The sequence below is a fragment of the Geminocystis herdmanii PCC 6308 genome (assembly GCF_000332235.1).
Lineage (GTDB): Bacteria > Cyanobacteriota > Cyanobacteriia > Cyanobacteriales > Cyanobacteriaceae > Geminocystis > Geminocystis herdmanii.
In genome coordinates this window covers 2,214,617-2,445,302 of the sequence record NZ_CM001775.1, presented here as the reverse complement: position 1 = coordinate 2,445,302, position 230,686 = coordinate 2,214,617, and the positions used below count along the sequence as shown (strand labels likewise).

212 protein-coding genes, 5 tRNA genes, 2 pseudogenes and 1 riboswitch (2 of these 220 cut by a window edge) are annotated in these 230,686 nt (G+C 34.9%); of the genes and pseudogenes, 119 read left to right on the top strand and 100 right to left on the bottom strand.

Annotated elements, in window-relative coordinates; translation table 11 throughout:
- Window positions 1-2,315 carry the 3' portion of an alanine--tRNA ligase gene (gene alaS / locus SYN6308_RS12130; protein ID WP_017294714.1) on the top strand. 352 nt of this gene lie to the left of the window's left edge, so the window shows 2,315 of its 2,667 coding nt (coding positions 353-2,667); its start codon lies beyond the left edge, outside the window; its stop codon occupies window positions 2,313-2,315.
- A 54-nt stretch (window positions 2,316-2,369) separates the two neighbouring features.
- On the opposite strand, the gene SYN6308_RS12125 is transcribed toward alaS, so the two are convergent.
- Together SYN6308_RS12125 and SYN6308_RS12120 are read right to left on the bottom strand one after the other, a co-directional pair.
- Window positions 2,370-4,112, bottom strand: coding sequence for a two-component system response regulator (locus SYN6308_RS12125; RefSeq protein ID WP_017294713.1), 1,743 nt, complete (start codon window positions 4,110-4,112; stop codon window positions 2,370-2,372).
- An 81-nt stretch (window positions 4,113-4,193) separates the two neighbouring features.
- Window positions 4,194-5,462, bottom strand: a complete 1,269-nt coding sequence (locus SYN6308_RS12120; protein WP_017294712.1) for a M16 family metallopeptidase — start codon at window positions 5,460-5,462, stop codon at window positions 4,194-4,196.
- A 217-nt stretch (window positions 5,463-5,679) separates the two neighbouring features.
- Here SYN6308_RS12120 and SYN6308_RS12115 point away from each other — a divergent pair, with 217 nt between their 5' ends.
- Window positions 5,680-6,150 (top strand): DUF4079 domain-containing protein, encoded by a 471-nt coding sequence (locus SYN6308_RS12115; protein WP_017294711.1) that lies wholly within the window; start codon window positions 5,680-5,682, stop codon window positions 6,148-6,150.
- A 205-nt stretch (window positions 6,151-6,355) separates the two neighbouring features.
- Here the strand turns inward: SYN6308_RS12115 and SYN6308_RS12110 are convergent, their stop codons facing one another.
- From SYN6308_RS12110 to recO, 3 genes are all read right to left on the bottom strand, one after another.
- The gene (locus SYN6308_RS12110; protein WP_017294710.1) at window positions 6,356-6,814 is read right to left on the bottom strand and encodes a DUF4168 domain-containing protein; all 459 of its coding nucleotides are present in this window, start codon (window positions 6,812-6,814) and stop codon (window positions 6,356-6,358) included.
- Window positions 6,815-6,867: 53 nt separating this feature from the next.
- A complete protein-coding gene (locus SYN6308_RS12105; protein WP_017294709.1) occupies window positions 6,868-8,247 on the bottom strand; it encodes an MFS transporter in 1,380 nt (459 codons plus the stop codon).
- Window positions 8,248-8,397: 150 nt separating this feature from the next.
- The gene (gene recO, locus SYN6308_RS22375; RefSeq protein WP_017294708.1) at window positions 8,398-9,192 is read right to left on the bottom strand and encodes a DNA repair protein RecO; all 795 of its coding nucleotides are present in this window, start codon (window positions 9,190-9,192) and stop codon (window positions 8,398-8,400) included.
- A gap of 104 nt (window positions 9,193-9,296) precedes the next feature.
- Here recO and SYN6308_RS12095 point away from each other — a divergent pair, with 104 nt between their 5' ends.
- From SYN6308_RS12095 to SYN6308_RS12075, 6 genes are all read left to right on the top strand, one after another.
- Window positions 9,297-10,292: a Gfo/Idh/MocA family protein gene (locus SYN6308_RS12095; protein WP_017294707.1), complete on the top strand. Its 996-nt coding sequence runs from the start codon at window positions 9,297-9,299 to the stop codon at window positions 10,290-10,292.
- A gap of 118 nt (window positions 10,293-10,410) precedes the next feature.
- The gene (locus tag SYN6308_RS12090; protein WP_017294706.1) at window positions 10,411-10,605 is read left to right on the top strand and encodes a hypothetical protein; all 195 of its coding nucleotides are present in this window, start codon (window positions 10,411-10,413) and stop codon (window positions 10,603-10,605) included.
- Window positions 10,595-11,029, top strand: coding sequence for a PIN domain-containing protein (locus SYN6308_RS12085; RefSeq protein ID WP_017294705.1), 435 nt, complete (start codon window positions 10,595-10,597; stop codon window positions 11,027-11,029). Before SYN6308_RS12090 ends, SYN6308_RS12085 begins: the two co-directional genes overlap by 11 nt.
- Window positions 11,022-11,153 carry a hypothetical protein gene (locus SYN6308_RS25785; protein WP_272943031.1) on the top strand — a complete coding sequence of 44 codons (132 nt, stop codon included), beginning with the start codon at window positions 11,022-11,024 and terminating at the stop codon, window positions 11,151-11,153. The genes SYN6308_RS12085 and SYN6308_RS25785 overlap by 8 nt, the downstream gene beginning before the upstream one ends.
- Before the next feature lie 5 nt (window positions 11,154-11,158).
- Window positions 11,159-12,958 carry a threonine--tRNA ligase gene (gene thrS, locus SYN6308_RS12080; protein WP_017294704.1) on the top strand — a complete coding sequence of 600 codons (1,800 nt, stop codon included), beginning with the start codon at window positions 11,159-11,161 and terminating at the stop codon, window positions 12,956-12,958.
- Between the two features lie 104 nt (window positions 12,959-13,062).
- Complete coding sequence (locus tag SYN6308_RS12075; RefSeq protein ID WP_017294703.1) at window positions 13,063-14,085, top strand: CIA30 family protein; 1,023 nt, start codon at window positions 13,063-13,065, stop codon at window positions 14,083-14,085.
- Between the two features lie 182 nt (window positions 14,086-14,267).
- Here the strand turns inward: SYN6308_RS12075 and SYN6308_RS12070 are convergent, their stop codons facing one another.
- A complete protein-coding gene (locus SYN6308_RS12070; protein ID WP_017294702.1) occupies window positions 14,268-14,984 on the bottom strand; it encodes a DUF502 domain-containing protein in 717 nt (238 codons plus the stop codon).
- A gap of 259 nt (window positions 14,985-15,243) precedes the next feature.
- Here SYN6308_RS12070 and ybeY point away from each other — a divergent pair, with 259 nt between their 5' ends.
- Together ybeY and ribD are read left to right on the top strand one after the other, a co-directional pair.
- Window positions 15,244-15,765 (top strand): rRNA maturation RNase YbeY, encoded by a 522-nt coding sequence (gene ybeY, locus SYN6308_RS12065; protein WP_017294701.1) that lies wholly within the window; start codon window positions 15,244-15,246, stop codon window positions 15,763-15,765.
- 28 nt (window positions 15,766-15,793) lie between these two features.
- Window positions 15,794-16,927 (top strand): bifunctional diaminohydroxyphosphoribosylaminopyrimidine deaminase/5-amino-6-(5-phosphoribosylamino)uracil reductase RibD, encoded by a 1,134-nt coding sequence (gene ribD, locus SYN6308_RS12060; RefSeq protein WP_017294700.1) that lies wholly within the window; start codon window positions 15,794-15,796, stop codon window positions 16,925-16,927.
- Here the strand turns inward: ribD and SYN6308_RS12055 are convergent.
- The 4 genes from SYN6308_RS12055 to SYN6308_RS12040 form a co-directional block, all read right to left on the bottom strand.
- Entirely contained in the window at window positions 16,915-17,586 is a 672-nt protein-coding gene (locus SYN6308_RS12055) for a DUF3782 domain-containing protein (RefSeq protein ID WP_017294699.1), read from the bottom strand. The genes ribD and SYN6308_RS12055 overlap by 13 nt on opposite strands.
- A 227-nt stretch (window positions 17,587-17,813) precedes the next feature.
- Window positions 17,814-18,338 carry a GNAT family N-acetyltransferase gene (locus SYN6308_RS12050; protein WP_017294698.1) on the bottom strand — a complete coding sequence of 175 codons (525 nt, stop codon included), beginning with the start codon at window positions 18,336-18,338 and terminating at the stop codon, window positions 17,814-17,816.
- A 196-nt stretch (window positions 18,339-18,534) separates the two neighbouring features.
- Complete coding sequence (locus SYN6308_RS26075; RefSeq protein ID WP_449267228.1) at window positions 18,535-18,915, bottom strand: hypothetical protein; 381 nt, start codon at window positions 18,913-18,915, stop codon at window positions 18,535-18,537.
- Window positions 18,906-22,892 carry an FG-GAP-like repeat-containing protein gene (locus SYN6308_RS12040; protein WP_017294696.1) on the bottom strand — a complete coding sequence of 1,329 codons (3,987 nt, stop codon included), beginning with the start codon at window positions 22,890-22,892 and terminating at the stop codon, window positions 18,906-18,908. Before SYN6308_RS12040 ends, SYN6308_RS26075 begins: the two co-directional genes overlap by 10 nt.
- A gap of 303 nt (window positions 22,893-23,195) precedes the next feature.
- Here SYN6308_RS12040 and SYN6308_RS12035 point away from each other — a divergent pair, with 303 nt between their 5' ends.
- Together SYN6308_RS12035 and SYN6308_RS12030 are read left to right on the top strand one after the other, a co-directional pair.
- The gene (locus SYN6308_RS12035) at window positions 23,196-23,837 is read left to right on the top strand and encodes a DUF3038 domain-containing protein (protein ID WP_017294695.1); all 642 of its coding nucleotides are present in this window, start codon (window positions 23,196-23,198) and stop codon (window positions 23,835-23,837) included.
- A gap of 136 nt (window positions 23,838-23,973) precedes the next feature.
- Window positions 23,974-24,636, top strand: coding sequence for a DUF4335 domain-containing protein (locus SYN6308_RS12030; protein WP_040467234.1), 663 nt, complete (start codon window positions 23,974-23,976; stop codon window positions 24,634-24,636).
- A gap of 44 nt (window positions 24,637-24,680) precedes the next feature.
- Here the strand turns inward: SYN6308_RS12030 and SYN6308_RS12025 are convergent, their stop codons facing one another.
- The 3 genes from SYN6308_RS12025 to thrB form a co-directional block, all read right to left on the bottom strand.
- Window positions 24,681-25,733, bottom strand: coding sequence for a hemolysin family protein (locus tag SYN6308_RS12025; protein WP_017294693.1), 1,053 nt, complete (start codon window positions 25,731-25,733; stop codon window positions 24,681-24,683).
- Window positions 25,734-25,834: 101 nt separating this feature from the next.
- A complete protein-coding gene (ilvN, locus tag SYN6308_RS12020; RefSeq protein ID WP_017294692.1) occupies window positions 25,835-26,353 on the bottom strand; it encodes an acetolactate synthase small subunit in 519 nt (172 codons plus the stop codon).
- Between the two features lie 190 nt (window positions 26,354-26,543).
- Window positions 26,544-27,452 carry a homoserine kinase gene (gene thrB / locus SYN6308_RS12010; protein WP_017294690.1) on the bottom strand — a complete coding sequence of 303 codons (909 nt, stop codon included), beginning with the start codon at window positions 27,450-27,452 and terminating at the stop codon, window positions 26,544-26,546.
- Window positions 27,453-27,644: 192 nt separating this feature from the next.
- On the opposite strand from thrB, the gene SYN6308_RS12005 reads away from it, so the two are divergent.
- From SYN6308_RS12005 to recF, 5 genes are all read left to right on the top strand, one after another.
- Window positions 27,645-28,859 (top strand): RNA-guided endonuclease InsQ/TnpB family protein, encoded by a 1,215-nt coding sequence (locus tag SYN6308_RS12005; protein ID WP_017294689.1) that lies wholly within the window; start codon window positions 27,645-27,647, stop codon window positions 28,857-28,859.
- Between the two features lie 292 nt (window positions 28,860-29,151).
- Window positions 29,152-29,748 (top strand): GNAT family N-acetyltransferase, encoded by a 597-nt coding sequence (locus tag SYN6308_RS12000; protein ID WP_017294688.1) that lies wholly within the window; start codon window positions 29,152-29,154, stop codon window positions 29,746-29,748.
- A gap of 2 nt (window positions 29,749-29,750) precedes the next feature.
- Window positions 29,751-30,200, top strand: a complete 450-nt coding sequence (locus SYN6308_RS11995) for a hypothetical protein (protein WP_017294687.1) — start codon at window positions 29,751-29,753, stop codon at window positions 30,198-30,200.
- 426 nt (window positions 30,201-30,626) lie between these two features.
- Window positions 30,627-31,493, top strand: coding sequence for an SHOCT domain-containing protein (locus SYN6308_RS11990; RefSeq protein WP_017294686.1), 867 nt, complete (start codon window positions 30,627-30,629; stop codon window positions 31,491-31,493).
- Window positions 31,494-31,715: 222 nt separating this feature from the next.
- Window positions 31,716-32,852, top strand: a complete 1,137-nt coding sequence (recF, locus tag SYN6308_RS11985) for a DNA replication/repair protein RecF (RefSeq protein WP_017294685.1) — start codon at window positions 31,716-31,718, stop codon at window positions 32,850-32,852.
- 45 nt (window positions 32,853-32,897) lie between these two features.
- Here recF and SYN6308_RS24890 read toward each other — a convergent pair whose 3' ends face one another.
- From SYN6308_RS24890 to SYN6308_RS11965, 3 genes are all read right to left on the bottom strand, one after another.
- The gene (locus tag SYN6308_RS24890; RefSeq protein WP_017294684.1) at window positions 32,898-33,062 is read right to left on the bottom strand and encodes a hypothetical protein; all 165 of its coding nucleotides are present in this window, start codon (window positions 33,060-33,062) and stop codon (window positions 32,898-32,900) included.
- 19 nt (window positions 33,063-33,081) lie between these two features.
- On the bottom strand, window positions 33,082-36,585 hold the full coding sequence (locus SYN6308_RS24275; protein ID WP_083879534.1) for an EAL domain-containing protein: 3,504 nt from the start codon (window positions 36,583-36,585) through the stop codon (window positions 33,082-33,084).
- Window positions 36,586-37,082: 497 nt separating this feature from the next.
- Window positions 37,083-37,400: a hypothetical protein gene (locus SYN6308_RS11965; RefSeq protein ID WP_017294681.1), complete on the bottom strand. Its 318-nt coding sequence runs from the start codon at window positions 37,398-37,400 to the stop codon at window positions 37,083-37,085.
- A 58-nt stretch (window positions 37,401-37,458) separates the two neighbouring features.
- Here SYN6308_RS11965 and aat point away from each other — a divergent pair, with 58 nt between their 5' ends.
- The gene (gene aat, locus SYN6308_RS11960; protein WP_017294680.1) at window positions 37,459-38,049 is read left to right on the top strand and encodes a leucyl/phenylalanyl-tRNA--protein transferase; all 591 of its coding nucleotides are present in this window, start codon (window positions 37,459-37,461) and stop codon (window positions 38,047-38,049) included.
- Window positions 38,050-38,087: 38 nt separating this feature from the next.
- Here aat and SYN6308_RS11955 read toward each other — a convergent pair whose 3' ends face one another.
- The 3 genes from SYN6308_RS11955 to SYN6308_RS11945 all read right to left on the bottom strand — a co-directional run bounded on the left by SYN6308_RS11955 (window position 38,088) and on the right by SYN6308_RS11945 (window position 40,163).
- Window positions 38,088-38,291, bottom strand: coding sequence for a type II toxin-antitoxin system HicB family antitoxin (locus SYN6308_RS11955; protein ID WP_017294679.1), 204 nt, complete (start codon window positions 38,289-38,291; stop codon window positions 38,088-38,090).
- 87 nt (window positions 38,292-38,378) lie between these two features.
- Window positions 38,379-38,777: a glycine cleavage system protein GcvH gene (gcvH, locus tag SYN6308_RS11950; RefSeq protein WP_017294678.1), complete on the bottom strand. Its 399-nt coding sequence runs from the start codon at window positions 38,775-38,777 to the stop codon at window positions 38,379-38,381.
- 255 nt (window positions 38,778-39,032) lie between these two features.
- Complete coding sequence (locus SYN6308_RS11945) at window positions 39,033-40,163, bottom strand: hypothetical protein (RefSeq protein ID WP_017294677.1); 1,131 nt, start codon at window positions 40,161-40,163, stop codon at window positions 39,033-39,035.
- A 156-nt stretch (window positions 40,164-40,319) separates the two neighbouring features.
- Here SYN6308_RS11945 and SYN6308_RS11940 point away from each other — a divergent pair, with 156 nt between their 5' ends.
- Window positions 40,320-41,234 carry a histone deacetylase family protein gene (locus SYN6308_RS11940; RefSeq protein ID WP_017294676.1) on the top strand — a complete coding sequence of 305 codons (915 nt, stop codon included), beginning with the start codon at window positions 40,320-40,322 and terminating at the stop codon, window positions 41,232-41,234.
- Window positions 41,235-41,384: 150 nt separating this feature from the next.
- Window positions 41,385-42,665: a TldD/PmbA family protein gene (locus tag SYN6308_RS11935; RefSeq protein WP_017294675.1), complete on the top strand. Its 1,281-nt coding sequence runs from the start codon at window positions 41,385-41,387 to the stop codon at window positions 42,663-42,665.
- Between the two features lie 421 nt (window positions 42,666-43,086).
- Here SYN6308_RS11935 and SYN6308_RS11930 read toward each other — a convergent pair whose 3' ends face one another.
- On the bottom strand, window positions 43,087-43,599 hold the full coding sequence (locus tag SYN6308_RS11930) for a YqeG family HAD IIIA-type phosphatase (protein WP_017294674.1): 513 nt from the start codon (window positions 43,597-43,599) through the stop codon (window positions 43,087-43,089).
- Between the two features lie 207 nt (window positions 43,600-43,806).
- Between SYN6308_RS11930 and lepB the strand changes: the two genes are divergently transcribed.
- From lepB to SYN6308_RS11905, 5 genes are all read left to right on the top strand, one after another.
- On the top strand, window positions 43,807-44,421 hold the full coding sequence (gene lepB / locus SYN6308_RS11925) for a signal peptidase I (RefSeq protein ID WP_017294673.1): 615 nt from the start codon (window positions 43,807-43,809) through the stop codon (window positions 44,419-44,421).
- Window positions 44,422-44,583: 162 nt separating this feature from the next.
- Complete coding sequence (locus SYN6308_RS11920) at window positions 44,584-44,838, top strand: hypothetical protein (RefSeq protein ID WP_017294672.1); 255 nt, start codon at window positions 44,584-44,586, stop codon at window positions 44,836-44,838.
- 2 nt (window positions 44,839-44,840) lie between these two features.
- Window positions 44,841-45,254 carry a type II toxin-antitoxin system VapC family toxin gene (locus tag SYN6308_RS11915; RefSeq protein WP_017294671.1) on the top strand — a complete coding sequence of 138 codons (414 nt, stop codon included), beginning with the start codon at window positions 44,841-44,843 and terminating at the stop codon, window positions 45,252-45,254.
- A 118-nt stretch (window positions 45,255-45,372) separates the two neighbouring features.
- On the top strand, window positions 45,373-46,776 hold the full coding sequence (gene lysA, locus SYN6308_RS11910) for a diaminopimelate decarboxylase (RefSeq protein ID WP_017294670.1): 1,404 nt from the start codon (window positions 45,373-45,375) through the stop codon (window positions 46,774-46,776).
- A gap of 108 nt (window positions 46,777-46,884) precedes the next feature.
- Complete coding sequence (locus SYN6308_RS11905) at window positions 46,885-47,712, top strand: HEAT repeat domain-containing protein (protein ID WP_017294669.1); 828 nt, start codon at window positions 46,885-46,887, stop codon at window positions 47,710-47,712.
- Window positions 47,713-47,775: 63 nt separating this feature from the next.
- Here SYN6308_RS11905 and SYN6308_RS11900 read toward each other — a convergent pair whose 3' ends face one another.
- From SYN6308_RS11900 to clpP, 3 genes are all read right to left on the bottom strand, one after another.
- A complete protein-coding gene (locus tag SYN6308_RS11900) occupies window positions 47,776-48,618 on the bottom strand; it encodes a cell division protein FtsQ/DivIB (protein ID WP_017294668.1) in 843 nt (280 codons plus the stop codon).
- A 181-nt stretch (window positions 48,619-48,799) separates the two neighbouring features.
- Window positions 48,800-50,134, bottom strand: a complete 1,335-nt coding sequence (gene clpX / locus SYN6308_RS11895; RefSeq protein ID WP_017294667.1) for an ATP-dependent protease ATP-binding subunit ClpX — start codon at window positions 50,132-50,134, stop codon at window positions 48,800-48,802.
- A 24-nt stretch (window positions 50,135-50,158) separates the two neighbouring features.
- Entirely contained in the window at window positions 50,159-50,893 is a 735-nt protein-coding gene (clpP, locus tag SYN6308_RS11890; protein WP_017294666.1) for an ATP-dependent Clp endopeptidase proteolytic subunit ClpP, read from the bottom strand.
- 382 nt (window positions 50,894-51,275) lie between these two features.
- On the opposite strand from clpP, the gene SYN6308_RS11885 reads away from it, so the two are divergent.
- The 3 genes from SYN6308_RS11885 (at window position 51,276) to rdgB (ending at window position 53,969) form a co-directional block, all read left to right on the top strand.
- On the top strand, window positions 51,276-52,112 hold the full coding sequence (locus SYN6308_RS11885; RefSeq protein ID WP_017294665.1) for a sulfurtransferase: 837 nt from the start codon (window positions 51,276-51,278) through the stop codon (window positions 52,110-52,112).
- Between the two features lie 629 nt (window positions 52,113-52,741).
- Window positions 52,742-53,299 (top strand): LabA-like NYN domain-containing protein, encoded by a 558-nt coding sequence (locus SYN6308_RS11880; RefSeq protein WP_040467229.1) that lies wholly within the window; start codon window positions 52,742-52,744, stop codon window positions 53,297-53,299.
- 70 nt (window positions 53,300-53,369) lie between these two features.
- A complete protein-coding gene (rdgB, locus tag SYN6308_RS11875) occupies window positions 53,370-53,969 on the top strand; it encodes an RdgB/HAM1 family non-canonical purine NTP pyrophosphatase (RefSeq protein ID WP_017294663.1) in 600 nt (199 codons plus the stop codon).
- Here the strand turns inward: rdgB and SYN6308_RS11870 are convergent.
- The 3 genes from SYN6308_RS11870 to SYN6308_RS11860 form a co-directional block, all read right to left on the bottom strand.
- Window positions 53,929-54,210, bottom strand: coding sequence for a PepSY domain-containing protein (locus SYN6308_RS11870; protein ID WP_017294662.1), 282 nt, complete (start codon window positions 54,208-54,210; stop codon window positions 53,929-53,931). The genes rdgB and SYN6308_RS11870 overlap by 41 nt on opposite strands.
- A gap of 248 nt (window positions 54,211-54,458) precedes the next feature.
- Window positions 54,459-55,910 (bottom strand): NADH-quinone oxidoreductase subunit M, encoded by a 1,452-nt coding sequence (locus SYN6308_RS22365; RefSeq protein ID WP_017294661.1) that lies wholly within the window; start codon window positions 55,908-55,910, stop codon window positions 54,459-54,461.
- Window positions 55,911-55,944: 34 nt separating this feature from the next.
- Window positions 55,945-57,762, bottom strand: a complete 1,818-nt coding sequence (locus tag SYN6308_RS11860) for an NAD(P)H-quinone oxidoreductase subunit F (RefSeq protein ID WP_017294660.1) — start codon at window positions 57,760-57,762, stop codon at window positions 55,945-55,947.
- A gap of 229 nt (window positions 57,763-57,991) precedes the next feature.
- On the opposite strand from SYN6308_RS11860, the gene SYN6308_RS25780 reads away from it, so the two are divergent.
- The 7 genes from SYN6308_RS25780 to SYN6308_RS11830 all read left to right on the top strand — a co-directional run bounded on the left by SYN6308_RS25780 (window position 57,992) and on the right by SYN6308_RS11830 (window position 64,640).
- The gene (locus SYN6308_RS25780; RefSeq protein ID WP_272943030.1) at window positions 57,992-58,117 is read left to right on the top strand and encodes a hypothetical protein; all 126 of its coding nucleotides are present in this window, start codon (window positions 57,992-57,994) and stop codon (window positions 58,115-58,117) included.
- A 45-nt stretch (window positions 58,118-58,162) separates the two neighbouring features.
- The gene (locus SYN6308_RS11855; RefSeq protein ID WP_017294659.1) at window positions 58,163-60,022 is read left to right on the top strand and encodes a serine/threonine-protein kinase; all 1,860 of its coding nucleotides are present in this window, start codon (window positions 58,163-58,165) and stop codon (window positions 60,020-60,022) included.
- Window positions 60,023-60,241: 219 nt separating this feature from the next.
- Window positions 60,242-62,233, top strand: coding sequence for a DUF262 domain-containing protein (locus tag SYN6308_RS11850; RefSeq protein WP_017294658.1), 1,992 nt, complete (start codon window positions 60,242-60,244; stop codon window positions 62,231-62,233).
- A gap of 9 nt (window positions 62,234-62,242) precedes the next feature.
- Window positions 62,243-62,641, top strand: a complete 399-nt coding sequence (locus SYN6308_RS11845) for a MerR family transcriptional regulator (RefSeq protein WP_017294657.1) — start codon at window positions 62,243-62,245, stop codon at window positions 62,639-62,641.
- 193 nt (window positions 62,642-62,834) lie between these two features.
- Window positions 62,835-63,260 carry a beta-lactamase hydrolase domain-containing protein gene (locus SYN6308_RS11840; RefSeq protein WP_017294656.1) on the top strand — a complete coding sequence of 142 codons (426 nt, stop codon included), beginning with the start codon at window positions 62,835-62,837 and terminating at the stop codon, window positions 63,258-63,260.
- A gap of 15 nt (window positions 63,261-63,275) precedes the next feature.
- On the top strand, window positions 63,276-63,512 hold the full coding sequence (locus SYN6308_RS11835; RefSeq protein WP_017294655.1) for a thioredoxin family protein: 237 nt from the start codon (window positions 63,276-63,278) through the stop codon (window positions 63,510-63,512).
- Window positions 63,513-63,638: 126 nt separating this feature from the next.
- Complete coding sequence (locus SYN6308_RS11830; protein ID WP_017294654.1) at window positions 63,639-64,640, top strand: permease; 1,002 nt, start codon at window positions 63,639-63,641, stop codon at window positions 64,638-64,640.
- A gap of 75 nt (window positions 64,641-64,715) precedes the next feature.
- On the opposite strand, the gene SYN6308_RS22360 is transcribed toward SYN6308_RS11830, so the two are convergent.
- On the bottom strand, window positions 64,716-64,991 hold the full coding sequence (locus SYN6308_RS22360) for a hypothetical protein (RefSeq protein ID WP_017294653.1): 276 nt from the start codon (window positions 64,989-64,991) through the stop codon (window positions 64,716-64,718).
- 157 nt (window positions 64,992-65,148) lie between these two features.
- Entirely contained in the window at window positions 65,149-66,414 is a 1,266-nt protein-coding gene (locus SYN6308_RS11820) for a cytosine deaminase (RefSeq protein ID WP_017294652.1), read from the bottom strand.
- A gap of 245 nt (window positions 66,415-66,659) precedes the next feature.
- On the opposite strand from SYN6308_RS11820, the gene SYN6308_RS11815 reads away from it, so the two are divergent.
- The 3 genes from SYN6308_RS11815 to SYN6308_RS11805 all read left to right on the top strand — a co-directional run bounded on the left by SYN6308_RS11815 (window position 66,660) and on the right by SYN6308_RS11805 (window position 69,276).
- Window positions 66,660-67,007, top strand: a complete 348-nt coding sequence (locus SYN6308_RS11815; protein ID WP_017294651.1) for a type II toxin-antitoxin system RelE/ParE family toxin — start codon at window positions 66,660-66,662, stop codon at window positions 67,005-67,007.
- Between the two features lie 6 nt (window positions 67,008-67,013).
- The gene (locus SYN6308_RS11810; protein ID WP_017294650.1) at window positions 67,014-67,295 is read left to right on the top strand and encodes an XRE family transcriptional regulator; all 282 of its coding nucleotides are present in this window, start codon (window positions 67,014-67,016) and stop codon (window positions 67,293-67,295) included.
- A gap of 121 nt (window positions 67,296-67,416) precedes the next feature.
- On the top strand, window positions 67,417-69,276 hold the full coding sequence (locus tag SYN6308_RS11805) for a phosphodiester glycosidase family protein (protein ID WP_017294649.1): 1,860 nt from the start codon (window positions 67,417-67,419) through the stop codon (window positions 69,274-69,276).
- Between the two features lie 141 nt (window positions 69,277-69,417).
- On the opposite strand, the gene SYN6308_RS11800 is transcribed toward SYN6308_RS11805, so the two are convergent.
- Together SYN6308_RS11800 and SYN6308_RS11795 are read right to left on the bottom strand one after the other, a co-directional pair.
- Entirely contained in the window at window positions 69,418-71,199 is a 1,782-nt protein-coding gene (locus tag SYN6308_RS11800; RefSeq protein ID WP_017294648.1) for an ABC transporter ATP-binding protein, read from the bottom strand.
- 358 nt (window positions 71,200-71,557) lie between these two features.
- The gene (locus tag SYN6308_RS11795; RefSeq protein ID WP_026102041.1) at window positions 71,558-71,905 is read right to left on the bottom strand and encodes a phage holin family protein; all 348 of its coding nucleotides are present in this window, start codon (window positions 71,903-71,905) and stop codon (window positions 71,558-71,560) included.
- A gap of 201 nt (window positions 71,906-72,106) precedes the next feature.
- On the opposite strand from SYN6308_RS11795, the gene SYN6308_RS11790 reads away from it, so the two are divergent.
- Both SYN6308_RS11790 and SYN6308_RS11785 read left to right on the top strand, forming a co-directional pair.
- Window positions 72,107-73,168: an Mrp/NBP35 family ATP-binding protein gene (locus SYN6308_RS11790; RefSeq protein ID WP_017294646.1), complete on the top strand. Its 1,062-nt coding sequence runs from the start codon at window positions 72,107-72,109 to the stop codon at window positions 73,166-73,168.
- A gap of 154 nt (window positions 73,169-73,322) precedes the next feature.
- Window positions 73,323-73,394: transfer RNA gene (locus SYN6308_RS11785), tRNA-Gln, on the top strand.
- A 251-nt stretch (window positions 73,395-73,645) separates the two neighbouring features.
- On the opposite strand, the gene SYN6308_RS11775 is transcribed toward SYN6308_RS11785, so the two are convergent.
- Window positions 73,646-74,092 (bottom strand): ABA4-like family protein, encoded by a 447-nt coding sequence (locus SYN6308_RS11775; protein ID WP_017294644.1) that lies wholly within the window; start codon window positions 74,090-74,092, stop codon window positions 73,646-73,648.
- Between the two features lie 92 nt (window positions 74,093-74,184).
- Here SYN6308_RS11775 and SYN6308_RS11770 point away from each other — a divergent pair, with 92 nt between their 5' ends.
- From SYN6308_RS11770 to SYN6308_RS24585, 3 genes are all read left to right on the top strand, one after another.
- Complete coding sequence (locus SYN6308_RS11770) at window positions 74,185-75,504, top strand: efflux RND transporter periplasmic adaptor subunit (RefSeq protein WP_017294643.1); 1,320 nt, start codon at window positions 74,185-74,187, stop codon at window positions 75,502-75,504.
- A gap of 394 nt (window positions 75,505-75,898) precedes the next feature.
- Window positions 75,899-76,219, top strand: coding sequence for a 2Fe-2S iron-sulfur cluster-binding protein (locus SYN6308_RS11765; protein ID WP_017294642.1), 321 nt, complete (start codon window positions 75,899-75,901; stop codon window positions 76,217-76,219).
- A 462-nt stretch (window positions 76,220-76,681) separates the two neighbouring features.
- Window positions 76,682-77,140, top strand: a complete 459-nt coding sequence (locus tag SYN6308_RS24585) for a hypothetical protein (RefSeq protein WP_144051435.1) — start codon at window positions 76,682-76,684, stop codon at window positions 77,138-77,140.
- Here the strand turns inward: SYN6308_RS24585 and cobT are convergent.
- The 3 genes from cobT to SYN6308_RS11750 all read right to left on the bottom strand — a co-directional run bounded on the left by cobT (window position 77,039) and on the right by SYN6308_RS11750 (window position 79,349).
- A complete protein-coding gene (cobT, locus tag SYN6308_RS11760; RefSeq protein ID WP_017294641.1) occupies window positions 77,039-78,268 on the bottom strand; it encodes a nicotinate mononucleotide-dependent phosphoribosyltransferase CobT in 1,230 nt (409 codons plus the stop codon). The two genes, SYN6308_RS24585 and cobT, sit on opposite strands and share 102 nt — an antisense overlap.
- Before the next feature lie 155 nt (window positions 78,269-78,423).
- Window positions 78,424-78,906 (bottom strand): CAP domain-containing protein, encoded by a 483-nt coding sequence (locus SYN6308_RS11755; RefSeq protein WP_017294640.1) that lies wholly within the window; start codon window positions 78,904-78,906, stop codon window positions 78,424-78,426.
- A gap of 119 nt (window positions 78,907-79,025) precedes the next feature.
- Window positions 79,026-79,349, bottom strand: a complete 324-nt coding sequence (locus SYN6308_RS11750) for a phasin family protein (RefSeq protein ID WP_017294639.1) — start codon at window positions 79,347-79,349, stop codon at window positions 79,026-79,028.
- 860 nt (window positions 79,350-80,209) lie between these two features.
- Between SYN6308_RS11750 and SYN6308_RS11740 the strand changes: the two genes are divergently transcribed.
- Both SYN6308_RS11740 and tilS read left to right on the top strand, forming a co-directional pair.
- The gene (locus SYN6308_RS11740) at window positions 80,210-81,178 is read left to right on the top strand and encodes a protochlorophyllide reductase (RefSeq protein ID WP_017294637.1); all 969 of its coding nucleotides are present in this window, start codon (window positions 80,210-80,212) and stop codon (window positions 81,176-81,178) included.
- A 183-nt stretch (window positions 81,179-81,361) separates the two neighbouring features.
- Complete coding sequence (gene tilS / locus SYN6308_RS11735; protein WP_017294636.1) at window positions 81,362-82,324, top strand: tRNA lysidine(34) synthetase TilS; 963 nt, start codon at window positions 81,362-81,364, stop codon at window positions 82,322-82,324.
- Window positions 82,325-82,382: 58 nt separating this feature from the next.
- Here tilS and rpsD read toward each other — a convergent pair whose 3' ends face one another.
- The 4 genes from rpsD to apcB all read right to left on the bottom strand — a co-directional run bounded on the left by rpsD (window position 82,383) and on the right by apcB (window position 85,379).
- Entirely contained in the window at window positions 82,383-82,991 is a 609-nt protein-coding gene (gene rpsD / locus SYN6308_RS11730) for a 30S ribosomal protein S4 (RefSeq protein ID WP_017294635.1), read from the bottom strand.
- A gap of 683 nt (window positions 82,992-83,674) precedes the next feature.
- The gene (locus SYN6308_RS11725; protein ID WP_017294634.1) at window positions 83,675-84,172 is read right to left on the bottom strand and encodes a DUF1269 domain-containing protein; all 498 of its coding nucleotides are present in this window, start codon (window positions 84,170-84,172) and stop codon (window positions 83,675-83,677) included.
- A gap of 66 nt (window positions 84,173-84,238) precedes the next feature.
- The gene (locus SYN6308_RS22350) at window positions 84,239-84,694 is read right to left on the bottom strand and encodes a response regulator (protein ID WP_017294633.1); all 456 of its coding nucleotides are present in this window, start codon (window positions 84,692-84,694) and stop codon (window positions 84,239-84,241) included.
- A gap of 172 nt (window positions 84,695-84,866) precedes the next feature.
- Window positions 84,867-85,379: an allophycocyanin subunit beta gene (gene apcB / locus SYN6308_RS11715; RefSeq protein WP_017294632.1), complete on the bottom strand. Its 513-nt coding sequence runs from the start codon at window positions 85,377-85,379 to the stop codon at window positions 84,867-84,869.
- A 463-nt stretch (window positions 85,380-85,842) separates the two neighbouring features.
- Here apcB and SYN6308_RS11710 point away from each other — a divergent pair, with 463 nt between their 5' ends.
- On the top strand, window positions 85,843-87,006 hold the full coding sequence (locus tag SYN6308_RS11710) for an HhoA/HhoB/HtrA family serine endopeptidase (RefSeq protein ID WP_017294631.1): 1,164 nt from the start codon (window positions 85,843-85,845) through the stop codon (window positions 87,004-87,006).
- A gap of 73 nt (window positions 87,007-87,079) precedes the next feature.
- On the opposite strand, the gene SYN6308_RS11705 is transcribed toward SYN6308_RS11710, so the two are convergent.
- Window positions 87,080-87,673 carry a hypothetical protein gene (locus SYN6308_RS11705; protein WP_017294630.1) on the bottom strand — a complete coding sequence of 198 codons (594 nt, stop codon included), beginning with the start codon at window positions 87,671-87,673 and terminating at the stop codon, window positions 87,080-87,082.
- A gap of 221 nt (window positions 87,674-87,894) precedes the next feature.
- Between SYN6308_RS11705 and SYN6308_RS11700 the strand changes: the two genes are divergently transcribed.
- The gene (locus SYN6308_RS11700) at window positions 87,895-89,853 is read left to right on the top strand and encodes an amylosucrase (RefSeq protein ID WP_017294629.1); all 1,959 of its coding nucleotides are present in this window, start codon (window positions 87,895-87,897) and stop codon (window positions 89,851-89,853) included.
- Window positions 89,854-89,997: 144 nt separating this feature from the next.
- Here the strand turns inward: SYN6308_RS11700 and SYN6308_RS11695 are convergent, their stop codons facing one another.
- Entirely contained in the window at window positions 89,998-91,632 is a 1,635-nt protein-coding gene (locus SYN6308_RS11695) for a Ppx/GppA phosphatase family protein (RefSeq protein WP_017294628.1), read from the bottom strand.
- A 210-nt stretch (window positions 91,633-91,842) separates the two neighbouring features.
- On the opposite strand from SYN6308_RS11695, the gene typA reads away from it, so the two are divergent.
- The 4 genes from typA to SYN6308_RS11675 all read left to right on the top strand — a co-directional run bounded on the left by typA (window position 91,843) and on the right by SYN6308_RS11675 (window position 97,325).
- The gene (gene typA / locus SYN6308_RS11690) at window positions 91,843-93,633 is read left to right on the top strand and encodes a translational GTPase TypA (RefSeq protein ID WP_017294627.1); all 1,791 of its coding nucleotides are present in this window, start codon (window positions 91,843-91,845) and stop codon (window positions 93,631-93,633) included.
- 250 nt (window positions 93,634-93,883) lie between these two features.
- On the top strand, window positions 93,884-94,603 hold the full coding sequence (locus SYN6308_RS11685; RefSeq protein WP_017294626.1) for a Uma2 family endonuclease: 720 nt from the start codon (window positions 93,884-93,886) through the stop codon (window positions 94,601-94,603).
- A 98-nt stretch (window positions 94,604-94,701) separates the two neighbouring features.
- Window positions 94,702-96,051 carry a replicative DNA helicase gene (gene dnaB, locus SYN6308_RS11680; protein WP_017294625.1) on the top strand — a complete coding sequence of 450 codons (1,350 nt, stop codon included), beginning with the start codon at window positions 94,702-94,704 and terminating at the stop codon, window positions 96,049-96,051.
- A 209-nt stretch (window positions 96,052-96,260) separates the two neighbouring features.
- Complete coding sequence (locus SYN6308_RS11675; RefSeq protein ID WP_017294624.1) at window positions 96,261-97,325, top strand: Fe(3+) ABC transporter substrate-binding protein; 1,065 nt, start codon at window positions 96,261-96,263, stop codon at window positions 97,323-97,325.
- Between the two features lie 234 nt (window positions 97,326-97,559).
- Here SYN6308_RS11675 and psb34 read toward each other — a convergent pair whose 3' ends face one another.
- On the bottom strand, window positions 97,560-97,736 hold the full coding sequence (gene psb34 / locus SYN6308_RS24580; protein WP_017294623.1) for a photosystem II assembly protein Psb34: 177 nt from the start codon (window positions 97,734-97,736) through the stop codon (window positions 97,560-97,562).
- 173 nt (window positions 97,737-97,909) lie between these two features.
- Between psb34 and SYN6308_RS11665 the strand changes: the two genes are divergently transcribed.
- A complete protein-coding gene (locus tag SYN6308_RS11665) occupies window positions 97,910-99,655 on the top strand; it encodes a diflavin flavoprotein (RefSeq protein ID WP_017294622.1) in 1,746 nt (581 codons plus the stop codon).
- Between the two features lie 84 nt (window positions 99,656-99,739).
- Here SYN6308_RS11665 and mscL read toward each other — a convergent pair whose 3' ends face one another.
- Window positions 99,740-100,192, bottom strand: a complete 453-nt coding sequence (gene mscL, locus SYN6308_RS11660; RefSeq protein ID WP_017294621.1) for a large conductance mechanosensitive channel protein MscL — start codon at window positions 100,190-100,192, stop codon at window positions 99,740-99,742.
- A gap of 172 nt (window positions 100,193-100,364) precedes the next feature.
- A complete protein-coding gene (locus SYN6308_RS11655) occupies window positions 100,365-102,647 on the bottom strand; it encodes an RNB domain-containing ribonuclease (RefSeq protein WP_237741212.1) in 2,283 nt (760 codons plus the stop codon).
- Between the two features lie 28 nt (window positions 102,648-102,675).
- On the opposite strand from SYN6308_RS11655, the gene SYN6308_RS11650 reads away from it, so the two are divergent.
- Both SYN6308_RS11650 and SYN6308_RS11645 read left to right on the top strand, forming a co-directional pair.
- Window positions 102,676-104,178, top strand: a complete 1,503-nt coding sequence (locus tag SYN6308_RS11650; RefSeq protein WP_017294619.1) for a dicarboxylate/amino acid:cation symporter — start codon at window positions 102,676-102,678, stop codon at window positions 104,176-104,178.
- 530 nt (window positions 104,179-104,708) lie between these two features.
- Window positions 104,709-106,133 (top strand): NADP-dependent isocitrate dehydrogenase, encoded by a 1,425-nt coding sequence (locus tag SYN6308_RS11645; RefSeq protein WP_017294618.1) that lies wholly within the window; start codon window positions 104,709-104,711, stop codon window positions 106,131-106,133.
- Between the two features lie 77 nt (window positions 106,134-106,210).
- Here the strand turns inward: SYN6308_RS11645 and SYN6308_RS11640 are convergent, their stop codons facing one another.
- Entirely contained in the window at window positions 106,211-106,948 is a 738-nt protein-coding gene (locus SYN6308_RS11640) for a DUF3153 domain-containing protein (protein WP_017294617.1), read from the bottom strand.
- 244 nt (window positions 106,949-107,192) lie between these two features.
- Window positions 107,193-108,860 (bottom strand): bifunctional 3,4-dihydroxy-2-butanone-4-phosphate synthase/GTP cyclohydrolase II, encoded by a 1,668-nt coding sequence (gene ribBA / locus SYN6308_RS11635; protein ID WP_017294616.1) that lies wholly within the window; start codon window positions 108,858-108,860, stop codon window positions 107,193-107,195.
- Window positions 108,861-109,045: 185 nt separating this feature from the next.
- Between ribBA and SYN6308_RS11630 the strand changes: the two genes are divergently transcribed.
- The 3 genes from SYN6308_RS11630 (at window position 109,046) to glmM (ending at window position 111,967) form a co-directional block, all read left to right on the top strand.
- Window positions 109,046-109,597 carry a photosystem I assembly protein Ycf4 gene (locus SYN6308_RS11630; RefSeq protein ID WP_017294615.1) on the top strand — a complete coding sequence of 184 codons (552 nt, stop codon included), beginning with the start codon at window positions 109,046-109,048 and terminating at the stop codon, window positions 109,595-109,597.
- Between the two features lie 300 nt (window positions 109,598-109,897).
- Window positions 109,898-110,350 (top strand): ATP-binding protein, encoded by a 453-nt coding sequence (locus tag SYN6308_RS11625; protein ID WP_017294614.1) that lies wholly within the window; start codon window positions 109,898-109,900, stop codon window positions 110,348-110,350.
- A 180-nt stretch (window positions 110,351-110,530) separates the two neighbouring features.
- Window positions 110,531-111,967, top strand: a complete 1,437-nt coding sequence (gene glmM / locus SYN6308_RS11620; RefSeq protein ID WP_017294613.1) for a phosphoglucosamine mutase — start codon at window positions 110,531-110,533, stop codon at window positions 111,965-111,967.
- Window positions 111,968-112,142: 175 nt separating this feature from the next.
- On the opposite strand, the gene SYN6308_RS11615 is transcribed toward glmM, so the two are convergent.
- Window positions 112,143-112,589, bottom strand: a complete 447-nt coding sequence (locus SYN6308_RS11615) for a CopD family protein (protein WP_017294612.1) — start codon at window positions 112,587-112,589, stop codon at window positions 112,143-112,145.
- Between the two features lie 466 nt (window positions 112,590-113,055).
- Between SYN6308_RS11615 and SYN6308_RS11610 the strand changes: the two genes are divergently transcribed.
- Window positions 113,056-113,304: a hypothetical protein gene (locus SYN6308_RS11610; protein ID WP_017294611.1), complete on the top strand. Its 249-nt coding sequence runs from the start codon at window positions 113,056-113,058 to the stop codon at window positions 113,302-113,304.
- Between the two features lie 67 nt (window positions 113,305-113,371).
- On the opposite strand, the gene gnd is transcribed toward SYN6308_RS11610, so the two are convergent.
- Window positions 113,372-114,790 carry a decarboxylating NADP(+)-dependent phosphogluconate dehydrogenase gene (gnd, locus tag SYN6308_RS11605; protein WP_017294610.1) on the bottom strand — a complete coding sequence of 473 codons (1,419 nt, stop codon included), beginning with the start codon at window positions 114,788-114,790 and terminating at the stop codon, window positions 113,372-113,374.
- Window positions 114,791-114,993: 203 nt separating this feature from the next.
- Between gnd and SYN6308_RS11600 the strand changes: the two genes are divergently transcribed.
- From SYN6308_RS11600 to atpC, 3 genes are all read left to right on the top strand, one after another.
- Window positions 114,994-116,496, top strand: coding sequence for a serine/threonine-protein kinase (locus SYN6308_RS11600; protein ID WP_017294609.1), 1,503 nt, complete (start codon window positions 114,994-114,996; stop codon window positions 116,494-116,496).
- A gap of 177 nt (window positions 116,497-116,673) precedes the next feature.
- Window positions 116,674-118,122 carry a F0F1 ATP synthase subunit beta gene (gene atpD, locus SYN6308_RS11595; RefSeq protein ID WP_017294608.1) on the top strand — a complete coding sequence of 483 codons (1,449 nt, stop codon included), beginning with the start codon at window positions 116,674-116,676 and terminating at the stop codon, window positions 118,120-118,122.
- A 100-nt stretch (window positions 118,123-118,222) separates the two neighbouring features.
- Window positions 118,223-118,624 carry an ATP synthase F1 subunit epsilon gene (gene atpC / locus SYN6308_RS11590; RefSeq protein WP_017294607.1) on the top strand — a complete coding sequence of 134 codons (402 nt, stop codon included), beginning with the start codon at window positions 118,223-118,225 and terminating at the stop codon, window positions 118,622-118,624.
- Window positions 118,625-119,043: 419 nt separating this feature from the next.
- Here the strand turns inward: atpC and lpxB are convergent, their stop codons facing one another.
- Window positions 119,044-120,225 (bottom strand): lipid-A-disaccharide synthase, encoded by a 1,182-nt coding sequence (gene lpxB / locus SYN6308_RS11575; protein ID WP_026102039.1) that lies wholly within the window; start codon window positions 120,223-120,225, stop codon window positions 119,044-119,046.
- A 167-nt stretch (window positions 120,226-120,392) separates the two neighbouring features.
- Here lpxB and SYN6308_RS11565 point away from each other — a divergent pair, with 167 nt between their 5' ends.
- The 6 genes from SYN6308_RS11565 (at window position 120,393) to larE (ending at window position 126,845) form a co-directional block, all read left to right on the top strand.
- Entirely contained in the window at window positions 120,393-120,971 is a 579-nt protein-coding gene (locus SYN6308_RS11565; RefSeq protein ID WP_017294602.1) for an adenylate kinase, read from the top strand.
- A 160-nt stretch (window positions 120,972-121,131) separates the two neighbouring features.
- Window positions 121,132-122,013 carry a tRNA (5-methylaminomethyl-2-thiouridine)(34)-methyltransferase MnmD gene (locus SYN6308_RS11560; protein WP_017294601.1) on the top strand — a complete coding sequence of 294 codons (882 nt, stop codon included), beginning with the start codon at window positions 121,132-121,134 and terminating at the stop codon, window positions 122,011-122,013.
- 136 nt (window positions 122,014-122,149) lie between these two features.
- On the top strand, window positions 122,150-123,094 hold the full coding sequence (locus SYN6308_RS11555; protein ID WP_017294600.1) for a cytochrome c oxidase subunit II: 945 nt from the start codon (window positions 122,150-122,152) through the stop codon (window positions 123,092-123,094).
- A gap of 123 nt (window positions 123,095-123,217) precedes the next feature.
- Complete coding sequence (gene ctaD, locus SYN6308_RS11550; protein ID WP_017294599.1) at window positions 123,218-124,864, top strand: cytochrome c oxidase subunit I; 1,647 nt, start codon at window positions 123,218-123,220, stop codon at window positions 124,862-124,864.
- Between the two features lie 311 nt (window positions 124,865-125,175).
- Entirely contained in the window at window positions 125,176-125,796 is a 621-nt protein-coding gene (locus tag SYN6308_RS11545; protein WP_017294598.1) for a cytochrome c oxidase subunit 3, read from the top strand.
- Window positions 125,797-126,041: 245 nt separating this feature from the next.
- A complete protein-coding gene (gene larE / locus SYN6308_RS11535; RefSeq protein ID WP_017294596.1) occupies window positions 126,042-126,845 on the top strand; it encodes an ATP-dependent sacrificial sulfur transferase LarE in 804 nt (267 codons plus the stop codon).
- Window positions 126,846-127,323: 478 nt separating this feature from the next.
- Here larE and SYN6308_RS11525 read toward each other — a convergent pair whose 3' ends face one another.
- Window positions 127,324-127,518, bottom strand: coding sequence for a hypothetical protein (locus SYN6308_RS11525; RefSeq protein ID WP_144051516.1), 195 nt, complete (start codon window positions 127,516-127,518; stop codon window positions 127,324-127,326).
- A gap of 23 nt (window positions 127,519-127,541) precedes the next feature.
- Between SYN6308_RS11525 and SYN6308_RS11520 the strand changes: the two genes are divergently transcribed.
- The 3 genes from SYN6308_RS11520 (at window position 127,542) to SYN6308_RS11510 (ending at window position 129,851) form a co-directional block, all read left to right on the top strand.
- Complete coding sequence (locus tag SYN6308_RS11520) at window positions 127,542-128,210, top strand: diacylglycerol/polyprenol kinase family protein (RefSeq protein WP_017294593.1); 669 nt, start codon at window positions 127,542-127,544, stop codon at window positions 128,208-128,210.
- Between the two features lie 49 nt (window positions 128,211-128,259).
- Window positions 128,260-128,886, top strand: a complete 627-nt coding sequence (locus SYN6308_RS11515) for a Uma2 family endonuclease (protein ID WP_017294592.1) — start codon at window positions 128,260-128,262, stop codon at window positions 128,884-128,886.
- Between the two features lie 101 nt (window positions 128,887-128,987).
- Window positions 128,988-129,851 carry an aldose epimerase family protein gene (locus SYN6308_RS11510; RefSeq protein WP_017294591.1) on the top strand — a complete coding sequence of 288 codons (864 nt, stop codon included), beginning with the start codon at window positions 128,988-128,990 and terminating at the stop codon, window positions 129,849-129,851.
- Between the two features lie 23 nt (window positions 129,852-129,874).
- On the opposite strand, the gene SYN6308_RS11505 is transcribed toward SYN6308_RS11510, so the two are convergent.
- The 3 genes from SYN6308_RS11505 to SYN6308_RS11495 form a co-directional block, all read right to left on the bottom strand.
- Window positions 129,875-130,096 carry a FeoC-like transcriptional regulator gene (locus SYN6308_RS11505; protein WP_026102037.1) on the bottom strand — a complete coding sequence of 74 codons (222 nt, stop codon included), beginning with the start codon at window positions 130,094-130,096 and terminating at the stop codon, window positions 129,875-129,877.
- A 10-nt stretch (window positions 130,097-130,106) separates the two neighbouring features.
- The gene (feoB, locus tag SYN6308_RS11500) at window positions 130,107-132,434 is read right to left on the bottom strand and encodes a Fe(2+) transporter permease subunit FeoB (protein ID WP_017294589.1); all 2,328 of its coding nucleotides are present in this window, start codon (window positions 132,432-132,434) and stop codon (window positions 130,107-130,109) included.
- An 83-nt stretch (window positions 132,435-132,517) separates the two neighbouring features.
- Window positions 132,518-133,129: a FeoA family protein gene (locus SYN6308_RS11495; RefSeq protein WP_017294588.1), complete on the bottom strand. Its 612-nt coding sequence runs from the start codon at window positions 133,127-133,129 to the stop codon at window positions 132,518-132,520.
- A gap of 175 nt (window positions 133,130-133,304) precedes the next feature.
- On the opposite strand from SYN6308_RS11495, the gene cobA reads away from it, so the two are divergent.
- Together cobA and SYN6308_RS11485 are read left to right on the top strand one after the other, a co-directional pair.
- Window positions 133,305-133,994 carry a uroporphyrinogen-III C-methyltransferase gene (gene cobA, locus SYN6308_RS11490; protein WP_017294587.1) on the top strand — a complete coding sequence of 230 codons (690 nt, stop codon included), beginning with the start codon at window positions 133,305-133,307 and terminating at the stop codon, window positions 133,992-133,994.
- 75 nt (window positions 133,995-134,069) lie between these two features.
- Complete coding sequence (locus SYN6308_RS11485; protein ID WP_017294586.1) at window positions 134,070-134,312, top strand: type II toxin-antitoxin system Phd/YefM family antitoxin; 243 nt, start codon at window positions 134,070-134,072, stop codon at window positions 134,310-134,312.
- Between the two features lie 141 nt (window positions 134,313-134,453).
- Here the strand turns inward: SYN6308_RS11485 and SYN6308_RS22345 are convergent, their stop codons facing one another.
- On the bottom strand, window positions 134,454-134,669 hold the full coding sequence (locus SYN6308_RS22345) for a hypothetical protein (protein ID WP_017294584.1): 216 nt from the start codon (window positions 134,667-134,669) through the stop codon (window positions 134,454-134,456).
- An 81-nt stretch (window positions 134,670-134,750) separates the two neighbouring features.
- Between SYN6308_RS22345 and SYN6308_RS11470 the strand changes: the two genes are divergently transcribed.
- From SYN6308_RS11470 to SYN6308_RS11455, 5 genes are all read left to right on the top strand, one after another.
- Window positions 134,751-135,302: an RDD family protein gene (locus tag SYN6308_RS11470; protein WP_017294583.1), complete on the top strand. Its 552-nt coding sequence runs from the start codon at window positions 134,751-134,753 to the stop codon at window positions 135,300-135,302.
- Between the two features lie 62 nt (window positions 135,303-135,364).
- The gene (murD, locus tag SYN6308_RS11465) at window positions 135,365-136,729 is read left to right on the top strand and encodes a UDP-N-acetylmuramoyl-L-alanine--D-glutamate ligase (protein ID WP_017294582.1); all 1,365 of its coding nucleotides are present in this window, start codon (window positions 135,365-135,367) and stop codon (window positions 136,727-136,729) included.
- Between the two features lie 19 nt (window positions 136,730-136,748).
- Window positions 136,749-136,847, top strand: a complete 99-nt coding sequence (locus tag SYN6308_RS26005; RefSeq protein WP_390089587.1) for an element excision factor XisH family protein — start codon at window positions 136,749-136,751, stop codon at window positions 136,845-136,847.
- Window positions 136,819-137,148, top strand: coding sequence for a XisH family protein (locus SYN6308_RS22340; RefSeq protein ID WP_237741211.1), 330 nt, complete (start codon window positions 136,819-136,821; stop codon window positions 137,146-137,148). The genes SYN6308_RS26005 and SYN6308_RS22340 overlap by 29 nt, the downstream gene beginning before the upstream one ends.
- Window positions 137,132-137,488, top strand: a complete 357-nt coding sequence (locus SYN6308_RS11455; RefSeq protein WP_017294581.1) for a XisI protein — start codon at window positions 137,132-137,134, stop codon at window positions 137,486-137,488. The genes SYN6308_RS22340 and SYN6308_RS11455 overlap by 17 nt, the downstream gene beginning before the upstream one ends.
- Before the next feature lie 526 nt (window positions 137,489-138,014).
- On the opposite strand, the gene SYN6308_RS22335 is transcribed toward SYN6308_RS11455, so the two are convergent.
- From SYN6308_RS22335 to cobM, 3 genes are all read right to left on the bottom strand, one after another.
- Window positions 138,015-138,254 (bottom strand): hypothetical protein, encoded by a 240-nt coding sequence (locus SYN6308_RS22335; protein ID WP_017294580.1) that lies wholly within the window; start codon window positions 138,252-138,254, stop codon window positions 138,015-138,017.
- A gap of 38 nt (window positions 138,255-138,292) precedes the next feature.
- Entirely contained in the window at window positions 138,293-138,961 is a 669-nt protein-coding gene (locus SYN6308_RS11445; RefSeq protein WP_017294579.1) for a HEAT repeat domain-containing protein, read from the bottom strand.
- A gap of 118 nt (window positions 138,962-139,079) precedes the next feature.
- Entirely contained in the window at window positions 139,080-139,889 is an 810-nt protein-coding gene (gene cobM / locus SYN6308_RS11440) for a precorrin-4 C(11)-methyltransferase (RefSeq protein ID WP_017294578.1), read from the bottom strand.
- A 438-nt stretch (window positions 139,890-140,327) separates the two neighbouring features.
- Between cobM and rpmH the strand changes: the two genes are divergently transcribed.
- From rpmH to SYN6308_RS11420, 5 genes are all read left to right on the top strand, one after another.
- Window positions 140,328-140,465: a 50S ribosomal protein L34 gene (rpmH, locus tag SYN6308_RS23930; RefSeq protein WP_066349386.1), complete on the top strand. Its 138-nt coding sequence runs from the start codon at window positions 140,328-140,330 to the stop codon at window positions 140,463-140,465.
- 76 nt (window positions 140,466-140,541) lie between these two features.
- Window positions 140,542-140,910 (top strand): ribonuclease P protein component, encoded by a 369-nt coding sequence (gene rnpA / locus SYN6308_RS11435; RefSeq protein ID WP_017294577.1) that lies wholly within the window; start codon window positions 140,542-140,544, stop codon window positions 140,908-140,910.
- Window positions 140,900-141,292 carry a PH domain-containing protein gene (locus tag SYN6308_RS11430; protein WP_017294576.1) on the top strand — a complete coding sequence of 131 codons (393 nt, stop codon included), beginning with the start codon at window positions 140,900-140,902 and terminating at the stop codon, window positions 141,290-141,292. Before rnpA ends, SYN6308_RS11430 begins: the two co-directional genes overlap by 11 nt.
- A 99-nt stretch (window positions 141,293-141,391) precedes the next feature.
- Window positions 141,392-142,537, top strand: a complete 1,146-nt coding sequence (gene yidC, locus SYN6308_RS11425; protein WP_026102035.1) for a membrane protein insertase YidC — start codon at window positions 141,392-141,394, stop codon at window positions 142,535-142,537.
- 24 nt (window positions 142,538-142,561) lie between these two features.
- Entirely contained in the window at window positions 142,562-143,053 is a 492-nt protein-coding gene (locus SYN6308_RS11420; RefSeq protein ID WP_017294574.1) for a Jag family protein, read from the top strand.
- 152 nt (window positions 143,054-143,205) lie between these two features.
- Here the strand turns inward: SYN6308_RS11420 and SYN6308_RS11415 are convergent, their stop codons facing one another.
- The 7 genes from SYN6308_RS11415 to SYN6308_RS22325 form a co-directional block, all read right to left on the bottom strand.
- The gene (locus SYN6308_RS11415; RefSeq protein WP_017294573.1) at window positions 143,206-143,487 is read right to left on the bottom strand and encodes a YiaA/YiaB family inner membrane protein; all 282 of its coding nucleotides are present in this window, start codon (window positions 143,485-143,487) and stop codon (window positions 143,206-143,208) included.
- Window positions 143,488-143,646: 159 nt separating this feature from the next.
- On the bottom strand, window positions 143,647-144,882 hold the full coding sequence (locus SYN6308_RS11410; protein ID WP_017294572.1) for an RNA-guided endonuclease InsQ/TnpB family protein: 1,236 nt from the start codon (window positions 144,880-144,882) through the stop codon (window positions 143,647-143,649).
- 195 nt (window positions 144,883-145,077) lie between these two features.
- Window positions 145,078-145,761 carry a hypothetical protein gene (locus tag SYN6308_RS22330; RefSeq protein WP_017294571.1) on the bottom strand — a complete coding sequence of 228 codons (684 nt, stop codon included), beginning with the start codon at window positions 145,759-145,761 and terminating at the stop codon, window positions 145,078-145,080.
- A gap of 17 nt (window positions 145,762-145,778) precedes the next feature.
- A complete protein-coding gene (locus tag SYN6308_RS11400) occupies window positions 145,779-146,594 on the bottom strand; it encodes a carbon-nitrogen hydrolase family protein (protein ID WP_026102034.1) in 816 nt (271 codons plus the stop codon).
- Between the two features lie 39 nt (window positions 146,595-146,633).
- Window positions 146,634-147,374: a creatininase family protein gene (locus tag SYN6308_RS11395; protein WP_017294569.1), complete on the bottom strand. Its 741-nt coding sequence runs from the start codon at window positions 147,372-147,374 to the stop codon at window positions 146,634-146,636.
- A 440-nt stretch (window positions 147,375-147,814) separates the two neighbouring features.
- On the bottom strand, window positions 147,815-148,996 hold the full coding sequence (locus SYN6308_RS11385; protein WP_017294567.1) for a sensor histidine kinase: 1,182 nt from the start codon (window positions 148,994-148,996) through the stop codon (window positions 147,815-147,817).
- 147 nt (window positions 148,997-149,143) lie between these two features.
- Complete coding sequence (locus SYN6308_RS22325; protein WP_017294566.1) at window positions 149,144-152,437, bottom strand: GAF domain-containing protein; 3,294 nt, start codon at window positions 152,435-152,437, stop codon at window positions 149,144-149,146.
- Between the two features lie 222 nt (window positions 152,438-152,659).
- Between SYN6308_RS22325 and SYN6308_RS11375 the strand changes: the two genes are divergently transcribed.
- Both SYN6308_RS11375 and SYN6308_RS11370 read left to right on the top strand, forming a co-directional pair.
- Window positions 152,660-153,505 (top strand): hypothetical protein, encoded by an 846-nt coding sequence (locus tag SYN6308_RS11375; protein WP_144051432.1) that lies wholly within the window; start codon window positions 152,660-152,662, stop codon window positions 153,503-153,505.
- Window positions 153,506-153,531: 26 nt separating this feature from the next.
- Complete coding sequence (locus SYN6308_RS11370) at window positions 153,532-153,816, top strand: hypothetical protein (protein WP_017294564.1); 285 nt, start codon at window positions 153,532-153,534, stop codon at window positions 153,814-153,816.
- Between the two features lie 28 nt (window positions 153,817-153,844).
- Here SYN6308_RS11370 and SYN6308_RS11365 read toward each other — a convergent pair whose 3' ends face one another.
- Window positions 153,845-154,114, bottom strand: coding sequence for a BrnA antitoxin family protein (locus SYN6308_RS11365; RefSeq protein ID WP_017294563.1), 270 nt, complete (start codon window positions 154,112-154,114; stop codon window positions 153,845-153,847).
- On the bottom strand, window positions 154,086-154,376 hold the full coding sequence (locus SYN6308_RS11360) for a BrnT family toxin (RefSeq protein WP_017294562.1): 291 nt from the start codon (window positions 154,374-154,376) through the stop codon (window positions 154,086-154,088). Before SYN6308_RS11360 ends, SYN6308_RS11365 begins: the two co-directional genes overlap by 29 nt.
- Before the next feature lie 171 nt (window positions 154,377-154,547).
- On the opposite strand from SYN6308_RS11360, the gene SYN6308_RS11355 reads away from it, so the two are divergent.
- The gene (locus SYN6308_RS11355; RefSeq protein ID WP_017294561.1) at window positions 154,548-155,210 is read left to right on the top strand and encodes an ABC transporter ATP-binding protein; all 663 of its coding nucleotides are present in this window, start codon (window positions 154,548-154,550) and stop codon (window positions 155,208-155,210) included.
- 203 nt (window positions 155,211-155,413) lie between these two features.
- Window positions 155,414-155,671 (top strand): glutaredoxin family protein, encoded by a 258-nt coding sequence (locus SYN6308_RS11345; protein WP_017294559.1) that lies wholly within the window; start codon window positions 155,414-155,416, stop codon window positions 155,669-155,671.
- Window positions 155,672-155,737: 66 nt separating this feature from the next.
- On the opposite strand, the gene SYN6308_RS11340 is transcribed toward SYN6308_RS11345, so the two are convergent.
- Together SYN6308_RS11340 and SYN6308_RS11335 are read right to left on the bottom strand one after the other, a co-directional pair.
- A complete protein-coding gene (locus SYN6308_RS11340) occupies window positions 155,738-156,124 on the bottom strand; it encodes a type II toxin-antitoxin system VapC family toxin (protein ID WP_017294558.1) in 387 nt (128 codons plus the stop codon).
- Window positions 156,121-156,339 (bottom strand): type II toxin-antitoxin system Phd/YefM family antitoxin, encoded by a 219-nt coding sequence (locus SYN6308_RS11335; RefSeq protein ID WP_017294557.1) that lies wholly within the window; start codon window positions 156,337-156,339, stop codon window positions 156,121-156,123. The genes SYN6308_RS11340 and SYN6308_RS11335 overlap by 4 nt, the downstream gene beginning before the upstream one ends.
- Window positions 156,340-156,494: 155 nt before the next feature.
- Here SYN6308_RS11335 and SYN6308_RS11330 point away from each other — a divergent pair, with 155 nt between their 5' ends.
- From SYN6308_RS11330 to SYN6308_RS11320, 3 genes are all read left to right on the top strand, one after another.
- On the top strand, window positions 156,495-157,979 hold the full coding sequence (locus SYN6308_RS11330; RefSeq protein WP_017294556.1) for a UDP-N-acetylmuramoyl-L-alanyl-D-glutamate--2,6-diaminopimelate ligase: 1,485 nt from the start codon (window positions 156,495-156,497) through the stop codon (window positions 157,977-157,979).
- A 137-nt stretch (window positions 157,980-158,116) separates the two neighbouring features.
- Entirely contained in the window at window positions 158,117-158,689 is a 573-nt protein-coding gene (locus SYN6308_RS11325) for a Uma2 family endonuclease (RefSeq protein ID WP_017294555.1), read from the top strand.
- Window positions 158,690-158,808: 119 nt separating this feature from the next.
- Window positions 158,809-164,109, top strand: coding sequence for a tetratricopeptide repeat protein (locus SYN6308_RS11320; protein ID WP_017294554.1), 5,301 nt, complete (start codon window positions 158,809-158,811; stop codon window positions 164,107-164,109).
- A 93-nt stretch (window positions 164,110-164,202) separates the two neighbouring features.
- Here SYN6308_RS11320 and SYN6308_RS11315 read toward each other — a convergent pair whose 3' ends face one another.
- Window positions 164,203-164,913: a DUF1997 domain-containing protein gene (locus SYN6308_RS11315; protein WP_017294553.1), complete on the bottom strand. Its 711-nt coding sequence runs from the start codon at window positions 164,911-164,913 to the stop codon at window positions 164,203-164,205.
- Window positions 164,914-165,281: 368 nt separating this feature from the next.
- Window positions 165,282-165,605 (bottom strand): thioredoxin family protein, encoded by a 324-nt coding sequence (locus tag SYN6308_RS11310; RefSeq protein WP_017294552.1) that lies wholly within the window; start codon window positions 165,603-165,605, stop codon window positions 165,282-165,284.
- Window positions 165,606-165,889: 284 nt separating this feature from the next.
- On the opposite strand from SYN6308_RS11310, the gene SYN6308_RS11305 reads away from it, so the two are divergent.
- Entirely contained in the window at window positions 165,890-166,630 is a 741-nt protein-coding gene (locus SYN6308_RS11305; protein ID WP_017294551.1) for a DUF1995 family protein, read from the top strand.
- Between the two features lie 31 nt (window positions 166,631-166,661).
- Here SYN6308_RS11305 and SYN6308_RS11300 read toward each other — a convergent pair whose 3' ends face one another.
- A complete protein-coding gene (locus SYN6308_RS11300) occupies window positions 166,662-167,210 on the bottom strand; it encodes a hypothetical protein (protein ID WP_017294550.1) in 549 nt (182 codons plus the stop codon).
- A 291-nt stretch (window positions 167,211-167,501) separates the two neighbouring features.
- On the opposite strand from SYN6308_RS11300, the gene SYN6308_RS11295 reads away from it, so the two are divergent.
- The 6 genes and pseudogenes from SYN6308_RS11295 to SYN6308_RS25995 form a co-directional block, all read left to right on the top strand.
- A complete protein-coding gene (locus tag SYN6308_RS11295) occupies window positions 167,502-169,100 on the top strand; it encodes a peptide chain release factor 3 (RefSeq protein WP_017294549.1) in 1,599 nt (532 codons plus the stop codon).
- Between the two features lie 120 nt (window positions 169,101-169,220).
- Window positions 169,221-169,305 (top strand) — tRNA-Leu (locus SYN6308_RS11290).
- Between the two features lie 814 nt (window positions 169,306-170,119).
- Window positions 170,120-170,566 (top strand): hypothetical protein, encoded by a 447-nt coding sequence (locus tag SYN6308_RS23400; protein WP_017294548.1) that lies wholly within the window; start codon window positions 170,120-170,122, stop codon window positions 170,564-170,566.
- A 53-nt stretch (window positions 170,567-170,619) separates the two neighbouring features.
- Complete coding sequence (locus SYN6308_RS23395; protein WP_017294547.1) at window positions 170,620-171,132, top strand: hypothetical protein; 513 nt, start codon at window positions 170,620-170,622, stop codon at window positions 171,130-171,132.
- 83 nt (window positions 171,133-171,215) lie between these two features.
- Window positions 171,216-171,668, top strand: a pseudogene (locus SYN6308_RS26000) (DUF4158 domain-containing protein); the annotation flags it as partial.
- A gap of 555 nt (window positions 171,669-172,223) precedes the next feature.
- Window positions 172,224-173,650, top strand: a pseudogene (locus SYN6308_RS25995) (transposase); the annotation flags it as partial.
- A gap of 91 nt (window positions 173,651-173,741) precedes the next feature.
- Here the strand turns inward: SYN6308_RS25995 and SYN6308_RS23920 are convergent.
- Window positions 173,742-173,891: a tyrosine-type recombinase/integrase gene (locus tag SYN6308_RS23920; RefSeq protein WP_083879508.1), complete on the bottom strand. Its 150-nt coding sequence runs from the start codon at window positions 173,889-173,891 to the stop codon at window positions 173,742-173,744.
- A gap of 177 nt (window positions 173,892-174,068) precedes the next feature.
- Here SYN6308_RS23920 and SYN6308_RS11270 point away from each other — a divergent pair, with 177 nt between their 5' ends.
- The 5 genes from SYN6308_RS11270 to SYN6308_RS11250 are packed head-to-tail and all read left to right on the top strand — an operon-like array spanning window position 174,069 to window position 176,330.
- On the top strand, window positions 174,069-174,917 hold the full coding sequence (locus SYN6308_RS11270) for an AAA family ATPase (protein ID WP_017294546.1): 849 nt from the start codon (window positions 174,069-174,071) through the stop codon (window positions 174,915-174,917).
- Between the two features lie 50 nt (window positions 174,918-174,967).
- Entirely contained in the window at window positions 174,968-175,267 is a 300-nt protein-coding gene (locus SYN6308_RS11265) for a type II toxin-antitoxin system HigB family toxin (protein WP_017294545.1), read from the top strand.
- Complete coding sequence (locus tag SYN6308_RS11260) at window positions 175,251-175,652, top strand: helix-turn-helix domain-containing protein (protein WP_017294544.1); 402 nt, start codon at window positions 175,251-175,253, stop codon at window positions 175,650-175,652. Before SYN6308_RS11265 ends, SYN6308_RS11260 begins: the two co-directional genes overlap by 17 nt.
- 45 nt (window positions 175,653-175,697) lie before the next feature.
- Entirely contained in the window at window positions 175,698-176,081 is a 384-nt protein-coding gene (locus SYN6308_RS11255) for a DUF1257 domain-containing protein (protein ID WP_017294543.1), read from the top strand.
- A 45-nt stretch (window positions 176,082-176,126) separates the two neighbouring features.
- A complete protein-coding gene (locus tag SYN6308_RS11250; protein ID WP_017294542.1) occupies window positions 176,127-176,330 on the top strand; it encodes a DUF2997 domain-containing protein in 204 nt (67 codons plus the stop codon).
- Window positions 176,331-176,398: 68 nt separating this feature from the next.
- Here the strand turns inward: SYN6308_RS11250 and SYN6308_RS11245 are convergent, their stop codons facing one another.
- The 4 genes from SYN6308_RS11245 to SYN6308_RS11230 all read right to left on the bottom strand — a co-directional run bounded on the left by SYN6308_RS11245 (window position 176,399) and on the right by SYN6308_RS11230 (window position 177,732).
- Window positions 176,399-176,650: a DUF7683 domain-containing protein gene (locus SYN6308_RS11245; RefSeq protein ID WP_017294541.1), complete on the bottom strand. Its 252-nt coding sequence runs from the start codon at window positions 176,648-176,650 to the stop codon at window positions 176,399-176,401.
- A gap of 18 nt (window positions 176,651-176,668) precedes the next feature.
- The gene (locus tag SYN6308_RS11240) at window positions 176,669-176,908 is read right to left on the bottom strand and encodes a DUF4926 domain-containing protein (protein WP_026102032.1); all 240 of its coding nucleotides are present in this window, start codon (window positions 176,906-176,908) and stop codon (window positions 176,669-176,671) included.
- A 79-nt stretch (window positions 176,909-176,987) separates the two neighbouring features.
- Window positions 176,988-177,167, bottom strand: a complete 180-nt coding sequence (locus tag SYN6308_RS11235) for a hypothetical protein (protein WP_017294539.1) — start codon at window positions 177,165-177,167, stop codon at window positions 176,988-176,990.
- Window positions 177,160-177,732 (bottom strand): zeta toxin family protein, encoded by a 573-nt coding sequence (locus SYN6308_RS11230; protein ID WP_017294538.1) that lies wholly within the window; start codon window positions 177,730-177,732, stop codon window positions 177,160-177,162. The genes SYN6308_RS11235 and SYN6308_RS11230 overlap by 8 nt, the downstream gene beginning before the upstream one ends.
- 42 nt (window positions 177,733-177,774) lie before the next feature.
- Here SYN6308_RS11230 and SYN6308_RS11225 point away from each other — a divergent pair, with 42 nt between their 5' ends.
- From SYN6308_RS11225 to SYN6308_RS11210, 4 genes are all read left to right on the top strand, one after another.
- Window positions 177,775-179,298: an AAA family ATPase gene (locus tag SYN6308_RS11225; RefSeq protein ID WP_017294537.1), complete on the top strand. Its 1,524-nt coding sequence runs from the start codon at window positions 177,775-177,777 to the stop codon at window positions 179,296-179,298.
- Window positions 179,299-179,839: 541 nt separating this feature from the next.
- The gene (locus SYN6308_RS11220; protein WP_017294536.1) at window positions 179,840-180,178 is read left to right on the top strand and encodes a P-II family nitrogen regulator; all 339 of its coding nucleotides are present in this window, start codon (window positions 179,840-179,842) and stop codon (window positions 180,176-180,178) included.
- A 51-nt stretch (window positions 180,179-180,229) separates the two neighbouring features.
- On the top strand, window positions 180,230-180,874 hold the full coding sequence (gene nth / locus SYN6308_RS11215; protein ID WP_017294535.1) for an endonuclease III: 645 nt from the start codon (window positions 180,230-180,232) through the stop codon (window positions 180,872-180,874).
- Between the two features lie 142 nt (window positions 180,875-181,016).
- A tRNA-Gly gene (locus SYN6308_RS11210) sits at window positions 181,017-181,087 on the top strand.
- Between the two features lie 198 nt (window positions 181,088-181,285).
- On the opposite strand, the gene rpmA is transcribed toward SYN6308_RS11210, so the two are convergent.
- The 9 genes from rpmA to trpA all read right to left on the bottom strand — a co-directional run bounded on the left by rpmA (window position 181,286) and on the right by trpA (window position 190,823).
- Window positions 181,286-181,558 (bottom strand): 50S ribosomal protein L27, encoded by a 273-nt coding sequence (gene rpmA, locus SYN6308_RS11205; RefSeq protein ID WP_017294534.1) that lies wholly within the window; start codon window positions 181,556-181,558, stop codon window positions 181,286-181,288.
- Between the two features lie 56 nt (window positions 181,559-181,614).
- The gene (gene rplU, locus SYN6308_RS11200; RefSeq protein ID WP_017294533.1) at window positions 181,615-181,992 is read right to left on the bottom strand and encodes a 50S ribosomal protein L21; all 378 of its coding nucleotides are present in this window, start codon (window positions 181,990-181,992) and stop codon (window positions 181,615-181,617) included.
- 232 nt (window positions 181,993-182,224) lie between these two features.
- A complete protein-coding gene (locus SYN6308_RS11195; RefSeq protein ID WP_052312636.1) occupies window positions 182,225-182,482 on the bottom strand; it encodes a hypothetical protein in 258 nt (85 codons plus the stop codon).
- Window positions 182,483-182,562: 80 nt separating this feature from the next.
- Window positions 182,563-183,900, bottom strand: a complete 1,338-nt coding sequence (locus SYN6308_RS11190) for an ArsB/NhaD family transporter (protein ID WP_017294531.1) — start codon at window positions 183,898-183,900, stop codon at window positions 182,563-182,565.
- A 37-nt stretch (window positions 183,901-183,937) separates the two neighbouring features.
- Window positions 183,938-184,546, bottom strand: a complete 609-nt coding sequence (locus SYN6308_RS11185; RefSeq protein ID WP_017294530.1) for an exopolysaccharide biosynthesis protein — start codon at window positions 184,544-184,546, stop codon at window positions 183,938-183,940.
- Window positions 184,547-184,815: 269 nt separating this feature from the next.
- A riboswitch (cyclic di-AMP (ydaO/yuaA leader) is annotated at window positions 184,816-184,952 on the bottom strand.
- A 96-nt stretch (window positions 184,953-185,048) separates the two neighbouring features.
- Window positions 185,049-186,728: an ABC transporter permease gene (locus tag SYN6308_RS11180; RefSeq protein WP_017294529.1), complete on the bottom strand. Its 1,680-nt coding sequence runs from the start codon at window positions 186,726-186,728 to the stop codon at window positions 185,049-185,051.
- Window positions 186,729-186,839: 111 nt separating this feature from the next.
- Window positions 186,840-189,116 (bottom strand): BamA/TamA family outer membrane protein, encoded by a 2,277-nt coding sequence (locus SYN6308_RS11175; protein WP_017294528.1) that lies wholly within the window; start codon window positions 189,114-189,116, stop codon window positions 186,840-186,842.
- Between the two features lie 36 nt (window positions 189,117-189,152).
- Window positions 189,153-189,896, bottom strand: a complete 744-nt coding sequence (gene purC / locus SYN6308_RS11170) for a phosphoribosylaminoimidazolesuccinocarboxamide synthase (RefSeq protein WP_017294527.1) — start codon at window positions 189,894-189,896, stop codon at window positions 189,153-189,155.
- Window positions 189,897-190,031: 135 nt separating this feature from the next.
- Window positions 190,032-190,823: a tryptophan synthase subunit alpha gene (gene trpA, locus SYN6308_RS11165; protein WP_017294526.1), complete on the bottom strand. Its 792-nt coding sequence runs from the start codon at window positions 190,821-190,823 to the stop codon at window positions 190,032-190,034.
- 557 nt (window positions 190,824-191,380) lie between these two features.
- Here trpA and SYN6308_RS11160 point away from each other — a divergent pair.
- Window positions 191,381-191,454, top strand: a tRNA-Pro gene (locus SYN6308_RS11160).
- A 165-nt stretch (window positions 191,455-191,619) separates the two neighbouring features.
- On the top strand, window positions 191,620-192,309 hold the full coding sequence (locus tag SYN6308_RS11155; protein WP_017294525.1) for a lysophospholipid acyltransferase family protein: 690 nt from the start codon (window positions 191,620-191,622) through the stop codon (window positions 192,307-192,309).
- A 3-nt stretch (window positions 192,310-192,312) separates the two neighbouring features.
- Here SYN6308_RS11155 and SYN6308_RS11150 read toward each other — a convergent pair whose 3' ends face one another.
- The 3 genes from SYN6308_RS11150 to SYN6308_RS11140 all read right to left on the bottom strand — a co-directional run bounded on the left by SYN6308_RS11150 (window position 192,313) and on the right by SYN6308_RS11140 (window position 195,887).
- Window positions 192,313-193,662 carry a hemolysin family protein gene (locus SYN6308_RS11150; RefSeq protein ID WP_017294524.1) on the bottom strand — a complete coding sequence of 450 codons (1,350 nt, stop codon included), beginning with the start codon at window positions 193,660-193,662 and terminating at the stop codon, window positions 192,313-192,315.
- Window positions 193,663-194,003: 341 nt separating this feature from the next.
- Window positions 194,004-194,453, bottom strand: coding sequence for a tRNA (adenosine(37)-N6)-threonylcarbamoyltransferase complex ATPase subunit type 1 TsaE (tsaE, locus tag SYN6308_RS11145; RefSeq protein ID WP_017294523.1), 450 nt, complete (start codon window positions 194,451-194,453; stop codon window positions 194,004-194,006).
- Window positions 194,454-194,618: 165 nt separating this feature from the next.
- Window positions 194,619-195,887, bottom strand: coding sequence for a D-alanyl-D-alanine carboxypeptidase (locus tag SYN6308_RS11140; RefSeq protein WP_017294522.1), 1,269 nt, complete (start codon window positions 195,885-195,887; stop codon window positions 194,619-194,621).
- Window positions 195,888-196,167: 280 nt separating this feature from the next.
- Between SYN6308_RS11140 and SYN6308_RS11135 the strand changes: the two genes are divergently transcribed.
- Both SYN6308_RS11135 and SYN6308_RS11130 read left to right on the top strand, forming a co-directional pair.
- Entirely contained in the window at window positions 196,168-196,821 is a 654-nt protein-coding gene (locus SYN6308_RS11135; protein ID WP_017294521.1) for a TetR/AcrR family transcriptional regulator, read from the top strand.
- A 449-nt stretch (window positions 196,822-197,270) separates the two neighbouring features.
- Complete coding sequence (locus tag SYN6308_RS11130) at window positions 197,271-207,917, top strand: FG-GAP-like repeat-containing protein (RefSeq protein ID WP_017294520.1); 10,647 nt, start codon at window positions 197,271-197,273, stop codon at window positions 207,915-207,917.
- A gap of 160 nt (window positions 207,918-208,077) precedes the next feature.
- On the opposite strand, the gene SYN6308_RS11125 is transcribed toward SYN6308_RS11130, so the two are convergent.
- Window positions 208,078-209,730 (bottom strand): acetolactate synthase large subunit, encoded by a 1,653-nt coding sequence (locus tag SYN6308_RS11125; protein WP_017294519.1) that lies wholly within the window; start codon window positions 209,728-209,730, stop codon window positions 208,078-208,080.
- A 151-nt stretch (window positions 209,731-209,881) separates the two neighbouring features.
- Here SYN6308_RS11125 and SYN6308_RS11120 point away from each other — a divergent pair, with 151 nt between their 5' ends.
- Both SYN6308_RS11120 and SYN6308_RS11115 read left to right on the top strand, forming a co-directional pair.
- The gene (locus tag SYN6308_RS11120; protein ID WP_017294518.1) at window positions 209,882-210,178 is read left to right on the top strand and encodes a hypothetical protein; all 297 of its coding nucleotides are present in this window, start codon (window positions 209,882-209,884) and stop codon (window positions 210,176-210,178) included.
- 80 nt (window positions 210,179-210,258) lie between these two features.
- Window positions 210,259-211,260, top strand: coding sequence for a zinc-dependent alcohol dehydrogenase family protein (locus SYN6308_RS11115; protein WP_026102031.1), 1,002 nt, complete (start codon window positions 210,259-210,261; stop codon window positions 211,258-211,260).
- A 50-nt stretch (window positions 211,261-211,310) separates the two neighbouring features.
- Here the strand turns inward: SYN6308_RS11115 and SYN6308_RS11110 are convergent, their stop codons facing one another.
- The 4 genes from SYN6308_RS11110 to SYN6308_RS11095 form a co-directional block, all read right to left on the bottom strand.
- The gene (locus SYN6308_RS11110) at window positions 211,311-211,700 is read right to left on the bottom strand and encodes a hypothetical protein (protein WP_017294516.1); all 390 of its coding nucleotides are present in this window, start codon (window positions 211,698-211,700) and stop codon (window positions 211,311-211,313) included.
- A 289-nt stretch (window positions 211,701-211,989) separates the two neighbouring features.
- Window positions 211,990-212,640 carry an L-threonylcarbamoyladenylate synthase gene (locus SYN6308_RS11105; RefSeq protein ID WP_017294515.1) on the bottom strand — a complete coding sequence of 217 codons (651 nt, stop codon included), beginning with the start codon at window positions 212,638-212,640 and terminating at the stop codon, window positions 211,990-211,992.
- Window positions 212,641-212,688: 48 nt separating this feature from the next.
- Window positions 212,689-212,985 carry a YkvA family protein gene (locus SYN6308_RS11100; RefSeq protein ID WP_017294514.1) on the bottom strand — a complete coding sequence of 99 codons (297 nt, stop codon included), beginning with the start codon at window positions 212,983-212,985 and terminating at the stop codon, window positions 212,689-212,691.
- Between the two features lie 151 nt (window positions 212,986-213,136).
- Window positions 213,137-213,208, bottom strand: a tRNA-Cys gene (locus tag SYN6308_RS11095).
- Between the two features lie 58 nt (window positions 213,209-213,266).
- On the opposite strand from SYN6308_RS11095, the gene SYN6308_RS11090 reads away from it, so the two are divergent.
- Together SYN6308_RS11090 and SYN6308_RS11085 are read left to right on the top strand one after the other, a co-directional pair.
- A complete protein-coding gene (locus tag SYN6308_RS11090; protein WP_017294513.1) occupies window positions 213,267-213,743 on the top strand; it encodes a CYTH domain-containing protein in 477 nt (158 codons plus the stop codon).
- A 261-nt stretch (window positions 213,744-214,004) separates the two neighbouring features.
- Complete coding sequence (locus tag SYN6308_RS11085; protein ID WP_017294512.1) at window positions 214,005-215,714, top strand: ABC transporter ATP-binding protein/permease; 1,710 nt, start codon at window positions 214,005-214,007, stop codon at window positions 215,712-215,714.
- A 400-nt stretch (window positions 215,715-216,114) separates the two neighbouring features.
- Here the strand turns inward: SYN6308_RS11085 and SYN6308_RS11080 are convergent, their stop codons facing one another.
- Window positions 216,115-218,277 (bottom strand): WD40 repeat domain-containing protein, encoded by a 2,163-nt coding sequence (locus SYN6308_RS11080; RefSeq protein WP_017294511.1) that lies wholly within the window; start codon window positions 218,275-218,277, stop codon window positions 216,115-216,117.
- A gap of 332 nt (window positions 218,278-218,609) precedes the next feature.
- Between SYN6308_RS11080 and SYN6308_RS11075 the strand changes: the two genes are divergently transcribed.
- Window positions 218,610-219,113: a DNA-processing protein DprA gene (locus SYN6308_RS11075; RefSeq protein WP_017294510.1), complete on the top strand. Its 504-nt coding sequence runs from the start codon at window positions 218,610-218,612 to the stop codon at window positions 219,111-219,113.
- 218 nt (window positions 219,114-219,331) lie between these two features.
- Here SYN6308_RS11075 and SYN6308_RS11070 read toward each other — a convergent pair whose 3' ends face one another.
- Both SYN6308_RS11070 and SYN6308_RS11060 read right to left on the bottom strand, forming a co-directional pair.
- Window positions 219,332-220,591: a competence/damage-inducible protein A gene (locus tag SYN6308_RS11070; protein WP_017294509.1), complete on the bottom strand. Its 1,260-nt coding sequence runs from the start codon at window positions 220,589-220,591 to the stop codon at window positions 219,332-219,334.
- A gap of 152 nt (window positions 220,592-220,743) precedes the next feature.
- Window positions 220,744-221,871, bottom strand: a complete 1,128-nt coding sequence (locus tag SYN6308_RS11060; protein ID WP_017294507.1) for an esterase-like activity of phytase family protein — start codon at window positions 221,869-221,871, stop codon at window positions 220,744-220,746.
- A gap of 292 nt (window positions 221,872-222,163) precedes the next feature.
- On the opposite strand from SYN6308_RS11060, the gene SYN6308_RS11055 reads away from it, so the two are divergent.
- Window positions 222,164-222,715: a hypothetical protein gene (locus SYN6308_RS11055; RefSeq protein WP_017294506.1), complete on the top strand. Its 552-nt coding sequence runs from the start codon at window positions 222,164-222,166 to the stop codon at window positions 222,713-222,715.
- 136 nt (window positions 222,716-222,851) lie between these two features.
- Here the strand turns inward: SYN6308_RS11055 and SYN6308_RS11050 are convergent, their stop codons facing one another.
- The 4 genes from SYN6308_RS11050 to argC form a co-directional block, all read right to left on the bottom strand.
- Complete coding sequence (locus SYN6308_RS11050) at window positions 222,852-224,429, bottom strand: NAD(P)H-quinone oxidoreductase subunit 4 (protein WP_017294505.1); 1,578 nt, start codon at window positions 224,427-224,429, stop codon at window positions 222,852-222,854.
- Between the two features lie 273 nt (window positions 224,430-224,702).
- Window positions 224,703-225,584, bottom strand: a complete 882-nt coding sequence (locus SYN6308_RS11045; protein ID WP_017294504.1) for an amino acid ABC transporter substrate-binding protein — start codon at window positions 225,582-225,584, stop codon at window positions 224,703-224,705.
- 174 nt (window positions 225,585-225,758) lie between these two features.
- Entirely contained in the window at window positions 225,759-226,067 is a 309-nt protein-coding gene (locus tag SYN6308_RS11040; protein ID WP_017294503.1) for a hypothetical protein, read from the bottom strand.
- An 88-nt stretch (window positions 226,068-226,155) separates the two neighbouring features.
- Window positions 226,156-227,214, bottom strand: a complete 1,059-nt coding sequence (gene argC / locus SYN6308_RS11035) for an N-acetyl-gamma-glutamyl-phosphate reductase (protein WP_017294502.1) — start codon at window positions 227,212-227,214, stop codon at window positions 226,156-226,158.
- 222 nt (window positions 227,215-227,436) lie between these two features.
- Here argC and SYN6308_RS11030 point away from each other — a divergent pair, with 222 nt between their 5' ends.
- The 4 genes from SYN6308_RS11030 to SYN6308_RS11015 all read left to right on the top strand — a co-directional run bounded on the left by SYN6308_RS11030 (window position 227,437) and on the right by SYN6308_RS11015 (window position 230,580).
- Window positions 227,437-228,447 (top strand): glycoside hydrolase family 10 protein, encoded by a 1,011-nt coding sequence (locus SYN6308_RS11030; RefSeq protein WP_017294501.1) that lies wholly within the window; start codon window positions 227,437-227,439, stop codon window positions 228,445-228,447.
- An 87-nt stretch (window positions 228,448-228,534) separates the two neighbouring features.
- Entirely contained in the window at window positions 228,535-229,092 is a 558-nt protein-coding gene (locus SYN6308_RS11025; RefSeq protein WP_017294500.1) for a hypothetical protein, read from the top strand.
- Between the two features lie 34 nt (window positions 229,093-229,126).
- Window positions 229,127-229,438 (top strand): hypothetical protein, encoded by a 312-nt coding sequence (locus SYN6308_RS11020; protein ID WP_017294499.1) that lies wholly within the window; start codon window positions 229,127-229,129, stop codon window positions 229,436-229,438.
- 56 nt (window positions 229,439-229,494) lie between these two features.
- On the top strand, window positions 229,495-230,580 hold the full coding sequence (locus SYN6308_RS11015; protein WP_017294498.1) for an AI-2E family transporter: 1,086 nt from the start codon (window positions 229,495-229,497) through the stop codon (window positions 230,578-230,580).
- Between the two features lie 43 nt (window positions 230,581-230,623).
- Here the strand turns inward: SYN6308_RS11015 and SYN6308_RS11010 are convergent, their stop codons facing one another.
- Window positions 230,624-230,686, bottom strand: the 3' portion of a protein-coding gene (locus SYN6308_RS11010) for a Txe/YoeB family addiction module toxin (RefSeq protein WP_017294497.1). The gene runs 273 nt beyond the window's last position; the window shows 63 of its 336 coding nt (coding positions 274-336); its start codon lies off the right edge, out of view; it ends in the stop codon at window positions 230,624-230,626.

Sequence of the window (230,686 nt, the reverse complement as noted above, 5' to 3'; positions counted from 1 at the left end):
TGTTTCAATTACCTCCAGAAAGAATCGTTGTCAGTGTGTTTAGAGAAGACGATGAGGCTTTTGCTATCTGGCGTGATGAAGTGGGAATCCCCGAAAAACGGATTATTCGCATGGGAGAAGAAGATAACTTCTGGAAATCGGGGGTAACAGGTCCTTGTGGTCCTTGTTCCGAGTTATACTATGATTTTAAGCCCGAATTGGGGGATGATAATATCGACTTGGAAGACGATACCCGCTTCATCGAGTTTTATAACTTGGTGTTTATGCAGTATAACCGAGACGCTGAAGGCAATTTAACCCCTCTGCAAAACAAAAACATTGATACAGGCATGGGGTTAGAAAGGATGGCGCAAATTCTGCAACGAGTGCCGAATAACTATGAAACTGACTTGATTTTCCCGATTATTACCACCGCAGGAAAGTTGGCAGATATTGACTATAAAACTGCTTCGGAAAATACTAAGGTATCTTTGAAAGTTATCGGTGATCATGTGCGATCAATCGTACAGATGATTGCTGATGGTATTTCGGCATCGAATATCGGCAGGGGTTATATTTTGCGCCGTCTGATACGTCGTGTGGTGCGTCACGGGCGTTTAATCGGCATCGATGGCAATTTTATCAATGAGGTAGCCGAAAGCGCTATTAAGCTATTAGAAGGGGTTTACAGCAACACCAGAGAAAGAGAAAAGGTAATCAAAACCGAGTTGCAACGGGAGGAGTCGGCATTTTTAGCAACCCTCGAAAGGGGTGAAAAACTCTTAAATGAGGTGATAATTAAGCTCAAAAGTCAGCAAAAAACCGTTATTTCGGGAGAGGATGCTTTCACTCTTTATGATACTTATGGTTTCCCTCTCGAATTGACTCAAGAAATTGCAGAGGAGGAAGGCTTAACGGTTGATGTGTCTGGTTTTGAAGCGGAAATGGAAGCCCAAAGAGTTCGATCGCAGTCTGCCCATGAAACCATTGATTTAACTGTACAGGGTAGCATAGATAAGTTAGCAGAGCATATTCATCCCACGGAATTTTTAGGCTATAGCGAGTATCAGTTAATCAGTCACATCGAGGCGTTATTGATTGAGGGTAAATCGGTGGAAAAAGCCGAAACTGGGCGTAAAGTTCAGCTAATCTTGAATAAAACCCCATTTTATGCGGAATCTGGGGGGCAAATTGGCGATCGAGGTTATTTAGCAGGAGAAGATGTGTTAGTATCGATCGAAGATGTACAAAAAGAGTCGGGCTTTTTCGTCCACTATGGTACAGTAGAAAGAGGTTCGATCGAAGTAGGGCAAAAGTTACGCGCTACTATTGATAAAGCCTGTCGTAATCGAGTTAAAGCCAATCACACCGCAACTCATTTGTTACAGTCAGCTTTGAAAAAAGTTGTCGATGAAAACATCTCTCAGGCTGGTTCTTTGGTATCCTTTGATAAGTTAAGATTCGACTTTAATTCTCCTCAACCAATTACTAAGCAACAGTTACAACAAGTTGAAGATTTAATCAACACTTGGATAGCAGAAGCACATCCTACCGATATTAGTATTATGGGCATTGATGAGGCTAAAGCTAAAGGTGCGATCGCCATGTTTGGGGAGAAATACGGCTCAGAAGTGCGTGTTATCGATATTCCTAGCGTTTCCATGGAGTTATGCGGAGGCACTCATGTTAATAATACAGCCGAAATTGGCTTATTTAAGATTATCTCCGAAACTGGGGTTGCTTCTGGTATCAGACGTATCGAAGCTGTGGCAGGTGCATCTGTTTTAGAATATCTCAAAGTTAGAGATGAAGTAGTGAAGCAATTATCAGACAAATTAAAAGCCAAACCAGAAGAAATTTTCGATCGATTTTCTAACCTTCAAAGTGAGTTAAAAGGTACTCAAAAAGAGTTAGAAAATATTAAGCAAGAGTTAGCTTTATTGAAGTCTGAAAACTTAATTAATGATGCGGAATCTGTGGGTGAATTTAAAATTTTAGTCGCCAATATGGGGGCATTAGATGCTAAATCGTTGCAATCCGCAGGAGAAAAATTACAACAAAAACTAGGTAATTCTGCGGTGATTTTAGCCTCCATTCCTGAAGCGAGTGAAGGGGCGAACGGCCGTTCGCCCGTACATTTAGTGGCGGCTTTTGGTGAAAAAGTTTATAAAGAAAAACAACTTCAAGCAGGTAAATTTATCGGCGAAATTGCTAAAATTTGCGGTGGTGGAGGCGGTGGAAAACCAAATCTTGCCCAAGCTGGTGGTAAGGATACAAGTAAAATTGAGGAGGCTTTAACTATAGCTAAAAATAAATTAATTGACGCTTTATCTTAATCTTTTTGGTGGGGCGGTGCATCGCCCTACTATAACTTCTTTCTCTATTTAAAGTTAAATATTTTTTTCTAACAATTCTTGAAACTGAGGAAAAGGTAAAGGGCGACTAAATAAATAACCTTGATAATAGTCGCAATTATTCTTATATAAAAAGGCTAATTCTGGTTCAATTTCGACTCCTTCTGCTACCACTTTTAAGTTGAGATTATGTGCCATTTCTATTAAATATTTGGTAATGGTAGCATTTTTAGGATTATGATTAATGTCTTTGATAAAACATTGATCAATTTTAAGAATATCGAAGTTAAAATCTTTAATATAGCCTAAAGAAGAATAACCTGTACCAAAATCATCGATAGCAATGCTTAAACCAATAGATTTAAGTTTATTTATTTTCTTAATTGCCATAGAAGTATTAGTAATTAAATTACTTTCTGTCAACTCTAACTGTAATAATGAGGGATTAAAACAATGAAAACCTAGAATTTTTAAAATTTTATGTTCTAATAAATCTTGATTAAATTGACGAGAAGAAAGATTAACAGCTACTTCTAAATCACTTCTATATTTTTGTTGTACAATTTTGAATTCTTCACAGGCACGATTTAAAACCCATTCTCCGATTTCCTCAATTAATCCTGTTTCTTCTGCTAAAGGAATAAATACGGCAGGGGAAATAAATTTTTCTTCAGGATGATTCCATCGTAATAATGCTTCAGCACCGATAATTTTACGGGTGGCAATTTCAATTTTTGGTTGATAATATAACTCAAGTTCATTTCTTTCTGAAGCATGGTGTAATTGTGCCTCTAAACTAATTTGTCTGGGGGTATATTGATGCAAAGTAGAAGAATAAACTTGATATAAATTTTCTCCTTTATTGTCTAAGTCTTTAACAGCTTCTTTTGCCTTATATAAAAGCTCATCTATATTTTGTCCATGTAAAGGATATAGACTAATACCTATTTTAAAATCTATATAAATTTCATTATTTTTATAGATAAATGGAGGGGTAATTTTTTCTAACAATGTTTTAGCTATATCCATGACTTCTTGTCTAGTAAAAAGAGGAGGAATAATCAGGACAAATTCATCGCCATCAAGCCGAGCAAACATGGTATCTTCAGTTAAATTAGCTTGAAATCTTTTCACTAAAGCCTTTAATAATAAGTTACCTAATTCTTGTCCAAATTCATCTCTAATGAGTCTAAATCGATCGAACCTAAGATAAAATATAGGGATTAGTTTAGGTATATCTCGATCGTGTTCAAAAGATTGTGTATTTAATTGTTGATAAAATACCTCTAAAATACCATTAAAATTTTCTACTAAAGATAATTGATTAGGTAATTGAGTTACTTCATCATGTTTAATAATAAAATCTAATTTTTCTTGTTGTTGTGTAAGTTTAGATTTAAGATATTCTAGTTCTTGATATTTATTTAGGGCAATAATAATAGTACTAGCTAAATCTTGAATTTTATAAGGCTTTACAACATAACCATAGGGAGAAGTTTTAATAACTCGGCTTAAGGTTTGATCATCAGCATAGGCAGTTAAATAAATGACAGGAATAGGGGGGAAAATTTTACTTAATTCTTCAGCTAATGTGATACCATCTTTTTCTCCTTTGATATGAATATCCATCAAGACTAAATCGGGATTGGTATTGATAATTTTCTCGAATGCTTTATCTCCATCACTACATCTTCCAGCGATTTGATAGCCTAATTTTTCTAAGTCAATAATAAGACTTTCGGCTGCAATAATTTCATCTTCTACGATAAAAATTTTCATCTTTGTTTAATTAATAATTTCTTAGCTTTTGAACTTAATTAATTTTAAATATTACCTTTAAATTTATTGATATGTAATAATTTAATTATTAGCAATTATAACACCATAAGCACTCAGGAGTAAAAATTTGTGAGCGGCTTTTTGTATATCTTCAACGGTTAACTTTCTGATTTTTTCAGCATATTCTAAAGCTGGATTGAGACTCCCTACCTGTGAATAATAATAACCATATAAGTTAGTTCGATCGCTCGGTTTTTCACTTTGGAAAATATATTGATTCGCCACAATTTGAGCAACTCGATTTAATTCTTGAGATGTTATGCCTTTATTTTGAATATCTGCAATATGATCAATTATAGCATCTTTGACGATCGAGATATTTTCTTTTGGTAATTGAGAGGCGATATAAAATAAACCTTGTATTTGATTAGTCATATTAGTTGCTGAAATGCGAGTGACAATACGACGATTTTCTCGCAAATCCCGAAATAGTCGGGATAATCTACCTTGTCCTAATATTACCGCTAAAACATCTAAAGGGAGAGTTTCTTCTAAATTATTTAACCCCGGCACACGCCATGTCATCATAAAACGAGATTCTTGTAAAGCCTTATCGGTATATTCTTCCGTGACAATTTCGTTAAATGCAGATTCAGGTATATAGGTTGGTTTTTCGGGTAGGCTATTAATTTTGTCAAGGTTAAGGGCATTGATAATCCTATGGGTTAACTCCTCATGAGGTAAATTTCCTACGGCTACCACCGTCATATTTGAGGGATGATACCATAAATCATGAAAATTCTGCATTTGTTCACGGGTAACATTTTCGATGATCTCTTTTGTGCCTAAAATGGGACGACTATAAGGCAAATTAGGAAAACTGTTGACCATCATTTTTTGATATATTCTGCGTCTTGGGTTATCATTCGATCGATTAATCTCCTCTAAAACTACCATTCTTTCTCGTTCAAATTCTGCCTGAGGTAATAGAGGATTTAACACCAAATCCAACTGTAGAGGTAAAATATCCCCAAAATCTTGAGGGGCGCAAGTAAAATAAAAATGAGTATATTCTTGACTGGTTGCCGCATTCGTCACCGCACCTCTGGCTTCCAATAAACGCTCAAACTCCCCACTAGCAAGGTTTTTTGTCCCCTTAAAGATCATATGTTCTAAAAAATGAGCCATGCCGTTAATAGAATCTGACTCTACCGACGAGCCTACATTAAACCATATATTAAGATTAATCGCAGAAACTGGAATTTGTTCGGTAATAATAGTTAAACCATTAGGAAATTTTGTAATCGTAGGGCAATGAAGGGCGTTTGGTTTAACTAATGTTAAAGTCATAGGAGATTTTGGTTCAATAGTTTAGTTACAATTTTTATTCTAACGTGAGAGTTCTTCATCTTGATTTATCTTTTCCTCATGCAAAGACGCAAAGATATTTTTATTTTGTTGATGATGCGGTGTAGTTTCCTAAGTTATTTTATTACCAATCCTTATCAGGTGAACTCGATCGTGTTAATTTATATTAAGTAATTGAAATAGATAAGGTAAAAAAACAATGAATTTTGAGATTCCCCAAGCGGTAAAAACATGGTCACAATTTGGACATCCTATTCTAATGTGGGTATTATTTGCCACCGCCATTTATGCTTTATATTTAGGAATAAAAGCGAAAAAAACTCGTCAAGCTGACAAAGAAGCTAGAAAAGAGTTAATTAAAGGTAATTTTGCTAATCGTCATCATAAAGTCGGGGCAATTTTTATGGCTTTGGTAGTCTTAGGCACGATCGGCGGTATGGCGGTGACTTATATTAACAATGGTAAATTATTTGTAGGACCACACTTATTAGCAGGATTAGGTATGATGTCAATGGTAGCCGTTTCCGCTTCCTTAGTACCCTATATGCAAAAAGGTAATGCTTTCGCTAGATTGAGTCATGTGGGTATCAATATGAGTATGCTATTAGTTTTTGGTTGGCAAGCGTTTACGGGTATCGAAATTTTACAAAGAATTATTAGCAAATTATAATTAGGGTTTGCCTCATAGTATTTATCGATTAGGGTGTTAGGTTGTAGGTATTAGATTTTAGGTTAAATAATTATAAATCAAGGTATTTAGCCTAATTCTTAGATTGACAAAAAACAAATTACATCATATCTCTACTTGAAACCCTCAGAAAATGTGCAATTTTTAAATAAAATTTGTTAAAACTACACACTTGATCATCTTCTAATTACATTTGCCCAATCATTGTTTGTACTTTTTGTTTCAAAGTAGGATTATTTCTAACTTGCTGATGAATTTGATTAAATTGAGTATTAGTTAATCCATGTTTTTTGACAATGGCTTCGGATTGCTGACAATAATTTTCTGCTATGTTACGGGCATTACTTGGTAATTGATTGAAGGTATTTTCTTGATAGCAGTTTAACTGACTAGGTTTTGACTTGCCAACGATACTTTCTATGTTGCTTAAAGTTGTAACTCTCAAGTTTTCGATCTCGATCGCAGCTTGGGCATATTTTTTTAAATCTCCATCACTAACACTTTGAGCTACCACATGATTATTAAAAGTAATCGTTTGTGAATTTATTTCAGGAATGACACCGAATACGATCGCACCAGTACTTAAACCTAATAAAATTAAAATCTGATAAACGGTTTTAGAGAAAGAATAATTATTTACTAACATAATTCTAAATTAAAATAAAAATAAATCTATATCTAGTATGAAGAATTTTGAACTTAATTTGTTCCTGATGTTTGGCTAATCCAAGAAGTTAACCATCCTCCGACAATGGCGAATAAAGCGAGGATAAAAAATACTATTTGTAGTCCAAGATACGTTTCAGCAATACCGGCTAAAGCTAAGGGTAAAGATAAGGCAATGTTAACGGCGTTATTTTGCAAACCAAATACTTTTCCCCGCATATCAGGGGGGGTTTCTCCTTGAATAGTCGTCTGCATAGGAATCCCGACAAAGGCGGCAAAAATACCTAAAATAACCGTCATAACTAAGGCAAAAAAGAGGCTATGGGTAGAAACAGATAAACCCATTAAAGCAAAAGACATCCCCATTGATCCCCAAAAACCTAGTTGACTATGGGAAGTAATAATATTCTGGTGAGTTACGATCGTGCCTCCGATGGCAATACCAACTCCAGTGGAAGCCAAAAGATAACCAAACTGAGAGGCTTCCATCCCCGGTATGGTTTCCGCTAAACGTACAGCTAACACTGCCAAAGCCGCAAAAATTGAGAACAAAATTACTAACTGAAACAGGGCATTGCGCACTCGATGATTTTTTTGTAGGTATCGTAAACCTTCTTTTATATCTTCGATGGGGTGTTTTTCTTCCGTTTGTTTATCCTTATCTTTTTCTTGAGTATTGAGACTTAATAAGATTAATCCTGCGAATAAATAGGAGATTCCCACAAATAATTCTTGGGCATAATTCAAGTTAAATTTTGTACCCCAATTACCAATTAATTCTAAAATGGGATCACCAATGGCAAAACCGATAATTAACATTGCCATCATGGTAGTTGTATAAACAGAATTAGCGGCTAATAAATTTTGTTTTTTTACAATTAAAGGGATGGTAGATTGTTCGGCTGGAGCAAAAAATTGAGTTGCTGTAGATACAGAAAAAGTTATCAATAAAATTAACCAAAATCCTACGGGAAAGTTTAAAAATTTTTGGTTAATATTATTATTTAATAAGCAAAAAGGGATCAGAAAAACTAACATTCCTCTGATTAAATTTGAGGAAACTAATACAGCTTTTTTTGACCATCGATCGACATATACTCCTGCTAATGACCCGAATAAGACAGCAGGAATAGTAAAGGCAATCATCACTAAGGATACCCAACGACTAATGCTTTCTCCTTCGGTTTGGAAATTACTGCTAATAATAGCAATGATTAAAACTAAATATATTTTATCGGCTAATTGAGAGAAAACTTGCCCTAACCAAAGTACCAGAAAACTTGAATTTTTTAATACTGCCATGAATCCTTTTTTTGCCGTATTTTCAATTAATTCTTCGTCGATATTTTCATGATTTAAAGATATAGATTTTAATTCTGATAATTCTTGTTTTTCTGTGTCTGATACAGGCATTTTTATTCAATTCTAAGTTATTTAATTAGTATTTACTTAGTCTAATAATTAGTATAAATTATTTAGGAGTATTTTCTTAAAATCAAATCTGGCATTAACTACGAAGTACATTGATTAAGAAAATTGACAGGAAATATTATTTCTTTTTCTCTACGTTAAAGCATATTTCATAATCCTTTGTGATACTACCACATGACCTAAATAAAACTCAAGATAATCGTTGAGGACTTTTTCTATTTTAATCCATGCTTTTTCAATATCGCTATGGGAATAAGAAGAAGGGATACTTTCAGGAATGGCAAATACCGTTTTAGCAGAAAGACTTTGTAATAATGCTAATTCTATGGCATTAAGGTTCACATCGATCGAAACCGATGATAGATTATTCTTAATTAACCCTCCTGCTTCAAAGCTAAATCCGACTTTCCAGCGTCTTTCTTCAAAATTAGGGTTAATGGGATGTTGACTATTAACGCAATAATAGGCATTGGGGGCAACTCCAGCGGTAGCTAAACAGTGAAATACCCCTTGAGAGATATAAGGGAATAAACTCTCATCTTTCCCCGTGTTTTCAATGCGATACAAATGTTCTCGAAAAATACTATATAAATCTGGTTGTGCTTCTTGTGCGATCGCTAAATTTAAGACTAACTCCGCTAAATATTGAGATACCGTTAATTTTTCGATCGTTCGACTTAGTTTACTATAGGATTCTATGGTATCAACTTCGAGGATTCGATCGAGACTTTTACCCTTAGCAATAGAAAAATGATTAACGATGAATAATTCCGTTTTACCCCTAAGATGAGAGTTATGATTTCTAGCTAGAGGTGCAACAGCTTTGACTAATCCCCTATCAGGAGAAAGCATCGTAATCAATAAATCATTTTCGCCCAAAGGTTGTTTTTTGAGAATAATTCCTTCAACTTGATATATTTTACCCATGAATAGTTAACAACGGAAGTTACGCAGAATAAACTAATCAAGTATTATAGAAGGTTTGAGGTTTTAATTGTTAGGTAGTAGCTTAAAGATAAACTAAAAATAATATGGTAAATTACGGTTTAGAACAAAAAATGGTTAAAGTAGGTTTAGTCGGCACAGGATATGCCGCCAAAAGAAGGGCGGAGGCTTTTCAAGATTCTCCTTTTTGTGAATTAATCGCTGTAGCTGGAAATAGTTCGGAAAGTACTCAAGATTTTTGTCAAACGTATAATGTTGATGCGGTGGCAAGTTGGGAAGATTTAGTGAATAATTCGGCACTAGATTTAATCTGTATCTGTAATGTTAACAAAGATCATGGTTCGATCGTCCGTCAAGCATTATTAGCCGAAAAACACGTTATTGTCGAATATCCTTTAACCCTCAACTCTAGTGAAAGTGAGGAGTTGATTAACCTAGCACAAGCAAAACAAAAATTACTCCATGTCGAACACATTGAGTTACTAGGAGGAGTACATCAAGCCATTAAAAAATATTTACCAGAAATTGGCACACCTTTTTTAGCTCGTTATAGTACAATCTTAACAAAGCCCAAGGTTACTCTCCATTGGACTTATAATTATGAATTATTTGGTTTTCCGTTTGTTGGCGGGGTGTCTCGTATCAATCGATTTACAGATTTATTTGGGGAAGTGGAATCCGTGAATTGTGATGCTCGTTTTTGGGATGCGCCTGAAAGTGGTTATTTTTCTTCCTGTTGGTGTCAAGCCCAATTACAATTCAAAAATGAGATGATGGTGTCTCTTACCTATGGTAAAGGTAATCAATTTCAGACGAACGATCGAACTCTGGAAATATATGGCGATCTAGGTACATTAGTATTTGATGGAGAACAAGGAAAAATCAAACGAGGAGAAGAAGAAATTATCTTAGAAGTTGCCAGTCGGCGGGGATTATTCGCCCAAGATACGAACCTAGTTATAGAACATTTGCGTACTGGAAAACCACTATATATCAAAAATACTGATAGTGCCTATAGTTTAAAAGTAGCTCAAGCAACCCTAAAATCTTTTCAAAACAAAACTTCTTGTAGGTTGGGTTGAGGAAACGAAACCCAACAAAACCTACGTTAGACAAAAGAAAACTAATGAAGGTAAAATCATTGTAGAGGCGTAAAATTTTATACCTCTACGGGAAAAAAAATTTTTTATTAAAATGAATATGCGGTTAATTATTGAAATCGAAAATGAAAAAGATTTAGTAAAAGCTCAATCTTTAATAGGTGATAAAAGTCTTAATTTATTGGATAAAGCTAAGACAAAAAAACGTACTAGAAAGGATTTTGCTCAATGGTGTAGAGAAAATAGCACCCCTATTAGTGATATTCCTTCTAGGGAAGAAAGAAATGAAAGATAAATATTTTTTTGATACTAATGTTTTTATTTATGCTCTTTTAGAATCTAGTAATGAGAAAGATATTAGCAAAAAAGAAATGGCTTTATCTTGGATTGAAAATAAAGAAATTGAGGTGATTATTTCTAGTCAAGTTCTTAATGAAGTATCTAATATTCTTTTAAAAAAAAGTAAGTTTACACCAGTGCAAGTTATTGAGACTTTGGAGTGGATGATTGATAGTTTAGATGTTATTTCCCTTACCCCAGAGATAAGCCTAACGGCGTTAGATTTACATTACCGTTATCAGTTTTCATTCTATGATTCTTTAATCGTCAGTGGGGCTATTTCTTCGGAATGTGAATATTTACTTACAGAAGATTTACAGCAAGGGCAAATTATCACTTATAAGTCTCATTTAGTTAAGGTGATTAATCCTTTTGATTAACAATCTTAGTCAAATGGGGTTGCTCGATCGTAAAACGGCGTTACTCGATCGAGGTAAAATAGAGAGGACTTATTATGAAAAAACTTTGCGTCTTTGCGTCTTTGCGAGAGACAAAATATATTAAATGCTATGACAACAGAAACGATAAAATTACCACGCACCAGCGAATCAGAAAACTTAAAAAAAATTCGTCATACCACTTCCCACGTTATGGCGATGGCAGTACAAAAATTATACCCTAAAGCACAGGTGACGATCGGTCCTTGGACAGAAAATGGCTTTTACTACGATTTCGATTTGCCCGAACCCATAGCAGAAAAGGATTTGAAGGCAATAAAAAAAGAGATGATTAAGATTATTAATCGTAAATTGCCCGTGATTCGAGAAGTAGTTAGTCGAGAAGAAGCACAAACTAGGATCAAAAGTATTAATGAGCCTTATAAACTAGAGATTTTAGACAGCATTAACGATGATACTATTACCATATACCATTTAGCCGAAGAATGGTGGGATTTATGCGCAGGTCCTCACGTTGACTCCACCGCTGACTTGAATCCCAAAGCGATCGAACTGGAAAGTATTGCAGGAGCTTACTGGCGTGGTGACTCCAATAATAAGCAGTTACAGCGATTATACGGCACAGCATGGGAAAATCCAGAGCAACTAACAGAGTATAAAAGACGTAAAGAAGAAGCCTTAAAAAGAGATCATCGTAAACTAGGTAAAGAGTTAGGCTTATTTATTTTCGCCGATCCCGTAGGTCCGGGTTTGCCACTTTGGACACCAAAAGGCACTCTAATTCGATCGACTTTAGAGGATTTTCTGAAAAAAGAGCAAATGAAACGGGGTTACTTACAAGTAGTTAGCCCTCACATCGGCAGAGTTGACTTATTTAAGATTTCTGGACATTGGCAAAACTATAAAGAAGATATGTTTCCCATGATGGCAGACAATGCCGAGGAAGCGGAAAAAGAAGTCGGTTTTGTCTTAAAACCCATGAATTGCCCTTTTCATATCCAAATCTATAAAAGTGAATTACGATCGTACCGTGAATTACCCATGCGTTTAGCGGAATTTGGTACAGTGTATCGTTATGAGCAATCAGGAGAATTAGGAGGCTTAACAAGGGTGAGAGGCTTTACTGTGGATGATTCTCACCTTTTTGTAACACCTGAGCAGTTAGAATCAGAATTTTTCAGCGTAGTTGAGCTTATTTTATCAGTCTTCAAGAGTTTGCAACTGAAGAATTTTAAAGCCCGTTTGAGTTTCCGTGATCCCAATTCTGACAAATATATTGGTGGTGATGAAGTGTGGGAAAAAGCTCAAAACGCTATTCGCAACGCCGTGCAACACCTTGATATGGAATACTTTGAAGCGGAAGGAGAAGCGGCATTTTATGGGCCAAAATTGGACTTTATCTTCCAAGATGCGCTAGAAAGAGAGTGGCAATTAGGCACAGTACAAGTGGATTATAATTTACCTGAGCGTTTCGATCTAGAATATACCGCTCCCGATGGTACTCGTCAACGCCCGATTATGATTCACCGTGCGCCCTTTGGCTCTTTAGAGCGTCTTATTGGCATTTTAATTGAAGAATATGCGGGGGATTTCCCCCTGTGGTTAGCACCCGTTCAAGTGCGTTTAATGCCCGTTAACGAGGATTTTTCGGGGTACTGTGAAGATGTTTGTCAAAAAATGTTACTCGCTGGTATTCGTGCTGAAGTCGATCGAAGTAACGAAAGATTAGGTAAGATGATTCGTAACGGTGAAAAACAAAAAATCCCCGTCATGGCGGTGGTGGGCGGTGAGGAAGTAGCTAATAATACCCTTAATATTCGTACCCGTGCTTCTGGGGAGTTGGGCGCTATTGCTGTTACTGAAGTGATGGAAAAACTGGTAAGCTCGATCGAATCTCACGGTAATTTTTAATTTGTTCGTAGGGGTTGAATAATATTCAACCCGTATAAACGGCTAAAGCCATTACTACAAACTTCTTTTATAATGGATTATCCGAACATACCAAATTAATGAATATGCAGTTAAAACGCCTTTGGGATACTCTCAGTTTTTTTGATGTCTTACCTTTTTCCCGTTGTCTGCAATCATTTTTTAATAATGAACGAAAACAAACTTCTCGTTATGTCTCAACTATGAATTTAATCTTACTCTGTCATGATCATACTCCTTTAGCTCAAGAAACTCTTACCTATTTACAAAAGCAAAATTTACCCCTACGCATTCTCACCACTTCCCCTAATTCCATTACCTCTACCCCTACCACAGAAATTATTAACTTTAATCCAGCCCAAGATACTTTATCCTCCTCATTGCTAGAAAGGGTATCTGATATTATTTGTCTAAATGGTGAAAATGTTGAACAATTAGTCAACTTAATTCAAAAAAATCTGAATCCCAGTGAGATATTACTATCTACTTTTAATAGTCAAAATCAATATCAGGCTTATCTTTGGGGTGCTGTGGATGATGTGGTAATGGGGGGAGTTAGTAGCAGTAATTTGATTTTAGGGCAAGATAAGGCTATTTTTACGGGGAATGTTTCCACTAATAATAATGGTGGTTTCGTTTCTGTGAGAAGTAAAAATTTTACTCCCCCTTTGGATTTATCCCCTTATGATGGTATTAGATTAAGAATACAAGGAGACGGGCAAAGATATAAATTTATTACCCGTTGTGAGGGTAAGTGGGATGGTATCAGTTATTGTTATTCTTTTGATACGATCGCAAATGTATGGATGACAATTAATATCCCTTTTGTGGATTTAATCCCTGTATTTCGTGCTAAAACCGTGAGGGATGCAGATAAGTTCGATCGGAATCAACTATATTCATTACAATTAATGTTGAGTAAATTTGAGTATGATGGAGGATATAACCCTACATTTCGATCGGGCTTATTCAAATTAGAGATAGAATCCATTAAAGCCTACGGTAGAGCAAATTCCCCTCGCTTAATCCTTCTTGGTAGTGAAAAAGATCAAGTAAACACTTCTTTGTTAAAAGTTTATGGTAAAAACATCGAGGAAATCAACTTTTAACCTTATAAAAAAAAACCGACATAAAATGTCGGTAAAAGTTTATTGTCGTTTAATCTTGAGGAAATCTTTGCAGGGAGTTTCCAATGCTTCTCTGTTAGATTTCTTTACATTACTGTAACAGAAAGTACATAATTTGTAAAATTTTTTGGTAATTATTTTCTGATGGAGGAAAAATATTGTTGTCAATCGGTAGTAACGGGAGACTGTTCGATCGCACTAGGAATAGGAATAGAGTTATTACTTAAAGGAAGTGAAGGCTTAGAATTATTGTTAGTATTAGGAGAAACGATACCCCCAGAAATAAGAATTTTAAAAGCATCCTCAATGGAAAGAGAAAGATTAATCACTTCTTCTTCGGGAATCACCGCATACCATCCCGAAGTAGGATTAGGAGTAGTCGGGATAAAAACACTTAACATAGTTTTCTGATGATGAATTTGAATCATTTCACTAACTTTTCCCGTGACAAATCCCACACTCCATACCCCTTGACGGGGATATTCCACCATCACAACCCTTCTAAATTTTGTTTGGGAATCCTGAAAAAGAGTTTCTAAAATTTGTTTAAGAGTCTTATAAATCGAACCTGCTAGGGGAATCCCCTGCAAAATTCGCTCTCCAACATCCAGTAACCATCTACCGACAAAATTTCTTGCCATTAAACCAATGATGAGAATTAAGACTAAGGGTACTGTCAAACCTACGGAAAAATTCAGTAAATTAGTTACAATAGGGTCAAATCCATCAAAAGGATTAATCTGTTTGGGAATTTTGGTTAAAAATTTAATCGCCCAATTGGCAATAATATAACTTAACCAAATAGTAGTAGCTAAGGGAATTACTACTAATAATCCTGCGATTAAATCATTTTTTAAATCTTGTTTTATTTTCTGTAACACAAGCTCTTTTTATGTATTCCTGATTAATGACTAATACCTCCTATTATCAACTAAAAGTTAATCATTAACAATCATTAGATAGGAGATAGGAAACAGGAGATAGAAAATAGGAGAAATACTTAGAGAAAAAGATGCCATAGTATTGAGAATAATAGCAGGAATATTTATTTTAGAGAATAGAATCAAAAATGCTAAATTTTTGCATCAAAATCACTGAAATCTTGCATTATTAAATTATTCCCCTATTGAATATATTTCCATGAAACAATATCAAACAGACCTTTATATAGAAGATTTATACTTTTTCGATCGTAAACTAGAATCTCCGATTAAGGAATCTGAATGGCAAAATTGGCTAGAAAAATGGTTAAGTCTTTTAGAATTAGATTTGGATGATCAAAAAACCTATGAGATTAGTTTAATACTGACGGATGATCAAGAAATTCAAAGTTTAAATCAACAGTATCGAGACAAAGATCAACCTACGGATGTGTTATCTTTTGCGGCTTTAGAAACGGATTTCCCTGATACGGATTTTTTGGATTCTATTACTTTGGGTGATATTATTATTTCTGTGGAGACGGCACAAAAACAAGCCTTATCTCAAGGTCACTCTTTGAGGGTAGAATTGGCATGGTTAACCAGTCATGGTTTTTTACATCTTTTAGGATGGGATCATCCTGATGATGATTTTTTAAAGGAAATGCTTACTCTGCAAGAGTTTTTACTTAATTCGATCGAGCTTCAAGCACCTTCCATCGAACTTTTTTTCGATTCTTAACACTAAATTTCGACACAGAAAAAAATTAATGAGTTTTAATTCTCCATTATCCATTCTCAATTCTCCATTAATTCCTGATTTCGATCGAAAAATGATGCAAAAATGCCTTGAATTGGCTAAAAAAGCGCAAGGCAGAACTTCCCCTAATCCCCTCGTAGGTTCGATCGTGGTCAAAGATGGTAAAATCATCGGTGAGGGTTTTCATCCCCAAGCAGGACAACCCCACGCTGAAGTGTTTGCACTACGATCGGCAGGAATAGAGGCAGAAAAATCAACGGTATATGTGAATTTAGAACCCTGTAACCACTACGGAAGAACGCCTCCTTGCACGGAAGCCTTAATTAACGCTAAAGTCCAAAAAGTGGTCATAGGCTCGATCGATCCTGATAGTCGTGTTTCAAGTAGAGGAGTACAAAGATTAAGGGAAGCAGGTATAGAAGTTATCGTGGGAGTGGAGGAGGAAGAGTGTTTAAAACTCAACGAGGCTTTTTTTCATCGAGTGAAGTATAATCGCCCTTTTGGTATTTTTAAATATGCCATGACATTAGACGGCAAAATCGCCACCAATACAGGACATAGCCAATGGATTACAAGCCCAAGTTCTCGAAATTTTGTCCATTATTTAAGAAGTAGTTGTGATGCGGTGATAGTAGGAGGGAATACCGTAAGACAAGACAATCCCCAATTAACAACCCACGGCGTAACCAATCATAATCCCTTGCGAGGGGTGATGACAAAAACCTTTGATTTACCTTTTGATTGTCATTTATGGGATGTAAACCAAGCAAAAACCGTTATTTTTACCCTTCCTCAACCTAATTCGACTCTCAAAACTCATTTATTAACTCAAGGGGTGGAAATTGTGGAAATGGAAAATATTAACCCTTCCCTTGTCATGGAGAATCTTTGTCAACGGGGTTTTAATAGTGTGTTGTGGGAATGCGGAGGCAATTTGGCTTCTGAATGTATTAAACTTGGGATGATTCAAAAAGTATATGCTTTCATCGCACCGAAAATCATCGGCGGTGATGGTTTTAATCCCATTGGTAGCTTAAATATTAATACCATGAATGAAGCGATATTGTTACAGGATACTAATATTATTCAGATCGAACGAGATTTTCTCATTGAAGGATATATAAAACCTTCTTACCATGATTGAGGTTGAAAATTTTTAGGGGTATTCATTTTAAAAACATCATTGTGGATACGGGCAACATATAAACCCTCTTGTAACGCTTTATTGCGGACATCCGCCGACATATCGACTGCGGTTAAAATACCATAAACCTGTTTATTTTGATGTTCAGGAAAAAAGTGACGAAAACGGTCTAAGATGTTTTTTAATTGTTCGATCGCTTCTTCTTTAGCATGGCTTTTAACTTCCACTACATAAGCCCTATTAATCCCACCATTACTATAAGCTAAAACATCTATTTCCATTTCTTCTGCCCCTTTACGAACTCTAACACGAGGGCTAATCACCTCCATCTTGAATTGTTTGCTTAAAATTTTTTCCATAGAAGGCAAGGCTAAACCTTCGGTAAAACTACCAAACTTATCTGCTAATCCGCCGATTTGTTTGCCTAATTCTTTGATCTTACGATCGGTTTTCTTCATTTGTTCACCAGTTTCTTTTTGTAACTCACGAACTTCTTTAAATTGTTCACGAGTTTCTCTAAGTTGTTCACCATTTTTTCTAATTTGTTCACCATTTTTTCTAATTTGTTCACCAGTTTCTCTCATCTGCAATTCTGTTTGTTTTTGAAATTCAACTAATTCTCTTAATATTTCCCAAACTTCATCGGCGGTAGTTGTCATAATTTTTCTCTGATTTTATTTTACTTACTATTATAATATTTTAGCTCGATCGATTAAGATAAGTGAACTGTAAAACCTTGAAAAATAAGTATTAAAAGGTAGTCTTGGATCAAATTTTACTCGCTTCCAAGAATTAAATTTAGTAAAATATTCCTGAAAATCAATTTAACTAATGTTTAAATCAATTATTAATACTATCTCCTGTCTTCTAACTCCTATCTCCTCTTTTAGTCAGGATACCAAAACATACCCTTAATCCCTTCTGGGTCTAATACAAAACCTAAACGGCGGTAAAATTCTACTACTTGAGGATCGGCAAATAAGGTAACGTTACTAATATCATCGCTACGCAATTTTTTGATCATATATTTCATGAAAGTTTTGCCTAATCCTTTGTTTTGAAAACGAGGATGTATTACCACATCCCAAATAGTGGCATTAAATGATTGATCTGATGTGGCACGAGCAAAACCGATCAATACAGTTCTCGCCCCTCGTATTTCCCATGCAGAAGCCACTAAATAGCTGTTTTCTAAGGCTTTACGGACTTTCCTTACTGGTCTTCTAGCCCACCCTACAGAGTCGCATAATTCTTCTAATTCGTATAAGTCTATCTCTTGACTTGTACTGAAATAAATTTTACTACGTCCAAATACATTGGGATCGAGTGTCACCCAATCTCGATCGAACTCTTTGTTGGTTCGATCGTCGTTAATCTCAGTTTTTGTAAACAATTTTTGTAACCAAACCATGCCTATAGGTCAATGTATCTACAAATGGTCTATTTATTGTAATCCCTAATGGTGCAGAATCTTTCTTTTCCATTTAGGCACTAAAAAAAGATAGTACCATAAAATGAGTAATGAGTAAAATAGGAGAATTTTGAAAGATTTATACAGCTAAATAGGGTTTGCTCATGGGCATCAGAAGACTATTAAAATCAAAGGTTTAGATAGCCTCAAAAGCAATATCTTCTAAAGTGAAGTTGGGATAGTTTTGAGTAATAACATCTTTTTCCGCTTCTTTCACGAAGATATAACTACCCGGTTGAGTTTGGAAACGGTAAATCTCATTAGTTTGATCCGAATCTGCATCATAGGTATAAAACGCTAAACCTTCCTCCACAAAATTAGGATATTGTGTCAAGATAGTTTCACGTTCTTCTTGTCCTACATAAAGATATGCACCCGTTAACTCTTGATTGCGGAAACGATAGAAAGGAATTAACTCGTCATGGGCTTCAAAAGAAACTTTGAAGGCTTCTCCCTCCTCGATAAAGCCGTAACCATTGGCTAAGATACTTTCTCTTTCTTCTTCCCCTACATAAATAAGCGCACAATTCCACCAAATTCCTGCTGACGAGAGAATAAGTTTAATTCTCCATTAAAGGTAGTGACGCTAAAGGGAGAGAAGTTGTTATTAGAAGGTAAGAAGTTTTCTTGATAACGAAGGGTATCTAACCCTAAGGTAATAGGAGGATTGAGGGTGGCGTTGAGAAAATTTCTTCTTTGGGAGTTACCATAAACAATATTAACTCGTCCGTTGTTATTATTATTGGTACTGTTACCAAGAATTACATCGCTGTAACCATCGTTATTTAAGTCTCCTCCCGATGCGATCGCGTAGCGTGCCGTTGGCAGCGAACTTCCACTACCCAAAAGAATAGGACTTGAAGGCGATCGAGTTGCAGTATTTACGCCAAAGGAAACATAGGCTTCATTATTACTGTTTAAAATAATAACGTCTGCGAAACCATCACCATCTACATCGCCTCCTGATACCACTTGAGTAATAGTGAATCGTTGACTAGGATTAGTGCTTTGAGCGAAGTCTGCTAAAAGTCTTCCCTGAGTATCGTCGATCGTGAAACGGCGCTGCGCGATCGAACTCCGTAAATTTTGACCAATTTTAACCGCACCATCGGTAAAATCAACGTTATCAACTTGCTCTTGTTTGACTAACTGATTGTCAATGTAGAGAGAAGCAACGGGAGTTATAGGATTATTTTGGGCATCAACTCGATTATGTTGATAGGTTGCTACTACATGATACCAACGATTAGTCTGTAAGGCATTGCTACTAAGGGTTTTACCACCGATTTGATAATTTAAAACCCCTTGATTATTAGGATCGAGAAGATATAAGACTCCTTTGGGAATATTGTATTGTTGAGCCGTTGTATCATCACTTAATCCTAGTACATATTGACCGAGAATTTGACTTTGGGCAATAATCATTTCTCCCGTGAGGGAATCAAATTTGAGCCACGACTCAAAACTATAACCGTTTTGGAAATCTTCACCACTGACAGGAATAGCTAAATAACCACCACCTAAGAATTTTACTGCTGAATCTCGATCGCCTTTGGAGTTACGGGTGTTAAATAATGCCCCTTGTTGCCCAAATCGGAAGGGTAACGAATTATTTTTTCGTGAAGGATTAGCATAACTACCATTTCCTGATACCCCTTTTGTACCTAAGTTGGACGCAAAATCTTGTTCTGATTCATTGAGACGATAATAGTAAAGGGGATTATCTGCTAATACTGCTGAACTGTAATTGAGTTCGATCGAATCTGTCCAATAAAGAGCGGGTTGATTGCCGAAATTTTCTACAATAATTTTCTCGACATCTAAATCATTGCCTTGCGCTACGGTTTGGACACTATTCCATTTTTTACCATCCCAAGTGGTAGTATAAAGAGTCGATCGTTCAGTTTGATCATTTACCCAAGCTAATCTTAACGCCCCATTGGGGTCTAAGCCAAGGGTAGGAGTTCGATCGACTCCTCGATTGGAAACAATGACTTGGGGAGTACTCCAATTACTCCAACGAGAACCAGTGACAACAGAACGACTAGAAAGACTATAAACTAGATCGGTGCTTAATAAGGCTTCTCGAACATCATCGCTACTACTTTCAGGAGTAAGATTTTTACCGTCTTGCCCATAACTCCACACTACCATACGATTAATGGTATAGTTGCCACTGTCAAAATCCACTAGATCAGATTTAACAGGAGTTTGAGTTCGAGTATTGGTATAGAAAAACAACACCGTTGGCTCAAAATTAAATCCTTGAATGAGATTACCGTTTTCTACGTTGAGCGCACCGATATTTTGCCAACCGCCTCCCGAATCAAAAGTTGACACCATGACACGACTGACAACATCGGTTTGTGACTCAAGGGAAATATTGCTTTCTCTACCATCAGCAACCCACGCCAACAAAACATCTCCACTATCACTAAAAGCTAAAGCTGGAGGGCTATCATTAACTAAATCTTCAAATTTATCGGGCTTGATCTGCTCCGCTTTGGTGGCAACTGGAGTACCTGAATAAAGACTATCATCTCCTGTAGGGGGATTATAAGTGAAGGTTAGTTCATTATTATTATCATCTAAAGTCGCTAATTCTTCTTCGGTGGCGGTAACTTCTCCTGCTTGAGTGACTCTAGGATTTGACGATTTCAAAGGAACTTTTAAACTAGCACCGTAGGAAGCTGACCATTCAGGTTGCCATGCACCGATTTTACCTGAAAGTTTGGCGGAGGCTAAAAGATTGGCTATAAGAGATATTTCTGTGGATGGTTGAACTTTCCATTCAATGCCTCCCTCAAATTTTCCTCTACCTTCCACACTAGCATTAAAAGTATTGAACATGGCACTTCCTTGACCGCTTAATGCTAGTTCAGCACCTACTTTGATGGTTGCCCCCTGAAATCTATAATTAGAAATATCTCCAAATAGAGTAGTGGCGGTTTCTCCAAATCCGTAGCTATATAAAATAGTTGATAAGGTAGAAACGATGGCATCGCTCAAATAAGTTAGTTGAATGGCACGACTACCGTCAGTTCGATCGAACTTAAACAGAGAAGAAGGTAGTTTATCGCTTCCTTCGTTAGCAAATTTCAAAATATTGTTAAATTCGGAATACTTGGATAAAACTTCCGCTAACTTAGAACCCTGTACACTGGTATTTTTAATAACGATATTTCCGTCTTTATCTTTTTCCAGAAAAAGAGGAGGAGTAAGGGCTTTTCCCTTATTTTCCCAAGCTAAATCAAAGGATAAACTGTAATTAGGATTTGTGATCGTAACTGTTGCAGAAATAATTGAACCAGTGCCAATACCCGCAGGAGGAACATTATACTTAATGGCATAAACAGTGCCATATTCCATCGCAACGATGAAGTCAAATCCCGTATATTTGAGTTGTTGATCAAATTTCAGATCAAAAGAAACATCAAAACCAAAGGTATTTTGTACCGAAGCACTCAAAAGTTCGATCGGTTTATTCGCCGTGCCAACGGTGGCTTTATCCACTAAATTTTTAATTTGTGAATTATTGTTAAGATTTTTGGTTTTATTATCATTTTGTCCTCCTGAACCAACCCCAAAACTGGTACTAATGACATATTCAGTGGCTTTTGTCTGAAAATTATAACTTTCTGTACCTTCTATTTTTCCTCTTAATGCTAAATCTGGATTACTGCCGGGTAAAAATGATGGTAAAGATAATGAGCCACCAAATAACTTGACAAAATCATTTAGGTTGAGACTAAAAGAAGTGCCTCCCCCCAAGGGGGTATTTTTAATTAGAGATAACTCTGTGTTTTCCAAATCTGGTATAATTCCTGCCGTTTCGGTATTAATGCGCCCTGCGGTAGCCACCGCTTGAATTGTGGGGGGTAATGGTTCATAAACAGGGGCAACGGCTTCTTGAGTTTGAAACGTCACCGTTTGATTATTTTTGCCTTGAGTAACTAATTCTAATTGATTATTTCTTAGTTGCAGATTGAAAACTTGACTATAAATATCTGTATCGGCTTCAGGGTTATCCGCTTGTATTTTCTGAAAAGCAATGAGGATACCGGGAGGACGTTGTCTGCCTCCAGAGGCTATAGTTTCAGGGGTTAAAGCAATATCTAAATTTTGATGATTGATTCTATTTCCTTCTTCATCGATTTCTGGTAGGGTAATAGGTACGGTTTCAGACCATTCTATCTTTCCTTGATTGTTATACTTGCCAATAACGGCGAATAAGGAGTTACCTAGTTCACACACGGCAACCAATCCGGGGGCATATCGTGTTGCACCATTAGCATCTTGATAGGGGATAAATCTGCCTGTGAGTAGCTTTAAATTTTCTCCTGATATGGGGGTAATAGATTTGGCGTTATTCCATTGGTTTGTATCGTCATCAAATATACCGTGCCATAATTGCCCATTTTGTACCCATACTGCGTGTTCAACTCCATCGGCAGAAACTTCGATCGCAGCGTTAGCCCCATAAAGATTATCCATAGAGTTTACAAAAAATAGGTATCCTAACCAAAATAATTTTCTTGCCTAAAACATAAAGAAAGATAAAGGAATAATCGTTTTTACAGAAGGGATAAGAAAACCATAACTTTGTATTTAAATGGACGATAAGTTAATCTAGTTTTTGCTTTTGACAATGAATTGTATAATAAGGTATGGTTTTTGACTGAAACTAATTTTTGTGTAAAATTGAACATTTTTGTTATGATTTCATCATTAACGATGAGATTTAGTTAATAACTTTTAATTTTAAATTTTCAACGCTCAATTCTCAATTATTTCCTGATGACTCAATCTGCTTCTTTAATGCCTGAATCTAACTCTGAATTAATTACCGAAAATAAATCACAGCCTTCTATCCTGTTGACATTGCCAGATTTTCCCTTACCTGCCACCAGTGGCATGATGCGGTTACAGCAACATCTGGATTTACTGTTATTGGCGTTGGAAGCCTTGCAGTTAGGAGGTTCGGAATATATGTTAGCAACGGCGACAGAATTAGGGTTAAAGGATATTATCAAAAATCGTCTGAGTTTATGGCGTTTACGTTGTACTAATCCTTGGCGTAAATGTTATACAAGAGAGTCTTTAACTTTGACTCAAGCTAAAACAATGGTATTTATTACGGCAGAATGTGCTAAAAAATTTACTATTCCTTTGCGACAACTTCTCGTATCTGTACAGCAGATGAAAGATAAAGGAATGCCTTTAGAAAATAATTTTCGTCTTTCGGAATATTTTACGAGATTTCAGGCTCATTTTAAGAGTCGCATGAATCCTCGCCGTGCAAAAGTATCGGTTTATTTATCTTCTGGTGAGCAATTAAATGAATTGGCGTTATCTTTATTAGAGGAGTTATTATTTTGTACGGGAGTTAAGGGTAAGGAAAGATTTTGGATTAGTCTTTTTGATGGTGAAGTTAAGTAGAATTGAAAATTTTTACCATAAAATTAAGTTTGACAAACAAGTATCTTTGAGTAACTCTCAAGAAAGATAAAAAATATTAAAATTGAAGAAAAAAATTCCCCTAATTCCCCAATACCCAAATACCCTACTTTTAATTATGAGCCAAACGATCGAGCGACAATATATTTCTCCTAACTGTGTGTTATCATTACAGGGCTTTAGTGATGATAATGGTAATGATATAACTCCCGTAATGTCAGTTTTAACTCAAGCAAAATGTGAAATAGTCGGCATTTCTACCACTTTAAGCGGTGGTTTAATTTTTATTCAAAATTTGATGAAAGCCGTCAGCGCTTATTCTCAGGAGTTGTTAAGTGGGTTGAGTCATCAGGAAGAATCAAAGGGGGAAAGTGATTATATTTCTTTGTCTAAATTACCTGAAAAAAACCGTCATCTTTTGATTTGGCAGGAGAAAAAAGAGGATACCAGTAACAAATTAGAGATAGAATTAAGTACTATTCAACTGTTTGATTTATTGGATACGATCGATCAACTTTGTTTAGATAAATATACTTTACCTCAATTAGAAGATACCCTTCAACCTTTATCTTCTCGTCATCGTCAGGGGGAAATCTCGATCATCGAACAAAGTACACCTTTAACATTAGGGGTGGCTGGTTTAGCTTTAGCGACGATCGCACTATTTATGATTCCTAATCCTACCACGATCGAAGACCCCAACAAAGAATCAAAACCAACTCCCAATAGCCCAGAAGAAGTTATACCACCTACATCTATCCCACTCCCCAACGGGCAATAACATAACATCTCATTTATTCTTAATTCTTAATTCTTAATTTTTCATTATTGCCGATTACTTTCTTCAACACCTTTAGCGATTAAAAGTCTTTCTCTTTTTCTTTTCGCAATCTCTCGCAGACTGACAATTTTATCAGTTTCGTCCACAATATCCCCCGTTAAAACTTCCAAGACATCTTCTAAAGTGACTACCCCAGAAACCCCACCATATTCATCAATTACTACCATTAAATGTTGTCTAATTTCTTGGAAATCTTTTAATAATAAATCTGCTCTAATAGTTTCGGGTACAAAGTTTGCAGTACGGGTTAAATTAGCTATTTTTTCCTCTTGTTTTCCTTGAATAATTGCTGTTAATAATTCACTCTTAAAAGCAATACCAATGACATCGTCGATCGAATCTTGAACTACTAAAATTCGGGTATGTTCAGAATTAATTACAAAGTCTTGACAATCTTTTAAAATGGTATCTCCTTTTAAATAAGTAATGATAATTCTAGGGGTCATTATATCAGAAGCGGACAGATCATTTAAGTGAAAAACACGGTTAATCATTTCAGCTTCATCCGCTTCAATTACTCCTTCATGACTACCAATACTTGTTAATAATTTTATCTCCATTTCATTAGTAGTTGGTAACACTTTTCCTTGAGTTAAAGGTTCAGTTATTTTTTCCATTAACCACACTAAAGGACTTAAAATTAGAGTTAAAAATTGTACGGGTAAAGCTAAAAATAGAGCAAAATTATCTGCATATCTTTGTCCGATGGTTTTGGGTAATATTTCCCCAAAAATAATAATTAAAAAAGTTAATAAACCAGAAAAAAGGCCTATCCATCCACTACCTAAAATTTTACTAGCTAAACTCCCAATAATAATACTACCAACAATATTAAAAATATTATTTAAAATGACGATCGTAGCGATGGGGCGATTCATTTTTTTCTTAATTTTTAACAAAGCTAAAGCGGATGTTTTTTTTGATTGCGCCCACTGTTTAACTTTTATGTCTGATACCGTTAACAATACTGTTTCAGCAAAAGAACAAAAAGCCGAACCTAATAAAACTACAATCACGATCGAAAAAAGAGTTAACATAATAATTGGGTGAAAAATCCCCAGTTAGAAAAAATAAATTGATGAATTGAGTACTTAAAAACTATGTAATTGTTAATTATTAATTGTTAATTGTTAATTGATTATATTTTAGTTTCTAAAGATTTTAAATACTCAGTATTAACTCCCGATTCTCTGATTAAAGCAACCTTTCCAGTACGAGCAATTTCTTTAATACCAAATTTATTTAACATGGAAATAATTGCTACCATTTTACCTGGGTCTCCCACTACTTCTAAAGTTAAACTATCATCAGACATATCAACCACTCGTGCGCGGAAAATTTGAGCAATTTGTAGCACTTCTGCCCTAGTATTTACATTTGTGCTGACTTTAACTAACATTAATTCCCTTTCTACACAAGGAATTTGAGTAATATCAGTGACTTTAATTACATTAATTAATTTATGTAACTGTTTGGTGAGTTGTTCGATCGTATTTTCATCCCCCGGTACAACCATTGTAATCCGTGAAATATTACCTTGTTCTGTAGGTCCTACAGCCAAACTTTCAATATTAAAACCTCTACGGGCAAACAATCCCGCAATTCTAGTTAAAACTCCTGCTTCATCTTCTACTAATACAGAAATAGTATGCTTCATTGATATTTAGATTTTCGATAATTAACAATAAAAATTACATTAAAACTTATTTTCTGACTTGATTTTCTCGTCAGTCAAGTTTAAATTTAACCTCCCATTGTATCAAATTGTGAATAATGAATAGTGAATAGTTGATAGTGATTGATGTTCAACTTTCATTAATTTCTGATTCTCAATTTTCCATTCTCCATTATTCATTTTTGTTGAGAATAGCACCTTGAGTGTCGATAGCTAAACAACGAACATCGGCATTTACTCCCAAATTAAGCCATGTATTTTTTATGCCTGTGATGATATTTTCGGCTTGACGACTATGACATAATGCTAATAAAGTAGGTCCTGCTCCACTAATTACCATGCCATAACCGCCATTATCCATGACTGTTTGATAGATGTCATCGTAACCTTTGATTAAATTTTTGCGGTAGGGTTGATGTAATTTATCCTTTAAGGCTTCTTTTAACCATGTTTCGTTACCTGTTTCTAAGGCTTTGATGAGTAATCCTAGATGCGCAATATTATACACTGCGTCATGATAGCTTAATTGTTTTGGTAATACTGCTCTAGCAGATTCGGTGGAGAGTTCAAAATCGGGGATACCTACTATAAATTTAATGTCGGGATGGGATTCGATCGAAACAAATTGCCAATTATTTTTCTCCCCTACGGACAAGATACAATTACCTAAAAAACAAGGTACAACATTATCAGGATGTCCCTCCAGTTCGATCGCCATATCCATTAATTTCTCTTGGGGTTGCTGACGTTCACTGAAGTAATTAGCCGACAACAATCCAGCTACGATCGCAGTAGCCGAACTACCTAAACCTCTAGCAAGAGGAACACTAATCTTAATGTTGATGGCTACAGAAGGAGGATTTAAGCCCATTTCTCGATAAAAATAAAGGAAAGACTTATAAAGTAAATTATCCTCACTCAAAGTAATTTGTTGCGCACCATCTCCTGTTACCGTTAAAGAAGTTTTGTCACTTAAAGAAAATTCAAACTCATTATAAAGACTTAAAGCCGTACCAATACAGTCGAAACCAGAACCCAAATTAGCCGTAGTAGCAGGTACTTGAATAGAAATAGAACTCATAATAATTAATTTATAAAATTTAACTAAACAAAGAAAGAAGTCCCACGCTGAATTTTTCTACAAAAACGCCCACAAAATCAGCGTGGGATGAATTTCTTTGATCATAACAGAGTCCGATAGGACATTTCTTTCTCCAAAATCAAAATCTTATGCTAAGATGGTTTTTATCACCAACCAAGATTGTTAGTAAAGATGCACAAAGCAATAAAAGTAAGATTATACCCCACAAATGAACAAGCCCAAAAACTGAGTCAAGTTATGGGTTGTGCTAGATGGTGGTATAACTACGCTCTAAACTTGTGTAACGAAACCTATAAAGCAACTGGCAAAGGGTTGACTCAGATAGCTTTGAATAAGCATTTGCCGAAGCTCAAAAAAGAAGAAGATACACTTTGGTTGAAGGATTGCTATTCGCAAGTGTTGCAATCTGCGACTCTTAATCTTACCAAAGCATTCAGAAATTTTTTTGAAGGTAGAGCAAAATACCCTAAGTTCAAGTCCTATGGGGGAAAGCAGTCTTGCCAGTATCCCCAAAGTGTCTTGATCATAGATAATTGTTTGAAAATTCCACAGTTGGGGTTAGTCAAAGCCTCTATTCATCGGATATTTGAGGGAGAAATTAAGACTGTTACCGTAAGTAAAACCCCTACGGGAAAATACTTTGCGTCTATTCTCTTTGAAACTGAGCAAGATTTTCCTGAAGTAACTATTACGGGGAAAGTCTGTGGTATTGACTTGGGAATAAAAGACTTCGCCATAGTAAATGATGGTGAGAAAACCAGTAAATACGCCAATCCTAGGCAAATCAAAAAACATGAGAAAAACCTAGCACGAAAACAACAAAAATTAGCCCGTAAGAAAAAAGGCTCTAAAAATAGAGAAAGAGCATCGAAGCTAGTAGCTAAAGTCCACGAACATACAAGTAATGCCCGTCACGACTTCTTACATAAACTTTCCAGAAAGATTGTCAATGGCAATCAGGTAGTAGTCGTAGAGAAACTGAATATCAAGGGTATGGTTCGCAATCACTGTTTAGCCAAAGCTATATCTGATGTGGGATGGGGAACTTTCATCAATTACTTAGACTATAAACTCAAACTTCATGGTGGGTTATTACTCGAAATTGATCGATGGTTTCCTAGTTCTAAAACCTGTTCTAATTGCTTATATCAAATGTCAGAAATGCCGTTAGATGTAAGAGAATGGACTTGTCCTAGTTGTGGTACAGTCCACGATCGAGACGAGAATGCCAGTAAAAACATTAGGGCAGAAGGCATCAGAATTATACAGACGGATGGAATAGCCGTTTCTGCATCTGGAGGCACTGTAAGACCAAAGGGCGGACGCAAGTCCGTCTTGAGGCATGAGCCTGTGAAAGATGAAGCCTACACGATACCGTTAGGTTAGTGTAGGTAGTTCACGCACAAACCCATCTAAGTTTAATGGTGTTGACAGACAAAAGGCAACAAGTAATAACTAAGTTCGACATCAAATTATTGGTTAAGATAAGGTATCAGGTAAAAATAAGCTAAAAAAGTTGTTCAAATAAATTTACTACTATTAGGCATTATTAAATTATTAGACCTCTTACAAAATAAAATGTAAAATCTATTTTAGGGTGGAAAACATAAATTTCTTAACTTATTACTTCTTACTCATTACTCATTACTCGACTTCTGGAAGAAGTCTATTATTTCCTGTGCAATCTCTTTTTGATTCTCACCATGGCTTACCGCCTTCATCCTCTATCACTGAATCATTTACGACTTTAGTGCGTCTAGCCCATCTTGACGATATAAGCGAAATTGGAGATATTTTAACCCATAGTTTTAATCATTTTAACGATTGGAGTTTATGGATTTATCCTTTTTTGAAAATGGGTGTTTGTGAAGATTTGCGAAGTCGTTTACAAAAAGAGGAAAATTATTATTGTATTGTAGCTGAAAAAAAGACACAAAATTCCACTCAGCCCAAAGACAAAATTATTGGTAGTGTAGAATTGTCTTTGCGTACAGTTTACGGTTGGCAAGGAAGAAAAAAATATCCCTATATATCTAATTTAGCGGTGAGTAAAAATTATCGCCGTCAGGGGGTTGCATCTAAATTATTATGTAAATGTGAACAAATAGCGAAATATTTAGGATTTAATCAACTTTATCTTCACGTTTTAGCTGATAATAATATAGGACAGCAATTATATCTCAACAATGGTTATACTATTCATCAAGTAGAGACTGATTTGTATAGTTTATTTATCCCTAGTAAACGGCGTTTACTTTTAGTTAAATCAATTTGATCATGACTTTTGGCAATAATTCTACGGAAGATGATATTAATGATTTGTTGCAGGGGAGACGTTTACTACTAATTAATCCCAAAAAAAAGAATGGTTTAATCTTAATTAAAACCTATTATGCCGAATTTGCTGGACCGGGATCAATTGTTGGGGGTTGTTTCGATCGAGATTTGCAAAAAGTTATTCCTGTGGGTAAACTATCATTAATAGAACCATTAACATCTCAAGAAAGACAAAAAGGTTACTTAATTCGGCGACAATGGGTGAAACTAATTAAGCAAATCACTGATAATGCCATACCCCATGAAAGGGCGCAAGTAATTTTAAATCAATTTGAGCATTGGTTTGATGCTAACACAGCCAATCGAGTACCTGATGAAGTTTTTGCCTTAATTGTGGGAGTTTTACCTTCTACCATAACCAAAGCCAGAGATTTAGTCAATCGACTCTAGTTAACTCAGATATTGCATCTAGCCAAAAATTGACTGGTTAATGGGAGTAAAGAGTAAGAAGTAATGAGTAATGAGTATAAGAATTGACATTAAATATATTTAGCACAACTTTCCAAAAGTATCTCTACTTGTTTTAATCTTTGTTCTGACATATCATTTAATTAAGTGGTAAAAGTAATGGATACTTGCTCTATCCTTATCTTATATATTACCCCATATTTTTTTCAATCTTTTAAACGACTGAAACTATACCAGTGGTAAATAATTTCTGGACAATCCCCCTTTTATTCCCCCAAATTTGGGGGTTAGGGGGCGAAAATTTTATAACTGATTTAGGATTGCTATATTTAGCTCACATTTTGCGATAACGATAAAATATAATGATAACAGCGCAATTAGGTAATTAAATTATTAAGTATTAAAGTTATGGCAAAAAATTATTTCGTATATCAAAATAATCAAGATTTAGAAAGAATATATCGAGCGATTATTGTTTGGTTTAAAGCAAAACAATATGAAGTAGAAGGAATTGAAAAACAAGATATTTATTTGATTCAAGCACGAAAAACAGGCGCAATTAGAACATTATTAGGCACTAATTTAGCCTTTAAAATCCAGATTTATATTTCCCAAGATAAATTTACTAATCAAAGGGAATTTATCATTGAAACCAGTCGAGGAAAGTGGTTTCAAAATATCGCTGGAGCTGGTTTTGCTGGTATATTTACAGGAGGATTTACCGTTTTAACGGGGGTTGCCAATGCGGGTTGGGGTTTGGTTTTAGAAAATGAGTTATTATCCTATGTGGAAAATGACTTAAACTATAGTCGAATTAAAGCAGATATTGATAATATTAATCCCCCTAATATTGAAATCAAAAAACCAGATTTTTCTTATCAAAATAATGTTTTTAAAAATCCTAATCAAAAACAGATTATTGAGGAATTAGAAAAAGAAATTAATAAATTAGAGATAGCTTTTGGGGATGAAATCTTAACAGAAAGTGAATTTTTAAGGAAAAAAAATCTTCTGGAAAAACAAATAGATGATTATGAAGTTAATTTTCTCCTTGAAGATAAAATAAAAAAATTGCAAGATGCTTTTTCTCAAGGTATTTTAGATCAAGATGAGTATGAAGAAAAACTCCAAGAATTAGAATCTAATACTAGGGATAAAATTTTACAAGAAAGACGTTTGCAACGCAATAAAGATAAGATTTCAAAACTCAAGGAGGCTTTAGATAATGGTATTATTACTAAGCAAGAATATCAAGCAAAAATTTCTAATCTCTAAGGTCAAACTAGATCATAATATTAAATTATTTGTACAAAAATCAGTCATATAGCAGTCAGTTATGAGTTGTGAAAATTATCTTATCATCAAAGGCAAGAGGCAAAAGGCAAAAGGCAAGATTAGTCGTATCTTCGATATTTTTTCTAATAATTTATTTCTCACAAATGATTCCTGATTGCTATAGCAAATAATTATTCAACTATTTTTCTTTAAATTTTATTCATGTTTTTAAATAGTCTTAAACTAAGTTATTTTCGTAATTATATTGAAGAAGAAGTTATTTTTAATAGTAATAAAATTATTATATTAGGAGATAATGCCCAAGGAAAATCAAATTTATTAGAATCGATCGAACTCTTATCAACCTTAAAAAGTCATCGTACCAGTAGAGATCAAGACTTAGTGTATAAAGATCGAATTTATAGTAAAATTATAGCAAATATTAGTCGTAAATTTACTGATTATAACTTAGGCATTATGTTGCCCTTTAAAGGCAAAAGAGAACTAACAGTTAACCATGAAAAAGTTAGTAAAAATTTAGACTTTTTAGGAGTAGTTAATATGGTACTTTTTTCTAGTTTAGATATAGATTTAGTCAGAGGTTCACCCGAATATAGAAGGATTTGGGTTGATAATCTTTTAATTCAATTAGAACCAGTTTATTCTTATATTATTAAACAATATAACTTAGTCTTAAAACAAAGAAATGCTCTCTTAAAAAACTTTAAAAAATTAGGCATTAATAGCTATTATGAATTATCTCCTTCCCAAGAATTAGAGTTAAAATTATGGGATGATAAATTAATCGAAAATGGTTGTCGAGTCATGAGAAGAAGGGGGAGAGTTTTACAAAAATTAGAACCTTTTGCTAAATTTTGGCATACTCAAATAAGTGATAAAACTGAAAAATTAGACATTATTTATCTCCCTAATATTGCCTATAAAAAAGATGATATTGAGGAAATACACCACAATATTAAGCTACAAATTGAAGATAAGCGTAACTCAGAAATTTCGATCGCAACTACATTAGTAGGACCTCATCGAGACGAAATTGATTTTATCATCAACGATTCTACCGCTAGAAATTATGGCTCTCAAGGACAACAAAGAACATTGGTACTAGCTCTTAAATTAGCAGAATTGCAACTAATAGAGGAAGTAATTGGCGAACCTCCGTTGTTATTATTAGATGATGTAATGGCAGAATTAGACTTAAAACGACAACACCAATTATTAGATTCATTGGGAAATCGTTTTCAAACTTTTATTACCACGACTCACTTAAATTATTTTGACGATAAATTATTAAAAGAATCCCAAATTATTAAAATCGACAAAGGAAGAATTAAGAATTAAGAATTGAGAATTAAGAATTGAGAATTAACAATTAAGAATTAACAATTAAGAATTAACAATTATTAACTCCCCAATTCCCAAATTCCCCAACTCCCCAACTCCCCAACTCCCCAATTCCCTAACTCCCCAACTCCCCAACTCCCCAACTCCCCAATTCCCCAACTCCCCAACTCCCCAATTCCCTAACTCCCCAACTCCCCAACTCCCCAATTCCCCAATTCCCTATTCCTTACATACAACGGGGATAGTGGAAAAAATCAAAGGCATTTTCTGGGCATAAAGGGCGAGAAAATAAGTAACCTTGTCCTAGTTTACAGCCTATTTCTTCTAAGATGATCAGTTGTTCTTTGGTTTCAATTCCTTCGGCTACGACTTCTAAGCCTAAGTCTTGTGCTAAGGATAAAATGGCTTTGACTATTTTTACTTTATTGGGATTTTCTTCGAGATTAGCGGTAAAATATCGATCGAGCTTTAAACCGTGAATAGGTAATTTATGTAAATAGCTTAAACTAGAATATCCTGTACCAAAATCATCTATCCATAATTGCATTTTTCGATCGATTATTTGTTGTAAAATATCCACAGTAAATTCTTCTTGAAAAATACAACAACTTTCAGTAATTTCTAACTTAATATAGTTCGGATTTATCCCCGTTTCTTCGATGATTTCATCAATGATAGTTAAAAAGTTTTCCGTATTAAATTCTTGACAGGATAAATTAACACTAAGAATCGGTAAATCTTGATGATGGGGATTATATGTTGAGAGTTGATTATGCCATTTTGTTAACTGATGACAGGCTTGTTTTAAGATACTAAAACCCATAGGAATAATTAAGCCCGTTTGCTCGGCTAAATCAATAAATTGATTAGGAGTCATTAATCCTTTTTGGGGATGATTCCAACGAATTAAACTCTCAAATCCTTTAATTTTTCCGCTATAAATCTCCATTATTGGTTGATAATAAAGACAAAATTCTTCTTCAATTAAACCTTGTCTAATTTCATTTTCTAATTCCAATTCTTCTAAGGCTTCATTTTGCATTTGCCCTTGAAATACTTGATAATAACCCCGTTTTTGAGATTTTGCTTTGTATAAGGCAGTATCAGCATATTGTAAGACTTGGGCAGGGCTTAAATAGTTATATTCTTCAATATCAACGCTACTACTAAAAAATATACCCATACTTACCCCGCAGTATAATTGATGTTGATTAACCATAAAAGGAGGTTTAAAGGCGGAGTAGATGGTTTCTGCTAATTTCACCACATCTTTAATATCGGTGATTTCATCACACAAAATAGTAAATTCATCTCCCCCAAGTCTAGCAACAATGTCTTTTTCTCCTAGACAAGTTTGTAATCTTTCTCCGATGGCAACCAATAATAAGTCTCCTACTCCATGCCCTAAACTATCATTGACGGCTTTAAATCGATCGCAATCAAGGAATAAAACGCTAAACTGATACCCAGCATCAGAAAATTCTCTCAATTTATGAATACTGTTACTAAGATGTTGTAAGAAAAGAGTGCGATTAGGTAATTGAGTCAGATTGTCGTAAAAGGCTTGATGGTGTAATTTTTCTTGGGTTTCACGATATTTAGTCACATCTTCCACCGTACCTTCATAATAGAGTAAATCTCCATGACTATTTCTGACGGCACGGGCATTTTCGGAAATCCAAATAATCGTACCATCTCGACGATAAACTTGAGATTCAAAGTTAGTAATAGCTTCCTGTTGCTCTAATATTTGTTTAAATTCCTTTCTCCTGTCAGGTTGCACATATAAGCAATTGTCAATATCATTCAAATTTTGCATCAGTTGTAAGGGAGTATCATAGCCATAAATTTTAGCTAAGGCATTATTAGCGTTAAGATAATAACCATCGGCAGTGCTTTGAAAAATTCCTTCTATGGCATTCTCAAAAAAATGACGATAACGATTTTCAGCTTTATTTAAGGCTTCTTCCATGTGTTTTCGATCGCTGATGTCTGTAATCCAACCTTCGATACCTAATAATTTACCTTCTCGATTAAAAATACCTTTTCCTTTTTCCCACACCCATTTTTCTTGGTTATTTTTGGTAAAAATACGATATTCAATGGTATAGTTTTGGCGTTTTTCAAGGTTAGTTTTAATAACAATTAACACCTGCTGTAAATCGAGGGGATGAGTAAATTTTGCTAAGTCAATTTTTCCTTTAACTAATAATTCTGACACGGCATAACCTGTCAATTTTTCGCATCCTTGGCTAATATAATCTTTTGCCCAATGCTCATCACAAGCAATTCTAAAAAACATTCCTGAAGTGGAGTCAACAATAGTAGCTAATTGGCGTTGACTTTGATATAACTCTAATTCTATTTGTTTATGTTTAAATACTGTACCTAATTGAGAAGCAATGGTTTCCACTACTTGGAGTAAATTTTCATCGATGCTGAGACATTGACGACAGAAAAAGATTAAAATAGCAACTACTTCTTCTCCTGCTAAAACCGGCACTCCAAAAGCTGTTTTTAAGCCACATTTTTTAGCTAATTCTCGCCGTAAAAACCAATCTTCTTGGGTTATATCTTTTACCCATATAGCTTGTTTTTCTTTCCAAATATTACCGGGTAAACCGACGGAAGATTGAAAGAAAAAATTATAACTTTCTTTGGTAAAATCTGCTAAAGAAATTTTATCACTCGATTGATCGCAATCATGGCACACTTGTTCATTTTTTTCAGGAGCAAACCATGAGGTAGAATAATAAAAAAATTCCCCTTCACTATCAGGCAACCATGCTTCCCCAAAATCCCAGTCTGTTTCTTGACATACTTTTTGTAGGGTATAAAGTAGGGCAGTTTCAAAATCCACAGAAGTGGTAACGGCTTGGGTGATATTGAGTAATAAAGATTTTTCTTGTTCGATTTTTCTTTTCTCGGTAATATCTATTATTAATCCTTCTAAAAATAAGATTTCGCCTGTAGGAGAGTATATTCCCTGCCCTTGTTCCCATACCCACTTGACACCACCAGATTTATGGACTATTCTATATTCTAATTGGTACATGGTATGAGATGCTAAAGCTGTATTAACTTCTTGAGTTACAAATGCTCGATCGCACGGATAAATTAAATCTTGAAAACTAATCTTATTATTCTTGATAAAATCGATGGATTCATACCCCGTCAAATCCCAGCAATTTTGACTAATATACTCACAAGTCCATCTTTCATCAAGACGACAACGATAAACTACGGAAGGAAGGTTGTTAAGTAAAGAAGATAAATGAGATAATTCTGCGGTTAAATCGACGATCGATTTATGGGTAATAGGATGAAATATAGCGATGATCACTTTTTCTCCTTTCCACGTCACAATATTGAGAGATAAACTATATAAATCGTTAAATTGCCTATTTTCGATGGTGGAATTTTGAGGAATCAATAAGTAAGGATTTTCTGTGGCTAAGGCAAAAATTTGTTCAACGGTATAAGGCTTGATATAATTTTCGAGGGGATTATCTTCTAGGTTATGGTGGTAACTACTAAAGATTTGTTGAAAACTGGTATTACTATAAATTAATTTATGGGTATCCGTTTTCACTAAGGCAATGGGAATATTAATAGTATCTAAATCAATGGATGCTGAATCCAGATCACCACATAAATATATACATCGATCGAGGTAATTAAGAGACTTATGATAACTATTTAATTTTCGACTACTTAACATCCAGTTCATAAATACCCCATTGGTGAATAACTACAATAGTCTCATCTATATTATTTCTGACTTTTTTTGTTCTCGCCACCTTATAAATAATTCTACTCATTATTTGAGAAAAAAATGTTTATTTAGAGATAAATTTGATGTTCTTAGAATAAAGATAAGGGAAAATGCGTCTAGTATCTTTTGTTACGATTTAATGGAGAATGGAGAATTGAGAATTGAGAATGGAAAATGGAAAATTTTATCAAGTAAAACAAGTATCGTAAGTGAGTAGGCAAAATTAATTGTATGTTTACTTTATGAAAGGCAAAAGGCAAAAGGCAAGAGGCAACAAAGATGTAAGTTATTTTAATTAATTTTAAAATTCACAATCTATTTTGCATGAGTACTTAGATATGGAAGCCAACGGGGAAACTATCCCCGAATCCATAACAGAAAAAACTTAAAATCTCCCCAACACCCTAACACCCTAATACCCCTAATACCCTAACACCTGAACACCCTAACACTCAGACGAGATTAATACCACTGTTGAGAATTAAATCACTAACAGCATTGGCGATGGCAAACTCACTATAAAAACTTTTCTGAAAATCAAAAGACTGCATTTCAGTTACGATCGCAATCACCAGACAACCAAGATCATTTTCTCCCTCCAGTCTTTGACGAATAAAAATTTGAGAGGCACGGAAGGCGATCGTATCGTTGATTATTTCGGGGATAAATTCTTCATTCAACCATTGGCGTAAAGCGGATTCTAACCACTGTCGTTCTAATTCTGGATTTTGTATTGGGGGTAAGACAATAGGAGGAATGGGTTGAGACATGATTTAATATTATATAGGTTTCCTTTATTTGAAATTATATATATTTAGTCCATTATTTATGATAGATATTCCGTCTATTATTCAAGGTTATGCCCACGGTAATTTTTTAATGGCTGACGATTATCAGCAGTTGGGATGGTATTCTAGTAACCAAAGAACTTTAATTCCTCTGGACGATCGATTTCGTTACCCTAAATCTCTACAACGGGTATTAAATAAAAATACTTTTTCTGTAGCAATCAATCGAGATTTTTTAGGAGTTTGTCAGGGTTGCGCCCATCGAGATACCACTTGGATTTCATCGGAATTAATCGACATTTATCTACAATTGAATCAAGCGGGGTGGGCTTATAGTTTTGAAACATGGCAAGATGATAAATTAGCAGGAGGTATCTTAGGTATTGTGATTAGAGGAGCATTTATTGGGGAATCGATGTTTTTTAATATTCCTAATGCTTCTAAGGTGGCGATGGTTAAATTAGTAGAACATCTTCGATCGAACAACTTTGTATTATTTGATGCTCAAATGCAAAATCCCCATTTAGAAAGATTTGGTTCTTATATCATCGACAATAGAGAGTATATGAAATTGTTAACTCAAGCTCTGGATAATCAGTGTAATTTTATTGATGAGGATAGAAAATATTAGTAAAAATCTCTTTATTTTTCATCTTCTTATCAGTTATTTTATACCTTTGAGACGATCGAATAATTTTTTAAATAAGGATTAAGATTTTCTGGTTCATCTTCTGCATACAAACTTATTACTTCTTGAAGATTTTCTAAAACTTCTTCAATGGTTTCTCCTTGGGTATAGCATCCTTGAAGAATTGGTACTTCTGCCCAATATCCACCCTCTTCGGCAGTATGAATTATTGCTTTAATTTTCATCTTTTTAACAGTTGTATTATATCTTTGAGTCGATCGAATTGTCGATAGAGACATAAAATTTTACGTCTCTACAAAGGTTTTCTGTTTTTAGTCTTCTTCAGGTTCAACTAAGGATTTATACTCATCCGCCGATAAAGTATCTTCTAAGTCATCATCAGGATTATCTAGTCTAACCTTTATAAACCAACCCTCCCCATAGGGATCATCTACGATCGATTCTGGAGATTCAATTAACATTTCATTACGATCGATTACTGTACCCGATACAGGAGAATAAATTTCCGACACCGCCTTAACCGATTCTACAGTACCAATATTATCCTCAACACCAATGGCATCTCCCAATTCTGGTAACTCCAAAAAAACAATATCTCCTAATTCCTCAATAGCAAAAGCAGTAATGCCCACCGTAGCGATTTCACCGTCTAAACGAACATACTCATGAGAATCAAGGTATCTTAAATCATCAGGATATTCTAAGCTCATATTTGATCATTTTTTAATAGATTTATCCATAATTATTCATGATTTTAGGAAAATTGACAACAAGAAAGAATGGAGAATGGAGAATGGAGAATGGAGAATTGAGAATGGAGAATGGAGAATTGAGAGTGAATAGTGCCTAGGGTTTTTAATTAATCAATTATTAAAAATATTATAAAAAGTCTCTCCTCCCCTGAGGGCGAAAGATTATAAAAAGTCTCCCTTGAAAAAGGTGGATTTAGGGAGATTCAGAAACTTTTAAAACAACTTCTTAAACTGATGAGCAAAACTATCCAAATTATGAAAATCAGTATAGGCTTTTTGCATAATTTTTAATTTTTTTTTCGTTTCCTCACAATTAATAATATACTTAATTTTTTCCCATACTTGTTGAGGATTATCCCAATTAATAATTAATTCATCTAAGCCAAATTTTAATAATTCTTTTGCCATCCATGTATCTTTAGTTGTTAGGGGAATATTTCCCGCAATAATTGCTTCAGTAAAAACTCCTGATGTTCTTTCTTCATAAGCGATCGAATCATAAGGAATTAACATAATATCAGTTTTTGTTAACCAATATTCATAATCTTCACGGGGTAAATTATCTTCTGTAAAAATTACCTTTACCCCCTGATTAACCATGTTTAAATCAGCACTTTTAGACGCAACCAAAATAAAATTATCCCCTAAAGGAGTGACACATTCAGCTAATTGTTTAATAATATTCCAGCCTTTTTCTTCCCTAGGAGGACCTGCCCACCAACAAATGATATGATCATTTTTATTAGGAGATTTTGTCACAAAATCTGTATGAGGAATCGGCATGACTGTAAAAGGTTCGTCAAAATATTTAGTCATGGAATTAGCTAATAATTCACTATCACTAAACAAAGCAAAATGCCCAGATTTTACAGTTTTTTTTAATAGTTTATTGAGTAATTTATAGAAAAACTTTGTTTTATGTTGATGAAAATTATGTCGATATAAAACCCAAATATATAAGTTATCTTTAGGTAAAAATAACACCGCTAACCAAAGAGCAAATAACTGCAAATGAATAAATCTTTCAATAAAAATAATGTTCGATCGAGAGGAGTTATTTTGAGATAATTTACTGTTTAAATAGTTTAAGATCGATCGAGCAAAAATAATAATTTGTTGTAACTTATAAAAAAAACTAGCCTCATTTTCTAACTGATTTCCCCTTAAAACTCCATACCAATTTTCTGGTAAGATAGGTAAATTAGCTTCAGGAGAATAGATAACCTCATGAGACCAATTTAAAATTTTTGTAGCTTTATTAATAGAAATATGATAAGGAATAATATGACCTTCTCCCCCCATTAAATTAGGTATTAAAGAAATAAATTTAGGATAATTTTTCATAGTTAATAGATAATATAGTATTCCTATATCAGTTGTAAGAAAATAGTGAGGTAACATCCCCTGAATTGGGGGTTAGGGGGCAAAAATTCTCACGAATCATTTAGGATTGGTATAGATAGTTAATCATAAAAAAATTTTGCCCTCTCATTTTTATCCATGAGTTTACCCGTTGTCTATCATCCTAATTATGTCACTCCCTTGCCCGAAGAACATCGTTTTCCCATGCCAAAGTTTAAACTATTACATGAATTGTTACTCAAAGACGGCATAATCACTCCTCAATCTACCTATACCCCTGAGATTGCCAGTAATGATATTTTACAATTAGTTCACACTAGGGATTATGTCGAAAACTTTTGCAATGGTACATTAGAACCTAAAAAACAAAGAAGAATCGGTTTGCCTTGGAGTGAAGGCTTAATAAAACGCACCTGTACCGCCGTAGGAGGCACACTATTAACCGTAAAATTAGCTTTACAGCAGGGGATATGTTTTAACACCGCAGGAGGCACTCATCACGCTTTTCCTGATTATGGTTCAGGTTTTTGTATTTTTAATGATTTAGCCATCGCATCTCGTTATTTATTACAAGAAAGATTAGTGAAAAAAATTTTGATAGTGGATTTAGACGTACATCAAGGAGATGGTACAGCCTTTATTTTCGCACAGGACGATCGAGTTTTCACTTTTTCCATGCACTGTGAAGCCAACTTTCCCTATCGTAAACAAAACAGCGATGTCGATGTCGCCTTACCCATCGGCTTAGATGATGACGGTTATCTACAAATTTTGGCTAGTTATCTTCCCGATTTACTTACCCAAGTGAAACCTGATATTGTTTTATATGATGCTGGTGTAGATACCCATGTAGGCGATCGACTAGGAAAATTATGTTTAACGGATACAGGAATATATCGCCGAGAAATGCAGGTTATTAGTACTTGTTTAGCCTATGGTTATCCCATCGCCGCCGTTATTGGCGGTGGTTATAGCCGTAACTTAAACGAATTAGTTTATCGTCATTCACTGTTACATCGTGCAGGTTTTGCCTGTTTTAAAAAAAATCTCTAAAAGTTTGTAGTGATGACTTTAGTCATTATACCTTTGCTGTAATCAAGAGAATGAGGGTTAAAACCCTTGCTATAAACTTCTTTTATCAAGGACTATCCAAACTTAATATAAGATAAAGCTAAATAATGTTTAGAGTAGTTTATTTTTTATATGTTAGCAGAAGAATTATTGGCATTAACTCTCAAAAAAGGCATTCATGATGCAGAAGTGTATCAAGTAAATTCCTACTCTCGCCCTCTTTCTTTTGAAGCTAATCGTTTAAAACAAATTGAAAGCTCTCAAACTACTGGTATCGCCTTGAGATTGTGGCATAATAGTCGCCCCGGTTTAGTGGTTGCCTACGGAGATTTTAATGGAGATGATTTAATTGCTAAAGCCAAGGCTATTTCTGAATTAAACGAACCTGAGCAACCTCTTTTAAACGATCGAGCCAAATTAATCTATCCTAATTCTACCTCAGAACCAGATATTAAATCCTTGATTGCTCAAGGGAAAAATTCGATCGAGCATATTACAGAAAAATATCCCGAAGTAATTGTAAATCTTGACATAGAATGGGAAACCGAAACCACCACCCTAGTTAACTCTCGTGGTTTATACTGCCAACAAACCGACAATAGTTATTCAGCTTCATTAGGAGTAGAATTAGTCAGAGACGAAGACTTTTTAGGCATTTATGACGGCATCTATAGCCATGAAACCCTTGATTTGACGACAATGATTAAGACAGTTTTACAGAAAATACAATGGGCGCAGAAAAATATCACCGTAAATAGTGGAAAAATGCCCGTCTTATTTACCCCTAATGCCGTCGTCACCCTCTGGGAAACCGTTACAGAAGCCTTAAACGGCAAGAAAATCCTCGATAAATCATCCCCTTGGAGTCAATCCCAAGGAAAACAAGTTATCGCCTCCTGTCTCAATCTCCGTCAGCAACCCGACTTACAACCCTATAATTGTCCATTTGACGATGAAGGTACAATTTCGCAACCCTTCTCACTCATTGAAAACGGTATCTTGAAGAATTTTTACACCGACAAAAAAACCGCCCAAAAATTAAATATTGCCAATACAGGTAACGGATTTCGTCCAAGTTTAGGTAGTTATCCTACCCCTGACTTAATTAATCTTGTCATCGATGAAGGTAATTTTTCCTTTGAGGAGTTAATCAAAAATATGGGAGATGGCATCATTATTGATCAAATTTTAGGGGAAGGTGCGGATATTTCGGGGGATTTTTCTTTCAATATCGACTTGGGTTATCGAGTCAAACAAGGAGAAATCATCGGTAGAATTAAAGACACCATGACGGCTGGAAATGTTTATGATGCCTTACTCGATGTTAACTTATTAGGGTTCGATCGAGCTTGGAGTGGTTCGTGTTATACACCCTCGATCGTTATCGGTAATCTTTCAGTCACGGCAGAATAGGAGACAGGTGGACAGGTGGACAGGTGGACAGGTGGACAGGTGGACAGGTGGACAGGTGGACAGGAAGACAGGGAGATAATTAATTGTTAATTGTTAATTCTTAATTGTTAATTCTTAATTCTTAATTCTTAATTGTTAATTCTTAATTCTTAATTCTTAATTCTTAATTCTTAATTCTCCATTCTCCATTCTCCATTCTCCATTCTCCATTCTCCATTAATTAAAAAAGGCTTCCCATAAATTATGAGAAGCCCTCGGTTTTTTATATGTATTTATTTATGCTTAAGGTCTTTATATAAGCTGACCCCAATTTATCTGAAAACTATAATCACATATTTTTTAAATTTTATTTAGTTTCTTAATATTTTCTTTAGATTTTCGTTAATAAATGTTACAAACTATTGCGAAATATTAACTAACCTTAAGTTTTGTAAACAGAAACCCCCAGTTTTTGAGATAACCACACCTCAAAATTTCTCAGGGAGATTAATTTGTCTTGAGATGATACCATCGGTTCAACAAAAATGGTAAACATCCCTAGCCGATTACCAACTAAAACATCTGTAAACAGTCGATCGCCCACCATAGCAATTTGTTCAATGGGATGATTCATGGCTTCTACAGCTTGTCGAAGTTTACGGCGAGAAGGTTTCGCCGCCCCAAAAATAAACGGTAAATCTAACCTAGAAGCGATCGATCGAATACGATTTTCACTAAGATTATTACTAACTAACCATAAATCAACTATCGGGCGCACATCATTAACCCAGTTAATCAATTCAGAAGATAACTGTTTTTCATTCCAAGGTATTAGAGTTTCATCGACATCTAACACCAACCCTTTCAAATTATATTTTTGAATCAAACTAGGAGTAAGATGAATAACCACATCTCCTAAAACTAAATCAGGTTGTAATATTTTTGCCCTAGACATGATAGTGAATAATTAATAGTGGATAGTGGATAGTTGATAGTGGATAGGGAAAATATTTTTAATTTAATCGTCTCAATTTTTCATTCCACCTTCGACCTTCTCCATTTTCCATTTTCTATTCTCTATTGTCAATTATTGAGTCTATCAGTCATTGAATGTTTAAGTTAAACTAAATAAATAAAGATAAATTAATATCAAAAAACAACTATGAGTGAAAAATTGCAAAAAGAATCATTGCAAAATACTACAAATGAAAAAGGGTATATTAGATTAGAAGTAATAAAAGAATTTGCACAAACCATCGCTATGGCGGCGGTTTTATCTTTTGGTATTCGTACTTTTGTCGCCGAAGCTCGATACATTCCTTCTTCTTCCATGGAGCCTACACTACAAATAAACGATCGTCTTATTATAGAAAAAATGACCTATCGTTTTCAACAACCAAAACGAGGAGATGTCGTGGTCTTTTCAGCTACAGAGGCATTGCAGAAAGAGGGTTATAACGATGATTTTATTAAAAGAATAATCGGTTTACCCAAAGATGAAGTCATGGTGCGTAATGGTAAAGTTACAGTTAATGGTGAGATAATCCGGGAGAAATATATTGCGGAAGCACCACAATATGATTTTGGACCTGTGACTGTACCCGAAGGAGAATATTTAGTTTTAGGAGACAATCGTAATAATAGCTATGATTCTCATTATTGGGGTTTTGTGCCACGAGACAAATTTATCGGTCGTGCCTCCCTTCGTTTTTGGCCTCCTGAAAGAATGGGAATCCTTGATGAAAAACCAGTTTACGCCGATACTATTAATCCGTAAAAAGAGAGTTAAAACCTTGTAAGGGTTGAATATTTATGATTATTATTCAATCCCCACAAACAAATCATATTTTTTATCAGTTTGTAGTAAGGGTTTTAACCCTTTTTGAACCAGTTACGATCGAACTCTATTAAATAAAAGTCATTATGAGGAACAGAAATTATGAATACAGAACAATTATTATTAACAAAATGGCAATATTTAGATTCAGAAAAACAAGCTCAAGTTTTAGATTTTATAGACAACTTAAATAAGAATAATCAAAAAGATAATTCTATTCTCAAAAAATATCAACCTAAAACAGAATTAGGTAAAAAGTTATGGGCTATTAGACAAGAGATGCTGAAAAAATCTGATGTCAAACTTTTGGATTTAGATGATATAGAAGTCGAAATAAATCAAATGAGAGGAAAATAATAATGGCATCGATTCTAACTTATTTAGACTCTGGTGTATTGATTGCCGCTTTTAGAGGAAATGATTTAGTGTCAACTCAAGCTAACTTTATTTTAGATGATTCTAGTCGTTATTTTTGTTCTAGTAATTTTGTCGGTTTAGAAATTTTAACTAAGGCTAAATATCATAAACAAATTGAAGAAATTAACTTTTATGAATTGTTTTTTGCCAGTTGTCAGATATGGGCGGAAGACTTAAATATAATTCTTGCTCTTGCAGAAAGTTTAGCTAGTCAGTATGGTTTAAATGCTTTAGATGCTTTACAAATTGCTAGTGCTATTTCTATTAAAGCTGACGAGTTTATCACTACAGAAAAACCAACAAAGCCTCTTCATCGAGTAACAGATATAAAAGTAACTTCTCTGATCACTATTTAACATTGAAAATGGATATAATTCCACTTAAGATGGGTCTGAATTAAGTTAAAATAATAGATTGCAGGTTATTTAGAACGATCGAATATCTGTGAAAACTTTATATTAATAATTATCAGTAATGCTATTAACGGAAAAATCCACCGCCGAAAAATTAATTTTAAATTCGGACACTCAAACTTCTCCCAATCAAAGATTATTACCTCTCTCTGCTACCATTAACGATCGAAATCACCTTGAAATTGGCGGTTGCGATGTGACAGAATTAGTAACTCAATTTGGTTCAGCTTTATATATTCTCGATGAAAAAACTTTGCGTAGTTGTGCCACTCAATACCGAGAGGCTTTTAAAGAATATTACCCCGGCTCATCTCAAGTTATTTACGCCTCCAAAGCGTGGAGTTGCATGGCGATCGCATCTATCTTAGCCAGTGAAGACATCGGTTTTGATGTGGTATCAGGAGGAGAACTTTACACCACCACTAAAGCCTTAGAAATCAGTGGTTATACTCCAGAAGACATACTCGATCGAATTTACTTACACGGTAATAATAAATCTGTAGCGGAGTTAGAATTAGCCATCGATAGCCAGTGTAAAATAATCGTAGATAACTGGTTAGAATTAGAAACTTTAGCCCAATTAACCGCTAAAAAACAGCAATCTGTCAATATTTTAATTCGTCTTACTCCCGGTATTGAATGCCATACTCACGAATATATCCGTACAGGTAGTATTGATAGCAAATTCGGTTTTTCTCTCCACCAACTAGAAGCCGTATTTACTTTTGTCAAAGAGCAATCCTATATTAACTGTATTGGTTTACACGCGCATATCGGTTCACAAATTTTTGAATTACAACCCCATAACGACTTAGCAGGGGTTTTAGCAGATTGGTTCAAAAAAGCCCTTGATTACGGTTTACCCGTGACAGAATTAAACGTTGGCGGTGGTTTAGGTATCCGTTACACCGAATCTGATGATCCCCCAAGTATTACAGAATGGGTGAAAACCGTTGCTACCGCAGTGAAAAAAGCCTGTGAAGAAAGAAACCTCACCCTTCCTAAACTTATCGCCGAACCCGGTCGATCGATGGTTGCAACAGCTTGTATTACTGCCTATACCGTGGGAGGCAGAAAAGTTATTCCTGATGTAAGAACCTATGTTTCTGTGGATGGTGGAATGTCTGATAATCCAAGACCGATTACCTATCAATCCCTTTATCAAGTGGTAATTGCTAATAAAATGCGCGCTTTGAATGCCGAAAAAGTGACGATCGCAGGAAAACACTGTGAATCAGGAGATATATTAATCAAAGACATTGAAATCCCTGACACCGAACCCGGAGATATATTAGTAGTATTAGCCACAGGAGCATATAACTATAGTATGGCTTCTAACTATAACCGTTTAGCACGTCCTGCCGCCGTTTTAGTCAATGAAGGAGAAGCAAACCTAATCATTCGCCGTGAAACCTACGAAGACTTAGTGAAACAAGATTTAATCCCCCATCGATTAACCAAATAATAAGTAGGGTGGGCATTGCCCACCAGCACCATGAGAAAGGGCTAAAGCCCTCACTACAAACTTTTTATAGACTTTTTTAACATCTTTTCCTGAGTAGCTACAACAATTATGATCAATAGCGAAGCATCCATAACTCCAGAAATTGCGATCGAAAACCTAAACCAAAAAGAAGACTTAGGATTAAGATACTATGCCGCTTGGTGGTTAGGAAAATTTCGAGTCAAAACATCTCTAGCGGTGGAAAGTCTGATTAACGCCTTAGAAGACGAAGAAGATAGAGCCCCTGATGGTGGTTTTCCCCTCCGCCGTAATGCGGCCAAAGCCTTGGGAAAACTAGAGGATTTGAGGGCTGTTGAGCCTTTAATTAAGTGTTTTGAATGTGATGATTATTATGTGAGAGAATCCTCCGCCCAAGCCTTAGAAATGTTAGGGGACTCAAGAGCAATTCAACCGTTGATCAATCTTTTAGACAATGCCGTCAAGGATGACAAATTAACTGATTATGCCATTGAGCCTGTCATTGGTAAACCTTACCTCCATCAACCCTACGAGGCGATTATTGAGGCTTTAGGCACACTTAACGCTAAAAATGCCCTAAATTTGATCAAGGCTTTTCTTGACCATCCTACTCCGAAAATAGCTTATGCTTCTGCAAGGGCAATGTATCAGTTAACTAATGATGACACCTATGGAGAAATTTTAGTCACTGCCTTGCAAGGAAAAGAATTGCAACTACGTCGATCGGCTTTAATGGATTTAGGTGCGATCGGTTATGTAAAATCAGGAGAGGCAATTAGTAAAGCCTATGCAGAAAATAGTCTCAAGTTGATTGCCATGAAAGGCTTATTAGAACATCAGTTAAAACTCGATTATCAAAAAGAAGAATTGTCTTCTGATAGTATCCATTTAATGGATTTAATGGATAAATTATTATAGGAGTTATGAATTAAAGGATTTGTTGAGGTTCGTACCTCAACCCAATCTACACTTTATGATAATTTAGTTGTCTTTTTTATCTTCTTTGGGGGGTTTTTTCTCTTTAATAGAAGGGATTTCTGGGTCTGTTAAATCGATATAAATAATTCTTTCTTTTGGTACTTTGCCCGTGATATTTTTTAGCTTTTCTAATACCATTAATTGTTCACTAAATTTTGAGGTATAAGGACCTAAATAAATTTTTCCTAATTCGCTACTTAACACAATATTAGTGGGATTTTGCCAATCAACTTGAGTAATTTTGACAGAAGATTGACTTAATAAATCATAAAAATCTGTCCAATAAGCAAGGTACATTTGAGGAGTGCCTAAAATTTTTAAGGGCGGTTTTAACTCTGGTTTTTGGGCTAAATTTTGATACAATTCATTAGAGACAAATATCCCGTCTATATCGATATAGCCTACTTCTTTTAAGGCTGATTTTTTTGTTTCAGGAGACACTTGTACCGCAAGGGCCATCGCCACAGGTTTTTTTTCTGTGATTCTAATAGTAAGATTAGGCGGTAATAATGCTCTAGTTACAACAACATTAGTCAGGGGTACTTTTTTTTGTAAGGATTCCCTTAAATCTTTGATGGATAATTGCAGTAAAGATTGAGGATATTCAAGGGGAATTAAACTGCGAATTTCATCATTGGTGAGTAATTCATTGCCTTCTATATCAATTTGTTGAGAATCTTTAATTACCCAGTCGGGGAGAGTCAAAAACCAAAACATTCCCCCTGTTAAGGACATAATTAATAGGGTACGAGTTACCGAGACAAAATTACGCCATCGCCGTTGATTTTTTAATTCGTCACGACGATTTTTTAATCGGGTAGTAGAAACGGGCGTTTTTGCAGTCATCAGTTTAGTCGTTAGAAATTCAGAATGGAGAAAAAGGCAAGAGGTAAAACACAACAAAAATTTGAGTAAGTTTGTAGTAGGGGTTTTAACCCTTCTTTTATATAAGTGTGTAGTCAGCCTTAAAAGGTTTATGAATAAACGGCTAAAGCCATTACTACAAACTTATTTTTTTACTTACTACCTATGCGGATTCTTTTTTGGGTAGGGGTGCAGGAAGGACAAGTAGTTCTGCAGTACTGCGTTTTTCTACCATGTCTTTGGTGATTAGACAATTTTGCACATCTTGACGGGATGGTAATTCATACATCACATCTAGCATAATTTCTTCTACTATACCTCTTAAGGCTCTTGCCCCTGTTTTGCGTCTGTAGGCTTCTTGGGCGATGGCACGAATAGCGTCAGGTTCAAATTCTAAGGCTACGTTATCCATACCGATTAGTTTTTGATATTGTTTAACTAAGGCGTTACGGGGTTGAGTCAGAATTTCAATGAGGCTTTCTTCGTTTAAGGAATCTAAAACCGCTACTACGGGTAAACGTCCAGCAAATTCGGGGATTAAGCCAAAACGCACTAAATCATCGGGTTGTAGTTGACGGGCGGCATCGGAGACTCTTTGTTCTTTGGAGGAAGTATCGGTGGGAATTTCAAAACCGAGTACTTTTTTCTCTTTATTTTGTTCGATAATTTTATCTAATCCGACAAATGCGCCGCCGCAGATGAATAAGATATTACTGGTGTCGATCGTAATGCAGTCTTGGTAAGGGTGTTTTCTGCCTCCTTGGGGGGGAACATTTGCCACTGTACCTTCTAACATTTTCAGTAATGCTTGTTGGACTCCTTCTCCTGAAACATCTCTGGTAATGGAGGGATTTTCACTTTTACGAGCGATTTTGTCGATTTCGTCAATGTAAATAATACCCCGTTGGGCTTCTTCTAAATCGGAGTTGGCGACTTGTAATAATCGCAAAAGAATGTTTTCTACGTCTTCCCCGACATAACCTGCTTCGGTTAAAGTGGTGGCATCGGCGATGGCAAAGGGTACATCAAGAATTTTAGCTAAGGTTTGCGCTAATAATGTTTTACCTGAACCTGTAGGACCGATCAAGAGAATATTCGATTTTTGTATTTCTACACTGTTCTCATTGTTATTCTGATCTCGATCGAGTTCTGATACTGTAAGTCTTTTGTAATGATTGTAAACTGCTACGGAAAGCACTTTTTTTGCTTCATCTTGTCCGATGACGTATTCATCAAGTTGTTGTTTAATTTCCCTAGGCTTGGGTAATTTGTGAAAAGATAAAGGTTTGCGGGTGTTAGAACCATTTTTATTCGGACGAGTATTTTTTTGCTTGGAAGAAGGACGATTTACGGGCATTAATTCTTCTTCTAAAATCTCGTTGCAAAGTTCTACACACTCATCACAAATATAAACCCCAGGACCTGCGATCAATTTTCGCACTTGTTCTTGAGATTTACCGCAAAATGAACATTTTAAATGAGAGTCGTATTTAGCCATGTTATTGATGGGATAATAGGGTGATTAGGAGAAAAGTTCGCTGACATCGATCGATTTACGACTGAGGGGAAGACTGATGCCATCTCGAATAATTACTTGATCAATTAGTCCATATTCTTGGGCTTCGGTGGAAGACATATAAAAATCTCTTTCTGTATCTTCACTGATTCGATCGAAGGGTTGTCCTGTATGATCTGAAAGAAGCTGATTTAATTTTTGTTTAATATAAAGGATTTCTTTAGCTTGAATGTCAATTTCGGTGGCTTGACCTTGAGCTCCTCCTAGGGGTTGGTGTATCATGATACGGGAGTTAGGCAGTCCCATGCGTTTACCTTTTGCCCCCCCAGACAAAAGAAAAGCCCCCATACTAGCGGCAATACCATAACAAATAGTGGATACATCGGGTTGAATGTGTTGCATGGTGTCATAAATAGCCAATCCTGCATAAACCGAACCACCGGGAGAGTTGATATAGATATAAATATCTTTGTGTGGGTCTTCTGCTTCTAGGTATAGTAATTGAGCTACGATCGAATCTGCTAACATGTCATCGATAGCTGTACCTAAAAAAATAATTCTTTCTCTGAGTAACCGAGAATAAACATCAAAAACTTTTTCTCCCGTACCTGACGACTCTACTACCATCGGCACAGCATTAATAATATTTTCTCGTCGAATAGAAGATAGGTGAGATAGATAACTATTATTGATTTCCATAGAAGACATTTGCGATTCTAGCATAGCTTTTTTAGCAGTCATTATAAATCCGATTTTGGTATTTATACTTTTTTAAATAAATCTTAGTTTAAAGTATAGCACAGCGTAGGAATTGAGAATTGAGAATTGAGAATTAAGAATTAAGAATTAAGAATTAAGAATTAAGAATTAAGAATTAAGAATTAAGAATTAAGAATTAAGAATTAAGAATTAAGAATTAAAAATTGAGAATTTAAAACTGTCCACCTGTCCACCTGTCCACCTGTCCACCTGTCCACCTGTCATCTTGTCTTCCCCTCTTCCCTCTGTATTGTTATTAAAAATATTCAGTAATATATGTATTCCTGAGAATCTAAGGTTAAACTGGTAACTAATATTTTTATTTATTCTATATTTAATTTTTATTTAACTTTTATTACAAACAATGGGTCAAACTCAGACGATCGTCTCAGCACAATGGCTCAAAGAGAATCTCGATAATCCTAATGTCATAATTATTGATTGTCGTTTTCGTCTATCTGATCCCGAATGGGGTTATCAGCAATATACTAATAGCCATATTACTAATTCTTACTATTTACACTTAAATCAAGACCTTGCGAGTCCTGTTCAACTTCACGGAGGAAGACATCCTTTACCCGATACCCATGTTTTAGGGGATAAATTTGCCCAAATGGGCATTATTCACAATGAAACTACGATCGTGGCTTATGATGATTCTCGTTTTGCTTTTGCCTCCCGTTTATGGTGGTTACTACAATATCTCGGTCACGATCGAGTTTTTCTCCTTGATGGCGGTTGGCAGGAATGGAGTAATTTAAACTATCCTGTCACTTCTGAAATTCCTAAATCTGTCGCCTATGGTTCTTTTGTTCCTCAACCTCGATTAGATTGGGTTGTGGATATAGATTATGTGCGTCAATGTCAATCATCTTCGGATTGTGTGATTGTTGATGCTCGATCGCTCGATCGTTATCTAGGCAAAGTTGAACCCATTGATCCCATTGCTGGTAGTATCCCCACTGCTAAAAATGTTTTTTGGCAAGACATGACTACTGAGCAGGGTAAACTCAAGCCCAGAGAAGAATTAACTCAGATTTGGCAAAGCTATAAAAACTATCAGGAAATTATTGTTTATTGTGGCTCTGGAGTAACTGCTTGTGTCGATATACTTGCTTTAAGATCGATCGGTGTAAATCAGTGTAAGTTATATGTAGGTGCTTGGAGCGATTGGTGTTCCTACCCAGAAAATTTTAAATAAAATTAGGAGATAGAAGATAGTAGAAAGAATTAATTTAAACATTAATCAAATTTATTATAGAAAAATGTTTACTCAATTTAATTATGGTTTTTATCCATTTTAAAATTCTTTCTTCCTGTCTTATCTTCACAATTTTCTTATCGTTAATCTTTGGTAATCTCCGATTTATAGCCTAATTTAATCAAAAAGGTTATAGGAGATTAAAATTGCCACAACCCTTTTTAATTTGGTATTTGCTAAGTTTTAAAAAGTATATTTTGTTACTATCTTTATTAATTTATTTTCATTAAATATTACTATTTTTATTTAGATTAAAATTCACTTAAAATTAAGTATTTTAGTCTAAAATATAATTCTAGCTATATTTCTTTAAAAACTCATCTTATTTTTATATTTTTACCTATTAAATTAATGTTATTTATATGCAAAACTTTGATTTTAATAATGGCAATTTAAGCCTAGCAAAAAGCTATTTAGAACGACCTCCAGAACTAAATAACAAAGAAAATTATTCGGGACAAAATAATGAAAATAATGGCACAAATCCTAAACCTCAATTAATTCCACGCCCTGAATATAATCCAGAATATCAACTTAATTCTACTACTATTATTAATTCAACTACAGAAATAAATAATCATAATAATAACCATCATTATCACCCTAATAATCACCGATTAAGAGATCGAATTTCTATTTTTGTTGATGGTAATAATATGTTTTATGCTCAACAAAAAAATGGTTGGTTTTTTGATCCCCGTAAGGTAATTGATTATTTTTCTGAGGAATCAGGATTTATGTTAATTAATGCTTTTTGGTACACTGGTTTAAAAGATTCTCAAGATCAAAGAGGTTTTAGAGATGCTTTAATTAGTTTAGGTTACACTGTACGCACTAAAATTCTTAAAGAATATTACGATGATAGTTCGGGTCGTTTTTCTCAAAAAGCTAATTTAGATATTGAAATCGTGGTAGATATGTTTAACACTGTAGATCAGTACGATCGAGTGGTGTTATTTAGCGGTGACGGGGATTTTGAAAGGGCGATCGAACTGCTAAGATCAAAAAATACTCATATTACCGTCGTCTCAACTGATGGTATGATTGCTAGAGAATTGCGAAATGCTACCGATCGATATATTGACTTAAATGAAATTAAAGGTTGTATCGAAAAACGAGACTACTAAAGAATTAAGAATTAAGAATTAAGAATTAAGAATTAAGAATTAAGAATTATTAATTTAGTTTGAGAAATAAATGTTTAAAAAATTAGTTATTGCTAGTAGTAATGCTGGAAAAATTAGGGAAATGGGAGGACTTTTAAGGGATTTTGATTTTGAATTAGCCTTAAAACCTCCAGAATTAGACATAGAAGAAACGGGTAAAACTTTTATGGAAAATGCGATTCTTAAGGCTTCTTATATCGCTACTACCTTAAAACAATGGTCGATCGCCGATGATTCTGGTTTAATGGTAAATGCTTTAAATGGACAACCCGGCATTTATTCCGCTAGGTATGGTAAGACAGATTTCGATCGAATTAACCGATTACTAACCGAGTTAAAAAACAATACAAATCGTCAAGCTCAATTTGTCTGCGCGATCGCCATTGCCAATCCCGAAGGGGAAGTAGTGATTCAAACCGAGGGAATTTGTGAGGGAGAAATTTTAACCCAAGTCAGAGGAGAAAGTGGTTTTGGTTATGACCCGATTTTTTTTGTACCCGAATTTAAGCAAACTTTTGCCGAAATGCCCCCCGACTTGAAACAAAAAGTTAGCCACAGGGGAAAAGCCTTTGCTAACTTAATACCTCTGATTAATCATCTTTTCGATCGGAATATTTTCGATCGGAAATAATTTCACCAGAAACGGGGTTAACTTTTAATTTTCGTTTTTCATTATTCTGATAGGCTTTGATTTCCCAACCATCATCATCGTCAAAATCCACATCGACAATGGGAGAATAACCTCTACTTTCCACATTTCTAATAATTTCCGAAAGGGGTTTGGCATTGCGGGGAGGTTTATCATCAGCAAAAGCCGACGGTGTGATAGAAATTCCTGTTAATAAGCATAAGGCAAGGATTGTTTTTTTCATGATTTTCGATCGTGATTAATTTTTTCTTTATGACGTATTAATCAAGATTTTAGTTCCTTATAAACTACCTCCGTTCGATATAACAACGAAAAAGAGGATGCGGTAAGTATTTTAAGTTTTTAACTATCTGAATTGTTCAAAAAAATCATCGAAAAATAAAGTTGCAAGAGTAATTCTTTATTTTGTGATAATTCCAAATCCCGCAATACCCCAACACCCTAATACCCCAATGCCAAAACCCAAGAATTTTAGATCGATCGAATTACTACAGCAAGATTAGTTAAAAAAGAAGGTTGTAAACCAAAGAAAATAATTAAAATAGCGAAGATAACCACAGGAATCCGCTCATAATTAGCTACTTTGGGTAAATATCCCCTTTGATTCTCCATTCTGCCAAAAAAGACACGATTAAGAAGAATAACAAAGTAAACAGAAGTTAAACCCGTTGCAATTAAGCAAATTAGAGTATAAATGGGATAAACGCTAAAACTTCCTTGAAAAGAAAGAAACTCACCGATAAATCCTACCATACCGGGTATTCCGGCACTCGCCATCACCGCCACAATCATCAAACCACCAACAAAGGGTAAACCACGATAGGGATTCATTAACCCATGTAACTCAGATAACTCCCTTGTGCCAGTTTTTTCTTCAACAATACCCACAAGATTAAACAATAAAGCTACAATTAAACCATGAGCAAACATTTGACAAATTGCACCAGTTATGCTCAAACTCGTACCCGCCGCCGTTGCCAACACCACAAAATTAATATGGGCAAGGGAAGCATAAGCTATCATCTTTTTAATATCAGTCTGAGAAATAGCCACTAATGAGCCGTAAATAGCACTGATTACCGCTAAAATTGCTAAATAAGGTGCTACATCACCCCAAACTTCAGGAAATAGCTGTAAACCAAAACGAATTAAGCCATAAGTGCCAAGTTTCGACACAATACCTCCTAATAACATGGAAACGGGAGTAGATGATTCGGTGTAAGCATCTGGCAACCATGTATGTAAAGGAAAAATAGGGATTTTAATGGCAAATCCGATGACGACCATTAATAATAGTAAAATTTGTTTACCATAGGGTAAAACTTCTGTATTGATTTGGGCTATATCAAAAGTATTACCTTCCATCAAGAAATTTAAACCAAGAAAAGCTGTTAAAACAAAAATACTCGAAAAAGCAGTATAAAGTAAATATTTGATTCCTGCATAACCACTTTTATCTCTTCCCCAAATAGAAATTAATAAATAAGTGGGTACAAGTTTAATTTCATATAAGATGAAGAATAAAAGTAAATTTTGAGCGATTAAAGCACCATTAACACAAGCCGTTAAAAGTAGAATTAAAATGCAATATAGTTTTGGTTTCGTAAGTTTTTTACTGTCAACTTCACCATTATAAAAACTAAGGGTGACAATGAGACAATTAAGAATAATTAAAGGTAAAGATAAACCATCAATTCCTACTGTATAATTTAGCCCAATAAAAGGCAACCATTCTAAAGATAATTGAGATTGTAAACCAGTGATTTGATAATCAAAATTTAAGCCAATCATCAAGCTAATGATAAAGGTAATTAAACTAAAAGTAAAAGCGATATTTTTACTCAAATTACTTTCTTTTTTATTAGGAATAATTCCAATAATGATTGCTCCAATGATCGGTATAATTAAAAGTAGATTAAGCATTTTTTATTACTGCAATTAATTTTAAATAAATAAGTTATTGAGTTAACCCTAAAATAATCCCTACAAATATTAATCCTAAAAGGATAGAAAATATATATAATTGAGATTGCCCAGAGGTGCTATACTTTAGAGCTTGTCCGCCAAAAATAGTACTTAAACCAACTAAATTAACTACACCATCGACGATCGTTCGATCGAACCAATAAGCCAATTTAGCAGTAACATTAACTATAGCGACAATAGTAAGTTTATAAATGTCTTGAATATACAAATCATAAGCAAAGAAATTGCGGATAGATTCGGGAATAATTGTTATGGTTTGATTGGCTTGTTTTTTACCGTAAATAATGAGAGCTAAAACTACACCAATTATGGTAGAAAAAGTATAATAAATACCTAAATCTAAATCTAAATTAATCAGTTTAAATTGAGCTAAAACTAAAGGTAAATGTAACGTTACCCCCATTAAAATCATCATTGGTAACACCATTGCCCACAACACTTCGGGCGATCGAACTGTCATCGGTTTAGATTCACCAAGAAATATAAGGGAAAAAGTGCGCAATAAAGCAAAAGCGGTAAAAGCATTAACCAAGAGTAACACCACAAACAACCAAGGTTGCGAAGAAAGTAAATCATCCCCAAGACGAGGCAAAATCCAAAAACCACCGAGGGGAGGAAAACCGACTAATCCAAAAGTGCCGACTAAAAAAGATATACCCGCAAGAGGGCGACGTTTCCATAAACCCCCCATTTGAGTTAAATCTTGAGTAATATTACTAATAATCACCGTGCCAATACTCATATAAAGTAACGCCATAGCGACGGCATAAACAACCATTAAAAGTAAAGCTGTTTTCTCATGATTTGTGCCAATAGCAATAAACACTAATCCCATATAGGCACTAACAATATAGGATAGTACCCGTTTTATGTCCACTTGGGCAATAGAAATCAAAGAAGCCAAGATAGCTGTCACCGCACCAATAATTACCACAATCTCCGAAACAACGGGAGAGATTTCTAACACAGGTTGCAGTTGAATTAAAACATAAGCACCGACTAACACAACGATCGAATTTCTTAAAATAGAAGCAGGTAAAGGACCTTCCATAGCTTCATCTAACCATAATTGTAAAGGAATTTGCGCACATTTGGCGATCGGTCCAGAAATTAAAGCTAAACAAAGTAAAACGGAGATAGTATCATCCATAGGAGAATTTTCAGCCCAAAAAGCCAAATAATTATAATTCCATGTTTTCGCAAAAGGATAAATAGCGATTACCCCCATTAATAATAGAATATCTCCCACTCGTTTTGTCCAAAAAGCATCCCTCGCACCAGAGATAACTAGAGGTTGGGCAAACCAGAAACCCACTAATAAATAAGTACCAAGAGTGAGAATTTCTAAATAGACATAGCTGAAGAAAAGGGAGTTGCACAAAACTAAACCGCACATTCCCGCCTCAAAAAATCCCATCAGTGCGTAAAATCTTGCCCATCCCCAATCCATCTCCAGATAACCGACAGCATATAATTGACACAAAACATTTAAGCCCGTAATCAAAGCCAACGCACCCACACTCATGGAAGAAATTTGTATATCAAAAGAGATATTAAGCTGTGCAACTTCTAACCATGTAAAACGAAATTCTTGGGCAGGTTTTTCCCAAATTTGATACAAAGCAATGACACTATGAAGAAAAGCCAAAAATGCCATCACAATATTAATATACCCTGCGGGGCGCGATCCAGTATTGCGTATGATACCGGGCGACCAAAGTAAGGCAAATAGCCCTCCAATCAAGGTATAACAGGGAATAAACAATATAGTTTCACTAAAAAAAGTCATGATGATTCATTGTATTAGTTATTTTTCTCAAAGGATTAAAATTCATCAATACTTACTATTGATTTTTATTGATTAATAGTACCAATAGAATAGACTTTTATCAATGAAAACCTATAAAAATAAAATATTCTTGAGTTAAAATAAACTTATCAATGTTTCACCCTAATATCAATCACAACTTTTTAATTAGGTATTGTGAAGAATTGTTTCATCAGACAATTTACATTAATTGAACTATACTGATAATCAAATCGAAAAAGTTCGATCGAACCTGTGGCTATTTCAAGAGATATTATTATTAATCATCGAAAAGTGTCAATATTCCTCCTTAGTCGCTAAGATAGGTAATCAATAAAATTTTATTATTCACCATCGATCGAACATCATAACTTTTGCTAAAATGGAATCTTTAATTGCTGGACGTTATCAAATAGTTAATACTTTAGCTCAAGGAGGCTTCGGCGAAACTTTTTTAGCTAGAGATACCCATATGCCTTCTCAACGGTTAATTGTCATTAAACGCCTCAAACCAATTAACTCCCAACATCGGGTATCCGCAGAAGTCATTGAAGATTTATTTCGCAAAGAAGCTCAAGTATTAGAAGATTTAGGGCAACATTGTACAGAAATTCCCACTTTATACGCTTATTTTGTCGATAACGATCGATTTTACCTTGTACAAGAATATATAGAAGGTAAAAGTTTAGCAGAATTAGGCATTGTGGACTCTAAGCAATGTTTTAATATATTGTCATCCTTACTGAAAACTCTGCAATATATTCATAGCAAAAAAATTATTCATCGAGATATTAAACCAGAAAATATCATTATTCGTAGTCGAGACAATAAACCCGTCTTAATCGATTTTGGTGCAGTAAAAGAAACTATGGGAACAGTTGCTTTAGGATCGGGTTCTATGGTAAGCTCCGTAATCGTAGGTACAAGGGGATTTATGCCTCCAGAGCAAAGCACAGGGCGCACTATCTACAGTAGCGACTTGTTTGCTTTAGGATTGACCATGATCTATAATTTAACAGGGAAATACCCCATTGAATTTCCTAGTAACTCTTTAAATGGTCAACTAGAATGGGCAGATTATGCACCTAATTTAGACCCATTATTGCGCACAGTACTAGAAAAAGCCACCAAAATTGATTTAAGTCAACGTTACATCACAGCAGAACAAATGTATCAAGACTTATATCTAAGTAATGTTAATACCGTAGCTGTGATACCTCAAAGAAATAAAAATATCCCCATTGCTTCCTCTACTACGGGTATGGAATCTCCCACTGTGGCGGTGACGAGAGATCAAATTTATCAACCACAACCGAAATTATTTACTCCTCCTAAACCGAGTTATAAACCCTCTCAGCCTATTCCTCAAAACAGCTATACTCCCCAAGAAAATTATCCTCCCAAGCCTCGTAATCCATCTTCAAGGGTATCTACAACTTCTCAACCTCAATATCCATCACGAAGGGTGTCTCAATCTAGTTATGAAGATAGTAAGATTGAGCAAAATAAAAATAGTTGGCTACCCTTAATTATCAGCGCCATCATTGCTGGAATAACCCTAGCTGTAGGATTTGTTTTTGTGACATATATTCGACAAACTCAAGCAGAATTAGCCAATATTGAACAAGAAAAGCTCGAAACTGAGGCTAGATTAGCACAAGAACAGCAAAAACTTCAAGAAGAGGCTACTAAACGTTTAGAGGCGGAAAAACAGCGCCAGAGGGCTGAATCCGAGAGAATTAGAGCGGAGGAGTTAAGAAAACAGGCGGAAGAAAAAGCCCGAAATAATACAGAAACTCAACCTGTGGTGGATAATTCTCCCTCTAATACCGAATCTAATCCTGATTCGTCAGTTAATGAAGAGTCTAACCCTGAGTTGAATCCTGATACAGAAATTGTTAATAATAACACTCAGCCTATTAATAGTAACAGTGCGATCGAAACCGTAGGAAAGTTATATAGTTTAGTATCTCAGAAACAATATGATCAAGCAAAAACTATTTTTGCGAATCCTGATAATTTAAAACCTGAATTTTTTAATCAATTTAGTCAAATCACTGTCGAAAATTTACAAATAGTTAAAGAAGATGAAACATCAGTTACTTTAGTTGGATACAATACTTATTATTATCCTGATGGCACAAAGCAAAAAGAAGAAAGAAATTTTACTGTCACAAAAGTAGATGATGCTTTGAAAGTAACCGATTCTAACTTTATTCGAGTCATTGAAGGGAGGAAATAGGGGTGTTGGGGTATTAGGGTATTTGGGAGACAAGGAGAAATATAATTATTTATTACTGATAATTTGCTAGAGTTCGATCGATTATCTTACCATATCTAATGATAGTTCGATCGAGCTGAATACGGAATAATAATTTACTGAAATAACCGAATAAAAAATATATTTTAATAACAAATAAACATGATACAATTATTAAGGCAAAAATAGTTATCAAAAAAAATGCAAGCCGGAGAAACCATTTTACGGGATATTATACAAGGAGAAAAACAGTATATTATTCCCCTATTTCAACGCCCTTATAGTTGGGGAAAACCTCAATGGGAACAACTTTGGAATGATATTATTGAATTATGGGAAAGTGACTCTAATTCACCGCATTTTTTTGGCTCGATTGTGACAATGCAAATAGAGTCTTCTCCCGAAGGAGTAAGCAAGTTTTTATTAATCGACGGGCAACAAAGATTAACAACTATATTAATACTTTTATGCACTCTTAGAGATCAAGCAGAAATAAATAATAACAAAAATCTTGGTAAAGAAATTAATGATAAATATTTGATTAATGCCTATGAAGAAGGAGAAAATCTTTATAAACTTTTACCTACTCAAATAGATAGACATTTTTTTTATCAAATTATTAATCAAAATAAATTTGAGGATAAGCAATCTAAACAGGGTATTTATGAATGTTATCAATTTTTTATTCGTAAAATTAAAAGATTTCCTGATAATGATTATAAAAAATTAATTAGTATTATTGGCGGTTGTTTAATCGTTATAAGCATTGTTTTAGGAAAAGATGATAATCCCTATTTAGTCTTTGAAAGTTTAAATGCAAAAGGGCAACCTTTAACCCAAGCTGATTTAATTCGTAATTATTTATTCATGGGTATTCAAGGTAATAAACAAGATAAAATTTATGAGCAATATTGGCTACCAATGCAAAATTTGTTACAAGATAATTTAACAGATTTTATGAGGCATTATTTAACAAAAAAAGGAAAAGATGTTAAGATAAATCAGGTATATTTTGAATTAAAAGAACAAGCAATTAAAGATAATGTTAGTGATTATCTTAAAGATATTTATAAATTTGCTAATTATTATGCTATTTTTCTTAATCCAGAGCGAGAAAATAATCTTCAAGTTAGGAAATATTTAAACAGAATTAAAAGCCTAGATATAAAAACTGTCTATCCTTTTTTATTAAATTGTTATGACGATTGGCAACAGAATAAGTTAACAGAAATAGATTTTATTGATATTTGTAAAATTATTGAAAATTTTATTATCAGGCGCTTTGTTTGTAATGTACAAACGAGGGGATTAAATCGTATTTTTGCCCTTTTATATAGTCAAGTTAGTAAAAATATTGACTTAGAAAATATTAAGTTTTTAGAAGAATTAAAAAGACATTTACAAACTCAAGATTATCCTCAAGATGATGAATTTAGTGAGAATATAAAAAAGGTTAAATTATATGGTAGTAATCGCACAGAAAAAGCTCGATTAATCTTAGAATCCATCGAAGAATTTTTTGGGCATAAAGAAATAGTATCTTTTGAAAATCTTACCATTGAGCATATTATGCCTCAGAAATTAAATGAATGGTGGAAAAATCATCTAGGAGAAGATTACGAAATAACCCATGATTTGTTATTGCATTCTTTAGGAAATTTAACCTTAACTGCCTATAACTCCGAATTGTCTAATGATACTTTTACGAATAAACAAAGAGAATTAAACAATAGTCATTTAGAAGTTAATAAATATTTTCAAAATGTGGATAGTTGGCGTAGGGAAAATATCGAAAATCGAGGAGAGGAATTAGCTAATATTGCTTTAGAAATTTGGCATTATTTTGGGGATAAAAATTATAAAGGAAAGGTGAGAAAAGGTGTCACGGGAAGTATTCCTAAGAGTTTAAATTTTTTTGAGGAGGAATATTCTGTTAAAACTTGGAGAGATGTTTTAGAGATAACTTTAAATACAATTGCGGAAGTAGAAACAGAAAAATTTGAGGAATTATTATTAACATTTCCTCGTTTTCTCTCGAAAAATAAAGGGGATTTACGATCGACTCGTCAATTAAAAAATGGTATTTTTGTAGAAGTGTCATTATCGGCACAAGATATTTATTCTTTTTGTCAAAAAATCCTTGAAAATGGTGATTTATCAAGGGAAGATTGGCAAATAAATCTTGAAGACTAAAAAAAGAATATGTTGCAAGTCAAACAAGTTTGTCAACAATTAAATATTAATGCTCAAACAATCTACTATTATGAACGTATTGGGTTAATTTCTCCTCAACGTAGCGAGTCGGGTTATCGTCTTTTTTCCTCTGAAGATATGGAAAATTTATATTTTATTCTCCAAGTTAAATTATTAGGGTTAACCCTTGAGGAAATTAAAGAATTATTAAATCTGAAAAAGGGTCGATCGCTCTCCTGCCAAGTGGTATATGATCAATTAAAAGGCAAAATAGCGGAAATTGAGGACAAAATTCGACAATTAGAAGGATTAAAAAGTGAATTAATGCCTTTATTAAAACAATGCGAAGTTAATCTTCATAATCCTAATCCTGATCATCAATGTCAAGTGTTAAATGTAAATAATTAGGGGTTGCTGAAAAAGTATTTTGATGAAGGTAGGCAAAAGGCAAGAGTTTTAGAGTTATTATACCATTCATTTTTTTAAAAAACGATTTAACTATATTCATTTCTGCCAAAAAAAATTTTATTTATCCCTTGACTTTATACCCAAGTATAGAGTTTATCATCAAGATAGTTAAACTAAAAAACACTATTACTCTATGTTAAAGAATATCAGAGAACATCTTGCTATAGGTTCGATCGTAGATACAGATAAACTCCAAGAAATCCATCAACAAGGTTATCACACTATCATTGACTTATGTACGGAGAGAGAAGGTAACTTATTAGATGAAAAAGCCATGACAGATTTAGGGTTTAAATATCTTAATATCCCTGTATCTCCCCAAAATATTAATATGGATACCCTGAATAATATTAAAGAAGCCATTAACTGCACCCCTCAGTATGTATATATCCGTTGTGCATCGGGATTACGAGCAGGAGTAATGACACTATTGACGGTAGCGGATGAAGAAAATTGGACACAAGAGCAATACCAAGCTGAATTTGCTAAGTTGGAATTACAACATAAAGAAAATTGCCCATTGAAAGATTTTACTGAAAATTATTTTACTCAACAATAATCAGGAGAAAAAGCCATGACACTTAAACTAGAAATTTTAGGCACAGGTTGCAAAAAATGTCAACAATTAGAATCTAATGCTAAAAATGCCGTTGAGAATCTTAACCTTACCGCCGACATTAACCATATCACCGATTCGATCGAAATTGCTACCCGTGGAGTGATGTCAACTCCTGCCTTAGCTATCAATGGCAAAGTTGTCAGTAAAGGGAAAGTGTTAACCCCCGAACAAATTGAAACATTGCTAAAATAACAATGTAGGGCGATGCACCGCCCACCAAGATTAATTCTAAACTCATTTGTAGTGCCTTAAGTTATAAAACTTTAATAAAAGGCTAAAGCCTTCACTACAAACCTAATCATAAAAAGGTTAAAAATTATGTTTGATTTATTTTATCCCTTTGATTGGTTATCAACTCAAATAGTTACAAAATTATTAGGTTTATCTGTCGAATCACCTTTAGGGGGAAGTTTACACTTTTTCTTTTATGATGTGCCGAAAGTCTTAACTTTATTAGTGGTAATTAGCTTTGTTGTCGGCACTTTTCAAAGTTTTTTAGAAGCCGAAAAAGTTAGAATTTATTTAGAAGGAAAACGCAAATTAAGTGGTAATATTTTAGCGGCAATCTTAGGGGCAATTACTCCATTTTGTTCTTGTTCTGCTGTACCTTTATTTATCGGTTTTATCAAGGCTGGAATACCTTTAGGAATTACCTTTTCTTACTTAATTTCTGCCCCGATGGTGGATGCAGTAGCGGTATTTTTACTCTTAGCTTTATTTGGTTTAAAAGTTACTTTATTTTACATCATTTTTGGGGTTACATTAGCAGTAATTTCAGGTTATATAATTGGCTTATTAAAACTAGAAAAATGGGTTGAATCTTTCATCTGGGAAATGAAAAGACAATCAGCTGATAATGAAAAAATAGATGAATTAGACATCATTGAAGCTGAAAAAATAACATGGAATGAGCGGTTTAAAATTGGTTATTTTCAATCTAGTGAAATTCTTAAATCTGTTTGGCTTTATGTGGTAATTGGTATTGCTATTGGTGCGGGGATTCACGGCTATTTACCCACTGAATTTATAAGTCAATGGATAGGAGGAAATAATCCTTTTGCTGTGCCTATTGCAGTGTTATTTGGAGTGCCCCTTTATACCAATATTGCTGGAGTTTTACCTATTGCTTCCGCCTTATTTGCTAAAGGTATGCCCATCGGCACAGTTTTATCTTTTACGATGGCAGTAACGGCTCTTTCTTTACCACAAATGATTATTTTACGCAAGGTTTTAAAACCTAAATTATTAGCTATTTTTATTAGTTTAACGACTTTTGGAATTATTTGCGTTGGTTATTTATTTAATGCAGTTTTAGTCTAAAAAAATTTATGTAAAAGAAAAAAATGATCCGTGTACAGAATATAATACATTTTAGTTTGTCTTTTGATTGATCATTTACTTTTCTTCAATTTCTGATTCATCATCTAATTCTTGACGATATTCTTCTATATAAGTTAATACTTTATCAAAATCTCGATCGTCTTTATATTTTCCTGCAAGTTTTAACCAAGGATTATGGATAGCTTTTGATGATTTTTCTTGATTTAAAAAGTCTATTTTTTCCATTACCGCAGAAAGAATAAACTCTTTCGTAGAAATACCTTGATTGATTGCATATTTTTCTACTTCTTCTAACAATGTTTTTGGTAATCTAAATGAGTCTATTAGCATGATCATCCATTAACAATTTTAATTATTATTACATTGTGACTATTCTAAGTAAAATCTTGATAATTAGGTAGAGTTCGATCGATAATTCTACAATAAAAATCGATAATTCTACAATAAAAGATGATGTTTTGTTGGGTTACGCCTTCGCTAACCCAACCTACTTTATGGGATAATTAGGTAGAGTTCGATCGACTATCTTACCATGTCTAATCAAAGTTCGATCGAACTGAGGACGAGATAACAATTCACTAAAATAACGAGCTTTAAAAATGATAAAATCCGCAGGATAATTAACACCTATTCTGCCGAATTGAGGTAATGCCATTAAATCCGCAGGAGTTTGAGACACTGAAGCAATCCAATCACTATAGGGAGTGTCTAAATGGGCAATTCTCACCGACTGATTCCACACCTCTAACATATCATGATCACCGAAAGCGAAAAAAGGATCACGACAATTATCACTAGCAAAGGCAACTTTAACACCAGCTTCTTTTAATTCCTTTACTCTCGTTACCCCTCGCCAAGAAGGAGTTATATTTTCCTGTCTATCCTGCAAATATAAGTTACACATAGGCAAACTAACGATGTTGATGTTGGCTTCCCTCACAAGGTTAATGGTTTTATGTACTACTCCTTGCGGTTGTACAGATAGACTACAGCAATGTCCGCAAAGGATATTATTAGTAAAATTAGTTTTAAGCGCAGTTTTAGCGATTTTTTGCAGACAAACTGAATACATATCGCCATTTTCGTCAGCATGAAAGTCTAAATCAAGATTTCTTTCCTTGGCTAATTGAAAAATATTTTCTAGTTGCCTGTCGATGTCGGGATTCATATAGGCAACTCCCCCCAAAACTCCTCCGACTTCTGCTATTTTATCCGCTAGTTTGACACCCTCCTCCGTGAGAAAAGAATCTAAACCCACTAAAGACACCCCTTGCAAGGTTATCTTATCTCGCCATTCCTCCCTCAACTGTTGCCATACTCTTAAACTAATGTCGGCTTGGGTATCATGACAATCTAAATGGGTTCTAAGTGCGATCGTACCATGAGCATAACTGCATTGTAAACCGAAACTCATTCTTTTATATAAATCTTCCTCATCCCATTTAATACTATCCTGTTTCACCATTTCTAAAGCAGTGTCGAAATCTCCTTGTAAGTTGGGAGTTCGATCGACAATATGCCCTTTATCAAGGTGAGTGTGAATATCCACAAAACAGGGTAAAAGGATACCTTTATGTAAATCAATACCGATGGTATCAGGAGAGGAGGGAATAATTTGAGTGATTTTGCCTTCCTGAATTTGTATATCACACAGAGACAAATTTTCTCTTGTGTTAGGAAGAAAACCCTCCTCGACAATTAAACAAGTGGGAATATGGGCATTTTTTAACCAATAGCCTTGAGAATCCGTCATTTTTTTTGATGTAATCTATTTTTCATAACAATTATATTTTAATTTTATTAAAAGTATTTCAGTTAATTTTTTATTACGTTAATCTTAGTATTGCAAGTACATTTATTTATTTTCTTCTTTAAGATTTAGTTTTAAAATTCGATCGAAATAGTTATTGTACATATTTATCTGGTAATGGTATCATTATTATCAGAAATAATCTAATTAATAAGTAAATTTAGTACTTAACATGGTACAATCTATTCATGGATGATCAAAATTTAATTTTAACAGTTATTTTTTATCGATCAGAAAATAATAAAGAACCTGTTAGAGAATGGTTAAAAAACCTATCTCAAGAAGAAAAAAAGCTCATAGGTGAGGCGATTAAAACTGTACAATTTTCTTATCCTATTGGAATGCCATTAGTGAGAAAAATATATCCTGATTTATGGGAGGTGAGAATTAATTTAAAAAATAAAATTGCTAGGGTTTTCTTTAGTATTCAAAATCAGTCAATGATTCTATTACATGGTTTTATTAAAAAGTCACAAAAGACACCTAATAAAGAATTAAAAATAGCTCAAATAAGACTTAAAAATTTACAAGAATAAATAATTATGAATAATCAGTATCTAGGCAGTAATTTTGATAATTTCTTAGAAGAAGAAGGTTTATTAGTTGAAGTAGAAGCGACGGCGATAAAGAAAATAATTGCCTATCAAATTGAACAAGAAATGAATAAATTAGGTTGGACAAAAACTGAAATGGCAAAAAAAATGAATACTAGCCGTTCATCTTTAGAGCATTTATTAGATCCTCAAAATGCTTCTATTAATCTACAAACTATAACTAAAGCAACGTCCACATTAGGAAAAAAATTGAGAATCGAATTAATCTAAAAAATGTTCATAATAACTTAATCAATGGGTAAGTTTTAATATGGATCATTTTTAATCAATAATTGGAAACTAATTAAGCAGTTCGATCGTCCTTAAATAAAGTTATATCTTAATAAATATTATGTGGAAAAAACTCTTAAAATCGAAATTTTTATTACTCACGTTTTGCTCCATTTTTTTAGTAAATTTTATTGGTAATATTCCTCAATTAATTACCACAGGAAAATTTTTAAATCCAGTATTTGCTCAATCAGCACCCTTAAATATTATTAGTCAAGGAAAAACCGTTTTAATTAATCAAAAAACTGTTAATCTTCCTTGGATACAGTGGCAAGAAAATAATGTTATTCATACAGGAGTTAGTGATATGAATGCCGAAGCTATTTTAGGCTTAGAATTAATGAGTACAAGTAGCCCAGAAAAACAACCTGTTAAATGGTTTAATTATCATGACATTTTACCTGCTAAATTTATTAATCCTTTTCGTTATTTAGATATAACTAATCTAACTAAAATTACTGCACTAGAAATTAATAAGAATAACAATATCTTAGAGCTAAATTTACCATCTAGTCAAGTAAACAAAGTCTATGAAGTGCCAGAAAATCAAGGTAAAAAAATTATTATTGAGTTAGATAAGCCTAGTTTTTTTCAAGTTAGTCAAGGAAAAGATCAAGCAATTATTACTATAAATGCTCAAGCTAGTTCGGCTTTATTTGATACAATTAAACCGTTTAAGCCCTTAGATACTTCTGGATTACAAGAGGAAGAAGGTGACGAAATAAGAGAGGATAAATCACCGCCTAAAAATAATTTATTTACTGTAACTAATCCCGACAATAAAACTTTAGTTAATATCACTTTACCCGTGGGAAATAATATTAAAGTTACTTCCGCTAATCCTAGTCTTTTGTTAGTGGAAATAAAACCTTATGCTATCAATCCTCGTGATATTAGTTGGAATAATGATCTATTTTTTAGCAGAAAATATATTAATTTAAACAATAATCAAGACTCTTTTTTAGTATCTTCTCTAATGTTTAATTTAAAGAGTTTTAATGTGGATTTACAACCAATTTTACCTAATAATAATACTGTAATTGGCACTGCACCCCTCAAAACTACCGCCCAAAATTCGGAAGCGATGGCGGCTATTAATGCAGGATTTTTTAACCGTAATAATCAGTTACCTTTAGGCGCGATTAAAAACCGTAATAATTGGTTATCAAGCCCTATTTTAAATCGTGGGGTGATGGCATGGAATGATATGGGGGAGGTACAATTCGATCGAGTTATGGTAGAAGAAATTATTACTACAGATAAGGGCGATCGATTTATTAACAGTTACATTAATAGCGGTTATATTCAAGCTGGAGTAGCCCGTTATACCAATAGTTGGGGAAACAATTACACAACCCTCAGCGATAACGAAATTCTGGTGATGGTGGAAAATAACACCGTCAAGGATAAGATTATGGCGAGGAAAGCAGGAGAAGATTCCTTGACAATTCCACCGAGAAACTATCTATTAGTATTTAGAAGTGCCAAGACTTTAGGGGATAAAATCAATATAAATGACCAAATTACCCTAAATACTGGCACTATTCCCGCAAATTTTGCTAATTATCCTTATATTATCGGTGCTGGGCCTCTTTTGCTCTTAAATAATCAAATTGTCTTAAACGGTGAAGCGGAAAAATTCAGTAAAGCCTTTAATACCCAAAAAGCCTCTCGCAGTGCCATCGCCGTGGATAATCAAGGTAGAATGTTGTTAGTAGCAGTGCATAATCGAGTTGGTGGTAATGGTGCTACTTTAGCGGAATTTGCTCAATTATTGCAAAGAATGGGTGCTGTATCCGCATTAAATTTAGACGGTGGCAGTTCAACACAAATGTATCTTGGCGGTGAAATTGTCGATCGATCGTCCGCAACCGCCGCCAGAGTTCATAATGGTATTGGGGTGTTTTATCGTCAAAAATAATGGCTCTTCTACTTTCAGTATGATAAAGTATGTTTAAAAAAAGGTTTCAGGTGTTAGGTTAAAGAATTTACAAAAAATATATCTTAATTGATTTTCTAATGACAATAATTTATTTGATTTAACTTTTAATTTATGGAAAACTTAAACAAAATGAGTATTGCCTGTTTGCACTTGCCATAAACTGTTATAAATTCCTCGTTTTTCTAACAATTCTTCATGTTTTCCTGATTCCACAATTTTGCCTTTTTCTACCACATAAATACAGTCAGCGTGACGGATAGTTGACAATCGATGCGCAATCATAATAGTAGTACGATTTTCTGTAATATGTTCTAAAGATTTTGCGATCGCAGCCTCTGTTTCATTATCTACGGCGGAGGTAGCTTCATCAAGGATGAGAATGGGGGGATTTTTGAGAATTGCCCTAGCAATGGATAGTCTTTGACGTTGCCCTCCTGAAAGTTTTTGACCTCTTTCCCCCACGATCGTATCATACTGTTGAGGTAACTCCATGATAAAATCATGGGCTTCTGCCATTTTAGCGGAGTGAATAATGTCATTTTCGGTGGCGTTGGGATTACCATAGGCGATATTTTCCCTAACACTACCGTGAAATAAAAATACATCTTGACTGACTAAACCAATGGCACGGCGTAAGTCGTACAGTACAATATCTTTAAGATTGATACCGTCAAGGGTGATGTTTCCCGACTGAATCTCATAGAATCGCAACAATAACTTAACTATAGTGCTTTTTCCTGAACCTGTCGAACCGACAATGGCAACAGTGGAAGTGGCAGGAATCTTCAAGTTAAAATTTTCAATGACTGGCTCTCGATCGAAATAGGCAAAACTGATATTATTAAACTCAATCTCCCCTTTTACCCTATCAAAAGGTAAAGGCAAATCTCCCGAATGAATCGTCATAGGAGTATCTAAAACATCCATAACCCTTGCTGTGGAAGCCATCGCCCGTTGATATAAGTCGAGGGTTTGCCCTAAACGAGTGAGAGGCCAAAGTAATCTTTGTGTCATAAAAACCAGTACACTATAAGTACCCACCGTCAAGTTACCTTTTTCGACTTCCATGCCTCCAAAAAGCAATATTCCCGTAAATCCTGCCAAAATAATAAATCGAATCAATGGCACAAAAGCCGCACTGAGTACGATCGCTCTTTGATTACTTTGTAGATACGCTTCACTATCTTTGCGGATGCGTTCAATTTCATATTGTTCTGTGGTAAAACTTTTAATAGTAGTAATACCCATCAAATTATTAGCTAGGCGACTATTCAACAAACTAACTTTTTCCCTAACTTCCGCATAACGAGGGGTTAACAGTTTTTGAAATGCGATCGCACCCCAAATAATTATGGGAATAGGAATAATTGTCATCCATGCCGTATTCGGAGTCAAAAAGAAAAAAGCACCACTGATAACAACAACCGTAGTTAAAACCTGTAAAATTTCATTAGCGCCAACATCCAAAAACCTCTCTAACTGATTAATATCATCATTAAGAATTGCTAAAAGCCTTCCCGTGCTGTTATTTTCAAAATATTCTAACTCCAGATTTTGAATGTGACGATAGGCATTAAGACGTAAATCATTTTGCATATTTTGAGCAAGATTACGCCATAACCGCTCGTATGCGTACTCAAAAACCGATTCTAAAGTCCATATTAAAACCGATAATAAGGTTAAAACCAATAATTGATCAAAAACTTCCTTTATCCCAAATCTAGCGATAAAAGAGTCTTGTTTTTTCACTACAACATCCACTGCTGCCCCAATTAGCACGGGGGGAGCTAAATCAAATATTTTATTTAAAACCGAGCAAGTTACAGCTTGATTAATAGAAGTTTGATATTTATGGGAGTATTTCAGTAAACGGGATAAAGGATGAATAGTTTTAGATGCCATCTTGAAAATTAATTGAGAATTGAGAATTGAGAATTGAAAATTGAAAATTAATTATCTATTTTAAGTACTCATGCAAAATAGATTGTGAATTTTAAAATTAATTAAAATAACTTACATCTTTGTTGCCTCTTGCCTTTTGCCTTTTGCCTTTCATAAAGTAAACATACAATTAATTTTGCCTACTCACTTATTGTTATCATTACAAGATAAAAAAGCAATCTCTCTAAGCTATATTTTAACCCAGTAAGCTATAAAATTTTTGCTCAAAAAAAAGAGATAGAAAATAAGTAACAAATTATGAATAAATGATGTTGAATCAGTTATTAAATCTTCATTCTCCATTTTCCATTCTCCATTCTTAGGATGTTTTACCAAAAAAGTTACTTAAAAAACCAGATATAAGAGAAACTAAAATTGAGCCAAAAAGAGCAGCAAAAAAGCCCTTTACTTCAAAGTCAGGGGTAAAAGAAGCGACTAACCAAAAACACAAGGCATTGATAACAAAGAGGAATAAACCTAAACTGAGAATCGTTGCAGGAAGGGTGAATAAAATCAATAAAGGTTTCACAATGGCATTCACTAAACCAAAGACAAATGCACCAATTAACGCCGCTTGAGGGGTGGAAATCGTGATACCGGGGACAATTCGAGAAGTGACAATCATCGAAACAGCAGTAACAATGAGGGTGACAATAAATTCCATCATAACTATTTTTTCTCCAGAAGAAGTTATGGTTATAACTTAGCAGAAATGAGATTTAATTGACAAATTCTTGACCATTGTCCATTGATATTTAATAATAGATTAGAGTTTATTTATAGAGAAAATTCTATATTTTTTTTATTCACATTCTGTAAAAATGATCAACGGTTTTAGCCGTGACTATAAATTATTTAATCAAAAATTATGTTATCGATCGAAGCGATTTTAGAAGTTTTAAAACCCGTACAAGACCCCGAATTACAAAAAAGTCTGGTAGAATTAAACATGATCCGCAATGTAGCGGTAAAAGATGGTAATGTTAGTTTTACCTTAGTTTTAACCACTCCTGCTTGTCCATTACGAGAATTTATTAGGGAAGACTGCGAAAAAGCCGTCAAAACCTTAGAAGGGGTGGAGTCTGTCTCGATCGAGATTACAGCAGAAACTCCTCAACAAAAATCCTTACCCGATAGACAATCCGTAAATCAGGTTAAAAATATTATCGCCATTTCTAGCGGAAAAGGAGGGGTAGGAAAAAGTACTGTTTCCGTGAATGTTGCCGTTGCCTTAGCCTTAACAGGGGCAAAAGTAGGCTTATTAGACGCTGATATTTATGGACCTAATGCCCCCACCATGTTAGGTTTAAATGATGTACCGATCGAAGTAGAAAAGTCTCCTAGTGGTGACATCTTGCAACCTGCCTTCAATCATGGCATTAAAATGGTATCTATGGGATTCTTAATCGATCCTGATCAGCCTGTAATGTGGCGAGGACCTATGCTAAACGGTATTATACGCCAATTTTTGTATCAAGTCAACTGGGGAGAGTTAGACTACTTAATCGTTGATATGCCCCCCGGCACAGGAGATGCTCAATTAACCTTAGCACAAGCCGCTCCCCTTGCCGGTGCCGTCATCGTCACAACACCGCAAACCGTCTCTTTACAGGATGCGCGTAGAGGCTTAAAAATGTTTGAACAATTAGGCACAAATATTCTAGGGTTAGTGGAAAATATGAGTTACTTTATCCCTCCTGATATGCCTGATAAGAATTATGATCTATTTGGCTCTGGAGGTGGTGAAAAAGCCTCAAAAGAGTTAAATGTACCTTTATTGGGTTGTATTCCCCTAGAAATCTCCTTGAGAGAGGGAGGAGATAGCGGTATCCCCATTGTTATCGGTAATCCCGAATCTGCTAGTGCGATCGCCCTTACAAAAATAGCTCAAAACATTGCGGGAAAAGTCTCTGTCATGGCATTAAGATAAGGTTGAATGGAGAATGGAGAATGGAGAATGAAGAATTAAAAAATCATCAATTTTTCATTTTTCTTCCTCTTTTCCTCTCTTCTTACATAGAATCGGGGATAAACCTTGACAAATTTATGAACTGTTTGTTATATTAATAAATGTGCCAAATCAATGGGATGTCGCCAAGCGGTAAGGCAGCGGGTTTTGGTCTCGCCATTCCTAGGTTCGAATCCTAGCATCCCAGTTTTTATCAATAAATAACTAATTTTAGATTATATCGGTTTTCCATCTTCTAAGGTGTAAATATCTGGTTCATCCTTGAGAAAATCAAAAGAATGACCTTTTTGGGCTAAATTAATAATATCTAGTGTTGAAATTAAAGAATCGAATCATCAAAGAACAATTTTTGTTCAAATATTTGGCGTTTCTCATCAGTGAGTAATTGAACTACTGTAATTAAAGAGTCAATTAATTTTTGATTCATGGTTAACCTCTTTAGATAGTTACTTCTAAATCTTTTTTGTTGATAATATTTAGCTGAATAGTTCTTGTTATTATATGAGATAAAAAGCCCATTGGTCCAGCAAATAAGCATAAAATTAAGGAGTGAATTGTCCAAATTTTTTCTGTTTGCCCTTGCTGATAAATATATCTACCTAAAAATAAATCTAACACTAAAAAATGTACCCATCCTGCAAAAGTGATGGTAGGATCACTAAATACTTTTGCTAAATCTACTAATTGAGGATTCGATAAAACCTCGATCGAATCTGGATTTAAACCTGTTATAAACAGATAAATATAGAGAAAAATTAACGGTAAAAAGAGTAAATAAGATTTCATTATTTTTTGAGTAAATCCCCAATTTGGTAAAAAAATCATCAATAACCAAAAAGGTAATACGAAAAGATTTGCGAGATTAAATAATAAATTTAAGTCCATAATTTGTGTTTTTCACTCCAGTTCAAATAATCCTATGATACAATGAAACGGAATTTTTATTTATAAATCTTTATATTTTTTCCGTTAAATTTATGATATATGCAAGAACGATCGAATTATCTTCCCAGAGGAAAAATTCTCCCCAAACTTCTTCAAAAATTCCTCGATGGATAAATATTACTTTTATATTTCTTTGTCTATTTCCATTGGGAGGATGTTTCTTTGAAGCTAAAACCGAAGCGCAAGAGGAAACCCCTGTAATGGAAAAACCGTCAATTCCTGCGGTAGATGTGATGAAAGTAGCCACAGGATTTTTAAGCCAACCAAGGGAATATATCGGTACAACTGAACCAATTAAAGAAGTAATTTTAAGATCACAAGCGGAAGGACAAATATTAAATTTAACGGTAGATGTAGGCGATCGAGTTACCACTGGTCAAATTATAGCGCAACTAGACGATACTTTATTAAAAGCTAGTTTATATAAAGCCGAAGCGGAATTGGCTTCCCTTAATTCGGCGGTGACGGAAGCTGAGGCGGATGTGATTTCTGCTCAAGCTCAAGTGAAATCTAATCAAGTACAATTAGCACAGGCGAAGGTTGATGCTAATAGATTAGAAGAATTATACAATGAAGGTGCGATCGCCAAAAGAGAAGTAGAATTGGCACAAACAGAAGCGAAAACCGCGCAACAAACAGTCATTGCTTCACAATCCCAAGTCAATGTTAAACAAGCGGGGGTTAAAACGGCTAAGGGGAGAATTACCAGTCAAAAAGCTATTATTCAAGAGGAGAAAAAAAGACTTAATTATACTCAGATAAAAGCACCTAGTAGCGGTTATGTATTAGAAAGATTAACAGAACAAGGAAATTTAATCCAACCGGGGGGAGAAGTGATTAAAATAGGAGATTTTAGTCAAGTACAAGTTACTGTTTCTATCTCTGAATTAGACTTAGAAAATCTGGCTTTAGGTAAGAGTGTTAACGTGACTTTAGATGCTTTTCCTAATCAACAATTTACGGGAATAATTAATAGAATATCACCTTCAGCCGATCGAAATTCTCGACAAATTCCCATAGAAATTTTACTCAGCAATCCAGAGCAAAAAATTAATGGTGGTTTACTAGCAAGAATTAAATTTACTAATAATAATAATCCCCCAATTCTTATTCCAGAAACTGCTTTAAAAATTAATAATCCTAGAGAAAATACCCTTTCTAATACTGTATTTGTATTAAGTGAAAATAATGATCAAACTCAAGTTATGACTCGACAAGTTACCCTCGGACAATCAAAAAATGGTAAAGTGGAAATCTTGAATGGATTGACGACGCTCGATCGTATTGTGGTAAGAAGTAGTGATAAATTAGATAATGGTAAAACTGTGAGATTAAGTGTTATCAGTCAATAACAGATAGGAAATCATTGATCCTAAATAGGTTAAGTTAATATTTGTTAAGTTAATTTCAGATAATCTGGAATTATTTTTTTTTCTGTTATAATTGCTACTATTCTTAACTGATGTATCGCTTTAAAGAACAAATAAAGGTTTTATATCAACTTCCCATAATGACTTATAAAACAATAACAATGTCATTTCTACCATAGTTTAGCTTAGGCTAACAATTGATTTATCATCTGACTTTGATATTAATTAATATCTTTTTTTATTTGTTTTTTTGAGTCTTATTTTAGGTATCTAAATAATCAGTTTCTTTGCTTGAAATAACCAATTTTAAAATCACCTTTTTTCACTTTTTTAATGAACCCTATCAACTACATACAATAAAATTATTGCTAATATCATGACTTTAATCAACAATAATGTCAAAACCTATCAAGTAACACTTAACATTCCGAATGAAGGTAAAAGAGTGTTGAATGTAAAAGAAGATGAATATATTAGTGATGTAGCCATCGCTAATGGTATCGATTTACCTTTATCCTGTAATGCAGGAGTTTGTGTAACTTGCACGGCTAAACTGTTAGAAGGTTCTGTAGCACATGACCACGCTTTCTTACAACCTGAAGAGGAGAAAGCAGGATTTTTATTGACTTGCAGAACTTTTGCTCGATCGAATTGTAGCATTTTAACTCATCAAGAAGATGCTTTATTTGGCTTTTAAAATAGGTGATGACTGACTCTCCTTGACTCCCAGACAGGCAGGGCTGTTTCATTTTTAAATTTTTGGTTAAGAGAAAGTAATGAGTAAAGAGTAATAAGTAATGAGTTTTGATAATTTACTATTATAAATTGATTATTTCAAGATTTATTATTATTACCTGAAATCTGGAAGTAAAAAATCTCCCTAATTCCTTAATACCCTAACACCCAACATTTTTTAGCAACTTACTTAAAACCTTGATTTTTAATTCTTTAAGCTAACACGGCATATCTAGCACTTTCCCTCATCAAAATACTTTTTCAGCAAAGCCTAATTTAACGCAACCATCAAGAGAAAACCAGACAAATTCGATCGAAATATTAAATTAATCAGGAATACTGAGGGTTATTTGCTTTTAGACTTTAGCATAGAAAATAGAAAAGATAAATAAAATTAATCTCCATATTAAGAGGTGATAGCAATATGTCCGAAAAAAAACAAGAATTAATTCATTTGCAACATCAGGTAACTAAGCTATATGATACCATGAAAAAATTAGCTGAATATATTGGTTGGGAAGAAATCAATACCCTATTAGTCACAGAATCGGATGTTTTTGATAATTCTTCAAAAATTTATCATTCTCAAGAAAAGAAAACTCACTCTACTGCTAACTTAACTTTAATTAGCAATACTTCTGATGCTAAACATCACAATAATTTTAACTCCCGTGAAGATATTTTGATCGATGATATGTCTATCTATAAAGATTTGTCTAATCATTCTCAACCTGACACAAATGTTTCCTGTGAAGAACAAGTATATCGTTTAACGGCTCAGTTAACTGCCGCTTATCATCGTATCGCTTCCCTTGAAGATCAATTGTTCGCTACTCGCAACACTGTGGAAACGAGACACAATGGCTTCTATCATGCTCAATAATTCTTCTTTATTAATACCCAATAAGTGAGAAGCGATCGCACTTCCACCAGCACCAACTCCTTCTTTAACGAATCCTTGTTCAAAGACTTGTAAACTAGGATAGTAGGAATTAGTAAAGTTTAAATTTGTGGAACATAAAGAAATATGCTCGATGGTTTTACTTAAACCAATAGTGTCTCCCGTGGCATCTTCAGCTACCCAACGGGTTGTACCGATAATGATATTGTCTAAATTAGCCCGATAATCATATTTTCGATCGAGTGCTTTAATGAGGGCAAAAACTGCTAACATTTGTGTACCACCTGCCAACATGACTCCTGTGTATTTACTAGCGGAAATCGCCATAGATGCCACCACTATTTGCATGGGATCACCGATGGCGGCTATAATTTCTAAAGGATCACGATCGATCGTCAAAGGTTGCTGTTCGATCGAAAGATGTCCATTCGTTAAACCTTGTTGTACGATGTCCCATTTTTGTTGATGATTACAGATGGGATGACTACTATTAACCTTTCCTTGGGCTTCTATTCCCAAAGCCGTTAACACAGCTAGGGCGGTAGTTGTGCCTCCTACCACACATTCACTTAATATAATATAGCTCGATCGCGCAGCGCCACTTTGTGATCGCGCAGCGCCATTTTGTGATTGAGATTTTTGTGCTAATAAATTTCCCCAGTGTAAGCCTTGTTGATGAAGATGTTTCACCACAGATAAAGATAAGGCTTTTCCCGTAGAAACACAATTAGCAGGTTTACCCCCCAAGTCTATTACCGACACAGAGGGTTGACTTAATAAACCACTATTAAAAACATATACAGGTAAATTAAATCTTTCAATAACCGCACGACTAATAAAAGTAGGAGAAACTCCTACCGCAAGGGGGGGTAAAGGAAACACCGGATTAGAAGCAACCCCATTAACTAAAAATTCCGCATCAGCTAAAGCAGTATAACGGCGAGATTCGGAGGTTTTTCCCGCCGTAGAAATTCCCTCCAATAAAGCAGTATTTGTAAATCCTAAAGTACAAGTAAAAATCGGCAAACAACCAGAATATTTTTCAAGCCATTGTTTTCCCTTCTCAATTTCAGTGTAAATTTTTATATCACTATCTTTAAATTTTATCATCAGTAATCTACTCAATTAACCTTGAGAATTATCCATAAAAATAATAGAGTTTTCCAAAAAAGATTTTATATAAGTTCGTAGTAAGCCTTTTAAGACTTATTAATAAACGGCTAAAGCCATTACTACAAACTTTTTTATAACTCTTATATTAACCTTTATTTTTCTAACATAAAAATTTGCGTAAAATAGTATTCCCCCTGAGCATTTTTAGCCACTCCCACCCCCGTTAAATTAAAATTTCCCACCATATTTTTCTGATGTCCTAAACTTTTAATCCAACCATCTACAGCTACTTGATCTGGGTTTTTATGTCCTTGATTATAGGCAACATTTTCGGCTACACTACGATAATTGATTCGAGTATTAACAACCCTTGTTTCAAATCCTTGATGACTAAAAGGTACAGTTTTATTCGCCATATTTTGACTATGTTTTCTGGCTTCTTCACTAATACGAGAATCAAATTTCAAGGGTGATAATTTTTTTGATTGACGATACTGATTCACCTTTTGATGAATAGATTTTTCTAAAACTAGATAATCTGTTTGAGAATTAACAGGATTAGAGAAGATGATACTCACGGGAGAAAATACACTCAAGGTTAAAATTGTCGTAGTAAAATACTTATTGATTGACATTTATTGGTAATAAAAACATAAAATTATCAATTATAGACTTTAAACTATTGGCTAAAGTTCCTAAAATAATTCCTAATTTACTTATAAAATAATCTAAATATTTGCTAATTACTAATTATTTATTGCCATAATTTGTTCTCTAAATCTCTAATTTGACGCTCCAATCGATCGATCCTACCCCTTAATTCATCAACTTCAGACTGACGAGGTACACCCAAATCTTGTAAAATATTACGAATTTGACGTTCCATTTGAGTTTGGATATTACCTTGATCTGATTGAATTTTTTGCATCAAATCATCCACAATACCCTTAGCTTGATCTGGATTAATTTTACCTTCTTTTACCCATTGATCACTAGCTTCTTTTATTTTTTCCGCCGCCATAGATGTTGTGCCAACTCCCAACATTAATAATTGCTTTAACCAATCGTTATTATCCATATTGTTATTAATAAATATTCCATTTAATTCAAATTATAAACCAAGAAGTTTGTAGGAGTTGAATATTCTTCAACCTTTAAAGGATTAAAACCCTTATCAGTCTATTCTTTTTCTACATGACTTTGATATTTCTCGTAAATATTTAAACCGGGTATCTCCTCACTGAAAATGGCAGGTTGTTTATATTCTTGAAATGGATATTGTTGACGAATAGTAATCAAAGATTTCAACCATGAGAAAAAAGATTGATTTCCCCATAGTACCTGAGTTCGATATAAAAATAGGTGAGGGCTGACTTGGAAGACTCCGAAGACAGGAAGACAGGAAGATTGTATTTCTGATGAATGAATAAAATTCTCTCAAAAGTACATCAAATATTGAGAATTTTTTCTCCCTGTCCACTTGTCCACTTGTCCACCTGTCTAGTTTTCATCATTTTCTTTATGTCGAACTGAGGTATAGTGGGCGATTATACCAAGGTAAGTTTTGAATTTCCGTATTGTTTCTATTGTCAACAGAGTTTGTCATAATCAATAAACCTAACTACAAAAGCTATTATGTTAAAATTAATTATAGTATTACACATTAATCTTAAAAATAACCATTAAATTTAGCTTAAATTTTTTTTTATGACATTTAAGAATATTTTGATCGAACATCTCAGAAAAAAACTATACTCAAGGAGGAATCCTCCATGGAAAATGAAGATAGTTAACATTTTTGATTATCCATTGTTAATTATCTATAGTTATCAGTGATTTATGAAACTATGCTTAAAAAAACTTAGAACTTGAAATCAGCTTTCTGTGAGAACATTAGGATATTGTGAAATTTAGCTATAAAAAATAAACTTAATCAAAATGACTACAGATAATAAACCCACAGTAATCATTACCGGAGCATCATCAGGAGTCGGATTACAAGGTGCGAGGGCATTAGCTCAAAAAGGTTGGTTTGTGGTTATGGCTTGTCGTAACCTTGAAAAAACCCATAAAGCAGCGAAAGAAGTTGGTATTGCCACTCAAAACTATCAGGCAATTCATCTTGATTTAGCCTCCTTCGATAGTGTGCGGAAATTTGTGCAAGACTTTCGCTCATCAGGAAGAAAATTAGATGCCTTAGTCTGTAACGCAGCAGTTTATTACCCGTTACTAAAAGAACCCATGCGCAACGAAGACGGCTACGAAATCAGCGTAGCTACCAATCATTTAGGGCATTTTTTACTCTGTAACTTGATGTTAGAAGATTTACAAAAATCTGGCAATCCCGAACCCAGATTAGTCATTTTAGGTACAGTTACCGCTAACCCCAAAGAATTAGGCGGTAAAATTCCCATTCCCGCCCCCCCAGACTTAGGAGATTTAGAGGGTTTCAAAGAAGGCTTTAAAGCACCTATTGCGATGATTGATGGTAAAAAATTCAAATCAGGGAAAGCCTACAAAGATAGTAAACTGTGCAATATGTTAACCATGAGAGAATTACATCGTCGTTATCATCAATCAACCCGCATTGTTTTTTCTGCTTTATATCCCGGATGTGTAGCCACTACGGCTCTTTTCCGCAATCATTTTTCTTTATTCCAAAAAATCTTCCCTTTATTCCAAAAAAATATTACAGGGGGTTATGTGTCAGAAGAATTAGCAGGAGACAGATTAGCTATGGTTGTAGCCGATCCTGAATTTAATGTTTCTGGTGTTTACTGGAGTTGGGGAAATCGTCAAAAAGAAGGGCGTAAGTCTTTTGTACAGGAGGTTTCTGACGAAGCTAGTGATAAAGATAAAGGCGAATTAATGTGGACTTTGAGTAAACAATTAGTGGGACTTAATTGATGAGATGTTAGGAAGACAGGCAGATAGAAAGACAGAAAGACAGAAAGATAAAGTAAGTACTCATGCAAAATAGATTGTGAATTTTAAAATTAATTAAAATAACTTACATCTTTGTTGCCTCTTGCCTTTTGCCTTTTGCCTTTCATAAAGTAAACATACAATTAATTTTGCCTACTCACTTATATGTGGACTAATTATCATAGTAAATTTCATCAAACGTTAAAAGATCGCCTATTATTGCCGAAAAATAGTAAAATCCTCATAGCAGTATCCGGAGGGCAAGATTCTCTTTGTTTAGCTAAATTATGCTTAGAAATTCGATCGAAGTGGCATTGGCACATTGCTATCGCTCATTATGATCATGGTTGGGCATTAGATGAAGGATTAGCCATTCATGTGGAAAAAATTGCCCATAATTGGGGTATAGAATTTTATTTAAACAAAGCAATAGAAACCATCCCCGAAACCGAAGCCCAAGCTAGAAAATATCGTTATGAAGGGTTAATCGATATTGCCAAGAATCATCAATTTAATTATCTACTAACAGGACACACTTTGAGCGATCGAGGCGAAACTTTCATCTATAACTTAATTAGAGGTGCAGGAATGGAAGGATTAAGCGCCTTACATTGGACAAGAAAACTTACCGATCATATTACCCTAGTTCGTCCCTTACTCAACTTTACTCGCAGTGATACCCTAAGTTTTTGTCAACAATTCCAGTTACCCATTTGGGAAGACAAATATAACCACAACAAAAAATTTGCCCGTAATCGTCTTCGTCTTGATTTAATACCCTATATCAAAAAAGAATTTAATCCTAAGATAGAACAACATCTAGCTCAAACAGCAGAGATTTTACGCTCAGATGTAGAATTTTTAACTCAAGAAGCCGAAAAATTGTTGAATTTAGCCCTCAATCATGACACCTTAACTCGATCGATCCTCAAAGATAAACCTCTCAGTTTACAGAGGAGAGTAATTAGGATGTTTTTAAACCAAAAACTCGAAACAATGACTAATTTCGAGGAAATAGAAGCCGTTGTGAGATTAATTGATGCACCCAACCTCCACCGAACCTCTAGTTTATCTCAAGGTAAATTTGCTCAAGTCAGAGAAGATTCGATCGTTATTAGTAATAAATAAAATATATTTCCATTCCAGATCCACTGGAAAATATTGATCTGGAACAGATAATAATAAATTACGCTTTACGAGAGTAGAACTCAACAACAAGTAGTTCGTTGATATTTAAAGCGATCCATTCTCTTTCAATGACACCATTAACTTTACCAGTCAAATTATCTTTATCAAACTCTAAATGACTCGGAAGATTCGCCAAACCGGGATTTAGTAGATTATTTTTAACAATATTAACAGAGCGATCTCTTTTTCTAACATTGATGACATCACCAGGGCGACACTGATAACTAGCAATATCAACAACTTTACCATTAACCATAATATGACCATGATTCACCAATTGACGAGCACCCGGAATTGTGGGAGCCATGCCAAGGCGAAAAACGGTATTATCAAGGCGCATTTCTAATAATTGTAATAATACTTGACCAGTAGAACCAGTTACTCTACGAGCTTTTTTAACATAGCGAACTAATTGACTTTCGCTAACACCGTAATTATAACGAAGTTTTTGCTTTTCTTCCAGACGAATAGCGTACTCAGAACGTTTACGGCGATTTTGTCCGTGTTGTCCGGGGGGATACTGACGACGAGCATTTTTACGAGTTAAGCCGGGTAAATCCCCTAAACGACGCACTACCCTCAAACGAGGTCCTGTATATCGAGCCATGCTTACTATTTTCTCCTTATATATTTTTTATATTTAGACCCAAATATACCATTCTACATTAACAATTAACAATTAACAATTAGCAACTAACAAATAACAATTATACTTAGGGATTGCTGAAAAAGTCTTTTGATGAGGATAGGTGTTAGGTATTACCTGAGTTCGATATAAAAATAGGTGAGGGCTGACTTGGAAGACTCCGAAGACAGGAAGACAGGAAGATTGTATTTCTGATGAATGAATAAAATTCTCTCAAAAGTACATCAAATATTGAGAATTTTTCTCCCTGTCCACTTGTCCACTTGTCCACCTGTCTAGTTTTCATCATTTTCTTTATGTCGAACTGAGGTTAGGTATTAGGTGTTAGGTGAAATGCAAACTGTTAATTTATAACAATTACATTTTTAAAATTATCAAAACTATATAGATTAAACATCTCCAATAATTATTGAAACACTTTGAGTAATTGACGATAAAATATATTAATTTGACAATATAAATACTTAAATTGATTTAATTTTTAATTTTTGAAGAAGTCTATTAAAATTTTTAGCGATTATTTTCTAGTAATTTATCATAACTACTGTAGAAGAGCCAAATTTCTTAACTTATTACTCATTACTCGACTTCTGCGATTAGCCTTCAATAAATCCCATTAACTCCTAACTCCTAACTCCTAATTTCTAGGATTTTACGCCATAGGTATTTAAAACAGATTGTAACTGCTCTTCATCATCTTTACTTAAAGAAGTGCGTAAAACAGTACCGCCATATTTGCTGACTTCGTCTAATACTTTATCAGGGGTTACTTTTTTGATGAGGATAAATAAAGCTGAGGTGTCAGGTTTTAAAGTCTCTCCTAATTCTCTCATAAAATTGTCATCCACACCAATGTCACTCAATGCACCACCGATCGCCCCAGTAGCGGCACCCACCGCAGCACCAAATAAGGGTACGAGGAATAAAGTACCGATTAATAATCCCCAAAAACCACCACTAGCCGCACCAGCAGTGGTAAGGTTAACGGCTTGTTTGAGTTGGATTTTTCCTTCGGTATTTTTTACCACCACAGCGGCATCTTCTAATTCGATTAAATGTTCTTTTTGTAGTTTTGCAAGAGTTAACCTTACTTCTTCAGCTTTAAAAATATCGTCGTAAGCGATCGCAATTAAAGTACTCATCTTGATAAAAAAATTTCTAATGGGTCAACTCTAATGTAGCTCTTAAATTGTCTTTTTTCAAAAATTTTATTTATGAGGGTTAAAACCTTTACTACAAAATTTCGTTAAACTTTTAATTTTTTGATGTAAATAATAGTATTCTAAAGGTTTTAAGATCACTTCTTCTACCCCAATTTTAAGGGCTTGTTGCCACAAATTTGGTTCATCGGTAACGGACATTAAGACAATGGGAATTGATTTAGTTTGAGGTTGTAATTTTAGTCTTTTTGCCACTTCTAAGCCATTGATTTCGGGCATGAAAATATCCATTAAAATTACGTCGGGTTGATATTTAAAGGCTAATTCCATTACTTCTCGACTATCCATACATTCGATCGAATCATAACCGTCATAGTTAACTAAGTCCACCGCCTGTAATAAACTTAGAGGTTGATCATCTACCACCATTATTTTACTAGGAGGAGACACCGACACAAATCTTTCTTGTCGTTTTAATGTGGAGATATTACGATAGTTATTCATGATCAACAACCTAAATTTTGATAATTTTGTAGATATACCTATTTATATTGTTGATGATTTAAGCTCGATCGACCTCAGTTAAAATACGCAAATTTGCTCAAGGTAGGGAATATGGATTAGGTAATGGGGAATAGGGAATTTATCCATTCTCCATTCTCCATTCTCCATTCTTTTAGATGGAAATATCGCTTAATTCTCTAGTCAAATGATCAAAAGGAGCATCGACAAAATCAGTATTATCAATTCCTGCTTGTAATACTAATTCCTTAATCATTTCTTTCATTATTTGAATACCTCTGACGGTAGGGGCAATGGGTACACAAAGAGAATTATAAGTTTCTTTCAAACCTTGTAAAACTCTTTCATCTAAGACAGTATTATCACCAGCTACTAAAGCATAACTAGCATAGCGAAGGTAATAATCCATGTCTCTTAAACAAGCCGAATAACGACGAGTAGTGTAAGCATTTCCTCCAGCTCGAATTAATTCGGGTACTTCTTCAAACAATTGGCGCCCTGCATTTTTCACTAATTCAGGAGAATTGGCGTTAATTATGGCGGCAACTTGTAATCTGAGCGTACCAGATTGATAATAAGATTTTAAGGAATCAAGGGCATTACGATCTAAATAGCGACCGGAGACATCATAATTTTTAATTAAATTAGTTACAGCGTCTAGTAACATTTTTTTCTCCCAAACAATATTTTATGATTAATTTTTTTATTTAATGATCTTAATCGAATCTTGACATCAAAGCCAAAAACTATCATATCAAGAATAGTTATATCTTTTGCTATACTTACACATTTGCCACAAAAAAAACGTCATTGGGAAGTTACGAAGCAATCTCTCAATACTTAATTTGTAGTTATAATGTCTAAGTCTTGTTTTGTTTATAATCATGACTCAATTTTATGATAATGATGAACTTGAAGGGTTATTTGCCCTCACGCATCCTAATTCAATCATCAAGTCATTCTTGTATCTCGATCGAGCTATGAGATAGGGAAAACCCTACTGTGTCACTCCTTTAAGGAAAAGAAACTTCTCCCGTACAATAAATGATTATAAACTGCGAAACTATTATCTTACTTCTTTACGTCTATCGATAAGAAAAGTATCAAATCTTTACATCTTTTTTAAGGTTATGAATATAAACAAATCCTTGCGTCAATTTTTTTCTCATCTTTTTGCGGTTATGGTAGGGGTAATCATTGTTTTTAGTGGAGTTCAACCTCTCATAGCTCAAAACGCTAGGGCTGATGTCTTAGCTCAAGCGGATGTAGCCGTTACTGCCGATAGTTTTGTGGCGAAAGCCGTAGAAAAAACGGGTAAATCGGTGGTAAGAATCGATACGGAAAAGGTGATTACTCGTTCCCTTGACCCGATTTTTGATGATCCTTTTTTCCGTCAATTTTTTGGGGATCAATTCCGTAATCGGATACCTCAAGAAAGAAGGGTAACGGGGCAGGGTTCGGGTTTTATCATCGATCGAGAAGGTATAATTTTAACTAATGCTCATGTAGTCAGTGGTGCTGATAAAGTAACCGTTACCCTCAAAGATGGACGAAAATTTGAAGGGCAAGTGAGGGGAAGCGATCAAGTTACAGATTTAGCGGTAGTGAAAATAACTCCTCAAGGGCAAGATTTACCCGTTGCTTCTCTGGGGGATTCTTCTGTTGTAAAGGTGGGAGATTGGGCGATCGCCGTGGGCAACCCCATTGGTTTAGATAATACCGTAACTCTAGGCATTATTAGTACCTTAAATCGTCCTTCTTCAGAAGTGGGCATATTGGATAAGAGAATCGACTTTCTACAAACCGATGCGGCAATTAACCCCGGTAATTCGGGAGGTCCTCTTTTGAATGCTAGGGGAGATGTTATTGGTATTAATACGGCTATTCGTGCCGATGCTACGGGGATCGGTTTTGCTATTCCTATTAATAGAGCAAAAGAGTTACAGTCAATTTTAGCTCAAGGGAAAGAAGTACCTCATCCTTATATTGGTATTCAGATGATCAAGTTAACTCCTGAGTTAGCAAGAGAGAATAATCGTGATCCCAATACAGCCTTTTTGATTCCTGAAGTGGAGGGAGTTTTAGTGATGAGGGTTTTACCGAATACTCCAGCCGAAGAAGGGGGATTGCGTCGAGGTGATGTGGTGGTGAAAGTTAATAATCAACCCGTTAAAGATGCTAACCAATTACAAAGGTTAGTGGAAAGTAGCGGACTTAATCAGACTTTGAAGTTTTCTGTAGTTCGATCGAACCAACAACTAGAGTTAAATATTCGTACGGCACAGTTAAGATGATAAGGTTTTAAGGTGTTAGGGTGTTTAGGGATTAGGATATTAGGGTAATCAGTTGCACTTCTCAGATGAAATATTACCAAACTTTTGGTTTAAATTTACTATCATTAAGTATCACTACATCATCCCCAGATGGTGCAATGACAAACAATCCTTTACGATAGGCATAACGAGCCGAATCCGAAGGCACAACCATTCCAGCCACTGCCCCTAATAAGTTAACATCTTGATAACGGGGAAAAAATCGTTTAAATTTTGCTAATCTTTCTAAATGTTCATCCACATCCCCTTGAGAGAGTTTACTTTTTACTTCAATGGCAATGGCTTCTGTAGTGTCAACTACTAATAAATCAATTTCAATGCCTTCTTCTCCTCTTTGGGATGACATTTCAGGATGAAATTCTCGAACGGCAATACCTTTTTCTTTAAATAATCGTACACAAGCAGGGCGTATTTGCCACTCGACAAACTCCCCTAAACGATTCCCTAATTTCCCTATTTGTTCGTTGACTTGTTGAATTTGTCGATCGGTTTCTTGTCGTCTTTTGTCGCTTTCAAGGCTTTGTTGTTTTAACAAACGTTCAGTTTCTTGTAGTCGTCGATCGGTCTCCTTTTGAGATTCAATCAATTCTGCTAGTAAACGCCAGACATCATCGGCTGTGGTTGTCATATTTTGCTCATATTTTTAAGATTTAATCAATAAAATCATTATAAACTAAAGTATTGTCATTGTGAGCTTTTGAAATAATTTTCTATACATTTATTAGATTTCTCCAGAAAAGATTTTTTGATGAGGGTTTTAACCTTTATTTTACGAAATATCATTGATGTCGATCGAGCCTTGTTATAATCACTTTAGCTGATTGGAGCATTAATTATTGACTATTCACTATGTATGAACAACTATCTCACTCGATATTAAACGAAATTTTAGATCAACTCAAGCCAGAAATTACAGAAAAAGAACTTAATCACTTTTATACTCGCTTAGGTGCTAATTTTTATAGCCTTTTTTCTCTCTTTCAAAAACTCTACGGTAAGCGTCACGATTTTAAGTATCAGTTATTGAAATTGGTGGAAGTTATGGCTCGTCAGTATATCATGCGATCGAGCTTACTGAAACAACAGGATTTAGCAAGAGAAAAAGATTTCAACTGGTTTTTGCATCAAAAATGGGTAGGTATGACACTTTATGCCGATGGATTCGCTGAAGACTTACCAGATTTAGCGACAAAAATCGATTATTTTACCGAGTTGGGTGTTAACTTAGTCCATATTATGCCCATTTTGGAATGTCCCAAAAATGCTAGTGATGGCGGTTACGCCGTGAGTAACTATCGCAAAATTGACGAAAGAGTGGGAGATTTACAAGATATTTCCATCATCGCTAATTTGATGAAAGATAGGGATATTGTCCTTGTCTTAGATATTGTCGTAAATCATACCTCCAATGAGCATGAATGGGCAGAAAAAGCACGTCAGGGCGATCGAAAATATCAGGATTATTACTATATATTTAATAATCGGGAAATTCCCGATATGTTTGAAAAAACCCTCCCAGAAGTATTTCCCCAAACTGCACCGGGTAACTTCACCTATAATCCAGAAATGAAAAAATGGGTGATGACAGTATTTAATAACTATCAATGGGATTTAAACTATCAAAATCCTGCGGTATTTATCGAAATGCTGGATATTTTGCTCTTTTGGGCAAATCAAGGGGTTGATATTTTGCGCCTCGATGCCGTTGCTTTCCTGTGGAAAAAAATTGGCGGTAGTAGTCAAAATGAAGAAGAAGCCCATATTTTATTACAATTATTTAAAGATTGTTGTCAAGTCACCGCCCCCGGTACACTATTTATTGCGGAAGCGATTGTTGCACCCTTAGAAATCGTTAAATATTTTGGCGAAGATGCTATTAACGCTAAAGAATGCGAAATTGCTTATAATGCTACCTTTATGGCTTTGTTATGGGATGCCGTTGCTACGAAAAATGCTAATTTAATTAGACAAGGGGTAAAAAATTTACCTGACAAATTAGAACGGGCAACGTGGTTAAACTATATTAGGTGTCATGATGATATAGGCTTAGGGTTTACTGATGATGACATCTTTCAAGCTGGTTACGAACCTCGATCGCACCGTCAATTTTTGCTTAACTACTTCTCTGGAAAGTTCAAGGATACCTCCGCTAGGGGCTTATTATTTGGGCAAAATCCGAAAAATAATGATGCGCGGATTTCTGGCACATTAACCTCTTTAATTGGCTTGGAAAGTGCCTTAGAAGAAGGTAATCAGGAAAAAATTGATCTTAGTATTAAGCATATATTATTACTCCATAGTATGATTTTCTCCTTTGGGGGGATTCCTCTTATCTACTACGGGGATGAAATTGGTACTCTCAATGATTATTCTTTCATGGGCAACCTCAGTAAAGCTAATGATACTCGATGGGCGCATCGTCCGAAAATTGATTGGCAAAAAGCTGAAAAACGTAAAATTGAAGGCTCGATCGAATATACTATTTTTACGGCTTTACAAAGGATGATTCGAGTAAGAAAAGAAATTTCTGCTTTTGGAGATTTTAACAATCGAGAATTGATTAACCTGAGTAACCCTCATTTATTTGCCTTTTTAAGATTAGATATTCAAGATAAAAATAATATTTTAGTTATCGGTAATTTTGATGCTAGTTATCAATATTTAAACTTAGGAAAACTTCATCATAGTTTATTTCCCTTAAATTATAGTGAGCAAATTATTGATCTATACTCCGGAGAATATCCTACTATGTTTAAAGATCAATTAGTATTACCTCCTTTTCGTTTCTATTGGCTATCAATTAATTAGTAGTTGCTGAAAAAGTATGAGTGGTGAAGGGGAGGTGTTAGGTATTAGGTTAAAGAATGAAAAATCAAGGTTTTGAGATTTTTTATAATACAAAAAATACAAAATATTAATATGTTCATCTGATTCTCCCAACACTCCAATACCTTAACACCCTCTATGTAAGGTGGTTAAAACTTTGACTTGAAATTCTTGCTCAAAAATGGGTTTTTTATAGTCTAAATTCCACAATTCTAAAGAACAATCGTCATCGGGTTGCGCTGGGGTAAGATGTAAATGGAGTTGTCTATATTCACTATCATATTGACATTCTAACTCTTTTATTGCGCCTATTTGTCTTCGATCGAGCGCAATGGCTAATCGAAGAATAGCGCTTAATTGTTTAATCATTTTACGATGATTGTCTGATAAATAAGCATAGGTTTCGTGTTTGCGTTTAGGCTTACTTTTGCGATGATAACGGGCAATTTGGGCGATTAACTCTATCTCTATTTCACTAAAACCCAATAACTCGGCATTGCGAATTAAATAGTAAGAATGTTTATGATGGGCGGAGTGAGATATGTATAAACCAGAGTTATGTAAGATAGTTGCTGACCACAAAAATTCTCTTTCTAATTCCCCCCAAGAGTGTAATTGATGACGAGTTCGATCGAAGATATTAAGAGCAAAATCTGCTATCTTTTCAGCATGGGGTAAATCCACTTGATATTTATGGGCGATTTTATAGACATTTCTCGATCGAACTTCTCCTTGAAATGCTAAACGGTCTTCAATGTAACCGTGTTGCAACATCCAGTCCACAATTACCCCTTCCCGCAACGCCCGTTCACAAATGGTGAGAGAATCTATATTAAGCATTTTCATCCCTTCCACTAAAATAGTTACCCCAGCGATGATAATTTCTGCCCTGCGCTCAGACATTCCCGTCAATGTCATGCGCTGATGATAATTCATAGAAACAAGACGCTTTAAAATCCCTTCAATATCCCGTCGTGGAATCTGATAACCATTGAGGGTTAAAGGCTCATTTCCTTGAGTTTCTGTAGCGTGAATCAAGGCAATGGTTTCCGCCGTGCCAGATGTACCCACCAAAATCGGTTTTTCCCCTAATTTTAAGGCATTTTTAAACTCCTCTACGGGGCGTTCTAACATCCCCCTTATATAAGCCTGTAAAGCAATAAATTCTTTGGGATTAATGGGGTCACTATGAATAAAATCTTGAGTAAGACGAACAGCTCCCACTTTTGTACTACTTAAAACCCTTGTTTCTTCTTTATCTCCTAATATTATCTCCGTTGAGCCTCCTCCAATATCGATAACAGAATGAATTTTCCCGCCAAAATCCATACCTGATAACACCCCTAGATAAATTCTTCGGGCTTCCTCTTGTCCTGAAATTAAATCAACCACAATACCTAGTTCATTTTCCACTTGTTTTAAAAACTCTTGCCCGTTAGGTGCTTCCCTTGTGGCACTGGTAGCAACTGCAATAATCTGATCAGCTTTCATGGTTTGAGCCAGATTTTTACAGCGTTTGAGAGCAGATAAAGAGCGATTTATGGCTTCTTTGGTAAGATTTCCTGTTTCTGGGTCTCGATCGCCCAGTCTTACGGTATCCTTTTCTTTAGCGATAATACTAAAAGAGGGAAATTGAGCATTAATTTGTACAACTACCATATGAATCGAGTTTGTACCAATATCGATCGCACCAAGAATACAATCTTTTAAAGCTCTTTTTTTCGTCAAGACATTACTAGATACTTGATAGGTGTTTGCCATTAGGTATTAGGGTATTAGGGTGTTAGGGTATTAGGGTGTTAGGGTGTTAGGGAAAATATTTTAATTGTTAATTATTAATTGTTATTTGTTAATTATTAATTTTGACTAGCTCAAAAACTAGGAAATAAAAACAAAATTTTACAAAAAATAACAATTATCCGCTAGAATTGAGGGAACTATAAATAATCATTACATTAAATTAACAGATTTATGTCTCTCCCCATTCGCAATCTTGCGATTATTGCCCACGTTGATCATGGCAAAACAACCCTAGTTGATGCACTATTAAAACAGTCTGGTATCTTCAGAGAAGGTGAAGAAGTCCCTACCTGTGTCATGGACTCCAATGATATTGAAAGAGAAAGAGGAATTACCATTCTTTCCAAGAATACAGCAGTACGTTATAGAGATACATTGATTAATATAGTAGATACCCCCGGACACGCTGACTTTGGCGGTGAAGTTGAACGAGTTTTAGGAATGGTTGACGGTTGTGTTTTAATTGTCGATGCCAACGAGGGACCTATGCCTCAAACCCGCTTCGTTCTTAAAAAAGCCCTCGAAAAAGGATTACGTCCTATTGTCGTAGTTAATAAGATCGATCGACCCCGTTCCGAACCTGACAAAGCCGTCGATAAAGTATTTGACTTATTCGTTGAGTTGGGCGCAGACGATGACCAATGTGACTTTACCACCCTTTACGCTTCAGGTATTAGCGGTTTTGCTAAAGAAAGTCTCGATGATGAAAACGTGGATATGAAGCCCTTATTTGAGGCGATTTTACACCATGTTCCACCTCCGGCAGGAGACCCCAATAAACCTTTACAGTTACAAGTTACAACCCTCGATTATTCCGAATATTTAGGGCGTATTGTCATCGGGAAAATTCATAACGGCACAATTCAAGCAGGACAACAAGCCGCTTTAATCAAAGAAGATGGTTCGATGGTGAAAGCCCGTATCAGTAAACTACTAGGCTTCAATGGTTTACAAAGAGTAGAATTAGAGGAAGCTAGTGCAGGTTATATCGTAGCCGTGGCTGGTTTTGCGGATGCGAATATTGGAGAAACCATCACTTGTCCTAGTGAACCTCAAGCGTTACCCTTAATTAAAGTGGATGAACCTACTTTAAGAATGACATTCTCTGTCAATAACTCTCCTTTTGCAGGGCAAGAAGGCAAATTTGTTACATCTCGTCAAATCCGTGATCGTCTTGATAAAGAACTACAAACTAACGTAGCTTTAAGAGTTGAAGATGGTGACTCAGCGGATCAATTCGTAGTATCAGGACGTGGAGAATTGCATTTAGGTATCCTCATCGAAAATATGCGCCGTGAAGGATTTGAGTTTCAAGTATCTCAGCCTCAAGTAATTTATCGTCAAGTCAATGGGCAACCCTACGAACCTTTTGAATACCTCGTTTTAGACGTACCCGAAGAAGCGCAAGGCTCTTGTATCGAGCGCTTAGGGCAACGTAAAGCCGAAATGCAGGATATGCAATCAGGGGGAAATGGACGCACTCAATTAGAATTTATTGTCCCTGCAAGGGGTTTAATTGGCTTCCGTGGTGACTTTATCCGTATCACCAAAGGTGAGGGTATTATGAACCATAGTTTCCATGAATATCGTCCTTTAGTGGGTGATTTAGAAACCCGTTATAACGGTGTATTAACTTCCTTTGAGGAGGGTGTTTCTACTTTCTACGCCATGAAAAACGCTGAAGACAGAGGTATTTTCTTTATTCATCCGGGTACAAAAGTTTATAAAGGCATGATTATTGGTGAAAGTAACCGCGCTCAGGATGTAGAAATTAACGTTTGTAAAACCAAGCAGTTAACGAACCATCGATCGGCAACTGGTGATGAACTTGTGCAACTACAAGCCCCTGTAGAAATGAGTCTTGAACGTGCATTAGAGTATATTGGTGCTGATGAGTTAGTAGAAGTTACTCCTGAATCTATCCGTTTACGCAAATTAGGCAAAAAACTCGCCAAACGCTAGAAAGGAATTAAGAATTGAGAATTAAGGTGTTAGGAATGAAGGTGTTAATTAATAACCCACCGTGTAATTTATTACACGGCTAATAGTATAACGTTCAATAAATTGAACTTTTTGTGAATGTGTCATTGCGAGGTAACGAAGCAATCTCAATTAACTTTCTCTTATCGTAATCTTAGTTAAGTAATTATTCATTCTGCATTCTCCATTTGTATAGTGTTATAATCTTTAAAAAGTCATAGGGTATCAAACAATGGTTTTAACAGCACAACAACTGGCAGATTTAATGCCCGATGCCACTCAATTAGAAAGCGATGAACCAGAAATGGAAAGTAGCGAACACTATACACAATTATTACTTTTAGTTAGTTGTCTTGAATGGTTATGGAAAGATGACAATAATTTTTTTATCGGTGCAAATTTAACCATTTATTTTAGCCGACAACAATTGAAAAATAGGGATTTTCGAGGGCCCGATTTCTTTTTAGTTAAAAATACTGAAAAAAAACCCCGTAAATCATGGGTGGTGTGGGAAGAAAATGGACAATATCCCGATTTAATTATTGAGTTATTATCGGATTCTACCGCTAATATCGATCGAACGCTGAAAAAACAATTATATCAAGATCGTTTTCGTACTCCTGAATATTTTTGGTTTTCACCAGAAACGATCGAATTAGAAGGTTATCGTTTAGATGACGGTAAATATCAACCGATAATTCCCGATGAAAATAATTTTTATTGGAGTGAAAGTCTAGGTTTATTTCTCGGTATCCATGAGGAGAAATTACGGTATTTTTCCATCGAAAGAAAGCTAATTCCTACTCCTGCCGAATCGGCTTTACAAGCCCAAGCAGAGGTATTGCAAGTCCAAGCGGAGGCTTTACAAGCTCAAACGGAGGCTTCCCAAGCAAAACAACGAGTTTCTGAATTAGAAGCCAAACTTCGAGAATTAGGTGTTAATCTTGAATAAACATCGATAATTATGATCCCCCCTAACCCCCCTTAAAAAAGGGGGAATTTATTAAGACAATTATCCCCAATTCGACTTTTTTTTGGTGCTTTTTTTTGATGAATGATTTTACCCCAGATTTAGCGACTTCTTCTCTCCCCCCTCAAAATATTGAAGCTGAAGAAATAATTTTAGGAAGTATTTTATTTGATCCTAATGTTATGGGTAAAATTATCGATATTCTACCCCTCGAAGCCTTTTATGTTAATGCTCATCGTCATATTTACGAAGCAGCTCGAAATTTATATTTTCAAGGGCAACCCATCGATCTAATGACGGTTAGTACATGGTTAAATGATCATAATTTGTTGGAAAAAATTGGGGGTACTCCTAAAATAATTGGACTGCTCGATCGAACTGTTTCTTCGGCAAATATTGAGCGTTATGTTCCTTTAGTTACGGATAAATATGTTAGAAGATTATTAATAACCACAGCGAAAGAAATTAGTGAATTAGGTTATGATACTACCCAAGATTTAGATATTATTTTAGATGAAGCTGAACAAAAAATATTTAAACTTACTCAAGCAAGAATACAACAAGGATTAGTACCTATTTCGGAGACTTTAATCGATACTTTTACGGAGATTCAAAACTTTCAAGAAAAACTTGCTTTACCCGGTATCAGTACAGAATTTTACGATTTAGATGCTTTAACAGGGGGATTTCAACGATCGGACTTAATCATTATTGCCGGGCGCCCCGCCATGGGCAAGACCTCTTTCGCCTTAAATATTGCGGCAAATATTGCAAAACATCATGATTTAGCAGTGGCTATTTTTAGCCTAGAAATGTCGAGGGAACAATTAGCTATGCGGTTACTTTCTGGAGAAGGTAAATTAGAAAGTAGTCGCTTAAAATCTGGTAGGATTACAGAGCAGGAAATGGAACCTTTAATGACTGCTATGGGTACGTTATCGGAATTGCCTATTTATATCGATGATAGTGGTTATTTAACGGTAATGCAAATGCGATCGGAAGTGCGCCGTTTACAAGCGGAAAAAAAGGGCAAATTAGGCTTAGTTTTAATCGATTATTTACAGTTAATGCAGGGAAGTAGTGATAATCGTGTACAAGAGTTATCCAGAATTACTCGATCGTTGAAAAGTTTGGCGAGGGAAATTAATGCGCCGATTATCGCTTTATCTCAGCTTAGTCGTGCGGTGGAGCAACGAACCAATAAACGTCCTATGTTGTCGGACTTGCGTGAGTCAGGTTCGATCGAGCAGGATGCGGATTTAGTGATCATGTTATACCGAGATGAATATTACCATCCTGACACCGTTGATCAAGGAGTGGCAGAAATTATTGTGGCGAAACATCGAAATGGACCTACAGGACAAGTTAAACTAATATTTCGATCGGAATTAACTCAGTTTTTAAACATGAAACGGCATTCTAACAGTTAATTACTTGAGTTTGAGATCAAAAATCTTGAAGTTAAAGCTCGTTAAATCTAAATAAAATTTTTTCCTTCACAATATTTAGTACACAGGCTATACATGATATGTGCGATGTTTTCTGCTGATTATTTTTTTCTCAATTTTAGTGCAATTTATTCGCAATAGTGATAAAATAGTCTAAGTTACTTAATGCAAAAGATTATAGTTAAAATTCCATGAACAAAGTTAGTAGAAGAGTATTTTTAGGTGCTAGTGGTGCGATAGGTGCAGTAGCTTTAGCCGAATTAACGGGAGTAAAAAGTTCCTTTGCCCAAAGAGGACAACAAATCAACTTATATTCCTCTCGTCACTACAATACAGATCAAAGACTATATACAGATTTTCAAAAACAAACAGGAATTAAAGTTAACTTAATTGAAGGTAAAGGAGATGAATTATTGCAAAGAATTAGAACTGAAGGGCGTAATTCTCCTGCGGATATTTTCTTAACGGCAGATGTCGGTAATATTTGGCAAGCACAACAGGCAGGATTTTTCTCCCCTGTTAATTCTTCTATCTTAAATCAACGTATTCCTGCCAATTTAAGAGATACTGCCAAAAATGAATGGTTTGGTTTTAGTACCAGAGCAAGGGTAATTATGTATCGAAAAGGAAAAGTAAACCCTAGTCAGTTATCCACTTATCAAGACTTAGCGAACCCGAAATGGCGTGGTAAATTGATTATGCGTACTTCCACTAATATTTATAATCAATCCTTGACGGCATGGCTTTTAGGCATTGAAGGTCCCGCAAAAACTGAATCATGGGCTAAGGGTGTTGTGGCAAATTTTGCCCGTCAACCTCAAGGGGGCGATCGAGATCAGTTTGAAGCTGTAGCGGCAGGTGTTGCAGATTTAACCGTTGCGAATACTTATTATTTGGCCGCTTATGGTGATTCCACAGACCCCAAAAAGAAAGAAATTTTTAGTAAAATAGGCGTATTTTTCCCGAACCAAGCCCAAGGGCAAAGTGGTGCTTTTTCTAATATTAGTGGTGGAGGAGTGCTGAAAAATGCCCCTAATCGAGCTGGAGCGATCAAATTTTTAGAATATTTAACTAGCCCTGCCGCCCAAAATTATTTTGCTAAAGGTAACTCTGAATATCCTGTAGTTCAAGGAGCTCAACTCGATCCCATCTTAAAGAGTTTTGGTTCATTTCGATCGTCCACGAGTTCCTTAACGGGAGTTGGTCCTAATTTGGCTAATGCCGTAAGAATACTCGATCGAGCTGGATGGAAATAATGAGTAATAGACATTGATCATAATTATTATTTTACCACCGTAGAACAGGCATCTTGCCTGTTATTCGATCGCTAAAAGTGGAGATGCGCAATCGATATTTAACTAGGTACACTGAAATTCATGGAAAAACTCAGTCACAAGAAAAAATCGTCAATTTTTTAAATTTTTAAACCTGACACCTGATACCTGACACCTCAAATCAACAATTAATTTTTGCGTAATATCAGTTATACATTAAACATTGGATGCGAAAAATGCGATCGCAATTACTCCAACTACAAGAACAACACCTAAAATTCCCAAAATAACATAGTTTTTTTGTTCTTTTTTAGTAGGAGGATCAGCTTGATAAACTTTAGGTTCATTCGCAAAATTGTTAACTCTTCCACCGTCTTCAGTTGTATAGGGCATATTTTTAACCTCTTATTATAAAATGTCAAGGATATTTTACTATCCATGTTAAATCTTACACGGTTTTTCTGATTTTACCTAAATAATTAACAAGTCTTATTAATATAACTTCTCATGGTGAACCCAAATTTTGATAAGTTAAACAAAGGATAAATATAGAAAAGGGGATAAATATGAGTAAGGTTAAAGACGTTCAAATCGGTAGTATTGGTTTAGATACGAGGGTTTTTCGCTCTCGTACATGGGATCGATTAAAATTTGAGGTAGAATATGGTTTAAGTCGTGGTACTACGGCTAATTCTTTTATTATTGAAGGGGATAAAATTGCTTTAATTGATCCTCCGGGAGAGTCTTTTACAGATATTTTTCTGTCGGCTTTAGATCAAAGAATCCCTTTAAATTCTCTTGATTATGTCATTTTAGGTCATGTTAATCCCAATCGATCGAACACCATCAATAAATTATTAGAAAAAGCTCCCAACGTTACTTTTATTACTTCCAATACAGGAGCTAAATCTTTACAAACAATCTTTGAAAATACCTACCCAGACACAGTTACTAAAAATTCATTAAATATTATAGCCGTCAAAAATGACTATGAATTAGACTTAGGAAAAAATCATATTTTAGAATTTATTACTACTCCTAATCCTCGTTATCCTGATCAGCTTTTAACGTTCGATCGAGCCTCACAAATATTCTATACTGATAAGTTATTTTCGGCTCATGTTTGCGGAGATCAAATATTAGATGAAGGCTGGAAAATTTACCAAGAAGATAGAAGATATTATTTTGATTGTGTCATTGCACCCTATGCTACTCAAGTAATTAAGGCATTAGAAAAAATCTCCCCCAAAAATCCCCATATTTACGCCACTTCCCATGGTCCTTTGGTAAGATATGGTTTAACAGAATTAACAGGCTTGTATCGTCAATGGTTAGAAACTCAGCAAAATCAAACTCTAAACGTTGCCTTGATTTATGCTTCCGCCTACGGTAACACAACCGTTTTAGCCAACGCCATCGCCAGAGGTATCACCAAAGCGGGGGTAAGGGTAGAATCCATTAACGCTGAATTTGCCTCCAGTGAGGAAATAAAAACCGCCATTCAATTATGTGACGGCTTCATTTTCGGTTCTCCTACATTGGGAGGACACGCTCCCACTCAAATTCAAAGCGCTTTAGGTATCACTTTAGCCAACGCCGATACCAATAAATTAACAGGGGTTTTCGGTTCGTTTGGTTGGAGTGGAGAGGCGATCGATCTGTTAGAATCAAAATTCAAAGATGGTGGTTATCGTTTTGGATTTGAGACAATTCGAGTCAAATTCAAGCCAACAGAGGCTATACTTAAAACTTGTGAGGAAGCAGGTACAGATTTTGCCCAAGCCTTGAAAAAACGTAAAAAAGCCCTAAAACCGAAAGAATCCGCCGATAATTCCCTTAGTGCGCGCACCGAACAGGCTTTAGGTCGTCTCGTAGGTTCTCTATGTATTGTCACCACTCAAACAGAAGAATTAAAAGGGGCAATGGTGGCTTCTTGGGTATCTCAAGCAACCTTTAACCCTCCCGGTTTAACTATCGCAGTCGCCAAGGAAAGAGCGATCGAATCTTTGTTACCTATCGGTAGTAAGTTTGTCTTGAATATTTTAGAAGAAGGCAAACACATCGAATTAATGAAACAATTTTTAAAACCCTTTGCCCCCGGAGAAGATCGTTTTGCTAATATTGAATGGGAATCTGCTGAAAATGGATGCCCGATTTTATCTTCAGCCTTAGCCTATGTTGAATGTGAAGTCAACAAACGTCTCGAATGTGGTGATCATTGGGTGTTATATTCGATCGCTAAAAATGGTAAACTTTTATCCGATACTGGCTTAACTGCTGTACATTATCGCAAATCTGGCACACATTATTAAGGGGATTGGGGTGTTGGGGTGTTAGGGAAATAGGGAGACAGGAAGATAATTAATTCTTAATTCTTAATTCTTAATTCTTAATTCTTAATTGTTTTTTTGATTAATAACTTGAGTGAGAGTTTCGATCGCCTTAGTCAAATTCTCTTGTGCTACAATTTCAGGATTAACTTCTTCTTGTGCAACTGCTTCCGCCTCCGCTTCGGCGATTTCTTCCTGACGAATCAGTTTTCTTTTTACCGCTTCAAAACTACGAATGACTAAGAATAAACAAAAGGCAATAACGAGAAAATTGATAACAGAGGATAAAAATAAACCGTATTTTATACCAGAAATAGTTAACTCAGATAATGTATCAACTCCTGCGGCTTTAATGGCTGGGGATAAAATTGCTGGGGTAATTATATCTTGCACAAGAGAGTTTACAATACCATTAAATGCTCCACCTAGTATCACTGCTACCGCTAAATCAATGACATTACCACGCATGACAAAGTCACGAAAATCAGAGAAAAATGTTCTACTTCTATTAGCTACCATTTTGTTTCAAAAAAAATATCGAAAAAAGTTTAATTAAATTTTATCTTATGTTTTGAACGTAAGCAACATTCATTTTATTCGTTATTTATTATTAATTTGTCATAACTACTGTAGAAGAGTCATTAATCATAACTGTTAATTTTAATTATCAATATTAAGACGAATAATTTTATCATTGTCTATTGCCTATTTGATCTAGCTTATGCTGTATCATCAAGATATTAGATGCTCTTTTCTTGGCATCTTTTTTACTTCTACCATAACCATGAGAGATAATAGTTTTATCTTGATAATTGAGAATAATTTTGCAAGTGAAAAAGCCATCAATATTTATGAATTGATATTCAGGATATTCAAGGTTAGATAATTGACAAAAGTTATATAATTTTGAGACAAAATCATTATCATTTAGTCGATTTTTTTCTTGATCTTCTTTTAAATTATTATCTGTTATATTTTCTAATAAAATTTCATTATTAAGATTCTTAACATTTTCTTCCAATACTATTTCTTCTATATCTAATTTTGGTATCTCTGTTAATTGATTCTGCACATAACATTGAATATAGGCTAAAGCGGCTTTTTGTTTTGCTTTATTTTTTTTGATGTCAAATTGGGGTTGAAGATGAGTTAAACCATCTACATAACAACAAGCTATATATGTTTTACTATCAGAGGAATAATCAATACGATATTCTACGTTACAAGAGGTTAATTGAGAATGAATTAATAATACTGTAACACCATCTAAATTTTCTCGATCGAAAAACTGATTAATTTTACCGTGAAACCAAATTTTATACAAATCTTTAGGCAATAAATTGGGGATTCTTTCACCTATTTCGGCAATTACTTTTAGACAGTAATCTAACATTTTAGAAAACTCTTTTTCATTGACAGTAGAAACATCAGAAGGGAGAGTATTTTTTTCCTCATTTATAGTTGATTCTTCTATAGGCTTAGAAATTAATTCTCCTAAAACATATCCTTTGATGGTTGCTAAACCAGCTTTTTGTTTAGCTTTATTTTTCTTAGTATCTTGACTAGGTTTTTCTGTAGTTAAGCCATCTATATAACAATACACATAATAATTTTGATCTTCATTAGAATATTGAGATGTATAATCAATAACGGAATTATCCAGTTGATTTTTCACCAACAAAATTGAGGCAACATTGATATTTTCATGTTCAAAAAATAGGTTAATTTTTGCTACAAACCAGAGATAATAAAAATCCTTCGATTGTAAAGTATGAAGACGAGATTCTATATAGGGTAAAATTTGTTCTATAGCATTATTAAAAACTCCATATTGCAGTAAATCCGAAAATTCATCAACGGAAATTTTATTAACATCAAGATGAGGCAAATTATTAAATTTTTGTTCAATTTCTTGGTATTTTTTTTGTTTAATATAATTAGATTTAGAAATTTTTAATTTTTGGTTATATTTGTTAATATAATTACAAATATTTTCTAACTCTTCTATCGTATAAGGTAATGATTTTTTGTTAAAAATAGCTTTAATAATACGATGATTAACTAAGTCAACATAACGGCGTAATGGACTGCTAAAATGGGTATAAGCTATTAAACATAATCCGACATGAGGTTTAGCATAAGGAGAATAAATTGCAGGTACTAAACAATGTCCCATGGTTTTTCTCACGGTTTCAAAATCTGTTGTGCCTACGTCTTGAGTGCGGTATAATGCTGGAGTATTATTTTCTGCTAAAAAATTGGCGATCGAAGTGTTAGTTAGAATCATTAATTCAGCAATAAGTTGATGAGTATTAACATTTTCTTGAATTAAATTTCCATCTTCATCTAAGTAACCATCTTCGGTTAAAATACCAGAATTTCCTCCTCTTTTTTTTGCTATTAATTGAGAAACTTTTTGCATTTTGACTAATAATTTATCTTCAGCACTATCTTGAGGATTATTTAAAATTTCTTCTACTTCTTCGTAACTAAAAGCCTTTTTATTGGTAAAAATTGTTTCTTTTATCCGTAAAGAATTAACCTCTCCATTATTACTAATTTCAAAAAAAATTGTTAAAGTCAATCTTCTTTCATCCGGTTGTAATGATCCTAAATTAGTGCTAATATGACTGGGTAACATAGGAGTTGGCGGAGAAGTGTGATATAAAGTAATCACCCTTAATAACGCTTCTTCATCAAGGGGAGAATTTTTAGGAATTATTGTCGCAACATCTGTAATACTAACTTGCAATTCAAAGTTACCGTTACTCAATTCTACCAACCAAATACCGTCATCTCGATCGACAGTACTAGCATCATCGATCGTAATACCAAAAACAGGTAAACGATTACCATAATAATCTGCTAAGTTGATAGCGGAGGCTTGTTCGATATGTTGAGTAGTAAATTTGCGAGGTTTAATCATAGAATTCGGGCAAAGTTTAAGAGTCACCGTTGGAAGTTGAGAGTTCATTATCCACTATTCATTGTACTTAATTATCATGAATGAAGAAATATCTACTAATAATAAATCCCCAAAATCCTTATTAATCCCCATTCTTATCGGTATTTTTTTCGGTATTTTACTAGGTGGTTTTTTGCCAATTTTCGGTAAAGAAATTTATTTTTTAGGAGAAATATTTATCAATGCTTTATTAATGTTAGTTATGCCTTTAGTGATAACCTCGATGGTTAACAGTATCACTGGTTTAGGTGATTTAAGATTCCTTAAAACCATGGGATTAAAAACTCTTATTTTATATATGATAACTACTGGAATAGCAGTTATTTTAGGTTTAATTTTAGTGATAATTATTCAACCCGGAGTTGCTGATACGGAAACAGAAAGGTTATTATTACGGGGAGGACAATTTCTGGAATCTGCTGAATATTCTATTACTAATAACCAAGTAAATGTCGAAAATGATACCTTTAGAAAATCCTTTGACGATCGATATTTAGTAGTATTAAGAGATCAAAACATTATTGGCAGAATTGATTTTGCAGGAGCGCATAATCAAAGGAGTATTTTAGTAGAAAAATGGCAAGATTCTGATGGTAAAATAGTTACTCCTGCCCAAAAAGGTAGAGGGATAAAAATTGACTTAACCATCGCTCAAAAGTTATCAGGAAAAGAAGAAACCTCTATTATCACCACTTTAAAAAAGGTAATTATGGGCTTATTACCAAGAAACTTATTTCAAGCAATGGCGAATAATGATGTCTTACCCTTAATTGTGGTTTCCTTAATTTTTGGAGCAATTTTAACGACGATCGATCGAGGTAAAATAGTCATTGATTTATTTGAGGTATTAAACATTGCCGTGTTAAAAATGGTGGACTTAATACTCTTATTTTCTCCTGTGGGTATTGGGGCGTTAATAGCAGGGCGTTTAGGGGAAGCTGGAGGGTTTAGTGGTTTTGCTACGGAGTTTTTATCCCTCTGGAAATACACAGGTACAGTGATGTTAGGTCTATTTTTGCACGGATTTATCATTCTACCTTTGTTATTTTACTTTATCACAAAAGGGAAACCCCCATTTATTTTTTTACGGCGAATGTTACCCGCTTTGACAACGGCTTTTTCCACCGCATCAAGTTCGGCAACTATTCCCGTTTCCCTTGAATGTGCCATCAAAAATAATAAAATTAATCCTAAAATTGCCGATTTTGTCATCCCGTTAGGGGCAACAGTTAACATGGATGGTACTGCCCTTTATGAAGCAGTGGCGGCGGTATTTATTGCCCAAGTGTATGGTATGGAGTTAAGTATAGGGCAACTGGTGGTTATCTTTTTAACCGCTACTTTAGCCGCTATTGGCGCAGCAGGTATTCCTGAAGCGGGTTTAGTGATGATGATTCTCGTTTTAAAAGCCGTGGATATTCCCATAGAAGGTATATCTCTTATCTTAGCTATTGATTGGTTTCTCGATCGATGTCGCACCACTGTTAATGTTTTTGGTGATAGTGTGGTAGCGGCTATGGTGGAAACCCTAGAGGAATAATGGAGAATGGAGAATTGAGAATTGAGAATTGAGAATTGAGAATTGAGAATGGAGAATGGAGAATTGAGAATTGAGAATTGAGAATGGAGAATTGAGAATGGAGAATTGAGAATGGAGAATGGAGAATGGAGAATTGAGAATGGAGAATTGAGAATGGAGAATGGAGAATGGAGAATGGAGAATTGAGAATTGAGAATTGAGAATGGAGAATGGAGAATTGAGAATTAAATCCACTTCAAAGATGTTGAGTTCAATTTATTGAACGGGATAATATTAGCCGTGTAATTCATTATACGGTTGACTATTAGACTTCTCCATTAATTCTGATTTAGAGGGCTGAAGCCCTTACTACAAACCAACAAAAAATCTTTTTTGGAGATGTCTATTGATTAACTCCCTATTACCTATTACCTATTACCTATTACCTATTACCTAACACCTTGATATTTTTTTATTTGTTCGTAGTTTACTATTCTCGATCGAATATCATATTATGCTAGTGAAGAAAAAACGTAATTAGACAAAATAGTATGTTTGAAAAATTGACACCGCCAGAAGTAGGTAGTAAAATAAAATTTGATAATGGTTTACCCATAGTACCTGATAATCCCATTATTCCCTTCATTCGTGGAGATGGTACAGGAGTGGATATTTGGCCGGCTTCTGAGAAAGTCATCGATGCGGCAGTAGAAAAAGCCTATGGTGGCAAACGCAAAATTAGCTGGTTTAAAATCTATGCAGGAGATGAGGCTTGTGAGAAATACGGCACTTATCAATATTTACCCGAAGACACCCTAACCGCTATCAAAGAATATGGTATCGCTATCAAAGGTCCTTTGACTACTCCTGTAGGTGGTGGTATTCGTTCCTTAAACGTTGCCTTACGACAAATTTTTGATCTCTATAGCTGTGTTCGTCCTTGTCGTTACTATGAAGGGACACCTTCTCCCCATAAAACTCCTGAAAAATTAGATATTATCGTCTATCGGGAAAATACAGAGGATATTTATTTAGGTATTGAATGGAAAGAAGGCTCAGAAATCGGACAAAAATTGATTAAAATTCTCAATGAAGACTTAATTCCTGCTACACCTGAACACAAAAATAAACAAATTCCCCTCGATTCAGGTATCGGCATTAAACCCATTAGTAAAAAAGGCTCACAACGCTTAGTGAAACGGGCGATTCAAAATGCCTTGAAGTTGCCCAAAAATAAGCAAATGGTGACTTTAGTTCACAAGGGCAATATCATGAAATATACAGAAGGGGCGTTTCGTGATTGGGGTTATGAGTTGGCAACGACAGAGTTTCGTCAAGAGTGCGTTACTGAGAGAGAATCTTGGATTTTAGGCAACAAAGAGGCAAATTCCGACATTTCCATAGAAGATAATGCTCGTCAAATTGAGCCGGGTTACGATGGTTTAACTCCTGAAAAACAAGCTGTTATCTGTGCAGAAGTCAAAACTGTGTTAGAAGCTATCTGGGATAGTCATGGTAATGGACAATGGAAAGATAAGATTATGGTAAACGATCGAATTGCTGATAGTATCTTCCAACAAATTCAAACTCGCCCTGATGAATACTCTATTTTAGCAACCATGAACCTCAACGGCGATTATTTATCCGATGCGGCTGCTGCTATTGTGGGCGGTTTGGGCATGGGTCCGGGTGCTAATATTGGAGATAACTGTGCTATCTTTGAGGCTACTCATGGAACTGCTCCGAAACACGCTGGACTCGATCGAATCAACCCCGGTTCTGTTATCCTATCAGGAGTGATGATGTTAGAGTTTATGGGATGGCAAGAAGCCGCCGACTTAATTCGTTCAGGTATTAGTAAGGCGATCGCATCCAGACAAGTTACCTACGATTTAGCAAGGATGATGACTCCTCCTGTTGAGCCTCCTTTGAAATGTTCAGAGTTTGCTCAAGCGATTATCGACAATTTTGAATAATCAATTATAAAACAAGTTTGTAGTGATGGCTTTAGCCATTGATTAATAAGCCTTAAAAGGCTTACTACAAACTTAATCTATCTTGATATTAAAGGAAATTTTCGATATTTTAAATAGTATCCTGATAAAATAAAAACAGCTATTAAAACTGTGCCTAAGCCGACATAATTAGGTAGCCAAAAAATTGCTTTTATCTCATTTATTTGTCCTGCTTCTAAAGAAATTTTATAATTATTATTAGCTAATTTTTCCCATTTTGGATAGTCATTTGTAATGAGTTTTGCACCAAAAGGAAAGCTAAATTGTATCTGTAAATCGATTAAATCTCCTGAGGAAATAATTATAGTGCCGTCATTGGCAATAACTCCTAATGGTGTTAAATCGGCATTCAAATTAAGAGTATTTCTTTCTAATAAAAGTAAGTTTTTCTGCTCGATCGACATCTTAGCGTTTAAATCGAATAAAGTATTATAATCATTTTGAGCTAATTTTTTTCGAGTTTTGTCTGTATCTGGAGCAACAAAAAATTGATTAAATTTAGTAACTAAATCTTTACCATTATCAAAAGGAATAGTTACCACTAATTCTTCCTTAGAAATCCGTTTTGTTTTCCCTTCTAATTTTTTTGCTTGAGTCTCAATATTTTTTAATAAAATATCCCCTTCACCTTTGCTAAAACTGGTTAATTGTTCACCTAATTTGATATGTTGAATCATCATGCCACTATTAACATGGGGAAAATAAACATCCACATCATAACGAACACAACCTGTTAAAGTAAGAATTAAACAAAGAAATAAGAGTATTTTTTTCATGTTAAATAAATTATATTTAAGATAAGTTTATTATAATAAATGTTTCTCTAGGACAATTAGATATATTGTAGGTTGGGTTGAGGATACAAAACCCAACAAAATCAGTGATTTTTTTATTTATAACTGATTCAACGAACCTAAGAAAAAAAATTTGATCTTTTCGTCAAGGTTTTAACCTTCCTTTACCCATTTTTCCAGATATTAAAAAAATGTTGGGTTTCATTCTTCAACCCAACCTACTTAATTAAGTCTTTTTTTCACTAATATAAATGGTTTGAGTTTCTAAAGGATCATTTAATTCATTGATGGATAAATTTTGAGCAATATTTTTCCTTCCTAATGTTACTTTTAAGCCTAACATGGGGTCTTCACCATCGGCTATTAAAAATTGTAAATTATCTAAACTTTCCCAAGATGTTATTTGAGTTAAAATAGCTAAAATTGCTTTTAAATAAGGGTGATTTTTATGTTTATACCAACCTGATTCGATCTTATTTGGCTTATCAAAACCGAGATGAAAAATCATGGAGGGTTGACTAAATAAAGCGATCGAAACTGGTCGAGTTTCTTCCTGTACAATTAAGTTATTACTACGAGCTAAATTGCGTAAATTTTCTAGTTTCTGATAACGTTTGGTAGCTGATTTTAAAGGATTTTGCCAAGTAATTGCTACGGTGCAAAGGTAAGTTTGTAAGAGTAAATGTCCTAATTTTTCGGCTTTTGTTGCCAGATAATTGGAGTTATAATCATTTGCCTCGATAAATAATGGTACTCGATCGACAATTTCAATGCCATAGCCTTTTAAACCTGCTATTTTACGGGGGTTATTGGTAATTAAACGAATCTTATTGATACCTAAATCATTTAACATTTGGGCGCCCATGCCATAATCGCGCAAATCCGCAGGAAACCCTAATTTTTCGTTGGCTTCTACAGTATCAAAACCCCTATCTTGTAGGGTGTAAGCCTTGAGTTTATTCACTAAACCGATACCGCGCCCTTCTTGACGCAAATAGACGACAACCCCTAATCCGGCATTCTCAATCATTTTTAATGCCGCCTGTAACTGCATTCGACAATCACAACGTAATGAGCCTAAAGCGTCTCCTGTCAAGCATTCTGAGTGCATTCTTACCATTACTGGTTGATGTCCAAATTCGTTAATATCTCCTTTGACGATGGCTATATGTTCAGTTTTATCGAGGGTGTTACGATAGGCGTAGATTTGAAAATCTCCGAATTGACTGGGAAAGTTACAAATGGTTTCTCGATAAACAAATCGATCGTACTTCAATCGATAACTAATTAAATCGGCAATGTTAATTAACTTTAAACTATGTTGTTGAGCGTATTGATAAAGTTCTGGCAATCTTGCCATACTACCGTTAGGATTTTGAATTTCACAAATTACCCCCGCAGGATACAAACCTGCTAAACGAGCTAAATCCACTGCCGCTTCGGTATGCCCTGCCCTTTTTAACACTCCTCCTTTTTTGGCTCGTAAAGGGAAAATATGCCCCGGTCTTGCTAAATCGTCAGGTTGTGTGGTAGGATTAATGGCAATTTGAATGGTTTTGGCTCGATCGTCCGCCGAAATCCCCGTACTTACCCCCAAATGTTTCGCACCATCGATACTCACGGTAAAAGCAGTTTGGTTACTATCAGTATTTTTTGTCACCATCAAAGGCAAATCCAACTCGTCTAACCTTTCTCCTGTCATCGCCAGACAAATTAAACCCCTAGCTTCCACCGCCATAAAATTAATCATATCCGGGGTAGCAAACTGAGCGGCACAAATCACATCTCCTTCATTTTCTCTATTTTCATCATCCACTACGACAACTGAGCGACCAGCTTTTATCTCTGCTAAGGCTTCTTCGATCGAATCAAATGGGATATTTTCTATAGACACAATTTCAAACTTACAATTCGGTAATTATTTTACTCAATTTTACCAGAAAACAAAGTATTCCAAGAGTGAATAGTGGATAGTGAATAGTGAGGAGTTTTTAATTCTCAATTCTCAATTCTCAATTCTGCATTCGCTCAAACTAGGTTAGAATTTGATCTTGATAAGAATAATTTTATATATATCTAATGGCTACAAATAACACTGTTTTACGTCAAGAAATTATCGGGTCAAGACGTTTTAGTAATCTTTGGTGGGCGATCGTGGTTTCCATCGGTGGTACTGGTTTTTTATTGGCTGGATTATCCAGTTATTTTCACACTAACTTCCTCCCTCTTACCGATACTTCTACCCTACAATTCGTTCCTCAAGGTATTGCCTTAACCTTTTATGGCGTGGCGGGTACGCTACTGGCTTTATATTTATGGTTAATGATTTTTTTGAATGTGGGTAGTGGTTATAATGAATTTGATAAGGAAAAAGGTACAGTAACTATTTTTCGATCGGGCTTCCTCGGTAAAAATCGCCGTATCGAATTAGTTTATGAATTAAATGATATTCAGGCAATTAGGGCGGAAATTAAAGAAGGTTTGAACCCCAGAAGAACTTTATATTTAAGAGTGAAACCGAAAAGAGATATTCCTTTAACCCCCGTTGGTGAACCTATTTCCCTTTCCAAATTAGAAAATCAAGGTGCAGAATTAGCTCGTTTTTTAACCGTACCCTTAGAAGGCTTATAAGTGAGTGAGCAAAATTAATTGTATGTTTATATCAGGTGTTTAACTTGAGACTTTTTTACCTACGGCTCGATCGAACTTAAAGATTGAGAGTAGGTATTTTTAATGAGATTAGTAATTATGGTATAATGATTAATAGGATAAAATTAAAAAAAAGATATTTTTTTGTTAAATATTAAGTATTTATAACTACTGCTTATATTGTATTGAGTATCTTTTTCCTTAATTGGATAACGGTTCTTATGAATTTTATGTTTGTGATGTTATTCAAAATTCAACAGTCTATAATCAGGAGTTAATGACGTGATTTCTATTACACTACCTGTTAATGTTAGTAATTGGAAAACGGTTAGTTTTGCCTCAACGTTATATCTTTGCCCTGTTCTTGATTTATTATTAGAAAAAATACCCAAAGAGTTACATCCAGAAATTAGGTTAGGATTACAAGAAGCCTTAGTTAACGCCGCAAAACATGGTAATAAACTTGATCCTAGTAAACAAGTTATCGTCAAATTTTCCTATTGTCGAGGAGAATATTCTTGGTTAATTTGTGATCAAGGCACTGGATTTTCTCAACGCTGTTGTTGCCCTTTAGATGAAACGGATTTACCCCCAGAAGAAGCTGAAAATGGTAGGGGGCTTTGTATGTTGCATCATATATTCGATCGAGTTCTCTGGAATAATCAAGGTACAGAAGTTACCTTATGCAAACATTTTGGGAAATTAGTTAAACCATCTTTAGATACATCATATTAATTATTTTTTCCTTGATTTCGATCGATTCTTACTGTCTTCGAAGTCTTCGGAGTCTTCCAAGTCATTCATCATCTATTTTTATGGTTTACTCAGGTTATCTTGTACCCTGAGCATCATTTTAGATCGCCAATCTGTTCTATATATTCTATAATCAGATAACAATTGTGTGAGGCATTTAAAATGGTACTTTCTTTTACAAATAACTCTACATCCTTAAATGGATTATCAGCATTTAAACCAAGCGATCGATTACCTGATAAATTATTCGGTACAGACGGTATAAGAGGCAAAGTCGGCGATTTATTAACTCCGAATTTAGCTTTAGAGGTTGGGGTGGCGGCGGCTAATGTGTGGCAGGAGTTTAAAGCACCTCAAGGAGTGGTGATTATCGGGCAGGATTCCCGTAACTCCAGTGATATGTTATCTATGGCCATCGCATCGGGGTTAACTTCTGTTGGTCTAGAAGTGTGGAATATTGGTTTATGTCCTACTCCTTGTGTTGCCTATTTAACCAAGACAACGGAAGCCATTGGCGGTATCATGATTTCTGCTAGTCATAACCCCCCAGAAGATAACGGCATCAAGTTTTTTGGTTCGGAAGGCACAAAATTAGATAAATTATTGACAAGTGCGATCGAAAATACCTTAAGAAAAAATATTGATGGTGACATTACTATAAAAAGTCGTAAATGTGGTAAAGTTCTTCAACCCCATCACTTAGTACAAAATTATGCACATTTTTTAAGAACTTCTCTCCCTCAAAATTTAGATTTTAGTGGGATGCGTATTGTTTTAGATTTGGGTTGGGGTGCTTCTGTAGAACTTGCTCCGACAGTGTTTCAGGCTTTAGGTGCAGAAGTTATCTCTTTACATTGTCGGGCTGATGGCGATCGAATTAATGTTAACTGCGGTTCAACTCACTTAGGAAAGTTACAACAAGCAGTACAAGACTATAACGCCGATATGGGTTTCGCCTTTGATGGAGATGCCGATCGAGTTATGGCTGTGGACGCTTTAGGGCGGGTGATTTGCGGTGATTATATATTGTATTTATGGGGTAAATATTTAAAAGAAAAAAATCAATTACCCGATAATTTGTTAGTGGGTACAGTTATGGCTAACTTAGGTTTTGAAGTGGCGTGGCAAAAACTAGGGGGTAAATTGCTTCGTACTGCCGTCGGAGATCAATATGTTCAAGCTGCCATGTGGGAAACTGGTGCTATGTTAGGGGGTGAACAATCAGGACATATTCTCTGTCATCATCATCATTTTTCGGGAGATGGTTTACAAACTGCATTACAGTTAACTGCATTAGTGCGACAACAAGGCGATTGTTTAGCATCCTTAGTCAATGATAGTTTTACTCCCTATCCTCAAGTCTTAAAAAATGTTCGGGTAGAAAACCGAGAAAAACGCCTTAATTGGCAAAATTGCGATGCACTACAAAATGGGATCGATCGAGCTCAAACCGCTATGGGAAATCAAGGTAGAGTGTTAGTAAGAGCATCAGGTACAGAACCCTTAATTCGGGTGATGGTAGAAGCACAAAACCACGATATAGTTAACCATTGGACAGATTATTTAGTTAACATTGTTGAAGAAAATTTTACTAAGTAGGGTTTGCTGAAAAAGTCTTTATCGATTAGGGAGATAGGAGTTAGGAGACAGGAGAGAGGAGAGAGGAGAAATACTGAAACATCAAGGTTTTGATGCTGTTAATAGATAGAATAAGTATAGTTGTATTTTAAGAAATAGTTTACTAGACTTGGTGGATAACGTGGGAAGGAAGAAATTAGATAAATCCTCCCAGACGAATACCGACACCGAAAACCACAAATAATACGGCTAGGGTTGTTACACCGATAATGTGATAAGCCAGTTGATTAAGAGTTTCTTTACTGAGATTAGGAATGATAAAAAATCGGGCATGAATGGCTAAAGTAACGGTTAATAATAATATCCCTAATTTGATAAGAATATAACGAGACAAAAAGCTATCTAAATTCCATAATCCTTGAAATTGAGGAAAATAAATCCACGTTAAGCCTAATCCTGTCAAGATTTGTATAGCAAGGGAGATTAATCCCAATGTCTCGAAATTTTGCTCAAAATTTTCGATTAATTCTGGCTCTCTTTTTTTGAGTGCTTTTGGTAATACCATTATGGCTAAGACTAAATGTCCTCCTGTCCAAATGGTAGCACTTAAAGTGTGTAGTAAAACGAGGATTTTAAAATTCATAGGGATTGATAATTTATCTTTATTGATGATATGTTAACTTTTGATAACATTAATTCTCAAATTATTAGAGCTTTGGTATCATAATATACAGAAATAAAATTTTTCTTAACCATCTAAGAAATTAATTATCTTCGTCATCATTATTTTTATGGAGCTTTTAACTGTTAACTAATAGTTTATTATAGTTGTTTATACCTACTCACGGGATAAAGGTTGACATTTTTTTAAAATATGTTAGCTTTTAATGAAGTCGATAACCAAGACTGTTAAAACTATTTAATTTAAAGATTAAATTAAATAAAAAATTAGTTATTATTCAAGATTAATCAATTAATTAGAATAATAAAAGTAGGGTGGGTTACACCCGAATCAACGCTTGTGGACAGTATCAAGCCGACTTGACTGGTAGAAGCAAGAAGTAAACGTCATAGGTAACTATGAGTAAGTTTTATATAACAGTAAAGCTATGTTGGTACAATTAGCCCCAGTTTCTTCCAATGTTGAGTTAGAAGTTAACAATTCCTCCCCTACAAATTGGAATCCTGTTTGTCATATTACTTATAATCGTGATTCTTGGGTGAAACTTAATCAATCTCCCAATGAATATAGTGATAGTGAAGCGTTGTTATTGTGCGAAAAATCTCCGGGAGTATGGGTTAGTTGGGTAGCAGGTTATGGTGAATTTACTCTCGATAAAAGTGAGTTTTATTGTTAAAGTTTCATTAAGAATACTCACCCCTAGGATACACTCCTGAGAAGTAAGTATTATTCAATTCCAGAGTTTAACTAATCCATTCGGTGTGGAAAAATTCTCCTCTAGGTTTGTCAATACGCTCGTAAGTATGTGCCCCAAAATAATCCCTTTGCGCTTGGGTTAAATTCTGGGGAAGTCGATCGAGCCTATAACTATCAAAGTAGTTCAAGGAAGCACTGAAAGCTGGAACGGGAATACCCATTTTAGTGGCTAATACTAGCACGTCTCGCCACGCCTGTTGTCGATCGAGAATACTTTGTTTAAACTCAGGCGCTAAAAGGAGATTCGCTAGATTGGGGTTATCGGTGAAAGCCTTGTTAATTTTGCCCAAGAAACCCGCTTTAATGATACAACCCCCCTTCCAAATTCGAGCAACTTCGGGTAAATTGACATTATAGTCAAATTCTGCCGAAGCCTTGGCAATTAAAGCCATACCTTGAGCATAGGAACACATTTTGGAGCAATATAAGGCATCCTTAATTTTAGTGATAAAACTGTCCACATCACCGTCAAATTTTTCGGTAATTCCCGTTAATTCCTTGGATGCTAACACCCTTTCTTCTTTGTAACTAGAAATCGATCGAGCATATACTGCCGCATAAATAGTGGGAATAGGTACTCCCATTTGTAAGGAATTAATCACAGTCCAACTACCTGTACCTTTTTGTCCTGCTGCGTCCACAATTAAATCAATAAGATGTTTCCCTGTTTCAGCGTCTTTTTTCGGGAAAATATTAGCAGTAATCTCAATTAAAAAAGAATTTAATTCTTCTGTAGTATTCCAGTCGCTAAACACCTCCCCTAGTCGATCGTTATCTAACCCTAAGCCATTTTTCAATAAATCGTAGGCTTCTGCGATTAACTGCATATCCCCGTATTCAATGCCATTATGAACCATCTTGACGTAGTGACCTGCACCACGAGGTCCAATATAGGTAACACAAGCGCCATCATCCACTTGGGCGGCAATTTTGGTTAAAATCGGCTCAAGTTCATCATAGGCGGCTTTCGTACCCCCCGGCATCAAAGAAGGTCCATTTAACGCCCCTTCTTCACCACCACTTACTCCCATACCCATGAACCCTAAACCAGTGGCTTCTAGCTCGATCGTGCGTCTTTCTGTGTCTTCATAGAGGGAGTTACCACCATCGATAATCATATCGCCGTCATCTAGTAAGGGCTTGAGTTGCTGAATGACTGCATCCACAGGCGCACCTGCTTTCACCATGACTAATATTTTACGAGGACGTTCGAGAGTTTGCACAAATTCTTCTAAAGAATAAGCCGCTTTAACGTCTTTACCTTGCGCCCTTGTGGCCATAAATTCTTCTGTTTTGTTAGGGCTACGGTTATAAACGGCAATGGGGAATCCTCTACTTTCTACGTTAAGGGCTAAATTTTCCCCCATAACTGCTAATCCGATGACTCCAAAGGTTCTTTTGGTCATAAAACAATACCTATTCGATCGATAATAAATTTATTTATCTTTAGGTTAACTCGATCTTTTAGGAATAGTTCACTTAAATTTAGCAGAAGGTTAGCTCAATTCTCAATTCTCAATTCTCAATTCTATTCTTTACAAGATTGATATTGATATAGGGAAAAAATCGCTATACTAAAAATCAATAAAGCAAATTAATTAAGTGCTGAATGATTTTAAGCTATTGCCTAAATCCTAATTGTTCTGAACCACAAAATCATCCTAGTGTGAAAAACTGTCAAAGTTGTGGTTCTAATTTAATCTTGCATAATCGCTATCGATCGATCAAAAAAATCGGTAAGGGCGGATTTGGTGCGACTTTTTTAGGGGTTGACTTATCCTTACCCGGTAATCCTTTTTGTGTTATCAAGCAATTAAGACCCACATCTAATGATCCAGAGACATTTCAAATGGCATTAGAATTATTTGAGCGAGAAGCCAAAACTCTAGGCAAAATTGATCACCCTCAAATACCAAGATTATTAGATTATTTTGAAGATACTAAACATTTTTATCTAATCCAAAGTCTCGTCAAAGGGAAAAATTTACAACAGGAAGTCAAGCAAAATGGCATTTTTGATGAATCTCAAGTGAAGGCATTTTTAACAGAAATTTTACCAGTTTTAAAATATATTCACTCCCTAAAAATGATTCATCGAGATATAAAACCCGCTAATATTCTGCGCAGAGAACAAGATGGTAAATTGGTTTTAATTGACTTTGGGGCAGTAAAAGATCAAGTTCAGACACAATTAACCAATCAAAATTACGGGCAAACAGCGTTTACTCAATTTGCAGTTGGTACAATGGGTTTTGCTCCCCCCGAACAATTGGCAATGCGTCCCATTTATGCCAGTGATATTTACTCCATCGGGGCTACTTGTTTATATTTAATGACAGCAAAGTCACCAAAAGATATAGAGATGGATGAATTAACAGGAGAATTATTGTGGGAAAAAGAAGTTCGTCTTAGTACAGGTTTAGGCAAAATTTTGCGTAAAATGTTAGAAGTTGATGTGCGTAATCGCTATCAGTCGATCGATGAAGTTTTAACCGACTTAGATATAGCACCTTATGAGGAACAACTAGAAAAAAATTTATCAACCCATGGCAAAACAGAGCCTACTCCTGAGAAAGAAAAAGAATCTGACGGTGAGGATAATACTTATATATCCCCAACTTCTCGGTTAGCCATAGCAATTCGAGCGAGAAAATCTCGTCAAGGGAAAAGTAAATATACCGTGCAAGTTACCCCTGAATATCTTTTAAGTGCTTATGCTCACGGGAGAATGGATTTTAGTCAACAAGTGTTTAATAAATTTAATTTTACACAAGCGAATATTCCAGACATCAATTTTCGTAATTGTAAAATGATTCAATCAAAATTTGAAGAAGCTAATTTAACAGGAGCTAATTTTTATAGCGCTAACCTATCAGGGGCAAATTTTAATAAAGCCAACCTCAGAAAAGTTCATTTTCTCAAAGCTAATTTACAATCAGCAGATTTTCGAGGAGCGGATTTAGAGAAAGCAAATTTAGAGGGAGCAAATTTAACCGACGCTAATTTATGTGGTGCAAATTTAACTAATGCTAATATTACCGAAGAACAGTTACAACAAGCTCAAACTAACTGGGCAACAATTTTTCCTGACGGGAAACGTCATATCTGGTAATTTTGAGTTTGTTTAAAAATTGAGAATTATTTATTACTTATTACTTATTACTTCTCTTCATCGATCGACTTTTTAATCACACCTTATTTAAAAATTGATCCAGTCCATGATAATCTTGAAAGTGGCAAATTTTATTATAAATTAACATTTACGAAAGTAAATTAACATTAAATCAGCATGGTTGCAGTACAAGAAAAAACAAACGTCGGTAAAATTGTTCAAGTAATCGGGCCGGTGGTTGATGCTGAATTTCCTAGCGGCAGTCTTCCCCGTATTTATAACGCTATCCGTGTAGAAGGTACTAACGAAGCAGGACAAGAAGTTTCTGTTACCTGTGAAGTGCAACAGCTTTTAGGTGATAATCAAGTTCGTGCAGTATCTATGACTACCACCGATGGTTTAGTCAGAGGTATGAGAATTGTTGATCTTGGCGCACCTATCAGCGTACCCGTTGGTAAAGCTACTTTAGGTCGTATTTTCAACGTTTTAGGTGAACCTGTGGACGAAAAAGGACCTGTTAACACCACAGAAACTTCTCCTATTCACCGTAAAGCTCCTGCTTTCACCGATTTAGATACTAAGCCTACAGTATTTGAAACTGGTATCAAAGTTGTGGACTTATTAACTCCTTATCGTCAAGGCGGTAAAATTGGTTTATTTGGTGGTGCTGGTGTGGGTAAAACCGTTATTATGATGGAACTTATCAACAACATCGCTATTCAACACGGTGGAGTATCTGTATTTGGTGGCGTAGGTGAGCGTACTCGTGAAGGAAATGACCTCTACAATGAAATGATCGAGTCTAAAGTAATTGACTCGGAAAATCCTGAAAACTCCAAAATCGCCCTCGTTTACGGACAAATGAACGAGCCTCCCGGAGCAAGAATGCGCGTAGGCTTATCTGCTTTAACTATGGCGGAATACTTCCGTGATGTTAACAAACAAGACGTATTACTCTTTATTGACAATATCTTCCGTTTCGTTCAAGCTGGTTCTGAAGTATCTGCGTTATTAGGTAGAATGCCCTCTGCGGTAGGTTATCAGCCCACCCTTGGTACTGATGTGGGAGAGTTACAGGAGCGTATCACCTCTACTAAAGAAGGTTCTATCACCTCTATTCAAGCGGTATATGTACCTGCGGATGACTTAACTGATCCTGCTCCTGCTACTACCTTCGCTCACTTAGACGGTACTACAGTATTATCTCGTGGTTTGGCTTCTAAAGGTATTTATCCTGCGGTTGATCCTTTGGATTCTAGCAGTACTATGTTACAGCCTAGCATTGTGGGTGAAGAACACTACAGCACTGCTCGTGCGGTACAATCAACTTTACAACGCTATAAAGAGTTACAAGATATTATTGCAATTCTTGGTTTAGATGAATTATCTGAAGAAGATCGTTTAGTGGTGGACAGAGCTCGTAAAATTGAGCGTTTCTTGTCTCAACCTTTCTTCGTAGCGGAAGTATTCACTGGTAGCCCCGGTAAATATGTTACTTTAGCTGACACTATCAAAGGATTCCAAAAAATTCTTTCTGGAGAGTTAGATAGCTTACCTGAACAGGCTTTCTACATGGTAGGAAATATTGACGAAGTAATTGCTAAAGGCGAAAAACTCAAAGGCTAAAACCTGATACTTAGTTCGTAGTGAGGACTTTAGTCTTCTGAACAACCCCTAAAGGGGTTTACTACGAACCTGTTATAAAATTATTGATATTTTTTGAATTATGACTTTAACTGTAAGAGTAATTACTCCTGATAAGACTGTGTGGGACGAAACTGCTCAAGAGGTAATTTTGCCTAGTGGTAGTGGACAGTTGGGAATTTTAACGGATCATGCTCCTTTGTTGACAAATCTTGACATTGGTGTTTTAAGGGTTCGTTCTGATAAGGAATGGAAATCGATCGCCATCATGGGCGGTTTTGCGGAAGTTGAACAAAATGAGGTTAAAATCCTTGTTAATGGTGCTGAATTAGGGGATTCGATCGATAAGGAATCGGCTCAAAACGCTGTAACAGAGGCTCAAAAAACCCTCGAACAAGCTACTGCAAGTGGCGATCGAGCTAAACAAATGAAAGCCACTCAAGGGCTTAAAAAAGCTAAAGCGAGATTACAAGCGGCGGGTTAAACTCAGATATTGCATATAACTGGTAAGGGGAAGTAAGGAGTAATGAGTCAAGATTGGTTGGTTAAGCCCCTCTGCCCCCAACTTTGGGGGAGTCAAACTTGGTAAAAGTCCCCAGTATTGGGGATTTAGGGGAGGACAAAATAACTTGAGCCATTAATCGAACAGTATTAATTAATAATTTGTTAGATTTATTAGTAGCTTGAAAGATAGCTACTTTTTTTGTGTTCAATTATGATTATATGATTTTATTAAAGATTTTTTTAGGCTTAATTGTACTTCTTTTATTTCCATTTTTAGTTTATGTTTTAGGTTTTTTATCTTTAGGATTTATGTATAAAGGTCATTATCCTAATCAGGAAACTTCTACTTTTAAAGATGGTATAATGATATTATTTTGTCTGACTTTTCCCTTTATTTTCTTAATTTTTTCTTTGAAAACTATTATTAATTTCTAAAATTTTTCGGGCAACATTTTCACTCACAGAGTCCACTTCATTATCTAATATTTTGATCATTTCTTCATAGTCTAATTTTAACTTATTAGTTCGATCGAGATTAAATAATAAGTCTTGAGAAAGGTTAAAAATATTCTCAGCAGTGGCTTTTTCTTGCAATAATTCGGGGACAATTTCTTTCATGGAAACAAGGTTAACAGGAGACATAAAAGAAATAGAAAATCGTAAAATTTTTCGAGCTATCCAAATAGTAATAGGATTGACTTTATAAATCACAATTTGCGGAATTTTTAATAAACCTAACTCTAAATTTACTGTACCTGATTTGGTGATAGCTAAATCTGATCCTGCTAAAATTTCTAAAGTTTCTCCTTCAAATAAGTTAATTTTTACTTTATATTGACTTATTAAGTCTTCAATTTTTTCTCGATATTTAGGTAAAGAAATGGGTAAATAAAATTTGACTAAAGGGAATTTTTCTTGAATTTTTTGAGCAGATTCTAACATGACTGGTAATAAGTATTTTAATTCCTGTTGACGAGATGCAGGTAATAAAACAATCATTTTTTCTGCTTCTTTAATCCCTAATTTTTCCCTCGAATTTTCTCTAGTTGGTGCTGTTTTAATTCGATCGAGCAAAGGATGACCGACATAAACACTACTCAAACCTTTTTCTTGATAAAATTTGGCTTCTTCGGGAAAAATAGCCAGTAATTTGTCAGTAACTTTTAATAGTTGTTTGAGGTCTTGTTGGCGAGGAGTCCACACCCAAAATTGAGGACTAATGTACCAAATAATAGGAATGTGAGGATATTTTTCTTTAAGGGAAGATGCGATCGCCAAATTAGGCCCTAAATAGTCAATTAAAACAATAATATCAGGTAAATTAGTGTGTAAATACTGCTTGGCTTTTTGTTGTATTTTTAGTGTAGGAATAATAAAAGGTAATGATTCTAACAACCCGACAGAACCAATAGCAGTAGTATCAGCGATAATGTTAGCACCAGACGATCGCATTTTTTCACCTCCCAAGCCTTCTATTATCAAAGAAATACCCTGTTTTTGGGCTTCTTGATAGAGCGCTTGAACTAACAATCCTCCTTGTAAATCTCCTGAGACTTCTCCTGTACTAACAAATATCCGCATAGCGATCATGATGATAAAACATCATTGATTTTACCTTAATTTGACCTTAATAGTTAATGTTTTAATCGAGGAAAGAAAAATAGTGTTTATTGGGAAAAAAGTAATTATTTTTAGTTACAATTTATTTGATATTATTTTAGAATTTATGATTATTAGAGGTAAAATTTATGGTTAGATTAATTATGTTAGGAGGACCGGGTTCAGGAAAAGGTACTCAAGCGAATAAAATAGCAAAAGATTTGAATATTACGATAATTTCTACAGGGGATATTTTGCGTAGTGCCATCGAATCTGATGATGCCTTGGGCAAAAAAGCAAAGGAATATGTCGAAAAAGGGGAATTAGTGCCTGATAGAATGATGATTGAATTTATGAAGCAACGTCTTTTACAGGAAGATGTAGCGAAGGGTTGGGTATTAGAAGGTTATCCTCGTACGGCATTTCAGGCGGAAGAATTAGACTTTTTATTAGAAGATTTAAACCAAAAAATCAACTATGCGATTTACTTAGATGTGAGTAAAGAAACTATGATTAAACGCTCTTTAAATAGAGGAAATATTGATGATAAACTAGAAGTTATTAACAAAAGAATTGAGTTATTTAAACAACGCACTACTCCTATTTTAGAATATTATGATTATAAACACACTTTAATTAATATATCTGCGGAAGGTTCGATCGAGCAAATAGAACAAGAAATAGTCGATCGAGCTAAACCATTTATTGATAATATAAAAACAAGTTAGTTTTTAATAAAAATATTTTCAATTAACAAGAATATTAAAAAAATAAGGGTTAAAACCCTCACTACGAACTGAGAAAAAAATTTATGGTATTAGTAACTAACATATTAAAAAATATTAGTGATCATGTTATCTCCAAATAGCAGAAAAAATAAATGTTACCATGAGTAATTTTGACCAAATAATCACCGTCGATGGCTCAGAAACTTTTTATTCTTCTGAGTTTAAAGAGACATTTCACACTAAATATGGAGCAAAAACCGAAGCAGAAATTACCTATATTCAAGGGTGTCAAATTGAGAATAAAATTAAGCAGAAAAATAGTATTAAAATTCTTGATATTTGTTACGGGTTAGGTTATAATACTGCAACAGTTTTAGATTTTATTCTTAAAAATAATCATCAATGTTCGATCGAGAAAGGTTGCTGTGCGATCGAACTTATAGCCTTAGAATTAGATGAAACAGTACCAAAACAAGCCTTAGAAAATAATTTATTAGAATATTGGTCATCAGATACTAGAGAAATTTTACAATTATTGTTAAGAGAAAAAGAGGTAAATTTACCCTTAATAAAAATGCAGTTATTAATCGGAGATGCGAGGGAAACATTATCAAAATTAGTGCCGAAAAACTTTCAAGCTGATGCCGTTTTTCTTGATCCTTTTTCACCGCCTAAATGTCCTCAACTTTGGACAGTAGAATTTTTAACCCTTATTGCACATAGTTTGCATGACGAAGGTATTATTGCCACTTACTCATGTTCAGCAGGGGTAAGAAAAGCCTTTCAATTAGCAGGTTTAACCATAGGAAATAACTTTTCTGTGGGAAGACGATCGCCCGGAACGGTTGCTACAAAAGGGAAACAGTCATTATCTCCCCTTTCTGTTATGGAATTAGAACATCTACAAACTCGTGCCGCTATACCCTATCGAGACCCCTTACTTAAAGATACAAAAGAAATTATAAAGTTACGCCGTGAAGAAGAACAAGCCATAAGTAATTTAGAAAATACTAGCCAATGGAAAAAACGTTGGTTTTCCTGAATATGAAGATAAATTGATCACAAAAGCTAAAGAAAAAATAAAGAAATGTCAGGCAATCTTTAAGACAACGCAACATAACAGAAAATATATCTTATCCTAAGAAGAAGAAGTTAATTATTAAATAGGATTACCAACAGTGAATATTCCGGGTAATATTATCACACTGATAGCAGGAATTTTGCTAACCTTAATCAGTTTGTGGTATGGACAAAATCATGGCTTAATGCCCATACAAGCCTCTCAGGGTGCGGTAGAGGTAGATGATTTATTTAACCTCATGATGACGATCGCCACAGGCTTATTTTTAATCGTAGAAGGCGTTTTAGTCTATTGCCTAATCAAATTTAGGCGCAAAAAAGGCGACAAAACCGACGGACCGGGTATCGAAGGTAATGTACCCTTAGAGATAGTATGGACTGCCATTCCCACCGTAATTGTGTTTATTTTGGCGCTTTATAGCTTTGAAGTATATAACAATCTAGGGGGTTTAGACCCAGAAACCTCCAGAGACTTTCCCCAAGAAGAAATGCAAATGGCAGGAAATCAAGGAAAAATGGTTGCCTATAATCCCCATCAAGGGCATTTATCCTTGGGCATTGGAAACTCCAAAGCTGACTTAGAAGTAGAAGTAAACGGTATTCAATACGCATGGATTTTCACCTATCCTGATTCTGGAGTAATATCTGGAGAGCTTCATGTACCCGTTAACAAACAAGTCAAACTCAATATGAAAGCAGGGGATGTAATTCACGCTTTTTGGGTACCTCAACTTAGGTTAAAACAAGACGTATTACCGGGAAGAGATTCCGCTTTAGCCTTTAACGCCAATAGAATTGGAGATTATCCCATTGTTTGTGCCGAGTTGTGTGGTGCTTATCACGGAGGCATGAAAACAACCCTTCATGTAGAAAGTGAAGAAGACTACCAAAAATGGATTCAAGAGAATACTTTTGCCAATGCCGAAGAAAAAGCCGATACTATGGCAATGATGACTCAACCCATGACGGAAGAAAAACGCTTAGAAATGCACTCTCAGCATTTAGGGGTGACTCCCGAAACCCTTGCTCAACTTCATGATTAAAGAATTAGGCTTGGGGAGACTAGAAGACTAGGAGACAAGGAGACTAGGGGAAATATTTTTAATTGTCAATTCTCTATTTTCAATTATTCTGCATAATTAAAGTAATTTTTCATCAACCAACTTATGAACGCAATTTCAGAAACATCGAATCATAAAGAAAGGAAACTAATTGATTACTTTACCTTTAACACAGATCACAAAGTTATTGGTATCCAGTATCTAGTAACATCCTTTTTGTTTTACTTTATCGGAGGTGCATTTGCCGAAGTAGTGCGCACAGAATTAGCAACCCCTGATCCTGATATTGTATCACCTGAGTTATACAATCAGTTATTTACCCTTCACGGTACGATTATGATCTTTTTATGGATTGTACCTGCGGGGGCGGCATTTGCCAATTATCTAATTCCCTTGATGATTGGTGCGGAAGATATGGCTTTCCCTCGTCTGAATGCCGTTGCTTTTTGGTTAGTACCCCCCGGAGGAGTGCTATTATTAAGTAGTTTTTTAGTCGGTGCGCCTCAATCTGGTTGGACTTCTTACCCCCCATTAAGTTTAATGAGTGGTGTTTGGGGAGAAGAAATTTGGATTGTTAGTGTACTTTTATTGGGTACATCTTCCATTTTAGGAGGGCTCAATTTCGCTACTACTATCCTCAAAATGCGCATGAAGGATATGGATTTGCACAGTATGCCTTTATTTTGTTGGGCAATGTTAGCAACTTCTGCCTTAATTCTTCTCTCTACTCCTGTGTTAGCTGGAGCGTTAATTTTACTTTCCTTCGATTTAATTGCTGGTACAAGTTTCTTTAATCCTACAGGTGGTGGTGATCCTGTAGTTTATCAACATCTATTCTGGTTTTACTCTCACCCTGCGGTGTATATTATGATTTTGCCCTTCTTTGGGGTAGTTTCTGAAGTCATTCCTGTACATTCCCGTAAGCCTATTTTTGGTTATCGTGCGATCGCATACTCCAGTTTAGCCATTAGTTTTTTAGGGTTAATTGTGTGGGCGCATCATATGTTTACCAGTGGTACTCCGGGTTGGTTACGGATGTTTTTCATGGCAACTACGATGTTAATTGCTGTACCCACAGGCATTAAAATTTTTAGTTGGTGTGCCACAATGTGGGGAGGCAAAATTGAGCTAAATAGCCCCATGTTATTCGCTATGGGTTTTGTGTCGTCTTTCTTGATTGGAGGTTTAACAGGGGTAATGGTTGCCTCTGTACCCTTTGATATTCATGTCCATGATACTTATTTTATTGTCGGGCATTTCCACTATGTATTATTTGGTGGTTCAGCATTAGCTCTATTTTCGGGCTTCTATCACTGGTTTCCCAAGATGACGGGTAAAAATTACAATGAAGGTTTAGGACAGTTACATTTTATCTTAACTTTCATCGGTTTAAACATTACTTTTATGCCCATGCACCAATTAGGTTTAATGGGGATGAATCGCCGTATTGCTTTATATGATGTGGAGTTTCAACCGTTGAATTTATTAAGTACTGCTGGAGCTTACGTTATGGCGGTGTCAACTCTTCCTTTCATTATTAACGTGGTATGGAGTTTAGCTAAAGGCACTCAAGCCGAGCGTAATCCTTGGAGGGCGTTAACCCTTGAATGGCAAACAGCTTCACCCCCTATCATCGAAAACTTTGAGGAAGAACCAGTATTATGGAGTGGTCCTTATGACTATGGTATTGACGATGAAGAGGCTGAGGAAGAAAGCGTTTCTGATATGTTAGCCGATGTCAGCGCCAAGTAGGTTGGGTTGCATGAAATAAAACCCAACATTTTCATCCAATAGACTTCTCTATGAGGGTGAGTTGAGTATCTGAGGGTGGGTTGAATAATATTCAACCCCTACGATTTAAACTCTTTTTTTTGTGCAATCGATTAGACATCTCCAAAAAAGATGTTTAATTTGTTCGTAGTGAGGGGGTTTTAACCCTTCTTTTCTTAATTTATGGAGAAGTCTATTACGAATTGTCCTAATTTAATTTAGTTTAAAATTGTTGGGTTACGTTATCACTAACCCAACCTACGTTTAATTTATTCGATTATTATTGTAATATTATGCAAGGTTCAACGATCGATTCTCAAGTTACTGTTAGTTATGAAAATAAATCCGAAGCCCATCATCACGAACATCCAGATCATCGGATGTTTGGGTTAGTATTGTTTCTTATTGCTGAAAGTATGATCTTTTTTGGTCTTTTCAGTGCTTATATGATCTATTATGCTACTATGCCTGAGTGGCCTATGGGTGATATTGAGCTAGAGTTACTACTACCTGGTATTAATAGCATTATTCTGATTTCTAGTAGTTTTGTGATGCACAAAGGGCAAAGTTGTATTAGAAATAACGATGTTAAAGGTTTACAACTCTGGTTTGGGATTACTGCGATTATGGGGGTTATCTTTTTAGGTGGGCAACTTTATGAGTATGCCCATACTGGTTTCGGTTTAACTGATAACCTTTTCGCTAGTTGTTTTTATGTGTTGACTGGTTTTCACGGTTTACACGTTACCGCAGGTTTATTGTTTATCTTAGCGGTTTTGTGGCGATCGAGAACACAAGGACACTATTCTGCTAGTAAACATTTTGGGGTAGAAGCATCAGAATTATATTGGCATTTTGTCGATGTAATCTGGATTATTTTATTTATTCTGGTTTATTTACTCCCCTTAACATAATTAGCAATTAACAATTAGGTGATTTCTAATAATAAATATACCTGCATGATCCCCCCTAACCCCCCTTAACAAAGGGGGAATTATAAAGAAGATTAGTAAATTCTTTCTCGTAAATCGCCTTAGCAATTAACAATTAACAATTAATAAAAGCATTCCATTCTCCATTCTCCATTCTCCATTCTCCATTCTCCATTCTCCATTCTCCATTCTCCATTTTCCATTTTCCATTTTCCATTATTAACGGTATGATTGAAGAAAAATTAAAAGATTTAAAGAGCTTTTTTCGATCGATGGATAAGGCTTTAATAGCCTATTCTGGTGGCATTGACAGTACTTTAGTGGCAAAAGTCGCCTATGATGTATTGGGCGATCGAAGTATTGCCGTTACAGCAGTATCACCTTCTTTGTTACCCGAAGAATTAGACGAAGCGCAAGAACAAGCTAAGATAATCGGTATTAACCACGAGTTGATAGAAACGGAGGAAATGAGTAACCCTAACTACACCTCAAACCCCGTTAATCGTTGTTATTTTTGTAAAAGTGAATTGCATGACAAACTAAAACCCCTTGCTTTAGAAAGAAACTATCCCTATGTGATAGATGGCGTAAATGCCGATGATTTACAAGATTACCGCCCCGGTATTCAGGCGGCAAAAGAAAGAGGCGCTCGATCGCCCTTAGCAGAAATGGGTATAACTAAGGTAGAAGTCAGAGAAATGACGAAAATTTTGGGGTTATCGTGGTGGGATAAGCCTTCTCAACCTTGTTTATCCTCCCGTTTTCCCTATGGGGAAGAAATTACCTATGAGAAATTATATCGTGTGGGTAGAGCAGAAATTTATCTGCGTAAATTAGGCTATAGTAATCTTAGGGTAAGGTTCGATCGAGATACTGCCAGAATAGAATTATTACCCACACAAATCAAAGAATTTATCGCCCAAAACAACCTCCCTGCCATCGTCAATCATTTTCAATCCTTGGGTTTTACTTACGTCACCCTCGACTTAGAAGGTTATCGTAGTGGCAAACTCAATCAATTAATTAATTAATGCAGAATTGAAAATTATCCACTATTCATTATCTTAAATGGTTTACAGGAAAGAATACCATTCGATCGTTATTTTATCTTGATTATTTTATTTTTAATATCCTCAGAAATATCAAGATTTATTAATTCTTCTCAATTAATAATTGCCTCATTAAAAAAATTTATTTCTTATTCATATTTCTCTTTTTCTGCTTTCACTACTTGTGTTTTTTTACTCAATAATTGGTTAATATAATCAAAAAAACTTCTAATATCCATATTTTATTTCCTAATAATTAGCTAAATATTTTTTAGCTTGAAGTTTAAGTTTATCAGCTTCTAAAATGACTAAATCAATATCATCTTTGAAATCAAGATAAGGTTGTCTTAAACTAATTTTTTGGGCGTGAATTGCTCGTCTTGTGGATTGATTTTTTTATCTTCAATTCTTTGATAGAATTATATAATCTTCTGAAAATTACACCTGAAACCTGCCCTTATCAAACATTCTTGCATCGAACTGAGGTAATAACAGGTACTCCACTAAAAACACTTCTACCATTAACTGCTTTGATGTTAACATCGATCGAGTTACTGGCATTGACGGGGGAAAAACTAGCAAGTTCGATCGTAATAAATACTAAACAAACTGCAATAATAGTTAAAATAGTTTTCGTATAAGTATCAATTTTCATAGCTTTCATTTTCTTGACTAACAATGTATTTAAACATAGAATTTACATCTATTTCGATCGTAACCATTTATTTAGTTATTTTATTATTAATAGCTGAAATTTTTAGTCGTTATTCTCAAACCGATGCAGAGTTAACTCGTAAAATTGTTCATATCGGTACGGGAAATGTTATTTTATTGGCATGGTGGCTTAATATATCTCAGGATATAATTATTTTCGCTTCTATCATCGCTTCTTTAGTGGCGATAACTTCCTATTTTTTCCCTATTTTACCTAGTGTTAATGGGATAGGGCGCAAAAGTTTAGGTACATTATTTTATGCTATTAGTATTGGTATTTTAACCACATTATTTTGGCAAACTGGATACAAACAATTTACCGCTATTGGCATTTTAATTATGAGTTATGGTGATGGCATGGCTGCTTTAATTGGACAAAAATATGGAAAAAATAAATATCAAGTATTAGGAAATAAAAAAAGTTGGGAAGGCTCATTAACCATGACAATTATTAGTATTTTTGTTACGTTAATTATCTTAGGTTTTTCTTGGCAAAATTTAATGATTGCTTCCATCGTGGGAATATTTGCTACTATATTAGAAACCTTTTCTTCCATCGGTATAGATAATTTAACCGTACCTGTTATCAGTGCAATTATTGCCTATTATTTATCACAAATATACTTATATTAAACTTTGCTAGAATAATTGATATTAAAAATCGTGGTATATTTAATTAATTATGGTTAGTACGATCGATAAATTAGAACATTTAAAGAATTTAGTTAATTTAGCTAAATTAAAAGATGCTGAATCAGAGGTAGTTTTTCAGATTAATAATATAAGCTGGAATCAGTACGAAAAATTACTATGCTTATTAGAAGATTCATCGAGAATTAAAATTAAATATTTGCAAGAAAATCTAGTTATTATGTCTCCTAGTCGTATTCATGAATTTGATAAAAAAATTATTGGCATACTTTTAGAAGCCTATTTTTTCACTAAAAAAATTAGATTTTATCCTTTAGGTTCAACTACTTTTAAAAACCAAATTATACAACGAGGAATTGAACCTGATCAATGCTATTGTATTAATACGAATAAAGATATTCCTGATATTGCCATAGAAGTAATTGTACCGAGCGGAGGCATTAATTCTTTAGAAATTTATCAAGGTTTAGGAGTAAAAGAAGTATGGTTTTGGGAAAGAAAAAAATTAAGTATCTATGTTTTAGAAAATGAAAATTATACTAAAATGAATAATAGTAGTTTATTACCTGATTTAGACATTAATTTATTTACTGATTATCTTTGTTATGATGAACCTTTTGACGCTGTATTAGAATTTCAACAAAAAATTAGCAGTTAACTTTTATAGTTAAATATTTTAAATTTTTACCGTATAATTTTGCTTTTGTTATAGAATTAATTTACATTTCATCTTACCCTTTTTTATCCTAAATTATAACTATGTATAATATCGCTGTTAAACAAGAAGAATATTTAACCTATATTTTAAAAGATTTAGACAGTAACTCTCGCTTAGAAATTGTCCCCGAAAAAGGAGGCATTGTCACAGATTGGACAATACAAGGGCAAAAAATTTTATACTTAGATAAACAGAGATTTAAAAATCCTCAACTTAGTGTAAGAGGAGGCATTCCTGTTTTATTTCCTATCTGTGGAAACTTGCCAGATAATCTCTATTCCTATCAAGAAAAAAGTTATATTTTAAAACAACATGGTTTTGCCAGAGATTTACCTTGGATAGTCACAAATCAAGATACAGATAACGGTGCAAATCTCACTTTAACTTTAACCAGTAACCCAGAAACTTTAAAGGTTTATCCCTTTGAATTTGAGCTTAATTTTACCTATAAACTAAGAGAAAAGCAACTGATTATTGAGCAATCTTATCATAATAAATCTCAAGAAAAAATGCCTTTTTCAGTTGGTTTTCATCCTTACTTTTTCTGTGGTGATAAAACTAAATTAACTCTCGAAATTCCTGCTCAAGAATATAATAGTAAAACAGGAGATAAAACCTATAGTTTTAATGGTGAATTAGACTATAATTTAGACGAAATAGACATTGCTTTTACTCAATTACAAGGACAAACAACAGGATTTACTGACGGAAAACGTAATTTAAAAGTAGAAATTTCCTATAGTGATTTATTCTCTACCCTCGTATTTTGGACATTGAAAGATAAAGATTTTATTTGTATTGAGCCTTGGAGTGCGCCTCGTAACGCCCTTAACACAGGAGAACAATTAAACTACTTACAACCTGATGAAACTTATACGGCACAAGTTTCGATCGAAATCTATTAACACAATGAAATAGGTTAATTTTTTTAGTGATTCAATATCCATTCATAAAATTCCATGGATTCAGGAGTGCAACTATGACAACCACCGCATTTTTTACCCTTGATTTGCTTAACTCTTCCTTTGCGAATGAGACGGCTTAACATCAGACGAATAGCATCAGCATCAGAATGAGCATAAATAGCTAACTCTTGTAAAGATGCTTTACGGTGTTTGATTAAATAATTTTGTATGTCCGTTAAAATCATTTTTTCTCCCCTAAACAATAGCCTTTTTGACAGTTTTAATGGGGCGAATCTGGCTAAGAGTAAATAACACTCCCACCAAAATTAGACTCATTACCACAATCCATGTCAAAGAAAAACTCGGATGTTGGGAAAAAGTCGCTATTTGATAAAACATTGTTGCTACCCAATAAGCCATGCCCGTAGTCCATACTGCGACAAAAACTGTCCACCATAAATTAGTTTCACGATAAACCGCCGCCGTAGCCGAAACACAAGGGAAATAGAGCAAAACAAATAAAAGGTAAGCAAAAGCCCCAGCTTGTCCATTAAAACGCTTCACCATCGCTCCAAAAGTGCTTTTATCGACTTCTTGTTCTTCTGCCGCAGTTTCGATATTTTCAGTATTACCAATATTTAAGCCTAAAGGATCGAGCAATTGAGAGGGTAAATCAGCTAAATTAGCAGGAATCGTGGCAAAAGCCTCTTTTATACCTCCCCAGAAGCTATATTCATCTATTTTCGCTTCCTCATCGGGATTATCTTCTTTTGCCAATTGGCTATAAAGGGAATCTAAAGTTCCTACCATCGCTTCTTTAGCAAAAACTCCCGTGAAAATGCCCACCGTTGCCGCCCAATTTTCTTTAGTCAATCCCATAGGGGAAAATATAGGGGTTACAGCTTCAGACGCAACACTCAAAACCGAATTTTTGGTATCTTGATTGCCAAAAGAGCCATCAAAACTGACAGAATTTAACAAACCTAAAACCATTACCATTAAAATAATTACGCGCCCTGCTTTCCATAAAAAGGCTTTTAATCGATCCCATGTCCTAATGAACACACCTTTAACACGGGGTAAATGATAAGGAGGTAATTCCATGACAAAATGACTAATTTCTCCTTTGAGTAAAGTATTTTTCATCACTATTCCCGTAAAAATAGCGGCAATGATACCTAATATATATAATCCAAAGACAATATTTTGACCACCTATAGGAAAAAAAGCCGCCGCAAACAGAGCATAAACGGGAAGCCTTGCACCACATGACATAAAAGGATTCATCATCACTGTCATGAGACGATCGCGCGAATTTTCAAGGGTACGAGTTGCCATAATGGCAGGTACGTTACAACCAAATCCCACCAACATTGGCACAAAAGATTTACCCGGAAGCCCCACTAATCGCATTAATCTATCCATGACAAAAGCCGCCCGTGCCATATAACCAGAATCTTCCAAAATGGAGAGAAATAAAAACATAAAGCCAATTACAGGAATAAAAGTCGCTACAGTTTGAATACCGCCCCCCGCACCATCGGCGAGTAAAGCAATTAACCATCCGGGAGTATTAACACTTTGTAAAACATGAGCTAAACCATCCACAAAAATAGTAGAGGCAGTCATGTCAAAAAAATCAATAAACGCTGCACTAACATTAATCGTAAAAAGAAACATAAGATACATCACACCGAAGAAAATGGGAATCCCCCACCAACGATGGAGTACAATTTGATCTATTCGATCGGACACGTTACTATTAATTTCCCCTTGTCTGCCTGTCGCACCTTGGGTAACTTGCTGAATAAAACCATAACGACTATCAGCAATCATAATATCAATATCTTCACCTAGTACTTGATGAATTTGACGACGATGTTTAGCGACTACGGAAGGTAATTCTTTCCCCCCTAAATTTTCTATACCCCGATCTTCATATTGTAATAAACTTAAAGCCGTCCAACGAGGCTCAACAATCCGTTTAGTACTATTCTCGGTAATGTAAGAAATTAATTCCTCTAAAGCCTCCTCAATGACAGCAGGATAAGCTATATAAGACACTGAATGAGTCAAATTCTGGACTTCTTCAGCAATCACATTAATTAACTCTTTGATACCTTCTCCGTTAACTGCACTAATAGAAACTACTCGACAACCTAATCTTTCTCTGAGTAAATTAGTATCAATAGAAATGCCTCTTTTTTCGGCAACATCCATCATATTCAAGGCAATTACCATGGGTAAGTGCATCTCCATGATTTGAGTCGTTAAATAGAGATTACGTTCTAAATTAGAAGCATCCACAATATTAATAATTAAATTAGCTTCCCCTGAAAGTAAATAATCTCGTGCCACTAACTCATCTAATCCCGTTTCTTCATCATCTGCATCCAAAGAGTAAACTCCGGGTAAATCGACTACAGTAATTGTTTTACCTTCATGATTAAATTTACCTTCTTTTCGATCGACTGTAACACCGGGCCAGTTTCCCGTGCGTTGATTTGCTCCTGTCAAGGCATTAAAAAGGGTGGTTTTTCCACAATTAGGATTGCCTATAAGTCCTATAATTGGTTTTAACATACTTTTTGTTTTGTTGATGGTTAATGGTCAAGATAATAAGTAAAAATACTGATTAATTATCTAAAATGCTTGTTTCATAGCTATTAACTATTAACAATTTCTACTATTAAAGTGTCAGCTTCTTGTTTGCGCAAACTTAAATGAAAATCTCTAACCTTAATTTCAATGGGGTCTCCTAAAGGTGCTACCCTAATTACGGTAAATTCTGTGCGCGGCGTTAACCCCATAGATAACAATTTACCTTTATAACCCCTCATGGCTTTCTCATAACCTAAAACACGTCCTACCGTACCACTCACCATTTCTCGCAAATAAACTCTAGTAGTATTTGTCATTAAATTTTCCTCTTGATGGATTAACTGCGTATCACTGACTAAAATTTTGTTAGCCATACCAGCCCCGATACCCATTCTTTGATCTTGAATGGCAATCATTACCGAGCCACTAGGTTGAGCATTGACAATTTGAAGTTTCGTACCCCTAATTAACCCCATACCCAAAAATTTATTAGTACCACCTTTTTCTGTAAATCCCACAACCCACACCGTTGCACCAGTTTTAGCTTGAGAAAGAGCATAGCTAGAAGATGAAAATTTCTGCCCTAAAGTTGTTGTTGTCTCATCTTCCAAATTGGATTTTTCACCCCAATAAGAAAACTTCTGCCAGTGTATGTTTTCAGTCTTACTGGATTTCATCATTATCTAATTTTCCTTTATACTATTAATGAAAAAGTATTGAATAAAATTATCTAAATTATTGATTATTTTTCTCAATAATTTTATTATTCAACATTTAGGATATATTTGGCAACATCTTAAATATTTCTTAACTATTAACTTGAAACGTGAGTAAAATATAAAGCTCGTTTTTATGACTGTTTATTTCATTGGTGCAGGAATTGGAGGAATTGACTATCTGACGGTGAAGGGTTATCGAATCCTATCCCAAGCGCAGGTTATTATTTATGATGGTTTAATCGAAAAGGAAATCCTCGACATCGCTTCCGATGAGTGTCTCAAGATTTGTGTGGGAAAGAGAGGCGGTAAAGTTAGTACTTCTCAAATCAGTATTAATGATTTATTAGTCAAGTATGCCCAAGAATATGATACCGTTATTCGTCTTAAATGCGGTGATCCTGCTATTTTTGGGCGTATTAATCCAGAATTAGAGGCTTTAAGTCATCTTAATACGGATATTGAGCTTATTCCCGGTATTTCTTCCGCCCTTGCCGTGCCTTTATGGGCGAATATCATGTTGACAGAAAAAGATGATAGTCGTTGTTTAACTATTCTGACAGGTCATGATCCGAATATACTCAATTGGTCAATATTAAGTCAAGTGGATACTTTAGTTATTCTCATGGGAGGGAAAAATTTACCTATCATAACTCAAAAATTACAGGAGTATGGTCGATCGAGCGATTATCCCATTGCGATTATTAAAAACGGGGGAAATCCTCATCAACAAATTTGGAAAGGTACATTGAATAATATTGTGGAAAAAACTGTAAATATTTCTTTATCCCCTTGTATAATCGTCATCGGAAAAGTTGTTAATTAAACCCTGACAAAGTTAAAACTCGTAATATCCAAGACAATAATAATTATAATTAGAAAAAAAGATAAATCAAATCCTATGACTATTAAAACTATTCAACAAGCGGAAAGTAACTTTAATCAACGAATAGAAGAAGTAACCATATCTCATCAACCAATTACGATTACTGGAGAAAAAAATAATGCAGTTTTAATCTCTCAAGAAGACTGGTTGGCAATTCACGAAACATTATATTTATCTTCAATATCGGGGATGAAAAAATCAATTCAAGAAGGCTTAAATACTCCCAGAAAAGACTGTGATGAGGAATTAGACTGGTGAAATATAAAATAGTTTATACAAAACAAGCTAGTAAAGATGCAAAAAAACTTAGTAGTAGTGGACTTAAAACTAAAGCTAAAAATAATTAGAATGTACTCTCATTATGAATAACAATCAAATTATTAGTTTGTAGTAAGGGCTTTAGCCTTTGTTTTGACAATTATTGGTGATGTTTATTATCAATTTTTGAGCCATAAAAAAAGGGAAGTTTTTAACTTCCCCATTGTTGCTATTTTTGAGTTTACTTTTTAACATTTTTAGGCGTTTTTGCCATTGTTTTTTCTTGGCACTGCCTCCTTTTCCTTTATCGTTTCTTCCTTCCCTTCTAGGGGATTCCCAACGTTTTAACCTTGGCATAATTACAGACTCCCACTGATACCTTTTCAATTTATAATAGCAGATAATCTCATATTTGGCAAAAGTCTTGAATCCCCTATCATGTATAGCGAAGAAATCCAATATCGTCGATCGCCCAAAGCTCCGTTCGATCGACGTGCCTACGCTTTTTTAATCGATTTTATCGCAGTTTGGATAATATCCTCCCTTGTGACTAATATTTTCTTGGAATTTATGGTTTTTTCTTTGCTATGGTTAATTTTACGGGTGATCATAGTAGATAAAAACAAAGGACAAAGTTTAGGACGTTGGGCAATGGATTTAAAAATTACCGATGCTCGTTTTAACCGTCTTCCCCTACTTGTCAATTTGATAAAACGAGAAGGTATCATTGCTATTCTGGCATTTTTGACCATGATCGGCTTAAAAGTCAACTTTGCTGATTTTTTGCTCATGGTTTTGTTTTGTACACCCTTGATTGCTGACGGGGTGACGGCTTTAACCGATGATGAATATAATCAAGCCTTTCACGATCGAGTTAGTGGTACAATTATTATTCAAACTAAACGAGGATTTTCTTTAGATTTAAGAGTGAAAAAATGGTATAAAGAAGCAAGGAAAACTTGGGAAAATAAGAGAAGAAAAGACCGATAAACAATTAAAATTGATTAGTAAACTTTTACAAATTGATAATTATTAAAAAAAATTATAAATAAATGGGCAACGTTAATATCATTGGTTTAGGAAAATCTGGCATCGCCGCCGCTCGAATTTTAACAAAAGATCATCATCAAGTCACTATCTATGACAGTTCAAACTCCGAAACCCTAGAGAAAATTCGAGAAAATCTAGCTCAAGAGGGGATAACTGTCAAGTTAGGAGAAAATATGCCCTTAAATGACCAAAATAAGCCAGATTTTGTTGTAGTAAGTCCGGGTGTACCTTGGGATATACCATTATTAGTCAATGCCCGTCAACAAGGCATTAAAACCATCGGTGAAATGGAGTTGGCTTGGCAATATCTCAAATCTTCTCCTTGGATTGGCATTACAGGCACAAACGGTAAAACCACCACTACAGCTTTAATTGAAGCCATGTTAAAAACTGGCGGTATCAACACCAGTGCCTGTGGTAATATCGGTTATGCCGCTTGTGAATTAGCCTTATCTGCCTTAGAAAATCCTCCTCAATGGGTAGTCGCCGAAATTAGTAGTTATCAAATTGAGTCCTCGATCGAATTATCTCCTAAAATTGGACTATGGACAACCTTCACTCCTGATCATTTAGCAAGACATAAAACCCTCGAAAATTACCATCTTATTAAAGCAAGTTTATTGGAACGATCGTCCTCTAAAATTTTAAATGGAGATGATCCTTATTTACATAATTTTGGTTTAAATTTAGACTGGAAAAATGTATATTGGACAAGTGTAAAAGGCAAAGAATTTTTATTAGGAGATGTAGAAAAAGGAGTTTATTTAGAAGACTCTTGGATAGTAGCTTTTAAAGAATTAATTGCCCCTATTTCCCTGTTTAAAATGGTAGGAAAACACAACCTACAAAATGTTTTAATGGCAACCGCCGCCGCTAGACTTGCTGGAGTTAGTAAAGGTGCGATCGTAGAAACTATATCATCATTTACAGGAGTACCTCACCGTTTAGAATTAATTACCACCATCAACGGTGTGGATTATATCAACGACAGTAAAGCCACCAATTATGATGCCGCCGAAGTTGGCTTAGATTCTGTAGCATCTCCCACCATTCTCATCGCAGGAGGAGAAGCCAAAGAAGGAGACGACACACCATGGATAAAAAAAATTAAAGAAAAATGTGTTTCTGTGTTGTTAATTGGTGAAGCATCCTCATTATTTGCCGAAAGATTGGAAATTCAGGGATTTAAAAACTATGAAATAGTCAATGACATGGAAAAAGCTGTTGCCAGAGGCAAACAATTAGCCGAAGAAACAAAAGCCAAAGTCGTGTTACTTTCTCCAGCTTGTGCTAGTTTTGATCAATATCGCAGTTTTGAACATCGAGGAGATCATTTTCGAGAATTATGCTTAAATCTTAATAATTAATTGTTAATAAAACAGCAAAATGTCTGCAAAAGATCGTTATCATGAAAGTTGTAAAAATGCTCTCATTAAAGATGATTGGATCATAACAAATGATCCTCTTAGATTTAAGATGGAGTAATAAGGATATGTATGTAGATTTAGTAGCAGAAAAATTATTTATAGCTGAAAAACAAGATCAAAAAATAGCAGTAGAAATCAAAACTTTTGCTTCCATATCTGAAGTTTACGCTTTAGAACAAGCATTAGGACAATACTTATTATATCGTTCTGTTATTAAAAGAAAAGAGCCAGATAGAAAATTGTATTTAGCAATTCCTAGTATTGTTTATATGGACATATTTGAACAGAAGATTATCAACTTAACTTACTTATTTTTGATATTAATTCGGAGGAAATTGTACAATGGATACCAGAAATAATTATGGAACAATAATTAAACAAATTATTGAGTCTTATACTGAATTTTCTTATTCTTATGATGATGTTAAATTAGAAACTATTTTTGATACAGAAAAAGATCATTATTTACTAATGGTGATAGGTAGAGAAAAAATTAATGCTAATTATTCAGCGACTAAAAGAGTCCATAGTTGTTTAATTCATGTGGATATTATTGATGATAAAATTTGGATTCAAAGAGATGGTACAGAAAAAGGAATTGCTACGGACTTATTAGAAGCAGGGATTTCTAAAGATAAAATTGTTTTAGCATTTTATGATCCTCAAATTCGAGAGGAAACTGGTTTTGCCGTAGCTTAACATAACGTTAAGCTGTTATCAATAAGCATCAACCATAATTAGTAATATTTTAGGGTGTGTCAGATAATAGAGATATTTTTTGCTGTTATATAAAACTTACTCATAGTTACCTATGACGTTTACTTCTTGCTTCTACCAGTCAAGTCGGCTTGATACTGTCCACAAGCGTTGATTCGGGTGTAACCCACCCTACTTTTATTATTCTAATTAATTGATTAATCTTGAATAATAACTAATTTTTATTTAATTTAATCTTTAAATTAAATAGTTTTAACAGTCTTGGTTATCGACTTCATTAAAAGCTAACATATTTTAAAAAAATGTCAACCTTTATCCCGTGAGTAGGTATAAACAACTATAATAAACTATTAGTTAACAGTTAAAAGCTCTTTTAAAACTTTACCGTCTGACGCACCTAATTTTATTTTAATAAGTGGTTTAAAAAACATTAAAAATTAAATAAATTTTAGCCTATTTTAACTTTAAAGAAACCACTTGAATCTCCAATGAGATTAAGATATTAGTATCAATGAGATAATCTAGTTTCATCCCATTCTTTTCTCATTTGTTGTTGCCATGCTACTGAATTAATATTTTTAAAAGCCGTTACTTTTCCTTTTAATTGATTAATTGGATGGGGGGATGTTATTTTTGTTTTGAAAATAACTTGCACTTCTTGAACTTCTTCAAGTTTTCCCTGATACTCTTGGGGAATGACAATTACTCCCTGATGAATAGTGGTGATAAATTCAATAGTCTTACTCATGTTTTCTTTCCATATTAAAGAGGCGTTTTTATCACACCCTAATTATTATTGATTTTGCCTAAAGAATGATTCGCCGCTTGACATACTTGAGGGTTAACATCTTTTGCTAAAAATTTCAGAGCTGAAATACTTTTTTCTGTATTAAAATTACCTAAAGATTCCGCTAATCTTTGACGAATTAACCAGTCGTCAGATTGGGCAAAAACTAAAATTTCTTCGATACAATCCTCGGCTTTGATTTCTCCTAATGCAGAAATTGCCGCTTGTTGTAAAACTGTTTCGTCACTATGTAACGCCTTTAATAATACTTGTTTTGCTCGAATATCCCCTAAATTACCTAATGACACTGCGGCGCTGAATCTAACTAACCATTCCGTATCTTCATAGAACGATCGAACTAAGGCTTCAAATGCTCTAATATCTCTCAAGTAACCTAAAGCGCCAGCGGCATCGGCACGAATACCATAATCAGGATCGGTTTCTAATAATTTTACTAAGATAGGTAAACATTCCTCAGTTTTTTTTATCCCCAAAGCAAACACCGCCATCGATCGAACTGGTAAAATTTCATCATCGATAACTTTTATAATCAGAGGCACAGCATCTTCTGCACTAACTTCCCTTAAAGATGCAAGGGCGAGGAGTCTATCTTTAGAATTGCTACTATCTAATTTACTAGATATTTCAGCTAAGTTAACATTACTCATATTTTTCTCAACATTTCTTTACAATTCTCATTATAGGCGATCGATTTGAGAATGGAGAATTGAGAATTAAGAATTAAGAATTAAGAATTGAGAATGTATCCCCTACTCTCTATTTTCTCTACTTGGGACGAAATAAATGTTTATGACTAGGATGGTATAATTTCGATCGTGAAACGCCACTTTGTGATCGTGAAACGCCACTTTGCGATCGAACTTCATCATCAGAAAGTTTTTTGAGGGCAGGGCTGATAATATACATCGTGGTACGAATTAAGTTATTTTCTTCTGTAGCTCTAGCCATTTCGGTTAAAGGTACAATCAAAATTTTTTCATCTTCCCACCCCACCCGATAACACACCGCCACAGGAGTATCTACAGGATAATGCTCAAGTAAATCTTGTTGAGCTTTGCGCACATGACGAGCCGCCAAATATAAACATAAACTAGCCTGATGTGCCGCTAAACCCTTCAATTCTTCCTTATCTGGTACGGGGGACGCATTACCGCTAACCCTCGTTAAAATGATCGTTTGCACCAACTCTGGAATAGTTAATTCCGTGCTAATTTTCGCCGCCGCCGCCTGATAAGCACTTATACCGGGTATTAACTCAAAAGGAATATTCGCCTCTGCTAACTCCATCATTTGTTCATGAATAGCACTATAAAGACATAAATCCCCTGATTGAAGCCTAACAACCATTAAACCTTCCTTGACTTTTTCGATCATTAAAGGCACAATTTTTTCTAACGTCTGATTCCCCGTAGCGATTAATTCGGCACTAGGTTTAACATCCCTTAAAATTTGTTTCGGTACTAAAGAATCTGCATATAAAATTACATCAGCTTCTTGTAAAATTTTGTAGGCTTTAATAGTTAACAAATCAGGATCACCCGGTCCTGCACCGATAAAATAGACACCAGAGCGCATTATTTTTAAGAAAATTAATTAGATTGCTATTTTACCATCGATCGTCTATCTCCCACCTAGGACTGTTTCATTCTAAAATTTTTGGTGAAGAGAAAGTAATGAGTAAAGAGTAATAAGTAATGAGTTTTGATAATTTAGTATCATAAATTGATTATTTCAAGATTTATTATTATTTTATTACCTGAAATCTGTAAGCAAAAAATTCCTCTAATCCCAATTTTAAAGTGTATCGAATATTAGGAATTTTTCTACTTGTCCACTTGTCCACTTGTCTTGTTTTCACTACTTTTATTTTGTCTAACTGAGGTAACACCCCAACACCCTATCTTACGTTCATCAAAAATTATCTAGTTCACAAATATAGACGTGACTAATCAATCTAGCATATAATGTATATTGCTGTTTTTTTTATTAACTAAATTTAAGGAGGAAAAACCGTTGAGTAAGCATACATTAAATGGCACAAGACGCAAACAAAGAAGAACCTCTGGTTTCCGTGCGCGTATGAGAACCGAAAATGGTCGTAAAGTGATTCAAGCTCGTCGTAATAAAGGCAGAAAAAGATTATCTGTATAACTTAATCGTTATATTATTATTTTTATTTCTTGACTATCACGATCGATCAATTTTATTGTAATTAGTATAAATTTAGGTGGGACTACCATCACGACATAGACTAAAACGGCGGTGGGATTTTCAATCTGTTTATCAACAGGGTATTCGCCGCTCTAGTCTTAATCTCATTATTCGAGCTTTACCGATAACTGAAAATTCTGCTAATTCATCTATGGATACTAAAATTGGTATTTCCATTAGTCGCAAAGTTAGCAAAAAAGCAGTAGTTCGTAATCGGATTAAAAGACAGATTAGGTCTGTTTTTCGGGATTTATTACCAAAAATTTCTTCTGGTTGGCTGATTGTTGTTATTGTGAAACCATCAGCTCAAGAATGCAATTATGAACATTTTTTGAGAGAATTAGAACAGTTATTAATTAGAGCGGAAATAATTCATGGGCATTAGAGAAGATGTTTTTTATGAAGGTGGTCCCCATATCGGGGATCTCATTTTCAATATTCTATTAGCTTTTACTGTTATCTGTCTTCCTCTGACGGTAGGGGCGATCGTTCGTGCTATTTGGCTAAGATTTCGCATTACCGATCGACGAATTTCTATTACTGGCGGTTGGCAAGGAAAAGATCGTACCGATATTATCTACTCAGAAATTGTCAAAGTAGTAAAAGTTCCCAGAGGTTTAGGCTTTTGGGGCGATATTGTCGTCACTCTTAAAGACAGAAGTCGTTTAGAAATGCGCGCAGTACCTCGTTTTCGTGAAATCTATGATTATATTTGCGATCGAGCCGCCGACAAAACAGGTCGTCCTAAAGATGCCATCGCCCAGTAATAATTAACCGTGAACAATGAACAATTAACAATGAAAAGCGATCATGATCAATTAATATCTATTAAGTATTAAAAATATAGTAAATTTAAAGAGATTACAATGGATTTTGGTATAGGTTTTATATCAACTAATATAATGTTGCCAATCCTAGACTTTTTTTATGGGATTGTGCCTAGTTATGGTTTTGGCATTATCGCCCTAACTTTAGTCGTAAGATTCGCCGTTTATCCCCTCAGCGCTGGGCAAATTCGCAATATGAGAAAAATGCGGATTACTCAACCTTTGATGAAGGAAAGACAAGAAGAAATCAAGAAAAAATATAAAGACAATCCTCAAAAACAACAAGAGGAAATGGGAAAAATCATGCAAGAATTTGGTAATCCCCTCGCAGGATGCCTTCCCTTGTTATTACAAATGCCCATCTTATTCGCTTTATTTGCAACCCTCAGAGGTTCACCGTTTTCTGACATTAACTACACCGTTGACTTACAGATTTTTCCTCAAGAACAAATTGAACGTATCGCACCTCAACCCTATAGCACCAAGTCTCAAAACGTATTTGTTACTGATGGTTTACACAACAAAATTACCGCTATTTTACCCACAGGTAATAAATTAACCGTAGGAGAAAGCGAAAAAATTGAATTACAAACCATCGAAGGTAAATCATTACAAGACTTAAATAATCAATATCCTGAAAGTAATATACAACCCCGATGGGTAGTAACTAAAGGTGAAGAAAGAATTACTGTTAATGAAAATGGCGAAATCACCGCTTTAGGAGTGGGAGATGCCACCATTCAAATTACTATCCCCGGTATCGCCGCCGATAAAGGATTCTTATTTATTCAGGCTTTAGGCAGAGTGGGCGCCACTAATCCTGACGGTTCGATTAACTGGGATATTGTGGGCATGATTATCTTCTTTGGTGTCAGTATCTATCTTAACCAAGAATTATCAGGTACAGGTCAAAAACCCGCTGGAAATGATCAACAACAAACCGTCAATAAAATTACCCCCATTCTCTTTTCGGGAATGTTCTTATTTTTCCCCCTTCCTGCTGGGGTTTTAATGTATATCGTTCTTGCCAACGTTTTTCAGACTATTCAAACTCTCATCTTAACCCGTGAACCTTTGCCTGAGAATATTCAAAAAATCTTAGATGAGCAAGAAAAAGCGGCAAAAGGTAGAGAAGTGATACCTTTTGAGAAAAAAGCAGGGAAAAAGAAAGAAAAAACTTCATAATCAATCACAATTTTTATAGCAATTATGGATGAACAAATCCAAAAAGGTCAAAAATGGTTGGAAACTCTCTTAAAATTAATGGGAGTTCCCACAAATGTTAACTTAAATAGGGTAGAGCAAAATGGTGATCAAACTATTTCCTGTTGGCTTACCATTGATGAAAGTCCTTTCGATTTATCAAAAATTGAAGCCTTAACGGGTAAACAAGGAGAGACGATCGACTCTATTCAATATTTAGTTAATGCTTTACTCAATATCGGTGTCGATGAAAACTCTCATCGTTTTTTCACGGTGGAATTAAATGGTTATCGTCTTCGTCGTCAGGCTGAATTAATGGCGATCGCCCAAAGAGCAGGGGAGAAAGTGCGTATCACGGGAGTTCCTGAAGAAATACGCAATCTTTCATCTGTGGAACGCCGTCAAATTCATAGTATGTTAGAGAAATCTCCCGATTTGTTGACAGAAAGTCAGGGTAATGAGCCTGATAGACGTTTAGTGGTTAGATTAAGAGAATAATCAAAATTAAGGTGGGCAATGCCCACCAACTTCATGACTTGGGACGGTAAAATTCGATCGAGTATCTATTTTCAATAGACATCTCCAGAAAAGATTTTTTATGGTTTCGTAGTAAGGGTTTCAACCCTCATTTTTCTAATTATGGTCGAAGTCTAATTAAGATGATTATGTTCCGCTAAAATACGCTCCACCTTCGCTTCTTCTAACTTAGAGATAATTCTACTCGCTTCGTGAATATCCCTCTGAGTTTTGGTTAAACTAACCGTTGAGCCAACAGTAAATATTAATCCCATACCCATATACCCTTTAATCCATACGTCCACAGGTAAATAAATTATACCAATAGATGTGGCTCCGATCGAGATAACAAAAGACAACCATGTTTGAATGACCCATGCACTACTGTGAGTTTGATTAAAATTTTCTTTGCCCATAAGTGTTTAACCTCTCAATTTTGTTACCACAATTATAATTTTGATCTTTTTTTTTAACCTGTACTCTTAAGACACTTTTTCAACTGGCTTGGTTAAATTATTCCTCTTGTGACACTCCCACGCTGACCTACGGGTACAGACGTGGGCTTCCAAATATCGCTACTTGGATTTTCTGCTTCTTAGGATGGCTCTAGCTATCGATTTCTCTACAGCCCCGATACCATTGTCCTCCACAGACTGCAACACCGTCTGCCCAACGGCTAGTAATCCACGTTGTTCTATTATCATAGAGGCGGCTACGTCACGGTCGATCGTAAAACCGCATTCAAGACAACTATGGATTCTTTCTTTCAAATCCTTTTTCCCTGTAAGAGTATTGCAATTTGGACAAGTTTGAGACGTATAATCCTTATCAACTTTTAGAAGATATACGTCTCTTTTTTTCGCCACTAGAGTCAGAATATCGACAAAAGCACCGAAGGCAAAGTCTAGGGAATGTTTACGCAACATTCCTCGCCCCCATGACTTAAAGTCTATTGCTTCTATGAAAATCATCTTGGCTTGATCACACAAATAATGAGCTAGTTTAAAATGATAATCTTTCCTGACTCGATGGATATATTCATGTAACTGTGCAATTTTCTTACAGGCTTTTTTCCAATTATTAGACCCCTTTACTTTGTCTTTTAGCTCACGTTGCAGTGATGTCAACTTGCTTTGTAAGCTGATTAAAAACTTAGGTCTATCAATAATCTCATTTCTGGATGTAGCTACAAGGCTGGAAAATCCCAAATCAATACCTAGACTAGAATAAGACAGGTCGGGAATTGGATCAGGAATATTTCCCTCAGACTGGATTGTACAAATGACATACCAACCTGATGCTTTATTCACTACTTGGACTTGCTTAACCACAAATCCTTCTGGAATCGGTCGATGTAAGTTAATCTCAATATCGCCTATCTTTGGTAGTTTGATTTGATTACCAACAATAGGATTAGTTTTGAATTGAGGAAACACCATTGAGCGAATCCTTTTGCGGAAACGAGGAAACCCATACCCTCTATTATGAAAAGACCTGAAAGTTTTATCGACTTTACCAACAACCTCTTGGAGAACTTGAGATGGAACTTCCTTCAATTCAGGATTTGTTTTCTTGGCTTCCGTTAGTTGTCGCTTTTGGTAGTAATAGTCGGGATATTTCGTTTCCGCAGGAATAATATACTCATTAACCAACGAACATTGATCAATAGGAGACTTCCTCGATTTTATCCAATCTTTTCGTTCTGCCAGACAATAATTATACACCCGCTTACACACAAAAAGCCACCGCAAGAGGGTTTCCTCCTGTGATGGCTCTGGGTATATGCGGTACTCGTAGTTGAGATTAATCATTGTCTTAGGCGAATTTAATTTTTGACCTAGATTTATAATAACATAAGATTTCTGATTTGTGCAGATAAATCTGGACGGCAATTCATCCCACACTGATTTTGTGGGTGTTTCTTAAGCGAAAAATACAGTGTGGAGCTTCTTGCCGAAGAAAGCTAAGTATAATAGGATTAGAAGTCATATAGTTTCAAATAATGACTATTTACTAAGTATTTCATTCAATGATTGTTCAAAATCAATGCGATAATTAAAATCTTGTGCTTGATGATGACATTCAATGCAAGTATTCAGAGTCGTGGGAGTGGGTAAAGTGACGTTAGGATGAAGGGCGAAAAAATAACGAGATTGTGCTATGTATTTCGGCTCAGTTTCATTTTTGAGTAGCTGACGAGAATAATTTTGTAGATATTGCCACATTAAACGTTGAGTGAATCCTGTTAATCCTTCTATCCTCACGCCATAATGATTGCCCGGATTTTCTAAAATTCTTTGCCAAGTTTGTTGAGGTAAAACCCCTGGAGGAATGGGAATATGACAAGTAGCACAATATTGAAGATAAAAATCTTCTCCGATTTTAAAATTTCCTGTAGCTTTATCGACAGCTTTTGTCTGGGCTTCGATCGAACCTTGTAAACCATAGGATGCACCCCATCCTAAAATAAGGCTACAGCCTACTATAAAAGCTATAATAACCGTTCTCCAGCGTTTTTTGAGCATTTTCTTTGATTTAAACATAACAGGACGCAAATCGGGCGTAATTGTGACAGGATGCAAACCTTGCTTAATTGTAACAGGAAGCAAATCGGGCGTAATTGTGACAGGACGCAAACCTTGCTTAATTGTGACAGGACGCAAACCTTGCTTAATTGTGACAGGACGCAAACCTTGCGTCCCTACTGCTAAAAAACACGATGCTGTAAACTGGGCATTTGTTGCCGAACTTGTTGTAATCTTTGAGGATTTATTTCCGCTATGGCAACCCCAATTTGAGAACCGGTACTGGCTAAAATTGATCCCCAAGGATCAACAATCATGGCGTAACCATGACTACAACGTCTCGCATAATGATTTCCTGTTTGAGCAGGGGCGATTACATAACAGGTATTTTCGATCGCCCTTGCCTGTAATAAAACCTGCCAATGATCTTTTCCAGTATAGGCGGTAAAAGCGGCGGGAATAAAGAGAATTTCTGCTCCCTCCTTCGACAAATGACGATAAATTTCGGGGAAACGCACATCATAACAGATAGATAAGCCCAACTTTCCTAAATCACCACCATCATAAACGGGAGGCAAATCAGCACCACTTTTGACGGTACTTGACTCCTGATAATTATTACCATCGGGGACATTAACATCGAACAAATGTACTTTATCATAACGAGCTAACTCTAAGCCATTAGGATCAACTAAAATAGCGGTATTATGGGCTTTTGATTGATCTTCCACAAAGGGAGTAGGAAAACCACCGCCTAAAATAGTGACTTGAAAACGTTGAGCCATACGAATCAAGAATTTTTCACTCTTAGTTGCGATCGAATCCACTTGATGAATTTTGTCGTCATCTTTACCCAAAAAAGAGAAATTTTCAGGTAAGCCAATCAATTTTGCCCCTTGATTAACCGCTAATTCAATTAATTCTTCTGCCTGAGTTAAATTTTTGTCAACATCAGGAGTGCTAGTCATGCAAACCGCCGCCGCAATATATGATTTCATCTGTGATTTAAAATAGAGAATAAGATAAACAAACCCTCACTAACTAATAAATTCGAGATAACTGTTCGTTAGTTCTTTTACTGCCAACTCATAGAACTGTTGACCGTGTTCTGGAGTTGCCAAAGTCGGATTTGATCCCATTCTACCATCAGGGTAGCACTCACGAAAATTAGTCGCCCCATAAATCGGGTGTCCTTTTCCTACCGTTTCGCTCAAAGGAGCATTTTTAATATAGTCTGGATAGACAAATTGAGTTAAAGCCACTTCCGAGGGTGTAGCGTGAGAACCTTCTTGATCTCCATATAATTCTTTGGCTAACTTATACACCTCACGGCACATAAACCAGTTGGCGATCGAACATTTCACCTCATTACTACGGGGTATATTTAAACTCTCTAAATGATCATAAATTTGAGAAAAAGACGCTTTGAGGGTAGCAATATTACCGCCATGACCATTGACAAAAAAGAACTTGCGAAAACCCGCTTTTGCTAAAGAGGTAACATAATCTTGGACATAAAGAATTAAAGTTGTGGGGCGTAAACTAATCGTACCGGGAAAAGAGGTATGATGGAGAGCCATCCCCACATTGATTGTTGGTGCTACAATGGCTTTAACGTTCATACCCACCCCGATCGCCACTTTTTCGGCACAAATGGCATCCGTACCGATTAACCCCGTAGGACCATGTTGTTCGGTCGATCCGATGGGAATAATCACCCCATCATTATCTTGAAGATAGGTTTCGATTTCCTGCCAAGTGGCTAAATGTAGTTGCATAATTAAGAATTAAGAATTAAGAATTAAGAATTAAGAATTAAAAGTCACCCTTAGAACCTGTTTTAAAAGTTTCTGATCCCCCTAAATCCCCCTTAAAAATACCTCAGTTCGACATAAAGAAAATGATGAAAACTAGACAGGTGGACAAGTGGACAAGTGGACAGGGAGAAAAATTCTCAATATTTGATGTACTTTTGAGAGAATTTTATTCATTCATCAGAAATACAATCTTCCTGTCTTCCTGTCTTCGGAGTCTTCCAAGTCAGCCCTCACCTATTTTTATATCGAACTCAGGTTAAAAATGGGGACTTTGTATAATATTTCCCCCTTTTTCAAGGGGGGCAAGGGGGGAGCAATTGTCAAAATTATGACTTTTCAAACAGAAAAATTGGGGTAGAGATGTTGTATGCAAAGTCTCTAGGAGGGTTTTAAACGTTCTTTTATCCATTATCCATTAATTCTTTGTTTGGTAATTGAAAGTAAAAAGTCGCACCTCTATTAACTTCTCCTTCACACCATATTTTACCACCGTGAAGATGGATAATTTTTTGTACCGTTGCTAATCCAATACCTGTACCTTCAAAGTCTGAATTGCTATGTAATCTCACGAAGGGGGCAAAAATTTTCTCAACTTTCTCCATATCAAAACCCACACCATTATCTTTAATATAAAATATCTGTTGATTATCCGCCCCATTAATATTATCAAGACTGCCAAATTCTATTTCTACATTGTCACTTGTAGCGGTGTATTTATAGGCATTAGATAATAAGTTATCAAGGGCAATATAGAATAAATTGGGATCACCATAAACCGATAAATTTTCCCTTATTTTCCAATCTATTACTCGATGGAGTGTAGATTTTTCCAGAGTATTAATAATATTATGTGCTATAGAACTTAAATCAACGATTTGAAAGTCTAATTGTTGAGAATTAATATAAGTTAAACGACTTAAATCTTTAATGATTTGCTCAATTAATTTACCCGCAGAAATAATATATGTTAATGCTTCTTGAGATTTTTCAGTTTTATTATGATAGCCATTTTCTAATAATACCTGACTAAATCCTTGAATAATAGCTAACTCATTGCGAATATCATGGCAAACTCGATGATTAAAGGCTTCTAATTCCTTATTCACAATCTCTAATTCTTGTTTTTGTAACTCTAATTGTTGATTAATAGAAAGAAGTTTTTGATTTTTTTCTTCTAATCTTTTTTTCGTTTTAATCAGTTGTAATTGATTCTCTACTCTAGCTAAAACTTCAGGAATATTAAAAGGTTTTGTAATATAATCAACACCACCAACTTGAAACGCTTTAACTTTATCAAAAGTCTCATTTAAAGCACTTAAAAAAATCACAGGAATATGTTGAGTATTCTTATGACTTTTTAATTGCCGACAAACCTCATAACCATCTATTTCTGGCATTTTTATATCTAATAGCATTAAATCTGGAGGATCGATTTCAGTTATTTTCAATGCTTGATGTCCACTTAAAACCCGACGAACTTCATAATTTTGTTCCGTCAAGATTTGAAATAATAACTCTAGGTTTTCAGGAATATCATCAACGATTAGAATATCTCCTTTTGATATTTCTTGATAGTCTGTCATGAGTGTTTTCTTTTAATAGTAGTTTTTTACTATATTTGATTATTTTACAAATTCTCAACATTATTACAGTTAAGATTTATTTTGTAAATAGGTTGTGTTAAAGAAGGTCGAATTAAAAACGATTCACTATTCACTATCAACTATTCACTATTTAAGGGTAACGCTTATTTGGGTAATTTTGTCAAATAATAATTTATTAATCAAATCTAAGAGGTATTCTGCCAGTTTAGGATGTTCGATTTCAATTTCCTTGACTAATTGTCTCAATTGATTTTCTCGGGCGGTTAAAGCTGATTGATATAGTTTTTCCCGCCATTGTGGATTCATTTGCATTAATTGATGTTGATATTGTTTTTCGGTATCGGATTCTTTGAGATATTGATGAGATACGGAAGAAGATTCATAAATAAATGTTATATCTAAATGTTCTACTATTTTTTCATAAATCATTTCTTCTCGGAAGGGTTTAGGAACAAAATCATCACAACCTGCTTGTAATAATTTCGATCGTTCTCTTTCAAAAGCGTTAGCAGTTAAGGCAATAATTTTGGTGATAAAGTCTGGTTTTTGTTGTTGACGGATAATTTTTGTAGCTTCATATCCATTTAAGACAGGCATTCGCATATCCATCCAAATTAAATGAGGTTGCCATGTTTCCCATAGTATCACCGCTTCTTGTCCGTTTTGGGCTTCTTTGACGACAAAACCAATTTCTGATAATAAATTTAGTAAAATTAAGCGACTTTCTAATTTATCATCGACAATTAAAATACGATATTCTTCATCTATACCAGAAAATCCAATTATTTTATTAGATTTGACGGATTTAATTTCAATATTTTTAATTAATTTAACAGGAATAAAAAACTGAAAAATTGAGCCTTGATTAAGTTTACTTTTAACATTTATTTCACCTCCCATTAATTTAATAAATTTTTTACTAATAGGTAATCCTAAACCTGTACCTTCTTGAGATTTTCTTCCCGATGCTGTTTGTATGAAAGGCTCAAATAAAATATTCATTTCTTGTTCTTCAATGCCTAATCCTGTATCTTCAATAGTAAAATTTATACGAGGGAATAAATTAGAAGTATCTTCTAAAAAACTACAGTATAAATTTACTTCTCCTTGTTCCGTAAATTTTATACCATTACTAAGCAAGTTGATTAATATTTGACGTAATTTATTTTCATCAGTATGGATAAATTGAGGAACATTTTTGGCACAATGAAAATTTAAACTTAAGCCTTTTAATTGGGCTTTTAGTTCAAACATTTCTTTTAAACTTTGTAACAAAAAATAGAGATCAAAATCATTTTGATTGAGAATAATTTTACCTGCTTCAATTTTCGACATTTCTAAAACGTCACTGAGTAAGGTTAATAAATGTTCTCCCGATCGAGCGATAATATTAAGATATTCTTTTTGTTTATAATTAAGATTAGCATCACGGTTAAGAAGATTGGTAAAACCTAAAATAGCGTTTAAAGGAGTCCTTAATTCATGACTCATATTTGCTAAAAATTCACTTTTTGCATTATTAGCAGATTGTGCTTTTTCTGAAGTTGTTGCCAATTGTTGCAATAAGTTAGCGTGTTGTAATGCCACTCCTAATTGTTCCCCAATACGTTTAATCAAGTTGATTTCGTGGGGATACCAGTAACGAAAATTAGTATTTTGATAGGCGGCTAATAATCCCCATAGTTTTTCCCCTGCAAAAATAGGCGCTATCATATAGGCTTTGATTTCAAACATTTCTAAAATCTGAATATGACAGGTTTCATGACCTACAGTATAAATGTTCTCTACTGCAAAGGTTTCATGGTGGGCATATCTTCCCCCTTGGGTTTCTTGTAAATAGGTATCTGTCCACACAAATTCTGTATTGGCTACGTTAAGGGGAGTCCAATGTTTACTCATGGACTCATAAATAAATTCTCCACTCCAATCGCCATTAAAACGATATACCGCAGTTCGATCGCACTCCAAAGCCTGACGAATTTCATTAGTGGCAGTTTGCAACACTTTTTCTATATCTAAAGAAGAACGCATACTTTCAATAATATGAGAGATTGTTCGTTCTTGATCTGCAATTAAAATTTGTTGTTGTTTTTGTTTTTCTACCTCTGCCAAGGCAATTTGTAGTTCTTCGGTACGTTTTTTTTGCTGATAAAATAAATCGGCTTGTTGTAGTGCAACGCCTAATTGAATGGTAATTTTCTTTAAAAATTCGATTTCTGCTTCTTTCCACTGACGGGGAGATGAACATTGATGAACACATAATAATCCCCATAACTGTTTATTTTGATTAATGGGTAACACTAAGTTAGCTCGGACTTGAAAACGGGAGAGAATGGAGATATGACAATCACTCAAATTAGCTTTATAAATATCTTCTAGGGCTAAATAATTTCCCTCTTGATAGGATGTAGCGTATTTATCCCCAAAACAACGATCGAACACATTTTGATTTAAAGTGGATTGATAGGGTTCAATGATGGTTTCTGAAACGAATTTCCCATCATGATAATTAATATAATCGTGAAAGTGAAAAATAGCCACTCGATCGGCATTAAATAATTGTCTGACTTCCTTAGTAACGGTATCAAAAATAGTATCTAAGTCTAAAGTACGGCGAATTTTATCAATAACTTCTGCTAAGGCTTTTTCTTGCTTAGTTTCTTGAATTAACTCCTCTTGTTTTTGTCTTGCTTGAATATCTAAGGTTTTTTGTAATTCTTGATAACGAGTTTCTGAGGTTTTTAACAATTCTGCTTGAGTTATGGCAATCCCTAGATGATCACTAATTTGACTTAGTAAATGAATCTCGATTTTTTGCCATTCCCTAGAACTAGAATTTTGGTAAACTGCCAATAGTCCCCATAATTTTTCTTGATCATAAATAGCGACAATGGCGTAAGCTCTAGCCTGATAACGCTCTAAGATATTGAGATAACATCGAGAAAATCCAGCTTGATAAATGTCATTACACACTCGAAATGAATTATTAGGTGTAAAACTACTTCCTTTGGTTTGTTGTAAATAAGTATCGCTGACGGAATCGGTGGAATTTAAGTATTTAACACTACAGTCGCTAATATTTATGTTAATTTCTGTATCTTCTTCTTGTTTTTCCACTAAAGAAACCCAACCATCGGCTACGGATTCGGCGATAAATTGTCCACTATCATCATGATTAAACTTATATATTGCCACTCGATCGGCTTTTAGTAATTTTCTCGTTTCTGTGGCGGCGATATTGAAAACATTATCTAAGTTGAGAGTGCGACGAATTTTAGAAATAATACCTGTAAGGATATTAATTTGAGAGGATACTTCTACTTGGGAGGAAAACTGATCGAATTTAGCCTCTAGTCGATCGAACTTATCTTCAAATTTAAGCCATTGTCGATCGTTTCTAGTTCTTTTTCTGTGCGCCATGCTCAACAACCATTTTTATGTTTACCTTCATGGTATAACAAAAACATCAGTTTGAGACAAGAATTTTTGATATGGGTAGTTATTAGGTTTTAGGTATTAGGTTTTAAAGATATTTTTAGTTCAATTCTCGCTTCAATTTTCTCTCTTAAATTTCGATCGAATTAAGGTTAAAATTTTATCTAGGGTTGCTATATTTAATCCATAACAATAAATTTATTAAAAATGAAAAAAATATATTCTGTAATAATATCAAGTGCCTTGTTATTAAATGGATGTGGATTTTTTGGCGGAGGAGAAGATACGGCAACTATCCCTCAAATTCCCCCTCCGACACCCACTCCCACCCCTGAAGTAACAGAAACGCCCGAAACTTCTGATAATAATCAAGTTGTCGGTAGTACTGGCGGTTTAATTCCTTCTACGAATCCCCAAGACAGATTAAGACAAATAAATCAAGGTAGAAATGATCCCTTTAATTCTATCAGTCCTCCTGCGGTAATTAAGATCAGACAAGATCAACCTATTCCTTCTTCTCAAGTCGATCGTGCGATCGTCAGAACGCCTGTACCCATTGCAACAGCACCTTCTGCACCCTCTGCACCCTCTACAGATATGGCTCAAAATGGTTCTACTCCAGCGGGTAGAAGTGGTGAGAGGATTATCGGAGATGGGAAAAATGGTTTTCCCCCCGGTGCTGTAGTTGACATAGTAAAGTTACAAGAACAAGCTCCCGTTTTACCTCCTTCTCCTACGGAAGCATCGAAGATGAGGGTATCTGGGGTAATGAATTTAGATGGAAATAATATTGCTTTAGTTCAAGCACCATGGGAAAATGTTCCGAAATCCGTTAGAGTTGGAGATATAATTTCTGATGGAAATGTCCGTGTTAGAGTGAGAGAAATTCGCTTTAATTATCCTACTTCCATTGCTTTACTAGAAGATAATCAAACGGTGTATCGCAATATTGGTAATAATCAAGGATTTGTTGTTTTTGAGCAATATGGGCAAATAGTTACCCAAGAAATAGGTAACATAATCCAAGAAAGTGATGAAGTAGCTAAGTTATAGATTTTAAAAAGGAGGTTTTAAGTACATTGTCTAATACCACGATCGAACCCACAATAAAAAGTATTACATTCAAACTCGATCGACTTCCCCTAGCAGTTTATCGAGAAATGGCCGCCCATTTAAGACAGGTTGAGGGAGTTAAGACGGATTTGTTACCCCAAACGGCGACTAATTTTGATTATCTTCAAAGTCAGGTAGGGGGGTTAAATATCGCTTATCCCTCTGATAGTTCGATTAGTTCGATCGAAATTAAAGTAAAATCGATTATCCGTCATTATGAAAACAAATACGGAAAATTAATTGAGAATTGAGAATTGAGAATTGAGAATTAGGAATTTGTTAACTATTGATTTTTCTTTGAGCTTTTAAAGTATATTGTTTTAAGACATTGTTGATTAAAACTTGATATTCTTCCCCTTTTGTTTGTTGTTTAAAAAAGTCTAAAATAGCCTGATCAATATTAAGGATAACCTTTACTTGTTGGTTAGGGTAATCAATTTTAGCATCAGCCCAAAACTCAGCATCAGTTTCAGGAATATCACTAAAATCAATTTCTTCATCTTTCATATTACTTAATAATTTAAGTTGTTCTTCTCTCGATATATTCATAGTAAATTTTCCTTTCTTTATTACTAGCAGAACGGACAGAAATAATACGCTTATTTATATTTCTTTGAGTCCAAACAATAAATAAATAGACATTATCATCTATTTTTCCTATACTTAAAAAACGTATCTCTCCTTTATAATCTCTAGTATCTAATTTTGTTAAAACTGGATTCTTAAAAATATCAATAGCAACCTCGAAACTAATTTTATGTTTCTCTAAATTTTTTTTATTTTTATTTTCATCCCATTCATATCCTCCCATTAATGATAACAAACTCTTTTTCTAAATTATTTTATAGCCATAAGCATTATATTCACATCAAAACTTTAACATAGCAAAATTTTTTGATTTTGATTGAATATTAATATGATGATTTGACATAATGAAAACAAAACCATCAATTTAACCCATTATCTATTTTCCCTACTATCAATGATTAAACTAGAAAATATATATAAAACTTATGGTAGTGGAGAAATTGAAGTTCATGCCCTGTCAGGAGTAAATTTAGAAATAGCAGAGGGTGAATATTGCTCAATTATGGGATCATCAGGTAGTGGAAAGTCAACTATGATGAATATTTTAGGTTGTCTCGATCGACCTACATCGGGAAATTATTATCTGAATGGGAAAAATGTCGCCTCTTTTTCTGGGAAACAACTGGCAAAGGTACGCAATTTACAAATAGGTTTTATTTTCCAACAATTCCATCTTTTACCCCAGTTAAGCGCCCTCGAAAATGTCATTCTCCCCATGATTTACGCCGATGTTTCCCCTGTTGAACAAAAAAAACGAGCAATTTCGGCATTAACTAAAGTAGGCTTAAAACACCGCCTTAATAATAAGCCTAATCAGCTTTCAGGAGGGCAACAACAACGGGTTGCTATTGCGAGATCGATCGTCAATAATCCTTTAATACTACTAGCCGATGAGCCGACAGGGGCGCTCGATTCCGAAACCACCAAGGAAATTATGCAGATATTTCGTCAATTAAACGAAGAAAATATGACAATTATTCTTGTCACCCACGAGCATGACGTGGCGGAAGAAACGAAAAGAGTCATCAGCTTTGCCGATGGTAAAATCATTAATTAAATCTTAACAACTGCTTCCAACTTATTCGATAAAGTTCGATTTATTACCCCTAACCAATCATCTTCCACAAAAAAATTTGAGTAAGTTTGTAGTAAGGGTTTTAACCCTTCTTTTACCAATTTTTGGACAAGTCTAAATATTTGTTAAAATTTTTATCATAATTAGGAGACATTAAGCTAAAAAATTATAGGTATTAACAGATAATGAAATTAATTTTATATAGTAAAGTTGGATGTCATTTGTGCGAAGGATTGGAGGAAAAATTAAGAGAAATTACAGAGATTTCCTTAGAGTTAGAAATTAGAGATATTACTACTAATCATCAATGGTGGGAAATGTATCAATATGAAATTCCTGTGCTGTTTTTAGCCACCGAAACAGGAGAAACATTTATTCCTCGCATTTCTCCTCGTGTTTCTGTCTCTCAATTGACAAAAATTTTACACAAATATTTATCCTAAGCATATTTTGTTAATATTTAATTTTTTTGACATTACATAATCAAAATATCGATCGAACTAAGGTGTTTAATTGATAAGAGTGATAGAATACAAAGAAAACGCAGAATCTACAGAAATAAGGGGCATATTTTCTGCTATAGATTGAGAGATAATGAGTCGATCGAATGGATCTCTATGGTATAAAGGTAAATTAGCATTAATTTTAAAATGCTTAATCTCAATATTTAGCAAATTAAGGCAACTTTGATTGACTTCTGTTTCGATAAATTCCTCATAGGAAGTACTAAGTTTGAGTTTTTTTAAATTATATTTAATCGACATTTCCCAAAGACTAGCAAGACTTAAATAAATTTGATTATTTGAATCTTCAATGACATCTTTTAAATCATTACTTAATAGAGGATTATCATTAATAAACCAAATAAAAATATGAGTATCTATTAATAAATTCATATGGTATAATCCTTAAAATCCTCAAGAGGTTCATCAAAATCAGGTGACATCCACACCTTACCTTTTGCACTACCTCGTTTTAAAGGGCGTTTAATCGCAGAAATTTGTGCTACTGGTTGATCATTTTGTGTAATGATAACTGTTTCTCCTTTGATAGCTAAATCGATTAATCCAGATAAATTAGGAGAAATTTGCTTTATATCTAACTTAGTCATGATTAAAATTGTCTTGACGAAAAAATATTACTCTTATTTTTATTTTAGATCAACTATTGGTGATCCTTAACAATCAATGTTGACAAAAATACAATTAAATTTTTTTGAAAATTGCTGTTACTATATTCAATAAATTCGCCATCGGAGTTGTGATTATGCAGTTAAGTCAATTATTGTCGAATATCCCTAATCTTAATGTTATCCCTGATCATCCTAACCTAAGTCAAGAAGTAAAAGGCATTACCACTAATTCCCATGCTTGTATCCCCGGAGATGTCTTTATCGGGATGCCCGGCACAAGGGTTGATGGTGGTGAGTTTTGGCAAAGTGCTTTAAAAGAAGGCTCGATCGTATCTATAATCAGTAAAGAAGCATCTCTAAAAATCCCCCCAACGCCACAGGATTGCGTCATTGTCAGTGATGATGTGGTTAGTGTTTGTGCCGACATTGCTTGTAAATATTATGGTTATCCCTCCCAGTCTTTAAAGATGGTGGGCGTTACAGGCACAAATGGCAAAACCACCACTACCCATTTAATCGAATTTTTCTTACATCAAGCCCAAAAACCCACGGCATTATTCGGCACTTTATACGCCCGTTGGCAAGGTTATCAAAAAACCGCAACCCATACAACTCCTTTTTCTGTGGATTTACAACATCAACTAGCTGAGGCGGTGACGGCAGGAAATGAATATGCGATTATGGAAGTAAGCTCCCATGCTTTATCGCAAAAACGAGTCAAGGGTTGTCAGTTTGATGTAGCGGTATTCACTAATTTAACCCAAGATCATCTCGATTATCACAAAGATATGGAGGATTATTTTTCGGCGAAGGCATTATTATTTAGTGCTGACTATTTGCAGGGTACTGCTATCATTAACTATGATGATGCTTATGGTCAAAGATTGATCAAGTCTCTACCCTCTGATAAAGTTTGGACTTATAGCGTTACCAATTCTGAAGCGGATTTATATATGAGTGATTTAACCTATCAAGCTACTGGAGTAAAAGGTTTATTGCATACTCCCCAAGGTTCGATCGAATTTACATCCCCTTTAGTGGGACAATTTAATCTAGCCAATTTCTTAGCTAGTGTGGGCGCAGTATTAAAATTAGGGGTAAGTTTAGAAGTAATTACCACCAGTTTACCTCATTTTGTCGGTGTACCGGGGCGCATGGAAAGAGTTACCGTAAATGTTGAACAAAAAGTCAACGTAATTGTGGATTATGCCCACACCCCTGACAGTTTAGAAAATCTCCTCAAAGCCTCACGGCCGTTCATTTCTGGTAAAATGATTTGTGTGTTTGGTTGTGGGGGCGATCGAGATCGTACCAAGCGCCCGATAATGGGTAAAATAGCCGCCGAGTTAGCAGATATTGCGGTAGTGACTTCCGATAACCCTCGCACGGAAAATCCTGAGCAAATTTTAGCAGACGTTTTGGCAGGGATTCCCCAAGATATTAAACCTATTGTACAGGTTGATCGAGCAAAAGCCATCAAAATTGCCATCGAAATGGCAAAAGAAGGGGATGGGGTGTTAATAGCTGGAAAAGGGCATGAAGATTATCAGATTTTAGGCACAGAAAAAATCCACTTTGACGATCGAGAAGAAGCCCGAAAAGTACTAGAATCTTTATAATTTACTTACTGCGACTAAACGTAGAGTGGGCAATGCCCACCAATCTCCACAAATCAAGCCTGTCAGTAATTTTGACTCAAACACAAAAAAATGTAGATAATGGATTAATATACCAGTAGTGAAAGTTGAGGTTGAAAATGGTAAGTTCGATCGTATTACCCATCACCGTTGAAGAATATCTTGCACAAGAAGAAATCAGCGAAGAAAAAAGCGAATATATAGAAGGAGAAATAATTAAAATGGCAGGTGCTTCTGCTAATCATAATATTCTAACAGGAAAACTTCATGCTCGATTGTTGTTAGCCTTAGAAGATTTAGGGTATAGTGTTTTTATGAGTGATATGAAGTTATTACCTCCTCATGGTGATAATTATTTTTATCCTGAGGTTATGGTAATTAAAGGTGAGCCTTACTTTACTAATGAAAAACAAACGGCAGTAACGAATCCTTGCTTAATTGCTGAAATCTTATCTGCTTCAACAGAAGGATTTGACAAGAATCAAAAATTTGCTTTTTATCGCACTATACCTGAATTAAAAGAGTATATTTTGATTGATCAAGAAGATTATCGGGTTGAATTATATCGCAAAGTAGGTAAACATCAATGGTTATTAACAGAATTAATGAGTCAACAGGATGTGTTAACCTTAGAATCCGTTGAGATAGAAATTAGTTTAGCAGATTTGTATAAACGGGTAAAAATAAATTAAATATAGTTTTATTGTTGTGCCTTTAATATTTGACAGTGGTATAACAATTCTAAAATTTTATCAATTATAATATCATAACTTCTGAAAGAATTTTTATATATCTGTTAACTCCTAAATTTATGAATAATCAATACCTACTTAGTATTAGTAATAACTTACAAAAAAAGATTTGTTTATTAAATGAAGATAATCGAGAAAAAATTTTACTCAATTTAGAGAATATTATTAATAATAATATCTTAGTATCAGAAATTGCTAAAAATATATCAGAACAAATTATTTATCGTATTAATTTTGGTTATAAACTAGAAATATTAGCTACTTACTATCAATTAGAAGGACAAAATATTGTTAAAATTTTAAATATTTTTGATAAAACTAAATTAAAAAGAGTTATTGTATTCAAAGAAGGCTTATCCATCAAAATTATTGATTTAGATATAAATTTAAATAAAGAAAACGAGTTATTTTCTTCTGATATAATTACTTTATTTAAAAGTAGAGAAAACTTAAAAATCGGGAGAAAAGATTTAGAAAATAAGCCCGAAGATTTTTACTATTATTACCTAGATAACTTAAATAATAACTCAGAAAATAAGTCAAAAATTCTCTTATCTGTTGAAGAAATTAACAGCATTAATAAGTCTTTACCTTTACTTTTGGAAGGATTAAATAATAGTGGAAAAACAACGGTATCAGTTATCAAAGCAATTCAAGATAGTTTCCAATATCCTCAAGAAATCACCCTTTATCTTAGCAATAATCAAAGTAGTCAACAGCAAGTATTTTCTTTAATCAAAGAAATTTTAAAAGCAGACACAAATAATAATTTAGTTATCGATAATTTTGTCAATTTTTGTCTTAATTTTGGTAGAGAAAATAATCTCTTAAATCCAGATAGGTTTATCAGAAGCAAAGAAATTACCTATAAAAAGTTTAAAGAGAAATTTTTAGCTAATTATAATATAGAAGATATTGAGTCATGGTATTTATGGCAAGAAATCTCTTATTTATTAAAAGGAAATAGTAATTATCCCCAAGGAGAAAGTAGTTTAATTTCTTTAGAAGATTATAGTCAACAAATTCAGCAATATAGTTTTTTACCCCCTGATATTAAGCCTAACAAAATCTATCAATTAACTCTTAAATATCAACAATGGTTAACAGATAATAACTATTGGGATGTCACAGATTTAGTAACTTCTATTTCTCTCAATCTTCCTCCTTCCTTTAACGGTATCGTCGATCGAATCTATTATGATAATATTGATAAGCTAAACGATTTATCTCAACAATTACTATTTCGTTTTTTGAAAAAAGATAGTCAGACTAACTCCTATCATAAGTGTTGTTTGAGTTTCGATCGAGCCAAAATAATTTATCCCCTAGAAGCATGGGAAAGAAAAATTAATAGCTTAGTTTACCCTGACAATAACGGCAAAATTAATCACAGCCAACTCACAATAAATCTCATCGGTAACGAAAACTTGAATAATTTTCATAAGGAAGTTTTAAACAATGAATTGTGGAAAAAATCTGCCAATCAAGATACTTTTAAACCTAGCCATATTTTGCAACATAATAATAACTGTTTATGGATTACTACTCCCGAATGGAAATTTTTAAGTATTAGTAAAAGTTTTGCCTTAGATAAAAGTATCGTTGTTATCAATAACCAAGAAAAAGAAAAATTATTAAATCATTTTCAAAATAATCCCGAAATCATTAACAGTCGTATTCTTACCCTTCAAGAAATAGAAGGATTAAAATTTAACGAAATTATTTTATATAACTTTTTTAGCTATTTTTATAATATAAAATATCAAGACATAGCTTATAGCCTTTTAAGAAAATATTTATATCTTTGTTTAGGTAGTATTAAAGAAAAAATTTACTGCTATGAAAATAATTTTAATATAGAAGAAAAGTATCCCTTTTTAAGTCATTGTTTAAGTAAAGGTAGTTTTGAAGATTTAGAAAACTTTTTAAGCCCCCAATCCGACAATAAAAACTCTATTTCTACAGAAAAATTCTATCATAGTAATGGAGCATGGAAACAGGCTTACGAATGCTATCGGCAAAACAAAAAATATCGAGAAGCTAACGAGATTCATCCTTATATAGAAGAAACAGAAGGCAACTGGGGAAAAGCAGGAGACTTATGGAATATTTTAGAAAATTGGGAAAAAGCTATTAACTGTTGGCAGGAAATAGACGATAATCTTTGGTTAAAAAAATGGGCAAATTTAACCCCAATTCAATGGCAAGAAAAAGGGCAATATTTTCAAACTAATAAATTTTATAAATTAGCGGGAATTTGTTATCAACAAGCTAAAGATAATGATAGTTATTTACAATGTTTAAAACTCAATCAAGAATGGGAAAAAGCAGGAGATGAATATATCAACTTAGAAGATATTAACGAAGCTGAAAAATGTTATCTCAATGCCGAAAAAAATTATCGACAAAAAGGAGAATTATCCCGTTGTGCCTTGATGTGGGAAAAAATATCAGCATGGGAAAAAATAGCCTTAATTAGAGAAGAAGAAAATCAATGGGAAAAAGCCGCACAACAATGGCAAAAACTCGACAACTGGGAAAAAGCAGGAATCTGTTATGAAAAAATATCTCAATGGGAAAAAGCAGAAAACTGTTGGCGAAAATTAAATCAATGGGAAAAAATCGCCTACTGTTGTCAACAACAAGAAAAATGGCAAGAATCCGCAAAAATTTGGCAAAAATTACAACAATGGGAAAAAGCCGCTAAATCTTACCTGAAAATCTCTCAATTACCTCAAGCGGCGCAATGTTATCAAAGGGGAATGCGTTGGCAGGAAGCCGAAGCCTGTTGGCGTAAACTAAATAACTTACCGAATATCGCCTCCTGTTGTGAATCTCAACATAAATGGCAATCCGCAGCGCAAATTTGGCAAAAATTAAAACAGTGGCAAAAAGCAGGTAATGCTTGGGAAATGGCAAAAGACTTAGAAAAAGCAGGATTATGCTATGAAAAAAGTGAAATTTGGTCAAAAGCAGAATCATGTTGGTTAAAATTAGAAAATTGGAGAAAACTTGCCCTTACTTATCAAAAACAACAAGCATGGGAAAAAGCCTCTTCCGCATGGTTAAAAATTAACGAAAAAGAATCCGCCGCTAAATGCTACTCTCAAGGAGAATTATGGCAACTAGCAGAAAACCTTTGGCGAGAATTAGAAAATTGGGATAAGGTAGCCTTCTGTTGTTTTCAACAAGGCAATTACGAAACCTCCGCTAATATTTGGCAAAAATCACAAAAATTTTCCGAAGCAGGAAAGGCATGGGAAAAACTCAAACAATTTGCTAAGGCTGGATTATGCTATGAAAAAGTAGAGGCATGGGATAAAGCCGAAATTTGTTATCGTCAACTGCAAAACTGGGAAAAAGTCGCTATCCTCTGTCAAAAACAATCTAAATGGCACGACTCCGCCGATATTTGGAGAGATTTGGGAGACTTAAATAAGGCTTCCCTCGATTATGAATTAGCGCAAAACTGGCAAAAAGCCGAAAACTCTTGGCGACAATTACAACAATGGGTAAATGTGGCGTTGATGTGTGAAAGACAAGAAAAATGGTTAGACGCAGCGCAAACTTGGCAAAAAGTCAAGCCTTTAGAAAAATCTGCCTTTTGTTATGAAAAGATAGAAGCATGGGGAGAAGCTGAAAACTGTTATCGACAACTGGAAAACTGGCAAAAATCGGCTTTGATGTGCGATAAACAAGGCAAATGGGAAGATTCTGCGATTATTTGGCAAAATTTACAACAATGGGAAAAGTCAGCTAAACGATGGGAAAAAATTAAACAGTGGGATAATGCAGGTTTTTGCTATGAAAATGCAGAATTTTGGGCTAAAACAGAGGAATGTTATCAAAAAAGTGAAAATTGGACAAAATTAGGGGAAGTTTACGAAAAACAAAGTAAATGGGAAACCGCTTCTTTGTTATGGGAAAAACAGGAGGCATGGGATAAAGCAGCGCAGTCATGGCTAAAAATAGAAGAAGTAGAAAAAGCAGGGGGTTGCTATGAAAAAGATAACAACTGGGAAAATGCAGAAACCTGTTATCGTCAACTGAAAAATTGGGAAAAAGTCGCCTTACTTTCTGAGACTCAAGAAAAATGGCAACAGGCAAGTGAGGCGTGGTTAAAGATAGAAGAAGTAGAAAAAGCAGGGGGTTGCTATGAAAAAGATAACGACTGGGAAAATGCAGAAACCTGTTATCGTCAACTGGAAAATTGGGAAAAAGTCGCTTTACTTTCTGAGACTCAAGAAAAATGGCAACAGGCAAGTGAGGCATGGCTAAAAATAGAAGAAGTAGAAAAAGCAGGGGTTTGTTATGAAAAAGATAACGACTGGGAAAAAGCAGAGACTTGTTATCGTCACCTGCAAAACTGGGAAAAAGTTGCTTTACTGTGTGAAAAACAACAGCAGTGGGAAAAATCGGCGGAGGCTTGGTTAGCAATCGATGACATGGCAAACGCTGGAAGATGTTATGAGGTAGTAGAAAATTGGCGTAAAGCAGAGTCTTGTTGGTTAGTGATTGGGGATTGGCAAAAAGCAGGGGTTGCTTGTGAAAAACAAGGGAAATGGGAGGAATCTGCTATTATTTGGCAAAATCAACAACAATGGGAAAAAGCCTCCTTCGCTTGGTTACAAATTTCTGAAAAGGAAAAGGCTGCGCTTTGTTATCAAAATGGGGAGTTGTGGCATTTAGCAGAAAACCTTTGGCGTGATTTGGAAAATTGGTTAATGGTTGCCTTGATGTGCGAAAAACAAAACCAACTCCATAAGGTGGGGGAGGCTTATACTTTAGCGCAGGAATGGGAGAAAGCTGGGGAAGTTTATCAAACTATCCAATTTTTTCCTCAAGCTGAAGACTGTTGGCGCAAGGTGGAAGCATGGGATAAGGTGGCTTTGATGTGTGAAAAACAGGAGAAATGGGAAACGGCTGGAGAGGTATGGGAGTTAATTCCCGACTGGGAAAAAGCGGCTATTTGTTATCAAAAGATAAAATTGTGGCAAAAAAATGCGGATTGTTGGCAAAATTTGCAAAGATATGATATGGTAGCGATCGCATATCAACAGTTGAAACAATGGGATAATGCCGCTCGATCGTGGTTAGATAGTGAAGATCAAGATAAGATTATGAAAGCTGGATTATGCTACGAACAAAGTTTAAATTGGTTATTAGCAGAGGAATGTTGGCGTAAAATCTCTCAATGGGATAAAGTAGCTTATACTTGTGAACAACAAGGTGAGAGTAAGTGGGAAGATGCGATAAAAGCATGGCAACTGTCTGGCAATAAACTCAAAGCCGCTAACTTGTTACGCAAAATGGGTAGATGGAAAGAGGCTGCTTTAGCCTTAACTCAAAGAAACAATTAAGAATTAAGAATTAAGAATTAAGAAAATATCTCCCTGTCTTCTTGTCTTCTTGTCTTCTTATCTTCCTAATCGATAAAGACTATGAGGCAAACCCTATTGAGTAATTTTAGGGCTACAACTACGGGCAGTTTTCGGGGGGATAGGTAAATCAAGATGAGAATGAAAATCTTTCTGCACTTTATAACTCAGACGTGGAGAAATTTGTTTAACGATTTGACTTAAAAGTCGATCGCCCGTATCCTGAATAAGAGAAAGGGGTAATTTATAAATAAAACGAGGAAATCTGACTTTAACTTGTAAGTCTAATTGCCAGTTAACCTTGGTAATTTCTGCGGGAGGTTGTTTTCCTTGTTGATGATATATTTTTAAGATACCATCAGCAGCACTAGAAAGGGGTATCGATTCGATATACATTTTTGAGAGATAATCCACTTCGTAACCTTCATGGTTAAATTCTGGATTAGGCACAGAATACATAGAATAAAAATTAGCTTGAGGAGGCTCTAATACTACCGTCATTTGAGGCTCAACATTGTATCCAAATGCACCATAACTACCAATAATTAAAGTATAACCATTTTCTCCGAAAGGTTCAGCTTTCATGGGCATGGCACAACGCACAAACCATCCTTGATGATCATTGAGATATTTTGCTACAGTATCAAGGTCACTATACATTTCCATGATACCAGCAAAGTGAGTTTGAAAAACGACTGGTTCTTGAGGGGGTATATCTAATTCCGATTCGTTGATAGAATTATCGGTTAATTTTTCGTCTTCGGGAGAAATGTGAGAATCTGACATAAAAAATTATTAATAGGGTTTAATCTTTACTATCATTCGATAATTACTTTCATGTAAATAATATCAAGACTTTTAATTCCTAGAATATAAGTGAGTAGGCAAAATTAATTGTATATTTACTTTATGAAAGGCAAAAGGCAAAAGGCAAGAGGCAACAAAGATATAAGTTATTTTAATTAATTTTAAAATTCACAATCTATTTTGCATAAGTACTTAGAATAAAGAGTGAAACTCTATGGGATTGAATAATATAGCGTTTTTTGACAATTATGAGGTACATTTTTATTGCCTCTTGTATGAGTGCTTTTTAACCACAATTTTTATACCTCACCAAAACGGTAATTGCTATATTCAACCCCTACAAACAATTAAATGCTTGTATCAACAAATTCTTTTAATTTATCTTTGCCAATAGCGCCTTCATAACTAGCCACAATTTTTCCTTGTTTGAAAATTCTAAAAGCTGGTACTCCCTCTACTTTACAAAGTGCCACACTATCAGGACTAGCATCTACTTCTAGTTTAACCACTTTTAATCGATCGTGATAATTTTCTGCAACCCAATTAATCGAAGGTGACACGAGACGACAAGGACCACACCAAGAAGCCCAAAAATAAGACAAAACAGTTTGATTTTCTTTAATTACTTCATTTTCAAACTGAGAATCACTAATTTCAATTACTTTACTCATCTTGATTAAATTTCCTATAAAATTTTATTAATAATGGTTAGTGGTTCTATATAATAGACTTCTTGCAGAAGTCGAGTAAGAAGTAATAAGTTAAGAAACTCATGTTTTCTACTCTAAAATAAATTTTACTTTTTATTTTGCAAGAGGTCTAATAATTGAACATGAGAACATTTACGATCTTACTTTACAATGGACTCATCCTTAGATAATTGTTTATTAATACTGTTAAAAATTCCGTTAAAAAACAATTTTTCATCATCAATCATCTTTATTTAACATTTATTATGACAACTATTCCTCAAACCTTAGAAGAAACAATTTCTCAAGCAAAATCTGCCTTAAAAGTTGCCTTAGATAGTGGTTGTAATCGCATTACGGTAGATTTAGTTATTCCCGAAATTGCTTTAAAAGCACAGTATTTAGCTTTAGAATTTGCTCAATTATTTAAAGATGAATATGGTATGGGGTTAAAAGTACTTTTTCCTGACACTGGCGCGGCGGCTTTAGCTAGAAGGGAATGGGGAGAAACTGAATTTATCGTTACGGATATTGGTAGTAGTCGCACTCCCGTTGATACGAAAATTAGTGATACAGATCAAATTTTTCTTGTAGTTTCTCCTTCTTCGGTGGAAGTTGCTTTAGTCGAAAGATTATGTAATTTGGCGGACGATCGACCTGTTATACTATTAATACCACAATTAGAAGATGTTTCGATCGTGGGTATTGGTTATGCCGCGCGTCAATTAAGAGAGAGATTTATCAGCATTTTAGAATCTTGTTATTATTTTAGACCTTTAGACGGCTCGATCGTCCTCAGAAGTTATCCCCATCTTTGGCAAGTATGGCAACAACCTGATGAAGAACAAGAGTACCAATTAATTGCCGAAGTCTCTCAAAAGCCTTTAGGAGAAACATTAGACAGAATTTTAGCAGGGCAAAATGATGAGGAAAATAGTGGCAATTCCACACCATCTTTAGGGTTTTTTGGCTCAATTAAAAGTTTCTTGAAAGCCTTAAATAATTAAAGATTGCCTCGTCAATTTTGTTACTAAATTACTATTTTGATAATAATTGTATCCTAGATTTAGATGTACTTAATAGCTCGATCGGACTCATCTCTAAATTATAGGTAATCCAAGCAAAACCGCCGATAAAAATAGCAAAAGTTGCCACTAAACTCCCCGTTAAAAATTGTACTTTTTGCTGTAAAGATTGGATTTCTAACTTATTTTTTTGTAAGGTTGGTAATAATTCTCTTTCGACAACTTGAGCTTCAAGGATAGGTGTTTTTTGTTCAGGAAATTCTACTAAAGTATAAAGCCAATCGGTAATTAATTTCGGGCATTGAGGCTGTAAATATAATTTTACCCCTAAAGATTGCGCTAGAGGACGAGGAAAACGAGTTAAATATTTAAGGGTTGAATTTATGCCCCATAAAGGACAATATTTATTAATAATATTGATCATGGCAATGTCATATAAACAGCCAACAATTCCTTTTGCGGTGGCTTCTTCTCGTCTAAATAATTGATCTAAAAGAAGCAAAATTTCTCTTAATTTAACTTCTTCTAAGATTTTTTCTTCTTGATTTTTTTGTTTACTCATTTCTTTAAATATTTATGAAAAAAATAACTAATAGTTAAGGCAAATTAACCTAATTAAAATAACTAAATATCTTCTTGTATTCAATAATTAATAACATTGATAACCTTTTAATGATATAATTTTAAAGGTAATTTTTATTTGTTATACCAATAAAGATAGTTAATTAGGAGTTGCTGACTTATTCAACAAACGATAAAAATCATGGATTTTAAAATAATACGTTGGTTAAAAACAGTTGATTTCTTAGTATTTCTCCTAATTCCTAATTCCTAATTCCTAATTATAATTATAATGTCCTTAACGATCGAACAAGAATTATTAAAAGCAGTCAGTAAAAGGCGCAATTTTGCGATTATTTCTCACCCTGACGCTGGTAAAACTACCCTCACAGAAAAACTCTTATTATATGGAGGTGCAATCCATCAAGCTGGTGCAGTTAAAGCAAAAGGCGAACAACGGAGGGTTACATCCGACTGGATGGAGTTGGAAAAACAACGGGGTATTTCCATTACTTCCACGGTTTTGCAATTTGACTATTTAGACTATTATATCAACTTATTGGACACTCCCGGACACCAAGACTTTAGTGAAGACACCTATCGCACCCTAGCGGCGGCGGATAATGCGGTGATGTTGATTGATGCGGCTAAGGGTTTAGAGCCTCAAACTCGTAAACTTTTTGAAGTATGCAAACTTCGATCGTTACCAATCTTTACTTTTGTAAACAAAATGGATCGCCCCGGAAGATCAGCTTTTGAATTGTTAGACGAGATTGAGAAGGAGTTAGGATTACAGACTTATCCCGTTAACTATCCTATCGGTAGCGGTGACTTTTTTAAAGGGGTGTTCGATCGACGAGAACAAGCATACCATTTATTTGAAAGAATCGCCCACGGTAGTTTAGAAGTGCCAGAAATTATCATCCCCAAAGGTGACGATCGTATTCACAATTATATTGATGAGCAATTATACGCAGAAACCCTCGAAGAATTGGAGATGTTAGAAGAAGTCGCCCCCGCTTTCGATTTAGAGGCGATTCATCAAGGGAAAATGACACCCGTATTTTTTGGCAGTGCTATGACTAATTTTGGTGTCAGCTTATTTCTACAATCCTTCTTAGATTACGCCTTATCCCCTACTCCCCGCAAATCCACCTTAGGAGAATTAGAGCCTACCCATCCTGATTTTACTGGCTTTGTGTTCAAGTTACAAGCAAACATGGATCCCAAACATAGGGATAGGGTTGCCTTTGTGCGAGTCTGTACGGGAAAATTTGAAAAGGATATGACGGTGAATCATGCTCGATCGGGTAAATCAGTACGTTTGTCCCATCCTCAAAAATTATTTGCCCAAGGTAGGGAATCCATCGAAGAAGCCTATCCGGGGGATGTCATCGGTTTAAACAATCCGGGGGTATTTGCCATCGGGGATACTATTTATCTGGGGAAAAAGCTCGAATATGAGGGAATCCCGTCATTTTCTCCCGAATTATTCTCTTATCTCAAGAATCCTAACCCTTCCAAGTTCAAACAATTCCAGAAAGGGGTACAACAGCTACAGGAAGAAGGGGCAGTACAAATAATGTACTCTATAGATGAGTTTATTCGAGAGCCTATTTTAGCCGCCGTTGGTCAATTACAATTTGAAGTTGTCCAATACCGTATGTTAAGTGAATATAACGTAGAAACTACTTTAGAACCTATATCCTTTAACGTTGCCCGTTGGGTGGTGGATGGTTGGGAAGCCTTAGAGAAAGTCGGGCGCTTGTTTAACGTCATGACAGTCAAGGATGCTCGTAATCGCCCTGTTTTGCTTTTCCGCAATGAATGGAACGTAAATCAGTTACAAGGGGATCATCCTGAGTTAAAATTAAGCTCGATCGCATTTTAAGCTAGAATAATTAGGGTTTTAAGTCCTAATTCGTTTTATTTCTCAAAATAGCTTATTTTTTCCTTGCTTTTTTTTTAAAGGTTAGCTATAATAAATAAATGTGAACAAAAAACCCGATTCGGGGGCGTGGCGGAATGGTAGACGCTACGGACTTAAAATCCGTTGATCTTAATCGATCGTGAGAGTTCAAGTCTCTCCGCCCCCATACACTTAAATACTTTATTTTTCGACGTTTTTAATTTTTAGTTCTATCTCTAAATAAAAAACCTGACGCATAACTGACTCAAATTTATCAACATATTTTTTACTTTTAACTCTTTGTAACTCTGTTTAATTATTTTTAATCCTTTAAAGATTAAAAGCAAAGTATGATTGTAAAAATAATCATTGATTATAGTTCTTAACTCATTTGCATAGGATCAACCCTTAAAGGTTTGGAAGTGAGTTAAGGTTAGTTTTTTGATGCTTGAATTATCATTGTGCAAAATACCCCTTGGATACCCCTTAGTGTTGCGGAGATCAATAGATGTCCGCGCCACTTAACGGTACTTAGACAAAACGATGTAAAAAATAAAAATGCTCGGTTTTTTGATTATTTTAACTTATTTTGTCAATGTAGTTTGTCTAAACCTTTGATTGATTTTAATAGCCTTCTGATTTTTTCAGCAGACCCTAATTAGATACTGGAACGATAATATTGCCACTCAATAAAAGAAACATAAAGATGTCAAGTTGGCAAGGTTATGATTCAAGTCACAGATTGAAACGTTCAGAATATAAGGGATGTAGAGAGTGGGCGGAGCGAGACTCGAACTCAAGTTAATTTATATTAACGTTTATTTTTCAATGGTTATCATCAATTTAAAATTAACTCTAACTTATTCAATATAAAGGTTTTGAGTTATTTGTTGAAAAATTGTTGAAAAATATGGGAAAAGATTATCAAGGTTATAACGATATACTTGAATACTTTAAATATATTAAGTCTCAAATGCCTAAAGGTATATCACTGTTTAAACGTGGTAATAAGTTATATTTTTTGTTTAAAACACAATACAAAAAAAAGAGCCGATCATGCCACTGGTGAAAATTTTACGACTTTAGGATTAAACCGTTCCTTAGAAAAAGCAATCTTAATCGATCGACAATTAAAGAATTATGAGTCAGAAATTGAATTTTGGTCTTGGTATGATGAAACTATCAAGGGAATCAATAAAAACGCTACAAATGACCTTATAACCGTTGCTAATGCCATAGATAAAATTGAATCATGGTTTTTTAGTCAAAACGATCGACGTGGCTTAAAACGTAGTAAAGAAACTGACTATAAAAGCTATAAACGAGCTTATGGATATTATTACAGCAAAATACTTAATCAAGATAAACAAGTATCTTACGATTTACTATATGAAATATTAATTACTATGAGTCAGATAGAGAAACACAAAAATATCAAGATTGTTTAAATGCGTTTCTTAAACTATGTGAAGTCAATCAATTAAAAATAATTTACAACAAATTGAGTAAATTAAAATTAAAAGGTAATACGAAGAAAAAAGTTTCATTTGATTATGAAGAACAGTCAATTAGTATTGAAGATTTTTTGACATTAAGAGATTCAGTATTATCTGTCAAAGATACTCACCCATTGAGGGAAAAAAATCGTAAATTTTGGTTATGGGTTTATTCAATTCAGTTAATTTATGGTTTAAGAATAGCAGAGGTAGCGGCTATCAAAAACTTAACGATAGACTATATTCCAGCAAATGATTCTCAAGAAAATAGTAAGGATAAAACTATATTTAAAGCATTAAGTAATCCTGATAATAAAGAGAATATAATTTATATTGGCAACTTTACCTTATGGCGGAAACATAGGGTTCGTGTCATGAGGGGCAGTGAGAAGCTCAAAGCTATACTTAGCAATAGTTTTAGTCTTTTTTCTTCCTTGACTGTTAAGAGTCTTTTTTCCTCTCAAATGATAAGTTTTACAAATATGTTAATAAATAACCATTTGACAAATATTAAATAGTATGCAGTTATAAATATTTTTGAAGATAGACCTTTTCCGACTATTGTGAGATTTGTTAGATCTGCAAATTGTGAAAATAATTAATGCTCAAGAAAAATTGGCAAACAGAAGAGCTAATCGAAAATTGGACACTTATTCCCCAAGAATTAAAATTACTAACTAATAAGATTGGTGGAAATAAAATAGGTTTCGCTATAATACTCAAATATTTTCAACTAAGGGCTCGTTTTCCTGATACTTCGGAACAAATACCTGATTTAATAATATCTTACATTGCTAATCAACTTAATATTCCTGTTAGCTCTTACTCAGACTATAATCCTCAAGGACGTAGTGCAAAAGTTTATCGAGCTGAAATTCGGACTCTATTTAACTTTAGAACAGCAACAACACAGGATAGTGAACAAATAAGCAATTGGCTGATAGCGGAAATTATTCCCAACGAACAAAAAATTGAGTCCATCAAAGAAATTGTTTATCAAAAGTTTCGTGAATTACAAATTGAACCACCTACCGTCAATAGAATAGAACGCTTAATTCGTCATGCTTTATCAGTATCGGAAAGTCAATGGTGTAATCAGGTAACATCAAAATTAACCACGATAATCAAAGAGCAAATTGATATTCTTCTCAAAACGGATGACAATAATGAAGATGAATCAACATCTTCTCCAAAACTAAAAACCTCCGACTTTGCCTTTATTAAAACAGATCCAGGTCCAGTGGGCTTAGATACCTTTCTCACAGAAATTGAAAAACTAAAACGAATTCGAGCCGTAGGATTATCCACAGATTTATTTCAAGGAATATCAGCCAAAATCATTCAAAAATACCGTCAAAGAGCCGCCACAGAATCTCCCTATGACTTACGACAACATTCTGAACCAATACGCTACACATTAATGAGTGCTTTTTGTCATCAACGTAGTCAAGAAATAACCGATAATCTCATTGAAATCCTAGTCTCTATTATCAAACGTATTGGAACTAGAGCCGAAAGACGTATTAATAAAGAACTGATTGAAGACTTTAAACTCGTAAATGGAAAAACTAATATCCTTTTTCGTATTGCCGAAGTAGCCCTAGCTAATCCTGAAGGAGTGATTCAAACCGTAGTTTATCCTGTTGTTAGTCAAGAAACCCTGAAAAACCTAGTCAAAGAATATAAATCCACCAATACAGCCTATCGCCAAAAAGTTCATACTGTGATGCGTAGTTCCTTTGCTACCCATTATCGTCGGATGATACCCCAACTATTAGAAGTGCTGGAATTTCGCTCTAATAATGACATTCACCGCCCCATAATTTTAGCCTTAGAACTGCTTAAAAAATACACTGATAGTAAAGCTAAATATTATGACTTGGAAGAAAAATACCCATTGAAGGGGTATTAAAAACAGGTTGGAAAGATATTATTATTGAAAAAACCGATGACGGCAAAGAAAGGATTAACCGCATTAATACGGGTATAAATAGCGAAAATTATCATGATTTACTTTATGTACGCCGTCGCTACATTCAAAAAGACCAACTTAGAAGTGCCATAGCCTCGGTGGTTAATGCTATTTTTGAGATTCGTAATCCTGAAATCTGGGGGGAAGGAACTACCACTTGTGCGAGTGATAGTAAACATTTTGGTTCATGGGAGCAAAACTTAATGAGTCAATATCATCTGCGTTATGGTGGACGTGGGGTAATGATTTATTGGCACGTTGAAAAGAAATCTACTTGCATTTATTCTCAGTTAAAAACTGTATCTTCATCGGAAGTGGCAGCAATGATTGAAGGGGTTTTACGTCATTGTACTGATATGGATGTCAAGAAAAACTATGTTGATAGTCATGGACAAAGTGAAGTAGCGTTTGCTTTTAGTCACTTACTAGGATTTCAGTTAATGCCTCGACTCAAAAGGATTAAGGTGCAAAGGCTATATCTTCCCGACTTGGGTCAAAGTAATAGCTATCCTCATTTACAGCCGATTCTGACTCGCCCAATTAATTGGGATTTAATTCGCCAACAATATGACCAGATGGTAAAATATGCTACAGCCTTAAGATTAGGTACAGCAGAGACTGAAGCTATTTTAAAACGATTTAATCGCTCAGCCTTGAAGCATCCTACTTATTTGGCGTTGTTGGAGTTGGGTAGGGCAGTGAAAACCATTTTCCTGAGTGAATATTTGAATTCAGAAGCTATCAGAAGGGAAATTAATGAAGGTTTGAATGTGGTGGAAAGATGGAATGGTGTTAATGATTTTATCTTCTACGGTAAAGGTGGTGAGTTTGCCTCTAATCGCCTAGAAAGTCAAGAGTTATCCGTATTGTCTTTACATTTATTACAAATTAGTTTAGTCTATGTTAATACTTTAATGATTCAACAGGTTTTAGCTCAATCTCATTGGCATTCAAGGCTTAATCAAGGGGATTTACGGGCAATTACCCCTTTGATTTTTAGTCATGTTAATCCCTATGGTACGTTTAAGTTAGATCTTAATGAACGTATAGAATTACTTTTTTAGTACTGAAGGGCAACTATAAAATTTATTGATAAGGAAAAAAGCCATATTAAGCGAGTGCAACGCATCTAAACCTTATTATCACTAATTTGTGTTAATCCATCCAGAAACCTTGAAAACGTTTTGGTGAAATTTCAGTATAGCGAACTGTATGCTGAATGTTTTTATGCCCTAAGTAAGCCTGAATTACTCTGGTATCATAACCTTGACTCGCTAAATAAAAACCACAGCTATGACGTAACATATGAGTTGGACTCTATTCAGGGACGAAAAATTAACTCCTCATACTACCTATTTTAAATGACTTCCCCATAAATAGGCGAAAATGGGCAAGTTTGATTCAAATAACTTATCAATCAAGCCTTAAAACTAATTTATTTGTACTATTTTTTTGAAGACTGCCCCTCATGACACGAACCCTATGTTTCCGCCTACAAGGGATAATCAACTATTTTTAACCAACACTGTTAATCAACAAATAGAACTTTTTAAGCCCATTTATGACTGGTTTAAATATTCCCTTGAACTCATCGCCCCAGACGATCGATTTCAACCATTTTTACAATTTATTGATGAAAATAACCCCTTATTTAATACCATGAATAAAATATTAATGGGTTTAGATACAGGAATTGTTAGATTAGGTAATGAAGAAATTAAAATAGAAAATATAGATATTTCAGAGTTTTTAAAAAGTAAACTAAAAACAGAAATAAAAGAAGGAGAAACCGTCAAAATCCAAAAAATAGGCACACAAGAACCGATAATTATTACCCGTAAAAAGGGAGAATTAATCGCTAAAAAATTAATTAGTTATCATCATCACTCCCAAGAAGAAGAAATCCCCTTTGAGATATATCAAGAATCCGATGGCACAAAAAGAATTATCGATTTAATTCCCGTCTTATTAGACTTAATAAATCCCCATAGTAACAAAGTATTTATTATTGACGAGATCGATCGATCTTTACACACCCTATTAACCAGAAAAATATTAGAAACCTACCTCAATAATTGTCACCCAGAAACTCGAAATCAATTAATATTTACAACCCATGATTTATTATTAATGGATCAGAGATTATTAAGGAGAGATGAAATGTGGATAACAGAAAGACAATTTGACGGCAATACTATCTTAATTGGTTTAAGTGAATATGATGATATTCGTTATGATAAAGACATCAGAAAAAGTTATTTACAAGGAAGAATGGGAGGCATACCGAGAATAAATCCAACCATTGAGGAGAAAATGTTATCATCATGGTAAAATAATGTTACTCTCATCAAGAATACCGATAATTTTTGACATCTCAATTTATGCACGTTATCAGTTATCGAAAAATTAGGGAATTTGCCCAAAAAAACAGAACAATTCACACAGCATTAGATAGCTGGTATAAAATAGCCAGTAAAGCCCATTGGCAAAACTTAATAGATGTTCAATCTATTTTTCCTTCTGCCGAAGCAGTCGGTAACTTTACAGTATTTAATATTAAAGGAAATCAATATCGACTAATTGTTAGCATTGATTATCAGCACCAATTAATTTATATAAAATATATTCTCACTCATACCGACTATGATAAAAACAAGTGGAAAAATGACCCTTACTTTTAACCTAGATAAATATAAAGAAATTTTAACTAAATATTCGCCTAAAATTATTAAAACGGAAACAGAAAATGAACAGGTATTAGAAATAATTGAGGAGTTAATGCACAAAAAAAATTTAACTCCCGAAGAAGAAGAATTATATCAATTATTAATTGTTCTAGTAGAAAAATTTGAAAGGGAATATTATTTATGTGGTAATAGTACAAATCCCCATTCATTATTATTATTTTTAATGGAACAAAAAGATATTAAACAAGAGGATTTAGTCGATATTCTAGGTTCAAAAAAAGTAGTTTCTGACATTGTCAATAGTAAAATAAATATTAGTAAAGATCAAGCCAAAGCCTTAGCAGATTTTTTCCGAGTTGATGCAGAATTATTTATTTAATCCAGTTTTTTTATTTTAAACTTTATATAATTAGAGTTAAAAACTATGTCACATTTTACCCGTTTAAAAACGAAAATAGTTGAAAAAGAATACCTTAAACAAGCCTTAACAGACTTAGGCTATAAATATCAAGAAGGCAACGTGCAAGTTAACGGTTATAGGGGAAATCGTACCAACGCCGAATTAAAAATTTTCACCAGTAATCCCAATTATGATATTGGCTTTCAGAAACAGGAAGACAACTACGAAATCGTTGCCGACTGGTGGGGAATCAGGGATATACCACAAGCCCAATTTGTGCAAACCCTTAACCAAAAATACGCCTATCATGCCACTAAAAGTAAACTAGAGGAGCAAGGATTTTCATTAGTTAGTGAGGAAGTAGAAGAAGGAAATAAAATTCATTTAGTGTTAAGAAGAATGGCTTAAAATTGTGATTATTTAATTATTAATTAACAATAAAAGAGGTAAATTATGGACTTACAAGAAATAGATATTTTTATCGATGACAATGGAGAAGTAAAATTAGAAATCAGGGGAGTAAAAGGGCAAAAATGTCTGGACTTAACCCAAGATTTAGAAGCAATTTTAGGCGGTGAAATCCTTAGCCGAGAGATGACACCCGAAGCTGGGGAAATGGTACAAGAAATAAAAAATCAGGAATTTAATTGGAGTTAATATCTCGATTTTATTTATGTTTTTCCCACCGTAAAACAGGCATCTTGCCTGTGTCTTTAAGAGATACTTTAGTTATCTTCCGAAAAGGTATCAGTTTCTAAATAATAATCATATAATTCATCATTTAATTTCACATTAAATTTATTTTGTAAATAATCAAATTGCTCTTTATTTTCTATTAAGTAACAATCATACATAGGATTATTACTATCAACTTTAAACAGTTTTTGTAGTTCTTCAAGATTAAGATTATTTAAGGGTTTTTCTCCTACTAAATCTTCTCCGTTTTTATCAAACGATCGAAAAAATCTTTTAATCATTATAATGACTTTAAATATCTAAACAGAAAGGACTAAATCAGGATGTAATAACATTAATTGTTCAGTTTTTAGAGTTTCCATTGCATAGGTTTCACCATTATTATTACTAAATTCTACCTCAAAAGCTGTACCATCATATTCCATTACTACTGTACCAATTTGCCCCTTATATAATTTAATTTTTTCTCCCGTTTCATAATGGGTTGTGGTAATATCTTCTAACAAAGCAACTAAGTCTAAATCTTTTATTTTCTTCATAATATCTCGGAGATTCCTCGCTACTCTCGGAATGACAATCTCTTTAAATTTTACTAAATATGAAAATAGAAATAATATATCAGGAATTATCATCTAAAAATTTGGCAATTTCATCACCTTTTAAGGTTATAATTTTACCATCTTGATAAATACTAATTGCTTCATCTAATTTTCGATGTTTATTAATAGCTTCTTTAACAGCTAATTTGACACCTCGATCGATTGTTTGAAACAAAGGATTTAAGTCTCTTTTACTCATTATAATCACCTTTAATTTTAGACCATAAATAAGAATTATCAACAGTTAATTCATTCTCAAAATAAGTTGCAACTAACTCGATATTTTCCTGAGAATTATTATAAATTAACCAATTATCGCATAAGGGTAAATATAACTTAAATAAATTAGTTAAACCTCTTTGATAACGGCGAATAATGACATCTTCAGGGATATTATGCCCACCACTTTCAACCCTTCTTTTCACCCGATTAATTGCCAATTCTGGACACTGTAACCAAAAATAAAGTAAATTAACGGTATAACCCATTTGCCGACATTTTCTCAAAAACCTAGCATAGTGACGAGATGATAAAGTAGTCTCGAAGGCAAAATCTTTTCTTTGACTCGTTAGTAAATCCAATCTCTCTAACATTATTTTACCCGCTTGAATCGCCACTGATTCAGGATTAAAAGGAGAAATACCCTTTGCTATTTCATCAGCGTTAACAAATTCCATTATCTGCAAAAACTGTGGTAAAATTGTCATCGCACAGGTAGTTTTACCTGAACCGTTTGCCCCACTGATAACATAAATATCGGGCATTTATCCTCACCCATAAATCCAACTTTATCCCATTATAAGCCTATGAGTTTTCCACAAGAATTAGACACCTATCTTCGAGCGAGATTTACCTTGATGATTCTTGTTACTCAGGAAGAAGAAAGAGGGATACAAACCATTAAACAAGTATGTAATCAAAATCAACGCCCCTGTATTAGTTGGGATGTTGCCGATGGATTTATTTCCCTCACCAATGACAAAGCCTCCCTTCCCACTGCCAAAGATGCCTTAACCGCCCTCGAACAAATTGAAAAAGCTAGTACAGACGCTCTATTTATTCTCAAAGATTTTCATGATTGTTGGAAAAATGACACCATTAAACGCAAGTTGCGCAGTGTCGCCCAACGATTAAAGATGACGAAAAAATCGATGTTGGTGACATCTCCCCTCAATAGCATTCCACCAGAATTAAAGGATGAAGCGGTAATGGTAGAGTTTCCTTTACCTAAAGAAAGGGAATTAGAAGGAGTTTTAAATACTTTGGCAAAAACTCCGGGGGTGAAAGTGAATCTTACTCCGTTAGGAAAGGAAAAACTCATTCAAGCCTCCCTTGGTTTAACCACCGCCCAAGCGCAACGGGTATTTGCGAAGGCGATCGTATCTAATGGTAGATTAGATGATAGGGATATAAATATAGTTACTGAGGAGAAAAAGCAGATTATTCGAGAATCCCAAGCCTTAGAATTTTATGCTGTGCATGAAACTCCCAATGACGTGGGAGGATTAGAAATTCTCAAACAATGGCTAAGACTGAGAGAAAGGGCATTTAGTCAAGAGGCAAAGGATTATGGATTACCTGCACCGAAAGGCATTGCTTTAATTGGTATCCCCGGCACGGGTAAAAGTTTAACAGCGAAGATGATAGGAGGGTTATGGCGTTTACCTTTACTTAAATTAGATATTGGAGCATTGTTTGGCTCATTGGTAGGACAATCCGAAGAACGGACTCGCCAAGCCTTACAGTTAGCGGAAACCGTTGCCCCTTGCGTGTTGTGGATAGATGAAATGGAGAAGGCTTTTGCTTCTGGAGGATTAGACGGCGGTACAAGTACGAGGGTTTTTGGTACGATTTTAACGTGGATGCAGGAAAAAACCGCGCCTTGTTTTGTGGTAGCCACTGCTAATAATATCAGTCAGTTACCGCCAGAATTGTTGAGAAAAGGGCGTTTTGATGAGATATTTTTCCTTGATTTACCCACCAAAGCGGAAAGGGAAGAAATTTTAGCGGTACATTTGAAGAAGCGAAATCGGTTTCCTGAAGATTTTGATATTAAAACCTTGAGTGGTATTTGTGAGGGTTATGTAGGGGCAGAAATTGAACAGGCGATAATCGATGCCATGTATTTGGGATTTAACCAAAACCGAGAGTTTAATAATCAGGATGTGACAAAAGCGCTGAAAAATCAAGTACCGTTATCAGTATCCCAGAAAGAGACGATCGAACTCTTAAGAAATTGGTTAAAAGAAGGTAGGGCGCAATCAGCATCTTTCGAGGAAGTCAGACAAGCGGAGTTAGAATTTGTGCCTTTGCAATTAGATATTAGATAACTGTTATGTATTTGTTATAAAATTTAGAATAAATGTTAAGAAAGGTTAACATTATTAATATATAACTATCATGAAACGTGCGTCATAAAACTATCCTGTATCCTTACCAATAAACTTAAATGCAAACTAGCTTAATTAGGGTTTGCGCTTGGGAATCAGAAAGCTATTAAAATCAACAGTTTAGGCATAATACATTAACCAAAAAGTGTGCAGTTTTAAGGATTTTTATTAAAAAATTCAACACTTTTAATCTTATTTTTTAAAATACAACTATACTCATTCTATCTATTAACAGCATCAAAACCTTGATGTTTCAGTATTTCTCCTATCTCCTGTCTCCTAACTCCTATCTCCCTAATCGATAAATACTTTTTCAACAAACCCTAATTAGTAACTATTTATCAAGAAATCCTTGAATAACCGCCGATTATTAATTAAATGTATTGATTGTTACAAAAATTGGTCAAGTAAGAGTGTTAGAAAATAACAGAAAAATTGTATAAGTTATATAAAAGTAAATAAAATCAGAGGAGTCATTACATTGAAAAAGATAGAAGCAATTATCCGTCCTTTTAAACTAGATGAAGTCAAAATCGCCTTAGTTAACGCTGGGATTGTGGGTATGACTGTATCAGAAGTGCGTGGTTTTGGTCGTCAGAAAGGACAAACAGAACGCTATCGTGGTTCTGAATATACCGTAGAGTTTTTACAAAAGCTCAAAGTAGAAATTGTCGTAGAAGATAGTCAAGTCGATATGGTAGTAGATAAAGTTGTTCAAGCCGCCCGTACTGGGGAAATTGGTGATGGCAAAATCTTTATTTCTCCTGTGGAAGAAACCATCCGTATTAGAACTGGTGAGAAAAATTTAGAAGCTATCTAGTTTTCAAAAGGTGTTAGGTTTTAGGTGTTAGGTTTTAGGAATTAATCTATAATGACGAAAAAAAAGAAATCGATCGAAATATTAAATATTCTCAAGCAACTTTATCCCAACGCTACCTGTAGTTTAAACTATGAAACGCCCTTACAATTGTTAGTCGCCACCATTTTATCTGCTCAATGTACCGATGAAAGGGTAAATAAAGTCACTCCAGCACTGTTTAAGCGTTTTCCTACCGCCGAAAGTTTTGCTCAGGGCGATCGAACCGAAATCGAAACCTTAATCCATTCCACGGGATTTTATCGCAACAAAGCCAAAAATATTCATTTAGCCTGTCAAAAAATCGTCACAGAATTTAACGGAAATGTACCCCAAACCATGAAAGAATTATTAACCCTAGCAGGAGTCGCACGAAAAACGGCTAATGTGGTGTTAGCCCACGCTTTTGGCATCATTGAAGGGGTAACGGTGGATACCCACGTTAAAAGGCTCAGTAACCGCCTAGGATTAACCACAAAATCGAACCCCATACATATCGAACAAGACTTGATGAAATTGTTACCTCAACCCGAATGGGAAAATTTTTCGATCGCGCTTATATATCACGGTAGAGCGGTTTGTAACGCCAGAAAGCCCCATTGTGAAGAATGTGCCTTAAATCATCTATGTAAATATTATCAAAAATCAACGAAGTCTTAAAGGAGATTGCTTCGTTACCTCGCAATGACAGAAAAAAAGTTGAGCAATTACACAATAAAAATAGTTTTTATAGATTTTATAATTTCTATTGACAAGTTTAATTTTTTTCGTTATATTATTATATGTGCTTTAAACAATCCTTGCGGGTGTAGTTTAGTGGTAAAACCTTAGCCTTCCAAGCTAATGATGGGGGTTCGATTCCCCCCACCCGCTTAAATCAAATTTTTATATAATAGACTTCTTCAGAAAAGATTTTTAATTTGTTTGTAGTAAGGGTTTTAACCCTTATTCTGTTAAATATTGGACAAGTCTAATATTTATTTGCCTGATAAATCAGAAAGCTATAAAAAGAAAGGGTTGAACATTGTTCAACCCCTACATTGTTTTTTGAAAACCTAAACCTAGTTAACTTTAGGCTGCTGGTGCTACTTCTACAGCATAAACACTAACTTTTTTACGACTAGCGGTTTTATGTTCAAAAGTCACAATACCTTCGATTAAAGCGAAAAGAGTATCATCTTTACCGATACCAACATTATTACCGGGATAGATTTTAGTGCCACGTTGACGAACTAAAATATTACCAGCTTTAACTAATTCACCGCCGTAACGTTTTACGCCTAAGCGCTTAGAATTAGAATCTCTCCCGTTTCTAGTACTACCCGTACCTTTCTTATGTGCCATTAATTTTTACTCCTAGTAAATTTATTCTTTATATTTATAAGATATTATGCTTAATCTTATGCCTCAACGGCAACTTCTGTTTCTACAGTTTCCATCGATTCCTGTGCTAACACATTATCCCCTAAACTAATAGAGTTAATCAATAAGCGACTTAATTCTTGTCTGTGTCCTCTTTTTTTACGGGTTTTCTTTTTGGGTTGCATTTTATATACAATCACTTTTTTCCCCCGACGATGTCCGATAATTGTACCGCCAACGCTACCACTTTCAATGTAAGGTTGCCCTACATGAATTTCGTCTTCATGATGAATTAATAACACTTTGTCAATGGTTAATTCACCGTCTAATTCTACATCAATGCGATCGAGATCATAAAATCTACCGGCTTCAACTTTTAGTTGTTTGCCACAGATTTCGATTACTGCGTAAGTCATACTAATTTCCTTTTTATATACTGCCGTACAGGTAGCAGTGATTTTCTTTTCCTGCTTCTTTTACCTGATCCGAACATGATTTAACACACAATCGTTCATTATATCTCGATCGAGTTACCCCTGTCAACCTCAGTGAACCATCAATTTCTTGGTGAAGTATTGGGGGATTGGGGGATTGGGAAAAAATGATTGTGAGTTTAGTCTTAATTTTTTTATAAATAAATGCAAATGCTTAAACTTCTGATTCAATTTGATTAATGGGGATAAAATTTTCCCAAGGTAATAAAATCGGTTTTTTGGTAAATAATAATTGTCCTCTATGGGTAGTTCTATCGATAGCTACTCCAATAGGAGGTTTAACTAATTTCACATGAAAATAACAATAGGTTAGGTAAATATCTCTAGCTGATTTAAGTATATTTGGATCTAACAAATCTGGAACTCCTTTTGTACCCTTTTTAGTAGCACCATTTTTGACACTAAAATTCATGTTTCCTCCTCTCATATTTCTGATTTTACTCTTATTGACTAACCATTATAAGTAACTCAGGAAAATTGGAGAGAAGATATTTAAAATACAAAAAATAGTCCTAGATAAATAGCAGAAACAACTAATTGTATTCCCATCATCGGCAATCCGTATTTCAAGAAAGTATGAAAAGAAATTTCTTTACCGTGTTGTTCTGCAATACCTGCGGCGACAATATTAGAAGATGCCCCCACTAAAGTACCATTTCCCCCCAAGGTTGCACCAAACATCATAGCGTAAAATAGGGGTAAAACTTCAGGAGGAAATTGTCCTGCGAAATTAGGATCAAGTACTTCAGTACCAACTAACCCCACATTAACTAAATATTCTTTTAATAAGGGTACCATTGCCACCACTAAAGGAATATTAGGCACAACACTAGATAATAGTCCTACTACAAAAATTAGCACGATCGAGCCTAAAAAAATATTTGTACCTAAAACAAGTGCCAATAATCCCGATAAACTGCTGACAACTCCTGTTTTTTCTAAGCCTCCAATTAAAACAAAAATAGACATGAAAAAAATCAGAGTACTCCAATCTACATCTTTGAGGATATTGTGAACCGTATCAATTTTACTATGATGAGCTAACAATAAAGCCAATGCCGCCCCTAATAAAGCTACCGCCGCAGGAGAAATCGGAGTTGACAAAGAATCCCCGATGACGAAAAATATCAACACAAAAGCCATAATTAATGCCCCTAATGCTAACATTCTAGGATGATTAACCTTGGGGTGAGGTAAATCTTCAAGGTGCGTAAATTTTGTTTTCCAAACATCCCGAAATAGAAAAGGAGTCGCAATAGCAACGCTAATTACCGCTATAACTCCACCGATACTTAATCTTTGTATATAGTCAATAAAACTCATGTTAATCGCATCTCCCACAATAAAAGTAGCGGGATCACCGACCAAAGTAATCAACCCTGAACTATTTGCCACAAAAACCATTAATATCAGCAATGGCACAAAATTAACCCCAATTTCTTCCGCTAGGGGCGGAATTAAGGGAGCTAATAACATTACCGTTGTAGCGTTTGGTAGAACTGCACAAATAGGAGTAGTAATGCCAATTATACCTAATAATAGTACTTTACCTCTACCTTTAGCAATTAAGACCATTTGAGTCGCTAAATACTCAAATATTTTTGTAGGTTCAAATGCTCTCACTAATACCATCACGCCAAAAAACAAAACTAAAGTAGCGTGACTTCTGCTAATATAGGCGATGGCTTCTGTTAAAGTTAAAGTATGGGTAAAAACTAGAATTAATGCACCCAATAAAGCGGCGATCGTCAAATGTAATTTTTCGGACATAATTAATCCGATAACGACAATAAAAACAGAGGCGGCGATGATGCTAGATAAATCAGTCATAGTGATAAGTGGTGATAAATAAAAATGAATAATTTAGTTATTGAAAAATAGAAGGTAATATTTCTGGGGTTTTCCAAATTGCGTAGCCTAAAAACGCAAAAAATAAAGTAGCAAAAATAGTTAAAACATAAGCGATACAAATTAATAAACCATCAGCTTCTAAAGTAGCGATAGCTAAAAGTAAGATAATTCCTGCGGGTAAAGGGTTAGTAAAAGGAATCGGTAACATCAACAAAAAAGCTAACCAAGCGATACAAAATCCATTGATTTTCCAAAAAAATTTATTCTCTGAAACACTTAACCAACGGGGGGAAATCATTTTTTCTAATCTACGGCTAATCCTTTTAAAATTACTTAGAATTTGACGGGTAAAATTTCGGGGAAATTGAAAATGTGCTATTTTTGAAGGTAGCCAAGGAGATGTCCTTCCTAAAGCCATTTGTAAACCTAAAAATAAACATCCACTGCCTAAAATAGTAGAAACACCGGGGGGAATTAAAGGAAATAAAAAAGGTAATGCTAAAATACTAAGTACTAAACTAAATCCTCTTTCTGAGGTTTCACTCACAATTTCAGATAGACTTAAAGGTTTGTCTAATAAACGTTTCAGTAAAACTTCTAAATCTTGAGAAAATCTTAAATTCATTTAATATTGGTTATTTGTTTAATAATTGACTACTAAAAACTAGCCTTTAAATACAAATAATTAAAAGCTAAAATAATTTTAAATACCTAAAAATTTAACTATTTTTAGACAAGCTAAACAATAGAAATAAATGAGTAATTTTTATGAAAAATAATGGTTAGAAATAAATCATTAAATAAATAAACCTCAAATTCAAAAAGGATGATCAATGAAGAGTTTGGTCAATAGGAATACCTAAATGAATTTGTAACATTGAAAATGTTAATTCTTTAGTCTCCTCTCAATGCCTACGAGGTTAGCTGACGGGCTAGAACTGAGAGATGTTCTTTTCTAGTAAAATCTTAGAAATAAGCCCCTAAATTGGTTCCCCCGCTTCCATTTTATTGGAACTAGGCTGACTGACTCTGGGTAAAATTAATTATAACGCAACGATCGAAATTTTGGTGTATCGATTAACACCAAAGAAAAACCTCAAAATGAATCAAAGCAATAAATTAATATTTTAATCTCTACTGACGATCGATCGAGATTGAGCAATACGATAACTGAGGAAGATAACAGGAATAATACCTACTAACATGATAGCTAAAGCAGGTGCTGATGCTTCAATGAGTCGCTCATCGGAAGCGTATTGATATACCCTCACCGCTAAAGTATCAAAGTTGAAAGGACGCATCACTAAGGTGGCAGGTAATTCTTTCATCACATCCACAAAAACCAACATTAAAGCGGTTAAAAGTCCGCCCCCAAGGAGGGGTAAATGAATTTTAAAGAGAGTAGAAAATGCTCCATAACCAAGGCTACGAGAAGCATCGTCAAGGTTAGGTTTAATTTTTCCTAGGCTAGATTCGATGGTATTGAAAGATACCGCTAAAAATCTCACAAGGTAGGCATAAACTAAGGCAATGATCGTGCCACTGAGTAACAACCCTGTGGAGATGTTAAAATTATTGAACATCCATTCATCGAGACTATTATCGAAGATACCTAGAGGAATCATGATGCCAACGGCAATAACTGAACCGGGTATGGCGTAACCCATAGAGGAAATACGCACAGAAATATTAAGAATGGTATGGGGTATTAACCTTTGCCCATAAGCCATGAATAAACCGATAATAATAGCGATGATGGCACTAATTATCGCTAGGAGAAGGCTATTTTGGGTTAAAGTCCAAAAACTATCATTAAGAGTTTCTTCTCGATTACGAATCGTTAAATCTAAGAGGTAGATAGTAGGGATAATAAAACCTAGCAAAACGGGAATCGAGCAACTAGCAAAAGCCAGAATACTGCGCCACCAATTCAACTCAAAACGGGGTATTTGCTGATTGACGCTATTAGTTTGATAGTAACGGGCATTAGCTCTCGATCGACGCTCTAAAAAGATTAAAATAAGTACAAATACCATCAAAAAAGAAGCCAACTGCGCGGCGGCGACTCTTTCACCCATGCCAAACCATGTGCGATAAATACCTGTGGTAAAAGTACTCACCCCAAAATATTGTACTGTACCAAAATCATTCAAAGTTTCCATCAAAGCCAAGGCTAAACCTGCCACAATGGAAGGACGAGCTAAGGGTAACGCTACTTTAAGAAAACTCTGCCAAGGATTATAACCGAGCGATCGACTTGCTTCTACAGTACAGGTGGACTGTTCTAAAAAGGCAACCCTAGCTAAAAGATAAACATAGGGATATAACACTAATACCAACAGTACGATCGCCCCTCCGATATTGCGAATAGAGGGAAACCAATAGTCATCAATACTTTCCCATCCAAAAAAACTTCTTAACCATATTTGCACAGGTCCAAAATACTCTAACATACTGGTATAACTATAAGCCAGAATATAAGCAGGAGCGGCTAGAGGCATTAAAAGTAACCATTCAAAGGTACTCGCTCCCACAAACTCACACATGGTGACTAACCATGCACAACTAACCCCAATAATCAGGACACCAATACTAACTCCCATCATTAAAATCAGAGAGTTAACAATATAATCCTTGAGTACAGTATCTCGTAAATGTTGCCAAATTTCCTGATGATCAGCAAAAATACTACTAGCAACGGTGAGAATTGGTAAAGAAATTAAGAATGCGATCGATCCCAAGGATAGATACCAAAGATAATTCGGTAGTTGATTTAACCAAGATTGTGAAACAGAGGATGTTTTCATAGAAAATTATCAAACAAGTTTGTAGTGATGGCTTTAGCCATTCGGCATCTTCAAAAATTGGGAAAAAAAGGGTTAAAACCCTTACTACGAACATTAATATTGCTTTATGAATTAGAATTTTTCGCCAATGCCAAAATGAACACGACTATCCCCTTCATCATTGATAGCATAATCAATACGAATCGGACCAACGGGAGACTGTACCCTTACCCCTAAACCATAACCAAAACCATCACCGCTTAAACCTCTTACTTCTGCAGGTTTACCGATGACTGCACCCTGAGAACCAACATTTGTACCATAGTCAAAGAATACCGTACCACCTAAGAAAGAAACGATGGGAAAACGATATTCTGCCGTAGCTTGAAAGTACGATCGACCGTTCCCTAAATCTCCTTCTCCGTAGCCTCGAACGGAGTTACTACCACCGAGAACAAAGGCTTCATAGGGGGGTAAATCTCCTAAAACCGTTCCTGCTTGAAAGTTAAAAGCGAAGGCTTGAGGACCTTCCATAAAATCAAAATTGAGCAATTTCACTGGTAAATAATAACTATAATTGGCACGGATACGATTGTATAAAATAGAAGTAAGAGGTACAGTTTGTTCCATACCTAAGAGCAATAAACTACCACTGGTAGGGTTTAAACTATTATTTCTAGTATCTTGCGCAGCGTTTAATCTTACCGTAATCAAATCATCAACACCACTGTTATTAAAGGCTAATTTTTGATTCCCAAAGGCTTCACCTGAACGGGGAGATCGATCGCCGTCAGCATCTTGTACTTCGATGTTTTGATATTGAATCCCTGTACTAATTACCCATTGTGCGGGGGTAAAAACATCTTCACTCAAAGGGCGAGAAAAAGAAATACCAGCACCTGTGCGCACAACCCTAGGACTATCGTTATTAACCTCTGTACGGATAGTTTCTGTATCTGTACCATCATATACCAACGAGATCGATCGACGACGGAAAAGGTTCGCACTATAAGAAGTACGATAAGGATCACCTGCAATCCAAGGGTCTTGAAAATTCAAGTCAAATAATAACTCTCTCTCTCCTAACTGAAATTCTGTACCAAGGGTTTGATTGTTACCGCCAAAATTTCGTTCTTGATAGCTCACCGTTCCAAATAAACCACTGGAGGAACTTATACCCGCACCTGCTCCTAAAGAACCACTTTTGCCTTCTACTATGTCAACATTCATGACAACTTCAGAAGGGTCTTCTCCGGGGCTAAAGGAGAGTTTTACATCTTCAAAAATGCCTAAGCCAAATACCCTTTGTAAGTCTTGTTGAGCGGTACGGCGGTTAAAAACATCCCCCGGTTTTAGTTTCATTTCTCTGGTGACAATGAAATCTCTAGTTTTGCCGTTGACTTCTTCTTCTTCTTCGTTAAAGAATCTTACTTGAATATTCTCTAGTTGTCCTTCTGCAATTATGAGGGTAACGACTCCATCAGGGCTAATTTGAGGCGCTCCGACTACTTGTGCTAAGTCATAACCATTATCAGTGTACCATTTGTTTAACTCGGCGATGCCTTCTTGTAAGTCTCTTAAATTCAAGATTCTTCCATACTGATCTTCAAAGGCTTTGTCTATGACTTCTTTGGGTAGTAAGGAACTTTGTCCATCACTTTTAGCAGGAAGAGTATCAATCTCTAGGCGATTTAACACTGGGTTTGGTTGCAATTCAAAAGTAATTTTTACACCATATTGAGTATCTTCGGGGGTAACTCTGACGTTACTAAAATAACCTGTAGCGTAAATAGCGTTAATGTCTTCTTGTAATCTCGATCGAGTGGTGGTACGTCCCGGATTTGTTCTAATAGTGTTATAAACTAAGTCTTTTAATTCCCCATCTACTCCAGCAATATCGACTTCGGAAACTAATACTCTAGCTTCTTCTGAGGTGGGTTGAGGAGTTGTTTGAGGGGAAGTTGGAGTTACTTGAGGGGTTGTTTGAGGGGGAGTTGGAGTTACTTGAGGGGTTGTTTGAGGGGGATTTGTTTCTGTTTGAGCAATTAAATTTTTAGTTGTATCTGCCCCTGACACATCGGGAAATAAGACGGGAATAGGAGTAGAAGAATATAGGGGATTCGGTTGGGGTGACAAAGCAATGGCTTCGGGTGCTGATTCTTCCGCAGGGGAAACAGGTATGGGAATGGAGGCGGTAAGAGTTTCCGATTCTGTCATAGCTTTCATGGGATTAGTTAACCCTAAACTCGATAATAAGGTCAAAATTAGGGTTTTTCGCCAAAATAACTGACTATCAGGGTTTGAACCAAGGTCCTTTCCTGTTAATCTCTTAAAAGGTAACTTAACAGAGCATTTACCCTGATTATCGGTTAAATAACTAGATTTTTTGTTGTTGTTTTTCACTGCCACACACCAAATTTAATTGCAATATTGTTTTTAAATATACTAACTATTTTTCAGTTTTTCAATTTGAGTTAACACTCTTTTTTGTACTTGCTGATATGCTGATTCTACTTTACCTAAATCTCGACGAAAACGATCTTTATCCAAGACTCTTTTTTCTATATCTTGTTCCAAACAATCCCATAAACGACAAGTATCAGGGCTAATTTCATCCGCTAAAATGATATTTCCTTCCTTGTCTAAACCAAATTCTAATTTAAAATCCACCAAAGTTATATCACAACTAGCAAAAAATTCCCTGAGATATTGATTAATTTTCAGGGCATTTTCTTTCAATTCCGATATTTGTTCTGGGGTGGCTATATTTAACAGTGTAAGTCGATCGATTGTCAAGAGGGGATCGCCCAAGTCGTCATTTTTCAAGTAAAATTCCACTAAAGGGAAAGGTAATGTTTGCCCTTCAGGTAAACCCGTTTGTTTACATAAACTTCCAGCCGTTATATTTCTCACTACCACTTCTAAGGGGATAATTTCCACCGCCTTGACTAACATTTCCCTTTCTGACTTTTGAGTCAAAAAATGGGTTTCAATGCCTTTTTTGCCCAATAATTCCAGTAATGCTGATGATATTGTACAGTTAATACTTCCTTTACCTTCGATCGTGCCTTTTTTCTGGGCATTAAAAGCCGTAGCGTCATCTTTAAAATAGGTTAAGTATTCTCGATCGTTCGCCGTTGTATATACTATTTTGGCTTTACCCTCGTATAGTTTTGTCTGTGTGGACATAATCACCGTTTATAAATAAAAAATCTCAAGCCCGAATATTATACCATTAGAAGACAAGGTGGACAGGTGGACAGGTGGACAAGTGGACAGGCAAGTGGACAGGGAGATACTTTGTTAATTGTTAATTGTTAGTTGTTAATTGTTAATTGCTTGTTTAAGATGGTGACACAGAGTTGCTAATTCTTGTAAACCCTTTTCTCCATCGAGATTTGCCAGTTTTTTCACAAAAGCACTACCTACAATTACACCATCCGCTCCCCATTGTTTCATTTGTAATGCTTGGGCAGGTTCAGAAATACCGAAGCCGACACCGATGGGTTTATCAGTAACGGTTTTTAATTTACTGATTAAATCTTCCACTCTTGCCTCTATGTTCGATCGAACTCCTGTTACACCCGTGACACTGACGAGATAAATAAAACCTTGAGATTTTAAGGCAATTTGTTCAATTCTCTCTAGGGGGGAAGTGGGTGCTACTAATAAAGTTACTTCGATACCATAATTTTGAGCGATTTCCAAGAAACTTTCGGCTTCCTCAAGGGGTAAATCAGGTACAACTAAACCCTTAACTCCAGCATCCGCAATGGTAGATATGAAGTTTTCTACTCCTCGATAAAAAATAGGATTATAGTAAGTAAATAATATAATGGGAATATCAACCTTAACATTCTTGACGATATTGAGGACATCATTTAAACAAACCCCTTGTTTTAAAGCACGAGTTGCCGCCGCTTGAATTACAGGACCATCTGCTAAAGGATCAGAATAAGGTACACCTAATTCAATCATATCTGCGCCATTTTGGGCTAAAAGTTCGATAGCTCTTACTGTAGTGTCTAAGTTTGGATCACCGGCGGTAATAAAGGGAATTAAGGCACATTGAGATTTTTGTTTAAGCTGGTTAAAACGTTGAGAAACTGAAATCATTATAGTGAATAATTAATAGTTAATAATTGACCGAGGAAAAGAATAGTCTCGATCGAAATAGAATTTATTGTAAGGTGGTTAATGATAAAATCCCAAAAAATCTACATTAAATTATCATTGATAGTTAAATTATTGTACATATTGGATCATTTTTGATAAAATGAACTTGTTTAATTTTGTATAGAAGAAGTATCAAAACTTTGATTTTTAAGTATTTCTCCTATCTTCTAACTCTTAAACTTATCAAAATAACCTGAGTGAACCATAAAATTTTTGGTGCTGTAAAGGTGTCAGGTGTCAGGTATCGGAAAGGGTTAAAGAATTGACAAAAAATATATCCTAATTGATTTTTTTATCTTCAATTCTTTGATCGAATTATATAATCTACTGAAAATTACACCTGAAACCTGCCCTTATCAAACATTCTTGCATCGAACTGAGGTAGAATACTATAAGGCAACGCCTCATCAGGAATTGGAGTGAATTAATTGTCTATGAAAGAATAAGTGAACTTGCACAAATAACCATAATTAGGTTATGATGGATAAGGTTTAAAACGGGATGTAGCGCAGCTTGGTAGCGCGCCTGCTTTGGGAGCAGGATGTCGCAGGTTCAAATCCTGTCATCCCGATCGTACAGTGTCAAATTAATGGTCTTGATGACAGAAAAATTTTCGTCTGTTAAGTAGTAGTTTAAAGATTGTGAAAGATTGCAAAGTGGCACGATCGAACTCCCCTTAATGGCACAATAGTTCTAACCTAGAGATATAGTAAATATTTATAGAGTTATCGTTATTATGAATAAAACATCAATACAACCTCAAATATATCACCATGAAAGTCAGATAACTTCTCATATCTCACCTTGGTTAATCAAATTAGTGTATCCCCTCACCACCAGATTAATCTTCCCTATTTTCTTCAAAAAGATTGAAATTATCGGCAAAGAAAATGTACCCAAAACAGGTGCGGTAATTATTGCACCCACTCATCGTTCTCGTTGGGATGCGTTAATAGTTCCTTATGCTACGGGAAAATTAGTCAGTGGGAGAAACCCTCACTTTATGGTGTCAGCCAACGAAATGAAGGGCATACAAGGCTGGGTTATTAAACGCATGGGGGGCTTCGAGGTTAATACCGATCGACCCGGTATGGACAGTTTACGCCATAGTTTCGACTTATTATCTCAGGGGGAGATGGTGGTAATTTTTCCCGAAGGTAATATATATCGTACCGATGATGTACAACCTTTAAAAAGGGGAGTTGCCAAAATCGCCTTAGAAGTGGAAACCGCCAAGCCTGAAGTAGAAGTGAAAATTTTGCCTGTCACCATTAAATATAGTCAACCAATTCCCGAAAGAGGTTGCAGTGTTTCCGTGAAAATTGGAGAGTGTTTAACGGTGAAAAATTATCCGGGTAAATCCTCTAGGGAAAGTAGTTTTTTGTTAACTGCCGATTTAGCGAAGTCTCTGACAATGTACAATTAACAATTAATTGTCTTTGAGGGTGATTTTAATTCTAATGATACGAGGACCATCCATGTCTGTTACGGTAAATTGATAGGAGTCAAAATTAAACACCTCGTAGGGTTTCGGTATTTTTTGCCAATGATAAACTAAAAAACCCCCTAAAGTTTGATAGTCGTCAATTAAAGGTAAATTAAAATCTAATAAATCGTTTAATTCCTCTAAATTTATTTGCGCAGGAATTAAAAAATTTTGCTCGTCAATAACCGTAATATTAAAATTATCATCCTCTGATTGGCTTTCATCATCTCCTAAAATTTCGTTGATTAAATCCTGCATGGTGACTAATCCAGATGTGCCTCCATATTCATCCACAATAATGACCATTTTCAATCGATATTGTTGCATTATAGTCAACAATTCACTTAAATAAGTGGATTCGGGTAAAAAACGCACGGGTTTAACTAAAGGTTCGATCGAGCAATGCCACTTTGTGATCGAACTTTGCAAATCAAGAGGATTATCCCCTAAAATATTTAAACAATCCTTAAAATCCACAATACCCCGAATATCATCCAAAGAATCACCCATCACGGGGTAACAAGAATGTTTCGTATCCGAAATTTCTAACCATAAATCTTGATAAGTTGCGGATAAATTTAAGGCTTTAATATCCACACGAGGAGTCATCACCTCCAACGCCTCCACATCTCCAAACTCAAAAACATTACTTAATAATTCTCTTTCCTCCGCTTCCAATCCCGATGAATCCCTTTCCGTTTTGATGATTAACTGTAATTCTTCAGGAGTAACTTGTTTATACCAACCTTGTCCAGTATATTCTACGCCAAATAACTTCAATAAAAAACGGGTGGATTGATTAAGAATATCAATAAAAGGCTTAAAGATTTTACCAATAACACTGATAGGAGGTGCTAAAAAACGAGCTAACTGTTCAGGATACAATAAAGCTAAGGATTTAGGAAACAATTCCCCAAAAACTATCTGTAAATATACCAACGAAAAAAAAGCAATGGGAATAGAAAGGGAGTGACTGAGGGGAATAATAAATTGTGGCGGAAATGGCAATAAAGAAATTAAATATTGTATGGACATTGCCATAGTATATTCCCCGATCCAACCTAATGCTAAACTAGAAAGAGTAATACCTAATTGGGTACTAGATAGAAGACGATCTAAACTTTTTTGTAATGATTGTACACTTTGAGCAGGTATATCTCCATCAATGACTAGATGATCAATTCTCGATTTTCTCACGGAAACGATCGCAAATTCTGCGGTGACAAAAAAAGCATTGATAGCGATTAAAAGAAAAATTGCTGATACTCTAAACAATATAGTCTGCCAATTCATTAATATTCCTCAAAAAATATCGGAAAAATCATAAAGTCATTTATGTTAACAGATAATAAGATTTTGATTTAATCATTCGTCTCTATTATTATTTCATGTTTTATGGAAAAAATATCCACTCTATGTCATTGAGAGTATTTTAAATCAAACTTATCAAAATTTTATAATATTTACAGAATTTTAAAAATGCAATTGTTATAAATTGACAGTTTGCATTTCACCTAATACCTAACACCTTTTTTTAGACATAATTTATCACGACGAGAAGTAAGAGAGCCAATATTTTTGTTAAGTAAGATGTGTCTAACAGAAAAATATACTAGGGATTTCCATTCGCTATTTTAGTTATAATTACTTCTTTCGATGGTTGCTTTTCTACCTAATCGATCGTCTATTTCTAAATTTATTTTAATATATTTAGGAGGTAAATAAGGTAATAATTCTGACCATTCGATCGCAGTTATTCCTGCTTCATATTCAATCCCTAACCAATAATTTTCAAGATGTAATTCTTTGATTTGTTCTGCATTTAAACGGTATAAATCGATGTGATAAAGAGGTATTTTCCCTTCAGAATATTCATTAATTAAAGTAAAAGTGGGGGAGACGATCGAATCTTGAATACCTAATCCTTCGCCTAATCCTTGAATTAAAGTAGTTTTTCCAGCTCCTAAATTTCCTCTTAATAATAAGACACTATTAGGGCTTAATTGTTCGGCTAAATATTGCCCTAATTTTTTAGTCGCTTCTTCATCAGCAAGTAAAATAATTTCTCTTATTTTTTCATTCATATAGTTAATAAATTAGCCGTAAAAAAATATTATAATATCACGTTCACTTAATCAGTTATACATTAAAAATAATCGATTATTTTTGGGTTTCGTATCCTCAACCCAACCTACAATACTCTGAGATTGTTTCGTGCCTAGCAATGACAAAAATAGAATAAATAATTCTCAATTCTCAATTTTCAATTCTCCATTCCTTTCCATATCGCCAAAAGAAATATCGATCGAATTTTTAGGTAATAAAGGTTGAAATGTCCAATGTTGCTCTAAATTACGGAGTAAAACATCTTGTTTGCGTCTCAAGCCTTCCACGTCACTACCATAATTGATGACAGCAAAATAGATATTCTCTCTCTCTTGGGTAGGAATTACCCCCGCAAGGGCGCTAACTACCGATAAAGTACCTGTTTTAGTGGGAATACCATAGGGAATATTACGATATTCTACCGTACCTTTTTTGTCAACTCCAGCCACAGGAAATAAGTCACTGAGGTTAATATTACTACCTTCTAACTGTCTTTCTAAAGCCATCAACATTCGACAAGAAGCACGAGGAGAAATACGATTATCCACACCCAAACCTGAGCCATTGATGAGTAAAATTTCTTCGGGTGGTACATTGGCAATTTTAGCTGATAATTGCGCAACTTTTGCTCCTCCTCCCATTTGTTGCGCTAGAGATTCGGCTATTTTATTATTACTATAAACGTTCATCGATCGCAATATTTCCCTTAAAGTTAAGGATTGATGAGTTAATAATAATTGTGTGTTATCAGGTAGTGTCTCAACTTTTTTAACTAAACCCTGTATTTCAATGTTTGCTCGATCGGGTTTATTTTTCATCTCCTGATACTGTTTTTCGATGATTCTTGACCAGTTTTTACTATTAAGACTCTGTTTTAACATTTCTCCTGATTTGAGGGGACTCTCCTCATAATTCATTTGCCAATTACCTACTACAATCAAATCACCTTTTACCTGATTAATACCTAATTGTTGTAACTTATTTCCTAATACAATGGCTTCTTCCCAGACAAATAAAGGATCACCGCCGTATTCTATGATTAAATTACCTTGTAATATGTTGTTATTAATTGCGCCAGTGGTGTAAACTTTTGTTAAGAAACGATGATCTAAACCCCATGTATCGATCGAAGTGATAGTAGTAGCGATTTTAGTTAAAGATGCCGCTGGTACAGGTATTTTTCCTTGATTATCTGCTAGAATTGCCCAATCGGACTGTATCCAAATCCCTTGTCTTTTGGTATCTAAACCTTGACGAGCAAGAGTTTGGAGATATTGATCTACTATAACCTGAACTTGAGGGTCTCGATCGATCGGTATCTGAAAAATAGAGGCTTCATGCCAAGGAATCACCGGTAAAGAAGGCGCTTGAGAGGGAAGAAACAAAAAGGCTAATAATTGAGAGAAAAACATGAGAAGCGTGAACAATTAATAATCAATCATTATAACTGTACTTTAGTTTTGACACTTATGATAGATGCTACCATCTTCAGTCCCCCTGATTAAGTTAAATACCAATAATTATAAGCTAGGAAGTATCTAAGTTGATGAGAGAAAATAAGCAAGAGACAACACTTCGACAACGCAGTTATGATTCAACAGTATCCAGTGTCAGTAGGCAATAGTTTGAGTAATCAATATACTATATCTAATTTTCATTTCAATGTTTTAAATATTCAATTTCACGAAAAATATGCCCACTCAAACTTTTTTTAATTTATCGGAGGCAAAACAACAAATAATTATTGAAAAATCCCTCCAACAATTTGCTAATCATAGCTATGAAGTTGTCTCTATATCTCGCATTGTGCTGGAAGCCAAAATTGCCAAAGGTAGTTTTTATCAATATTTTGAAGGAAAAGAAGATTTATATTTATATCTAGTTGATATAGGCATTGCCAAGCAAAAATCATTTATGGAAAATGCCGATTTACCCGCCATTGAAGACGGTTTTTTTCCCTACTTACGGGCTTTACTGAAAACAGCCCTTGATTTTCAGTTAAATCATCCTTATTTTACACAAATTTTGTTTAGAAACCCTCATTATGGCGATATTCCTTTTCGTGACGAAGTTTTTCGCCGTACTAAAGCCGTTTCTATTGCTTTTATTAAAGAAAAAATCGAGTATTCGATCGAAATCGGACAACTACCAAAATATATTAATCCCGATATAGTGGCTTTTATGATTGTCACCATGGGAAACGAATTAAGACAATTTATTCCCAGATATTTAGGTATCAAAGTACAAAAATTAGTCAAAGAAGATACCCCACTAAATATTACCGCCATTAATCAAACCCTTGATGATTTCGTCACTACTTTAGAAAAAGGTATCGGAAAAGATTGAGGGAAGGGGGTGATGAGAGGAGGGGGTGATGAGAGGAGGGGGTGATGAGGTGAAGGGGTGATGAGGGGAGGGGGTGATAAGGTGAGGGGTGATGAGGTGAGGGGGTGATGAGGTAAGGAGGTGATGAGGTAAGGAGGTGATGAGGTGAGGGGGTGATGAGGTGAGGGGGTGATGAGGGGAGGGGTGATGAGGTGAGGGGTGAGGGGGTGATGAGGGGATAGGGTGATAAGGGGATAGGGTGGTTTTTTAAATTCTCAATTCTCAATTCTCAATTCTCAATTCTCAATTCTTCATTCTTCATTCTTCATTCTTCATTCCTCTTGACGAATCCATAAAATTCTCTTAAAATGTGACTAGGTAGTCATAATTAGTTAAAAAAAATAAAGCTAAAAAACTACAAGCGAGAAAACAGAATTTGAACTTTCTATTAAGCCTAAAATTGATTAGCTATGAGCATTAGATTTAACAAAGCTACCGTTAATACCAATGTTGCAACTCCCACTGGTATTATGTTTCTCGATTTAAACAATGATAATTTACAAGATATAGTTGCCGTTTCCTCTGGTTTTGGAGGGGATGATTTAATTTGGCATCGAAGTAATAGTGATGGCACAGTAAGCACCTCTCCCACTTTAATTCGTGGAGGGTTAGGCGGAGGGCGCAATGCTTTCTATGGTGCGGATATTGATAGAGATGGAGATATAGATTTAGTTAGCGCAGAAACAGGAGATAATAATATTACCATCTGGTATAACAATGGGCAAGGTACTTCTTGGAGTGGCAATAAAATAGCCGATAGCTTCGGAGGAGCGACAAAAGTATTTATTGCAGATTTTGCTACTGATGGTTTTCCAGATATTGTAGCAGTAGCAAGAGATGCTAATGATTTGGCTATTTGGCGACAAACTTCGGGGGGGAGTTTTAGCAAACTAGACATTGATGGTAGTCTTAGTAATGCTAGTGCCGTTTATGGTGGAGATTTAAACGGTGATAATATGTTAGACGTGGTAGCCGGTGGTAGTGGTGGTTTGTACTGGTATCGTAATAATGGTAGTGGCAACAGTTGGACAAAATCCACTATTAGTAATAGTCATCAACCCCAAGATATAAAATTAGCTGATATTGACAATGATGGTGATTTAGATGTGATTATCGCCGCCGATAATGGGGTTTATTATTGGATAAATAAAGGTAATGGTTCTTTTACTGGAGCTACTCAAGTTGTTAACTTTAAGGTAGCACAAATTGCTGTTGCTGATCTCGATCGAGATGGAGATAATGATTTAATTTTTGGTAATAATGCCAGTAATGCCAGTCTTTTCTGGTATTCCAATAACGGTAATGGTATCCCTAATTTAGATTTTGGTCCCACTTTTACTCCTTTTACTATTGATAGTAGTGGGTTAAATACTATCACCGCCGTGGGAGTGGGAGATGCAAATAATGATGGGTTTATCGATATTGCCATCGGCACTGACGGAGAGGATGATATATATTGGTATCGTAATGAGTTAAGAAGGGCGAGTATCACTGCTAATGGCACTCCTATGGAGGGGGGTAACAGTGGCACATTTACTATTACTTTAGATGAAAGTGCGATCGTATCTACTACCGTCACCTATGCTATAAGTGGTACAGCAACCAATAATATCGATTATACCATCTCAGGAAATACAACTATCCCGGCGGGAGCTTCTTCTGCTACTCTCACTATTAATCCTATCAATGATCTGAATTATGATCCCAATGAGACTGTAATTATAACTCTCACAGGTAATGCTATTAATAACGGTTATGCGGTGGATTCTAGTCGAGGAAGTGCTACTTTAACTATAACCGATCCGAATCCCGTTGTCAGTATTAGCTCATCTGGGGTGGTAAATCCTTCCGAATCGGGCATCATTGGGCAATTTACTATTTCTTTAAATACCACAGCTACCAGCAATTTTAGTATTCCCTATACCTTATCAGGGGCGAGTAATGACATTATCCTTGATAACGATACTAACCCCAATAATGGTAGTTTAGGCTCAACTATTCCCATTGGTATAGGAGAAAGCAGTAAGACGATTTATGTTTTTGCTAAAGATGACTTTACCTACGAAGGCAATGAGAGTTTCACTTTTACCTTATCACCCACAACTCCTGTGGTTAACAATATTGCCTTGGGTGAGGGGTATCGAATAGACTTAAGTAAAAATGCTGTTACCTTAAATATTATCGACAATGAGCCTATTGTAACAGTTAGTGGCGTTAAAAATATGCAGGAGGGTAGCGATACAGGAGACTTTATCGGTTATGTGGATATTATTCTTAGTGAAGTCGTCACCAAGCAACCCGGATTGTCAGTATATTATAACATAACGGGAGGAAGTGCCACTCAATTCACTGACTACTTTAACTCTCAGGGAAGGTTAACCAGTGGTAGTAATGCTCAAAATGTGGTTTTTATTCCTAATGGTGCAACCTCTGCTAGATTATATTTAAGTGCCTTACCCGATGCCATCGCAGAAGCCACCGAAACTATTACCATCTCATTAATTAACGATCGAAATCCTAACACTACTCCAGACTATGCCGTAGGAAATAATTATGCTTTAGGAAGTGTCATCACTGCAACGGTTAATATCACTGATAGTGGACATTATAGCCCTAATATTGCCATCCTCGATCGAAATAAAAATGCGGTTACGAATACTAATCCCTTAGAAGCCAATAGCGAAGGGGAAGTTAACTTTAGTGTTAAATTAACAAGCCAACCAACCCAAAACGTCACCGTCAGAGTTGATACATTTACCCTTACCTTTACTTCCGCTAACTGGGATACACCCCAAAACATCACCTTAAATGGTATCACTTCCTCTCGAAATTTAGCAGTCACTAGCACCAGTAACGACAGTAACTATAATAACCGCACTAGCAATATTACCATTAATCCCGATGATGGTATCCCCAATTTAGATGTCACGGAAGGAGAAAACCCCCTTCCTATAATTATCCCAAGTGTGAGTATCGTTAAGATAAGTGATACCAATGAAGGAAGTCAATTAGCAGGGGTGTTTAAATTATTATTGAGTAATCCTGCGCCTAGGGGTGGTTTAGTTATTAACTATATGGTGACAGGCACAGCTACTCCTAATGTTGACTATAGTACGCTTTCAGGTATAGTAGAAATTCCAGAAGGCGAAACCAGTGTTTTCTTAAATGTCCCCGTTATTGATGATAAGGTGAAAGAAAATGCAGAAACCGTCATTGTTACTTTACAAGCAGGGGAAGGTTATACCCTTAATAATGCTACCTCCAGCGCCACCTTAACTATTTTCGATGATGATGAATCTAGTATTGAATTTGCTACTCCTCAAACCACTGCATCCATTACCAGTAGCAATGATTTATTAACCGTAGGGGTGGTTAGTTTTAATGATAATAGTGGCACTTTTACTGTTAGATTAAATCAACAACCTTCCCAAAATGTCATCGTTACCCTAAGAGATGGTTTAAATAATAATGCCAGTGGAGGAAGTTTAACCTTTACCCCTGATAATTGGCAATCTGCACAAAATCTTACTCTTACTAATTTAATTGCTAATAACAGTGATGATTTTAACTATCAAATTACTGCCGTTACCGAAAGTCAAGATAGTAACTATCAAAACAAAACCCTTAACTTTCCTATTGTCACCAATACTTTAAATACGGTGATAACCAGTCTTTTAACAACGGAAGGGGAAGACAACATTTTGCAAGTGAAACTCACTAGCCAACCTAATGGTAATGTCACCGTTAGTTTTAGTGAAATTGACGCTACGGAAAATAGTTTCTCTACTAATACTCTTACCTTTACCCCCGATAATTGGAATAGTTATCAAAGTATCAATGTTAGTGGATTGACGGACGATCGAGCCGATGGAGATATAACCTATAATGTTAAGGTGACGACAACTAGCAGTGATAATAACTATAACGGACTTTATCAACTATTGCCTATCACTAATACAGATATTGATAGTGATGTGGTTAATAATGAGCCTGAAAAAGATGATAACCTAGAAACTGATCCTTTAGTTACCATTAGTATAGTAGGCAGTAGTGAAATCGGAGAAAGTGACACTACGGGGGGTAAATTTAGAATTACTGTAGGGGAAGGTAGTTCAAGTGAGCCTGTTAGAGTACGTTATTCTATCTTAACTAATCCTCGTAATAATGATGCCACAGAAGGAGTTGATTATCAATCCTTTAGTATGTTTGAAGAAAAAAGAGGTGTTGAAAACCCCTTTAATAGTATCGATATTGGTAGCTATAGTGCTCCTTTTCTGATAGATTTAGATCAAGATGGAGATTTAGACCTTGTTATCGGTAATTATGAAGGTTCGATCGACTATTATGAAAATACTGGTACAAAGAATCAACCTATCTTTACTAAAAATACCAGTAACAATCCTTTTAGTGCCATTGACTTAAATGGTGCAACTTCCCCCGGTTACTCAACTCCTGCTTTCGGTGATATTGACGGCGATGGTGATCAAGATTTAATCTTAGGTAGTAGTGATGGTAAGATTCGTTTTTATCGTAATAATAACCTTACCTTTAGCGAAGTAACAGGCTCAAATAATCCCTTTAACAATATTGACGTAGGAGATTATAGTGCCCCTTTTGTTGTCGATATTGACTCTGACGGTGATTTAGATTTATTTATCGGTAGCGGTGATGGTTTAATCAAGTTTTATCGCAATGTTGGCAGTGAGACTAATCCCGTTTTTGTGGAAGATACCGCAGGAAATCCTTTTCAAAATGTGGACTTGTTCGATCGAGCTAGTATAATCTTTGCAGACTTAGATGAAGATGGAGACTTAGACGCTGTTTTAACAGGAGACATCAACGGCGCGACTAAATCTGATGGAGTTATGCAATATTGGTTAAATATAGGCACTCCTTCTCAACCTAATTTTATCCGAGACAATAGCCTATTTGAACGCAGTGATTTTACCATACCAGACAATGTGCGTCCCATTTTTGGAGATATTAACGGAGATTTAGATCAAGATTTATTATTTGGTAATATTGATGGGATTATCGACTATTATGAGAATTTATCTAGTGGAGAAATAACGATTATTCCGGGGCAATTTGCAGATATTGATTTAATTCCTTTTGCTGATGACATTGCCGAAGGAGATGAAAATGTTACCGTTGTTTTAAATACTAATCAAGGCTATTATATTGACTCAGAAAATACCACTGTTACTTTTACTATCAAAGATGATGATATAGCAGGAGTTTCTATTACTGATAATGCAGGAAATGATATTACTGGTAAAACTTATACCACTAGCGAAGCTGATAATTCACCTCAAACTTTTAAAGTAAAACTTACTAGCCAACCCACTGATAATGTCATCGTTTATTTAGGCACAAATAATAAAAATGAGGGTATTTTATCGGCAGAATTTCAAGAAAATCAAGAGGTAATTTCTTTTTACTTTACCCCTGATAATTGGAATATTGAACAAAGTTTTAATGTCAATCCTCAAGATGATTTAATAGATGATGATACTGTTGCCTATAAAATAATTTCTACCGTGAAAAGTGGTGATGATTTTTACCATAATTTAGAAGTTAGTGACATTTCTCTTAATAATCAAGATAATGATAACGCTGGTGTTAATGTTGTCCAAATAAGTGATAATTCTACAGAGGGAAGCAGTAATTCTTATCAAATTTCCTTAAAAACTCAACCCCTTTCCCCTGTCAATATCACCATGACACCCAGTAACGAGGAAATCAAGTTTTCTAATCAAGGTTTCTCTCAACCTCTTACCCTCACCTTTAATGAAGACAACTGGAATATTCCTCAAACTGTCACTGTCTTTGCCGTTGATGACAGCAAAATTGAATATAACCATAGCACTAATATTGATTTTAGTATTGAATCTGAGGATAATGCCTATAGTAATCTAACTCCTCCTCAACCCATAGAAGTTAACATCACCGATAACGACTTCCCCTTAGCTACTTTGGCGGTGACACAAAATGCCACAGAAGAAGCCATGCCGGGTTACTTTACTATCTCGGTAAGTGAAGCCGTTGATTCCGCTTTTGGCGCGACTGGTTTAAATGTTGCCTATCGAGTCTTAGGAAGTAGTAGCGCAACTAATGGTTTTGACTATCAAACCGTATTGGAAACAGGAAGCGTGAGAATCCCCCCCGGCAAAACTAGCACGATTTTAACTATTTTCGCTATTGATAACTTTATTGATGATGGTGATAAGCAAGTTATTATCGAATTGTTAGCAGGGGAAGGTTATAGCTTAGGAGACACTACCACTAACACCCTCGTGATTATAAATAATGATAGGGCTGGAGTGCAAATTATTCAAAGTGGTATTGTGCCTGTCGTCAAGGAAGGAGAAAGCTATAGTTTCTATGTGTCTTTGTTAAGTGAACCTACTCAGGCAACTACAATTAATTTCTCTGATAATCCTAATGAATTAAATAACGTTAACCCTATCACTTTTACTTCTGAAAATTGGTATATACCACAGACTGTTACCATAAGTGCGATCGACGAGAATATAGCAGAAATAGGAGAAAACCATACAACTCAACTAGCATTTATTTTTGATGGTGCGCCAGAGTATGAAAATTTAGATGAACCTGTTAACCTTGAAGTTAATATTATCGATCGAACTTTCAATAGTGTCAATACGGCGTTAGGTTTACAATATAGTTTAAATAGTATAGAAAGGGCGTTTACCGAATCCAGTTTACCCTTAATTGGTAGTGGCTCAAATTTGCCTATTTTCTTTGACGAAATCACCGATAAAATTGTTAGTGAAATTTACACAACTAATAATTTAACTGCATGGAAACTAGAGCAAATCTTCAGAAATTTGTTACCCGAAACTCTAGGGAATAACCTTTCTAATTTGCAAATAAATTATACTCCTAATAATAACGATACTCCCTTTACTATTTCCTTTACTGTTACTTATAATGATCAAATAATTCCCCTAAGCAAAGACTTAGCTATTCCTTCCCTTGATTTAACTGTTAATGGGGAAGCCCAAGCAGATATTATTTATGATTTTACTTTAGGTTGTGGCATTAATAAAACTGGTGGTTATTATCTCAATACTTCGCAAACTGTTTTAAATCCAGACATCAAATTTGACAATGTGACTTTAACAGGTATCGATAGTATTAACGGTTTAAGTGTTGATTTTGCTGATAGAGGTATTGATTTAGATTTAGACTATGACATTAAATTGTTAGGTAATAACCTAGATACCGATGCTTTAAACATACTTAAAAATCGTCCTATTCAAGAGTTATTTTCTAATTTTGATTATGATTTTAAAGTGGGAAGTTTTGCTAAATTATTACTTTCTGCTACCCCTGATGAAAGAATTATTAATCTGTTTCCGGGTATAACTTTTGATTTAGCAGTGGAAGAATTACCCCTTTATAACTATGCTGATAAAGCAAAAATTGAACTTAATGATTTTGTTGTTACTCTGCAAAATGTGGCTTTAGATGTACAATCTTTAGTGCAAGGTTATGCAAAAAAATATGTTAATTTAATCGATGAAATTTTACAACCTATTTATCCTATTATTGACACCCTTAACGCCGATACTAAATTCCTATCTGCTTTAGAATTAGACTTTCTTTTTGATAAGAATAACGATGGAAAGGTATCCGTATTGGAAATGATGTTAACCCTTCTCAATGTTAATGATAATAGTGGTGATAACGATGCTTTACAAAATTTAGGCTTTAATGGTTTTGATGATGGAGACTCCTTAGATTTATACGAATTTATCGATGCTATTAATGAGTTAGTTGAAGTGGTAAGATTAGTTGATGATTATATTGCCGATGATAGCAAGGTTTTAATTGATATAGGCTCAGTTAGTGCAAAAGTTCAGAATGGAGAGGTTAATTTTAGTCGTGATGATTTAACTATACCAGATGGTAACATTCTCGATCGAATTGCTAATAATCCTTTTGCTACGGATGATTTAGGAAAACTAATTGATGGTATTCTCTCCTTAGATGGTTTAGAGATACCTTTGTTAACTGACTTTTTCTCGGTAGCAGGTTTATTGCTTGGGGAAGAAAATGTTGACTTTTTAATCTATGATGTGCCTGATTTAGATTTTGATATTAGTGTTGACTTGTCTGATATTGGTTTAGATGCTATTTTACCCGGGTATGGTTTAGATGCCGTTTTACAAATATCATTAGGGCTTAATTCTAACCTTTATTTAGCTTATGATGCCTATGGTTTGAATGAGTGGCAGAAAACAGGTTTTGATGAAAGTAAATCAAACTTACTATTAGAAGGGCTTTATATTCGAGATGTAGATGAAAATGGTAAAGATGTTAATGAGTTAGGCGCTTCTTTTGGTGTTGATATTGGTATGGAAGCCAATGCAGTTGTCGCAAAGTATCGCATGACTGGGGGAGTGCAAAGTAAGAATGATGTTAAACTCGATTTTGTTGATGGTGGTGAATATCAAGGGTTAGGCGATGGTATCATTCGCTATTCTGAATTGTCACCTTTATTCAGTGGTGATCTTAGTGTACTCGAAATTAGCGGCGCCATCGAGGCTTTTTTAAATACTAAAGTGCAAGTCGGTATCGATGTTGGTTTATTCGAGATAATGGAAACCATCCTTGATATTAATATTTTCACTTACAAAATCTGGGATGTAGAAAATGTACTAAAAAAATTGGGTATCAGTGGTTTTGCTAGTCAAAGTTACTTACAAGGGGGTACAGTATTTTTTGATGTTAACTTTAATGGTCAACTAGATCAAGGGGAAATTTCGACTATCACTAACAATGACGGTAGTTTTAATTTGCCTGTGGATTTAGTTCCTTTCGATCGAAACCGTAATGGTATCATAGATGATCAAGATGGGCGTTTAGTAATTATAAATGGTATTGATACAGCAACGGGATTACCTATCAGCACACCTCTTTTTGCCACCGTTGACTCTAATATGATTACCCCTCTTACCAGTCTGGTGCAAAAATTACATCAATCGGGCATTGATATAGAATTAGCCGAAGCAAAAATTAAAGAGGTATTCGCCTTACCCGAAACCCTTGATTTGTCTAATTTTGATCCCATGTCTGCTATTAACAACGGGGATATTAACGGCAAAAAAGTCTATACCACTCATGTTATTACTCAAGGGGTAATTGCGGTTTTAAGCCAGTTTATCTCTGGTATCACTAACCAAACTCCTGCCCAAGTTGCCGATGGAGTTATCGGTTCGATCGCGCTTAGTCTGTATAATGAGGATGATGGTAATTTTTATAATCTCTCTTTTCTTGATAATCTGATTACCAGTTTAATTAATGATGTGGGAGGGGAATTTAGCGACAGTGAATTAACAGACATTAATGACGTTTTAACTCGCATTTTAACCATTGGCACTCAATTAATTGCCATAACAGGAGAAAATTCTACAGTAGATGATGTCGTCACCAATCTTAACTCCCTCAAAATCGCCCTACAATTTGACTTAGGTAATATCTTAGGGCAGTTAGGCGCAGGTTTAATTACTCCTGCCACCGTCGATGAATTACTTAATAACTGGCAAGGAAGAATGCAAGAGTCTGCTAACGTGCCAAACTTATTGGCTTTAGTGTTAGCCTTACAAACAGAGAAAATACCCCAAGACATAGCCACAGAAAGAGTATTAACGACTTTTGAGCTTCCTCAAGATTTTGATCTGACTAAAACACCATTATCCCCTACTGATGATCCAATTCTCAGTCAACAACTCTTAATTTTAGAAAATCAACTGACTTTACTTTATCAATTAGGGGGGCAAGTTTTACAAAGTGCAGGTATCACCGACTCCCATGAGGCGCAATGGTTAATTAGTCGTGCCACTGCTGAATATATTTACCATAATTCTGACATCGATTTAACTGACTCCCAAACTATCAATCAAATTATTGATTCTGCTATCTCATTTTCTACCCTTACCGTAAAAGATTCTATCAGAGAAAGTAAGCTCGATCGAATTACCTCCGTTAACACCACCCTTGAGATAATTAATCAAGGAAGTAACAATTATGAGGAAGTAGCGAATCAACAACAACAAATTCTTGATAGTGTTTTAGAATATCCCTCCCCCTATCACTATCCTTTACCCTTAGTCGTCAATCAAAATGAAGCCGAAACCCTTTACACTCCCCAAGTGATTGATACTAAGTTTCAAATTTCTGCCGTAAATGTATCTAATAACTATGAGTTAGGTATCAAAACCCCCGACGGTAAATCAATAATTCTTTTGGAAAACCTCCCCGGTAGCGATGATTCTTCTTTAACTAATACCCTCGATGAGATTACCATAGATACCTTAATGGGTAGTGAAACTAAGTTTTTTGGCTCATTAATCAACGCACCAGAGGGGTTAAGTGCTTTTACTGACAATGGTTTAGAATTGTATCTTACCATCAATGGTGAGACTTATAGTTCACAAAATCCTGCACAACTGGAAATCATCTCTAAGGGTAGTCAGGGTTTCGCCTTAACTTTTAAAGATGATAATAACACTGTTGCTGAATTTGCCCTCAATACCCCCGTCTTTCTGACTCAAGGATTTGATGCTAGTGAGAATACTACCGTTAATCTTACCATTGCTCGAAGCACCGCCAATGAAAATACGATCGGTATCTATCAAGTTGATGACTTAACTGGTGCAATTATTATGGACGATCGAACCATCATGCCTAACGATCCAGATTATGATAAAGTAGCGGTAGAAAAAGCTCAATCTTCAGGGTTAATCTTTGAAACTCCTGAGAATATGTCGATCGACAATTATACCTTAGCCTTACCTAGTGCTAGTATTTTCGGTTTTTTCCTTCTCGTCAATAGCAACGTGGAAGAATACTTAAGCCAAAGTGAAGAATCATCGATTCACAGTTTCTTTTCCTATGGTAGTGCTAACCCAGATAACCGCCAACACTTTACCTCCCTTGGTAACAACATTTATGGTTTTGAAGATACCTTCGGAGGCGGTGACAACGATTTCAATGATATTTTAATACAAATCGTCAATAATGGATAAGTACTCATGCAAAATAGATTGTGAATTTTAAAATTAATTAAAATAACCTACATCTTTGTTGCCTCTTGCCTTTTGCCTTTCATAAAGTAAACATACAATTAATTTTGCCTACTCACTTAGTGAATAGTTTTTGTCTTCCAGTCTTCCTGTCACAAAAATATTACTCCCAAATAGGGCAACTTAAATCCCCTGATTTGCGGGAAAAGCGGATATTTTCAGCATAATCCACAGGGCAGTCGATGACGGCGGGAACATCTTGCTCTAAAGCAGTCTTCAGGGTAGGGATTAAATCTTCAGCAGAGGTGACTCTATAGCCTTTTAAGCCCATGCTTTCGGCAAATTTGACAAAATCGGGGTTACTAAAGTCAACGTAGCTTTTAGAGCCAAATTGATTGATCTGTTTCCATGCGATTAAGCCATAGCCGTTATCGTTAAAAATGAGGGTGACAAAAGGAGTTTTCACTCTCAAGGCGGTTTCTAATTCTTGACAATTCATCATAAATCCTCCGTCTCCTGTTACTGCTACCACTTTTTTATCAGGGTGAACTAATTTAGCGGCGACAGCGCCCGGAATAGCAATACCCATAGCGGCAAAACCGTTGGAAATAAGGCAAGTATTCGGGGATTCGCAATGATAATGTCTCGCCATCCACATTTTATGAGCGCCCACATCCGATATGACAATATCTTCTGAACCCATTACCTGCCGTAAATCATAGACAATTTTTTGCGGTTTAATGGGGAAGCCTTCGTCATGGGCGTATTGTTCATAATCTTCTCTAATTTCGTTGCGTAAAGAAGCCGCAAAGGGTACAGGTTTACCAGTTCGATCGCACCTTTTGAGAATTTCGTCTAAAGAATCGGCAATATCCCCAATAACTTCCACCGTAGGGATATAACTACTATCAATCTCTGCGGAATTAGTACCGATATGAATAATGGGAATTGTACCCTCTGGATTCCACCGTTTGGGAGAAAATTCAATCAAGTCATATCCCACTGCAATAATTAAATCACTTTGCTCAAAACCACAGGTAATAAAATCTCGTTGTTGTAAGCCAACAGTCCACAGGGAGAGAGGATGAATATAGGGAATTGCCCCTTTCCCCATAAAAGTATTAGCAACAGGAATATTTAAACGGGTAGCAAATTCTGTTAAGGCATCGGTGGCGTGGGCGCGAATTGCTCCATTTCCTGCCAAAATTAAGGGGTTTTTAGCTTTGGCGATGGCAACAGCGGCAGCATTAACACTACGATAGGAAGCGTAAATTTTTTCTCGACTATCAATTTTTAAAGGTTTGCCTTCTACGGGCATGGCGGCAATATTTTCGGGTAAATCAATATGTACTGCCCCCGGTTTTTCTTTTTCGGCTACTTTAAAGGCTTTTCTGATGACTTCGGGAGTGATACCCGGACGCACAATTTGTTTATTCCACTTGGTGACAGGGGCAAACATAGCAACTAAATCAAGATACTGATGTGATTCAATGTGCATTCGATCGGTGCCAACCTGCCCTGTAATTGCCACTAGGGGCGCACCATCTAAATTAGCATCGGCAACTCCTGTCATCAAATTAGTAGCACCCGGTCCTAAAGTAGAAAGACAAACTCCTGCTTTTCCTGTTAAACGCCCGTAAACATCTGCCATAAATGCCGCCCCTTGTTCGTGACGGGTGGTAATAAATTTAATGGAGGAGTTTTTTAAAGCCTCAAGAAGGTGTAAATTTTCTTCTCCGGGTAAGCCGAAAATATATTCAACTCCTTCATTTTCTAAACATTGAATTAGTAATTCAGCCGTATTTAATTGCCCCATGATTTTTTCCTAAAAATTTTATCTCAAAGTTCACTTATATATATCTCTATTTTACTGCGATCGATTCGGAATGAGGAATAAATAACTATTCATGTAGCAAAAAAAAGAATTATCCACTATCATTTATTTTTGATCAGTATTTTTAGGATTCATGAATACCAGTAATAATTCCAGTTCGATCGAAAATGAAGTCAAAAAATTAGTTACAGAAATAAAGGTTATAGCAGATAATTCCCAAGAGAATATTTTTGATCTACTGTTGATTCTTCGAGAATTAGAATCTTTACATAGCCACATTCGGCGAGAAATGTTTGAACCAGCTTTGCCTGATACTCGTCATCGTCTTTATCTACTTTTAAAACATTTAGAAGAAGTGGGAGGTTGGCCTTATATTGAAAGAATGAAAATCAAAGATATGTGTCAAATATTGCTTTCTCAAGAAAAATAAGCTAAAACACTCATTTTTTAATGATTTTAGCTCAAACTGAGGTAGCATTGGTTAAAATAATGATAGCATTTTTTTTATCTATGAAAGCGATCGTAATGACAGGTACAGGAGATGTTGATGTTCTTAAATTACAAGACGTTGCTTCCCTTCAAATAACAAAACCTACAGAAATTTTAGTAAAAATTAAAGCCGCAGGAATTAATCCCATTGATACAAAAATTCGCAGTCGGGGTACTTTTTACCCAGAATATTCTTCCGCTATTTTAGGTTGTGATGGGGCTGGAATAGTGGAAAGTGTCGGTTCACAGGTGACTAAGTTTCAAGTGGGTGACGAAGTTTATTATTGCAGTGGTGGTTTAGGTAAACCTAATACGGGGAATTATGCTGAATATGCCGTGATTGAGGAAGATTATGTGACTTTTAAGCCTCAATCTTTATCTTTTGCGGAATCAGCTTGTTTACCTTTGGTTTTAATTACTGCTTGGGAATCTCTGTTCGATCGAGTAAACTTAACTGAAGATCAAAAAGTATTAATTCATGGTGGTGCTGGTGGTGTTGGTCATGTAGCGATACAATTAGCTAAGATTAAGGGTGCAAAAGTAGCTACAACGGTGAGTAACCCTGATAAAGAGCGATTAGTGCGTAAATTAGGTGCAGATTTGCCTATTTTGTATTCTCAACAGGATTTTATTCAAACTACCCTAGATTGGACTAATGGGAAGGGTGTTGATGTGGCTTTTGATACCATTGGCGGTAAAACTTTTTTTGATACCTGTCACGCCGTAAAAGTCTATGGTGATATTGTAACTATTCTTGAACCTGATTGCTCGATCGAAAAGTTGAAATCAGCTCGTAACCGTAACTTGAGAATTAGTTTAGAGTTGATGTTAACACCGGCTTTGATGAATTTAACTGAGGCTTTAAAGCATCAGACTCATATTTTAGCTCAATGTGCCTCATGGATTGATGAAGGTAAATTGACAGTACATCTTCATCAAACTTTTCCTTTACAAGAGGTTTCGATCGCCCATAAAATTATCGAAACAGGATCGGTAACAGGTAAAATAGCGATAACTATGTAGGAATTCCTTCATAGTATGAGTGATGAGAATTAAGTAAAGTATTAGTTAATCTACTCTTCTTCTAAAATATTACTACTAGAGATTTCGATCGCATCTACTTCGATCGTACCGTCTGGGGTTTCTCTAATAAATTTATTATGATCAACCCTTAACAATTCTCCACAATTAGGACAGTTAAATTGAGCCGTTTTCAATCCCGTAAAACGATAATTACAAACGGGGCATTCATCTTGAATTAAGTTTCTTTTTATCCACCAACTAAAACCCCAAATAGCAATAATGGGAGTGAGAATAAGTAAGGCAATAAAGATTAAAAATCCATTTACTACCCATTGTAGCCCGATCGAACCTAAGATGAGACTACCAATTACAAAAGTTAATAAACAACCGAAACCAGAGTTATTAATACTAAGGATTTTGTTTTGAAAATTTTGTTTCACCCTTTTTCCATCTCAAATTCTAATGGTATTTACTTTAACATTCTCAGGGACTAATTACGACAACGTGAAGCAAAAATTAACAATCTTCAATATTTATTACTCAAAAAGTATTTTAAAGAAAATAGGTGTTAAGTATTAGGTATTAGGTTAAATAATCAAAAAAAATAAAGGTTTTCAGACTTTACTAAATATATGTATATATAGAAAAAATAGTGTTTTTATATAAATTTAGCAATCCTTATTTATGTTCAAAGTTATTTTTATTTAACTTAAATTAGTGAGAAAATATTTACTCAAAATTAAATAAATTTTCTAATTCTTCCCATCCTAAACCCTGTCTAACAACAGAAGGTGTATGGGTAGAAAAATCGAGAATAGTCGAAACTTGATACCCCGGTTCGGTATAATCATCAATGATAATGTCCACCTGTTTATCAAATTCATCAAATAACCTTGCTTTTTCCCACTCAAAAGAAGGAGAATCACCATCTTCATCAATAATATGAGCCGATGTGGAAATAATGGGATTGTCAAGGGATTGTAGCAAAGCCTGACAGACATTTTGATCAGGAACTCGTATTCCTGTTGTCTTCCTTTTCGGTGACATAACTAATTTTGGTACTAACTTTGTAGTAGGTAACAAAAAAGTATAAGGACCGGGTATCAAGCGTTTCATGATACGATAGGCTTCATCATTGACAGTGGCATATTCTGATATTTTTGATAAAGAAGAACAAAGAAAAGTCAATGGTTTATCATTAGAAAGTTGTTTTAACATTCTGACTTTTTCCACTGCCGACTTGACATTCATATCGCAACCAATGGCATAAACTGTATCCGTAGGATAAAGCATAATTGCGCCTTTTTTTAATGCCTGAGTAATTTGTTCAATGTCACGCCTTTGGGGATTATCTGGATTTAATTCGTATATTGTTGCCATGATGTTAGGGAATAATTATTATCGTCATTCTCAATTTTAAATTGTTAATTAATCTAAAGAAACAGCGTCCACATCTACAGTTTTAGAGGTAAAGTTTTCCGTACTTTGATTATTCTTTTCCTTTTTATTTTTGAGCCCAGTTAACACCATTTGAGAAACTTCTGTTAACATAATTGATAAGAGGAAAAAATCGTCAATTTGTCCAGCTAAAGGGAAAAAATCGGGAGAAATATCAAAAGGACTTAATACATAAACTAATGTACCTAAAATGATCCAATTTCTATATTTAGGGTTGCGAATAGCATTGCGATAAAAACTGTAGAGAGACTGAAGATTAATTTTCATAGAATGTAACTAAGATAATTTAAACAAGAAAAACATTTACCGATCCTGTTTTATGATACCCCAGAATTAAAAAGAACGATTACGGTTTACATCCTAAAAACAAATACTCATGAAACTATAACCATAGCTTATGGTAAGATTTTATCCTGAAAGGCGACGCCCAGATTCGAACTGGGGGATAAAGGTTTTGCAGACCTCTGCCTTACCACTTGGCTACGCCGCCATTTTCCGACACTATATAATGTTAACCTATAATTAGACATTTTGGCAAGGGTAAAATTATGGGTTTGGAAATTGAACGGAAATTTTTAGTAAATCATCGTCTTTGGCAACCTCCCGACAATGGTATTTTATATCGTCAAGGTTATATTTATACTCATAATGGCAATACTGTAAGAATAAGAATTGCTGGGGATAAGGGTTTTGTTACTTTTAAGGGAAAAACTAAGGGTATGGCTCGATCGGAATTTGAATATGAGATACCCTTAGAGGATGCGGGAGAAATGTTGGATACTTTGTGCGATCGACCTTTAATTGAGAAGATAAGATATAGGATAAAAATAGATCATTTAACTTGGGAAATAGACGAATTTTTAGGAGATAATCAGGGTTTACTTTTGGCGGAAGTTGAATTAAGTAGTGAAAATCAAGAGATTATTTTACCTAATTGGATAACAGAAGAAGTTACTCAAGATAGTCGTTATTATAATTCTAATTTAGCGAAAAAACCCTATGGAGAATGGAAAATGGAAAATTGAGAATGGAAAATTAAAGCTGTTATATAGCAGTACTAAATCATTTGTGAGAAATTTAAACTAAGTTTCCCTTTATTTAAAAGCGTTAGGGGAGATTGTATTCTCATGATTGATTCCTGATTGCTATATTATTTAACTATTTTTTATGAAAAATATAATTTTTTTGTTGTATATTTAGTATTAATTAAAGTTTAAATATCTACAAATAAATAGTAATTATGCTATACTTATTAAATAGAATTTTTAGTATTTTTTGTTGACTATATGAAAGGTTTTAATCTTAATGTTTTTCGTCAATTTTGGTCGATCGCACAATTATATTGGTTAGGAAAAGAAAAAAAAGGGGCATTGACTTTATTAGTAATTTTAGGGCTTTTATTAGTTGGTTATACTCAATTAAGTGTTTTATTAAATGAAGCTCAAGGGGGTTTAATTTCCACTTTATCCAACAAAGATGAAACTAAGTTTTGGGAAACTGTGTTTAAATTTTTATGGGTTTTAGTGTTATATGTGCCTTTATTTGCAGGATTTTCTTTTACCCAAGGAAAGTTAGGTTTATATTGGCGAAAATGGTTAACAGAACACTTTTTAAATAACTATTTTTTGAATCGTTCTTTTTATCAATTAGCGGTAAAAAATATTGAAATTGATAATCCAGATCAACGAATTTCTGAAGATATTAGAAGTTTTACTCAAGATTCTTTACTCTTTTTCTTAGTAATTATTCAATCAATTTTACAAGTTATTGCTTTTAGTATAGTTTTGTGGTCAATTTCTCAACAATTAGTGATATTTTTATTGGTTTATGCCTTAGCTGGTACTTTGATCACTACGGGAGTTTTTGGGAAAAAATTAGTTAGTTTAAATTTTAATCAATTACAAAAAGAAGCTAATTTTCGTTTTGGTTTAGTTAGGGTTAGGGAAAATTCGGAATCGATCGCATTCTATCAGGGAGAAAGTCAAGAAAAAAGTAATTTAAATAACTTATTTATCGATGCTTTTAACAACTTTAATTCTTTGTTAGTCTGGCAAGAATTATATTTAGGTTTATTTACTAATACTTTTGAGTTTTTACCCTATGTTATCCCTGCCGTTGTGGTTGCCCCTAGTGTGTTATCAGGAGATTTAGAAGTAGGGAAAGTGAGTGAAGCTACGGGAGCATTTTTAAGGGTGTTTTTCTCTCTAAATATTATTGTTAGTCGTTTCCAATCTTTAACCAGTTTTGCGGCAGGAATCGATCGACTTTCTACTTTTTATAATTTCTTATCTCCTGAAAAAACGAAGGATTTACTCACTAAAAATACTTCAGAAAATCGCACTATTGACACTATCGTAGGTGAACAATTATCCATCGAACATTTAACTTTACAAACCCCTAATTATCAAAATACTTTAATGGAGGATGTGAGTGTAAATTTACCCCAAGGAAAAGGTTTATTAATTATGGGTACAAGTGGTTGTGGTAAAAGTTCACTACTAAGATCGATCGCAGGTTTATGGGATGCTGGTACTGGTGCAATTTATCGTCCAGAATTAAATAAAATGTTGTTTTTACCCCAACGTCCTTATATGATTATTGGTACATTAAGAGAACAATTAATTTATCCTACGGTGGAGAAAAATATCTCAGAAACAGAATTACAAGACATCTTAGACTTAGTTAATTTACCCCATTTAGCGGAAAAATTTGGCGGTTTTGAAGTCGAAAAAGACTGGGGAGAAGTACTATCTTTAGGAGAGCAACAAAGGGTGGCATTTGCTCGTATTTTAATCAATCAACCTGAGTACGCAATTCTTGATGAAGCCACTAGTGCTTTAGATGCAAATAATGAAGCTAATTTATATAAACATTTACTAGAAACAAAGACAACTTTTATTAGTGTGGGACATCGAGATAGTTTAAAAAGTTATCATCAATTATTACTAAGAATATCCGAAGATAAATCTTGGCAATTATCTTCTATTTCAACCTGAGTTCGATAAAAGAATTCTTGAGGTTAATAAGTTTAGGGTGACAGGTTGCAGGTTGCGGGTTAACAATTTCTTTGTTTAGATCAATTAATTACTTAATTTAATTTGGATAAAATCAATTTTTGTTCAACTTTTTTACCTTATCTTTACCTGAGTTCGATATAAAAATAGGTGAGGACTGACTTGGAAGACAGGCAGACAGGCAGACAGGAGGATTGTGTTTTTTTTGAGTCAATAAAATTATTTTTAAAACCCACAAATATTGGGAATTTTTCTACCTGTCCACTTGTCCACTTGTCTACCTGTCTAGTTTTCATCATTTTCTTTATGTCGAACTGAGGTTATCTTTACCTGATACCTAACACCTTATCTTAACCGATAATTTTATAGTTCACTGAGGTTTCTATCCACCTGTCTCCTCACTGCCAATGACTTCATTGATAAGGGTTAACCAGTTTCTTTCTTCGATCGCAATATCTGGACTTTCAAGGGCGTTTTTGAGCCATTGTTTATCTTCGGAGGTAAAACTAACGGGGGAAAGGTGACATAAACGAGTTAAATCCCAACGCCATAATTTGAGAGTTCGATCGAGACTACCTGTAATTAAAGTTTCACCATCGGGAGTGATTTTGAGAGTGGTAATACTATTGGTATGTCCTGTTAAAACACCGATATTTTCGCCTTTTTTAATATCCCACAATCTGACAGTATGATCTTTACTACCGGTGGCTAACAATTCTCCATTTTCGCTGATGGTTAAACAAAAGATGCTATCCTCATGACCTGTTAAAGTGTGAAGTAGTTTATGGGTGGAAATAGACCAAATTTTTGCCGTTCGATCGTCACTACCAGTAACTAAACTCTTACCATCTGGAGTAATACCCAAACACCAAACTTTCCCCTCATGGGCTTCTAGTGTCGCTATTTCTACATTATCAGCTAAAGACCATAATTTCACGGTGTGATCTTGACTAGCCGTAGCTAAAGTATAATTATCAGGGGTGATAGCCATATCCCAAATACCGTCATGATGTCCAGTCAAAGTACATTGATGATCCCCGTTAGGTAATGACCATACTCTCACTGTATTATCATTTTTCCCACCAGCAGAAACTAACAAATTACCATCTCTACTAATCAATACTTTCTCAACTTCCCGTTGATGTCCTTTTAAGGGTTTAAATAATTTACCCGGAGGATATTGCCAAAGACGAATTTCTTGATAACTAGCACTGGCGATCGTATGAGCAGATTCCGTCATACTTAATGACCACACGGAAGCCACATTTGCTGATAAATTAGCCAACAAATTACCATCAGGCAAACGCCACATAGAAATGGTTTTGTCTCGACTACCACTAGCTAAAGTTGCCCCATCACCGCTTAAACAAAGGCTTGTAACCCCTTTTAAATGTCCCTTTAAGGTGTTTAATAATTGTCCTGTTTTAATATCCCAAAGACGAATAATATCATCCCCAGCACTGATTAACATTTGACTATTGGGGGTAATTTCGATGGAGTTTATCCCTTGAGTATGTCCTGTTAGGGTGTGAATACAACGAATTAACTTACCTTGAGGGGGAGTTTTGGTTTTGACACTTTTAACTATTTTACTAAACTGGGCGAACTTAATTTTCTGATCTGGTTCTTTGGGCAACCAGCGGTTATTTTCTAGGCGTTGGAGAATCGGTTTTGCTAAGATTATGGGAGTTTGAGGAATTAATAACCAAATTGTTTGCCAATGTTTTCCATTAGCTAAAACATCAATAAGTTTATCCCATTGCTCTAGGTTAATCTCTGTAATTCTGCGTCCTTCTTTTCCTCCTAAACGCATCCATACCCACTCTAAACGCTTATAAATTTTTCCGTGTTCATCGATGCGATGCTTTAATTCTTCGGGAGCATTATAGTAAATATCTTCTAACAATTTATATTCTGGGTCAACTTCCTGATATTTATCCCATAATTGAGTAAAATAGCAGAATAAAGCGGCTTGAGATGGTTCATTAGGGGTATAACTGCAACGGATAGCTACTTCTAAGGCTAATGAATTATCTTCTTCACTGGCAAGACGACAAACTTCTTCTTGTAATTCAGGATTAGTTAAATTACTACACCATTGTTTAGCGGTTTGTTGAATAAAGCTATCTTGATCATCGAAAAAAGAGATTAAAGGAGCAACAATTTTTTTTCCTTGTTCTTCAATAATACCTTGCCAACCCAAATTTAGAGCAGTTAAGAGTCTTAAAGATAAAGGTTTTGAGGCTACCCATGCTTTTAACTTTAAAATTTTACCTAGTTCAATATCCCTACTTTGCGCCCACACTCGAGACACGGTATCAATTAAATCTTTTTCCTGCATCTTGATTTGACGCAGTACACCCAATACGATATTTTGAAAATTTTTATCTTTATTAAACATTAAGGCTTTAGTTAAAGATTCTATGGCTTGAAGGCTTCTATCTTGAGCTAACTCCTTCGCTGCCTGTAGCCTAATGCGATCGCCAATTAAAGGAGTTTCATTATATAGTTTTTCTTCTAGTTTCTTTAACTTCTCGGCATCCATGAAATTTAGTCCAATGGGGTTGGCATACTAATTATATGTCAAAATTCGATCGAGTGAATCAATTTAATCACAATTAATTATGGTTAAGCTAAATCTCCTAGTCTCAACCAAATATTTAAAATTACAAGTTTCAATATATCAAGTTTAGATATATAATGATTTTTAATCACAGTGGTTTTACCACTAATCTCATAATTATCTTGATTTTTTTATGGGAAAAGATAGGAAAATAATACCTAAGAGACGATGTTTATAGAAAATTCTATAAAATTGTTCGATCGAAACCTATCTGATTACAGAAGTTAACTTTAATATTGAAGGATAAATAGTCTTTGAGTCAATCACTAGAAATTCCTAAACTAGATACTTTGGCGCAAGAATTAGCCGCTATTCAGCAAACTAGCTCGAAAAAAATAGCTTTGCTAGGTTCTCGTCATGTTCCCATAACTCATCAGCATTTAATCGAAATGATGAGCTATGCCCTTGTGTTAGATGGCAATCGAATCATTACTTCTGGGGCGACAGGGACTAATTCCGCCGCCATTAGAGGTGCAATGAGAGCCGATCCGAATCTGTTGACGGTAATTCTCCCCCAAAGTCTTAGCCGTCAACCGAGAGAATCTCAAGATCAATTAAATCAGGTTATTCATTTGGTAGAAAATCCCGATCATGATCATCTTTCTCTAGGGGAAGCTAGTGCTATTTGCAATCGAGATATTATTTCTCGCTGTCAACAGTTAATTTGTTTCGCTTTTCATGATAGTCAAACCTTGATGCAAACTTGCGAGGAGGCTGACGAGCAACGAAAATTAGTAACTCGATTTTATTTTGATTAATGAATTTTTGAGTTCGATACCAAATTAATCGATTAGGGAGATAGGAGATATTAATTAATTAAACATCGACCATAATTAAGAAAATGAGGGTTAAAACCCCTACTACAAACTTATTCAAAATCTTTTCTGAAAAAGTCTATTGATGAAAGTCGAAGTAGCATTAACTTAAAATCTAAAACCCACCCACATCAAAGATTTTTGTCTCGAACTCAGATTTATTATCTTTTATAATGCTGTAATAATTCTCGACGCAATTTGTCTAAGGCGTAGCAACTGCTTAGGTATCTGATGGCTTCTCGTCCTCGTTTTTCCCCTAGTCGCAGTTCATAACTTTCTACTTGTCGATCGAAATCGGCAATGGCAATATATACTAAACCTACAGGTTTGGTGTCTGTGCCTCCTCCCGGTCCTGCGATACCTGTAATAGAAATACTCCAATCTGTCTTAAATTTTTCTTGAACTCCTTTAGCCATTTGACGAGCTACGATCGCCGAGACTGCTCCGTATTCATTTAAAAACGTCTGGGAAACCCCTAATTGTTCTATTTTTACCTGATTACTATAGGCAATGACTCCCCCCATAAAATAGCTCGAACTTCCTGCTATTTCTGTTAACATGGCGCCTAATCCTCCCCCTGTGCAAGATTCTGCCACGCTGAGGGTTTGCCCTTTTTGTTGTAATAGTTTACCTACCACAGAAGCAAGACTATCGTCATCATAACCGAAATAGTCTTCTCCTGCGATCGACTCAATTTCTTTCGCTACGGGTAAAATCAAATTTTCGGCGGTTTCCTTATTCTTGGCTTTGGCGCAAACCCTCAACTTAACTTCTCCGAGGGAGGCATAGGGGGCAACGGTAGGGTTATTTAAAGAAAATAAGTGATGTACTTTTTCTGCTAAAGCCGATTCACCGATACCTCGAAAACGCATCATGCGACTATAAATAATATCTTGTCCCCATCCTTGACTTTTTAGATAGGGTACAGCAGTATCACGCCACATTTGCATCATTTCCGAAGGCACTCCCGGAAAGGTGAGAATGGTTAGGTTAGCCATAGGTTGCCAAATCATACCGGGGGCAGTTCCTGCTAAATTAGGTAATATTTGCGCTCCTTGAGGAATTAGGGCTTGTTTTCGGTTATTAGCCGTCATTTCTCGCCCTCTTTCGGCAAATTTCTTGGTTATATCCTCAATTATCTCTGGTTTTTCTTCTAAGGGTGCTTGAAAAAAAGAGGCGATCGCTTCTGTAGTTAAGTCGTCAGGAGTTGGTCCTAAACCGCCTGTAAAAATCAGGATTTGAGAGCGCTCAGAAGCAATTTTGATCACTTCATGAACTCGATCGAGATTATCCCCTACCACATTTTGATAGTAATGGGGAATACCTAAATTAGCCAATTCTTGGGCGATAAATTGAGAGTTACTATTAAGAATATCCCCTAATAATATTTCTGTGCCAATACAAATAATTTCTGCTGTCATAGTTAAATAATGGAGAATGGAGAATGGAGAATGGATAATGGATAATGGAGAATGGAGAATGGATAATGGAGAATGGAGAATGGAGAATGGAGAATGGATAATGAATAAGGGATAATGAATAAGGGAGACTTTTAATTGTTAATTGTTAATTGTTAATTTAGTTTGAATAGTAAAAATTGATTTTTTTGTTTGTCATTTTTAGAGAAATTGTTATCACTAACCATGATTAAACTTTGACTACCATCTGCTAAACGAGGTCCAAAAGTGAAGCCTTCTATATTATCTAATTTTATGGGTAATTTTTGCAAATCAAAAACTAATTTTTTGCGAATAGGAGTTATATTATTAAGATTATTTCCTAAACTTTTTTGATTAGAAATATCTGTAGCATTTGCCATAGATAATTGAAAAATTTTTACTCCATATCCTCTTAATCCTAAAGTCCTTTCTAAACTTAATAAATAGCCTTCTTCGGGTAGTGCTAACAATTCTGAAAGCCCGTTATAAAATACTCCTAAGGAGGGGTTATCTATTAAGTATAAATGTTCTCCTACTAACACAGGATCACCAAAGGGGTTAATGACATAGTGCATTAATCTCGATCGTAGCACGGTTTCAGGGTTATTTCGATCGACATCTTGCACTAAGGCGGATTCTGTCGCAGTAAAAAGTCTAAAGGGGTCTTGGGGCATGATACCATTAGCTTTGATGGTTAAAGATTCAAAACCTAAGTTATTTTCGATGCCTTTTTTTTCTCCTTCGATGGGGATATATCTTTCTGGTATTCTCACACTACTTTTAAAGTTTCCTTTTAAATCATATTCTTTAATAAAAGGAGGAGTATTAGTATTTTTTACTCCTTCACTACTAATAAATAAACTATTTCTAGGGCTAAATGCGATGGATTCTGTATCAGTAGTATTTTTTGGATATAACTCCCCTTTTTCATTCTTTAAAAAAGTGACATTTTCAATATTTATCTTGTTAATTTTATCGTTATTGAGATCAATATTTAGGGTATAAAAACGGGCAGGAGAAAAATTAGCTCTGTCATCAGAAATAGCATAAAAAAGATTTTTTTGAGGATTATAAGTTATGCCAGATAAACCGCCAATAACAGTATCTTGATAAGTAGAATCTTTTAAGTCATATTCTCCTAAAAACTCCATTTTTAAGTCTAAAAATACCCTATTTTCTGCTAAAATTTTTAAGTTATTAATACTAAAAATAAGAAGGAAACAACAGAAAATAATACTTAAGTTTTTAATAATTCTTATCATTTTTTAATCATCTAAATTTACCTGAGTTAACTATAAAAAACCTTTATTCTTAAAGGTTTAAGAGTAATAATAAAATAAATTTGACTTTATTTTCGTAAATTATAATTATACTTTCTTTGTGTATAAATAACATCAAAACCTTGATGTTTCAGTATGTATCGAATCTCCTATCTCCTGTCTCCTGACTCCTATCTCCTACCGTCATCTATAATTTAATGGTTCACCCTAAGTTAATAATAGACAAGATAGGTTAATATTTTAAAAGAAATAGATTATAAATGGCAGTTTAACGATGGTTAATATTTATTTTTCGTTGTTTTTCCCAGAGTTAACCGATAGTTTGTTTTCCACTCAGGGCATCATGGTAATGTTGTTAATAGCCTATGGTGGTGCGATGTGGATGTTTTTAACCAGTGCGCCCAAGGTTTATACTGTGATGGTGTCTGATGTGAATATTGCCAAACAATTTTACGAGGAATTACTAGATTTACCTATTGCTGATATTCCCCTTCATTATTACTATAACTATGAGCAAAGTTTAAGTGCTAGTACCTTTGATCCTATTTATATGGGATCAACTTTTAATAATACTATGCCGAAGCCTAGTGATGGATTATGGTATCAACTGAAAAAAAATACCCAACTCCATATTATCGGCGGCGCTGGTTTGGGATATAAGGATTGTCAACGTCATGTTTGTTTCGATCGAGAGTGCCTAGACGCATTATTATTAAGGGTACAATCTCGCCGTTTAAAGTACAAAATTCGTCAGGAAACCCCCCTCAATTTTTTAGTGAAAGATTACGATAACCGAGTTTTTGAAATGGCAGAAGTCAATAATTAATGGAAAATGGAGAATTGAGAATGGAAAATGGTGTTATTTATCAAATAAGTTTGTAGTGATGGCTTTAGCCATTGATAAATAAGGGTTAAAACCCTCACTACGAACTTTTTAATTGTGAATTGTTAATTGTGAATTGTTAATTAATATCGGGTGCTTTTAAAGCAACAAATTGAGATTTGTTTTCGGCAACTTGTAAACTGGGTACGGAATGACGTAGTAATGCTGTCAATTTTTGAGTACTAGCATCATAAATTTGGGTGACGATTTTCGGGTATAATCCAATACCGATGATGGGAATGAGAAGACAAGCAATAATAAATACTTCCCTAGGCTCGGCATCGACTAATTTAGTATGAGATACTAATTCTTTGTTTTCTTCTCCGTATAAGATTTCTCTTAACATCGATAGCAGGTAAATGGGAGTTAAGATGACACCAACGGCGGCAAGGGATACCATAATTACTTTGAAGGTGAGGCTATAAGCGTCACTGGTGGCAAAGCCGATAAATACCATCAATTCTGCTACAAATCCACTCATACCGGGTAGTGCAAGAGAAGCCATAGAGCAAGTTGTCCACATGGCAAATATTTTCTTCATCTGTTGCCCAATTCCCCCCATTTCGTCTAACATTAGGGTATGGGTTCGATCGTACGTTGCACCTACCATAAAGAATAGACTAGCACCGATTAAGCCGTGAGAAATCATCTGTAACATTGCTCCGCTCATACCAATATCGGTAAAAGAGGCAATACCAATCAACACAAATCCCATGTGAGAGATGGAGGAATAAGCAATTTTACGTTTCAGGTTACGTTGGGCAAAGGAAGTAAAGGCGGCGTAGATAATGTTTACTACCCCCAAAATAATTAAAATTGGGGCAAAAGTGGCATGGGCATCGGGTAACATTCCTGCGTTCATGCGAATTAAGAAGGCATAACCTCCCATTTTTAACAAAATCCCTGCTAGTAACATATGGGCAGGGGCGGTAGCTTCTCCGTGGGCATCGGGTAGCCATGTATGGAGGGGAAAAATAGGTAGTTTGACACCGTAGGCGATTAATAACCCTGCATATAACAATAACTGAAGGTTAAATCCTATATCTTTGTGTGCGATCGAAACCATATCAAAGGTGACGGTATCGCCATAAAAAGCCATGGTTAAGGCCGCTACAAGGATGAATAACGAGCCTCCGGCGGTATAAAGGATAAATTTGGTGGCCGCATACAAGCGCCGTTTACCACCCCAAATGGAGAGGATAAGATACACTGGCACTAATTCCAATTCCCACACGAGGAAGAAAAGTAACATATCTTGGACAGCAAACACGGCAATTTGTCCGCCATACATTGCCAACATGAGGAAATAAAAGAATTTAGGCTTTAAACTGACAGGCCAAGCCGCTAGAATAGCTAAGGTAGTGATGAAGCCTGTGAGCAAAATTAGAGGCATGGATAAACCATCAGCACCTACTGACCATTTTAGGTCAAGATCGGCAACCCATGTATAACTTTCGACTAATTGTAAGTCGGGGTTATTGAAGTCATAGCCTTGATAAAAGGCATAGACAATTAAAACGAAATCGATTAAGGCAACGGTTAAGGCATACCATCTAACGGTTTTACCATCTTTATCAGGAATAATGAAGACGAATAAAGAGGCAATGATAGGAAACAGAATAATGGTTGTTAGCCAAGGAAAATTTGTTAAATCCATTTGTAAGTAAGTTGCTGTATAAATGCTTATTAGTTATCTAGTCTATGGTTTTTAAATTAGTTATAGACTTGTCTCAATAGTTAGATAATGAGCCTATATCAACAATCTAGCAAGATTTTTTCAGAATCTAACAATTTTTTATGTTAATTTTTGTTTTTGATTCTAAATAATACATTTGACTTCTTCCCAAAAAAATTTTACTTGTTTGTAGTAAGGGCTTCAGCCCTGATTTTTCATAATTGTTAGAGTAAGGGTTAAAACCCTCACTACAAACTATTTTTTTGAGATGTTTAATTGACATTTTTCGATCGTATTTTTAGTACTAATAGAGGGTAAAAAATCTTTAAACCAATTATTAATAATGCCCATTTTTTGCTCAAGATTAACAGAATTATTAACAAAATTTTCCCAATCTGGATCATTTTGCGGAATAATTAAACCATATTTTTCACAAGTAAAAGGAGGGTCGGGTGCTAAAATAAAATTATGATTTTCTCCTAAGGGTAATCTTTGGGCGATCGATTGACCAAGTAATAAAATACCATCATCAGCAAAAGCATCTATTCTTCCTTGTTTTAACGCCTGTAAACCTCTTTCACTGCCTCTTAAACCTTGAAATAACTCAAAGTTTGCTTGGGGATATTTTTCCTTAATAAATATTTCTGTGGTGGTGTTTTTTAGTAAACCAATTGTAAAATCTTTCCCGTCAGAATTGATTAAATTTTGTTGTTTATCTTTGGCTACGATAAACTTAATTCCAGAGAGAAAAAAAGGTTCAGAAAAACTTACTTGATAATCTTCTAATTTTCTAATAGTATTAGGTCCACATTCAAAATGAACAACGTTATTTTCGACGATACTAAAACGATTATCTAAACTAGAAACCACTAAATTAATACTAATAATATCTCGATCGAGCTTATTTCTCAATTCTTCTCTGATGATGCGAATAACATCAACGCAAATTCCCCGTAATTCTCCATTAACACGATAACCGAAGGGAATGGCATCGTTTCTGACTCCTACTTTTAATAAACCTGTGCGATTAATTTCTTCTAAAATTGTTTCCCCTTTAACATCAACCATAGGAAACAAGCCCAATGTGCAAATACTAACAGTCAAAAAAGTTTTAATAATCTTATGTTTAATGATCATATTTTTGGAGATTATTGATATACCTCACAATAACAAAATAACCTTATAAAGTAACAGGCAACGGCTAAAATTTTAGTGATTTTCAAGAATTAATAAAAATTACAAAGTGACGTTGGGAAAAAGATAACGGGTAAAAACTAATAATAAAGCGATAATTATTCCTCCCGCAATCGATCAAACTACAAATTCTATATTGCCCAATCGTTTATCTAAACTTGAGTATTTAACATTAAGATTAGTTTCTAAACTTGATAATTTATCATTAAAATTAGTTTCTAAACTTGATAATTTATCATTAAAACTTGTTTCTAAATTATTAACTTTTTGATCAAGATTATTAACTTTTTGATCAAGACTATTAACCTTTTCATCGATTTTTGCTAGGTTTACTTTGATTTGGTTAACATCATTAGTTAAATAATCAATTTTGCTTTCTAACCTTGATAATACATCTACGATACTAACTTCGATGGTTGGATTCATTTTTTATACCTCAATTCATCTTTAATTTTAAACTTTTTTCTATCTCCTTTTGGATACGGGCTAGAAGCCCGTTTTACGCTGTCGAACTTTATGGATAAAATGTTAAGGTGGGTAAACCTAAATCTTCAGCCCATCCCATCATTAAGTTTAAACATTGTACCGCTTGTCCTGCTTGTCCTTTAATTAAATTATCGATGGCAGACATAACAATTACGCGCCCTGTACGAGTATCAACTTCAATGCCCAGATAAGCCAAATTTGTACCACAAGCCCATTTTGTTTGAGGATAGATACCATTGCCTAATACCTTAACGAAACTGGAATTACGATAAAACGCCGTGTAAATAGTGAGTAAGTCTTCTGTAACTAACCCCGGATCTCTTAATGTGCCGTAAACGGTGGACAAAATCCCCCTAGGCATGGGGATTAAATGGGGGGTAAATTGCACTTTTACTTCATTTCGGGCTAAATCTGAGCAAATTTCTTCAATTTCTGGGGTATGACGATGTTTTGCGACTCCATACGCTCCCAATGAGCTATCCGCTTCCGCTAGGAGTAAATTAATTTTGCCTTGTCTGCCTCCTCCAGACGTGCCAGATTTAGCATCGATGATGATGGTTTCTGGGAGTACTAAACCTTGTTTTAACAGAGGTGCAAGGGCTAATAAACTGGCGGTAGGATAGCATCCTGCACAACCGATTAAGCTACTTTTTTTGATGTCTTCTCGATATAATTCGGGTAAACCATAAACAGCTTGAGATGCGATCGAATTATCTTTTCTTTCGGTTTTATACCATGCGGTGTAGGTATCTAAATTTTTAAAACGATAATCGGCGGATAAGTCTAAAACTTTACATCCTTTTTCGATGAGAGGAGGCGCAATGTCACAAGCCAAGCCATTGGGTAATCCTAAGAATACCACATCACAACGGGAGGCGATCGAGTCGATGTCAATGGGTTCGATTTTGGTTTTAACTCGATGTTGTAAATGGGGATACAAATCCCCGTATTCTTTTCCTGCACTACTATCTCCCCCAAGATAAACGATTTCTACTTGAGGATGTTCTAATAAAATTTTTACTAACTGTACACCACCATAGCCCGAAGCGCCCACGATACCGACGGATATTTTTTTTGATTCGCTCATGATTTTCCCGATAATTTCAACTTTTGCTGAATTTTAGTACGAAATTAACCAGTTCGATCGAATTATTCTTAATTTTGCCCCATATTATTTTGATGAGAAGTTGGGGAGTTGGGGAAACACAAAGACAGGAATACAGGAAGATAAGAAGATAAGAAGATATTTTCTTAATTCTCCATTCTCCATTCTCCATTCTCCATTTTCCATTCTCAATTTTAATAAAACATGAATATCAGCAAATATTTGTCAAAGAAAAGAAATCTAATTTTATTGCCCTTAATTTTATTAGGTTATTTCCTATTACGCCCTGCACCTTCTTTTAAATCTCACATTGAAAAATCAGATAGTATTAGAGGTGTTTGGGTAACAAATATTGCAACCTCTTTTTTTCATCATACAACGTTATTAGATAATGTTTTTGCTCATTTAGCTAAGTCTGGTTATACCCATGTTTATGTTAGTGCTTATGGCTTTGGAGGCACACTTTATCCCTCTCAACACATCAAAAGTAACCCGTTAGTTGTGCCACCATTTACAGATGTTTTAAAAGCCTCAGAAAAAGAAGCCCAACGTCAAGGCTTAAAATTATATGCTTGGTTAGAGTATGGTTTAATGTTGATGTCTAATGATTCTATTGCCATAAATAATCCAGACTGGTTATTAAAAACTGCTTCAGGAGAAACCGTTGTTGATGGATTTGTCTGGCTTAATCCTGAACATCCAGACGTACAACAATATATTTTAGCCATGATTGAAGAAGTTGCTAGTTATAAAGGTTTAGCAGGAATACAGTTTGATGATCATTGGTCTGTACCTCGTCAATTCGGTAATTATACTACGGCGATGAATGAACTTACAGCTAAGGTTAAACAACGTCTGGAGAAAATTAATCCTGATTTTGTTTTTAGTTTATCTCCTAATCCTTACGGTTTTTCTAAAGAAAAATATAATCAAGACTGGTTAAAGTGGGCGAAACGAGGATATATTGATGAGGTTGTGATTCAAATATATCGATCGAATGCGGAAGAATTTGAACGATCAATCCTTACTTCTGAAATTCATCGATTACCAAAATCAATGCCCGTAGCCATTGGAATTTATGCGGGTAACTTTGGTAATTTTAAGACATCTTCAGAAATACAGAAGCAAATAGATATTAGTCAAAGTTTGGGTTACGGATTTTCAATCTTTTGTTGGGAATATAGAATTTTAGGTACTTTGTCCGCTAAAGAATAAACTAGGATAATCAACATTAATATCTTATTTTTTGTCGATTGTTATATAATTTTTGGTGAAACTATATCAAATTATTCTATTCAACCAGTGAAAAAAAATCATTTAATCAATCTATTTCTCACGGGGTTAATTACCAGTCAAATGGTGGCTATTCCTCATCTTGTTAATACTTCCCCAGCTAATGCAACGGAAGATAAAGAAGTCTTAATGGCACAAAATAGCACAGGATTAACTCAAGAAAAAATGACGGAAATCCTAAGTTCGATCGAAAAAGCGGAAAAAGAGGAAAATTTAGCAGAAATTGTCAATTTTTTTAGTCCTTATATTCTTTCTACGGTGACTATGGACTCAGATAATACAACCGTTATCACTTCTTTACAAGGTAAAAAAGAACATGAATTTTATCTTAAAAATAGTTTTGACAGGGTAAAAGACAGAGAAGTTATCAATTCTTACACCACTACAAAAATCACCGAAGATGGACAAATGGCTGTAGTGACAAGAATTAGAGGCACAAATTTAACCACAGAAGAAGGACAAAAATATCTGTCTGTTAGTACCGATAAAATTCGTTTTGCTTTAATTGATAACGAACCTAAAATTATCAATCTTGAAATAAAAGGGTGGTTAGAACAACTACCTTAATTCTCTATTATTAACTATATATACAAATAAATCGATGAAATCAAAAATTTTTACTATAGGCACGATCGCAACAACTGTAATTACAGGGATAACATTTTCCGTTAAACCCGCTCAAGCTAGTTTCGGAGATTTCATGTTAGGAGTTGGGGCAGCAACAGGAGTAGGCGCCATTATTCGGAGTAATCAAAGAGCAACTCAAGAACGATACGGACCTTCAACTCCTCAAGAAGAATATTTCAGAGGTCGTCAAGACGGTTTTAATGGCTTAAGATATGATAATCCTCGCAATTCCTCCGATTATTCCAGAGGTTTTAATGAAGGTTTAAGAGCAAGACAAGGAAGATAATAAATTAGGAATTAGGAATTAAGAATTAGGAATTAAAAAAATTATCGATTTAAAGAATGTTAGAGAAATTGGGAGAAATTCCCCGTTGGTTACGTCTAAGTTTAATTTTTCCTTTACTTTGTTTAAATGGGTTTTTATTAACTCTTTTAATCAATTATTTTCAACCTATTTTTAGTTTTTTAATAATTGCTAGTATTCTCGCTTTTTTACTAGAATTATTGATCAAATTATTAATTCAAAAAGGTGTTAAAAGAGCTTTAGCGATTACGATCGTTCTCTTATCTGCTTTATTTGTTTTAATTATCACTACTTTTATCTTACTACCGATTTTGAGTCAACAATTACAAGAACTTTTAATTAGTGCGCCTAAATGGGTTGATCAAGCTAATAAATATCTTTTATCAGAATTACCTATTTTTGATAAACTTTCTATTAATGTGGACTCGATTATACAACAAATAACTAGCAAAATTTCTACTATTATTAAAACCGTAGGAGGGCAAACTGTTAATATTTTATTCACCACGATTAACAGTGTGTTTAATGTTTTATTTATTCTAATTTTAACTGTATTTTTATTAATAGGAGGAGAGAAATTTTGGCTAGGAATTTTTAGTTGGTTTCCCGAACCTTGGCACGAAAAAATCCCTAATTATTTAAGCGAAACTTTCAAAGATTATTTTTTCAGTCGTTTAATTTTAGTTGGTATTGCTAGTATTGTGCGAGGTTTTATTTTCGTTTTACTGGGTGTACCCTATGCTATACTGTTCGCCTTTGGCATTGGTATTGCTAGTTTAGTACCTTTATTGGGGGGCATTGTTACTCTTTTAGGTACTTTATTATTAATTTTTAAAAGTGGTCAATTAGCCCTATTATTTTTTATTTGTGCTACTATTATTGACCAACTCACTGACAATGTTTTTGCTCCTCGTATTATGGGAGAATTAATTGGTTTAAATCCTGTTTGGTTAATTATTTCTCTTGTTATTGGTGCAAAAATAGGAGGCTTATTAGGGGTATTTTTAGCCGTACCTTTAGCTAGTGTAATTAAAAAAATTATCGATGATTTTCGATCGCCCCAAGAGTTTATTAACAGTGAAGAATTAATTAATAATGAAGAGTTAATTATTGATCATGATTAAAAATTTTTTGTATTTGATCGTTTGAATTATCTAAACTAATTCATTATTTTTCATAATGATAACGTGCTTGTAAAAAGTCAATATATTCTTGTCTAATACGATAGAC

Bases quoted from the DNA above. Each gene is read 5' to 3' on its own strand.
- SYN6308_RS12125 (WP_017294713.1), bottom strand. From the start codon at position 4,112: ATGAAAATTTTTATCGTAGAAGATGAAATTATTGCAGCCGAAAGTCTT.
- SYN6308_RS12120 (WP_017294712.1), bottom strand. From the start codon at position 5,462: ATGACTTTAACATTAGTTAAACCAAACGCCCTTCATTGCCCTACGATT.
- SYN6308_RS12115 (WP_017294711.1), top strand. From the start codon at position 5,680: ATGAATTTTGAGATTCCCCAAGCGGTAAAAACATGGTCACAATTTGGA.
- SYN6308_RS12110 (WP_017294710.1), bottom strand. From the start codon at position 6,814: ATGTTAGTAAATAATTATTCTTTCTCTAAAACCGTTTATCAGATTTTA.
- SYN6308_RS12105 (WP_017294709.1), bottom strand. From the start codon at position 8,247: ATGCCTGTATCAGACACAGAAAAACAAGAATTATCAGAATTAAAATCT.
- recO (WP_017294708.1), bottom strand. From the start codon at position 9,192: ATGGGTAAAATATATCAAGTTGAAGGAATTATTCTCAAAAAACAACCT.
- SYN6308_RS12095 (WP_017294707.1), top strand. From the start codon at position 9,297: ATGGTAAATTACGGTTTAGAACAAAAAATGGTTAAAGTAGGTTTAGTC.
- SYN6308_RS12090 (WP_017294706.1), top strand. From the start codon at position 10,411: ATGCGGTTAATTATTGAAATCGAAAATGAAAAAGATTTAGTAAAAGCT.
- SYN6308_RS12085 (WP_017294705.1), top strand. From the start codon at position 10,595: ATGAAAGATAAATATTTTTTTGATACTAATGTTTTTATTTATGCTCTT.
- thrS (WP_017294704.1), top strand. From the start codon at position 11,159: ATGACAACAGAAACGATAAAATTACCACGCACCAGCGAATCAGAAAAC.
- SYN6308_RS12075 (WP_017294703.1), top strand. From the start codon at position 13,063: ATGCAGTTAAAACGCCTTTGGGATACTCTCAGTTTTTTTGATGTCTTA.
- ybeY (WP_017294701.1), top strand. From the start codon at position 15,244: ATGAAACAATATCAAACAGACCTTTATATAGAAGATTTATACTTTTTC.
- ribD (WP_017294700.1), top strand. From the start codon at position 15,794: ATGAGTTTTAATTCTCCATTATCCATTCTCAATTCTCCATTAATTCCT.
- SYN6308_RS12055 (WP_017294699.1), bottom strand. From the start codon at position 17,586: ATGACAACTACCGCCGATGAAGTTTGGGAAATATTAAGAGAATTAGTT.
- SYN6308_RS12050 (WP_017294698.1), bottom strand. From the start codon at position 18,338: ATGGTTTGGTTACAAAAATTGTTTACAAAAACTGAGATTAACGACGAT.
- SYN6308_RS12040 (WP_017294696.1), bottom strand. From the start codon at position 22,892: ATGGATAATCTTTATGGGGCTAACGCTGCGATCGAAGTTTCTGCCGAT.
- SYN6308_RS12035 (WP_017294695.1), top strand. From the start codon at position 23,196: ATGACTCAATCTGCTTCTTTAATGCCTGAATCTAACTCTGAATTAATT.
- SYN6308_RS12030 (WP_040467234.1), top strand. From the start codon at position 23,974: ATGAGCCAAACGATCGAGCGACAATATATTTCTCCTAACTGTGTGTTA.
- SYN6308_RS12025 (WP_017294693.1), bottom strand. From the start codon at position 25,733: ATGTTAACTCTTTTTTCGATCGTGATTGTAGTTTTATTAGGTTCGGCT.
- ilvN (WP_017294692.1), bottom strand. From the start codon at position 26,353: ATGAAGCATACTATTTCTGTATTAGTAGAAGATGAAGCAGGAGTTTTA.
- thrB (WP_017294690.1), bottom strand. From the start codon at position 27,452: ATGAGTTCTATTTCTATTCAAGTACCTGCTACTACGGCTAATTTGGGT.
- SYN6308_RS12005 (WP_017294689.1), top strand. From the start codon at position 27,645: ATGCACAAAGCAATAAAAGTAAGATTATACCCCACAAATGAACAAGCC.
- SYN6308_RS11995 (WP_017294687.1), top strand. From the start codon at position 29,751: ATGACTTTTGGCAATAATTCTACGGAAGATGATATTAATGATTTGTTG.
- SYN6308_RS11990 (WP_017294686.1), top strand. From the start codon at position 30,627: ATGGCAAAAAATTATTTCGTATATCAAAATAATCAAGATTTAGAAAGA.
- recF (WP_017294685.1), top strand. From the start codon at position 31,716: ATGTTTTTAAATAGTCTTAAACTAAGTTATTTTCGTAATTATATTGAA.
- SYN6308_RS24275 (WP_083879534.1), bottom strand. From the start codon at position 36,585: ATGAACTGGATGTTAAGTAGTCGAAAATTAAATAGTTATCATAAGTCT.
- SYN6308_RS11965 (WP_017294681.1), bottom strand. From the start codon at position 37,400: ATGTCTCAACCCATTCCTCCTATTGTCTTACCCCCAATACAAAATCCA.
- aat (WP_017294680.1), top strand. From the start codon at position 37,459: ATGATAGATATTCCGTCTATTATTCAAGGTTATGCCCACGGTAATTTT.
- SYN6308_RS11955 (WP_017294679.1), bottom strand. From the start codon at position 38,291: ATGAAAATTAAAGCAATAATTCATACTGCCGAAGAGGGTGGATATTGG.
- gcvH (WP_017294678.1), bottom strand. From the start codon at position 38,777: ATGAGCTTAGAATATCCTGATGATTTAAGATACCTTGATTCTCATGAG.
- SYN6308_RS11945 (WP_017294677.1), bottom strand. From the start codon at position 40,163: ATGAAAAATTATCCTAAATTTATTTCTTTAATACCTAATTTAATGGGG.
- SYN6308_RS11940 (WP_017294676.1), top strand. From the start codon at position 40,320: ATGAGTTTACCCGTTGTCTATCATCCTAATTATGTCACTCCCTTGCCC.
- SYN6308_RS11935 (WP_017294675.1), top strand. From the start codon at position 41,385: ATGTTAGCAGAAGAATTATTGGCATTAACTCTCAAAAAAGGCATTCAT.
- SYN6308_RS11930 (WP_017294674.1), bottom strand. From the start codon at position 43,599: ATGTCTAGGGCAAAAATATTACAACCTGATTTAGTTTTAGGAGATGTG.
- lepB (WP_017294673.1), top strand. From the start codon at position 43,807: ATGAGTGAAAAATTGCAAAAAGAATCATTGCAAAATACTACAAATGAA.
- SYN6308_RS11920 (WP_017294672.1), top strand. From the start codon at position 44,584: ATGAATACAGAACAATTATTATTAACAAAATGGCAATATTTAGATTCA.
- SYN6308_RS11915 (WP_017294671.1), top strand. From the start codon at position 44,841: ATGGCATCGATTCTAACTTATTTAGACTCTGGTGTATTGATTGCCGCT.
- lysA (WP_017294670.1), top strand. From the start codon at position 45,373: ATGCTATTAACGGAAAAATCCACCGCCGAAAAATTAATTTTAAATTCG.
- SYN6308_RS11905 (WP_017294669.1), top strand. From the start codon at position 46,885: ATGATCAATAGCGAAGCATCCATAACTCCAGAAATTGCGATCGAAAAC.
- SYN6308_RS11900 (WP_017294668.1), bottom strand. From the start codon at position 48,618: ATGACTGCAAAAACGCCCGTTTCTACTACCCGATTAAAAAATCGTCGT.
- clpX (WP_017294667.1), bottom strand. From the start codon at position 50,134: ATGGCTAAATACGACTCTCATTTAAAATGTTCATTTTGCGGTAAATCT.
- clpP (WP_017294666.1), bottom strand. From the start codon at position 50,893: ATGACTGCTAAAAAAGCTATGCTAGAATCGCAAATGTCTTCTATGGAA.
- SYN6308_RS11885 (WP_017294665.1), top strand. From the start codon at position 51,276: ATGGGTCAAACTCAGACGATCGTCTCAGCACAATGGCTCAAAGAGAAT.
- rdgB (WP_017294663.1), top strand. From the start codon at position 53,370: ATGTTTAAAAAATTAGTTATTGCTAGTAGTAATGCTGGAAAAATTAGG.
- SYN6308_RS11870 (WP_017294662.1), bottom strand. From the start codon at position 54,210: ATGAAAAAAACAATCCTTGCCTTATGCTTATTAACAGGAATTTCTATC.
- SYN6308_RS22365 (WP_017294661.1), bottom strand. From the start codon at position 55,910: ATGCTTAATCTACTTTTAATTATACCGATCATTGGAGCAATCATTATT.
- SYN6308_RS11860 (WP_017294660.1), bottom strand. From the start codon at position 57,762: ATGACTTTTTTTAGTGAAACTATATTGTTTATTCCCTGTTATACCTTG.
- SYN6308_RS11855 (WP_017294659.1), top strand. From the start codon at position 58,163: ATGGAATCTTTAATTGCTGGACGTTATCAAATAGTTAATACTTTAGCT.
- SYN6308_RS11850 (WP_017294658.1), top strand. From the start codon at position 60,242: ATGCAAGCCGGAGAAACCATTTTACGGGATATTATACAAGGAGAAAAA.
- SYN6308_RS11845 (WP_017294657.1), top strand. From the start codon at position 62,243: ATGTTGCAAGTCAAACAAGTTTGTCAACAATTAAATATTAATGCTCAA.
- SYN6308_RS11840 (WP_017294656.1), top strand. From the start codon at position 62,835: ATGTTAAAGAATATCAGAGAACATCTTGCTATAGGTTCGATCGTAGAT.
- SYN6308_RS11835 (WP_017294655.1), top strand. From the start codon at position 63,276: ATGACACTTAAACTAGAAATTTTAGGCACAGGTTGCAAAAAATGTCAA.
- SYN6308_RS11830 (WP_017294654.1), top strand. From the start codon at position 63,639: ATGTTTGATTTATTTTATCCCTTTGATTGGTTATCAACTCAAATAGTT.
- SYN6308_RS22360 (WP_017294653.1), bottom strand. From the start codon at position 64,991: ATGCTAATAGACTCATTTAGATTACCAAAAACATTGTTAGAAGAAGTA.
- SYN6308_RS11820 (WP_017294652.1), bottom strand. From the start codon at position 66,414: ATGACGGATTCTCAAGGCTATTGGTTAAAAAATGCCCATATTCCCACT.
- SYN6308_RS11815 (WP_017294651.1), top strand. From the start codon at position 66,660: ATGGATGATCAAAATTTAATTTTAACAGTTATTTTTTATCGATCAGAA.
- SYN6308_RS11810 (WP_017294650.1), top strand. From the start codon at position 67,014: ATGAATAATCAGTATCTAGGCAGTAATTTTGATAATTTCTTAGAAGAA.
- SYN6308_RS11805 (WP_017294649.1), top strand. From the start codon at position 67,417: ATGTGGAAAAAACTCTTAAAATCGAAATTTTTATTACTCACGTTTTGC.
- SYN6308_RS11800 (WP_017294648.1), bottom strand. From the start codon at position 71,199: ATGGCATCTAAAACTATTCATCCTTTATCCCGTTTACTGAAATACTCC.
- SYN6308_RS11795 (WP_026102041.1), bottom strand. From the start codon at position 71,905: ATGATGGAATTTATTGTCACCCTCATTGTTACTGCTGTTTCGATGATT.
- SYN6308_RS11790 (WP_017294646.1), top strand. From the start codon at position 72,107: ATGTTATCGATCGAAGCGATTTTAGAAGTTTTAAAACCCGTACAAGAC.
- SYN6308_RS11775 (WP_017294644.1), bottom strand. From the start codon at position 74,092: ATGGACTTAAATTTATTATTTAATCTCGCAAATCTTTTCGTATTACCT.
- SYN6308_RS11770 (WP_017294643.1), top strand. From the start codon at position 74,185: ATGATATATGCAAGAACGATCGAATTATCTTCCCAGAGGAAAAATTCT.
- SYN6308_RS11765 (WP_017294642.1), top strand. From the start codon at position 75,899: ATGACTTTAATCAACAATAATGTCAAAACCTATCAAGTAACACTTAAC.
- SYN6308_RS24585 (WP_144051435.1), top strand. From the start codon at position 76,682: ATGTCCGAAAAAAAACAAGAATTAATTCATTTGCAACATCAGGTAACT.
- cobT (WP_017294641.1), bottom strand. From the start codon at position 78,268: ATGATAAAATTTAAAGATAGTGATATAAAAATTTACACTGAAATTGAG.
- SYN6308_RS11755 (WP_017294640.1), bottom strand. From the start codon at position 78,906: ATGTCAATCAATAAGTATTTTACTACGACAATTTTAACCTTGAGTGTA.
- SYN6308_RS11750 (WP_017294639.1), bottom strand. From the start codon at position 79,349: ATGGATAATAACGATTGGTTAAAGCAATTATTAATGTTGGGAGTTGGC.
- SYN6308_RS11740 (WP_017294637.1), top strand. From the start codon at position 80,210: ATGACTACAGATAATAAACCCACAGTAATCATTACCGGAGCATCATCA.
- tilS (WP_017294636.1), top strand. From the start codon at position 81,362: ATGTGGACTAATTATCATAGTAAATTTCATCAAACGTTAAAAGATCGC.
- rpsD (WP_017294635.1), bottom strand. From the start codon at position 82,991: ATGGCTCGATATACAGGACCTCGTTTGAGGGTAGTGCGTCGTTTAGGG.
- SYN6308_RS11725 (WP_017294634.1), bottom strand. From the start codon at position 84,172: ATGAGTACTTTAATTGCGATCGCTTACGACGATATTTTTAAAGCTGAA.
- SYN6308_RS22350 (WP_017294633.1), bottom strand. From the start codon at position 84,694: ATGAATAACTATCGTAATATCTCCACATTAAAACGACAAGAAAGATTT.
- apcB (WP_017294632.1), bottom strand. From the start codon at position 85,379: ATGTTACTAGACGCTGTAACTAATTTAATTAAAAATTATGATGTCTCC.
- SYN6308_RS11710 (WP_017294631.1), top strand. From the start codon at position 85,843: ATGAATATAAACAAATCCTTGCGTCAATTTTTTTCTCATCTTTTTGCG.
- SYN6308_RS11705 (WP_017294630.1), bottom strand. From the start codon at position 87,673: ATGACAACCACAGCCGATGATGTCTGGCGTTTACTAGCAGAATTGATT.
- SYN6308_RS11700 (WP_017294629.1), top strand. From the start codon at position 87,895: ATGTATGAACAACTATCTCACTCGATATTAAACGAAATTTTAGATCAA.
- SYN6308_RS11695 (WP_017294628.1), bottom strand. From the start codon at position 91,632: ATGGCAAACACCTATCAAGTATCTAGTAATGTCTTGACGAAAAAAAGA.
- typA (WP_017294627.1), top strand. From the start codon at position 91,843: ATGTCTCTCCCCATTCGCAATCTTGCGATTATTGCCCACGTTGATCAT.
- SYN6308_RS11685 (WP_017294626.1), top strand. From the start codon at position 93,884: ATGGTTTTAACAGCACAACAACTGGCAGATTTAATGCCCGATGCCACT.
- dnaB (WP_017294625.1), top strand. From the start codon at position 94,702: ATGAATGATTTTACCCCAGATTTAGCGACTTCTTCTCTCCCCCCTCAA.
- SYN6308_RS11675 (WP_017294624.1), top strand. From the start codon at position 96,261: ATGAACAAAGTTAGTAGAAGAGTATTTTTAGGTGCTAGTGGTGCGATA.
- psb34 (WP_017294623.1), bottom strand. From the start codon at position 97,736: ATGCCCTATACAACTGAAGACGGTGGAAGAGTTAACAATTTTGCGAAT.
- SYN6308_RS11665 (WP_017294622.1), top strand. From the start codon at position 97,910: ATGAGTAAGGTTAAAGACGTTCAAATCGGTAGTATTGGTTTAGATACG.
- mscL (WP_017294621.1), bottom strand. From the start codon at position 100,192: ATGGTAGCTAATAGAAGTAGAACATTTTTCTCTGATTTTCGTGACTTT.
- SYN6308_RS11655 (WP_237741212.1), bottom strand. From the start codon at position 102,647: ATGAACTCTCAACTTCCAACGGTGACTCTTAAACTTTGCCCGAATTCT.
- SYN6308_RS11650 (WP_017294619.1), top strand. From the start codon at position 102,676: ATGAATGAAGAAATATCTACTAATAATAAATCCCCAAAATCCTTATTA.
- SYN6308_RS11645 (WP_017294618.1), top strand. From the start codon at position 104,709: ATGTTTGAAAAATTGACACCGCCAGAAGTAGGTAGTAAAATAAAATTT.
- SYN6308_RS11640 (WP_017294617.1), bottom strand. From the start codon at position 106,948: ATGAAAAAAATACTCTTATTTCTTTGTTTAATTCTTACTTTAACAGGT.
- SYN6308_RS11630 (WP_017294615.1), top strand. From the start codon at position 109,046: ATGGCTACAAATAACACTGTTTTACGTCAAGAAATTATCGGGTCAAGA.
- glmM (WP_017294613.1), top strand. From the start codon at position 110,531: ATGGTACTTTCTTTTACAAATAACTCTACATCCTTAAATGGATTATCA.
- SYN6308_RS11615 (WP_017294612.1), bottom strand. From the start codon at position 112,589: ATGAATTTTAAAATCCTCGTTTTACTACACACTTTAAGTGCTACCATT.
- SYN6308_RS11610 (WP_017294611.1), top strand. From the start codon at position 113,056: ATGTTGGTACAATTAGCCCCAGTTTCTTCCAATGTTGAGTTAGAAGTT.
- gnd (WP_017294610.1), bottom strand. From the start codon at position 114,790: ATGACCAAAAGAACCTTTGGAGTCATCGGATTAGCAGTTATGGGGGAA.
- SYN6308_RS11600 (WP_017294609.1), top strand. From the start codon at position 114,994: ATGATTTTAAGCTATTGCCTAAATCCTAATTGTTCTGAACCACAAAAT.
- atpD (WP_017294608.1), top strand. From the start codon at position 116,674: ATGGTTGCAGTACAAGAAAAAACAAACGTCGGTAAAATTGTTCAAGTA.
- atpC (WP_017294607.1), top strand. From the start codon at position 118,223: ATGACTTTAACTGTAAGAGTAATTACTCCTGATAAGACTGTGTGGGAC.
- lpxB (WP_026102039.1), bottom strand. From the start codon at position 120,225: ATGCGGATATTTGTTAGTACAGGAGAAGTCTCAGGAGATTTACAAGGA.
- SYN6308_RS11565 (WP_017294602.1), top strand. From the start codon at position 120,393: ATGGTTAGATTAATTATGTTAGGAGGACCGGGTTCAGGAAAAGGTACT.
- SYN6308_RS11560 (WP_017294601.1), top strand. From the start codon at position 121,132: ATGAGTAATTTTGACCAAATAATCACCGTCGATGGCTCAGAAACTTTT.
- ctaD (WP_017294599.1), top strand. From the start codon at position 123,218: ATGAACGCAATTTCAGAAACATCGAATCATAAAGAAAGGAAACTAATT.
- SYN6308_RS11545 (WP_017294598.1), top strand. From the start codon at position 125,176: ATGCAAGGTTCAACGATCGATTCTCAAGTTACTGTTAGTTATGAAAAT.
- larE (WP_017294596.1), top strand. From the start codon at position 126,042: ATGATTGAAGAAAAATTAAAAGATTTAAAGAGCTTTTTTCGATCGATG.
- SYN6308_RS11525 (WP_144051516.1), bottom strand. From the start codon at position 127,518: ATGAAAATTGATACTTATACGAAAACTATTTTAACTATTATTGCAGTT.
- SYN6308_RS11520 (WP_017294593.1), top strand. From the start codon at position 127,542: ATGTATTTAAACATAGAATTTACATCTATTTCGATCGTAACCATTTAT.
- SYN6308_RS11515 (WP_017294592.1), top strand. From the start codon at position 128,260: ATGGTTAGTACGATCGATAAATTAGAACATTTAAAGAATTTAGTTAAT.
- SYN6308_RS11510 (WP_017294591.1), top strand. From the start codon at position 128,988: ATGTATAATATCGCTGTTAAACAAGAAGAATATTTAACCTATATTTTA.
- SYN6308_RS11505 (WP_026102037.1), bottom strand. From the start codon at position 130,096: ATGATTTTAACGGACATACAAAATTATTTAATCAAACACCGTAAAGCA.
- feoB (WP_017294589.1), bottom strand. From the start codon at position 132,434: ATGTTAAAACCAATTATAGGACTTATAGGCAATCCTAATTGTGGAAAA.
- SYN6308_RS11495 (WP_017294588.1), bottom strand. From the start codon at position 133,129: ATGAAATCCAGTAAGACTGAAAACATACACTGGCAGAAGTTTTCTTAT.
- cobA (WP_017294587.1), top strand. From the start codon at position 133,305: ATGACTGTTTATTTCATTGGTGCAGGAATTGGAGGAATTGACTATCTG.
- SYN6308_RS11485 (WP_017294586.1), top strand. From the start codon at position 134,070: ATGACTATTAAAACTATTCAACAAGCGGAAAGTAACTTTAATCAACGA.
- SYN6308_RS22345 (WP_017294584.1), bottom strand. From the start codon at position 134,669: ATGCCAAGGTTAAAACGTTGGGAATCCCCTAGAAGGGAAGGAAGAAAC.
- SYN6308_RS11470 (WP_017294583.1), top strand. From the start codon at position 134,751: ATGTATAGCGAAGAAATCCAATATCGTCGATCGCCCAAAGCTCCGTTC.
- murD (WP_017294582.1), top strand. From the start codon at position 135,365: ATGGGCAACGTTAATATCATTGGTTTAGGAAAATCTGGCATCGCCGCC.
- SYN6308_RS26005 (WP_390089587.1), top strand. From the start codon at position 136,749: ATGTCTGCAAAAGATCGTTATCATGAAAGTTGTAAAAATGCTCTCATT.
- SYN6308_RS22340 (WP_237741211.1), top strand. From the start codon at position 136,819: ATGATCCTCTTAGATTTAAGATGGAGTAATAAGGATATGTATGTAGAT.
- SYN6308_RS11455 (WP_017294581.1), top strand. From the start codon at position 137,132: ATGGATACCAGAAATAATTATGGAACAATAATTAAACAAATTATTGAG.
- SYN6308_RS22335 (WP_017294580.1), bottom strand. From the start codon at position 138,254: ATGAGTAAGACTATTGAATTTATCACCACTATTCATCAGGGAGTAATT.
- SYN6308_RS11445 (WP_017294579.1), bottom strand. From the start codon at position 138,961: ATGAGTAATGTTAACTTAGCTGAAATATCTAGTAAATTAGATAGTAGC.
- cobM (WP_017294578.1), bottom strand. From the start codon at position 139,889: ATGCGCTCTGGTGTCTATTTTATCGGTGCAGGACCGGGTGATCCTGAT.
- SYN6308_RS11430 (WP_017294576.1), top strand. From the start codon at position 140,900: ATGGGCATTAGAGAAGATGTTTTTTATGAAGGTGGTCCCCATATCGGG.
- yidC (WP_026102035.1), top strand. From the start codon at position 141,392: ATGGATTTTGGTATAGGTTTTATATCAACTAATATAATGTTGCCAATC.
- SYN6308_RS11420 (WP_017294574.1), top strand. From the start codon at position 142,562: ATGGATGAACAAATCCAAAAAGGTCAAAAATGGTTGGAAACTCTCTTA.
- SYN6308_RS11415 (WP_017294573.1), bottom strand. From the start codon at position 143,487: ATGGGCAAAGAAAATTTTAATCAAACTCACAGTAGTGCATGGGTCATT.
- SYN6308_RS11410 (WP_017294572.1), bottom strand. From the start codon at position 144,882: ATGATTAATCTCAACTACGAGTACCGCATATACCCAGAGCCATCACAG.
- SYN6308_RS11400 (WP_026102034.1), bottom strand. From the start codon at position 146,594: ATGAAATCATATATTGCGGCGGCGGTTTGCATGACTAGCACTCCTGAT.
- SYN6308_RS11395 (WP_017294569.1), bottom strand. From the start codon at position 147,374: ATGCAACTACATTTAGCCACTTGGCAGGAAATCGAAACCTATCTTCAA.
- SYN6308_RS11385 (WP_017294567.1), bottom strand. From the start codon at position 148,996: ATGACAGACTATCAAGAAATATCAAAAGGAGATATTCTAATCGTTGAT.
- SYN6308_RS22325 (WP_017294566.1), bottom strand. From the start codon at position 152,437: ATGGCGCACAGAAAAAGAACTAGAAACGATCGACAATGGCTTAAATTT.
- SYN6308_RS11375 (WP_144051432.1), top strand. From the start codon at position 152,660: ATGAAAAAAATATATTCTGTAATAATATCAAGTGCCTTGTTATTAAAT.
- SYN6308_RS11365 (WP_017294563.1), bottom strand. From the start codon at position 154,114: ATGAATATATCGAGAGAAGAACAACTTAAATTATTAAGTAATATGAAA.
- SYN6308_RS11360 (WP_017294562.1), bottom strand. From the start codon at position 154,376: ATGGGAGGATATGAATGGGATGAAAATAAAAATAAAAAAAATTTAGAG.
- SYN6308_RS11355 (WP_017294561.1), top strand. From the start codon at position 154,548: ATGATTAAACTAGAAAATATATATAAAACTTATGGTAGTGGAGAAATT.
- SYN6308_RS11345 (WP_017294559.1), top strand. From the start codon at position 155,414: ATGAAATTAATTTTATATAGTAAAGTTGGATGTCATTTGTGCGAAGGA.
- SYN6308_RS11340 (WP_017294558.1), bottom strand. From the start codon at position 156,124: ATGAATTTATTAATAGATACTCATATTTTTATTTGGTTTATTAATGAT.
- SYN6308_RS11335 (WP_017294557.1), bottom strand. From the start codon at position 156,339: ATGACTAAGTTAGATATAAAGCAAATTTCTCCTAATTTATCTGGATTA.
- SYN6308_RS11330 (WP_017294556.1), top strand. From the start codon at position 156,495: ATGCAGTTAAGTCAATTATTGTCGAATATCCCTAATCTTAATGTTATC.
- SYN6308_RS11325 (WP_017294555.1), top strand. From the start codon at position 158,117: ATGGTAAGTTCGATCGTATTACCCATCACCGTTGAAGAATATCTTGCA.
- SYN6308_RS11320 (WP_017294554.1), top strand. From the start codon at position 158,809: ATGAATAATCAATACCTACTTAGTATTAGTAATAACTTACAAAAAAAG.
- SYN6308_RS11315 (WP_017294553.1), bottom strand. From the start codon at position 164,913: ATGTCAGATTCTCACATTTCTCCCGAAGACGAAAAATTAACCGATAAT.
- SYN6308_RS11310 (WP_017294552.1), bottom strand. From the start codon at position 165,605: ATGAGTAAAGTAATTGAAATTAGTGATTCTCAGTTTGAAAATGAAGTA.
- SYN6308_RS11305 (WP_017294551.1), top strand. From the start codon at position 165,890: ATGACAACTATTCCTCAAACCTTAGAAGAAACAATTTCTCAAGCAAAA.
- SYN6308_RS11300 (WP_017294550.1), bottom strand. From the start codon at position 167,210: ATGAGTAAACAAAAAAATCAAGAAGAAAAAATCTTAGAAGAAGTTAAA.
- SYN6308_RS11295 (WP_017294549.1), top strand. From the start codon at position 167,502: ATGTCCTTAACGATCGAACAAGAATTATTAAAAGCAGTCAGTAAAAGG.
- SYN6308_RS23920 (WP_083879508.1), bottom strand. From the start codon at position 173,891: ATGTTACGTCATAGCTGTGGTTTTTATTTAGCGAGTCAAGGTTATGAT.
- SYN6308_RS11270 (WP_017294546.1), top strand. From the start codon at position 174,069: ATGTTTCCGCCTACAAGGGATAATCAACTATTTTTAACCAACACTGTT.
- SYN6308_RS11265 (WP_017294545.1), top strand. From the start codon at position 174,968: ATGCACGTTATCAGTTATCGAAAAATTAGGGAATTTGCCCAAAAAAAC.
- SYN6308_RS11260 (WP_017294544.1), top strand. From the start codon at position 175,251: ATGACCCTTACTTTTAACCTAGATAAATATAAAGAAATTTTAACTAAA.
- SYN6308_RS11255 (WP_017294543.1), top strand. From the start codon at position 175,698: ATGTCACATTTTACCCGTTTAAAAACGAAAATAGTTGAAAAAGAATAC.
- SYN6308_RS11250 (WP_017294542.1), top strand. From the start codon at position 176,127: ATGGACTTACAAGAAATAGATATTTTTATCGATGACAATGGAGAAGTA.
- SYN6308_RS11245 (WP_017294541.1), bottom strand. From the start codon at position 176,650: ATGATTAAAAGATTTTTTCGATCGTTTGATAAAAACGGAGAAGATTTA.
- SYN6308_RS11240 (WP_026102032.1), bottom strand. From the start codon at position 176,908: ATGAAGAAAATAAAAGATTTAGACTTAGTTGCTTTGTTAGAAGATATT.
- SYN6308_RS11235 (WP_017294539.1), bottom strand. From the start codon at position 177,167: ATGAGTAAAAGAGACTTAAATCCTTTGTTTCAAACAATCGATCGAGGT.
- SYN6308_RS11230 (WP_017294538.1), bottom strand. From the start codon at position 177,732: ATGCCCGATATTTATGTTATCAGTGGGGCAAACGGTTCAGGTAAAACT.
- SYN6308_RS11225 (WP_017294537.1), top strand. From the start codon at position 177,775: ATGAGTTTTCCACAAGAATTAGACACCTATCTTCGAGCGAGATTTACC.
- nth (WP_017294535.1), top strand. From the start codon at position 180,230: ATGACGAAAAAAAAGAAATCGATCGAAATATTAAATATTCTCAAGCAA.
- rpmA (WP_017294534.1), bottom strand. From the start codon at position 181,558: ATGGCACATAAGAAAGGTACGGGTAGTACTAGAAACGGGAGAGATTCT.
- rplU (WP_017294533.1), bottom strand. From the start codon at position 181,992: ATGACTTACGCAGTAATCGAAATCTGTGGCAAACAACTAAAAGTTGAA.
- SYN6308_RS11195 (WP_052312636.1), bottom strand. From the start codon at position 182,482: ATGAATTTTAGTGTCAAAAATGGTGCTACTAAAAAGGGTACAAAAGGA.
- SYN6308_RS11190 (WP_017294531.1), bottom strand. From the start codon at position 183,900: ATGACTGATTTATCTAGCATCATCGCCGCCTCTGTTTTTATTGTCGTT.
- SYN6308_RS11185 (WP_017294530.1), bottom strand. From the start codon at position 184,546: ATGAATTTAAGATTTTCTCAAGATTTAGAAGTTTTACTGAAACGTTTA.
- SYN6308_RS11180 (WP_017294529.1), bottom strand. From the start codon at position 186,728: ATGAAAACATCCTCTGTTTCACAATCTTGGTTAAATCAACTACCGAAT.
- purC (WP_017294527.1), bottom strand. From the start codon at position 189,896: ATGTCCACACAGACAAAACTATACGAGGGTAAAGCCAAAATAGTATAT.
- trpA (WP_017294526.1), bottom strand. From the start codon at position 190,823: ATGATTTCAGTTTCTCAACGTTTTAACCAGCTTAAACAAAAATCTCAA.
- SYN6308_RS11155 (WP_017294525.1), top strand. From the start codon at position 191,620: ATGAATAAAACATCAATACAACCTCAAATATATCACCATGAAAGTCAG.
- SYN6308_RS11150 (WP_017294524.1), bottom strand. From the start codon at position 193,662: ATGAATTGGCAGACTATATTGTTTAGAGTATCAGCAATTTTTCTTTTA.
- tsaE (WP_017294523.1), bottom strand. From the start codon at position 194,453: ATGAATGAAAAAATAAGAGAAATTATTTTACTTGCTGATGAAGAAGCG.
- SYN6308_RS11140 (WP_017294522.1), bottom strand. From the start codon at position 195,887: ATGTTTTTCTCTCAATTATTAGCCTTTTTGTTTCTTCCCTCTCAAGCG.
- SYN6308_RS11135 (WP_017294521.1), top strand. From the start codon at position 196,168: ATGCCCACTCAAACTTTTTTTAATTTATCGGAGGCAAAACAACAAATA.
- SYN6308_RS11130 (WP_017294520.1), top strand. From the start codon at position 197,271: ATGAGCATTAGATTTAACAAAGCTACCGTTAATACCAATGTTGCAACT.
- SYN6308_RS11125 (WP_017294519.1), bottom strand. From the start codon at position 209,730: ATGGGGCAATTAAATACGGCTGAATTACTAATTCAATGTTTAGAAAAT.
- SYN6308_RS11120 (WP_017294518.1), top strand. From the start codon at position 209,882: ATGAATACCAGTAATAATTCCAGTTCGATCGAAAATGAAGTCAAAAAA.
- SYN6308_RS11115 (WP_026102031.1), top strand. From the start codon at position 210,259: ATGAAAGCGATCGTAATGACAGGTACAGGAGATGTTGATGTTCTTAAA.
- SYN6308_RS11105 (WP_017294515.1), bottom strand. From the start codon at position 212,640: ATGGCAACAATATACGAATTAAATCCAGATAATCCCCAAAGGCGTGAC.
- SYN6308_RS11100 (WP_017294514.1), bottom strand. From the start codon at position 212,985: ATGAAAATTAATCTTCAGTCTCTCTACAGTTTTTATCGCAATGCTATT.
- SYN6308_RS11090 (WP_017294513.1), top strand. From the start codon at position 213,267: ATGGGTTTGGAAATTGAACGGAAATTTTTAGTAAATCATCGTCTTTGG.
- SYN6308_RS11085 (WP_017294512.1), top strand. From the start codon at position 214,005: ATGAAAGGTTTTAATCTTAATGTTTTTCGTCAATTTTGGTCGATCGCA.
- SYN6308_RS11080 (WP_017294511.1), bottom strand. From the start codon at position 218,277: ATGGATGCCGAGAAGTTAAAGAAACTAGAAGAAAAACTATATAATGAA.
- SYN6308_RS11070 (WP_017294509.1), bottom strand. From the start codon at position 220,591: ATGACAGCAGAAATTATTTGTATTGGCACAGAAATATTATTAGGGGAT.
- SYN6308_RS11060 (WP_017294507.1), bottom strand. From the start codon at position 221,871: ATGATAAGAATTATTAAAAACTTAAGTATTATTTTCTGTTGTTTCCTT.
- SYN6308_RS11055 (WP_017294506.1), top strand. From the start codon at position 222,164: ATGGTTAATATTTATTTTTCGTTGTTTTTCCCAGAGTTAACCGATAGT.
- SYN6308_RS11050 (WP_017294505.1), bottom strand. From the start codon at position 224,429: ATGGATTTAACAAATTTTCCTTGGCTAACAACCATTATTCTGTTTCCT.
- SYN6308_RS11045 (WP_017294504.1), bottom strand. From the start codon at position 225,584: ATGATCATTAAACATAAGATTATTAAAACTTTTTTGACTGTTAGTATT.
- SYN6308_RS11040 (WP_017294503.1), bottom strand. From the start codon at position 226,067: ATGAATCCAACCATCGAAGTTAGTATCGTAGATGTATTATCAAGGTTA.
- argC (WP_017294502.1), bottom strand. From the start codon at position 227,214: ATGAGCGAATCAAAAAAAATATCCGTCGGTATCGTGGGCGCTTCGGGC.
- SYN6308_RS11030 (WP_017294501.1), top strand. From the start codon at position 227,437: ATGAATATCAGCAAATATTTGTCAAAGAAAAGAAATCTAATTTTATTG.
- SYN6308_RS11020 (WP_017294499.1), top strand. From the start codon at position 229,127: ATGAAATCAAAAATTTTTACTATAGGCACGATCGCAACAACTGTAATT.
- SYN6308_RS11015 (WP_017294498.1), top strand. From the start codon at position 229,495: ATGTTAGAGAAATTGGGAGAAATTCCCCGTTGGTTACGTCTAAGTTTA.